Here is a 230,686-nt window from a genome sequence, read left to right as displayed (position 1 = left end):
ATAACTTTTGTCATCACGAAGAAGAATGTTGTAAGGCGGGCGCAAGCTCTTGATCAGCGATTGCTCAAGCAGCAGAGCTTCAGCCTCGCTGCCTGTCACCGTGGTTTGCACATCGGCAATACGCGCTACCAGCGCTCGGGTTTTGACGCTGGCTACATTCTTCTGGAAATAACTGCTCAGCCGCGCCTGGAGGTTTCTCGCCTTGCCCACATACAGAACATCACCTTCTGCATTCAGCATGCGATAGACGCCGGGCTTGCGGGCGCAATGATCAAGGAAGTGTTTCGGGTCGAACTCAGACAAGGAAAGTCTCCGCTTCAGGCCGCCAAGTATATCAGCGCTGACAGAGACATTTCCTCAATGGCGAGACTTCTTTAGCCGGGCAGGCTTTGCTCCACTGCATCCAGCATTCCGTGACGCACGGCCAACAAGGCCATTTCCACGTCACTGGATACTCCCAGCTTGTCGAAGATACGATATCGATAGGTGTTGACTGTCTTGGGAGACAAACACAGTTTGTCGGCCACATCCTGAACCTTGTGGCAATTGACGATCATCATCATGATCTGCAGTTCGCGCTCGGAGAGCATGTCCAGCAGGCTGGCTTCTTCGCCAACATAGGGCTTTAACGCCATGGCCTGGGCTATTTCGGGGCTGATGTAGCGCTGCCCGGTGGTCACAATCTTGATGGCGCGCACCATTTCATCCAGGTCCGCCCCCTTGGTCATGTAACCCGCGGCTCCCGCTTTCATGAGACGGGATGGAAACGGTTCTTCTTCACACATGGTGACCGCAATCACACGCAGGCCATCATCTACACGCAGCAATTTGCGAGTGGCTTCGAGCCCCCCGATGCCAGGCATCTTGATGTCCATGAGCACCACATCAGGGGAGTTGTCACGGGTCAACTGAATGGCCTCTTCCCCGGAACTGGCTTGCCCGACCACCTTGATACCATCGACCTCGTCCAGCATCCTCGCGATGCCGGTTCTGACCAGATCATGGTCGTCCACTACCAATACTTTGATCATGCTCTTACCTCCGGGTAGTTCCATTACCCGCCTAGCGTGAAGAAGCGGAAACCATACTCACTACCCTTTCTGTTTCATAGGACATTTTAGGCAAAGATTGATGGCTGTCACCGATACAGACTGTATATTAGCCTTAGGTCGTGTAGACCTTCGAGTCAGGCATGAGAGACTAACTCTTTGCAACAAAACCAACAGGAAATGACCCAAGGGTAACTCCCATGAGCGCAATCGTTCTGCTCCTGCTGGGGCTTGGTGGCATGGCTGCCGGTTATTTATTCTACTCCCGGTTTATCGCCAACCGCATCTTCAAACTAGACCCTGATTTTCGCACCCCGGCCCACGAATTTGAGGATGGCGTGGACTTCGTCCCCACGAACCGTTATGTGCTCTGGGGGCACCACTTCACCTCCGTCGCAGGGGCTGCCCCCATCGTAGGCCCGGCCATCGCTGTGATCTGGGGCTGGCTGCCTGCCTTCATCTGGGTGGTGCTTGGCACCATCTTTTTTGCCGGTGTTCATGACAGTGGTGCGCTCTGGGCCAGTGTCCGGAACCGCGCCAAGTCCGTTGGCGCCCTCACCGGTGAAGTGGTCGGCCATCGAGCACGCACGATCTTCATGATTGTTATATTCCTGGTCCTGTTGATGGTTAACGCTGTATTTGGGGTGGTTATCGCCAAGCTACTGATCAACAACCCGGGGGCTGTCGTTCCAGTGTGGGGGGCTATTGCTGTTGCCCTTGTCATTGGGCAGCTGATCTATCGTCGAGTGATTGGCCTGGGGATTGTGTCCATTGCCGGTGTTATTGCGCTTTACTCCCTGATCTACATCGGCCCGCAAGTCCCCGTTGCACTTCCTGATCAAGTGATGGGGCTTTCTGCCAGCGCCAGCTGGATTCTGCTGTTGTTCGCTTACGCCGCTATCGCGTCGCTGCTACCGGTGTGGATGCTGTTACAACCGCGCGACTACATAAATGGCTTGCAGTTGTTTGTCGGCCTGATCCTGCTTTACGGTGCCGTACTGATCGGCAACCCTATGGTTGTGGCGCCGATGATCAATGTGGACGTGCCTCCTGGCACCCCTTCACTTCTGCCCTTGCTGTTCGTAACGATTGCCTGTGGTGCCATCTCAGGCTTCCATGGTCTTGTCGCCTCGGGCACCAGCTCCAAACAGCTGGACAAGGAAACGGATGCCCGCTTCGTGGGTTATTTTGGCGCCATTGGTGAGGGCTCCTTGGCGCTGGCAGCGATTATTGCCGCTACTGCCGGCTTTGCGACGCTGGCAGATTGGCAGGCGGTCTACACCGCCTTTGGCAAGGGCAGCCTGACCGCCTTTGTTGATGGCGGCGCAGCCATTCTGGCCGGCGGGCTGGGCATGGAGGTCGGTGTCGCTGCAACCCTGCTCACCGTGATGGCGGCTCTTTTCGCGGGCACCACCATGGACACCGGGCTGCGTCTTCAGCGTTATATTTTCCAGGAGTGGGGCGATATCTATCAGCAAAAATGGCTGACGCGTCCCCTGCCCGCCACGCTACTCTCAGTGATCAGCTGCCTGCTGCTTGCCTTCGGTGCCGGTGGGGCGGATGGCAGCGGTGGCCTGTTGATCTGGCCGTTGTTCGGTACCACCAATCAGCTTTTGGCCGGCCTGACCTTGCTGGTCATCACCATCATGCTGGTACGGCGTGGCCGCCCGGCTATTTACACTCTCGGCCCGCTTGCGTTCCTGCTGATCATGACGCTGATGGCCCTGCTACTGCAGCTCAAAAGCTTCTATGACAAACAGGACTGGTTCCTGCTTGGGCTGGATATCGTCGTGCTGGTTGCTGCACTGCTGGTGACGCTGGAGTGTGCAGCAGCCCTGAAAAAAGCGTTTGCTGAACCTGCGGAGCAAACCTGATGGCTGGCCGCATTATCGGGGCATTGCGTCGGCTCAATGAGCTGGGCACCCAGTATTACAACGCGCCCTACCGTGCGGCCATCGCTCGCGCCAAGCGTGACGAGGAAGACCTGTTCATGCTGCTTGTGTTCTCGGAAATGATGGGGATTCCCAACCCTGCCGCCTGGAGCACTCTGGAACTGCAACCCTTGTTGATGGATCGCTTCCACGACTGGCACACCCGCATGGGCATGGAGCGCTCCCCCCTCGATCACTTTCGTTGCTGCTGATGGCCTCCTCAGAACTGAATATCGATGATTTGATCCGCCATCGCTCTTTGCTGATGGTGGGAGGCAAAGGGGGGGTCGGGAAAACCACTTCCGCTGCGGCCATTGCCTGCCGGGCAGCGGATGCCGGTCGCAAAGTGTTGCTGGTGTCTACGGATCCAGCCCACAGCCTTGGCGACGCCTTCGCCAGCCCGATTGGCAACCGTATCCGCTGCATGGCACCCAACCTTTTTGCGCTGGAACTGGATCCTGATGAAGAGGTGGATCGGTATCTGGAAAACGTCAGCGCGCAGATGCGCCGCTTTGCCGGACCGGATCAATTCAAGGAACTCGAGAAACAGTTACGCCTGAGTCGTCAGTCTCCTGGTGCCCAGGAAGCCGCCCTGCTCGAGCGCATTTCCCGAATCATCGACGAAACCAGTAACGATTATGATCTGGTGATCTTCGACACCGCACCGACTGGCCACACATTGCGGTTACTCAGCCTGCCCGAGATCATGGCCGCCTGGACCAGCGGCCTCCTCAAGCATAATCACAAGGCCCAGCAGCTCGGCAAGGTGCTCGATCACCTGAGCCCCGGGAAGGATCTGGATAGCCCGTTACAAGACCCGGTGGAACACGCCAACCGAGATCTCGACCCACGCAGTCGTCAGATTGCGGATACCTTGCTGGCACGCCAGCGGCTCTTCCACAGGGCGCGCCGGGTACTTTCCGACGCTGATAAAACTGCGTTCATCTTTGTCATGACGCCGGAAAAGCTGCCCATTCTGGAAACCGGCAGAGCCGTGGACAGCCTCAACGATTCAGGTATTCCAGTGGCAGGTATCATTATCAACCGGGTGCTGCCCACGAAGGTGGATGGCGCATTTTTTGCGGCACGCGTGATGACACAGCAACGTCATCTTGATGAAATTAAAGACCGTTTTCATGCATTAGCAATGCTGAGCATTCCATTGCAGGAAGACGATGTTCAGGGGCTGGATGCGATCCGTGACTTTTCCCGTCTGCTCGGTTGAGTAAAGAAACGGAAGCTTTACAGCGCCAGCCCTGTCCTGCAGTGAATCAATGCCCATAAAAAAAGCCCGCACTCTTTGAGCGCGGGCTTTTTGTTTGGCGGAGGGGGTGTCTTTCTCCGCCTAACTTTATGCCGTTTCAATCAATATCATTAACCCACTCAAACCCGCATTATATCTGCATTCCTTGTCTTTTCCCGTCTTAACCAATATCATCCCATTACATATCTATTGATAGGTAGTTAGATACGCTGGAAAGTTAAAATCCTGCATCTGACAAACTGGCGAAGCCGAACAAACGAAACGGGCCATTCATGCCAAAGAAAGCCAGGGAATTGACCGCCACAGAGGTTAAGCGGCTGACTCATTCAGTTAGCAAGACCACCGGCAAGGCATACAATGCGCTGCACCCCGTTGGCGGCGTGGCCGGCCTGCTCATGCAAGTCACCCCGACCGGTGCAAAGTCCTGGATTTACCGGACCACTGTAGGAGGGAAGCGTAGAAGCATCGGCCTAGGCGGCTTCCCTGATGTGTCCCTAGCAGGGGCAAGGGAGAAAGCACGCGATTGCCGAGAGCAGATAGAGAGCGGCATTGACCCTATTGAGCAGCGGCAAGCCGCCCGGCAGTCACTTATTGCTGAACAGTTCAAAACCCTGACCTTTGATGATGCTGCCCGGCAATTCCTCGCCGTGAAGTCCCGAGAGTTCAAGAACCCAAAACATATCCAGCAGTGGACAAACACGCTCTCGACCTACGCCAGCCCTGTCATTGGGAAAATGGCCGTTTCAGAGATTGAGCTTCCACATATTGTCCAGGTGCTGGAGCCTATCTGGCACACCAAGACAGAAACCGCTGGCCGTGTCCGTGGCCGTATTGAAAAGGTGCTGGCATGGGCCACCGTTTCGGGATTCCGTACCGGCGAAAACCCGGCACGGCTTAAAGACAATGTAGACCTTGCCTTGGGCAAGCCATCCAAAATCAAGAAGGCCAAGCACTTCACTGCCCTGCCCTATGCAGAGCTGCCTAGCTTCATGGCTGAACTACGCCAACGCCCTGCAGTATCAGCACGCGCCCTTGAGTTCGCCATCCTCACGGCTGCCCGCTCTGGAGAGGTTCGCGGCGCGACTTGGGATGAAATTGACCTAGATGCTGCCGTCTGGACGATTCCTGCGGACAGGATGAAGGCAGGCAAACCGCACAAGGTGCCGCTTTGCCCTGATGCCGTAGAGATTCTGCGAGAGATCCCCCGCTTTGAGGGCAGTGATTTCATCTTCACCGCTCCCCGTGGCGGCAAATTTTCTGACGTGGCGCTAACCGCTCTACTGAAGCGCATGGACATAAAAGCTACCGCCCACGGCTTCCGCTCTACTTTCAAGGATTGGGCACGAGAGCAAACCAGCTATGCAGACGAGGTATCAGAACTGGCCCTGGCTCACGTTAACAGTGATGCCACACGCGCCGCCTATGCCCGGTCTGAGCTTATCGACAAGCGACGCCAGCTAATGGCGGAATGGGCAGCATTCGCAAACTCAAAAGAGCAAGTTGACCGTGCCTGATGGCATCAGGCAAACCGGGCCCACTGGTATTAGCCCTACCAGCAGGCCCTAACCACAAAACCACCTAACGCAGAGGTGAAATCATGGCTGATGAAAATACTATCACGCTGGTAAATGAAATCCTGGAGCAAATCGGGACTATGGCCAACGCTTTGAGCACTGGTCTGGTGGACCTGAATTGCAATCCAGAGGACGCGGCCAGAGGGTACGCCTACATATACTCAACAATGGCGGAGCGTATCGGGTGGCTTGCCGATCTTGGCCTTACCCACACCACCGGCTCCCCTGACATTGCGGGAGGTGCTGAGGACTGGTTCATGCCCCCCAGCTATCAAAGCGCAAAGCGCAAGACTCCAACCGTAGGAGAACACTCATGAGCACTCCATCATTTGGCGAACTACTGAAGGACCTGGACACCATTGCACCTGTATGCGGTCCCGATGGCGGAAAACTGCCCCTCTCCAGCGAGCAATCAGAGCAGCTACGTCGCATTGCCCAAGCAAGCGAAGAAACCGGCGATGCCCTGGAGCTCGGTATTCAGGTGGTTGGCAAGTTAATGGCAGCAAGCACCACCAGTGAGCTGCCAATGGATGCTGACGAGATACAGGCCCTGGGCTGGTTCATCCGTGAGGTGAGTGACGTGGTTCATTGCCTCAAGAATGTTGGCCTAGGCGCCGAGTACCGGGCACAGGCACACGGAAACCAGTAGGCAGGAAATAGCGGATACGGCCAACTCTGTCATGGAGTTGGCCGTGGGAGAACTGGACATGCCTAGAAAAATTCCTAAACAGCATACAGGCGGCTGGGTTGATGAATCCATCTCACCGCGAGCCAAGAAGAAGATACTAGGACTCCCGCATGGAGAGGAATTGTTATGCCAGATCCAGCGATTGCTGGGTGAGTATCGTGATTGGTCAAGCTACAGGGACACTGCCCCGACTAAAGAGGAAACACTTAAGCATTCAGAGAAAACACAAAAACTAGTAGCCGACCTTCTAACTCATCTTGGCATGACGCCAGAACCGGTCAAAGCCTATATTAGCGAAGACCTTTACCTTACTGGAAAGGGTTACTTCGAGGGGTTTGTGTACCCCATTGAACAGCAACTACAAACCTATTTGTTGCTTCTAAAGCGGTCGCAGAGACGGGTTGAACAGTGGCCGTCAAACAAAGGACGACGCCCCAGCAACCTTGAACACATCCTGCTTTCAAATGTGGCCGGCCTCCTGGAGGGCACCGGTATGAAAGTCACAGAGGCGGCAGCCCAAGCAGCAGAAATTCTCCAAGCTGCAGGCGTTAGCTCTCTGCCAGGCCCTGATGATCCCAAGGAAGCCAGAAAAGCCGTCCGCGCCATCAGAGAATCCATGAGGGGGTAATAACTCCCCCTAAACAGGGAGCTTTCCAACTCCTCCTCTATTCCTTCCTCAACGGTTTCATATCTGTGTCACTCGCAAACATACAGGCACAGACAGATGAAATACCTCTCAGATAAGCAAACCGCAGACCGCTACGAAGTCTCCCGTGCCACTTGGTGGAGATGGGTTCGAGAAGGTCATGCGCCCAAGCCAGTAAAGCTTTCTCCTGGTTGCACTCGCTGGAAACTGGTCGACCTTGAATCTTGGGAATCAGCTCAGGAGGCCCAAGCATGAACTACCCCGACTTCCTGCACCACGAAGATGTGGCCAGCCTGAGCTCAGAATCATCCGTAAAAGATATTACGGAAGCCATGAACCTGTCCCGGAAACTAAAGCACTGGCTGGACAGATCCCGCGCCATTGATGTGATTGCCCTTCGCACAGAAACAAGCGCCGACCTGCTGAAGCGGCTGCTGCCAGAAATTGGAGGGGATCCCGATGACCGATAAACGGAAAGCCCCCGTGCCGGCTGCCACCGAGCACGAGGGCCAGAATCATCGCCAGAGCAAGCGACTCCTCAATCATACCGGGTTGCGGCCGCTTTCCAAACGCCAGTTTCGAGCTGTCAGCCTGCTACTGACCCGGGACATATCCCCTCTGGACGTAGAGCGCCTGGCAGGCTGCAGAAATGGCCCTGAGCTTGTTGCCACCCTTCGCCGTCGCGGGCTTCAGATAGACACGCTGGAGGACCGGAAACCAGACAGAGACGGCAGAACCTGCAGGACCGGCCTCTATCGACTCAGGGAGCTGTCCAGGGATCTTGCTGAGGCCCTGCTACTGAAATCCGAGCAACAAGGCTGAGGGCTCACATGAGCGGCAAAAGTGCCCTTCCCTTTGACAAGGTGGGCGGCGTTGTGGCCATTCAGCGGCGCTTGCTGACATCGAAAAGGTTTCTCGGACTGTCATGCCAGGCAAAGGCATTGCTCATGCTGATGCATCGCCACTGGACACCAAACGGCCCTATAGGCTTCGGAGTCAGGCAAGCAGAAAGCGAGATCCCGTGTGCCCGGGCAACCGCCATGAAGGCCTTTAGAGAGCTAGAGAATGCCGGCTTTATCGTGATGGTAGAACCGAGCGTTTTTTGCTCCAGGACCGAATCCAAAACCAGAACCTGGCGGCTTACTTGGATGCCCTGCTGGCGGAACCGAGCGCCAACAAATGATTGGGAGAAAGCCCAATGAGCTTTTTACATTTCGATTTCTACCGGTTCAATTTTGATACCTCTAACCACTCCACAGGTATCAAATTTAGACCATTGGAGTCATTTGAAGGTGCCACAGGTATCAAATCTGATACCTCTGGAGGGCATTTTCACGGTTCACAGGTATCAAATATGAACCACTCCTACATAACCACCACCAGACCAAACCCTATCCAAGGGCCAAAACAGCGGGCGGGCCAATTTGCATCGCTAACGGTGTCAGCGTTAGCTGAGCGTTACCTCACCGTTATCAAACTGGAACCCAGAAATAACCCAAATCAGAACTGGGTTTCTGGTATCACTCTGGTACGCCTCACGATTAATCGCGATATATCCCGAGCGTTTCAGCGAATGTTCACTGAACCCTCAGTGAACTCTCACTGCAGTCGTCACTTAGTCCGCACTGAGCATTGTCAGCACCCAGGTGCTTCCCCATTGCTTCACCGGGAATCAATGGGTATTTCCCTGAGCATTCTCCGGGGCTCACTTAATCCACATTCGATCTGCACCATGTCCGCAAACTGTCCGAAGCGATGCGGACACAATGCGGATCCCCTTACCGAAAGCCTTCCGGGAAGCCTTCGGCAAAGCCTTTACCGCATGGTAGAGAGAAAGACCCGGGAGGCTGCGTGATGACAAGGGAAATCGACCCCGTTTACCTGCAGGCCCTAATCAGCAAGTTACTAGAGGCGGCACAGTCCGAAGGAATTCCCATGACGCTGGATGAGCGCCTAGCCCCGGAGGATGCAGCAAAGCTGCTGGGTGTAAGCCCTCGAACTTTGAAGAACGCTCGCAGCCCCACCCATCCCCAGGACGGCCCGAAGTTTTACCGACTACCTGGGCCAACTGGCGGACGTGTCAGCTATGCACTGAGAGACATTGCCAACTGGATCGCTAGTAGGTGAAAGGCCCTAAAAGGCCCTTAACGGCTCAAGACCTGCCCTCATTGTTTGGCGACCATAAAACCATCAACTGCACTCACCTAGAGAGACTGAACGATGGATATTGATGACCTGCTTTCACCGTCCAAAGATACCTACGAATACGGCGCCGACCATGCGTTGATGCACTGGACTCGAGCCGAACGAAAGGCCTACGGCGAGGCCATCCGGGAGCACTTCGAGCTGAGCCAGCGTGGTTTTGTTGACCTGGCCCGTATCATGACTGAACACAAAGGCGCCCTTAGCCACGCGCTAAAGCCATTCATGGACAGTGAGAACAAGACATTTTCCCATTCTAGGCCCGGATTTGAGCGGCTTTTGGAGCGCAACGCTAATCAATCTTTGACCAGTATTTGGGGGGAGGAAGATGGCAAGCGTATTGCCGAGTTTTACCTGAGCTCCATCAGGAACGTGGACCTGCTGGGCAGCCTGTTGGCCTTCGGCAAGGAGATTCCTGAAGACCTGTCTGCAGTAGTGGCCGCATCAGGCGGAATCGCCACCAATCTGGCTGAAGGCCAGACCAAACCGCTTGTTACACAGACACTGAACCGCTCTGGTGTGCCTGAAGTAAAAGTTGCCGGAATGTGTGCAGTTACAAAAGAGCTGGCCATGGCAACGGGGGCTGCAGGGCGCCGACTTTTTGAGAGCGAGTTACGAAACGCCGTTGTCGGTGGCAGCAATGAAGCCATCCTGACCACATCCACCCCAGCCAGCACCGTCACTGCCACCAGCGACCCGGTGGCCGACCTTGGCAGTCTGCTGGCCGCCCTACCCAACTCAACAAACTACGTCATTGCCACTACTGGCGAGAAATGCCGGGCCCTGGCCATGGCGTCCCAAAACGGGATGAGCATCAACGGCGGTGAGTATATCCCTGGTGTTCATGTGGTGCCGGTCATTGAGCCAGACTCAAGCAGCCCACAAATGATGGGCTTTGCCTGTGATCGCATCGCTGTCGCCAATGGCGGCCTGACCCTGAAGCAAGCCAGCCATGCCAGCGTAGAGCTGGCGGAATCCCCGACCGATTCCGGCGAGCTGGTCAGCCTGTGGCAAGCCGGCCTTGTGGGCGTGATGACTGAGCGCCGTTTCCGTTTCCATGCAGAACCTGAAGCCATCGTGGAGGTAGCGTAATGGCCTATTTCAAACCCACCGAGCAGCAACTGGAGTCAATGGCAAAGCTGGGCCTGAGCCCCAAACTGGACGCCACCATTGAAAACTGTGCCCGGATTGCCGTGATTCTGGATCTGATTATTCAGGAGGCCTACCCGGATATTGACCTGTCCGGCGACAAGAAAGGCCTGCTGGGCAAATTGATCGGCAAGTGACCGTTTTGGCCCCGTACCTAGCCCGTGTCTGTCTGGTGAGGCGCCACCGGATAGTTATTCTCCAACGGGTACGGGGCCAACCTATTGAGGAACGACCATGGAAAGAGCGTATTCCATCCTGACCCGCACAGCCGTTGATGAAGAGCGGCGCGTTATCCGAGGCATGGCCACCACTCCAGCACCAGACCGCCATGGGGACATTGTGGAGCCATCAGGCGCGGTATTCAGAAACCCAACCCCTTTGCTCTGGCAGCACAAGCATGACGCCCCTGTTGGCTCTGTGACCTTCAGCCGCCCCACTGAGGCAGGCATCCCATTTGTTGCCACACTGCCCTCTATCAAGGAGTCAGGCAGCCTACAGGCCCGAGTGGATGAAGCATGGCAAAGCATTAGGGAGAAGCTGGTAACTGCCGTATCCATTGGATTCATCCCGGATCCAGATTACACAGAGTCACGCCCTGGTGGTGGCTGGCGTTTCAACCGGTACGAAATCATTGAGCTATCGCTTGTCACAGTGCCGGCCAATGCTGACGCCATCTTTGAAGCTGTGAAGTCGATGGATGCAGACAACAGGGAGCGCAAGGCGACACAGCGCACCGTATCCCCGAGAGAGCAGCGGCGCCTGGAGCGCATGAAACGGCGGGGGGGCATCTGAAAAGTTTGCCTGGACCGCCTAAAAGACCGCCCTCCCAACCTTTTTCTAATCAAAAGGAGTGTTCCCTTTGAAAAAAGCACCCAGCCACCTGACAGATGAAGGCCGCCAATGGTGGCGCCGCATCGTTAAGGAGTACGGCATAGACGATGATGCAGGCCTGTTGCTGCTGCAGACCGGCCTGGAGGCTTTCTGCCGCATGAGGGAGTGCCAGGCAGCTATTTCCACTGATGGAGCGGTTATCAAAGACCGCTTTGAGCAGCCCAAACCCCATCCATTGCTGTCTGTAGAGCGTGATTCACGCGCCCAGATGCTGGCAGCCCTAAAGCAACTGAACCTAGACCTGGAGCCCCTGCGGGATGGCCCTGGGCGCCCTGCAGGAGTCTGAACCATGGGAACCACAAGACGCAGAGTAAGCCGAAACCGTAGCCACGGCCTGACGCCGCAAATTCGCGCCCTGTTCATGGTGGGTAGTGGCTGGAATCAGGTTGGGGACGCTGAGGCCAAGCGCCTGTGGGATCTGCATGGCAGGGCCTTTCTGGATAGCCTGCAGAGCATCCCCGCGGAGGGGGAGACAAACCGGCCATTTGCCCTGGTGCTCTTAGGCGTACCCAACTAGCTTTACCCTAATGTAAACAGCTATACGGCATACAATTTTTGGTTCTGGATTAGGGCGTGGAGATAGGGACTCTGTAGCCGATGATTCGAACACCTCTGCTTCGGGAATCAACCGCACCAACAGGCTCACCATTTTTAATAACGATTGGTGTTTGTAGAGAGACAGCATCACCGATGTGACCACATGTGGCTCCACCTCCACGCGCGGGCACCTCTAGAATAATTTGTGCCGCGGTCCGTACTTTCGCAATGAGCGCTCCATTACATGAGCTTTCCGACATAACGCCAAGAGGCCAGATAGCATCCGTGATGTAATAGTCATATCCAGTTTCAAGCGTGAAATAGCCGCCGGCACCATTGTCCGGCAGAAAGTAGTTAAAAGGTTCACCAGCGAGGCCTTGCTCCGAGTGGCTAACATTAGCGGTCAATGCGTTGATACGAGCCTCAAGCTCCTGAAAGTTTCCGTTCAATTCACTAGCGTAAATCGGGTCGCCAGCCTGGAATGTAGTCAGCTCTGCAGCTTGCGCCTGAGTAACTCCTAGTAAAGCTAAAAGAAATACTCCAAATTGTTTCATGTCATCCCCCTCCTTTATTGGAATGTTGAGCTGCCAAGGTCGCCGCTCTTTTTCTCCTCAACCCATGTGGCCGAGTCATAGTTAGTTTCGTAATCGTGAGTGGTTGCCGAGTCGTAGCGCGCTATTTCGGCTTCGGGATCTGTGCCTCCACTGGAGCCGCCAGCATCTCCGCCTCCGCCTGACGAAGTACCGCCACCGCTTGAGGGGCTGCCGCCTCCATTGCTAGAGCCGGAGTCACATGCGGCGATCACCAAAGTTAAAGCTACGAGAAAGATTCTCAGGTACACAAGCTTCCCCTGACTTAGATTCAACCTCAGAATATACATAGCGGTGCCTATTATTGGAAACCAGTCATTATCGACAATGATGAGGTTACGCATTGGAATGGTACCCGGCGTGTAGTCGCTAACTGATAGTCGCTGCCATCATCCCCATATCGCGGCACCGGACAAGAGAACGATAGCAATGGAGCCGTTGCGGATCTGTAAGTCGTGGCGGTTTTTTGTGCGAGAGATTGCTATTACTCAATCATCTGTTCAATGATTGGATAGACATGGCTGCCGAATAATAGAAGGCAAAGGAAAAAAGGCAGCAAGTCTCCGGCACGAAAATCACCGGAAAGCCACTTGATAGGCATCCCCACCAAGACTTTTGCCATCACATAGCCGAAAATCAGTAGCCAACCAACCAAAAGAAAGCCGGAACCGGCTATAAAAGGTGCCGCTAATAGTTTTGCGAAAAGATCTGCCCACATAACGACCCCCTCTTTTACTTGGGGTTTATATCAATTGGCAGTCCAATAAGCAAAAAACGGCACCCGAAGGTACCGTTTCTTGTTTGGTAGGTATTTTGATACCTAATGCGGAAATCACCATCTAACCGATTGATTTCCTTCACGATTTGGCGGAGGGGGTGGGATTTGAACCCACGGACGGTCTCCCGTCGCCGGTTTTCAAGACCGGTGCATTCGGCCACTCTGCCACCCCTCCTGACTGGCCAGCAATAATACATGAGCCGGTTTGGCAGTCAACGATCCGGCACCCTATCTGGTGGAAACTTGATCATGAATAACGGATTAACTTTTGTATCGGCCAAAAATTCGCCGCTTTGCCCGCTCGTAACGCGCTTTGCTGATATTACCACTGGCCATCAGTCTGCGATGTTCCGCGATCTCGATTGCGAGCCTTTCCTTCCCTGGAGGAAGGTTGCTCCAGGCAAGCTGCCCCCGCTTGGCGAGTATGCCGATCAGTTTCTGGATTCGCTCGCTGTCCACTCTGGACTGATTGAGCTCAAAGAGTGCGATACGACCGTGGCGACTAAAGAAAATCCACCGATTGCGCTGCTTGCGACGTGCCAGGATGCTGAAAACGGCCATCCAGATCGCCCCGGCAGCGGTGACAGGCCAGATTTGAAGATAGGCACCGGCTCCCATCGCGACAATGCCCAGGCCAGCGATGGCCCACTCAGGCCATGCCCTGTGCACATCATGAACAGGTTTGGGATCAACAAAGGCAAGATTGAATACGGCAGCAGCCCCTTTGCGCTTCGCCACGCGGCGATACTCAACAAATCGGCCGTTGAATAGAGAAAGGCTGCAGGCCCCACCTGACTTTGGCGCAAACACCATTTCCACTTTACGATCGCTCTCATCCGGCACTGCGATGAGTTGGGCCTGGTCTATGGCTCCCGGTACACCCTGAAGCTCAATCTGCTCTTCACGGGGTGCAATAGATAGTGTTGTCATAATAATTCCGAACCTCCCCCAAACTACGAATATAGTATGAAATTTCGGCACTTAATCCCGAGATTCGGTTCACAAAGAGAGGATTTTGCCATTCTTGTGCAAAAACCCATTACCACTATAAAAAACAGGGGCTTAGATAACCCGGTTTCCCTTGATTTTCAGTACTGCGCCCTTATTATCACAGGTACCATTCACAAGGATGATCCAGATTATGAATAACCAGACCAATCCCTACTCCACTCCGCAACAGCACGGCATGGCCGTCACTGGAGAGCGTGCGGCCCAGGTTCTGAAAAACACCTACATGTTGCTGGGCCTGTCCCTGATCGTGGCGACCGGAGCCTCCTGGTTTGCCATGTCCAGCAATGTCAGCTTTGTTAACCCCTTCCTGACCATCGGTGTGTATTTCGGTCTGCTGATCGCAACCAACATGTTGCGCAATAGCGCATGGGGCATTCTGGCGGTATTTGGCCTGACCGGCTGGCTGGGCTTCACCACTGGCCCAATCATCAATATGTATGCCCAGATTCCGGGTGGCATGGAGATCGTTACGACTGCACTGGGTGGTACCGCTTTCATCTTTGTGGCCATGTCGGCCATCGCGCTGGTTACCCGCAAGGACTTCAGCTTCCTGACCAACTTCATCATGATTGGTATTCTGGTGGCGTTCGTTGCAAGTCTTGCGAACCTGTTTTTCGGTATTCCTGCTCTGAGCCTGGCGGTTTCTGCAGCATTCGTCATGCTGTCTTCCCTGCTCATCATGTGGCAGACCAGCGCCATCATTCATGGCGGCGAAACCAATTACATCCTCGCCACCGTTACCCTGTTCGTTTCCATCTACAACCTGTTCATGTCACTGCTCCACCTGCTGACTGCGCTCAGCGGCGACGACTGATGCAATTTGCACTACTGGTCAATGCGGCGGCGGATTCCCCCGCCGCATTGACCGCCCTTCACACCGCCCAAGCACTTCACGCCCACCCCGAACACCACTTCTACCGACTGTTTTTCTATGCGGATGCTGTGCATCTCGCCAATCGCCATGCCTGGCGCGGCGATGGTGACAATGCCAATACGGCCCAGCAATGGCAGCAGTGGATCAAGGAAACCGGGATTGAGGCAGAAGTGTGCGTAGGGGCGGCGCAGAGACGGGGAATTGTGTCGGGGGATCAAGGCAGGACTCTGGCAGAAGGCTTTGTTCTCGCCGGTCTTGGCCAATGGGCAGACGCCATGATCAATGCAGAGCGAGTGTTGCAGTTTGGCTAATCAACTCTATATCGCTACCGCCAACGCTCCGCTCACTGATCGTTTCCAGGAGATGCTGGATATGCTGATGACAGGTGCCGCCTTTGGTCAACCCACCACGCTATGGCTGACCGACGGTTGCCTGGCTGCACTGGCATTGATGCCCCCCAATGAACACCTGCAGCAACTCGCCGATTTCGGGGTGACCTGTGTCAGATCCGAAAACGCGCCAAGCTGCGGACTGAACCTGAAAACGCTCAATGCAGAAGCGCTGTTGGCATTGCGGGCGGACTGCAAGCAGGTAATGGTATTCTGACATGCTGCATCTGATCGGACTCAAGCCAGGCGACAAGGCAGGCATCGATAGTTTCCTCGCGCTTTACCAGCAAGACGATATCTGCGTGTTCACTGATGCAGGCCTGCTCCTTGCTTCCACTTTCCGGCCCGGTGGCAAGGCATATCGGCTTGTGCACCCCCACATCACCGTTGCAAGCAGCGAGCTTGAAGAAATTGATCACTCAACCCTGCTGGAACTAGTGGCTAACCATGGCCCCTGCACCAGCTGGTATTAACCGCCCCCTGTCACGCTCATGGCCCCTCACAGGGCCTGGAACCGATAACGAGACCGCCGATGACCGAACATGCCTTTGCTGAATACGTGCGCACACTGGGACGAGGCAAACGCGCTCGCCGCAGCCTGAGCCGTGATGAGGCTCGTGAAGCCATGCAAATGATCCTGGATGGCAAGGTGGAAGACGTTCAACTTGGCGCTTTCCTCATGCTGTTGCGTGTCAAGGAAGAAACGCCAGAGGAGCTGGCCGGCTTTCTGGATGCCTGCCGAGGACTCTGCGACGAGTCATTGAAAAACTTTCCGTCAGTGCAGCTGGACTGGCCCAGCTATGCGGGAAAGAAGAAGCACCACCCATGGTATCTTCTCGCCACCATACTGCTGGCTGATAACGGCATCCGTACCCTGCTCCACGGCGGCCCCGCCCATACACCGAACCGGGTTTATACTGACGAGCTGTTGCCGCTTCTGGGCTTGAAAGTGGCAACGGGCGTAGCAGAGGCGGCACAACACCTTGATGAACAGGGGTTGGCTTATCTGCCTGTCGAGCAATTCTGCTCCCCGCTCTCCCGCTTGCTCACCTTGCGTTTCTATCTGGGCCTGCGATCCCCCATCAATACGCTTGCCCGAAGCCTTAACCCGGCCCGAGCCCCTTTATCCATGCAAAGCGTATTTCATCCCGCCTATATTGATTTGCATCAGGGCGCCGCGGAACTGTGTGGCGACCGTGATCTGTTGTTGTTCAAGGGTGAAGGTGGTGAGCTGGAAATTCGTCCGGATGCACGCACAGCCATTACCGGCATACGTCATGGTGAGCCCCTGGACGGCGCCGTGCTCGACAATGTTATTCCCCGGCATACACCACCCGGTGATCCTGATGCAGAAACCCTAAAGCGGGTGTGGCGCGGTCAAGAGGAAGATCCATACGGTGAGCATGCGGTCATTCAGACGGTTGCTGTTGCATTGTGGGGGCTGGACAAGGTGGGCTCACTGGAAGACGCACGTGTGCAGGCTGGCACGTTGTGGCAGAACCGGGATATCTCGCGCCTGTAGCAAGCAATGAATAGTTAACCATGAATAATTAGTAGCTTCGCGGGATGTTTCAACACGCCCTGCAAGGCAGGAGGCCGTGACCGGACTATGATCGCGGCTTCTTTGTCTGAGGCATTTCCGCCCCACGATGGCGCCAAAGTAATACCACCCTCACCGCAGGAGCCCGTACGGAACAAGCTCCTACACAACCCAGAACAAAAAAGGCGGAGATCCCCTGCAGCATCTCCGCCCTACGTCTTTGGTTCTGGCTTGTCGATTTTAGCTATCAACTATTCATTGCCTTACCTGAACCAGCCAAACTTGGGATGCAAACTTACCACACTGCCCACAATGATCAGTGTCGGAGCATGGATCTCACGCCCTTCCACCTGGTCCGGCAAGTTATCCAGGGTGCCGGTAATCACTTCCTGGAGATTGGTTGTGCCACGGGAGATCAGCGCGATAGGGGTATCGCCCTTGCGTCCATGGGCCATCAGCTGGTCGCAGATCTGGCGCAACCCTACCAGCCCCATGTAGAAGACAACGGTTTCGCTTTCACTGACCAGATGCTCCCAGTCGAGGGTTACGGTACCGTCCTTGCGATGCCCCGTCACAAACCGAACCGATTGCGCATGGTCGCGGTGAGTCAACGGAATACCGCCATAGGCAGCACAGCCACTGGCAGCAGTAATACCGGGCACCACCTGAAAGTCGATGCCCTCCTGAACGATCAGGTCGATCTCTTCTCCGCCTCGGCCGAAAATGAATGGGTCGCCCCCCTTCAGGCGGCACACCTTCTTGCCCTGCTTGGCATAATGGACCAGCAGCTCATTGATGTTGTCCTGGGGCAGCGCATGCTTGTCACGCGCCTTGCCCACATAAACCATTTCCGCATCACGACGGGCAAGATCCACAATCCCCTTGCCTACCAAGCGGTCGTACAGCACCACGTCTGCCTTCTGCAGCAACCGCAAGGCCCGGAAGGTCAGCAAATCGGGGTCACCCGGGCCGGCACCCACCAGATATACCTCGCCGCGACTGAGCTGTTCTGCATCGGCCGCCTCAATGGCGGCCTCCAACATGGTCTCGGCTTCACTGTCCTTACCTGCCAGCACTTTTTCCACCAGGGGGCCATCCAGAGTCTGCTCCCAGAACAAACGACGAGCCCCTACGTTATCCAGCTTGTCCTTGAGGGGCTGTCTAAAGCGTGCCATCAAATCAGCAAGACGGCCCCAACGGGCAGGCAAGGAAGACTCGAGCTGGCTGCGCAGCTTTCTGGCCAGTACCGGTGACGCACCGGAGGAACTGATGCTGATCAAGACCGGAGAGCGGTCGACGATGGCGGGAAAAATGAAATCGCCCAAGGAGGGGTTATCCACCACATTCACTGGCAGCCCCTTGCGGCCCGCCTGCTCAGCGGCACGGGCATTCAGCGCAGAATCATCCGTGGCACAGATCACCAGTGATTTGCCATCCAGATCGGCAACCTCAAAGGCTTTTTCCAGCACCGCGCCATGGCTATCCACGGCGATCTGGCGCAATTCGTCGCATACTTCTGGCGCGACAACGGTTATTGCAGAGCCTGCCCGATGCAGGAGCCGGCCTTTGCGCAAGGCCACCTCACCGCCACCAATCAACAGGGCCTGCTTACCCTGAAGACGCCAGCTAATAGGAAGAAATTCCATGATGCTTTCCTGTTCAATGCCCGTTTGCCGATCAGCTCAGCTTTTCGAGGCCTCTCATGTAAGGACGCAAGGCCTCTGGCACGGTAACTGAGCCGTCAGCATTCTGGTAATTCTCCAGAATGGCTACCAGTGTACGCCCCACCGCCAGACCAGACCCGTTCAGGGTGTGCAGCAGCTCTGGCTTGCCGGTTTCCGGGTTGCGCCAGCGCGCCTGCATGCGGCGCGCCTGGTAATCGCGGAAGTTGGAACAGGAAGAAATCTCACGGTAGCGCTGCTGGCTCGGCAGCCACACTTCCAGGTCGTAGGTTTTGGTGGATGAGAAACCCAGGTCACCACCACACAGAATCACCTTGCGGTAAGGTAGTTCCAGCTTCTGCAAAATGGCCTCAGCGTGGCCGGTGAGCTGCTCGAGAGCCTCGTCAGATTCTTCCGGGCGCACCATCTGCACCAGCTCTACCTTTTCGAACTGATGCTGGCGAATCAGGCCACGGGTGTCCTTTCCATGGCTGCCGGCTTCAGAGCGAAAACAGGGCGTGTGGCAGGTAAAACGACGCGGCAAGCTGTCGGCTTCCAGGATCTCATGGGCCACCAGATTGGTGACCGGTACTTCTGCCGTCGGAATAAGGTAGAGCTCTCTCTCCCCTTCCATCTTGAACAGGTCTTCTGCGAACTTGGGCAGCTGGCCTGTGCCACGCAGGGCTTCGGGTCCGACGAGATAAGGAACGTAGACCTCTTCGTAGCCGTGCTCATTGCTGTGGATGTCCAGCATGAAGTCCACAAGAGCGCGATGCAGTCGAGCCACGCCACCACTCATCACGGCGAAACGCGCACCGGAAAGCTTGGCGGCATTTTCGAAATCGAGGGACCCTGCTTTCAGGGCTTCACCCACATCCACGTGGTCCTTGGGCTCAAAGTCGAATTGTTTCGGGGTTCCCCAGGTACTGACCTCAACATTGTCTTCTTCATCCGCACCGTCGGGCACGCTTTCCTGTGGCACATTGGGCACACCCATCAGGAACTCGGCAATTTCATCATTAATTGCCTTGGCTTTTGCCACTTCCTGATCCAGCTCTGTATCCAGAGTCTTGAGGGTTTCTGCAACCTGCGCCTTGGCCTCATCCACATTCATGCCGGACTGAATCAACTGCCCTACTTGCTTGGACGCCTTCTTGCGCTCTGCCTGAAGATCCTGGGACCGCACATCCGCCTGCTTGCGCTTGGCATCAAGCGCAGAAAAGGCGTCGAGATCCAGGCTGTAACCGCGTTTGGCCAGAGCGGCCTTGATCGCCTCGCCATCCTGACGCAGGGCACGAATATCCAGCATGTTTTCTTTACTCCAAAATCGAAAGGCGAGTTGAAAGTTTAACGTTCAAAGTTGAAATGCGATCACTGGCTCAGTGCCACTCTCTGTGCCCGCGCCTACAGCTGAAATCATGGGTAAGGCAACTGAAAACAGAAAGCTTGAGGCGCGCTTTACAACTTTGAACGTTAAACTTTTAACTCTCTCCAGTTATTCAAAAATCAGACGTCCGATGGTCAGCCCCAACCCCGCCAACGTGACACACGCGATAACCGATGTCAGTGCATAACCCGCAGCCAGAACGTGGGCCTTCACCTCCACCATTCGTACCAGTTCAAACGAAAAGGTGGAGAAGGTGGTCAGCGCGCCCAGCATGCCGGTCATGATAGCCAGCCGCCAGCCGTCACTGTTGGTCATGCTGGCCAGCACAACGGTGAGCAGGCCGAACATGAAGCTGCCGAGCAGGTTCACCGAAAATGTAGCCCAGGGCCATGCTGGCATCGCCGGCACGCCAAGCCACAGCGTGGTGCCGAAGCGCAGGCAGGCCCCTGTAGCGCCTCCAGCGGCTACCGCCAGCCAGGGAACCAGTCCCGCGTCAGTCATCGGCCTCTCCATATCGCTGCCAGTCACTGTCCGCGTTTCGCTGGCGTAACCGGGCAAGCTTCTCAGCCACCTTGATCTCAAGCCCGCGATTGACGGGCTCATAGAGCCGTGTATCACGCAGGCTGGGCGGGAAATAGTTCTCCCCGTCGACGAAGGCATCCGGGAAATCGTGGGCGTAATGATACTCGGCTCCGTAGCCTTCGTCTTTCATTAGCTTGGTTGGCGCGTTGCGCAGGTGTAGTGGCACTTCATTGGTGGGCTTTTCTCTCACCAGGGCACGGGCACGATTATACGCCATATAAACAGCATTGCTTTTGGGCGCCACGGCCAGGTAGGCAATCGCCTGGGCAATGGCCAACTCACCTTCCGGGCTGCCTAGGCGCTCCTGGACGTCCCAGGCCTGCAGGCACAGCGTCAGGGCACGAGGGTCCGCATTGCCGATGTCCTCGCTGGCCATGCGCACCACCCGGCGAGCCAGATAGAGTGCATCACAGCCACCATCGAGCATGCGAGCAAACCAATACAGCGCGGCGTCTGGATCAGAGCCTCGCACCGACTTGTGAAGAGCGCTGATCTGGTCGTAAAACAGGTCGCCGCCCTTGTCGAAACGCCGCACGGCATCCCGTAGCACCTCCCTCATCAGCTCTGCATCGATGAGCGGAGCATCTCCATCAGCCAGATCGGCCGCCACTTCAAGCATATTCAGCAGTCGACGGGCATCGCCGTCTGCGTAGTTCAGCAGCAATTCAGCAGCATCATCCTCTACCCGCATCCCATTGAGGCGTGGTTCTTTGAGGGCTCGCGCCAGCAAGCCAGCCAGATCTTCAGGGGCCAATGAGCGAAGCCGGTACACCCTGGCCCGCGACAGCAAGGCGTTATTCAATTCAAATGACGGATTTTCGGTGGTGGCACCGATAAAAGTGATGGTGCCGTCTTCTACGTGGGGAAGAAAAGCGTCCTGCTGGGATTTGTTGAAGCGATGAACCTCGTCAACAAACAACACGGTCCTTCGCCCCTGAGCGAGCCGAATCTGAGCCTGCTCGACTTCAGAGCGAATATCCTTCACGCCTGAAAGCACAGCAGAAAGCGTCACAAAGGCTGCATCGACTGCCTGCGCCAGAATCAGCGCCAGCGTCGTCTTGCCGGTGCCGGGCGGCCCCCACAGGATCATGGAATGTAACTGGCCGCGCTCCAGCGCCTGTCTAAGCGGTTTCCCTGGCCCGACTAGGTGCTGCTGACCAACATAATCATCCAGACTGGCAGGACGCAAACGCGCAGCCAGGGGCTGCGCTTGTTGGGCTTTGTCGGCGGCAAACAGATCGTTCATTACTGTTGGATAATGTCCGTGCCTTCCGGTGGCTCAAACTGGAAAAGCGCGGCATCAATGCCTCTATTGATGGTCAGTTCGCGGAAATCGATGATGGTTTTCTGTCCCAGAGCATCCTGCAAACGCATGGACTGGGGCTGATCGCCTTTGAACGAGACATCCAGTTGATCAAACAGCGGATCATCACCCTTTGGTGTTAGCCGATAGGTGATCTCTGCACCGTTACGATCCTGTTCGGCAATGCTGAAAGCCGCTGCCACATCGGCAGGCTTGCCACTGAACAACAGGGCCGGAGTTTCACCCAGATCATTGCTGAGTGGGCGGATGACTACCTGCTCCAGGTCCTCGTCATAGACCCACACCGTTTCGCCATTGGATACGGCCAGTTGGGAAAAGGGGCTGGTGGTGGACCAGTAAAAACGATTGCCCCGGGCCACCTGAAATGTGCCTTCAGCTTGCTGCATGTGGGTACCACCCTTGTCGAGCACCATTTGCTCGAAACCGCCCTTGAGCGATTGCAATTTCTGCAGTCGGGATAACAATTCATCCGTGGCACCGGCCCACACCAGCGAGGGAGCCAATAAAGCCGCCATTACGTACTTACGCATTGAATCTCCTTGTGCAGGGGGTCACGCCCCGTCATTCCACGGGGGGAGGCGCAATCACCTCACGTTGACCGTTATGCCCTGCTTCTGTCACTACACCGGCCATCTCCATGGCTTCCACCAGTCGGGCTGCGCGGTTGTAGCCGATTTTCAGTTTTCGCTGCACCGATGAAATCGAGGCACGTCGTGAGTGCGTCACATACGCCACGGCTTCATCGTAGAGCGGATCGTTTTCGTCATCTCCGCCGCCGGCACCTTCCATGCCAGGCATTGGAGCACTGAGGTCTGAGCCGCCATCCAGAATTTCCTCCAGATAGTTTGGCTCGCCGCGCTTGCGCCAATCGTCACAAACCCGGTGCACCTCTTCATCTGAGACAAAGGCGCCGTGAACTCGTTCCGGAACACTGGTGCCGCCAGGCAAATAAAGCATGTCACCATGCCCCAGCAGCTGCTCGGCACCGCCCTGGTCCAGCACGGTCCGGGAATCAATCTTGGATGAGACCTGAAAGCCGATACGGGACGGCACATTCGCCTTGATCAGACCAGTAATCACATCCACAGAGGGTCGCTGGGTAGCCAGAATCAGGTGAATACCTGCGGCACGAGCTTTCTGGGCGATCCGGGCAATCAATTCTTCCACTTTCTTGCCGACGATCATCATCATGTCGGCGAATTCGTCAATGACGATGACAATATAAGGAAGGTGCTCAGCCAATGGGGCTTCCTCCTCCAGGTTCATCGGATCATTAGGCTTCCAGAGAGGATCCTTCAGCGGCTCGCCCTTCTTCCTGGCATCATCGAGCTTGCGGTTATATCCAGAGATATTCCGCACACCCATGGCAGCCATGAGGCGGTAGCGTCGCTCCATTTCACCGACACCCCAGCGAAGCGCTCCGGCGGCTTCCTTCATGTCAGTGACCACCGGGGTGAGCAGATGGGGGATGCCATCGTAAACCGCCAATTCCAGCATCTTGGGGTCAATGAGAATCAGCCGGACATCGTCCGGGTTGGACTTGAACAGCATGGATAGCAGCATGGCGTTCACGCCCACTGATTTACCCGAACCCGTTGTGCCGGCCACCAGCAAATGAGGCATTTTTGCCAGGTCAGCCATCACCGGGTTGCCAGAAATATCCTTGCCCAGCGCCATGGTCAGCGGTGACGGCGACTGGTCGAACATCTGGGTGCCCACCACTTCAGTGAAGCGAATCATTTCCCGCTGTTCATTGGGAATTTCAATGCCCACTGTGGTCTTGCCAGGAATGACCTCAACCACTCGCACACTGATCACAGCCAGGGAACGTGCAAGATCCTTGGCGAGGTTGGTAATCTTGGAAACCTTGATTCCCGCTGCGGGCTGAATTTCAAAGCGGGTAATGACCGGGCCGGGTTGAACGGCAACGACCTCAGCGTCGATATTGAAGTCCTTGAGCTTGATCTCCAGCAGCCGGGACATGCCTTCAAGGGCTTCTTCTGAGTAGCCCCCCTTGGCCTCTTCTACCGGGTCCAGCAGACCAATGGGTGGCAATTCACCCGTGACTTCAGTGGTAAACAGCTTCTGCTGCTTTTCCTTCTGAACCCGCACGCTCTTCTCCACGGGCTTGGCGGGCTCGGCGATTTTTACCGGTTTGCGGGTCTCAGCCTTCTTGCGCGCCTCCTCAATGACCTTGGCCCGCTTTTCATGAGCATCCTTCTTCTGCTTGAGGGCCTCGCGTTTCTGCTTGCGGGCCTGCCACCAGGCGGGAAGCTTTTCAAAGGCATCGATTACCAGTCCGCCCAACCCCTCAGCCAGGGCGATCCAGGAAAGATCGGTAAAGATGGTGACGCCGATCAGGAACAGGGCCACCATGACCAGAGTGCCGCCCAGGGGGTTAAAGCCATCCAGCGCAGCCTGACCCATCTGATGCCCGAGGATGCCACCGGCACCCTCCGGGAGATGGTCACCTACGGTGAAATGCATGTAAGAAAGTGCGGTCCCCGCCAGCATGGTGAGCACAAAGCCCACCAGGCGCAGGCTGAAAAGCGGCCAGCTGCCAGGCAATCCGGCATGGCGCTCCTTGAGGACTTTTCCTGCCCAGAATGCCACCAGCACCGGAAACAGGTAGGCCATGTAGCCAAACAGGCTGAACAGCATATCGGCACTGAACGCACCAGCGCGGCCAGCCGCATTCTGTACTTGGGTTGTGTGGCCCACATAGGACCAGCCCGGATCACGGCTATCAAACGTGACCAGTGCCAGCAGAAGGTAAGCTGAAAAGGCAATCAGGGCGATTACCGTGCCCTCGACCAGTCCGCGCTTGAGATGACGGGAAAACCCGGACTCTCCTTGCCCGGCTACGGTTTTGCTCACGCCTTGCCCCTATAAATAATGGTACAGACACTTTCTGAAAAAGTGACGATAACGATTTGAAATTATTGCGATTGTAGTCAAACAGTGCGATGTCGGCCAGCGTCAATCAGGCCGTATAAGGCAGAGCAGGAAGGATATCACATAAATTTTCATCCCATGCTAGCGATTAATTGTGGCTATCACACTGACAGGCTTCACGGGCGCGAGCTTTTACTGTAGTTTCTCTCGCCTTGAAAAGGCAGTTTATCGGGCTTGTTAAGCCGGTATTAAGACACCATCTGTCTACTTTCACCTTATTTGAATGGAGTTCCCCCATGAGTGACGTGCAGCACCACCGCCTGATTATCCTTGGTTCCGGCCCGGCGGGTTATACCGCCGCAGTTTATGCTGCACGTGCCAACCTCAAGCCGGTCGTCATTACCGGTATTCAGCCCGGCGGCCAGCTGACCACCACCACGGAAGTCGATAACTGGCCCGGCGATGTGGAGGGGCTGCAGGGCCCTGATCTGATGGTGCGCATGCAGCAGCACGCGGAGCGCTTCGACACTCAAATGGTCTATGACCATATCAATGAGGTAGAGCTGAATAACCGCCCGTTTACACTCAAAGGCGATTCCGGCACCTATACTTGTGACGCGCTGATCATCGCCACGGGGGCTTCTGCCATGTACCTGGGCCTGGAATCTGAAGAAGCCTTTATGGGTCGGGGGGTGTCTGCCTGCGCTACCTGTGACGGTTTCTTCTATAAAGGTCAGCGTGTGGCTGTAGTGGGCGGCGGCAACACCGCCGTCGAAGAGGCTCTGTATCTCTCCCATATTGCGGAACACGTTACCCTGATCCATCGTCGCGACACCCTGCGTTCAGAGAAGATTTTGCAGGACAAGCTGCTGGCCAAGGACAACATCAGCATCGAGTGGAACCACACCCTGGAAGAAGTGCTGGGTGATGACAGCGGTGTAACTGGCGTGCGCATTCAGTCCACCCAGGGCGAAGGCAGCAAAGATCTGGAGCTGCAAGGTGTATTTATCGCCATTGGACACAAGCCGAACACCGATATCTTCGCTGGGCAACTGGACATGAAAGACGGCTATCTGAAGGTACAAAGTGGCACCGAGGGTAACGCCACCCAGACCAGCATCGAGGGCATCTTTGCAGCTGGCGATGTTGCTGACCATATCTACCGTCAGGCGGTCACCTCTGCGGGCTCAGGTTGTATGGCCGCTCTGGACGCCGAGCGTTACCTGGATAACCTGAAAGGCTGATCGGCTGAGGCGAACCACTCATGGTGCCATGGCTGGAACCGGGAGCCCCCTTTCCCGACACCTGCAATGCCCTCTCCGACCCGGACGGCCTACTGGCCGCCGGTGCAGATCTGAGCCCGGACACGCTTGTCCGGGCTTACTCTTCAGGTATCTTCCCTTGGTATGATGCGGAGCATCAGCCCATTCTGTGGTGGTCCCCTGCCCCACGTTGTGTGTTCTACCCTGAACAGATTCATATCAGCCGCAGCCTTAGAAGGCACCTCAACAAGACAGATTTCACGGTCACACTGGATACCACATTCTCAACGATCATAGCCCTCTGTGCCGGCCCGCGAAGGGATGACCACGGCACGTGGATAAGCCAGGAAATGATAGATGCCTATGTGAATCTCCACGAAATCGGCTATGCCCACAGCCTTGAGGTCTGGCAATCCGGCGAGATAGCGGGCGGGATTTACGGGATACAGCTCGGTGGAATCTTTTTTGGTGAATCCATGGTATCCCCCCAGTTGAATGGCTCGAAGATTGCCCTTGCTGCCCTGCAGCAGCTGACTCCCACGCTGGGCATCAATCTCATTGATGCCCAGGTCGAAAACCCCCACCTGCTCTCCATGGGGGCCAGCATGATCAGCAGGGAGACCTTTCATCAGCATCTCTCGCAGTGGATTCCGGACTCCCCCCAGCCGGGAGCATGGCCACGGGGGCACTGGAGTCGCGATGAACTGTCTGGCTACATAAAGACAACCTAACCAGCCGTCAGACAAGGATTTTCACTGACTTTCAGGTTGGCTAAACTGATCCCATGACGGATCTTTCCACCCTGCGCTTCTTCCGAACGCCGGCCCACGCCTGCAGTTACCTGGAAGATCACCAGGCCTCAACCCTGTTTGTGGACCCACAGGCCACACTCTCACCAGCGCTCTATAGCGAATTGAGCCTGCTGGGGTTTCGTCGTAGCGGGGATTACCTGTACCGCCCGCACTGTGAAGACTGCTCTGCCTGCATTCCTGCACGAGTGCGCGCAGAGGACTTCAGGCCTCGTCGACGCCATCGCCGGATACGCAAACTGAACCAGGATCTGGTGGTCAGCCGGGAACCCGCCCGGTTTACCCGCGAGCTGTACAGCCTTTACGCGGATTACATCAATCAGCGCCATGGCGATGGCGACATGTACCCGCCATCGGAGGAGCAATTCACCAACTTTCTGACCTGCGACTGGGCAGATACCCACTTTTATTGCTTCCGTGAACAGGGAAAGCTGAGGGCCGTCGCCGTCACTGACCAGTTGCAGGACGGTCTCTCTGCCGTTTACACCTTCTTCGACCCGCACCAGCAGGAACGAAGCCTCGGCGTGAATGCCCTCCTTTGGCAAATAGAACAATGCCGACGGCTCAACCTTCCCTACCTTTATCTCGGGTACTGGATCGACCAGTGCCAGAAAATGAGTTACAAGAACCAGTATCAGCCGCTCGAAATTCTGCGAAGTGGCGCCTGGAAAGACCTTCCTGACGAGGGCAAATAACCCCTTTTTCCATCAATCAACAACAGGTTTTGCAGCCGAGGCGCTTTACCGGCATAATTGCGCCCTCGCTCATAGCCGGTAACCCAAGGTAATTGTTGGATGGCGAAAGAAGAACAGATTGAACTCGAAGGTGTGATCGTTGAAACCCTGCCTAACACGATGTTCCGTGTGAAGCTGGACAATGGTCATGTGATCACTGCCCACATCTCCGGAAAGATGCGTAAATTCTACATCCGCATCCTCACTGGTGACCGGGTTAAGGTGGAAATGTCTCCCTATGATCTGACCAAGGGTCGTATCACTTTCCGCATGAAGTAATTCAAAAAGCAGTTATTAATTAATAGATAATAATTAATAACTAAAAAATACCCCCGCCTCTTTCGAGCCGGGGGTATTTTTGTTTCAGGTTTTAACTATTAACCATTCATTGACTTAGGCTGGTTCAGCTTCCGCAGATTTAATGGTCAGGGCCAACTGGCCATCTTTCTCGGCCACATCAACCTGTCCTCCCTGCTCAGCCAGTTCACCGAACAACAGCTTTTCCGCCAGCGGCTTCTTCAGCTGCTCCTGGATCAGGCGAGCCATGGGGCGAGCCCCCATATCCTTGTCATAACCCTTCTCTGCCAGCCACTGGCGAGCAGAGTCTTCCACATGCAGAACAACACCCTTTTCGTCCAGCTGAGACTGAAGTTCCACCAGGAACTTGTCTACCACGCCCAAAATAACCTGGGTGGTGAGTGGCGCAAACTGGACGATTCCGTCGAGACGGTTACGGAATTCCGGCGTGAATACCTTCTTCAGCATCTCCATGCCGTCGGTTGAGTTGTCTTGCTCCGTGAAACCAATGGAACGCTTGTTCAACACCTCTGCGCCGGCGTTGGTGGTCATGATCAGGATGACATTTCGGAAATCTGCCTTGCGTCCGTTGTTGTCGGTCAAAGTGGCGTTATCCATTACCTGCAAGAGGATATTGAATACCTCTGGGTGTGCCTTCTCGATCTCATCGAGCAACAACACGCAGTGCGGGGTCTTGGTAATCGCCTCGGTCAGCAATCCACCCTGGTCATAGCCCACGTACCCCGGGGGCGCACCAATCAGGCGGCTTACCGTATGACGCTCCATGTACTCGGACATATCGAAGCGGACCAGTTCTACACCCAGTGCGCGAGCCAGCTGACGGCTGACTTCGGTCTTGCCCACCCCGGTGGGGCCGGCAAACATGAAGCTGCCGATGGGTTTGTTCTCACCCTTGAGGCCAGCACGGGACAATTTGATCGCCGCTGAAATGGTATCAATCGCATCGTCCTGCCCGAACACCGTCATCTTCAGATCCCGCTCCAGGTTTCGCAGCAGCTCCTTGTCGGAAGACGACACTTGTTTCGGTGGAATGCGGGCGATCTTGGCCACCATGTCTTCCACATCGGTCTCTTCGATGGTGTGCTTGCGCTCGTCTTCCGGGCGCAGTCGCTGCCAGGCACCGACTTCATCAATCACATCGATGGCCTTGTCCGGCAGGTAGCGATCGTTGATATAACGGGCGCTGAGTTCTGCCGCTGCCTTCAGGGAGGCATCGCTATACAGCACGTTGTGGTGTTTCTCGAAGCGGGATTTGAGCCCCTTCAGAATGCCGATGGTGTCTTCCACTGACGGCTCAACCACATCAATCTTCTGGAATCGACGGGACAGAGCGCGATCCTTTTCGAACACACCACGGTACTCCTGGAATGTGGTCGACCCCATGCACTTCAACTCACCGTTAGCCAGCAGGGGCTTGAGCAAGTTAGACGCATCCATGACGCCGCCCGAAGCGGCACCCGCACCGATGATAGTGTGGATTTCATCGATAAACAGAATCGCATTGGGCTCTTTCTTGAGGTCCGACAGCAGGGTCTTGAGGCGTTTTTCAAAATCCCCACGATACTTGGTGCCTGCCAGCAGCGCGCCGAGATCCAGAGAGTAGACGGTGGCATCCAGCAGTGGCTCGGGCACCTTCCCCTCTACGATCATGCGCGCCAGACCTTCGGCAATGGCGGTTTTGCCGACACCGGGTTCACCGACCAGCAAGGGGTTGTTCTTGCGACGGCGGCAGAGGATTTGTGCCGCCCGCTCAATTTCAAAAGCACGCCCGACCAATGGGTCAATTCGATCTTCACGGGCAAGCTCATTGAGATTGGCCGCGTAATTCTCCAGTGCAGAAGCCTGTCCTGCACTCTCGGACCCCTCAGCCTCCTGCTCAACCTCTGGTGCCTGGGTAGAGTCCTGAAGCTGGGAGATTCCGTGGGCAATGAAATTCACTACATCCAGGCGATGGATGTCCTGACAGTTCAGGAAATAAACCGCCTGACTTTCCTGTTCATTGAAAATGGCCACCAGCACATTGGCACCCGTGACTTCTTTCTTGCCGGATGACTGAACGCTGAACACGGCACGTTGCAGCACCCTCTGGAAGCCCAATGTGGGCTGGGTATCCCGTTCCGGGTCACTTTCCGGCAATAACGGGGTGGAATCCTCGATAAACTGGCTCAGTGAATCCCGCAGGTCCTCCAGATCCGCGCCACAGGCGCGCAGCACTTCTACGGCTGCCTCGTTTTCCAGTAATGCCAGCAGCAAATGCTCCACGGTCATGAATTCATGACGGTGGGTTCGTGCATGGCGGAACGCTTCGTTCAGCGTAATTTCCAGTTCTTTACTGAGCATAAGGCTACCTCACTGCCAGTACCCGAATCAGGCCTCGTCGACCTGGCACATCAGCGGATGCTGATTCTCCCGGGCATATTCGACCACCTGAGTGGCCTTGGTTTCGGCGATGTCCTGGGGATAGATCCCGCAGACAGCCTTTCCTTCCGTATGGACCGCCAGCATGACCCGTGTGGCTTGCTCGCGACCCATATTGAAGAAGTCCTCAAGCACCTCTACGACGAAATCCATCGGTGTGTAGTCATCATTGAGCATCCATACCTTGTACATGGACGGCGGCTTGAGCTTGGGTCTGGCCTCTTCGATGGCCAGGTCTCCATGGCGATCCGGGTCAGAGGGTGAATCCGACGGGCCGCACACTACAGGGCCTTTCAGCTCAGTCATTTCCGGGTGCCACTGATATTGCCAATTCATATGTCTTTAAACCGTTGTAACCCTGCTGGCGTCAACAGGCAATGATGAAATGATGGGCGGTCATCCTTTTTTCAAGCCCCCCGATACCGTTGATTTGGTACGGGGTTGACACCCTGCGACGCATGTTTAAAAGTTGCACAGTACTACCTGATCGTTTTACCAATCAGGGCAGACAGTGTAACGCAGCGGATACCGTTGAATAAAAAGAAACGACAAGCCATCGGATAGGCAGAGGGAAGGACCATGGCAACGGGAAGAGTGAAGTGGTTTAACAACGCCAAAGGGTACGGATTTGTTAGACCGGATGAAGGGGGCGAAGATCTGTTCGTCCATTACTCCTACATCCAGATGGACGGCTACAAAAGTCTCAAGGCCGGTCAGCCGGTTGAGTATGAAGTACAGCCCGCCAACAAGGGTTTCCATGCGGTAAACCTGAGAGCCAATGGCGAGGCCAGCAATGAAGAAGACAATCAGGAAGGGCTGACCGACTAACACCGCAGCCCCACCCTCATAACAATGATAATGGGCGCCTCAAGGCGCCCATTATCATTATCGGGCCCTCCCGCTGCCTGCCTGGGAGTCCCCTGTGTCCTGCCCAAATCTTGCAGCGATGTCACCAAGTGGTCAGATGAAGTGATGAAGCCATGACTGGCCATGCAGGAGCCACAAAAAAAACGAGCCCCGGCTGGGACCCGCTTTCTATGTACCAGAGCTGGTCTGGTAACAACCACTCAATAACAAGTCTAGATCTGATCGAGGATCTTGTTAAAGGTAGCGCTGGGGCGCATGGCCGCTGAGGCCTTGTCAAAGTCCGGGTTGTAGTAACCACCGATATCGACAGGCGAGCCTTGCACAGCAACCATTTCCTTGACGATTTTGTCTTCGTTTTCAGTCAAGGCCGCTGCGACAGGGGTGAACTGGGCTTTCAGCTCGGCATCATCGTCCTGTGCAGCTAGGGCCTGGGCCCAGTACATGGCCACATAGAAATGGCTGACCCGGTTATCCGGCTCGCCGACCTTGCGGGAAGGCGACTTGTTTTGCTCCAGATACTGCTCATTGGCCCTGTCCAGGGCGGCAGCAATCACCTTAGCCTTCTTGTTGCCAAACTTTTCACCCAGCTCCTCGATGGAAACAGACAACGCGAGGAATTCCCCCAGGGAGTCCCAACGCAGGTGGTTCTCTTCGAGGAACTGCTGAACGTGCTTGGGTGCAGAACCGCCGGCACCTGTCTCATAAAGACCACCGCCAGCCATCAACGGTACGATGGACAGCATCTTGGCGCTGGTGCCCAGTTCCAGAATCGGAAACAGGTCAGTCAGGTAGTCGCGTAGTACGTTACCGGTAACGGAGATGGTGTCCTTTCCACGGATCATGCGCTCCATGGTATAACGGATCGCCTGAACCGGGGACATGATGCGGATATCGAGGCCGCTAGTGTCATGGTCCTTGAGGTACTCACGAACCTTGATGATCAACTGGGCATCGTGGGCCCTTTCCTTGTCGAGCCAGAAAATGGCCGGGGTATTGCTCAGACGGGCGCGGGTTACCGCCAACTTGACCCAGTCACGAATCGGCAGGTCCTTGGCCTGGCACATACGCCAGATATCACCCTCTTCCACTTCGTGGGTCAGCAGGATTTCACCATCTTCACGGACAACCCGCATAGTGCCTGCATCTTTCATCTCGAAGGTTTTATCGTGAGAGCCGTACTCTTCAGCTTTCTGGGCCATCAGCCCCACATTGGGTACAGAGCCGCAAGTGACCGGATCGAACGCTCCGTGGGTCTTGCAGAAGTTGACGACTTCCTGGTAGATGGTGGCGTAGGTGCTTTCCGGAATGACCGCTTTAGTATCTTTGAGCTTGCCATCTGCGCCGTACATCTTGCCGCCTTGACGGATCATGGCTGGCATGGACGCGTCCACAATGACATCCGAAGGCACATGCAGATTGGAGATGCCGCGATCGGAATCCACCATGGCCAGTTCCGGCCGGTGCAGATAGCACGCACGGATCGTGGATTCAATTTCCAGACGCTGGGAAATCGGCAGCTCTTCAATCTTCTGGTAGATGTTGCTCAACCCGTTGTTCGGGTTGGCGCCAATCTGTTCCAGAATATCGCCGTGCTTTTCAAACAGCTCCCTGTAGAAGCAGCGCACAGCGTGGCCGAACACGATGGGATGAGATACCTTCATCATGGTGGCTTTCACATGCAGGGAGAACAGGATGCCAGTGTTTTTGGCATCTTCAATCTGCTTGTCGAAAAAATCGCACAACGCTTTCTTGCTCATGTACATGGCATCGATGACTTCGCCATCGAGGAGCGGGAAATCGGGCTTCTTGACCGTCACATTGCCATTGGCATCCACAAACTCGATGCGGACAGTGCAGCCCTTCTCTATCGTGGTAGAGGTTTCATGAGAGAAAAAGTCACCGCCACGCATATGGGCCACATGGGTTCGTGACGCCGGGCTCCAGTAACCCATGCTGTGAGGGTTCTTGCGGGCATAGTTCTTAACCGCAATGGGGGCTCGGCGGTCTGAATTCCCTTCACGAATAACCGGGTTTACGGCAGACCCAAGCACCTTGGCATAACGTGCCTGTACGTCTTCTTCTTTCTCGTTGTGGGGCTCGTCCGGGTATTCAGGAACCTTGTAGCCATGGGCATTCAGTTCCGCAATCGCCGCCCTGAGCTGGGGGATGGAGGCACTGATATTGGGGAGTTTGATGAGATTGGCTTCCGGATCCTGAGTAAGTTCCGCAAGCTCTGAAAGGGTATCATTAACGCGTTGGGCTTCTGATAAATACTCAGGAAAGCTGGCGAGAATGCGTGCAGCCAGTGAAATGTCGCTGCTTTCAACTTCAATCCCTGCGCTTGAAGTGAACTTCTCAATAATTGGCAAGAAGGAATAGGTCGCCAGCGCGGGCGCCTCGTCAGTCATGGTGTAAATAATTTTTGGCGTGGTCATCGAAATATAGGTCCCAATTGTATTGGCAGTCTTTCCCACCTGACATGAGTCGGCTTTTGGCCGTCAGATCAGCGGGTCTAAACAGGAACTCCCTCCTGAGTAAAACCGTTCGGTATGCGCTGGCGAGTATAGCACCGACCGTTTAGCCTTGTTAGCGTAGCTGGGCGGTGATACGACCCATTTTATCAATCGAATCCATCAGGATTGTCATTCCCCATGGCGAAATTGATTTTGCTCAACAAACCCTTTCAGGTTCTCTCCCAGTTTCAGGATGATCAGGGTCGCCGCACACTCCGTGAATTCATTCCGGTTCCAGGGGTCTATCCCGCTGGCCGTCTTGACTGGGATTCTGAGGGCCTGCTTTTGCTGACCGATAACGGCAGTCTTCAAGCGAGAATCAGCAGTCCACGTTTTCATCTTCCCAAGACCTACCTGGTCCAGGTGGAGGGCACACCTGGGCGGCAGGATCTGCAAAAATTACGCCAGGGTATCACCCTCAAGGATGGCCCCACCCGGCCGGCCATTGTTGAGCAGATTGGCGAGCCCGCACTGTGGTCACGCAATCCGCCAGTTCGTCGCCGTAAAACCGTAGCCGATAGCTGGTTAAAACTCACCATAGACGAAGGTCGCAACCGACAGGTCAGGCGCATGACAGCCGCCATCGGCTACCCCACCCTGCGTCTGGTGCGGTGGCAAATTGGTGACTGGACCCTGGACGGCTTGTCACCGGGAGAGTGGCGCGCTACCGAGGTTCATGCCCCTGCGTCTCAGCCAACCAGGCGGCGGCGGCAAGAACGTCGCTCTCGCGGGCCTCGACCCAGTGCCACTGGCCGTCGATGAGCTCCTTCTTCCAGAATGGTGCGCGGGTTTTCAGCACGTCCATGATATAGGCACAAGCGTCGAAGGCCGCCTGACGATGCTCGGCACTCACGGCCACCTGAACGATTTCGTCACCCTGAGTCATGGTCCCAACCCTGTGCACCACCCAGGCACCATTAAGGTGCCATCGTGCAGCAGAATGTTCAACGATGGTGCCAAGCAGGCGCTCCGTCATCCCCGGGTAATGCTCCAGATGCAGTGCCTCTACCCGCCCCTTTTCATCCCTTACGTGCCCGGAAAACTGGACAATGGCGCCGCTGAGCCCCTGATCGTGCAACCAGGCCTGGGCAGCGGCCCGCTCCAGCGGATCTTCCTGAATCGCAATATGAACCTTCATCCCCCGGTCACCGGCGGGAATAATGCGATCACGTCACCATCCCCGATGTCGGCATCCTCACTGGCCAGGACTTCATTGACCGCCACCATGCGGCAAGGGGTGGCGGCAAAGGCTTTCGCCAGATCTGGATCGCTTTGCTCAAGCCAGCTGACCAGCTCCGAGACTGTCGTGACCCCATCTGGCAGATTCACTTCCATTGAATCCCGACCCGCTCGCTCCCTCAGGGCCGCGAACAAACGCACCTGAATCATTGCACTACCCTTTTCCTGATTCTGTGGACTCGGCATCACGACGATAATGGCCGCTTCTGCCCCCTGCCTTCTCAAGCAGGCAGACCGTTTCAATTACCATGCCGCGATCGACTGCCTTGCACATGTCATAAAGTGTCAAAGCCGCCACCGAAGCACCGGTGAGTGCCTCCATTTCCACGCCCGTGGTGCCGCTAAGCTTGCAGAGCACCTCAATACGCAGCGTATCGTCACCTTCTGGCTCAATGCTTACGTTGATCCTGGTTAGCAGCAAGGGATGGCACAGCGGTATCAGGTCCCAGGTCTTTTTGGCGGCCTGAATACCCGCAATCCGGGCAGTGGCCAACACATCACCCTTGGGATGTCGCTGATCCAGAATCATCGCCAGCGTTTGTGGCTGCATGCGTACGCGGGCTTGTGCCACCGCCGTGCGCTGGGTAACGGCCTTCTCTGTCACATCCACCATCTGCGCCTGCCCGCGGTCATCCAGATGGGTAAAGCGATCCTCAGACATCCTCACTCCCGGCCTGTTGTCGAAGCGCATGCTGCGCTACCATTCCCGCCTTTCCCATACCATCGTGCCTGAATCTCTTTTTCCGGGCACCCGTATTGGCAGAATTACTATGAACAGCTTCGAGCCGCACATTACTGTGGCCTGCGTGGTGGAACAAGACGGTCGCTTTCTCTTTGTACGTGAAATGAGCAAAGGCCAGGAAGTGATCAACCAGCCGGCGGGCCATGCTGAATTCGGGGAGACCCTGGTGCAGGCCGCCTACCGGGAGACCCTCGAGGAAACGGCATGGCAGGTCGAAATTACCGATCTGTTGGGCTGGTACATCTTCCAGCCCCACAAGGGAGGCGGGGTTTACTATCGGACCTGCTTCGTTGCCCGCCCGATCAGCCATGATCCTCGCCAGAAACTGGATACCGGTATTCTGGAAGCGGTTTGGCTGACACCGGATGAGCTACGTGCCCAGCGTGACCAGCATCGCAGTGCCCTGGTGGAGCGCTGTCTGGACGACTATTTGTCCGGTCGCCGCCTGCCCCTGGACGCCATTTATCAGCACCCCTGGCCGCTGCAGCGCGGCTGAAGTGATAGGCAAAAAATGAAGAAAGCGCCTCAAGATACCCGCGTTATTGTTGGCATGTCCGGCGGTGTGGACTCCTCGGTGGCCGCAGCCCGCCTGATCGATGCCGGCTATCAGGTCGAAGGCCTGTTCATGAAGAACTGGAACGAAGACGACGGCACTGAGTACTGCACCGCCCGCGAAGACCTGCTGGATGCCATGCAGGTGGCCGGTGTGCTGGGTATTGAACTGCACACAGCCAATTTTGCAGCGGAGTACTGGGATCGGGTGTTTGAGCATTTCCTGGAAGAATACCGTGCCGGGCGCACCCCCAATCCGGACATCCTCTGCAACAAGGAAATCAAGTTTCAGGCGTTTCTGGATCACGCTATCACGCTGGGTGCCGACTTCATCGCCACAGGTCACTATGCTCAGGTCGATCACAACGGCCCGGCCAAATTGGTGCGTGCCGTGGATACCAACAAGGATCAGACCTATTTCCTGCACGCGGTGGATTACCGCAAGTTCGACCAGACGTTATTCCCGCTGGGGGACCTGGAAAAGCCGGAAGTGCGCCGAATCGCAGAAGAAAAAGGCTTCGCCAATCACAAGAAGAAGGACTCCACCGGGATCTGCTTTATCGGTGAGCGACGCTTCAAGGATTTCCTAGAGCAATATCTACCAGCACAGCCCGGAAAGATCGAGGATGAGAACGGCAAGGTGATCGGCGACCATGATGGCCTGATGTACTACACCCTTGGTCAACGCCAGGGGCTGGGTATCGGTGGCCGCCCCGATGCCAGCGAAGCCCCCTGGTATGTGGCGGGCAAGGACCTGGAGCGTAATGTCCTGCTTGCCGTACAGGGCACCGATCACCCGCTGCTTTACAGCCGTGAATTGACCAGTGCGCCCATGCAGTGGGTCGCCCTGGAATCGCCAGCACTACCGGCACGGCTCACAGCCAAGACTCGCTATCGCCAGCCTGATCAGGCCTGCACTGTCAGCGATGCCGGCAATGGCCGTGTTCACGTTGTTTTCGATGAACCTCAGCGGGCAGTCACGCCGGGGCAATCCCTGGTGCTTTACGATGGTCCGATCTGCCTGGGTGGCGCTCCCATCCAGGAAACCTGGTAATCAGCGAAGGAAGCCGCATGAGCGAGCGTTTTACCCATGAGCAACAGCAGGTTCTGGCGCTGGCTGCCGTGTTTCAGGCAGCCCAGCTTGGTGATGACATCGCCGTTCGCGGGGACTGCGATCCTCGCGCGCTAAGAGCACTGATTGAGGGCGTCATGGCGCTGGATGCGGACAGCTTCGACAGCATCTACCCGCAGCCAGAACAGCTTCGCGAAGGGCTTGCGCTGCTGGAGCTGAGCCTCAATCGCAAAAGTGGCGGGGCCTCCTTGAGGCCCCTCAACTATGGCCTTGCCTTGCTGCATCTGGCGGCCAAACTGGCCAAGAATGCGGACACCACGAACATTCTTCGCCACCGGTTGATGGCCCTCAACGGCCAGCTGGCCCACTTCAATGACCTGGCGGAGGAGGCGTTCTGCCATCGCCTGGCCAGTATTTATGTGGATACCCTTGGTACCTTCCGTTTCCGGATTCAGGTCAAAGGCGACCCCTCTCACCTGCAGGATGAGGACAAGGCAGCCAAGATTCGCACCCTCTTTCTGACGGGCGTTCGCGCTGCCTTTCTCTGGCAGCAGCTTGGCGGCAAGCGCTGGCACCTGCTGTTCAAGCGAAAGCAGATTCTCGCCACCCTGGAATCCATTAACATCAATTAGTTAAAGCGCACTCCTAAAGTTGAATGTGCACCACTGGATGAGCCGGAGTGCAGCGGAGGTAACCGCCGAAGGGACGAGCCGGGGGAGGTGGCGAGTTTCGAGAAACGAGTTTCGAAGATCAGAACCCTCCCCCTCCTCCTCCCCCGCCTTTCGCTACTCGTAACTCGAAGCACGAAACTCGTAACTTGCCCCCTATCAAACACCTTCAACGACCCGATTTCGCCAGCCACGCTGCCGGGCGCGGCAAGGTTCAATCAAACACGCAACCCCGCCCTTTTTGCTGTATCATTGCGCCGCTTTGAAACCTTACTTGGATGATTTCGGGAGCCTGACACATGTCCAGCCTGAACACGCTTACCGCCATTTCACCGGTCGACGGCCGCTATGCCGGCAAGGTCGATGCCCTGCGTAACACCACCAGTGAATACGGTCTGATCCGCTTCCGCGTGCATGTGGAAGTGAGCTGGCTGGAACAACTTGCTCATGACAAGAACATCCCTGAAGTCCCTCTGATGAGCGGTCAGGCGGCCTGGCACCTGCGCGGTATTACCCGCGATTTCGAAGCCAAGCACGCTGAGCGCATCAAGGAGATCGAAGCCACCACCAATCACGACGTGAAAGCGGTGGAATACTTCATCAAGGAGCAGATGGCCGAGCACAAGGAACTGACCGGCATGAGCGAATTTGTGCATTTCGCCTGCACCAGCGAGGACATCAACAACCTGTCCTACTCCTTGATGCTGAAAGAGGCTCGCGAGATCCTGCTGCCGAAGATGGACCAGGTGATCAGCGCTATTCGTCGTCAGGCGCATAGTCTGGCAGATCAGCCCATGCTGTCACGCACTCATGGTCAGTCCGCCTCCCCGACCACTGTGGGCAAGGAAATGGCCAATGTGGTGGCACGTCTGCAGCGTCAGCGTGACCAGTTTGCTGCCGTCGAACTGCTCGGCAAGATCAATGGCGCCGTGGGTAACTACAACGCCCACCTTTCCGCCTACCCGGATGTGGACTGGGAAGCCTTTGCCCGCCGCTTTGTTGAGAGCCTGGGTCTGACCTTCAACCCCTTCACTACGCAGATTGAGCCGCACGACTGTGTCGCGGAGTACTTCCACGCGCTGATGCGCTTCAATACCATCCTGCTCGACTTTGACCGTGATGTTTGGGGTTATATTTCCCTGGGTTACTTCAAGCAGAAGACCGTGGAGGGCGAAGTCGGCTCTTCCACCATGCCGCACAAGGTCAACCCCATCGACTTCGAGAACTCCGAGGGCAATCTGGGTCTGGCCAATGCCATTATGGACCACCTGGCAGCCAAACTGCCGGTCTCCCGCTGGCAGCGTGACCTGACTGACTCCACCGTACTGAGAAATGTCGGGGTCGGCCTGGCTCACAGCCTGATCGCCTTCGAGGCCAGCCTGAAAGGCATCGGCAAGCTGGAAGTCAACCCGTCACGACTGGACGCTGACCTGGAAGCCGCCTGGGAAGTGCTGGCCGAGCCCATTCAGACCGTGATGCGTCGCTACGGTATCGAGAAGCCCTACGAAAAGCTGAAGGCGCTCACCCGCGGCAAGGATGGCATCAACCAGGAAACCCTGACCGTGTTCATCAATGAGCTGGCGATTCCTGACGAAGCCAAAGAATTGCTACTGGCCATGACCCCCGCAAGCTATGTGGGTAATGCCGCCGCCCAGGCCCGTAATATCTAAGGCTGTTTGCCCCGTGGCGCCCTGCGCCACGGGAGCCAATCCGGACAATCCCATGCCCTCATCTCTTCCTGATTTCGCCCTGCCCATGCCGGCAGAAGATTTCCTGCGCGATTACTGGCAGAAAAAACCTCTGTTTATGCCCGCTGCCGCCAGCGGGCTGGACAGCCCTGATGCCGATACCCTGGCAGGGCTGGCACTGGAAGATGGTGTCGAAGCGCGCATCATCCAGGGGGCGGGAAATGGCCCCTGGAAACTGCTGCAAGGGCCACTGGAAGAATCGGTTTTCGAGGGGCTGGGTGAAGAGAACTGGACCCTGCTGGTCCAGTCCGTTGATCACTTCCTGACAGAAACCTCACTGCTGCTGGATTGCTTCAATTTCCTGCCGAACTGGCGCCTTGAAGACATCATGATGAGCTATGCCACCCAAGGTGGCAGTGTGGGAGCGCACTTTGATCGCTATGATGTATTCCTGATCCAGGCCAGCGGCACCCGACGATGGCAGATCGGCGATGTCTGTGATGACCACAGTCCTCGCCTGCCCCACCCGGATCTCAAGCTACTGTCTGACATGACCGTTCGCGAGGAGTTTATTGCCCAGCCAGGCGATGTGCTCTATCTCCCCCCCGGTGTGGCCCACCATGGCGTGGCGGAAGACAGCGACTGCATCACCTGGTCGGTGGGCTTCAGGGCCCCGGATTACCAGATGCTGATGGCTGAAATTGCCGGTGAGTGCCTTGCTGAGGCTGACAGTGTGCTGTTCAGCGATCCGCAACGGACGGTCGTGAGCAACCCGGCAGTACTCTCTGATACAGACCGGCAGCAACTGGTGCGCGGCGCTCTTGATCTGCTGACGCCGGAAGCCATTGAAAACGCAGTTTATCGCTGGCTCTCAACCCCTCGGCAGGACGGCCTTGAATTTGCGGTTGATGACCACCATATTCGCTTGCGCGATGCACAGATTGCGCTGGTCCGTCATGGCAGTACCCGCCTGTTGATGCAGGGAAACCGGGTATGGCTGAACGGGGAAGCGCACTCACTTACAGAACAACAACGTCCGTTGGTGCAGCTTCTGGCTAGCCAACGTCGCTTTACCCATAACGAGCTGGAAGCGGTCATGACAGAAGCCGCCCAGGAATTGCTACATGACTGGATTGAACAGGGCTATTTCGCCCCGCTATAACGAGACCCCCATGGCTATCAGCATCATCGAAACCCGCTGGGAAGAACATGAAACAGCACTGCGTGCGCTGCGCCAGAGAGTGTTCATCGACGAGCAGCACGTACCTGAAGAACTGGAATGGGATGGCGAGGACCAGGACGCCATTCACTTTCTGGCCATGGATGCAGAGCAGAAACCCGTGGGCTGCATACGATTGCTGCCCACCGGGCAAATCAGCCGCCTTTGCGTGCTGTCTGAGCAACGTAACAATGGTGTTGGCAGCTCCCTGCTGGTAGCCGCTGAGGAAGCGGCCCGGGCCAAGGGCATGGAAGAGATCTTCCTGCACGCACAAACCCATGCCACCAGCTTCTACGAAGCAGCCGGTTTCTCAGTATCCGGCGGCATCTTCATGGATGCGAACATCCCCCACCGCCAGATGTTCAAGCCGCTGCTCTGAATCGCATGCCTCTCGCGATTGGCACAGACGACACCCTGCAATCCCTGTCTCGCAGCGAGGCCAGCCAGGCGCTGGCCTCGCTGGTGGCAGCCTGTAGTCGCTCCCTGTGGATTCGTGTCCCGCTACTCGATGAGCTGACTGCCGACAGTGAGGTATGTGAAGCCATCAAGACCATGGCCATCAGCAGCGAACGCATCGATATCCGCATTCTGTTCGATGACCATGACAACGCCATTCGCGACGGTCATCGAATTGTCCATCTTGCCCGCCGCCTACCCTCCCGGCTGCAACTTCGACAGACTCAGCAGGACGACCGCGACGCCCAGGCGTGCCACGCAATTGGCGACGGTACCGGCTTGTTTGAAGCTAAAGGATGGCCACGCCCCGACCGCGTTCATCTGTGCGGCCATCGACTCCCCCGTGCCCCCCGGCTGGCACGTGACTTTCGTGAACACTGGGAGCGCGCCGGCGGCAATCCGGAACTGAGGGAACTACGGCTTTAGAGGCCGACTGTGGCAGCATTGAAGCTTACAGCTTCGCGATAAGCTGCCAGTTCACCTGTCCGCTGGCCTGATACTTCTCTTCAAAATCTGTCATTGGCACCCCTTCGCCTGCCAGCGGTTGAATGACGGCCTGGCAATGACTCAACGCCAGTGTCGCTCTCACCTCTTCCAGGTAAACCCGCCAATTACTGCGCAGCTCCAGCTCTCCCCCCAGCGCCAGCACGGCTGGCCATACAGGATGACCATGCCAGCGTCGCTTCAGGTGGGCGCTTTTGGGCCAGGGGTTCGGGTAGAGAATCTGGTGTCGTGCCAGCTGCCAGCCTGCCTCCACCATCAGGCGCCACAGCCCAGCGCAGTCGCTGCGCACCAGCAACAGGTTGTCCGGCAGTGGCGCAAAGCGCCGTTCCGCTTTCGAAAGTCGATCTGCTGACTGATCCACCCCGATCACCAGCGCATCAGGGTGGGACTGTGCCAGGCGCACCGAAGAACGGCCAGTACCGCAGCCGCTATCCAGCATGAGCGGAAGATCTGGACCATGCGCCTGACGCCATCTACACGCTTGGTCGAAGGCCTCACAATCAAAGTCTGCTACTGGCGCAAGCCATGGGCTGGCCAGGTGCCGGCGCACCACCTTTTCAAGGTCCGCATGGACGCCATCCTGGTTGGACTGGACCTCTCGGCTATTGGCAAACATCAGTAACATTCTCTCATGGTGAACCTGGCGGCTATTATGCCTGTCAGAACAGGGAGATGCAGGCTAGAGTCAGGGAATAATCGCTGCCTGCAAGGTATTGAGAAAACAGGAACCCCATGAGACGGATACTTGCTCTGTTACTGCTTGCCATCGCTGTGCCGCTGTGGGCTCAGGACATGAGCCTGCATGTCATTTCGCGCCCGGATGCTCAGGCCCTGGTTCCGGTGATTGACCCGCTCCTGCCGGACGGCGCTACCGTCAATGCTTACCAGGGTAAACTGATCATTCGCACCACCCCACAAAACTTTAATGAAGTGCAGTCTGTGCTTGGTGAGTTGAACAGCAAGCCCAAGGCGGTGACGGTTTTTCTCCGACGTACGAGTAACACACGCGGCCAGCAATCAGGTGCAGGCATCCAGGTGACCCAGCGGTCCTTTTATGGGACTAACTCGACTCACGACCCGGCAAGCAAAGCGCGCATCCATGCGGAGCAACGACAGGTACAGCGCTCAAGACAAAGCGATTATCAGATCAGAACGCTGAGTGGCTATCCTGCCGGAATCAACATGGGCACCCTGCTCGCATTAACTGGAGGCGACAACAGCGCCTATCTCCATACGCTTGAACGCGGCATTGAAGTGACACCCCAGGTGAATATGGACGGCAGCGTCACCCTTCAGATCCAGCAACGATATGATCAACCCGGCGGCCCCGGGATAGCTCACACCCAGCACAGCGCTTCTACCCTTCGCCTTGAGCCCGGCCAGTGGCAACAAATGGGTAGCATCAATACGGTGACCCAGAACAACCAGCGCGGAATTGGACGCTATCAGACCGCCCGGCAGACAGTGACGTTGCCGATTGAGGTGATGGTTCAAATCAGTGAATAGCTGCGCGAGCAGCGGTTGTCAGGCTCTACAACGCAAGAGGCCGCGCCCAATGACTGGGCGCGGCCTCTTTGCTTTCAGGCAACCAACGACGCGCGAGCACGCCGCTGTTAACTATTTACTGTTAACTGCTCACTTGCCTGCTTTCAGCTCTCTACGACGACGGTGCAGAACTGGCTCGGTATAGCCGCTCGGCTGGGAGCAACCTTCGAATACCAGTTCAACGGCAGCCTGGAAGGCCACAGAACCATCGAAATCCTTCGCCATGGGGGTGTACAGGGGATCGTTGGCGTTCTGACGATCTACCACATCCGCCATGCGCTTCAGGGTTTCCATCACCTGGTCTTTATTGGTGATGCCGTGGTGCAACCAGTTGGTCACGTGCTGGCTGGAGATACGCAGGGTGGCACGGTCTTCCATCAGGCCCACATCATTGATGTCCGGCACCTTGGAACAGCCCACGCCCTGGTCGATCCAGCGCACCATATAACCCAGGATGCCCTGCGCGTTGTTGTCCAGCTCCTGCTGGATTTCCTCGGCGGACAGTTCGCGATCCAGCAATGGCAGGGTCAGAATGTCGTCCAGAGAGGCACGGGCACGGCTGGCCAGTTTGGCCTGCACTTCCGCCACGTTCACTTCGTGATAGTGAGTCACGTGCAGGGTAGCGGCAGTCGGGGACGGTACCCAGGCACAGTTGGCGCCCGCGTTCGGGTGACCGGCCTTGTTGGCCATCATCTGCGCCATTTCGTCCGGCATGGCCCACATGCCCTTACCAATCTGGGCGTGACCCGGCAGGCCGCATTCCAGACCGATATCCACGTTCCAGTCTTCGTAGGCCTTGATCCAGGCCATGCCTTTCATGTCGCCCTTGCGAGCGAAAGGACCGGCTTCCATGGAGGTGTGCATTTCATCACCGGTACGGTCAAGGAAACCGGTGTTGATGAAGATGACGCGATCCTTGGCCTGACGGATACACTCCTTCAGGTTCACGGTGGTGCGACGCTCTTCATCCATGATGCCGATCTTGAGGGTCTTGTCGGCCAGGCCCAGCGCCTTTTCAACACGACCAAACAGCTCGACTGCAAAGGCCACTTCTTCCGGGCCATGCATCTTCGGCTTCACGATGTATACGGAACCCGTGCGGCTGTTGCTCAGCTTGTTGATCTTCTTCAGGTCGTGCATGGCGGCCAGCACAGTCACCATGCCGTCCATGATGCCTTCCGGGGTTTCCTCACCGTTCATGAGAATAGCCGGATTGGTCATCAGGTGACCTACGTTACGCACCAGCAGCAGGGAGCGGCCGTGCAGGGTCAGGGTGGAGCCGTCCAGGGCGGTGTACTCACGATCACCGTTCATGGAACGGGTCATGGTCTTGCCGCCCTTCTCGAAGCTTTCCTGCAGGTCACCCTTCATCAGGCCAGCCCAGTTGCGGTACACCTCAACCTTGTCTTCAGCGTCTACCGCAGCGACGGAGTCTTCGCAGTCCTGAATGGTCGTGATGGCAGATTCCAGCAGCACGTCTTTCATGTTGGCTGCGTCATCTGCACCAATCGGGTGGCTGGCGTCGAACTGAATTTCAGCGTGCAGGTTGTTGTGCTTGACCAGAACACCGGTCGGTGCGCTGGCGTCGCCCAGGTAACCCTGAAGCTGAGACTCGTCCTTCAGGCCGGTCTTCTCGGCACCCAGGGATACAACCAGCTTGCCATCAACGATGGCGTAGCCAGTGCTGTCCTTGTGGGAGCCTGTGGCCAGCGGGAAGTAGTTATCCAGGAAGTCACGAGCCCAGGCGATAACCTTGGCACCACGCTTCGGGTTGTAGGCACCGCCTTTCTCAGCCCCACCTTCATCGGAGATTACGTCTGTGCCGTACAGGGCATCGTACAGGCTACCCCAGCGCGCATTAGCCGCGTTCAGGGCAAAACGAGCGTTCTTCACCGGTACCACCAGCTGCGGGCCGGCAATGGTGGCAATTTCCGTGTCCACATTCTCTGTGGTCACTTTGAAGTCTTCGCCCTCTGGCAGCAGGTAACCAATCTCGGTCAGGAACTGCTTGTATTCAGCCATGTCGATGGCCTGGCCCTTGCGAGCCTTGTACCACTCATCCAGCTGTGCCTGAATCGCTTCACGCTTTTCCAGCAACGCCTTGTTCTTCGGCGCCAGGTCTTTGAGGATGGCTTCCAGCTCGGCCCAGAAGTGTTCCGGGTCTACGCCGGTACCCGGCGCAATCTCATTGACTACCAGATCATGGAGTTCGGCAGCGATTTCGAGGCTACCCTTCTGAATACGATCGGTCATGGTGCTCTACCCTTCTGGTCAGAGAAGTCTTCAGTAAATCGGTGTTTACCATGCACCGGCAAAAAACCGGTTTGTCCGGCCTGCAAGGCTAAGCAGGCCGGTTAACCACAGCAAACCCGGGAAGTGCGACTGCAGCAAGACGGCCCAGACAGGCCACTCGCGAAAAAAACGGTGGCTATTCTAGCCGAAACGCCGCAGCGAATCATGTTTAGTGACAAAAATTAGCGTGACTGTGTGGTTTTTGATCAACCGAATAGATTGACCACATCAAGCCTGTGTGCGTTCTCCGCACCACGCTGCTGGCCCTGCTCAAGATTTTCGAAATCAAAGAGACGGGTATCCGCCAGCTGGGAGGGGGCAATATTCTGCACTGCAGCGAAGATATTCTCGATACGGCCTGGCTGTTCACGGTCCCATTTCTGCAGCATTTCCTTGATCACCTGACGCTGCAGGTTCTCCTGTGAGCCGCACAGGTTGCAGGGAATGATGGGAAAGTCCTTGAACCCGGAGAACTCGATAATATCCTTCTCGCGGCAATACGCTAGCGGACGGATGACGATATTGCGGTTGTCATCACTGCGCAGTTTCGGGGGCATGGCCTTCATCTTGCCGCCATAGAACATATTCAGAAAAAGCGTTTCGACAATATCATCCCGGTGGTGACCAAGCGCGATCTTGGTAGCACCAATCTCTTCCGCGAAACCATATAAGCTGCCCCGGCGCAGACGCGAACACAGGCCACAGGTGGTTTTACCCTCCGGCACCTTCTCCTTGACGATGGAATAGGTGTCCTTCTCCAGAATGTGGTACGCCACCCCTTCCTTTTCCAGGTATTCAGGCAGGATGTGCTCAGGGAAGCCCGGCTGCTTCTGATCCAGGTTGACCGCCACCAGCTCGAAGTTCACGGGCGCGGAGTGCTGCAGGTTCCGCAGGATCTCCAGCATGGTGTAGGAGTCCTTACCGCCTGACAGGCACACCATGACCTTGTCGCCCTCGCTGATCATGTTGAAGTCGGCAATGGCTCGCCCCACTTCCCGCCGCAGCTTTTTCTGCAGCTTGTTGAAGCGGGTTGTCTTTTTGGCTTCCGGGCTGTCGGACATCAGGTGACCTTCATTTTGCGGATCAATCGGCGGTACAGTGCAGGCCACCAGCGCTTCAGGTAAACAGCGGCCTTTTCACGGCCGGCGATAATAACCTGATCGCTGCCCTGCTGCACGGCCTTGAGCAACCGTTCAGCACATTCATCCGCTGACATGCCCGCCTCCTGCGCATCATCCATGCGGCCCTGGGCAGAACCATCTCCGGTCAACGCATTCAAAGATACCTGGGTACGAATGAAGCCAGGCATGACCAGGGTTACACGGATGCCATTGTCATATTCTTCCGCTCGCAGCGACTCAAAGAAACCATGGAGGGCATGCTTGCTGGCACTGTATGCGCTACGTAGCGGTGTAGGCAGCTCACCCACCAGGGAAGTAACCACCACGAAACGCCCCGCCCGATTTTCGCGAAACCAGGGGAGCACGGCCTTGGTCAGGGCCACGGTGCCAAAGAAATTGACCTCCATGATGCGCCGATCCACAGACAGGTCAGTATCCGCGACCAGAGACCGCTGGGAAATGCCACCGTTGTGGATGACCAGATCAAGCTGGCCGAATCTGGATCGTACAGCTTCAACTGCAGCCGGCATGGCATCGCTGTCACTGAGGTCCAGCGGCAAGATCAGATGATCTTCAGCGTTCACCAGCCCTTCCCGGACACGGCTCAGTTCTGCCTCGCGACGTGCAGAAAGCACCAGCCTTGCCCCGCGACGGGCAAAGGATTTAGCAACGGCTTCGCCGATGCCTGATGATGCGCCGGTGATCCAGACCACGTTACCAGCCAGACTCTTGGACATGCGAAAGTCTCCATGCGTGAAGGTACCGCAGAGAGTAATGGCGAGAGCGTTAAAATCAAAGGGTTACTGCATCAACCGCAGGAACAGCCGCCCTGAGAGAGCCTACCTGCAAGCGCTGGTCGCAAGCAGGCACGCTCAGATGGGGAAATGCGCTTATTTCAGCTCTTTCGAGGAGAGGCCGAGCAGGTGTCTGGCCACAATGAGTTGCTGGATCTGCTGGGTACCCTCAAAGATATCGATAATCTTGGAATCCCGGGCGAGCTTTTCCAGAAGTGTGCGCTCGGAGTAACCAAGTTCACCACACAGGGCCACGCACTTGAGTGTCACCTCATTGCCCATCCGGCCAGCCTTGGCCTTGCACATGGATGCCTCCCTGGAATTAGGCTGGCCATTGTCCGCCATCCAGGCAGCCTTGAGGGTCATCAGGCGCGCCGCTTCGAGATCCGCCTCAAGCCGGTACAGCTCCAGTTCACGGGCAGAGGAATTATAAGGAAGTTTCGAGAAGTCAGCCACAACTCCCTCTTTTTCATATATTTCTTTCGTTATTTCGAGCGCAGCTCGAGCCACGCCTAGCGCCATGGCCGCCACCTGTGGGCGGGTATTGTCGAACGTCTGCATCACGCCGCCAAAAGCCTTCTTGCGTGCCTCCTCACTGTCGGCGATGTCGGCGGAACCGAGGATGTGGTCCTTGGGAATACGACATTCATTCAACGAAAGCGCCGCAGTATCAGAGACCCGCAAGCCCATTTTGTCCTCCACACGTACCAGGGACATCCCGGGGTTATCGCGGGGCACGATAAATGACTTGATGGCGGCTTTGCCCATTTTCTTGTCCAGGGTGGCCCACACCACAACTGCATCGCAGCGCTGGCCGCCGGTGCAGTAGATTTTTTCGCCGTTCAATACCCATTCGTTGCCATCAAGGCGAGCGGAAGTACTGATGGCAGCAGAATCTGAGCCTGCACCCGGCTCAGTAATCGCCATGGCACAGTAGAGCTTGCCGTACTTTTCTTTTTGCTCAGGGGTACCCACGGCCATCACTGCGGCATTGCCAAGGCCACTACCCGGAATGGACAGCATCAAGCCAACGTCCCCCCAGCACATGGCTTCAACCCCCATGATGCCCATCATGTTGGCGCCGTTGCGGATCTCATCGGAGGCATCAGCCTTACCCTTGGGGCCACGTCCCATGGAGGCCATCATCTGAGCGACCGGTTTGAGTTCTTCAGGTGTTTCACAATGCTCAATGGCGTCGTACTTGCGCGAGATTGGCCGAAATACACCGCTGGCCAGTTGCTGAGCCATCTGCTGGACCTGCACCAGCTTCTGAGGAAGTTCCAGATTGATCATCGTGCTCTCCTTAAACCATCAGGCTGCCATGTAACACAGCGATGCTGCGCAGATTGCGGTACCACATTTCCAGGGGGTAATCGCGAACAAAACCGGCCCCACCAAACAACTGCACGCCATTAGTGCCAATAGCCATGGCTTTCTCCATACACTGCAACTGGGCCAGATACGCTTCGCGATAGAAAGAGAGGCCCTGCTCTGCCCTGCTGGCGGCTCTCAGCATCATCAAGCGCATACCCTCAATCTCGATTGCCATATCCGCCACCATGAACGCCACGGATTGGCGCCAGGCGATGGGCTCGCCAAACGCTTTTCGCTCTTTCACATAAGGGATGGCGTAATCCAGCACCGCCTGGCAGCAGCCTACCGCCAGGGCGCACTGGCCGATCCACGAGAGCGCCAGTAGCCGCTGAAGATCAAAGTTGGGTAACTGGTGTTCGGCAGGCACGCTCACCTGATCCAGCACGAGGGTACTTAGCTCCGCGCTTCTCAAACCCATGGTTGCTTCAGGTGAGATGGTGAGCCCCTGTGTATCCGACGGTACGATGAATGCCCCTGGACCGTTCGCTGTGTCGGCAATCACCAGAAACCACCGGCAAGATTGTCCCGCAGGCACCAGGCTCTTGGTACCAGAAAGCAGGATCTGACCGCCGGATTGTTCAGCTCGCGTCTGCAGCTCAGACGGCTCAAAAGTAGCCCGGGGCTCGACCAGAGCGACGGCGGCCCCCTGCCATTGCTCAGCAGCCAGGTCGGGAAGCCATTGCTCCTGCTGCTCCTCACTCCCGAAGTCCATCAAGGCGTTGACCGCTGCCATGGGCTGAAGTGCTGCCAGCGTCACGGACATATCGCCACTGGCGAGGTCTTCAGCGGCAAGTGCGTTGGAAAGAGGTGAGCGTGGCAAGCCTACGCCCCCCAGCGCCTCCGGTACCGGCATCAATGACAGACCAAAATCATGAATGGCGGATACCAGTTCAACAGGCAGGCAGGCGCTGTCGTCAGCCTGACGAGCTGCCGGGGCCAGCGAGCCCCTGACAAAACGCTGCATGTTTTCGCGGGTGATTCTCTGCTCTTCATTAAGCGTGAGATCAAAAAGGTCTGTGGACATGGCTTCCTCTTGCTGAAAGATGTCGCCCTGCGGCGAACCGTGATCACTCAAGTCTTAAGCGGCACAACCAATCAAACATCTGTTTGAAAGCTGCCTTATCGTGCACAAATCTATACACCCTGTCACCCCCATAACCGTGACTGAATTAACTAAAGCCGATAAGGTAGAATCAAAACGCCACACCACAATAACGACCAAGGCAGATAGGCATTCGTGTTTACCCTGATTCCTGAGGACCCGCCAGACCGCGCTGTACGCATCCGACGACAGTTGATGGCGATCTATTCCTATTGCCTGCTCTGGTTTGGCACTTTTGTGGGTGTGGAACTCACTGCTTTTGACCCTGCCACCCCACATATCACCATTTTCACCTTGCTGTTTTGCGTGAATGTGGTCTTTTACATCTTGCTGCGTACAGGCCTCAGTGAACGATTCAAGGACCCGAGCCTTACTGTGCTGCAGATGATCACCGGGATCCTGGCCGTTACTGCGGTGTTGTATTACTCCCGCGAGCTTCGCGGCGCCATGTTGAGCATCTACTTGATGATCATGACGTTTGGGGTGATATCTCTGGATCGGCGCCAGTTACTGCGAATGGCAATCTTCATTCAATCCTGCTTCAGCCTGCTGCTAATCGGTGAAGGTATGCTGGTCCCACAGCAGGTGATTTTTTCCTATCAGCTTGGTCACTGGTTCATTCTTGCCCTGGTACTCGGTTCTTTCGTTTATGTGGGGGGCTATATCCATAATTTGCAAAGTCGTGTGCGGGAGCAGCGCGAGCATCTGAGGGAGGCCCATGACCGGCTTGCCGCCATTGCCATTCGTGATGATTTGACGGGTCTGTATAACCGGCGCTATTTCATGGGGCGACTTGAAGAGGAAATGTCACTGGCTTCGCGCAGTGGCTCCAGCCTGCATCTTGCCATTATCGATCTGGACCATTTCAAACAAGTCAACGATACCTACGGACACCCTGCTGGCGATGAAGTCATTCGGCGGTTCAGTGCTATTGCCAGCATTGGGCTGCGCCGCTCCGATATCCTCGCCCGATATGGGGGCGAAGAATTTGTGGTGCTGTTTCCCCATGTTTCTACCATCGCCTGTGTCTCGGCTCTGGACAGGCTGCGTGAAGAATTCGCCGCGCAGAAATACCCCTTTGCTGACGAACTGCGCAATACCTTCTCCGCCGGTATTGTTCAGTATCAGCACAACGAAACCGTCCAGGATTTCTCCCGCCGTGCCGATCAGGCGCTGTATCAGGCCAAGGCCAATGGAAGAAATTGCGTGGTGAAGGGCTGACGGACGTCTTCGGAACCAGTACCCTGCCGACCATCAGCCGTTACGTTTGCCCGCTGGAGGGCCCCATGTCGGAAATCACCAATCCCAGTCTGAAAAACACAGTGCGCAACCACTTCAACTCTCTCGGCGAAGAAGCGCCTACCTGGACTGAAATCCACGGCCTGCTTTGTGCACTGGCCGTGGGCCCGGCGTCAGACGTGAATTATGCTGAAATGCTGGAGCTCGACGTTCCCGAAGAGGTCGCCACGGCACTTGAAAAGCTTCGTCAACGGCTGGTCACCCAGCTGCTCGCGGGCGATGCGATTAACTTGCCCTGTCTGCTGGATCCTTACCAGGAAGAGGATGGTCAGGATCTTGCCAGCTGGTGTGCCGGCTTCATGAGCGGGGTGTTTGAACATGAAGAGAGCTGGTACGAGGAAAAGGAAGAGCAAACGGTAGAGTTGATGCTGCCCTTTATTCTGATCTCTGGGCTGGACGATGATGAAGCGCTGGATGCTATTTGGGAAAACACTCAGGTAGTTCGCCAGATGGCGTTGAGCATCCCTGATCTGCTGGAGGAGTTCTTCCTGCTGTACCACGGCCCGGAATCCAGCGACGACGCCGAATAGCCTACTGCCCTGATTGTCCTGCCATGGTAAGACAATCAGGGAATGATTCAGTTATCCGGGCTGAGGGACAGGTGACTGATATCTGGTACTTTGATGTCTTCCTGCTTCTTTTTCTGCCCCAGATCTTCCCCAACCCCAGCCATGGAAAGATGACTGACGTCCGGAGCTGGCGGAGGGGGAGCATGCTCGCTGTTATCCATATCCTCCCCCACATCCGCCACACTGAAGGCACCGGAAAACCCGGTACCCCCCGTACGAATAGTACCCACGGTTTCCAGATCGCCAGTGCTTTGCTCCTGGGCTGGTGCAGCGGAAGCGCTTCCCGGCGATGAAGCCACTTGCTCCTCTGGCTTTGCCGCAACCGGTTCGGCTGCCGACTCTGCCATCTCACCCTCAAGCGGCTTGAGAACACACTCCGCTCCGGCCTGCTTGAGTGCCGCCCGGAACTTCATGGCCGTCGCCTGATCGGCATCCTTCTTCAGTACAACGGGCTGCCCCGAGAACAACTTTTCAACGCGGGCAGCATCCATCTTGAACAGCCGCCCCAGGTTCGCCTTGACGGTGTCCGGGTCAGCCCCTTTCACCAGCTGACCGGCAAACACAACATGGAAACGCGCATCGCTCATCACGGATTCCTTTATCTGATCTGCGCCGGGGCGAGCCCCCGGACACAGTACTGTTATTAATGTTAACTCATTTGGCTGGCCGAAAATTCCGCCAGGGCCAAAATGGTCCGTGAAGGATTCAGCCCAAGAGACTTCGGCACCATGGCACCATCAATCACGAACAGATTGGGATAGTTGAACACTTCGCCGCGGTAATCCACAACACCCTGTTCAACGGTATCGGCCATGTTGCAGCCACCTAGCGGATGCGGAGTAACCAGGTCCTTGAACAACGACCAGGTCGCAGGCGTGGTGGGATCACCGCCGGTGGCCTTGGTCAGTGCCAGGTGACGATCGGCGAGACCCTGCACCGCCTTTTCCGCCTTGCGGTAGTCCCAATCCAGCTTCAGTGTGGTTTTCTTCCAGGGCCAATACCAGCGCCTGCCGAGATAAAAGCGACCACCGGGCTCATCCATGGCCTGACCAAACCAGGGCATGATGTTGGCAAACGGGTCACTTTTGTCGCCGTAGCGAAGCATGGCGTCGCCGAGCCGGGTGCGCGCTATGATGGAGCTCTTGCCCATGCCCTCCAGCCAGTTCCCCAACACGTCTGGAATACCGCCATCCTCAACGAAATACCGCGCACCACCGTCGCTGCCATCCAGATAATCAATGGCACTGGAGATGGTAGGCCCACGAGTCGGGGAAATCAGCCGGTCTTCATAACTGGCCGGGGTGGCGAAATCACCATTACAGGTCCAGTTATCACCCAGGCGCGAGCTGAGCTTGGGCAAGGTTCGGTATTGATCCCGACAGCGCAACAACAGCTCGGTAGAACCCACCGAGCCTGCCGCCACTATCACTTTATCGGCTCGAAATACCTGCCAGCACTGGCCATCCAGGTCACGTGCCCGCACTTCATAGCCGCCTCCCGCCAGCGGCAAGATGGTGCGAACGTGATGCAGGGGGCGAATCTCGGCCCCTGCGGTTTCCGCAGCCGCCAGATAATTCAGATCCAGGGTGTTCTTGGCCTGCACGGGACAGCCCAGGTCGCAGTTTCCACAGTGGGTACAGGTCCCCTGCTGCTTGCCCTGAGCATTTACCCAGCTCTTGCTGTGCTTGTAATCATAGGGATCGGCATCCATGTCACTGGACCAATCCGGATTGAAAGTTACGGCCTGGTCCACCATGCGGAAACGATGGCCATCACCCAGCGCTTCTGCCGCTTCCTTCATCAGTTTGGTTCGCGGTGTCCATTGATTGTCCGGCAGGGTCTGCACGTTCATCATCACACCGGCTGCATCGTAATGAGGCTTCAACGTCTGGTAGCTGATGGCTTCAGGCCAGCCGGCATCAAACGTTTCCGGGGTCGCCTCAATGCTCACATTGGCGTAGATCAGTGAACCACCGCCGACCCCTGCGCCCATGGCAACGCTCATATCCCCGAAGTAACGGAAATCGATCCAGCCATTCTGTTTTTCTGGCTCTCCTTCATCCCATAACCAGTTTTTCTGGCTGACGGAGGGATAATCAGACGGCAGCCAGCGACGGCCACGCTCCAGAACAATCACCTTGCTTCCCTTCTCTGCGAGTCGACATGCCATGACGGAGCCGCCAAAGCCACTGCCAATCACAAGGACATCCACTTTTTCCATGATTTCCCCAGATTTTTATTGTTGCCGGCTCGATGACTGGCCGGCGCTTCTAATCATCGAATTGCACTATAAAATCTGTCGGCAATCCTGTCTATTTGGCCGACTTTCCAGTACCCTTCGCGGCTTGTTTTTTCTTGGTATTTAATCGAATCCCTGCCGTTGTATCAGCCCCGCATCATGGAACAAATCGACTTTGTCACCGTTGAAGAACAGCAACGCCCTCGTAAACGCGGCGGTAGTCAGGCTGTCACCGAAAAAACATCGGCGAAAAAATCACCACGCCAGGGAGCTGCGCGCGAGGGTTATCGTCGACTTACCGCGGACATCCCTGCCGACCTGCACAAACGTCTGAAAATGCAGGCGCTGATGGAAGACCGTTCAGTGACCGAGCTGATTGTTCAGGCAGCAGAGAGCTTTCTGCGCAATAGAGATTAATCAATCACGACCGACTTTGACTGCTCCGGTCATCACAACTTCATCAGATTGTCACCCCATCGCATCTCGCCAATACCACCATGGTTATTAATCACCCACGGAGGTTCGATGATGGCTGCCGACATCTTCCTGCTTGCTTGCGCGATACTGTTTGCGCTCAGCTTTCGCTTTCTTTTTCGTCATCTGCCCCGGGAGCGATGGCAATTCGTGGCTTCCCTTCCTCTACGCAAGAATAGCGATGGCTCATGGCAAGGCCTTAACCTGACCTTCTATGGCATCTTCACCGGTCTGGCGGGGGGAGCTGGCGTTGCCACTTTTATTTTGCTGACAGCCTCTGTGCAGATTCCATTGGCTACATCGTTATTGCTCACACTCGGGGTGCTGTCGCTGTGCCTTCCCGCAGCGAAAATCATTGCCACGGTGGTGGAGAAGAATCGTCACGGTTTCACTGTCGGTGGCGCCAGCTTTGTCGGGATCATGGTCGCACCGCTGTTGCTATGGGTTGCTGACCTCCTTGCACAGCGATATTGGCAGGTCACGCTGCCCATCCTGCCCATGCTGGCGGCCATGGCGATTGCCTATGTTATCGGTGAAGGAATCGGTCGCCTTGCCTGCATCAGCTTTGGCTGCTGCTATGGCAGAGCACTGGCGCAATCCCCCCGTTGGGCGAAAGCCTGGTTTGCCACCGTACACCATGTATTTATTGGCAAAACCAAAAAAATCGCCTTCGCAGGGGAAATGGAATCAGTACGTGTTATTCCGATTCAGGCGATGACCTGCGTGGTGTACACGGCATTGGCGTTACTCTGTGCTGCCCTGTATTTCCGTGGTGAATTCGGTCTGTCCTTCTCATTGGCACTCATCGGCAGTCAGTTATGGCGCGCCTGGTCGGAAACGCTTCGCGCAGACTATCGTGGCGGCAGCAAAGTGTTTTCGGCCTATCAATTCATGGCCTTGCTTGCAGCACTGTACGGTATAGCGATTAGCCTGATCATGCCCGCTCATGCCGATTTGCTGCCCAGCCTCCAACAAGGCCTTAAAGCCCTCTGGACGCCGGGTGTCATTCTTAGCCTGCAGCTGGTTACCCTCATCATGTTCTTCTTTTCCGGCACCAGCACCATCACTACCGGCGAATTGAGATTCGGCTTGGCCGACGATTGGCGAAGTCAGGCGGGTTGCGAACGGCATGAAGGTGGCACGGCAGGCAATCCCTCGTTGTGACAGAGCACAAGTTCGAAGGCATTCCTCACGCGGCTGACTCACTGCGAGGTTCGCCGAGCCCCTCAACTAAACCAGCGCCACCGCTTTAACCTGGGCATACACAGACTCGCCCGCCTTGATATTCAAATCACGAACCGAGCGCGAGGAAAGGCGTGACAACAGAAACTGACCCTGAATAGACAGTTTCACCAGATGCTGCCCGGCCGCAACCGGGGTGACTTCAATCACGCTGGCCGGCAGCACATTGAGGATACTGGATTGATCGGGCAGGACTCGGCACAGGCTCACATCCCGGGCGGCGATACGTAGTCGCACACACTCCCCCGTTGGCAACGCAGTGGAAACCGGGACCAGAAAACCGAGATCACCAACACGAACCTCCTGCAGGTGGTCATCTGCATCAAAATGTGCACAGTTTCCCTGTAACAATGATGAGGCATCGCTGCGCTTGGCCAACGGGCCATCCAGCGAGGCAAGCGCCGTTGTCACCGGCAACTGAGACGTCACTCTCCCCTGCTCCATTAGCCAAACTTGATCAGCCAACAGCAGCATTTCATCCAGGCTGTGAGTGACATAAAGAACCGGAATGTTGGCCGCGATGTGCTTGATCATGGCGAGCAGGCTTTCGCGATGGGACAGATCCACTGCGGAAAGGGGCTCATCAAGCAGTAAAAACGCAGGCTTTCCTGCTAGCGCCCTGGCCAGTGCCACGCGCTGCGCCTCACCGCCGGAAAGCGTATGCACCTCACGGTCCAGCAGATGCGCGATGCGGGTCTCGTGCACGATGGCCTTCATATCAGCGCCCTTGCCGCGCCGCTTCAGCACGTAGTCCAGATTCCCCTGTACCGTCAGGTGACGAAACAGCGTCGGTTGCTGCATCAGCATCCCCAGGGGGCGCTGCCAAACCGGCAATGAGGGTATCCCGCCGTCATCCAGCCACTGTTGATCGCCAAAACGAATGGTCCCGTCACAGCGGTGCAAACCAGCCAACATCCTCAGCAAGGTGCTCTTCCCTGCGCCGGAAGCACCGAACAGGACAGTCACCCCTTTGACCGGAAGCGTTCCTGCAACCTCAATCTGCAAGGCTCCTGCTTGCCCTCTGATGGCGAAGTCGAGCGTCATAGCCAGCCTCCTGACGCACGGCGCCGCTGCCAGCGAAACAGCGCCCACAGCATGACCACGGAAACCACCAGCAGGACCAAAGCCAGGCGATGAGCATTGGCATAGTCCCCCGCTTCGACATGTTCATAGAGCGCAACAGAGGCAACCCGGGTTTCTCCTGGCAAGCTTCCCCCGATCATCAGCACCACACCGAACTCACCCAGAGTATGTGCGAAGCCCAGCATTGCAGCACTGAGGTAACCCAGTCGCGCCTGAGGCAATACCACCGAGATAAAACGATCCCGGGGACCTGCCCCGCACACAGAGGCCATGGCCAGCTGATCCTCGTCAAGCGAGGCGAACGCATTTTTCAGAGGTTGAAGCACGAAGGGTAGAGAGTAGATAACCGAGCCAATGACCAATCCCGGAAAGCTGAACGCCAGTGAACGCAGCCCAGACAGTCCTGCCAGCCAGCCACCAGGCCCGTCAGGCCCCAGCAGCAACAGCAGATAGAAGCCCAGAACAGAGGGAGGCAGAACCAGTGGTAGCGCCAATACCGCCTCGACCAGTGCCTGCCCTGGCCAGCGACGACGTGCCAGCACCCAGGCCAGAGGGGTACACAGCACAAGCAGAACGACCACCGTGGTCAGGGCAAGCTGGATACTTACCCATAATGCCAGCCAGTCTCCATTACTGAGCATCAGCCACCTGATAACCATGACTGATAATAATTTCCTGACCTTTTTTGCTCAGCAGGAAAGCATAGAAATCCGATACCGCCGGGGTTTCCGAGAGCTGGATGCCCTGCTGAATGATTGCTGGATAGCTGTCTTCGGGTATCTGCCACAGCGAGCCACTCAGCTCACGTACCTGGCTATAAGCCACAAACGCTGCCGCCGCTGCGCCACTATGGGCGAAGTGATAGCTCTGGCCGACATTCTCGGCGTGAACCAGTTGTACGCTATCAGGAATTTCAAGTTCGTGAAGGACGTGTTTGGCCGCGAGTCCGTACGGCGCCGTGCGCGGATTCGCCAAGGCAATAGGTTGAACCTCACCGCTCTTCAAGGACGCCGTACTTAATTCAAGATCTTTTTCTGGTGACCACAACACCAACAGACCGCGCGCATAACTTCTCACGCTGTCGGTCATGCCGATGTCCTCTTCGGCCAATTCACGAGGGCGTCGTGCATCTGCAGCCAGAAAGAGGTCATAGGGTGCCCCCTGACGAATCTGGGCGGCCAGTTTGCCTGTGGAGGCGATGGTCAGGGCAATATCCGCTTCAGGATGCATTTCCTGATAGCGCTCAACGATATCACGCAGAGGCTGGGCAAAGTTGGCCGCAACCGCAATCTGAATACGCGCTGCCGACACCGTCGATGTCAGACAAGTCAGCAACAGCAAAAAGATATAACGCATTGGAACCTCACGTGAACAGCCACGCCCAGTCTAGGTGAGCTTCCTTAGGCTGTCAGTCGTTTCCGTTTTCGCTTACGCGCGGGTTCTGACCACGGTGGGCCTGGCCCCGGGAACGTGCCAGCTCAATTTGCTTCTGCCGCTCAGCAAAGCGCGCTTTCTGTTCCGGACTGGATTCGTCATAGCAGTGCGGGCAAGACACCCCTAACTGAAACAGTTCGGACTCCTGATCCTGCTCACTGATCGGCCGACGGCAGGCATGGCACTGATCGTACTCACCCGGGTTGAGATCGTGATCCACCGTCACCCGCTCATCAAAGACGAAACATTCGCCCTCCCAAAGCGAGTTCTCCCTTGGGGTTTCTTCCAGGTATTTGAGAATGCCGCCCTTGAGGTGGTAAACCTCATCAAAACCCTGCTCTTTCAGGTAGGCGGTGGATTTTTCACAGCGAATACCACCGGTGCAGAACATGGCTACTTTCTTGTGCTTGGCGGGATCCAGTGTCTCTTTCACATAAGCCGGGAATTCACGGAACGTGCGGGTATGGGGATTGATTGCGCCCTTGAAGGTGCCTACTTCCACTTCGTAATCATTGCGGGTATCAATCAGGATCGTTTCCGGATCACTGATCACCTCGTTCCACTCTTCTGGAGTCAGGTAGGTGCCCACGGTACGGTTGGGATCAATGCCCTCAACCCCCATGGTGACGATCTCCTTCTTGAGCTTCACCTTGGTACGCAAAAAAGGATGCTCATCATGGAAGGATTCCTTGTGCTCCAGGTCAGCAAGGCGGATGTCGCTTCGCAGCCAGTCGAGCACCCTGTTGATGCCGCTACGTGGCCCGGAAATGGTCCCGTTGACACCTTCGCTGGCCAGTAGCAGGGTACCGCGAACATCCTGTTCCATCATCAGGTCCAGTAGAGGCTCGCGCAGCGTTTCGTAATCGTCCAGCCTGGCAAATTTGTACAGGGCTGCCACCACAATGCTGCTGGCCGTTTCTACAGAATGACGATTACTCACTGACTAACTCCGATGAAAAATACACACAATGCGGGTCGAGATCGCTGCGACTCAGGTTCCAAAGCTGAAGTTCAGTCCTGACCAGACTGAGGGTCGTTCTTGCTACCCCCCATGCAATTCGGGGAATCCGCCACTTGCCCTCCTTGTGCTTTCCACTCGTCTACCGTGTGGGTATGCAATGCCAGGGCATGGATCGGGCCTGCCAGCTCATCAGCGAGCAGCTGATATAGCATCTGGTGTCGGCGAACCGGCATCATCCCGCTGAAAACGTCAGACACCAGCACCAGCTTGAAATGGGTTTCTGAGTTGGGCGGCACGCTGTGCTTGTAACTCTCGTTCTCCAGAGACAGGTAGGCTACAGGAACTGCATCCCGGATCTTGTGTTCAATCTGTTCTGCTACCGCCATGCTCTCACCCTGGATCGAATAAACCACTAAAGACAACGCCCCGCCATCGCTGGCGGGGCGCATATTCTACGCCTTTTGGTCGAGCGGAGGAATGTCACCCAGCGGATACGCCGGGCACAGGAATGATACGTTCCCAGAGAGCCTCACCCTCGCCATCCAGCAGAGGCGCCAACGGATCGCCGGGGCCAAACTGCTTTACTTGCCGTGCCTCCTGCCAGCGAGGCCAGTCCGGTTCTGTGCCGTGGGCAAACTGCCCCCAGACCCGCATTACCTCACCGGACAAGGCTTTGGCCTCGTCCCCGCCACCCGTGAAGTAAAGGCCCGCAGGAGTATCCGTGACGCCAAAGACAAACGGGATATCCACCACATGGCAGGCCCCTAGCGGCACTCCGAAGGGCGCACTTGGCCAGGTAAACTGAAAGCCCCAACAAGCTTTATTCTGCATGGACTGTGCATCAAGCAGGCGCAAGGTCGGCACCCTGAAAAGCCGGTCCGATTCCATGGCAGATAGCCGGTCGAGATCGCAGCGGCGCTCATCCGGAGTCACCGTATTTCGGTAATACTGGTCCGCCTCTTGACCATGACCGGGTACACCGCGTTCGAACCGACGCAGTAGCTCGGCGTCGTCAATTTCACGTAATGCCGCCATGCTCGTCTTGCCAGCCAGCACCCCTCCATATTGAAAGAAGTGATATTCATCCTGGCACACACCCGCGAGCAGTCGCTTGTCCCTGGCGGAGCCTTTTGCAATCGCATTGATCGGTAGTTCTGGCAGAAAGTCGCCATCGACTACCGGCAAAAAATTCATGGCAAATTGTGGTGTTGTGTCGCGCAGCCCCCGGTTAACCAGCACTTTCACCGCAGCACTTTGCGCCTTGATCCAGTCCCTGTCGGAGCAACGCTCAATACGTTCGGCCGCACCGCCCTCCCCTGGGATGGCAGCCACCATGGCTTCAGCGACTTTGCTGGCCTCGGAAGGTAACAGCGCAAAATCTGCCGCCCCTGACTGGACAATGGCAGCATGGAACAATTCAGACGCCGCCGGACAGGCAAGCAGGGAGCAGACACTGAAGCCACCCGCTGATTCACCAAAGATGGTGACGGCAAGAGGATCACCAGCAAAGGCCTCGATATTCTCTTTAACCCATTCCAGCGCCGCCACCTGATCGCGCAGGCCCGCATTGGTCACTGCATCCAGCTCCGGAGCGAGCGCAGTGAAATCAGCAAAGCCCAGGGCCCCAAGCCGGTATGCGGCATTCACAACGACCACATTCTGTGTGCGCGCAAGCTCGGCACCATTGTAGAGCACCTGGGAGATGGAACCCGACAGGTAACCACCACCATGAAACCAGACCATGACCGGGAAAGGGCCCTCGCCCTGCGGGCGCCAGATATTCAGATACAGGCAGTCCTGGCTGGATTCGTTGACCCCCATGATGGGGTTGTTCATCTGGAGAGAGGCCAGTGGGAACTGGTCAGCACTGAACTGTGCCGTGCTTTCAGGCAAGCGGGCTGGCGACTTGAAACGACGCTCTCCCACCGGCGGCAGCGCAAAGGGAATCCCGCGGTATTCGATCACGCCTTTGTGGTTCAGGCCCTGATACTGCCCCTGGCGTATCACTGCAGTCATAGGTTTTCCCTTCAATAATGGCCAAGACATCACGTCTTTGTTACTGATTCGTAACTGAATCTCACTCATGTTTCATTGTTCGACAACAATAAATCCCGTGCCCCCCAGCTCACATACACTTGCTACGCTCGTAAGGGCACGCCAATCAATCTAAGGAGGGATACTCCAATGAGCAATACCGTTATTACCAAGCTGAATGAGCGTTACGAACAACTGAATGCCGAAACTCGCGCAACCGCTGAAAAAATGAGCAGTGCGCTGCGTGGCGCAGCCAAGCGTGTTGAACAATCCAGCACCGAGCTGTTCGAGTCCCTGGTTAAATCCGGCGAAAAACGCCAGAAAGAATTGGCCAAGACGGCCAAAACGGCAAGCAAGAAAGCCGCACAAAAGGTTTCCACCCTTGACGAGCTCCGCGGCAAACTGGCCGAGGCCCTTGGTCTGCCGACCCAGAGCGACGTGGAAGCCTTGAACAAGAAGCTGAACACTCTGACCCGCAAGGTCAACAAGCTGGCCAAAGAAGCCAGCTAAACAAGGCCTCACAAGGATTGGCGTGGGGAGGTCTTGCCTCCCCGCCTTCCTGCCGGAACGAGACAATGGTTGACTTAACCGGCCAGCTCTCGTTATCTACTGCTCGGGATAACAACAAGTCACGAGCTCATGCCCCCCAGCTATACAACGCTTTTGCAACAACGCACTGTCGCCCCTTTCTGGCTTGAATTCTTGCTGGATGCAGCCCTTCGCGCCGGTGTAGATCTGAGCACAGCCCTGGTGGAACTGGGTGTCAGTAACGATGATCTGGAAAACCCCCAGTCACGTATCTCCATGACCGTTGAAGACCAGCTGATTCGCAAGGCACTTCAGCACAGCAATGATCCCTTATTTGGCCTGCATATGGGCGAGGCGATCCGTCCACGCTTCATGGGCGAACTTGGCTATGCCAGCATGTCCAGCGCGACGCTCAGGGATGCCATCGAACTGATGATCCCCTTCATGAAGGTGACCACCGAATACGCCGGCATACGTTTTGAGTGGCGAGACGATCAGCTTTGGCTGATATGGGAAAGCGACATGGAGGCACTGCCCACATACCCCATGCGCATTGATGCCAACTTCGCTGCCGCCATCACTTTTGGCCGCTGGATTTTGGGCAAGGACTACAACCCGGAACGTATTCATTTACGCCACGCCCCCCAGGGAAATGCTGCCGAATATCAGCGTATCTTCAATTGTGCTGTGGTCTTCGAGCAGCAGGAAAATGCCATTGTACTCAGCAATGACATACTGGATCTGCCGCTTCGTGACGCGGATCCGGATGTGCACAAGCTCGCGAGATCCCGCATGCAGCGAGCGGTTACACAGTACCATGCCCGCGACAACCTGCTGGATCAGGTGCGACTGGAAATCCAGAAATGCTTTCAGCGGGGAGTGCCTCAGCTTGAGCCCATCGCCGATGAGTTAGGAGTCAAACCCTGGACCCTTCGCCGCCAGCTGCGAGCCGAGAACACCGACTTTTCCAGCCTGCTTGAGGAAGAGCGCCGCCGCATTGCCTGCGACTGGCTACTGCATAGCGAACGTTCGGTAAACCAGATCGCACTGGATCTCGGATATTCAGAGCAGAGCGCCTTTAACCGGGCCTTCAAACGATGGTTTGGCATCACCCCGGTCAGTTATCGTGACCAGGGGCGAGACGCCCCTCCACCCGTCTGAGCCTCAGGCCAGGCTCGGACTTCCCCGCCAGCGGCGTTTGCACTGCCCCAGTGTATAGCCATGGGAAAAGCCGTCCACCAGGGTCTCCCCAAGGGGGCCTTTCAGCATCGGAATCGAGACTGGCAGCAGTCCATAGAACAGCAGGGATAGCCTCTGCACCTTACCAAGCTCGTCCCGCCAGTCAGCCAGGAGATCCCGATAACTTTCCGGCTGACCGCAGAGCAATGACTGTGCTGCTAACTGACCACTGAGGACCGCGCCGTAGATCCCCTCCCCCAACAGCGTCTCCGTGCATCCCGCCGCATCCCCGGCAAACAGAATACGTCCGTGCTGTAATCGCACCCTGGGGAGCCAGGTGCCAAGCGGAAAACCCGAAACCGTGTGTGGCGTCGCGCCAAGCCGTTGCTGGCAATACTGGTCCAGAGTCTTTCTGTCGGGTGCGGCCAGACCATGCTTCCAGGTATACAGGCCCACATTAACGTGATCCCCCTTGGGGAATAACCAGCCATAGCCGCCCTTGATGGCCTGGAAATCCAGTGTCATACCGGGATATTCACTGATCACCGCACGATCAACGTGCCCCTCAATTGCCATGGCCCCTTTCCAGGATCGCTCACCCAGAAGATGTCGCACCCGGCTGTTGGCACCGTCGGCCGCAATCAAATAACCGGCCCGAAACGTGTCTCCTTCCCGTGTGTGAACCTCAACGCCGTTCAAATTCTGGCGAACACCGGTAATTCCTCGGGTGAGCTGAAACACGGCGCCCTGACACTCAGCCTGCTTGAGACAATGCTGATCAAGTTCGCTGCGCTCGGTCATGACACAAAAGCGCTGCGGAGCCACGAGACTCCCTCCCGGGCCCGGGTACCGGCTGACATGCAGCGTATCAATTGTCTCCCTGACAACAGGATCAATGGAAAATCGATAGCGATTCAGCGCCTTTATCGTCACCCCGCCGGCACAGGGTTTTCCGGCTCCTGCCGTCCGTGACAGCACCAGCACACGCTGGCCGGCAGCAGCCAGATCCCACGCAGCAGCACTGCCCGCCTGGCCCGCCCCTATTACCACCACATCCCAGGTATTCATATTCCTCCTTAGGAGTTCGTGCGATTAGTCGCCGGCTCCTTTATAATGCGCGCCGTTCGGACCTCTGACCCATGCAAGGCATGGTTCAGAGGTTCACAGTGTCTGCCACCTCTCCCGAATTCAAGCTAGGAGATTGTTCATGAAAGCACCCGTACGCGTAGCCGTTACCGGCGCCGCTGGCCAAATCAGCTATTCCCTGCTGTTCCGCATCGCTTCCGGCGATATGCTCGGCAAAGACCAGCCTGTTATTCTGCAGCTGCTCGAAATCACCCCTGCCCTGGAAGCCCTGAAGGGCGTCATCATGGAGCTGGAAGACTGTGCATTCCCGCTGGTAGCCGACATCATCGGTACTGACGATGCCAACGTGGCCTTCAAAGACGCCGATTACGCGCTGCTGGTTGGTGCTCGTCCGCGTGGTCCGGGCATGGAGCGTAAAGACCTGCTGGAAGCCAATGCAGCGATCTTCTCTGCCCAGGGTAAAGCCATCAACGATAACGCCAGCAAAGATATCAAGGTGCTGGTAGTCGGTAACCCGGCCAACACCAACGCCCTGATCGCCCAGCGCAACGCGCCGGACATCAACCCGCGTCAGTTTACTGCCATGACCCGTCTTGACCACAACCGTGGCATGGCGCAGCTGGCCACCAAGCTGGGCAAAACGGTCAACGACATCAAGAAGATGACCATCTGGGGCAACCACTCCTCCACCCAGTACCCAGACCTGCACCACTGCGAAGTGGACGGCAAGGTCGCTGTGGATCAGGTTGAGCAGGACTGGTACGAAGGCACCTACATTCCTGAAGTACAGCAGCGCGGCGCGGCCATCATCAAGGCCCGTGGTGCTTCCTCTGCCGCTTCTGCAGCCAACGCCGCTGTTGACCACATGCGTTCCTGGGCACTCGGCACCGCCGAGGGCGACTGGGTTTCCATGGGTATCTACAGCGATGGTTCCTACGGCATCCAGGAAGGCCTGATCTACTCCTACCCCTGCACTTGCAAGGACGGCGACTGGACTATCGTTCAGGGCCTGGAAGTCAACGACTTCTCCCGTGCTCGCATGCAGGCTACCGAGCAGGAACTGGCGGAAGAGCGTGACGCTGTTTCCCATCTGCTGCCGTAAGGCATTGCGGTAATGAAAAAGGGGCTCTCAGGAGCCCCTTTTTTGTGTCTGCCGCTCACTGCCTCACTGGCTCTGACGGCGCTGCAGCAAGTTGAAGTTAGTAGTCATCAAACTCCATCTGCTGGGCTTGCTGGGCACGCTCCAGATAGTCTGAATACGCCTTCATGGTCACCGGCATGACCACGCCAAAGTAGCCAACCATCAACAACAGTAAAACGGCGAACGCCGCTTTCACGCCGCCGGAGTTGTTCACCGGTGCTGCACCGTAATTATTGCCCCCCTGGCTGCCCTTCTTGAAGATCAGGATCAGGCCGAGAATGAAGTTCACCAGTGGCACCAGCATCAACAGGCTGAGCCAGCCACTGGCGTTGATATCATTGAGGCGGCGCACCATATACCCCCAAGTCATGATCAGCATGCCGATAAAGGCAGCCAACGCGATCATGCTCAGGACAATGGCAACAATACCCATAGCACCCTCTCCACCGCTGGCAAATGCCGGGACAAGAACGGCCGCAGCTATGCCAACCACCAGATAGAACAGCATGGTCAAACCGGTGGCATAAACGAAATATCGCATCCGGCCAATACGACCAGAGAGAGACAGGAATTTTGGTTGATAGGCTTCATTGCTGGCAACAGCAACATCGGCACCAGGTGCCTGGTACGGCTGGTTCATGGTTCCCCCATTGGAACGTTGGTAAGTAATTCAAAATCAGGAAGCGTTGCGGTTGAAGTCGTCAATGGCTCGCAACAGGTCACGACGGCTGATCTGCCCCACCAGCTTGCCATCGTCGACCACTGGCAGGCGCCGGCGGTGATCCGCAAGGAAAATCTCGGCGGCATCAAGAATGGAAGTTTGTCCATTTACAGTCTGTAGATCGAAAGTCATGTACTCACTGACAGGACCGATTTCAGTGCCGTGATAGCTCGCTTCCAGCGCCCCTTTGAGACAGTCGGATTCGGAAAACATCCCTTTGAGCTCACCGCTTTCACCAACCACCGGGGCGCCGGAAATCTTGTTCTCCAGTAAAACTCGAATGGCATCGTGAACGGATTGATCAGGAGTCAATGTGATCACACGGCGACTCATATAGTCCGCCACCAACATGGATTTGAGCATAAGTATTCCTTGCCAATAGAGGGCTGCGCCCAACAATTCCTTTCTGCCTTTATAGCAGAAAACGTCTGTCAAACCAGCGAGCCTGGCGATTTTTGAGAGAAAGTACACGCTCTCGTTGAGTGAGCCCCGAGAATGCCATCAGGCGGCTATTCGGATCAGTGGTCATGGATTCAGGGGGCCATTAAATGCTAATTTGCGTATAAAAATATAGGCATTTACGTCAAATACAGAGGGGGCTGCATGGAACGCAGACAGGAAGATCAGGCAGAACGGACCTGGTTTCGGAGCGATCGTTTCTTTAACGAAGGGCCAAACTGGTATTTTGCAACTCGCGAAAACACCGTAGAAGGGCCATTCAGCAGCAGGGCCGAGGCTGAAACCGGGCTGATGATGTATCTGCGTGACATGGAAACCAGAGAGCGATACGGTCTTAAACCAGCCAGATTACCGGATTAATCCGATAATCTGGTTTTCTGTTGATCTGATGATCTACAGCAAAGACCTGGGCGCCGCGATAATGCCGTTATTGTCGGCATAGACGTACTCCCCCGGACGGAAGGTCACACCACCAAACTCGACTTCGATGTTCAGCTGGCCCTCATCCCTGCGCACCGACTTGATGGGCACGCAGCCCAGGGTCACAACGCCAATATCCAGTTGGGCCAACGCATCAACGTCGCGACACGCGCCGTAAATGATCACCCCTTCCCAACCGTTCTTCACGGCATTTTCTGCAATCATGTCACCGATCAGTGCATTGCGCAGACTGCCTCCACCATCCACGACAAGGACCTTGCCTTTGCCATCGGTGGCAAGGTGCTCCTTGACGCGACTATTGTCTTCGTAACACTTGACGGTAACGATCTCGCCACCAAAGGCACTGCGACCGCCGTAGCTGAACCAGTTAAAACCAGTTACTACTGACACGATATCCGCGTTATCGTCACACAGATCACAGGTCACAAAAGTCATATCTACTCCCAGCTCTTGTTCAGCCGCGTATGGGCGGTTTGGTTATGCGGACTTGGCATGGCTCTCGTGCAACTTGCCCGAGTAAACCAGAAAGTCCCGATACCGAAGCTGGTAGAGCCCGGAATCCGGGCCCTCCAGCGCCATCCCCACCATCCCTTCGGCCACCTTGTTGCCATCCACTGGCAGCCAATGGGCATCGGTCCAACGGGTCAGGGGTTCAACAATGCGGTTGAGCAGGTTGCCCCAGTCTTCGGCCGGACGTTTGTCTTCGCGATCACCACGCAGCAAGGAGGGTTGCGCCAGTACCAACAGGGGAAGCTCCAGTTGTTTCAGCGCGCGCTCCATCTGCCCCTTCACTCGTGAGTAAAAGAAGGGCGAACGGGAATTGGCATTAATGGCGGAGACCACCAGAAATCGCTGCACCCCTGCTCGCTTGGCCATCTGGCCGGCCAACACCACCAGGTCATGATCCACATGGCGGAAGGCCTGGCGAGACCCTGCTTTCTTCATCGTGGAACCCAGGCAACAGAAGACATCATCAACCTTAAACTGCGGCAGACAGCCTTCCATGTTGTCCAGGTCAACAACTTGCCAATCCAGCTTGGGGTGCTGGATATCCCCGTCGCGACGAGACAACACCGTAACCCGTTCGTATTGATCGTTATCCAGAAGCAACTTGAGGCACGCGCGCCCAACCAGACCCGTTGCACCTAACAGCAGAGCCTTTCTTGTCATTATTCGTCCTCGTCCTGATTCTCCGCTGGCTCCTCTGGAAGCCAACGGCGTAAAACTGTTTCCAGAGCATCCAGATGAACTGGCTTGGCAAGGAAATCATCCATACCCGCAGCGAGGCAACGCGCCTGCACGCCTTCTGCCGTGTTGGCAGTAATGGCCACTACAGGTGTGCGCTCCTCACCGCGATTCTTTTCCAGTTCGCGCAGTTGCCGGGTGGCTTCGAAGCCATCCATCTCCGGCATCATGCAATCCATCAGCACCAGATCGAACGGTTCCTGCTCCAGAAGAGCAAGCGCCGTTTCGCCATTGCTCACTGTTTTCACCTGATAGCCCAGCTTGCTCATCATGCCGCGGGTCACCAATTGGTTAACCTCATTGTCCTCGACCAACATCACACGGAACCGCTTGCGACGCTGACGCTCTTCCGGGGTCTTGGTGGGAGCGTCCCCCACGGGCACCTGTCGCTGCAGCCCGAGCAGCCGCGATACGGCCTGACGAATACTGGAACGGTGGGCAGGCCGCACCAGGACCACCAGATCATGCTGATCCACCATCTTCTGGATTGCGGGCAAACTACGCTCTTCAATGGTAACCATCAGTACCAGGCGGACAGGACGAAGAGACGGGTCTTCCAGTACATTTCTGCACAGGTTTAACGCCAGCTCGGGACGAGAGAATGTGTCCACAAACAGTATGTCGAAATCCGTCTGCTCGCGATGCCCGGCACGCAGCGCCTGCAGGGCGTGGTCGTAACCCTCAGCGGAGGAACATTGGCAGTCCAGAGCTTCAAGCTCTTCCTGAAGACAGGCCACCGTGCCAGCAGCAGCACCTACCACCACAGCCTGAGCGCCATTGAGGACACGAATCAGACTCTGGGCTTCGCGCATATCCGGCTGCATTTGCACTGGCACGGTAAACCAGAAAGTGGAGCCCTCACCGGGAACGCTTTCCGCATTAATGTGACCGCCCATGGCATCTACCAGCCCTTTACACACCAGCAGCCCAAAACCCGTGTAATTACTGCTATAGGCATCCTGGCCATCTTCAAAAAAACGGTCCAGGAAGAGATGGCGAACCGTCTCGGGATCCATGCCAGCGCCCTGGTCACTGACTCGAACACGTAACACACCCGCAGATTCGCCCTCTACGGTGAAATCAACATCAAGACGGATTTCACCACTATCACTGAATTTGATGGCATTGCTGAACAGGTTGTTGAGAATCTGCATCAGCCGTTCACGATCGCCTCGAATCCGCTTGGGCAGCATGCGATCAATCACACAGGTGAGCTCCAGGCCATTGCTCTGGGCCATGGGGCCGAACGCTTCAAGGGCCTGCTCGATGGCACTGCGAAAATCGAAGAACTCGGAGTTCAGTGTGACCCGCCCGGACAGGATGCGGGAATAGTCCAGTACGTCATCAATCAGGGCCAGCAGCAACTTGCCGCTTCGCCCTGCTACTTGCATGTAATCTTTTTGCTCGTCATTGAGGCGCGTATCTTCCAGCAAAGACATCATGCCCATGAGAGAGTTCATCGGCGTGCGCAGCTCATGGGCAAGGCGGTAGACCAGGCTCAGCTGGATTTCCGAATTGGTACGGTTCGGCTGCGCGGCAATCTCGACCTTGCCTCGGCGCTCACGGGTAACGGCATGCCAGAAAGTCTCGTACTGACCACGGTACAGGCGGAAAAGGTAGAAGGCATAACTGCCAATCAAAATGGCAATTACCCAATCATGCAGGGCCCCCATGGCAAACAGCACCAGCAAGGTGGGTAGAAACATCAGAACGATATAGGCTTGGCGAACACGCAGTCCGGCCATCCAGGAGGAGCCCAACGCGGTGGTAACCCCCACGTTGTAGAGAAGGATGGCGAAGAAATTGAAACCTGTCCCCACGCGCCATGCCAACCAGGCCGGGATCAACCCCCACAGCAGCGCATGCATTGACAGGCCAACGCCAAAAAGCTTTCGCCAACGCGCTGGCCCTGCACCATAAAGTGCATCAAACCGGGCAACCAACCAGAGTCGATATCCGGTAACCGCCAGTACTGCACCGCCCCCGATCAAGGCCTCAAGCTCATAGCTCTGATACACCTGCCCCCAGGCAAACACCAGCGCATAAACCAGTAAGGCCGCCAGGACTCCCATCAGGGAATTCTTGGCGGCCCCATAATCGACCTTTCTTAGAACCTTTCGATCTTTCTTATACGTCACAGTGTCTGTTCCGTAGAACCTGTTATAGCCGTGTGGCGCTACGTTAGCACTGCTTACTCGAGCTGGCTAGGGTCAGCTCAGCCTTTGGCCACTTTACGGCGGCGATCCAGTGCATTCAAAAGCGGCACAAAGAAGAACAGATCCACGAAGAGGGCCATGGCAATGGTGATTGCCGACAGCAGGCCCATGCTGGAATTCGGGTAAAAATGGCTGGTGCCGATCACCGCGAAGTTCGCCACCAGAACCACGGAGGTGGCGACAAGCGCCACACCGACAGTGCGCAACGCATATTCCACTGCCTTCTCAGTATTGAGACCCAGTTCCCGCTTGGCACGCACGTATTTACTGAGGAAGTGAACCGTATCATCCACCACGATCCCCAGGGTCATACAGGCGACCACAGAGACAGCCAACCCGATCTCTCCATTAATCACTCCCCATAATCCGAATGCCATTGCTGCTGGCAGCAGGTTCGGAATCAGGGACAGCAGGCCATAACGGAATGAGCGCAGCGCGATAATCAGCAGCACCGACACGCTGATCAGCGCGATCAGGGCGCCGGACAGCATGCTGTTGATGTTCCGCATGGTGACATGACCAAACAGCACATCCATGCCAGTGCCCTTGGTCTGCATATAATCCGGCCAATTTTCAGCCATCCAGTCTTCTACCCGCTGGTTGAATTCCAGGACCGGGCGGGAGCCAATATTTTCAAGCATGACGACAACCCGGGCCTGGGACTTGTCGATATCCAGCTGATCTTCGAGGCCCAGCCCCTGCGGGAGTGAAAGCTCATACAGAAGCGTGTACTGGGAGATAAGTTCACGACTGTCCGGTACGCGATAGTACTCGGGGTCGCCGCCGTGCATGTCTCGATTGAGTCGCTTGATCACATTCACATAGGACGTCACGTAGACCACGTGCTCCTGCTGCTCGACCCAGTGATGTAGCTTATCCAGATTTTTCTGAAACTCCGGATCCATGGCACCGCCGGAATCTGCAGCAGGCACTGCGTAATCGATGCGATGCATGCCCGTCATTTCCGACATGGCAAAGTCATTGACCCTGCGCACCTCGAAGGTTTCATCGAAATATTCATTAAACACATCGTTGATGCTATTGAGACCGATACTGGCGGTCAGGCCCACAGCCAGCACCGACATACCCAGCAGCCAGGGTTTGTAATGACGATTGAGGTGCTGGGCAAGACGCTCCATTAACGGGGAGAAATCCCGCTGTTTACCCGGCTCAATGCGGTGGGGAATAAGCATCACCAGTACCGGCAACAGAACCACCGAAAAGAAGAAGGCCAACAGGACCCCGATGAGAACCACATTACCAAGCGCGCGGAACGGCTGTGATTCAGAAAAATTGAGAATGGCAAAGCCGATAGCGGTTGTCAGACTGGTAAGCCATACCGGCTGAAAATTGATTCGCAGGCTTTCCACGATAGCCTGCTCACGGGACCGGCTTTCCAGCCGCTCGTGGCGGTAACTCGCCAGAATGTGCACAGAATCCGCCACCGCCAGTGTCAGAATCATGGCAGGCGCCATGCCCACAATCGGTGAGAACTCTATGCCCAGCCACATGGCCAGCCCCATGGCAGAGAGAATGGAAAAACCGATCACGCAGAGGGTCACCACAACAAACATGACACTACGCAAGATCAGCCACAGGCACAGCAACATCACCACAAAGGCCAGGGGTAAGGTGCTGTTCATCGACTGTTCTGTCGCCTCAGCCGACGCCTGGTTGAAGATCACCGTACCGGTGACCATGAAGTCGATATCCGGGTAGCGCTCGCGATATTGCCTGACCATTTCACGGGCCGCTTCCGTAATTTCGGGCGCTTCAGTCTTCCCTTCCCCCATGGTGACAGTGGCCGCAATGCCGGCCACGTGGCCCTTATCGGATATCAGCCGGCCGATCAGGGAAGGCTCGCTCAGCGCTATCTGGCGAATCTCACCCAGCTCTTCATTGCTTAGCTGGTCGGCATATTCCACCAGTGGCGCCACAAACAGATCATCCCCTTCCACCTCGGTATGCTGGAAGTTGGCAAGGGAGTCCACACGGGTGGCATGGGGCAGCAGCCAGGCATCTTCAGTGAGTGCCTCTATGGCTGCCAGGGTTTCTCGGGTGAAGATCTGGTCATCTTTTGGATGAATGACAAACAGCACCACCTCGTTGGCTGTGAAGTTGTCCTCCAGGGCCACGAAGCGCTTGAAGTCGGGGTTATCCTCAGTAAAGAAAATACGCGGGTCATTATTGTTCTGAAACTTGCTCATGCCCCCAGCAAGCCCCATGCATAGCAGGATACAGCCTGCCAACACCCACACCGGGTGGGCAACCACCCAGCGACTCCAAGCGTCTTTCATGTCTTCCCCTTTTGTTTTCATTCTGCCTTTTCGTGCTCTCTTGTACGCACGATCCGGGCAAATTAGCCACTGAAGTCTATTCAGGGGTAAACATTGTGTCACGCACCAATAAGGCCAAAACCGAACACCATCCAACCACTTTACGTTAACGTAAACTTCCCCTACTCTTCGCCTATGACGAAAAAGCAGACCTACAGCATCGGCGAACTGGCGCGGGAGTTTGACGTCACCACTCGCACCATTCGCTTCTACGAAGACCAGGGGTTGGTGTCTCCGGAGCGCCAGGGGCAGACGCGGATCTACTCACCGGCGGACCGGGTGACGCTCAAGTTGATCCTGCGCGGCAAGCGACTTGGCTTTTCCCTTGCAGAATCAAAAGAGCTGATCGGGATGTATCAGCCCCAAAGTGACAATCGACACCAGCTCCTTGCCCTGCAAAGCAAGATTCAGCAGCGCCGGGAACAGCTTGAACAACAACTACGGGATATCCACGCACTTCAGCAGGAACTGGATGATGCAGAACAGCGTTGCGTGGACGCCATGAACGACCTGGAGAGATAAGCATGTTCAACAGCAGCTTCAACTTTGACCTGGACGAAACCCTGGTAGCCCTGCGCGACAGCGTTCGCCAGTTTGCCCAGAAAGAGATTGCCCCGATCGCCGCAGAGGTGGATCAGAGTAATCAGTTTCCGCTAGCCATGTGGAAGAAACTGGGTGACCTGGGGGTGCTCGGTGTCACCGTCAGTGAAGAATATGGCGGCGCTGATATGGGTTATCTGGCTCACACCATCGTCATGGAAGAAATTTCCCGGGCTTCTGCTTCTATCGGCCTCTCCTACGGCGCCCACTCCAACCTCTGCGTCAACCAGATCTACCTGAATGGCACTGAGGCTCAGAAAGCCCGTTACCTGCCCGGCCTGGTGAGTGGTGACCAAATTGGTGCCCTGGCCATGAGTGAGCCCGGTGCAGGTTCGGACGTGGTCAGCATGGGGCTGCGCGCGGACAAGAAAGGTGACCACTACATCCTCAACGGCAACAAGATGTGGATCACCAATGGCCCTGACGCCCACACCTATGTGATCTATGCCAAGACTGATACCAGTGCCGGCCCCAAAGGCATTACTGCGTTTATCGTCGAGCGTGATTCCCCCGGGTTCTCTCGCGCCCAGAAACTGGACAAGCTCGGCATGCGCGGCTCGAACACCTGTGAGCTGGTATTTGAAGACTGCGCCGTGCCTGCGGAAAATATCCTTGGCCAGGAAAATCAGGGCGTGAAAGTCCTGATGAGCGGACTCGACTATGAGCGAACCGTTCTGGCAGGCGGCTGTACCGGGATCATGCAGGCGTGCATGGATGTCGTCGTACCTTACGTACATGAGCGCAAACAGTTTGGTCAGGCCATCGGCGAATTCCAGCTCATGCAAGGCAAGCTTGCTGACATGTACGTCATGCTCAATGCCAGCCGCAGCTATCTTTATAACGTGGCCCGCGCCTGTGACCGTGGCGAAACCAATCGCAAGGATGCCGCGGGTGTCATCCTTTACTGCGCCGAAAACGCCACCAAGATGGCACTGGAGGCCATCCAGACCCTCGGCGGCAATGGCTACATCAATGAGTACCCTACTGGCCGACTGCTGCGTGACGCCAAACTTTATGAAATCGGTGCCGGCACCAGCGAAATTCGTCGCATGCTGATCGGTCGCGAACTGTTCAATGAGACCGCTTGACGCCAGACGCGTAGCACGCCCGATGTATAACCGGGTGCCCGGCGTTAAGCGCCGGGCACCCAGCGAGAGTACCCATGCCCAAGATTAACAGTCAGATCAATTCAGCCAGCCCTGAGTTTCAGGCGAATCGGGAGCACAATCTGCAGCTTCGTGAGCAGTTGCGAGCCAAACTGGATCACATTGCCCATGGGGGTGGCGAGGCCGCCGAACAGCGCCTGCGTGAGCGCGGAAAGTTGCCGGTTAGAGAACGCATCAACCTGCTGCTTGACCCTGGCTCTCCCTTCCTGGAGATCTCCGCGCTCGCTGCAGAAGGTGTTTACGGTGAAGACGTACCCGCCGCAGGCTGTGTCGGCGGGATCGGTCACATTCATGGCGTGGAATGCATGATCGTCGCCAACGACCCGACAGTGAAAGGCGGCAGCTATTATCCGCTCACCGTAAAGAAGCACCTGCGCGCCCAGGCGATTGCTGCGGAAAACCGCTTGCCGTGTGTTTATCTTGTGGACTCCGGCGGCGCCAACCTGCCCCGCCAGGATGAAGTATTCCCTGATCGCGAACACTTCGGCCGCATCTTCTTCAACATGGCCAACATGTCGGCCCGTGGTATCCCGCAGATCAGTGTGGTGCTGGGCTCCTGCACTGCGGGAGGAGCCTACGTGCCTGCCATGGCCGATGAGGTCATCATGGTCAAGGAGCAGGCGACGATCTTTCTCGCTGGCCCTCCCCTGGTGAAAGCCGCCACCGGAGAAGTGGTCACCGCCGAAGAACTCGGTGGCGCCAATCTTCATTGCGAACAATCCGGTGTCGCTGACCACCTGGCGGAGGATGAGCCCCATGCGCTTGAGCTTGCTCGCCGCTGTATTGCCCACCTTAACTGGCATAAGCCGGATCAGGTAAAACGACAGCCGGTCAGAGCGCCTGCCTATACCCCTGAAGAACTCTATGGCGTGATCCCCACCACTACCCGCCAACCCATGCCGGCAAGGGAGTTAATCGCCCGCATTGTCGATGGCTCGGAGCTGGATGAGTTCAAGGCCCGATACGGCACCACGCTGGTTTGTGGCTTTGCCCATATCCATGGCTACCCCGTCGGCATTCTTGCGAACGACGGCGTGCTTTATTCGGAATCAGCCCAGAAAGGGGCTCATTTCATTGAGCTGTGTAACCAGCGCAAGATTCCCCTGCTCTTCTTGCAGAACATTACCGGCTTCATGGTGGGCAAGAAATATGAATCCGAGGGGATTGCCAAGCATGGCGCCAAGATGGTGAATGCGGTGGCCTGCGCGACGGTGCCCAAATTCACCGTCATTACTGGCGGCAGCTTTGGTGCCGGCAATTACGGCATGTGTGGCCGGGCCTATGATCCCCGCTTCATGTTCATGTGGCCCAATGCGCGCATCTCCGTGATGGGCGGAGAGCAAGCGGCCAGCGTACTGACGCAGGTCAAGCAGGCCTCCCTGAAGAAAAAAGGCCAGCAATGGAGCGACGACGAAGCGGCAGCATTCCAGGCCGACATGACCGAGCGCTATGAGCAGATGGCCCAGCCTTTCTACGCCAGTGCCCGCCTCTGGGATGACGGCGTTATTGATCCTGCTGATACCCGTGATGTACTTGGCCTGGCTATTTCCGCCAGCCTGAATGCCCCCATTGAGGACACCCGTTACGGCGTGTTCAGAATGTAAGGGAGACGCAGCATGCAGCACGCTTCACACAACACGCAACAAACCGGAGTTCAGCCATGAGCGTTACCACACAGATCGATGGCGAGGTTGCTCGCATCACGCTGGATAATCCGGAAAAAAGAAATGCCTTTGATGACACCATTATTGCCTCACTGACCCATGCCTTTGAGGAGGCCGGACGTAATGATCAGGTGCGGGTGGTCGTCCTGCAGGCATCAGGCAAACATTTCTCTGCCGGCGCTGACCTCAACTGGATGCGTGCCATGGGTCAGCTGGATGCGCAGCAGAACCGTGAAGACGCCCTGCGACTGGCAGGGCTGATGCAGTCCATAGACCGCTGCGCGAAACCGGTCATTGCCCGCGTTCAGGGGGCCGCGTTCGGGGGGGCACTGGGATTAATCTGTGCGGCGGATATGGCGGTTGCTGCTGACAATGCCCGTTTCTGTCTGAGCGAAGTGAAACTCGGCATCATTCCCGCCGTCATTTCCCCCTACGTGGTGCGTGCAATTGGGCCACGTCAGGCCCGCCGCTATTTCATGACCGCCGAGGTCATCCCCGCGGAGCGGGCCATGCAGCTGGGCATTGCGCACGAAGTGGTCCCGGAAGCGGAACTGGATCAAGCGGTGGACGCAATGATTAATGCGCTCCTGGCGGGTGGGCCGCAGGCCCAGATCGAAACCCGGGGTCTTGTCGAGCGAGTCAGCACCGCCCCCATTGATCAAGCCATGCTTGAGGACACAGCAGAACGTATCGCCCGGCTGCGTACCGGAGCTGAAGGCCAGGAAGGCCTCAGCGCGTTCCTGGAAAAGCGCAGCCCGAACTGGATCTGAGTCTATTACGAAGGCGTCGCAGCGGGTCATTCACCACCGCCTCGCCACTGAAACGGATAAAGGCAACACCATGGCCAAGATAAAAAAACTCCTGATTGCCAACCGCGGTGAGATCGCGCGCCGTATCATCCGCACCTGCCGTCAACAGGGCATTGCCACCGTGGCCGTATACTCCGACGTGGATGCCACCCTGCCCCACGTCCGTGAGGCAGACCAGGCCGTCTGCCTGGGGGCAGCCCCGGCCCGGGAAAGTTACCTGGTGATTGACAAGATCATTGCTGCGGCAAAAACCACCGGCGCCGATGCGATTCACCCTGGCTATGGTTTCCTGTCAGAAAATACGGAACTGGCTGCCGCCTGTGAAAAGGCCAACATCATTTTTGTCGGCCCTAACCCTCGCGCCATTGAAGTCATGGGCGATAAGGCCGCAGCCCGACAACTGATGGCAGCCAGCAACGTACCGGTTCTGCCCGGTTTCGACGAAGAAGGCGCCACTGACGATGCGCTGGTTGCCGCCAGTGACCAAGTTGGCTTCCCACTACTGATCAAGGCTGTAGCCGGTGGTGGCGGCAAAGGCATGCGCGTCGTCAACAGTGCCGCTGACTTCCATGAGGCATTGGCAGCGGCGCGTCGGGAAGCCCGCAGTGCCTTTGGCGATGATCGCGTATTGCTTGAGCGCTATTTACCTGCAGCACGGCATGTGGAAGTGCAGGTGTTTGCGGACAACCACGGTAATGCAGTGCACCTGTTTGAGCGCGACTGCTCCGTACAGCGCCGCCACCAGAAGATCATCGAAGAAGCTCCAGCCCCAGGGCTGGACGAGTCCACCCGTAACGCTTTCGGCAAAGCGGCAGTACAAGCGGCCAGAGCCATTGATTACCGAGGGGCAGGGACCGTCGAGTTCCTCTATGCCCCGGCCAGTGGTGAATTTTTCTTCATGGAGATGAACACTCGCCTGCAGGTAGAACACCCTGTTACCGAAATGATCACGGGAGAAGATCTGGTTGCCTGGCAACTCTCAGTGGCCGCCGGAGACCCTCTTCCCAAAAGCCAGAATGAGTTGGCGTTTCACGGCCATGCCATGGAGGTACGCCTCTATGCCGAGAATCCGGAACAAGGCTTTCTCCCCTCTTCCGGCCTGCTCCAGCACCTGCGCTGGCCCCACGAATCTGCGCGCGTGGATGCGGGCTATGAATCCGGCGATCGTGTTGAAGAATTCTACGACCCCATGATCGCCAAATTGATCTGCCACGGAAGCAGTCGTGATGAAGCGCGGCAGAAACTCATGACCGCACTTCACGACCTGGAGCTGGCGGGTATCCACCACAACGGGGCCTTCCTGCTCAGGGTGCTCGCTGACGACGCCTTCGCAGCAGCCGAGCTGGACACCCGTCTTCTTGAACATCGCCCTTACCTGATGGAAGCGACCCCTGCTGACCCGGCATTACTGGCGGTCGCTGCCAGCCAGATTCTTGGCGATCCTACGGAAGCCGACGTGAATGACACTCCATGGCACAGCCTCAACGGTTGGCGTCCAATGGGCAGTCACTTCCGCCTGACTCGCCTGCAGGTCGATGATTCACTGCAGTCTGTTCGCGAAGAAGGCAACCTGGTGATTGTTGATGATCAACGACATCCGTTAATTGCGACGGTCGAAGATAACCGTTTCAGGCTGCACTGGGGCAACCAGGGTCTATCTGGTCGTTTTGCGCGAGCAGGCAACGACAACTTGCTACTTTTCGTCAACGGTCAGGCCCACAACGTTACCCTCAACCCCAGCCGTGATAGCGCTCATCAAGGCGCCGAAGGGGGATTTGTAGCGCCCATGAGCGGCACGATTGTCGCCCTGCATGTGGAATCCGGTGCGGTAGTAGCCACGGGTGATGCTGTCATTACTCTGGAAGCCATGAAAATGGAGCACACCCTCAGAGCCACTGAACCGGGGACGGTGATGGGCTTCCATGTGGCAGCTGGCGACAGCATTAGTGAAGGCACCCTTTTGGTGGATTTCATTGCAGAAGAGAAGCTGGATCAGGCATGACCTGATTCAGTAATAATAAACACGGATTCAATTTGGGCACCGGCCCTTTCAGGAGAGACCGATGACGCCATTGTGGCTACCAGGCGAAGCGCAGCAGCACAGCAAGCTGACCGAATTCTGGGAGAAAGCACGCAATCAGAGCGGAGAATCACTGACGAATTACCGTGAGCTTCACCAGTGGTCAGTGAATCACCCGGAACAGTTCTGGGAACAGGTGTGGGACGACTGTGGCATTATCGGTGAGCGCGGCAAGACCATCCTGAGCAAAGGGCAACGCTTTCAGGACACCTGCTGGTTTCCGGAAGCCGCACTCAATTATGCCGAAAACCTGCTGCACAGACAGGACAACCATCCAGCGCTGATCAGCGTTCTTGAAGATGGCCAGCGACAGGTCATGAGCTACTCTGAACTCCGCGTGGCAGCCGGACAAGTCGCGGCCCAGCTCAAGGCGGCAGGCATTCAACCCGGCGATCGGGTGGCTGGCTTCATGCCAAATCGAATCGAGACAGTGGTGGCGGCACTGGGTGCAGCCTGGATAGGTGCGGTCTGGTCCTCTTGCTCCCCGGATTTTGGTCCCTCCGGTGTTATGGATCGCTTTGGCCAGATTGAGCCCCGCGTGCTGATTGCCTGCGATGGTTACCACTACAACGGCAAGTGGGTGGACCTGGAAGACCGTGTGACACAACTCCACGAGGCCTTGAAACCGGAGCTGATGATCATTGTTCCCGGCAAGGGAACCAGCAGCCGTGTGGAAAAAGCCCTTATCTGGCAAGGCTGGCTGGATGCCGCCGGGCCTGCACCGATGTTCACCCGACTGCCCTTCAATCACCCGCTATTCATCCTGTATTCATCCGGTACCACCGGTCAGCCCAAGTGTATTGTGCATGGCGCCGGCGGTACGCTGCTGCAACAGACCAAGGAACTGCAACTGCATGGTGATATCGGGGCTGAGGATACCCTGTTCTACTTCACTACCTGTGGCTGGATGATGTGGAACTGGTTGATCTGTGGCCTGCATACCGGTGCCACCGTGGTGCTTTACGATGGCAGTCCCGGCTTCCCGTCTACCGCCCGGCTTTTTGATCTGGTGGATGCTGAAGGCATTACTCACCTGGGTACCAGCGCAAAGTTTATTCAGGCCGTTGAGAAGTCAGGCCTGGTACCCAAAGAAACGCACACCCTCAGTACTCTGCGTACCCTTTTCTCCACCGGCTCCCCACTGCTGCATGAAAGTTACGACTTTCTATACCAGCAGGTGAAACAGGACCTGCTGGTCAGTTCGATTTCTGGAGGTACCGATATCATCTCCTGCTTTGCCCTGGGCAACCCTTTACTCCCTGTCTACCGCGGTGAGTTGCAGTGCCCCGGGCTCGGTATGGATGTGGCCGTGCTGGACGATCAGGGCAATAAACTCGCTGGAGCCAAAGGCGAGCTGGTCTGCCTTCAACCTTTCCCCTCCTGCCCTGTACAGTTTTGGAACGATCCAGACGGCAGCCGATTCCATAAAGCCTATTTTGCCCGTTTTGAGGGTATCTGGGCGCATGGCGACTATGCCGAACTGGTGCCCCATGAACACCATGACGGGCTGATCATTCATGGCCGTTCGGATGCGGTGCTCAATCCCGGAGGCGTCCGTATTGGCACAGCCGAGATTTACCGCCAGGTAGAAACCCTGGAGGCAATTCGTGAGTCGATTGTCGTTGGGCAACAGTGGCAAGGTGATGTTCGTGTCGTGCTGTTTGTGGTGCTGGCAGAAGGCGAGGAGCTGACCGACGAGCTACAAGCCACAATCCGCAAGGCGATCAGAGAGGGTGCCAGTCCCCGACATGTTCCGGCGGTGATCGCCACGGTGCCAGAAATTCCCCGCACCGTGAGTGGCAAGATCGTGGAGCTGGCGGTGCGGGAGATCATTCATGGCCGCGAGGTGAGCAACCGTAATGCACTGGCGAACCCGGAAGCACTGGCCCATTTTGCAGACCGGGTTGAGCTTCAGGCCTGATGGTTTCGGGTTACAGTCATTGACGATCTGCCAGAAAGGCGCATCATGTGTCCAAACCGCAGTTTTGTGACACGGAACACATGAAGAAGAATAATCTTTGGCGCCTTTGGCTTTCCGCCTCGTTGCTGGCCTTTCCGCTTTACTTGCAGGCTCAAATCATCACCCTCACCGGCGACGATCTGAAGCCCCTCCAAGGCAAGCAATCAGCGCTCTACTCCTTCTTTGCCGTCCAGGACGGCAAATTGCAACCCGTGCCCCACCAATGGGTGCAGTGGTCCGAGGAGGGTTACCCCTTTTTTGAAGAAGATGGCAGCACCAAACTGGCAGGCGATCCGCTACGGATCGATTCCCAGGATCGGCTGTTGTTGCGATTCGAGGACGGCGGGCCCGCGTTGACCAGTACCACGTCAGAAAAGATTGCCGCCGAACTGACGGTACAGCAGGGTAATGAGTCTCGCTTGTTCTATCTGGTCAAAAATGCCTACCTGCAAAGCACGGAACGGTATGTGCAATTTGACCCTGACACCCTGACTATCAAGAGCACCGATTTCGCCCTTACCATGGCGGATCACAACCTCTTTAAATGGAACGATTTCTACTTTCGCGGCTTTGAAGGCAAAAACGGCCAGCGTCAGAGCATTCTCGACACCCTCAAGTTACGCTTGAGTGCCGGGGTGTTCGGAGAGAACAATCGCATTACCCTCAACAACAACAATCTGGATCCGAAGGTAAAGCAGGTGGTAAGCGGTCCCCTGGCAGCCCTGGTGTACGCATCGACATCTGTCAAAGTGGCTCGAGTACCCGTGTTACGGATTCACAATTACTTTTTGATCATGCCTCAGCAGGTGGAAATCCACAGCCGGTTTACACTGCCTGGTCTGGCAGACACCGTGCTCGAACGCCCTGCTCTGGATATCTCTCTTGACGGGAATGGTCTTTATAACAGCAAGCTCGTGACCAGCTGGACGGGCAACAATGTGGCGATTACTGATGGCAAGCTGTCCAAGGCCGAGAAAGAGATGCTGAAAATGCCACTCAAAGGCGATAACTGGATCTGGTTCGGGACCGGCCGGGGTTTCGACATGCTGGCTCAACTGGCTTTCGTGAAAGGATTTACTACACCTGTCAGCCTGCTCTATCAGGACGACGCCAGTCAGATCAATGAGCCAGAACGTTTTACCGGTCAATTACCCAATGTGGGCTTCTCACTCACCGATCTTCCCTTCGGTCAGGAGTTCTATTTCGTTACCCGCATGTTCTACAGCAAGGACAGCAACGGTCTCAGCCCTGGGCAATATGCCAACGCGCTACTGTCTCCCACGCGGACTACGCTGACGCAGCGTTAGGTCGCCATTAATCAAAAAAGGGCCCAATGGGCCCTTTTTATTGTCGTCTCTCACTGGAGAAGATGCGTTATCATGCCTTCATAAGACGCTGATAGATATGGTCTTTCAGCTGAAGTCGCTGATGCTTCATGGTCTCCATCTGTTCGTCGCCCACCGGACTTTCGCGCATTTCCAGTCCCCGGATCTGTTTGTCGAGCTTGTCATGCTGCAAAACCTGGTCGCGGAATACCGGATCTTCCCTTGTCAGGTGATCGATTTTCTCGTGCAGGTTAGGAAATTCGTGATGAATGCTGTGATTTTCGCCCAACATGTTACTGACTCCTGTCTCATTGCTCCGGGTACCAGTGGCACCTGAAAAAGCCCACTGAACAAAAAAACGTCAAGCCTAACTAAATCACCACAAATCCTGGTTAGATTCAAACCCTCATCGCCGTAACATGAAATGACCCTACCCGAGGCTACGCAGTCACCGGCACCAAGGTGGTAGTTAGACTCCGGCGATAACATTGCCGGCATCATCAACCCGCGCATGGAGGCGTGCAAGATGGCATTACCCCACCTGATCACCCGGCAGGATATCGAATCCGGAATTATCAAGGCGAGTGAACAAACCCCTCAACCCGATGCGGGTCTGTTTGGTCCCGGCTCTGTGAGCTGGCAGATCATGAAAGAGGCCATAACCGTTCTGGCTCAAGGACGAATACTGGTACTGGCTCTTGCACACAGCCGTCTATCCCAGTTGCTTGCCTCCCAACATGACGTGATACAACGGGTGCAGCACTCGCAACGCTTTGTGATGAAAATAGTCTTTGGGAACCAGGAGCAGGCGCTGGCTACGCTGGCAGATCGTTCCCACCGTCGACGCACTCTGTTTGATGTGCCGGAAAGTGAAGCGTTGTTATTTGCCGTTACTAGCTGGATGGATTCGTGCCTGATGATCTACCAGACCATTATTGGCCCGCTGACAACCGCACTCCAGGAGCGGCTATTTGAAGAAACCCGCCTGCTGGCGCTGGCGTTGGGGATTCCCGAAGCCCAGCTACCGGGGGATTGGCATGCACATCGACGCTGGTGGCAGAAGCAGCTGGACGGCCTATCAAGTGTGTCCCCCTCCCGCAGGGAGATGGGCCATGAGTTAATCCGTGAACAAGGTTTCCCTGATCGGCTGCCCTATGGCAGTTACGCCAGCATTGCCAGCTTCACCGTGCCCGAACCACTGGTTGATGCTTTTGCGCTCAAGCCCGCCGATTTGGCTCATCACCGTCGCTATCAACAGCAGCTCCAAAGGCTCATGGATATGACTCGTCGCCTTCCTGAGACGCTACGCTATCAACCGGTGTACCAGGAAGCACGCCAGCGCTTGCAGGGAAAAGCCCGGGCAGGGCTGACGACCAGGTTGCTCAACCGCTGGTGGAGTGGAGAGAGCGAACTGGTGAGCAGCGGATGGTCCATGCCCAAGGCAGACAGGCACCCGGGCATGACTGCGTAAGGTTTCTAGCCGGGAGACCAGCTTGTCTGTTCGCGTTTTCGCCACTATTCACAGACAGGCTGCTTTACTGGCACGCTGACGGGAAAAGGAATTGGCTATCGAAAGCCGCGCTGTTCCTTGATCATATCGTAGGCCTTGCCGATCTCCGCGGTCTTTTCCGTTGCCAGCCGAATCATTTCTTCGGGCACGCCCCGTGATGCCAGTTTGTCTGGGTGGTGCTCGCTCATCAGCTTGCGGTAGGCCTTTTTGACCTCCAGATTCGAGGCGGATTCAGCCACCCCCAGTACCTGATAGGCCTGCGATAGCGACGGACGTGATGGCCCTGACGCTTGCTGCTGGCCACCGTAAGTGCCACCGCCCTGGCCTGAACTGAACTGGGCCTGCGCCAGCAGCATGTTGAGGATTTGCCTGAACTGTTGTGGCGGTACACCAAGACCCTCGGCGACCTTCAGAAGCACCGCTTCTTCCTCCTTGTGGAGCGTGCCATCAGCCAGCGCGATCTGCAGCAGGATTTCCAGCAGCACCAGAATCAGTTGCTTGCGCCGGTGTACCGTCGCAGCGAACTGCCTGATGGTGTCATCCAGAGGGAAATCGGAGGATTTCCCCTGGTTGAACAACGTAATGGCTTGCTGGCGCTGTTGCTCATTAAGCTGCATGCGATCCATCACCGCCCGGGCCTGGGCGATCTCGTCTTCGCTGACACGACCATCCGCCTTGGCAAGATGCCCCATGACGGAAAATACCGTGTCAAAAAGCGCTTTCTGCACCGCTTCCTGCTCACCCGCCCCATAGGGGCGGAATGGATTGAAGCTCTGCACCCTTTCCGCGCCTTTATCAAGCATGTGGCCAATAAACAAACCAATGATCAGACCAATCGGCCCACCCACCAGCATTCCCAGCAGGCCGAGAATGATCTTGCCGCCCCAATTGAACTGCATTGTAAATCCGTAACGTTGAGTGACTTACCGGGTTGGATGGAACCAGCCCAGGCTCGATTTGGTGTCGGTCAGGGGGCGGTATTCCGCGCTTACCCAGCCGTCATAATCCAGGCTGTCGATATGTGCGAACACATGATCGAAGCGAATCTCCCCGGTGCCTGGCTCGTGGCGACCGGGGTTATCTGCAAACTGGATATGGCCAATATGGGGACAAAGTTCAGAAAGGGAACGGCACAGATCCCCTTCCATGACTTGCATGTGATAAATATCGAACTGCAGACGCAGATTGTCCCGCCCGGCCTCCTCGATGGCCGCCATGGCCGCACGGGAGGTATCCAGAAAGAAGCCAGGCATGTCGATCCGGGAGTTAATTGCCTCCACCGTCAACATGATGTCCTCCGCGGCCAGAATATCCGCCGCAAAACGCAGGTTTTCCACCAAGGTCTCAAAGGCGACCTGATCGGGCATCGTGGCCGGCTGCAGACCTGCCAGACAGTTAATTCTCTGGCAGCCCAGCGCCTTGGCATACTCCAGAGCCTCAAACACCCCTTCGCGGAATTCCTCGATACGGTCGGGCAGACAGGCAATGCCTCGCTCCCCGCCCTCCCAGTCGCCGGGCGGCAGGTTAAACAGGACTTGCTCAAGTCCATGCTGCTCTAGCTTGCCTGCCAGTTCTGACGCCTCCCAGTCATAAGGGAATAGGTACTCCACCCCACGAAATCCTGCCTGGGCTGCTGCGTGAAACCGATCGAGAAAGGGCTGCTCATTAAACAGCATGGTGAGATTGGCAGCGAAACGTGGCATCAAGACTCCTGATTCGGATTGATAGCGGCATCCAGTCTGACGCCATTCAGGCGCTCCAGTTCCAGCAGCAGACCGCTATGGTCCAGTTCGCCATGGCCGCTGGACAGCAGCGCCCGGTATTCCTCAAATACACGCTGGCTGAGAGGCAAGCTGAGCCCTTCCGTCCTCGCCTCATCAAGAATCATGCGGAGGTCCTTGAGCTGGATACGAGCGGGGGCGCCTGGCGTAAAGTTACGCGCCAGCATCCGTTCACCATGCTGCTCCAGAATCTTGCTACCGGCGAAGCCGCCCAGCAGCGCTTCTCGCACCTTCTCTGGCCGTGCGCCGCCTTTTGCCGCGAGCAACAACGCTTCAGAAACTGCACCGATAGTAATCCCGACGATCGCCTGGTTAGCCAGTTTGGCCAGCTGACCGCTTCCAACAGGGCCAATAAGAGTCGCCTTGCCCATTGCCGCCAATATGGGCAAGGCGCGGGAAAAGGCTTCTTCACTGCCGCCCGCCATGATGGACAGGGTCCCGGACTCTGCACCTCGGGTCCCCCCCGAGACTGGGGCATCCAGATACTCCCCGCCCAGATCAGCAACGCGCTCGCCATGGCATCGTGCCATCCCGGGCTCAATGGAGCTCATGTCGATGACCAGCGCTTTGCTTGCCAGGCTCTCGATGGCGGAACTGACGTAAAGAACATCATCCACCACCATCCCGTTCTCCAGCATGGTGATGATGACATCGGCTCCCCTGACCGCGTCAGCGGGACTCGCTGCCACCCGCGCAGAATCCGCGAACGCTTGCGCCTTCTCCATCGTACGATTCCACACCGTCAGTCTGTAACCGGCGTCCAGTAAACGGTTGACCATGGGTTTACCCATCAGGCCAATACCCAGGAATGAAATAGTCAGCGGCAATTTTTCGGGTTGTGAATCAGACATGGAAACACGCCAGGCTGCCTCACTGGCAACCACCCCGGGTTGTCACAGTGAAGGGGGAATGAAAGGGTCAGTTTAATACGCAGAGAGGCACATTAGTGTGCCTCTCTGGAAAGTCTCAAGGGTAGTACCGATAGTGTCGATTTAACAGTAGCCAAACCCCTGAGAGCCGATCTTGCCCGGCTTCATGAGGAGGCCTGCGTGTTACCACGCAGCCACAACATTGCTCCCAGCATCACCGCGATGACCTGCGCAAGCACCCCCTGAATGGTGGGATAGACACCCAGCCAGTCCACAGTGGGTACGGCCAGGTAGAATGCGCTGATCACTCCGGCTTCCTGTAGCGCTGCGATTCCCTTGCCAAGCAGAATGACGGACAGGACCAGCAGCACAATGCTGGTAAACCTGAAGAACTGACTGAGCGGCAGCTTCATTCCAATCCGGAAGAACAACACACATACCACCGCCAAACCCGCTACCGCAGCGGCGATACCATAGAACAAGTACGGCATGGTAAGGGGCGTCACCTGGCTCCACAGCGCCTGATAAAACAGTATGGTCTCGAAGATTTCCCGGTACACAGAAATGAAAGACACAAAGGTCAGTACCCATACGGTACCGTTACCTAGCGCGCTATCAACCTTCTCTCGAATATAACCCAACCACTTCTGGCTGTGGCTGTTGCTGTGCATCCAGAAACCGACGTAAAACAGAATCAACGCCGCCACGATACCTGCCGCACCTTCGGTTATTTCCCGTGATGCACCACTGAAATGGATCAGGGTATTGGCGAGATACCAGGTAAGCCCACCCGCAACGAGCGCCGCGACCCAGCCCAGATGGATATGTCGGGTTGCGCGCACCGCATTGGCTTTGCGCGTAAAGGTCAACAAGGCAGCCACCACTAAAAGTGCTTCAAGACCTTCACGGAACAGGATGAAAAAGCTGGCCGACATGGTAGCTGCAGGGCTCAGGCCGTCTCCTGAAAGTACCGCAGCGGCATCATCAAGCGCTGCGCGGGCAGATACGACTTTAGCGGTCACCTCAGCAGTGCCCCGCTCGCGATCAATTGCTTCCCGCACCGCCATAAAACGGGATTCCGCTTCGCGCAACAACGCAGCATCCACCGCCGCCAGTTGCTGCTCGATCATTTCGAAACCATCCAGATAGGCCGACAAGGCGGCCGCTTTGGCTGCACGCTGATCGCCCTGCTGATACAGGACGTCTGCCAGCGCCAACTTGTCATGGCTCAAGGCAATAAAGCGGTTCTTGTTGAACAAGGCCGGCGGATTGGCACGCAGATAACCCAGTGCCGCGTAGGCCTCAGGCCCCTTGCTATCGAGCACATCTTCAGGCGCCTGGGCGACCAAGGTATCCAGAGAAAGGCCGGCTTTCATACCAGGAATGGTGCCGAAAGCGGCCTCCCCTGCATCCTCCACGTCCGCGGTCACCGCCTTGGCGCCCACATAGAATGCCAGGGCCCAGCGCTGTTCATCGCTCAAGCTGCCCTCGTATGCAGCCATGCCAGTGCCGTCCACGCCTTGGGTAATGGTGGTATATAGCCCCAAAAGCGAACGGCCGTTGTAACGAGCCACTTCAGTAAAGTCCGTGGGCGCAGGCTCCAGTGCGACCCCGGCCGGCCCATCACCCTGGCCGCTTTGGCCATGACATGCAGCACACTGCGCCTGATAGAGGCTGGCAGCCTGCGCCATGTCCGGGGCCTGCTTGGGGGCGACAGGGATGCCGTACACACGAACCAGCGAAGCACGAATGGCCTGGGTTAGGGATTTGACCTGCTGTTCGCTGGCCTGGCCAGCAACCGCCAGCTGAAGCTCGTTGGCTTGCGATTGCAATTCCTCCTTTCCTTCTGCCTCTGGCAGGTTGGCGACGCCCTCTGCCAACAAAGCGGAGAATTCGCTCATCTCTGCGAACTCAGCAGGGCTGACCACTACACCATCAGCAACAGCATTGATGTAATCCGCGCCAACGTACTCAACAAGTTGCACCAAAGCCGTTTGATCGTTGGCCGTTGCCGGCTGTGACAAACAGATAAACGCTAGCAGGACGGGAAAGAGGCGCCCTGGAATCTGAGGAAATGACATAAATGGTCCACTTTTGGAACTGAAAAGGCGACTCATTATCATTTATGTCGTCATCACCAGCAAGAGCGAAACCTTGAGCCAGCGCAATAGGTCAGACGATTTCGTCTCTTTGGTGAAACCCCACCATTAGCCAATGGTGAATGCCAGAACTTTACTGATGTGGGCCTGTGGCCAGCCGCTCTCCTGCTGCCACACGTTAAAAGCCTGTTGAGCTGCTCGTTGATCCCGCTGGCTGACCGGTGGCTTGTCGATGATATTCTGGGCCTTCAGCGCCGCCACCACATCGTTGGTGGGGTACCAGGTGTCGCGGCCAGTCATGCGAAGGAAGGCCGCCCCTGAATTCCCCCCCAGCTGCTTGCCCCGTTTCTTCAGCAGGCTCCACATGCCGACGGTATCGTCTGCAGGCCAGCCGGCCAGCCACTCCCCCACACTGCCGTACTCGGCCGCCAGATCGAGTACGAACTGAGCGTTATGGCGGATCGCCTTCATTTTTCCCCAGTGACGAATCAGGCGGGTATCCTGCATGCGCTCGTCCAGCATGCTGTCGGGCATCAGCACCAGCTTTTCCGGGTCAAAGCCAAAGAAAGCGTCTTCAAAGGCCGGCCACTTGTTATCCACAAGAGAGTGCTTGAGGCCGGCGCGAAAAATCCGCCGGGTCATCACTGACAGATACCAGGCGTCGTCTCGCCCGCGCAGGATGGAGGCATCGGCCACCGTTGGCAGCTGGCTTTTTACCAGCTTCAGACTGCCCTTGCGGTTCACCGCCAGGGCCAGCAAATCCTTGAAGGGGGTCATGCTCTACTCCGTGATTGATCAAGCCACGCCTTGCAAAAATGCAGGAACCACACTCAGCATGAGTGTGTCTCAACGAATGCTTCGAGCCGCGTATACACTATTTTAGCAGCGTTGTAGAATCGCTGTTTGGCCCAACAGCATCAACCACGGGAAGCGCATGAGCAGCGATCAATACCACGTCAACAAGTCAGACAAACTCAAGGGCGTCTGCTACGACATCCGCGGCCCGGTGCTGCGTGAAGCACACCGCCTTGAGGACGAAGGCCATCGAGTCATCAAGCTGAATATCGGTAACCCGGCACCTTTTGGTTTCGATGCCCCGGAAGAGCTGCTTCAGGACGTGATCGCCAACCTGCCGGAGTCCACTGGTTACTGTCACTCCAAAGGCCTCTTCCCGGCCCGCAAGGCAGTCATGCAATATACCCAGACCAAGGGTATCGACGGCGTGACGGTGGATGACGTGATCATCGGCAACGGGGTATCCGAGCTGATTGTCATGGCCATGCAGGCGCTACTCAACCCGGGTGATGAAGTGCTGCTTCCCGCCCCTGACTATCCTCTGTGGACAGCATCCGTACGTTTGTCTGGCGGCACCCCGGTCCATTATCTCTGTGATGAACAACAGGACTGGCAGCCCGCGCTGGATGACATCCGCGCCAAGGTGAACAAGAACACCAAGGCACTGGTCATTATCAATCCCAACAACCCGACAGGTGCCAACTACGAGCCGGCCATGTTGCAGGAAATGCTGCAAATTGCCCGGGAAAACAACCTGATCGTGTTTGCCGACGAAATTTACGACAAGATTCTCTATGACGGCGAGAAGCACACCTCCATCGCCTCCATGGCTGATGATGTGCTTTTCATCACTTTCAATGGCCTGTCCAAGAACTACCGCGCGGCAGGATTCCGCGCCGGCTGGATGGTGATTTCCGGCGCCAAGCATCGGGCCGAAAGCTATATAGAAGGCCTGGATATGCTGGCCAGCATGCGTTTGTGTGCCAATGTACCCAGCCAGCACGCTATCCAGACGGCACTGGGTGGCTATCAGAGCATTGACGACCTGGTCTTGCCGACCGGACGTCTGGGCCGCCAACGGGATCTGGCCTGGGAAATGCTGGATTCCATTCCGGGGGTCAGTTGCGTCAAGCCCAAGTCGGCGCTGTACCTGTTTCCCAAACTGGACCCCAAGGTGTTCCCGTTTGAGGACGATGAGGCCTTTGCACTGGATCTGTTGCGCGAGGAGAAAGTGCTGATCGTTCAGGGCACCGCCTTCAACTGGCCAGACCCGGATCATTTCCGGGTGGTATTCCTGCCCCGCGTGGATGACCTGGAAGATTCCATAGGTCGCATTGCCCGTTATCTGGACCGGGCGAGAAAAAAATAGCACGTTGTCGCGAGTAACGAGTTTCGGTATTCAGCACCGCAAACCCTGGCAATTTTGCTGACCGAAACTCGCGCCACGCAAGCGACGCGATGTCACAACCCATCAGTTGACGAGCCGATATGCCACACCTCCACATCGACGACTTCAGCCATGACGTAGCCCGCATACTGATGCAGGCCTACACGAGCTTTCCCCGGCCCGGGGCGCTTTACGTGGAGGACATCATCGGCCCCACCGAAGTGGATGATGTGGGCCTGCACAGCAGTCGCCACATGGCCTGCCTTGGAGCCATGCTGTGGCTGGCAGAGGAAGGCTTTATCCGCTATCAGGCGACGATTTTCCAGGAAGGGCTTGAGCAGGTGGTGTTGAGCAACAAGGCTTTCGTATTGCTGACCTCCCTCAGCGAATTGCGGTTGGATAATACCGACCCGCAACTCCCCGCCACGGTAAAGCATGAAAAAGCCACACTGGCTGAACAGTTCATGCAGGCCATCCGAGCCCAGGATTCCGTTCGCACCACCGCAGTCGTTCGCTATCTGCTGTCTCGGCAACCGGAGCCGGTTCCCGCAGAGGAGTTTGCAGATCTTATCAAGCCTGACACTCCCGCAACTGATGAGGAATGGTTGTAACCCCTGCCAGGATCCGTTGAAAATTCAAATTTGAAACACGAAGCAAGGTCTACTGGCCTTTCTGATTCTGAGCCTCGCGCTCTAACGCAATGAACGAGGGCATTGCGTAAAACGACTCAACAAGACATTCCGCGCTTTTGAACTCTTCTCCTTGAGAATGTACCCCGTCTCTATGTCGCCTGAACGATCTCAGTTATCCAGCTCTTCCGGGCGAGTGTAACGATAGTGGATGGTCTTCAGCGCCGGTTCTCCGGCCTCGTCAAAGCCGGCCGCACCCGACAGCCGCGAGACTTTTACCGCCCCGGGAAGATTTTCTTCAACACACTGTTCCAGCCAGGCGTAATTCAGCCAGGGTGCATTTACACAGGCCAGAATTTCCGCTTCTGGCGCCAGCAGCCGGTGTAATTTTCGCAGCACCTTGGGGTAATCCTTTTCCACCATAAAACTGCCTTTCTGCGCACTGGGTGGATCAATGACAATAATGTCGTAGCGGCCCAGGCTATGAAGCTTTTTCCAGCTGCGGAATATATTGTGTGGCAGGTAATGCACCTGGGCTGCCTGAAAACCGTTGAGCGCGTGATTCTGCTTTCCCAGAGTGAGTGCGGCATCCGACAGGTCGATATTCACCACCGAATCTGCACCACCGGCCAAAGCCGCAACGGAAAAGCTGCAGGTAAAGCTGAACAGATTGAGTACCTTCTTGCCCTCCGCCCGCTCGCGTATCCAGCGGCGGCCCTCGGACATGTCAGCAAAGAAGCCGAGATTCTGGCCTCGCTGAAAATCCAGCTTGTACTTCATACCCTGCTCTTGCGCCACCGGCTCCGCGGGCAGCTCACCGCAAACGACTTCATTGTCGGCTTTTCCATCGTAACGGTGCTGTACCACCAGGGCAGTGCATTCCAGTGAAGCCATGGCAGCCTGGAGACTTATTCTGAGGTCTTGCAGAGTGTCCTCACTCTGGGCCCTGAACACCGTTGCCACCAGCACCGGATCGAACCGGTCAACGGTGAGCCATTCCAGTTCCGGTACGGTCTTGCCGCGGCCATGAAAATAGCGAATTTTTTCAGCAGAAACGGGAACCAGATACGGCGCCAGCAGGTCAGAAATGCGGGAAGCGGACATAGGGTATATCAGAATCAGACTCATCGGGGGATGCGGATTATCGCATACCTTGAGTCCTGGCGCCCCGCCCCCACTTATTCATTTCCAACTTGAATGACGGAGAAACACGACGATGATGCGCATCGCGCTTTATCTGCTGACCAACCTGGCGGTGATTGTGGTCGCCAGCATTACCTTGAGTCTGCTGGGGGTTAACAGCTACTTTGCCCAAACCGGCGGCGGCCTGAACCTGACTAACCTGCTGATCTTCAGTGCGGTATTCGGGTTTGCCGGCTCACTGATATCCCTGTTCATTTCCAAGCCCATGGCCAAATGGTCCGCACGGGTTCAGATCATTGAGCAGCCTTCCAGTCAGGCTGAACGCTGGCTACTGGATACGGTCCGTGAACTCTCTGACAAAGCCGGTATCAAGATGCCAGAGGTGGGTATCTTCCCCGCCCAGCAGTCCAACGCCTTTGCCACCGGCTGGAACCGTAATGATGCTCTGGTGGCCGTTTCCCAAGGCCTGATGAGCCGTTTTCGTCCTGAAGAAGTTCGGGCGGTACTGGCCCATGAAATCGGGCACGTCGCCAACGGAGACATGGTCACCCTGAGCCTGATACAGGGGGTGGTGAATACCTTCGTCATCTTTGCCGCACGCGTGGTGGGCTCTATTGTGGACAGCTTTATGCGCCGTGATGACGGTTCAGGTGGGCTGGGCTTTGGTTACTACATTGTGGTGTTTATTGCCGAAATCATCTTTGGTATCGCCGCCAGTGCCATCGTTATGTGGTTCTCTCGCTTTCGCGAGTACCGCGCAGATGAAGCGGGCGCCAACCTGGCAGACCGCAACAGCATGATTGCCGCTCTGCAACGGCTGAAAGCTGAGTATGAAGTGCCAAATCAGATGCCGGATACGCTGGTGGCCTTTGGCATCAACTCCGGTTTCAAACAAGGCATGAAAGCCATGTTCTCCTCGCACCCGCCACTGGATGATCGCATCCGCGCGCTGCAGGAAGGTCGTTAAGCGGGTCAGGGGCTCAACTGCTTGCAGACGAGCCCTGCCCACTATTCTTTCAAGCCTAAGCGTGATTTTCACGCCTCCGTGGCTACCCGGTAGATTATCTGATCCTCATACCCTGTCGTGATCGGCCACAAGCCACACAACTCCTGATCCAGCAATGGATCTCCGGTGTCTACCAACAAGGGGCGTCCCTGCAAAGTGCCCAGCTTGGTGCGAGTTGCGAGCACATGGATATTCTCCTTTCCAAGGCGGCGTATCAGCTCGGGGCTGAATTGCTGGTTACCTCTCCCGAAAAGATGTCCCTGGCCACCAATGACCGTAATCAGTGCCTTGGCGGGCTGGTCTCCAATCAGCTCAAGCAAGGCATCTGCCCCAAGATCTGAAGCGATCAGTTCATGGTTGTATACGGCATCCACCCCCAGCAACGTGTTTTCCAGACCCAGCTGTTCCATGACCACCGCGACGGTTGAGCCTGACCCCATCAGATACCAGGTGTCGTCCTGCATGCTGTCGGCCATCCAGGCGGCGACTTCTGTGATCACAAGGTCCTCAACCTCGCGGCCACCACATTTGACCTGCTGAAGATAGCGGGCCTCTGCTGGGACACGCAGCTCCCCATAGTGCCTGGCGCGCACAATCCCCTGGCGAAACGCGTCTTCATCAATATCCCTGACTTCGGACTGCTGCAGGGCAACCAGCTCACCGCCAGCCAATTCAGCCAGCAGCTTCGCCGCTGCCTCTGGGTTAACCGCGTACACGGCAGAGTGCATTTTGCAGCCCGCCGGGACGCCCAGTACCGGCAACGACACCCCGACCGCATCTACGAGATCACGGGCCGTGCCATCACCTCCGGCGAATAACAGCAGTTGAGCACCAGCCTGCTTCAGGGAGCGTGCCGCTTCCCGGGTATCTTCTGGCCGACTGGGCATGGAGGATGCACCTACCACCTGACAGGCAAGCCCTGCAGCTCGGCAGCTGTTCTCCCCCATGTCTCCGCCCCAGGTTAATACCGTCACATTTGGAATACCGACCAGCGACATCAGGGCGCGACTCATCCTTTCCGGCGCCTGCTGCCGTGCCCCACGGCGCAGTGCTTCATCGCGGGTGTCCTCACCATCGCTGCCTTTCAACGCGACGCTACCGCCAATCCCCGCAAACGGGTTGACCAAGACACCAATGACGAGGATTTGCTGATCTTTCATAAAAGGGTCATATCCAGAAACAAAAATGGCATTGCTGACGACTGATCGTCAGGCAACCATGTGAATTGTAGATACCCACCGAGGTCACCACTGATGAACACGAATAGCCAGGCTCCTCACAGCAAATTCAACGGTGCTGCCATGATCGATGAAGAGGGGCGCGAAGTCCCGATCACCGAGTCCATGATCCAGCGGGCTTGCGAAAAACTGGCCAACAGCTGGTGCTACCCGCTACCTGTTAGCGGAAACGCTAAGCCGGTGCAAACAGGGCATTAAGTATTGCCCTGAATGGCTCACTGGCCGTCCCCTGCCAATCCCAGCGATGCATTTCCTGGCGGAACGGGTATTGTTTTCTGAGCTGATCAAAGGCCCATGCCGGGTCCGCATTCTCAAGGCTTTCCTGCAAGCGTCGAAAATCCTCAGGCAACGAATAAGCGGTCTGTAGCAAGGCCAGCAGCCCGGCTTCATCAGTCACATCAAGCCGTAATGCCGGCAGCGCTTCTTCAGTCCCGGGCAATGGAGCCGCAAGGCCCGACCAGCGGCAAAACGCCTCATAAACCATCCTGGTGCCGTTCTCCTTTCCCTGAGCGCTGTATCCCGCAATATGCGGGCTGCCGAGCACTACCCGGTCAAGAAGTTCAGCAGGAACCCGGGGTTCATCTTCCCAGACATCCAGCACCGAAGCCGGCCCCTGCCCTGCTTTCAGGAGCGCGAGTAAAGCCGAGTTATCCACAACAGGACCACGACAGGTGTTGATCAGAATTTTCTCAGGCCCCATAACCGAGAGACGATTTTTGTCCAGTAAATGCCAGGTTGGGCAAGGACCATTTCGTGTCAGTGGCACATGGACGCTAATAACATCACAGTCCAGGACACTCTCGACCGGCTCCAGGGCAAAACCCGTCTCGACACCCTGTTCTTTCAACAATGGGTCACACGCTCGAACCTTGAGTCCCAGGGCTGCCAGCCAGCGCGCTACGCGGCTGCCCACATTGCCCATACCAATCACAGCCACAGACATCGTTGCGGCACTTCGCCCCTGGCGCTGGCAAACCAGCAGTAACGCCTGCAGTACGTACTCGGCCACTGCACGGGCATTGCAGCCAGGTGCGTGGGCGAAGTGCCTGCCCGTTTTCGCCAGCCACTCCAGGTCCACATGATCCGTGCCAATGGTAGCTGAACCCACAAAACGAACTGCGCTATCAGCAAGAAGCGCCTCGTCTACCCGTGTCACAGACCTGACCAGCAGAATGTCCGCGTCTTTCACGGTGGCAGGGTCAATGCTCCTCCCATCCACTTTGACGACAGTCCCTTGGCGGGAAAAGAGCTCTAACCCCGGCATATTGGCATCAGCAATGATTTTCACGCGCTGCAATTTCCCGATTCAATGACGCAATATTTGTTCAGTCACTCGGGCGACATCACCGGCATAACCCGCACCAAACAGATTGAAATGATTAAGCAAATGGTACAGGTCATAGACCCGCCAGGCGCTACGCTGCCCGGAGTCAGGTAATGCACCCTGATACGCATGGTAAAAACAGTCTGGCACATGACCAAACAAGGCCATCATCGCCAGATCCACCTGCGGATCGCCATAATAACAGGCTGGATCATAAAATATGGGCTCCCCAGCGTGCAGGCCCAGATTCCCTGACCAGAAGTCACCGTGTAACAGTGCAGAACAAGGCTGCTCCGGCAACCATGCTTCGACCCCTCCCATTACCCTCTCAATATCGCGTTTCACCTTTGCTGGTAACGCCTTCGCCATGCCCAACTGTGGAGCAAGCCGCTGCTCTACAAAGAATTGTCGCCATGAATGGCAAACCCGGTTTCTCTGTACCGAACCACCAATATAGTTATCGGCAGGAAACCCGAACCTACCTTCCTGACAGCTATGGACATGAAGTCCGGTAAGGTGATCAGCCAAGGAGCACCACTCAATTTCGTTTGCTGGCCTACGCATGGGCAGCCACTCCATCAGTAACACCCCGTATCCCTCAATTTCACCAACAAATTCAACGTGGGGAACGCGAACATAAGCCGACAAAGCAGAAAGGCCATCCGCCTCAGACATCAAGATGTCTGCATTTTTGTGGCATTTAGCGAACAGATTAAGACCTTTTGCTGCAACTTTGCAGGAAAAGGCCGTATCACCCCTCGCCTCCTGATGAAAGACATAGGGGGCTGGTATCTCTGCTGTTTTCAGGGCATTCTCAACTAAACGTAGCGCATCCATGCTCTGCGACTCTCTGCTTATGCGAATAATTGACGCCGCAAGTGTGTAAAATTGCTTCCCGGGTCAATTTTGAAGGCGCTTCGGCCTTGATTTAAGCCGTTCTTCTGAATTACAACTAGTGCAACCGCCGGATGCCCGGCTAATAACAACAAAATAAGCGATCGCCAGCCCATGAAAGCATTCTTTTCCCTGTGCAGCGCCATTGTTCTGGCCCTGTACTCGCCGGTTAGTGCCGCCAGCGATGACGGCCTGTCTGAGCAGATCCGTCAACTCAAGAATCAGGCCCTGGATCTCAACCGTGATCTAACCATACTGGAACGCGAACTTTTGTACGCTACGCCCCAGACCAGCATCTTCGTATCCGTGGATGTGGGCACACCAATCCGACTAGTTGATATCAACCTCACCATCGACGGCGAGCATGTTGGCTATCATTTCTATTCTGATCAGGAGTTCGAAGCGCTCACCAAAGGCGGCATCCAACGTCTTTACACTGGGAACCTGACCAGCGGACGCCATCAGCTTGAAGCGACCATTACGGGCTACGACCCGCAAGGCAAGGACTACCAGAAAACGACCAGCTACGCTTTCACCAAGGGTGCAGGCAAGAAAATGCTGGAAATGCAGGTGGTTGACGACCTCAACAATCAACAGCACAAATTTGAATTCCGTGAATGGAATCAGCAATGAAGCAGCAACCACTGAAAAAGTGGCTGCTTGCGGCCGGCATTGCCGCGTCATGTGCAACTGCCCAGGCAGCCAAAGTCGAGTTCTTCGATGAGATCGATACCGGGCCCACTCCGCTAAGCGTTGAGCAGCACCGCTATCTGTCTTTTGGCGAAGTCATGTACGACTACTATCGTCATGCCAACTTCGATGCCATCAACTTGCTGCTGGTCAACCAGCAGGGAGCCCTTTTCGACGAAGATACGGAGTATGCCGAGCTGTTACTGGGTGATCTTTACGTCACCTATGGACTGCCTTATAAAGCCGAAACCATTTTCAACCGTCTTCTCAAGAAAGACATTCTCAGCCATACCCGGGCACAAACCTGGCTACACAAGGCTGCCCTGCATTACCGAGATGGTAATCATGCCGAAGCGGCGATGATTCTTGATGACAAGAAACTGGATGGCCTGGAACCGGCCGACGAAGCACGCCGTAAGCTGATGCTGGCCAACATTTTCATGGCCGAAGGTGACTTTACCGGTGCCCTGGACTATCTCAACGATGTTCCTGTGGAAACCGATGAAGGCCGCTACGCCACCTACAACATGGGCGTGGCATTGATTCGTGGCGGGCACGAAAAACAGGGGCTCAAACTCCTCAACTCACTTTTGACACTGCCTGCCAGCAGCGACCAGGCGCTGGCGCTGCGCGACCGTGCTGCACTGGCAGCGGGTCTTACCCAGTTGCGCAGCAGCGAACTGGACGGCGCACAAGCATCGCTGCGACAGGTACGCAGCGATGGCCCTTTTTCTGAAGATGCACTGCTTGCTCTGGGTTTGACCAACTATCGTGCCGGCGCCATCAAGCGAGCCCTGCCTTTGTGGCTGGAGGCAGTGAGTCGTAACAGCAGTCACCCTTCCGTTCAGGAAGCGCTCATGCTGGCCCCCCGGGCCTATGAAGAGCTCGGTGGCATGCCGCAGGCCCTGGCAGGATACAAGTATGCGGCCACCCAGTACCGTGAAGCGCTGAAGGACCTTCAACGTGCGATCGAGAATATCGCACGCTCCGGCTGGGCTGAAAACTTGCTGCCCGAGGATAGTAACGAAGTCGGCTTCCTGCCCGCCAACTCAGAAGACCTCGCGCACGGAGGGGAACTCTCCTACCTGTACAAACTGTTTTCCAGCAACACCTTTGCCCAGCGATTCCAGAATTATCGCCAGATACACCAGATTAAAACCATGGTGGAGCACTGGGAGCGATCCCTGCCTGCACTGATGGAGTCTTACCAGATCCAGCAACAGGCCCTTAACCGCCACCTCCCCAATGTGCGCAGGCAAATCAGTCTTCATCAGAAGGAACAAGAACAGCTGATGATGGCCAGTGACAAACTCAGCATGTCCATTCCCGACTTTGTCGACATGAGTAACCCGGGTGATGTTGCCAACGCCGAACAGGCGATCATGTGGAAGAAGGTCGATGCCATGGCTAACCAGTTTGGTCGTCTGCCAGGCTCCAGCCACGCCAACGCTCTGAGGCTACGCAGGGTGCGAGGCCTGTTACTTTGGGATATTGCCCACCAGTCGATGGAACAAAGGGAAAAACAGATTCAGGCTGCTGCAGAACTGGCAGACGAAACTCGTATCCTGGCAGAGCGGGTCGCTGCGGTGAGCCTGCAGATCCGTGATGCCACGTTGCGTACACGCGATGATCTTGGTCAGCGGCTATCCCAGCAGCAAAGCCGCATTGCCGAGATTAAACGCCTGTCAGAACAAACCCTGGCTGCGCTGGAGCAAAGCATGCAGGCCGACGCCCTCGCCCTGCTGCAGGCCAACCAGAAAAAGCTGGCAGATCAGCTGGCTGAAGCCCATCTGGCCGTGGCGCGTCTTCAGGACACCTCCGTCTCCGGCGACACAAAACAGAGGACAGGATCGTGAATCGTTTTCGCCTGCACAGTCTCGCCGCTGCAGTGATCGCCATCAGCGGTTGCGCCAGCGCACCCAGTGGCGGCACCCTGGATCAACAGGCCCAGTTTGGTGGTACCACCCTGGCGGATCTCGAAAGCACCGATATCGTGATCGAAGAGCAACAGCTCGACAACGCGACAACCCAGGACGCCCTGGCCAGTTATCGCCAGGCCGCCGAGCTATTTGATGACCCTGAACGACGCGCAAAAACCCTGCGACGTATGGCGGATCTTGCGCTTTCTTCTGCCACCGAGCAGGAAATGGCAGCGGTACAGGAAGACGAAGAACGCATTGAGCGTGAAGTCGATGAAATGGTGTACAAAAACACCATGCAGCAGGTGAACACCACCGCAGATACCCAACGCAAGCTCGCCCTGTTGGACCAGGCCGGCAACATCGCCCCTACCGTGGCAGAAGAAAACGTGGATTACACCACGGCCATTTCTCTCTACCAGGAACTGCTCAGCAACACCAGCGATCCCAACGAGCGGGCCGAAGCCTATTATCTGCTGTCCAAGGCCTATGCCATGGATGGTGATCTGGAACGCGCCAGACAAAGCCTTGACTCATTGGTGTCGCAGTACCCCAACAGCGAATGGGCGCTGGAGGCCCAGTTTCGCAGAGGCGAAATGCTGTTCTCTGATGGTGACTTCGAGTACGCAGAACAAGCCTACGCGGACGTGATTCGTCGTGGCAAAGGCAACGAATTCTACAACCAGGCGCTCTACAAACAAGGCTGGAGCCATTACAAGCTGGGTGACTACACTCCAGCCTTGGGTAGCTTCTTTACCCTGCTTGACGCATTGAACGGTCATTCCGAGCTGGATAACGATACCAGCATGGAAAACAAGTTGTTCAATGATACCCAGCGCGTCACGGGTCTGGCCTTTACCAATCTGGATGGTGCTGAGTCTGTACGCAAATGGTTTGCACGTAATGGCCGACGGGACTATGAGCCAGACATTTACCGGACGCTGGGGCAGGTTTATCTTGGCCAGGAACGTTTCCGTGATGCAGCAGAAACGTTCGATATGTTCGTCACCGTCTATCCTGACTCTGAACTGGCCCCGGAATTTTCAAGCCTGCAGATCGATTCTTACCAGAAAGGTGGCTTCCCCACTCTGGTATTGCCGGCCAAGGAAAAATTTGTTCAACATTACGGCATTTCGAGCGATTTCTGGAAACGCCATCCGGACATTCGCGAACAGTATGTCGGATTGCTGAAGGGGCATATCCTCGACCTCGCCGAGTACCATCACGTACTGGCTCAAAAGTCTGGCAAACCGGCCGACTACCGCGCTCCCGCAAACTGGTACAAGGAATATCTCGATACTCCGCCAGTCAGCGACAATCAGGGTGAGGTAAACCATCGCTATGCCGACGTGCTGTTTGCTGCCAAAGAGTACCCGGCTTCCGTTGCCGAGTTTGAACGCACAGCCTACAACTTCCCGGACTATTCAGAGGCATCCACAGCGGCCTACTCGGCCCTTGTGGCTTATCAGAAAGTACTGGAAAACACCTCTCTCAAGGAAGAACAGGCATCTGACTGGCGCAGCCGAAAAATCTCCAGCTCGCAAAAATTTGGCCAGACGTTCCCACAACATCCTGAAGTGCCCAATGTGCTCAGGAATACCGCTGAAGATCAGCTTGCTCTTGGTGATATCCCCGGTGCGGTGAAGACAGCCGGCATCTTGGTTAACCGTCAACCGTCACCTTCCAATGAGCTACTGCGCTATGGCTGGTCGACAATCGCTAACGGTGAATTTGATCTGGCCAACTATCCTGTTGCGGAGTTCGCCTACGGAAAGCTGTTAGCGTTGCAGATGCCCGCTACCGATCGCGCAGAGTATCGAGAGAAGCTCGCGGTCAGCATCTATCGTCAGGCTGAGACGGCACAAGCTTCAGGCAATATGGACCTTGCGGCGGCCACCTTCCTTCGCGTTGGTCAAACCGTTCCAGAGGCAGCAGTGCGCAAGAACGCAGAATTTGATGCCGCCACCCTGTACATCAATCAAGGCCGTGGCGCTGATGCCATTCCGGTTCTGGAAGCGTTTCGTGATCGTTACCCGGATGACCCCCTTAGCGAAACTATCCCGGACAAACTCGCCGTTGCCTATGAAAACCAGGGTAACTACACCGCGGCAGCTGGCGAGCTGGCGATTATTGCGGCCAACTATAAGGGGAAGGATGACGAGCTTTCCCGCCAGGCGCTCTGGAAAGCCGCCAAGATGCAGGACCGTGCTGAACAACCAGCCGCCTCCATTGCCGTGTACGAGCAATATCTGCAGGAATGGCCACAACCCTACGACTTTCGCTCTGAAGCCCAGTTCCGGCTTGTCGAGCTGAACAGAAGCACCGGCAACAGCGGACAGGAGTCCCACTGGCTTAAGCAGCTGGTCAGCACTTATCGTGAAGCAGGCAGCAACGCCAATGATCGTGTAGCCTGGCTGGCAGCCTATGCCAGCTTCACGCTGGCTGAGCCGAACTTCCAGACTTTCAACAACATCAAGCTGGGACAGCCGTTGAAGGACTCGCTGGCAGAAAAGACCACTGTCATGAAAGCCGCATTGGCTGATTATCAGGCCGTTGCAGATATTGGGGTCGCAGAATTTGCCACAGCGGCCAACTATAAAATTGGCGAGATGTATCGTGTCCTTGCCAAAGACCTTATCGCCTCTGAGCGCCCTGCTGGACTGGATGAGCTAGAGCTTGAAGAGTACACCATGCTGCTCGAGGACAAAGCTCTGCCCTACGAGGATCAGGCCATCGATATTCTTATTGCCAATGCCAACCTGGTCACAGATGACATCTATGACCAGTGGGTAAAAAAGAGTTTTGGTGCACTGGCAGAGTTGATCCCTGGCCGCTACGCAAAGTTTGAACAGGTTGAGAGCTATGTGGACATTATTTACTGATTCCTGCAAAAGCAGGCACTCTTTTTGGGTCGCCCTGTCCATGAGCCTCGCCTTGGCGATGTCGGGTTGTGCCACCAATACAGGCGGCGGGCTCGATGGAACTGCCGAGGGGAACACTAGTAAGTACGAAGGCCAGAAAGAAGGGGGGGCCGCGGCCGATAGTGATGCGGTACATATCCCCCCGGTTCCGCATGATCCGCAGGTGGAAAAAATAGCCCAGCAGGCCATGGCTGAATACGCCCGAGCCCTGCAAACTCGCATGGCAGGAAACAATACTCAGGCACTGGTCATGTTCCAGTCACTCGCCGAACGCTATCCGCAACTATCAGGGCCCAGCCTTAACGTGGGCCTGATCTATATGCAGCAAAAGCATTACCCGGAAGCCGAAGCTGCCTTCAGGCAATCTCTCGCCGTGAATGGTGCCAACCCTTATGCCCACAATGGCCTTGGACTGGCATTACGGGAACAGGGGAAATTCAGGGAAGCACGTACGCATTATGAGCAGGCGCTCACGCTGGACCCCAAGTACGCTCGCGCGCATTTTAATCTTGCTGTACTGGGCGAGTTATACCTGCAGGATCTTAACCTGGCACTGACCCATTTCCGTGCCTACCAGAATTTGCAAAAACAGGCGGACACCAACGTTGCCAACTGGATTGTCGATCTGGAAAACCGCGCACCGGGCGCCCCGCAACAACCCGTCGCAGGCAATGGCTCCGGTGAAGACACAGGAGGTGTTAACTAATGCGCATCAAAATAATCACCGTCATTCTGGCCATCACCACCAGTGCGTCTCTCCAGGCGGCTGATGGTAAAGAAGGGGCCGCTGCCACTAATGTCATTGGTACACAGGAAGCCCCTACGGTGCTGAACGTCGTGCCCTGGAAAGATCGGGAGGTGAAGCTTGAGAAGAAGGATCCCACCTCCTCATTACTTAACCGTGTGCTTGAGCCCCTTGATCAGGAGGTTTTGATGAGGGAGATCGAGTATCACCAATTGCTCACCAGCAAACCTGAAGATGAAGGCCTGTTCCTCGACTGATGAAACCACGACGGCCGCGCCCGTCATGGCTTGATCACTTGATGCATACACACTTTATTTCTGATACAAAAACACCTTTTGGGGAAAGCGGCAGCAACCCTTTTTCAAGCCAGTGCTGCCGCCATAAAACAACATAAACCAGAAACACCGCAGGAGAAGTCCATGCCCACCACTGCCACCGCTGCCGCACAGAGTCCTGGTATTATCGATACCTCCATCTCCTTCATTCAGGATGGCGGCTTTTTCATGTATCCCATCCTGATCGTTCTGGCCCTGGGTCTGGCGCTATCACTGGAAAGAATCATCTACCTTCAGGCCACCAAGGCACGTAACCAGAAAACCTGGAAGGATGTCTATCCATTGATTGCCAAAGGGCAGTTCCGACAAGCACTGGACGTGGTCAGTACCAGCAATACCGGCCTCGCCAAGATTATTGGTTACGGCTTGGAGCGCGCCAAGACAGCAAAGCGACACGATGACATCGAACTTGCCATGGAAGAAGGGCTGATGGAAGTTATCCCGCGCCTTGAAACCCGTACCCCGTACATCGCAACTTTTGCAAACATCGCCACTCTGCTCGGCCTGCTCGGCACCATTCTGGGTTTGATCAGCGCCTTCACTGCCGTTGCCAGTGCAGATCCTGCACAGAAAGCGGATCTCCTCTCTGCCTCTATTTCCGTTGCCATGAACACCACTGCATTTGGACTGATTGCCGCTATCCCGATGCTGCTGGCCTTTGCCTTCATTAACTCCATGACCGGCAAAATGGTAGACAGCATGGAAATGGCCTCGGTGAAATTCGTGAATGTCTTCCGCCAGGTTTCTGAGCGCAAGAACGACGGCCAATAAGCCGATTTCTTGTTTTCGCCAACCTGGTGTAAGGATCTGGTATGCGATTTCGCAGACGAAGTTCGCGCGACACCGATGTGGAACTGAACATCACTGCCTTTCTTAATTTGATGGTCGTGTTGATTCCCTTTCTGCTGATTAATGCCGTGTTTGCTCAGGTATCCATCCTGCAGCTGAACCTGCCGGCCATTAGTGACAGCAGCAGCCCCTCGGATGACGACAAAAAAGAAAAATTGGTACTGGAAGTGCTGATCTACGAAAACCGCTATGAAGTGGTGGATCGAAACACCAGCGCCGTACTGAAGATTGTGGAAAACAAGGCCGAAGAGCACGACAGTGCAGGCCTACATGACTTTCTGGTCGATCTGAAACAGAGATTCCCGTCCGAAACGGCGGTCACTCTGCTTTGCGAAGATGACACTCCCTATCGGGTCATGATCAAGACCATGGATGTGGTGCGTCTTTATACCACCACCATTAATGGGCAGAGCATCAAGAAAGAACTGTTTCCAAATATCAATATTGGCTCAGCGCCTGCTGACAAGGCCGCAAATAACGGAGGTGACGCGTGAAGAAGTCTACTCGCGCCCGCCGCATGGAGCGCCACCACGGCAAGCACAAGACGGTCGCAGCACTTAACCTGACCTCCTTGATGGATATTTTCACCATCCTGCTGATCTTTCTGCTGGTGAACAACAATAATGCAGCCAAGCTGCCAGACAACAAGGACATCCAATTACCGGAATCCATTGCTCAGGAGCTGCCCAGTGAGGTGTTAACCATCCAGGTTAGCCCAACTGACATCATTGTCGAGGGGCAACGCATTGCAGACACCGAAACGGTTCGTAAACAGGAAGAGCGTACCGTCAAGGCAATGATTGATGAGCTCCAGTTCCGCGCTTCACAGGCCCTGGCCGTGAACCCGGAAGACGAACGGGAAATCATGATTCTGGCTGACCGTGATGTGCCCTACGTTGTCATCAAGAAACTGATGCGCAGCTGTATGGAAACCCCCTACACCAAGGTTTCCTTCGCTGTACTGAAAGTCTCAGAGGAGGCAGCGAATGACGCAGAATAAAAACAATAACCTGCGCATCCTGATTGATGGCACTCTGCCATGGGACAAGCAAGAGGGGGAAGATCGCCGTCTTTATGGCATCGTCATTATTCTTCTGATCCTGTGTCTTTTACTGTTGTTTATGGTGGAATCCATCACCATCGAAAAACCTGATCGTCGTGAACAGCAAAAGATTCCGGACAGACTGGCGCAGATGGTTCTGGAGAAGAAAAAAGAACCGCCTCCGCCCGAACCGGAACCGGAGCCTGAGCCTGAAAAGGAGCAGGAAAAACCGAAGGAAGAAAAGCCCAAGCCTGAAGAGCCAAAACCTGAGCCCAAACCCGAGCCTCGCCCGGACCCCACTCCGGAACAGCGGGAAGAGGCTCGTGCCACAGCCAAAGCCAAACTGGAGTCCGATCTTGGTGATTCGCTTGCCGGTCTGGATGACATAGGTCCACTGGTGACCTCCGGCAATGATCTGCGGACTGGCGGCAGCACCGAAGCCAAGGCCGAGCGAGATCTGATCGGTAAACGGGCTAGCAGTGGCTCTGGTGGTGTTGCCGTGGCCAAGGCATCCAGCGGTGGTGGTGGAGGTGGTACGCTCTCCTCTGGCACGGTTGGTACAGGCAAGGTCGACAGCAAAATCGTCGAATCCGGTCAGGTCGCCAGTACGACTCGTAAAGGAAGCGATGGCAAGAGCCGCCGCACCCAAGAGCAGTTGCGACGGGTGTTCGACCGTTACGCTGGCAAGTTTAACAGCCAGTATCAGCGGGCATTGCGTAGCAACCCCGCCCTTCAGGGCACCGTGGTACTGTCACTGGTGATTGCACCGGGCGGTGAAGTCACCGACGCCAAGATCAAGTCCAGCCAACTGAATGATGCCGCGCTGGAACGACGCATCTTGTTGATCACCAAGGGCATGAATTTTGGTGCCATGAACGTGGAAACCTGGAAAGGTGACTACAAACTGAACTTCTTCCCGAACTGATCCGGTTTCGGCAAAAAAACGCCCTTCGGGGCGTTTTTTGTTTATGAAATGTACTCTCCTGGTTATATCGGAAATACATGCCGACTTGCGCCGCTAAAGCCCTGCCCGCTTCTTGGTCCAGGCTGTTGCCTCTGCATTCAGTGGATCCTCCGGCCACGGGTGTTTCGGATAACGCCCACGAAGATCCTTGCGAACGGCTTGATAATTCTCAGTCCAGAATCGAGTCAAATCATCCGTAATCGCAGCCGGTCTTCCCGCAGGGGTCAGCAAATGCGCAGTAATGAAGACTCTCCCTCCAGCGAGCTCAGGTAATGATCGCATTCCAAACAGCTCCTGAAGCTTTACAGCCAGCACTACACGTTCCCCTGTGTAATCCAACGCCACTTTTCGCCCAGTGGGAATACTCACCATTTCGGGCAGAAGCTGATCAAGGTGTCTTTGCTGGTCGTAATCCAGCAGAGCAGTCAAGGCGTTATCAAGCGCAACTGACTTGAGATCCGTCATCGCCCTCATCCCCGACAAGTAAGGAAGCAACCAGGTTTCCAGCGTCGCCCTCAAGGTCTCGTCGCGGACATCAGGCCAGCCATCTTCAAGATCTGCCAACCTGGCCACCCGTGCTTGCCATTGTTTGAGCCGAGGCGTCCAGGGGAGTGACGCCAATCCTTCCTGACGAACCCCGTCTAGCAGGGCTATTGCCACCTGCTCAGTGTTCAGCGTCTGAAGTGGCAGGCTGTGAAGTTCGATTTTGCCCAGCAGAACCTGACGGCGACCAATGACTCGGTGCCTTACAGCATCCCAACCAACCCACTCCTTTGCGGTGGTAAGTGTCGTCAACAGTGATGGAATTCGGTCTGCTGGCACCGGAAGAGCCAGCCGCACAAGTGCATCTTTTGGCTTGCCATCCGTATCAAGAATAACCAGCCACTCCTGCCCTTCAAGAGCATCACCTTGTGGCAATATCACCCCCGGCCCATCCGCCATCTGGTAACGACGGCCATCATTACTTCGGCGTCGCGCCAGCTGCATTGGCATGGCCTTCACCAGGAGTGCGGCGAGCCCCTCAGACCAATCTTCACAGTGTTTTCCTGCACCGGGAACCAACCTGGAGGCTTCTTGCAACAAGGCATTGAATCGTTCCGGCTTCTGGTCCAGCAGCTGTAACCGACTGCGAATATCAGCGCCATGCCCTGCAAGAATGTCACGTTCATTTAGCAGAGCAGCAATCCGGGCGGCTGTTTTTGCCAGGCCTGATTTCTTGCCTTCCAAAACCAGCATCGCCAATGAGGGCTCCACCCCCATACTGGCAATGGCTTCTCCATGGGCGGTTATCGCTCCGCTCTGGTCCAGGGCACCTTGCTGGGTCAATCTGCCCACAGCCGAGCACCATGCTGCTTCAGGCGGATGATCGAGCCACTGCATCTGTGAGGGGTCGAGACAGCCCCAACGAGCCAGGTCCAGTACCAGTTGATCCAGACCTACTCGACAAATTTCAGGCGTGTTGTGGCGGGCCATCACTTCATCTTCTGACCAACAGCGAATGCAGACACCGGGACCCAATCGTCCTGCCCGCCCTGCTCTCTGCCTGGCACTAGCCTCACTGATTCTGCGGGTAACCAGGCGAGTGCGATGACGGACCGGGTCATAAACCGGCTCACGTTGAAAGCCGCTATCGATGACGTGAGTAACATTTTCGATAGTGAGACTGGTCTCAGCCACATTGGTGGAGAGTATCACCAGCGACTCCCCCCCGGCCGCTCGGTTGATCACCTGCTGCTGCCGGTCGAGAGAGAGCCCACCATGTAACTCAGTCACATCGGACTCGAGCGCGCTACGGCTCAACAAACGGGACAGCTCCCGAATTGCGCTCTGGCCAGGCAGAAAAACCAGGACGACTTTTGCTTCTGATTCAATCGACAGGATCTGACCGGTGACCTGTTGCTGCCAATCCTGGTGGCCCCCCGCCGGTGCGTAACGTACCTCAACAGGAAAGCTGCGCCCTTCACTCTTGACCAACGGCAGCCCGAGACGCTCGGTAAGAGGACCGCAGTCCAGCGTGGCAGACATGACCAACAACCCCAGGTCCCCCCTGAATGCCTCCCGGGTTTCAGAGATCAACGCCAGACCAAGATCCCCTTGTAATGAGCGCTCATGAAACTCATCAAAAATGACAAGGCTGATGCCATTCAGCTCGGGATCTGCCAGTAACATCCGCGTGAGGACGCCTTCGGTAACGACTTCAAGGCGAGTTTCTTCACTGACCCGGGTATCGGTTCGAGTCCGATAGCCAATTGTCTTTCCCGGTTTCTCATGCAACTGTGAGGCCATGAACGTGGCCACAGAGCGGGCAGCCACCCGCCTGGGCTCAAGCATGAGGACTCGACCTGATTTCGCCCAGTGCGTATCCAGCAGACGGAGCGGTACCCGGGTCGATTTACCCGCACCGGTCGGTGCTTCGAGAATGGCACCACCATGCTCGCCCAGAGCGGTAAACAGTGTTTCAATCACTGTATCGACCGGAAAGGTATGCGTCATGATATGTTAGATCTCAATTTTGATGTGCCCGCGATCAATGAAGACGAATGAGCTTCAAATGGGACTGTTGAAGATAGCTGGCTATGCTATATTCTCGCTATCACTAATAATATATAACTAGTAGGTGATCCATCCGCTATGCTGAACGACTTGGGGATTCCTGAACATCTCATCTGGAAACTGAATGACTTTGACAACCATCAGCGTGCCGTCAATTTCATCAAACAGTTTCAGGATACGTTGTGTGTGTACAGCGCCCCGGTAGAGCAACTCTATACCAACTATGAGATTTCACTGCCGGAAAGTGACGACCGCTCACTGATTATCTTGCCCAACCCTTACGCTTATCACGACACCTTCAACGGCATTGTTGAAGACAGCGTTCATGCCAGTGGCATGTACATCGTACCCGGCGACCTGTTTGGCAAGGAAGGTCTGTTTCTGACGCTCAGACTGCTCAAATCAGGCAAGCGAGTGGTTAAGCCGGTCCCGCTTAAAGTGGGATTGTGGGCATTGATGAAAAAGGAGACCGAGTCGGTACCCTTCCTGCCCGTCATTACCAAGGGGGATTTGCGAGCATTTCGCAAAGACTTCCCTTGTCTTCACCTTCATAGAATCCAGCCCTCCAAGCTGGTCGACCGGTCTCCCATGGAGATCAAGGCCATTCAGAAGGTCATTCGCGACAAGCTGAAAGTGTATATGTAGCTGGGTTGCTGCCGGACAACCCTGTCCGGCAGCGATGTCGTTTGCACTACGCTTCCAGAGATCCTGAAGTCAGCCTCTCAATCAGCATTTTCGTAGCAGTAGTCCAAGGCGTGCACATAATATTCCAGCCCTTTAAAGGCGGCCATATGTGCGCGCTGACGACTATCATCATCGACGCAAATCAACTTGATCAGTTCCATGGCTTCATGGGGGTGGTCATCATCATAGGACGCGTGAGCCCTCAACCAAGCCATTGAGTGCCGGTTAATTGTCGCAACACCCTGTTCTTCATAGGCTTTCATGCCCTTCACGACGCTTTGGCTCCACTCCCCTGTCGCCCACTCAATGGCAAGATTGGTAGCCGCAATACCCTCTTCAAGGCTGGCCTGACGACCGATACTCCACAGGTAGTGGTTCACGGCATCCATCGCTGCCGGAGGATCGACAAATTCGAGATCGTGAAGCGTTAACCCGAATCCCATAGCCCAATCCTGATACCAGTAGGCATGACGCTGCTCAATCTTGATATTGCCAATCAGCCAGTTCTTCGCTTCCTCGTGGCCCGGCTGGCGGCCTGGACGGGTCTTGGCCAGATTCAATCCCATGTACTTGGGAAAGTTTTCAACCAGGGGGTAAAAATTCAGCAAGGCTGAGCGGAAGCGCGGCAGACTCAGGGCTCCGCTCCCCATCTCTGTGAAAAGCGGGTGATGTACAACCTGATCCTTGAGCGGTACCAGCTCGTCCCAAAATTGCTGAGCCCAGGGTGAGTGAGCGGTAATCTCGAGCGCTTTCTTGTAATTAGCGGCGCGCATAGTTGTTCTCCATAACAACAGATGGGCAATACGAATACGACCGACGCGCCAGCGGCACGTTAGTCCAACAATTTGTATAAGCGATTTCGCAGACGACGTAAATGACGAATCCGCGGATTATCTGCCAAAACCGCAGGGTTATAGAGTGCCTGCTGGTATTGAAGCGCCCATTGCCTGGCAGGTTCAGCCGCGCGGGGCCAGCGCTCGGCAATGCGTTCAGCCAGCTGAGCCGGTGTGATGCCGGTATCCAGCGGCACCCCGCTCAGGCTAGCAACCCGTTGGTGGAGACGCCAGAATTCCCGTTCCATGGGACTCTGCCGATAACCACGGTCCCGACTCAGCAGGAACAAGGTGTAGAGCCCCAGTAGCAGGGTAATCCCCGCCAGTAGTGCAAGGGCAATACGTAAGGGACTGACGGAGCCGAGTAACTGACGAAGCAGCGACATCTGGCTCTGGCTGTTATAGCCCAGCACCCAGGTCTGCCACTGGAAGTCCACATAGTCGCCCCACTGTCGTAGACGACCCAGCAAGCCCGAGTTGGCAAAACTCTGCAGCCCGGACAACAAAGGTTCATCATCAGCGCTGTCACTGAGGGCCGCCCGTAAACCATTTTCGACCCTGTCAGGGGCTACTGCAGCCGTGGGATCCACCCTAACCCAGCCTCTACCCTCTAGCCATACCTCACTCCAGGCATGGGCATCATACTGGCGTACCATCAGATGAGAGCCCAGCGCATTGGGTTCCCCCCCCTGATAACCAACCACTACCCGGGCAGGAATCCCGGCAGCCCGCATCATGAAGGTAAAACTGGAAGCATAATGCTCACAGAATCCTCTCCGGGTCATGAACAGGAACTCATCCACAGGGTCCACAGGTAACGGGGGAGGGCTTAGCGTGTAATAAAAGGGGTGTTCGCGAAAATACCGCAGCGCCCTGTCAACTACCTCTTCAGCTGAGCTTGAGTCCAGTCGCCATTGCTGTGCTAGGCCGCGTGCCCGCCGACCCACATCCTGATCAGGCAAAGACAGCATCAGCTCACGCTCAATACTGTCAAGACGCATTGCACCCGACAGCACAGGATAACTGGTGACGGTATACGCGAAGGTTTCAGACACAGGCTTCTGAGCCACCAATCGCATATCCCGGGCCAAAGCCGCATCACCTTGTTCTATAACGGGCACCTTCATGGCGAAAAGCCATGATCGCTGTGTTGGCTCCATAATGACCTGATACCGATAGCCGGAGCCACGCTCCGCGGACATCAGAGCCTTGTACCAACCGGGTGCAGGGCTTCCCCGCTCAGCGAGATAATCCTTCTTCTCCATTCCCCGAGGAATGGCCTGTTGCCAGGTGCGCCCATCGAAATGGCTGAGCGTCAGTCCTCGCCAGTAGCGTTCGCCGGGGACCGGCATGGGGCCGTCAAAGGCAATTCTGAAGGCCGGATCCGACGACTGGGATAACTCGCTGATTTCACCCGGCGCCATACTGTCAGACATCCCGGTTCTGGCCTGACCGGAATCAATCCGCATGTTCCACAGAGGCGCCACTCTGGGGACCAGCACAAAAAGTACCAACATGACCGGGAGCGCCTGCAGCGTCAATGCTCCCGCACGGCGCAAATGGGCCAGCGGCCTGACTCCGGTATCACTGTGGTTGATACCGACCAGACAGGCCGTTAGCAGCAACATACACAGCAGCACATAGCCAAACATTCCCGGCCCACGCTCAAACAGCAATGCCGTTGCACAGACAAAGTAACCCAGTACGATCACCACATAGGCATCACGCTGGCGCACCACTTCGAGATACTTCAGGGAAAAAAGGCTCACTAGCAAGGCCACCCCCGCGTCGGGACCATAAATCCGCCCAAACGAAAACCAGGTAAGGCCCACCACAGATGCCATCAATACCCCCCTGACCATTTTTCCCGGAAGGCGAATCCTTTGACGGTCGGCCAAAGCACGGATCACCATCACCAGAATAACCAGCCCCGCCTGCCAAGCAGGCCCGCGAATCAGCTGGGGGAGTGAGCAGGCGATAATGGTGATCACCAGCCAGAGTCGGGTGTGAGTGGGTACCTGATAGACACGCATCAACCAAACTCCGGGTAAGCAGCCAGCGCATCCAGCGCACGGAGCCGGTGGGTATCCCCCGTGTCCGGCACCAATGTCATTCCCGGCAGCTTCAAGCCGTAGGGGTTTTGATGCTGATCCAGTGCCAGCACCCAATAACAGAGAATGGACAAGCGCTGCTCCGTCCCGATCCCCTCAAGCGCATCCCAGGTGAGCCATAATCGACCGCCAGCCGGCTCTTCGAACAGCTTGGTATTCAAGCCTGCCCCCCGGGCATATCCCTTCCAGTCGATACGGCGCAGGGAGTCCCCGGCCACGTAGCCACGCAGTCCACGGAACTCATCATTCCCCGCCTTGCCTGTGGGTGCGGCCTGTGTTGTTTCGCTCCCCCCCTCTGCGGGACACTCCTGGCTGACCTGAGGTGAAGGCCAGGCAAGGCAGCAATGATCCAGGCTCACGTAGGACCAGGTACGCAGCAACCCCAACGGGAAAACACTCTCCACCTTCATTCGGGGAGCCAGCACCTTGCCTCGCTTTGGCAGGGCGAGGTTCATCCACAGGGTACTTTCTGTTCCTGCTGGCACACTGATCTGCTGGGCTGGCTGCCCCTCCCACTCCAGCCAGATACAGTGGTGGTCATGGTGTTCACTGAACAAGGTGACCCCAAGAGAGCCCCGCTCACCGGCATAGCCGGATTCGCTCCCGCCATTACGCAAACCCAGCCCGGAAAGATTACGGTAAGTATGAAGAATCGCCACCAGAAACAAGCTGGCCAGGAGAAAACTGAGGGAAAGAACAAGGTTGTTTTCGTAGTTGATACCGCCGATGAACAGCAGGCTGCCGACAGCAAGATAGAAAAAACCGTACCCGGTCGGGAAGATGAAGATCCTCCTCTGGTTCAGTACTACCAGTGGGGCACGGGGCAGTCGTCGGGCCAACCAGGCCTGATAGTACCTCTGGATGGGGGCCGGCAGGCGCATCAGTTAGCGCCGAACCACCGGTACAGACTGCAACAACGACTGGGTCATGGCGGAAACGCTGCCTCCCTGGCGGGCACTGAGTCGATGTTCTGCTACTGCCGCCCAGACCGCCTGAATATCTTCAGGCACCACGTAGTCACGGCCACTGATCAGCGCCCAGGCCCGGGCGGCTTTCAACAGCCCTAACCCCGCTCGTGGCGACAACCCAGCCACAAATCGATCATCCGTGCGGGTAGCGTCGAGCAGGCGCTGCACGTAATCAAGCAGTTCATGGCTGGCTCTCACCTTTTCCACCATGACACTCAGCTTGACCAAACCCTCGCTGCTGATCACCGGCTTCAGGTTTCGTGCCTTCTCGCGCAAATCACCACCGGCCAACAGGGCCAGTTCCACTTCCGGAGAGGGATACCCCAGGGAAATACGCATCAGGAAACGGTCGAGCTGGGATTCTGGCAGCACAAAGGTGCCTGCCTGATCTGACGGGTTCTGGGTCGCCACCACGAAGAAGGGCTTCGGCAAAGGCCGCGTCGCACCATCCAGTGTGACCTGTCGCTCCTCCATAGCTTCCAACAGAGCGCCCTGGGTTTTCGGCGTAGCACGGTTGATCTCATCGGCCAGCAGCAACTGGGTAAAAACCGGACCTTCCCTGAGCGTAAAAGTCTGGGTGTTGGGATCAAACACGGATACACCAAGAATATCTGCAGGCAGCATGTCACTGGTGAACTGTACCCGGCGATATTCGAGCTGAAAGACCCGGGCCAGTGCATGCGCCAGCGTGGTCTTGCCCATGCCAGGAAGGTCTTCAATCAGCAAATGACCATTGGCCATCAGACAAGTCAACGCCAGCTTCAGCTGGTCTTCCTTGCCGAGAACTACCTTGGCCACTTCATCTAGGGCTTTTGTCAGTGCCTGCATGCGATGCCTTTATCAGGTTCTTGTTGTGTGCAGAGCGGATCTGCCAGCCGGTGAAGGCTGGGTCAGGCGCTGGCCAGCGCTTTGAGACCGCGCTCCAGATCCGCTTTCAGGTCTTTAACGGATTCCAGGCCAATAGCTAGACGAATCAGGTTTTCCGAGATACCGGCACGACGTTTCTCTTCCTCAACAACACGCCCATGGGTGGTGGAAGCCGGATGAGTGACAGTGGTTTTCACATCGCCCAGGTTGGCTGTAATGGAAATGAGACGCGTGGCGTCGATGAAGCGCCAGGCAGCCTGACGATCCCGGTTGCCCGCGGCGTCCTCAACCTCAATGGACATGACCGCGCCATAGGCAGACTGTTGTCGCCCAGCCAGGTCATGCTGTGGATGAGAAGGCAACCCCGCATAGTGCACCCGGACAATGCCCGGTTGGGATTCAAGCCACTGCGCCAGTTCCATCGTGCGGGCGCTCTGTGCCTCCATTCGCAGGCTAAGTGTTTCCAGCCCCTTCAGGAAGACCCAGGCGTTGAAAGGGCTCATACAGGCCCCTGCAGATCGGACAAAACCTAACACCTCATCCAACTGCGGTTTCGGACCGACAACAGCCCCCCCCAGACAACGCCCCTGCCCGTCCAGATATTTGGTTGCACTATGGATGATGATATCTGCGCCCATTTCCAGTGGCTTTTGCAATGCCGGGGTGCAAAAACAGTTATCCACTACCAGCAGTGCGTCATTGTCATGGGCCAGCCTGGCCAACGCGGCGATATCACCGATTTCTGACAGCGGATTGGACGGGGTTTCCAGATACAGGATCCGGGTTTCAGGACGAATCGCTGCTTCCCAGGCAGACAAGTCCTTGAGATCAACCAGGGAGGTTTCGATACCGAACTTCTTGAGGTACCGATCAAAAATCACATTGGTGGTACCGAAAACACTGCGCGAGCTGACCACATGATCGCCCGGCGCCAACAGCGAGAAGAAGGTACCTGTGATCGCGGCCATGCCAGAGGCGAATGCCACGCAGGATTCGCCCCCTTCGAGCGCAGCCAGCCGCTGTTCGAACGCCCGAACGGTCGGGTTGGTAAAGCGGGAATAGATATTGCCCGGCTCTTCACCACCAAACCGTGCCGCAGCCTGGGCCGCGCTTTCATAAACGAAACTTGACGTCAGGAAAATCGGATCCGAGTGGGCCATTTCATCCGTGCGTAACTGGGCGGTACGAATAGCCAGGGTTTCTACATCAAACTCGCTCGGATCCAGATCCTTCATTGTGTCGTCTCACCTCAAGGCGTTGGACTTTCAAGTGTTGCACGCTGCATGAAGCGTGTTACATCAATTCGTATTATGCAGGTCAATAATTTCGTTATCGGCCAGGGCCTGCTTCTTCTCTGAGGAGCCTTTGGCGTCATCACTGCGCCTGGCTTCCAGCTCACTCAGGTAGTCCAGGGTAATGTTACCGGCCAGGTACTCTCCATTGAACACGGAACAGTCGAAAGACTCTACTGCGGGGTTACCCTCGCGGCAGGTCTCTACCAGATCAGCCAGATCCTGGTAGATAAGACGATCTGCGCCGATCAACTCGCAGATTTCATCGGTAGTGCGGTCATGGGCAATCAATTCCCGGGCTGCAGGCATATCAATGCCATAAACGTTGGGGAATTTCACTGCCGGCGCAGCAGAAGCGAAATAGACCTTGCGAGCACCAGCCTCCCTGGCCATCTGGATAATCTCGTTACAGGTTGTGCCTCTAACGATAGAGTCATCCACCAGCAACACGTTCTTGCCCTGGAATTCGAGTTCAATGGGGTTGAGTTTCTGGCGAACCGATTTCTTGCGCTGGTGCTGGCCTGGCATAATGAAGGTGCGGCCAATGTAACGGTTCTTGATAAAGCCCTCGCGGAATTTCACGCCGAGGTGATTGGCCATCTGCAAGGCAGACGTCCGGCTGGTATCGGGAATCGGAATCACCACGTCGATGTCATGGTCCGGCCACTCGCGCTCCACTTTTTCGGCCAGCTTCTCCCCCATGCGCAGGCGTGCCTTGTACACGGAAATGCCATCAATGATGGAGTCCGGTCGAGCCAGGTAAACCTGCTCGAAAATACACGGGTGCAGGCTCGGGGATTCAGCACACTGGCGGGTGCACATTTCGCCTTCGGCAGTAATATAAATCGCCTCACCAGGCGCCAAATCACGCACCAGGTGGAAGCCAAGGGAAGACAATGCCACAGACTCAGAGGCCACCATGTATTCAGGCCCCTGCGGCGTGTCCTTGCGACCAAAGCAGACAGGACGAATGCCATGAGGATCCCGGAACGCGAGAATACCGTAGCCGGTAATCATGGCCACAACCGCATAGGCGCCTTCAACCCGCTTGTGAACGGCGGCCACAGCGTCAAAGATGTCATCGGCCTCAGGCTGCAACTTTCCTCGGCTTTGCAGCTCGTGGGCAAATACGTTGAGCAGCACTTCCGAATCAGAGGTGGTGTTGATATGCCGCAGATCGGCACGGAAGATGTGCTCCGCCAGCTCTTCCGCATTGGTCAGGTTACCGTTGTGGGCAAGGGTAATCCCGTAAGGGGAGTTCACGTAAAAGGGTTGGGCTTCGGCGGAGCTTGAGCTACCCGCAGTAGGATAGCGAACATGCCCGATACCCATGTTGCCCACCAGGCGGCGCATATGGCGGGTGCGAAATACATCGCGCACCATGCCGTTATCCTTGCGCAGATACAGTCGGTCTCCATCGCAGGTAACGATACCCGCGGCGTCCTGCCCGCGATGCTGCAGAACGGTCAGCGCATCATAGATGCCCTGATTTACATAGCTATGGCCGACAATGCCCACAATGCCGCACATGGTTTTTCCCTCTAGCTGCCGCTTACATTCATAACAAGGCCGAGCAAACTCTCGCCCATTTCCCGAGTCCAGGTTTCCATCATCACCAGATGAGGAACCAGGACGGATTCTTGCCACCACTTGTCAGCAGCGAACAACTGACGGCCCAAAGCCACCAGCACTACCATAAGCAAAATACCGCGCAGTGCGCCGAACACCATACCCAGCAGACGATCGGTACTACTCAGCCCGGTGACACGAATCAGCTCACCCAACAAATGACTGATAAGTGCCCCCACCACCAATGTCAGGGCAAAAAGAGAACCGAAAGCAACGACAAAACGCAGGCTGGGGGTACTGATCTGATCTTCAAGAACCAGTTCGAAGGCCGGACTGAACAGGCGCGCGATAATAAAGGCGGCAACCCAGGTGAGCAATGAAAAGGCTTCACGGGTGAAGCCCCGGCGCACACTCAGCAGTGCAGAAATTGCAATAACGATCAGGATGATGCCGTCAGCCAGATTCATCAAAAAACGTGCTCTTGCGGGCAATATGCGCTTGAGTGGATTGCCTCGGCCCTGTGCGACGCCGCACAGGCTCCGTGTGAATTCAGACGGCGAAGTTTACCAGAGGCTGATCGGCTATGCATGCCGAAACACGCTGTTCAGGGAGCGTAGATCCGGACCAGTCCATCAAGCTTGAAACGGGAATCGTTCGCGAGTCGCTGACGGGTACGCTCCGCATCCTGCTTGCGAATTTCCGGGCCCACCATAACCCGGTGAAGAAGCTTACCGTTCTGGCTGTCGGTTTCCATATATGCCCGAAAGCCGGCGTCCTTCAGGCGGGCAACCAGACCGGCGGCGCCATCCTGCTGGCTGAAACTACCCACCTGAACAACAAAACCCGCCAACACTGGATCGTCCTTGGCAGTGATTGTCGGCGGCGGTGGCGTGGTCAGTGTCTCCAGCACCGGAGCTTTTTCCTCTGGCGCAACCATCTCAGGCGTACTTTCGGGTTGCTCTGCCGCGGCTACCACTGCCTCACGATCACTTTTGATACGCTCCTCAGCGGCCCGCTCCACGTCTTCAGAAACCACAGGATCGATAACCACGGCCTGATAGTCAGGTGGCGAGGGAATATCCATGTCCAGAGCTGCGCGGATCTGGGCCGGGGAACGGAACACCAGCGGGGACAAGACTGCCGCAAGTATCAGCAGTAACACCACACCGATAATGCGCTGTCGTGTCTGTTTATTCACTCTGCCCATCCTCCACAGCCAACCAGGCCTCAGCAACCGTATAGAACGATCCGAAGACTACCACCTGATCACCGGGATTGGCAGCGGCCAGCGCACAGGACAGGGCATCAGACACGGAACCATGAACCGAAGAGACTGATTGAGAAGGTAGGGCCGCTACCAGCTGGTCTACTGCTGCCGCCCTCGGCATATCCGGCGCACACAGATACCAGCTGACATCCCCATCGGCAAACTGGCCTGCCACCTCCGCTATCGGTTTGTCCGCCATCATGCCGAAAACCAGGTGCCTGTGACCCATACAGCCCGGCAGCAGCGAATGAAACCGTGATACCGCCGCCAGGTTGTGCCCCACATCAAACCAGCAATCGACACCGTTAATATGGCGATATTCACATCGCCCCATCAGCGCCAATCCGCTGACTTCATTCACTGCTGCCTGCGTGACCGGCACATTGGCAAGCATCAGGGCCTGACAGGCTGTCGCCAGATTATCAGCACCCAGGACCACCTTTTCAGGGCACTCTGCCACGGTGCCATCGACAAAACGCAAGCCACCCTGTCCCGGCTCGGCAACAAATTCCCTGCCAGCAAGCACCGGAACTGCCCCCATGCGCTCAACCAGCTGCTCGAGGTTCTCTGGCCAATCCTGCTCACCGAATACCAGCGGTCTGCCCGAACGGCCTATCCCGCACTTCTCGGCACAAATGGCTTCGCGAGTGTCACCCAGCCAGTCCTGATGATCGAGACCAACTGAGGTGACCACTGCCACGTCAGGGTCAACCAGATTGACCGCATCAAGGCGTCCACCCAGTCCGACTTCCAGCAAGGCAAGATCGGCGTCACAACCGGCGAATAGCCACAGTGCGGCCAGGGTGGTGAACTCGAAGTACGTCAACGGGGTATTTCCGCGTGCCCTGTCGACCTGATCGAAGGCTTCGCAGAGCTGGCCGTCACTGGCCAGCCCATCTGGCAGCATGATGCGCTCATTGAAGTGGATCAAGTGGGGGGAAGTGTAAATGCAGACTCGGCGACCTGAATGCCTTGCCAGGCCTGACATCAAGCGCAAGGTTGAGCCCTTACCATTAGTGCCCGCCACCGTGATCACGGGCATGGGCAAGGTGCTGACCCCCAGTTTGTCGGCCACAACACGCAACCGGCCGAGACCCATTTCGATCTCGGCCGGATGCATGGCTTCTATACGGGTTAGCCAGGCGGCAAGCGCTGCCGCGTGATCAGTCTTGCTCATTCACTTCCAGTGGCCAGGACAGCATGTTGGCAAGCACACGGTGCAGGGTATCGCGCATGTCATGGCGACTCACGATCATGTCGATGGCCCCATGCTCAAGCAGAAACTCGCTGCGCTGGAAGCCTTCCGGCAACTTCTGGCGAACCGTCTGCTCAATCACCCGTGGACCGGCAAACCCGATCAAGGCGTTCGGTTCGGCAACGTTAATGTCCCCCAGCATGGCCAGGGAAGCAGACACACCGCCATACACCGGATCCGTGAGCACCGAAATGAACGGTAACCCTGCCTGGCGCATCTTTTCCAGCGCCGCAGAGGTTTTCGCCATCTGCATCAGGGAGAACAGCGCTTCCTGCATCCGTGCGCCGCCACTGGCGGCAAAACAGATCAACGGCAGCTCGTGCTCAAGGCACACATTAACGGCACGCACAAAACGCTCACCCACCACAGACCCCATGGAGCCGCCCATGAAATTGAATTCAAAGGCAACTGCGACCACGGCTTCACCCTTGAGCTTGCCCTTCATGGCGATCAGGGCATCGTGTTCTTCCGTGGCCTTCTGAGCCGCAACCAGACGGTCCTTATACTTCTTGGAGTCCTTGAACTTGAGACGGTCCACTGGTGCCAGGTTGGCGCCGATCTCTGTCAGGGAACCCTCATCCAGAAACATTTTCAGACGCTTGCGGGCACCAATACGCATGTGGTGATCACACTTGGGGCAGACATCCAGGTTTCGATCCAGCTCCGGCTTGTACATGACCCCGTCACAACGCGGACACTTGCGCCACAGACCCTCAGGAATATTGGTCTTGCGGGTTTCCTGGGGTCGCCTTACGGCGGGTAGGATTTTCTCCAACCAGTTGCTGCTGCTCATGCAAAGGTCCTTACGTGTCCATGGCGGTGCGCATGGCGGACAGAATGTCGCTGATGGCCTGATTGATAGCAGCGGGATCGTTCTGGTGCTTGTCGACCTGATTCACCAAAGCACTACCAACCACGACGCCATCTGCCACTCGACTCACCGCCTGTGCAGATTCAGCGTCTTTGATACCAAAGCCAACGCCAATGGGCAATTTGGCAAGATTGCGAATTGTTTCAACACGCCCCGCCACTTCCTCAACATTCAGCGATGCCGAGCCGGTAACCCCCTTCAGGGACACGTAGTAGAGGTAACCGGAACCGGCCTCACCGATCAGCTTGATGCGGGCATCCGAGGTAGTGGGAGCGACCAGGAAGATCAGGTCCAGGCCTGCAGCATCCATCACTGGTTTGACTTCCAGCGCTTCTTCAGGGGGCAGGTCCACCAGCAAAACGCCGTCCACACCCGCTTCGGAAGCAGCCTTGGCAAAGGCCTCGTACCCCATCACTTCAACCGGGTTGAGATAGCCCATCAGCACCACCGGGGTATCACTGTTGGTTTCCCGGAAGCTGGCGACCATGCTAAGCACATCACGGGTAGAGGTACCATGAGCGAGGGAGCGCTCACAGGCCTGCTGGATGACCGGACCGTCCGCCATGGGGTCAGAAAACGGCACCCCAAGCTCAATGATGTCTGCCCCGGACTCAACCATGGCATGCATCAGCGGTACAGTGACATCCTTCTGCGGATCCCCAGCGGTAACGAAGGGAATCAGCGCCTTGCGATTCTGACCAGACAGACGCTCAAAACAACGTTCGATACGACGCATTAACGATAACTCCTTAAAACTCGATGCCGTCAATGGCGGCGACGGTCAGAATATCCTTGTCACCCCGGCCAGACAGATTCACAACAATGTTCTGTTCCGGGCTCATGGTCTGGGCAAGCTTGCGGGTGTAAGCCAGAGCATGTGCAGATTCCAGTGCCGGCATGATCCCCTCGACCTGAGTCAGCTCGCGGAAAGCCGCCAGGGCTTCGGTATCATTGGCGCCAACGTACTGAACGCGCCCGACATCTTTAAGCCAGGCGTGCTCGGGGCCCACACCAGGGTAATCCAGCCCGGCAGACACCGAATGGGTTTCGATGATCTGCCCGTCATCATCCTCCATCAGGTAGGTACGGTTACCATGCAACACGCCAGGCCGACCGGCAGACAGCGGCGCTGCGTGACGACCCGTCTCGATGCCATCGCCGGCCGCTTCCACGCCATACATAGCCACGGATTCGTCGTTGAGGAACGGATGAAACAGGCCGATAGCGTTGGAACCGCCACCCACACAGGCCACCAGCGCATCTGGCAACTGCCCTGCCTGCTTCAAGCTCTGCTCACGGGCCTCACGACCAATAATGCACTGGAAGTCACGCACCAGCTGCGGATACGGATGGGGGCCAGCCACGGTTCCGATGATGTAGAAGGTATCGTCCACATTGGTCACCCAGTCGCGCATGGCTTCGTTCATGGCGTCTTTCAGGGTTTTCGAGCCCGAGGTGACCGGAATCACCTCAGCCCCGAGCAACTTCATGCGGTAGACATTGAGCTTCTGCCGTTCAACGTCTTCTGCCCCCATGTACACCTGGCACTTCAAGCCAAGGCGCGCGGCAACAGTAGCCGTGGCAACACCGTGCTGCCCCGCCCCGGTCTCCGCAATCACACGGGGTTTGCCCATGTGTTTGGCCAGCAGCGCCTGCCCGATGGTGTTGTTCACCTTGTGGGCACCGGTATGGTTGAGATCTTCACGCTTGAGCCAGATCTTGGCGCCGCCAAGCTGCTTGGACCATCGCTCCGCCAGATACAGGGGAGACGGACGACCCACGTAATGGGCCAGATCATAGTCGAAATCCGCACGGAACTGCGGATCATCCTTGAGACGCTCATACATGGCCTTCAGTTCGTCCAGAGCGCCCATCAGGGTCTCGGAGACAAAGCAGCCACCATAAGGGCCAAAATGACCACGTGCGTCAGGAAAAGCAGAAAAATCAGGGCGTTCAGACACCAGCTACTCCTCGTTTTTTGACACTGTTGATAAAGGCGCGGATTTTGGAGGCATCCTTGATCCCCCCCTGGCGGCCCTGAACGGTATCCAGTTCAACACCACCACTAACATCCACAGCCCAGGGCCGAACCTGTGTCACGGCATCGGCCACGTTCCCCGGGTGAAGGCCACCTGCCAGCACCAGCGGGAGGGACAGGCTATGAGGCAATCTGTCCCAGTTAAATGTTTCTCCAGTCCCACCGGGTACGCCCGGCACATAACTGTCTACCAGCAAACCCGCGGCGCGGTGATACTCGTTCGCACACCGCTGCAAATCAACGCCCGCTTTCATACGCACTGCCTTGATCCAGGGGCGGCCGTGACCTTCACAATCTTCAGGACTTTCATCCCCATGAAACTGCAGCAGATCCAGCGGTACGCACTTCAGGACATCAGCAATCTCTGCACGGCTGGCGTTCACGAACAATCCCACCGTAGTCACAAAGGGCGGCAGACTGGCACAAATTTCGGCAGCTACCTTGTGGCTCACCGCGCGAGGGCTACGTGAATAGAAAACCAGACCAATTGCATCTGCCCCTGCACGCGCAGCGGCCAACGCATCATCAACACGGGTGATACCGCAAATTTTAACCCGCGGGATGGTCATAAGGGTCTGTTGACGGTTCATCCTTGCCTCTGGAGCGATGCGGTGACGCAGACCAAAGCTTGGCTGCGATTACTGGTCATTACTAACAGCGCACCCGAATGGTAGCGGCCATGCAAGCGCAAGAACGCGGCATAACGACTTCCTGGGACGGGCCATAGTGTAGCAAATTCAGGCCATCAGCGTGTGCATTATGGCGCATTGCTTTCGTCGAGACGGTCAGGCAGCCACAAAGGGCCGAGAGGCTCCCGGGGGAGACAAAACGCTTCAGGGTATTCAATTTCAACAAGATACAACCCGTAGGGATGAGCGGTAGCAGCCCCTGCCCTGCGATCTTTTGCCTCCAGCACTTGTGCCGCCCACTCGGGAGGCCGCTTTCCGGCTCCAATGGTCATTAGCACACCCGCCATATTACGCACCATATGCATCAAGAAGGCGTTAGCGTGTGCCTCTATCACAATCACCTTGCCATGCTCGAACACCTTGAGGCTGTGCAATGTCTTGTCTGCCGACTTGGCCTGGCAGTGAACGCTTCGGTAGGAAGTGAAGTCGTGACTTCCTTCCAACATAGCTGCAGCTGATCGCATGGCGTCCACATTCAATGGCCTATGATTCCATGTCACCTGGTTGCGATACAGCGCAGGAGGTCTTGCGTGATTGTAGATCACATAGCGATAACGGCGGCTGACAGCGGAGAAGCGCGCGTGAAACTCATCACTGACCGGGGTGGCCCAGCGAATGGTAATGTCATAGGGCAGATTGGTGTTTCCCCCCATGATCCAGCTTTTCATTTCCCGTTCGGCTTCTGAATCAAAGTGGACGACCTGGCCGGTGCCATGGACACCTGCATCTGTCCGGCCAGCACAAACCACCGCCACAGGATGGTTGGCCACTTTGGACAGCGCCCCTTCGAGGCACTCTTGAACCGTGCGAACCCCAGGCTGCTGGGTCTGCCAGCCGCGAAACTCGGTGCCGTCGTACTCTATGCCAAGGGCAATTCTTGCCATTTAAACCTCATTGAAACAGGTTGCATGCTTTCTGGATCCCGGACGATCACCTTCGACCGCGCAATGTAGCCGCGAAAAAACCAAAACGAAAGCGTAAAGGTCAATTTGACCGGCTCTGGATCGTAAAGACAGGACCAGGGCCTGACGACCCTTGCGAATCAAGCGGCATAAAAAAGGGGCGATACCCGAAAGTATCGCCCCTTTTACCGGGTAAACGGAGGATCAGCCGACCTGGCCCATCAGCTCGCGAGCTTCGGCCTGCTGCTGATCGTTACCTTCGGAGATCACTTCGTTAAGGATATCCTTGGCTCCTTCAGAGTCACCCATGTCGATGTAGGCCTTGGCCAGATCAAGCTTGGTGGCATTCTCATCCGTTTCTCCGAGGAAATCGAAATCATCTTCGTCTTCCAGCAAGTCTGCACCAGCAGGCGCAGATGTGACAGCCGGTTCTTCCTGGGATGATGAGGGTGCAGCAGCCTCAAACGCCACACTATCAAGGTCAAGCGTAGCATCTTCGGCTGCACTTGCACTGTCCTCCCCCATTAAACCATCAAGGTCGAGGGTTTCATCACTGGTTTCGGTAATATCTGTACCACCGAAGTCGTCGTCCAGCGACAACTCAAGCTCATCCTCTGAAACCAGATCTTCCAGTGAAGCCTCCTCAGTGCTCGCCGAGGCGGTCTCTTCTTCTGCCACATCCAGTTCAAAGGAAGTGATATCGTCGAGCGAGTCGCTGCTGGAAGAGGCTTCCAGTGACTTCTCTGCTTCGTCCAGCTCAAGATCCAGGTCAGTCAAGGTGTCATCACCTGATGCAGCTGGAGTTGCATCATCCCCGTCGACATCAAGATCCAGATCGTCCAGTGACAGATCAAGTTCATCAGAAGAAGAGGAGGAGGAGTCAGAGTCGCCACCGATATCAGTGAACTCGGCGCTCATGTCATTCAGATCCAGATCACCATAATTGGTGTCGGAATCATCGAGAGTGGCACTGCTTACATCATCCAGGTTCAGAACTGGAGTAGCACTCAGGGACTGACGGTCCGCGTCAGACAGTTCATTATCTGCGGCAGGCTTGTCATCGATATCCAGAGAGAATTCATCGCTGTCGCCGTCTTCGTCCAGCAGCAGCGTCTCATCGCCACTCAGCTCGTCAGAGCCATCCAGATCGAAGTCGAAGTCGCCCAACTCGTCGGCCACATTGCCACGACCGCTAGAGGCTTCCTCAATATCATCACCGCTATCGGCCTCCATGGTCGGAATGCTGGTTTCATCCAGCTCTGAGGACAGCCCCATTTCCAGATCATCGAGAGACAACTCGTCATCACCCGCACCAGAAGCCATCGGCACATCGCCGCCCAGACGCGCGATCGCCTGATCAACTGTCGCAGAAACGCCAGCAAATGCTGTCACCTGCTGATCAAAGCCGGCGTCATCGTTGGTTTCCTTGAGCAGCTCAAGCAAACGGACTTTCAGGTCATCACGCTCAGGATGTTTGTTGATTTCATTACGCAGGAAGTCAATTGCCTGGGGATAACGGCCATAGGCAACGTAAACCTCGACGTCTTCCATGGGATCCAGATTGCTATCCTGGGGAGCGTCACCGCTCTCATCAGCAGCAAACGGTGCCTGATCAACGTCATCGTCGCCATCGAGATGAAGACCGAAATCGTCCTGGTTCTCTTCATCAAATTCGTCAAACAGAGAGCCATCATCCTCCGGCTCTTCATCCTTGCTCTTGCGTCGCAGCAGCAGGAACACCAGCAGCAGAATGGCCAGCGCGCCCAGCGCGATGTACAGCAGGTTCTCCATCAGCAGCTCGACAATGCCGCCCTGGGGCTGAGGAGCAGGCTGAGCTGGAGCCGGTTGCGGCTTTGCCACCTCAGGAGCCTTGGCCACCACAGGGTTCTCAGGCTGGACGTCAGAGGCCTGCTCTGTGGTGGTATCTGCAGCCATCTCGGAACCAGCTTCGGCACCATCAACGCTACCTTCTTCAGCCACTTCGCCAGTCACTGCCTGTGCAGCATCAGCGTCGCCCTCGGCGGTCTCCTCACCAGCAAGGCTACCTTCCGCCGTCAGATCATTGGCGGCTTCAGTCTGCTGATCTTCACCTTCAACCACCTGTTCTACGCTGTCGTCAGTTTGGCCAGGCATTTGCTCTGCCGAAGCAGTCAGGGGATCCTCTGCGGGTGCTTCGACACCCTGTGCTTCACGAAGCTTGCGCAGTTCTTCCTGCAGCTGAGTGATCTGGTCGTTACGCAGCTGAAGCAGTTGCTCACTGGTCTGGTTCTGGGATTCAAGATCTTCCAGACGTGATTTCAGCTCTGCATTTTCACGATCAAGCCTATCCAGGTTTTCGTCGCGGATGGCCAGCTCGTTTTCCAGCACCGCAGTGTTGGCAGAACCCTGCTTGGCAGAACCTGTGCTATCACCATCGGAAACGCTATCGGTGGACTCAGGCGAAACCAGTTTTACCTGACCGGTCGCCGGCCCCTGGTCCGCATCGTCGCTGCTGGCAACTTCACGGGAACCATCCAGCTGAGCCCGCTGCTGCGGTGCGGTCTTGATCCCACGCGCCTCCAGCATGTCACGCCATTTACGATTCTGCTCCGCCACTTCAACCAGTGCGCTTCGGGTTGAAACTGAACGCACTTCCTGCTCGTTGGGAATGCGCAGAACAGTCCCTTCGCGAACCAGGTTGACGTTATTGTCGATAAAGGCATCCGGGTTCATGTCCTGAATGGCAACCAGCATCTGTTGGACAGACACGCTGTCAGATGGCCGTGTATTCAGGGCTACACGCCACATGGTGTCAGAAGCCTGTACGGTATAGGTGTCACGGGAGCCGCTGCTCGCCATCGAGGTCGTGGCTGGTGCAGAGTAATCCTCGGTGCTTGCAGCAGGAGCCGGTGCCGGAGCGGGGGTCGGCGCGGGTTCCGGAGCGTAAGAGGGTTCGGTACTCGTTACCGGAGCCGGGGCGCGAGTGATGGCAGGCACGGAAGTCGTTGCGCTATCGGAAAAGCTGGGCGGGTCCAGCAGTACCGTGTATTCGCGCATCAGACGGCCGGTCGGCCAGAGGAATTCAACCAGAAAATTCAGGTAGGGTTCACGAACAGGCTGATCGGTGGTGACACGCAAGATGGCTTCGTCACGACCCGTCAGCTCAACAGAGAACTCAAGACGATTCAGGAAATAGCTGCGCTCAACGCCGGCAGCATCAAATTCTGACTGCGGAGCCAGATTGACCAGAATTTCCTCAGCAGACAGGTCACCCACTTCGTGCAGGGACACCTCCATCTCCAGAGGCTGGTTCAGGTAGGAGTTAAGTTCGTAGTCCCCAACCCCAAGCGCCACCGCCATGGCAGGCGTCATCATCGCCAGTGCGGTAAAGCCAAACCCAAGTTTTCGCAGCATGGTCGAACCCTTTATTTATTATGTTTCCCGCGCTCTGCCCCTTCCTCCGGGCGCTTCCGGACAAGCCCCCAGGCGGCGAGCAGTTCCATGACACTATTTCCCCATTCTGCCCCGGCTTGGGAGCAAAACCTAGAAACCGCGTCACATAATGTCAGTAAGTATCCATTACAGATAGTCTTTTAGCAACTTCTCGACTATTTTGACCGCATTCAGGGCTGCCCCCCAGCGGACATTGTCAGCGACGCTAAAATAGCTTATCGCGCCCGTCCCTTCCATATCTTCACGGATTCTCGAGATTCGCAGCTCTGGCTGCCCTTCCACCATGGCCACGGGGGACATGGCCTGGGGGTCGTCATTTTCCTGGACAATCAGGTCTTGCTCGCCCTCCCACAGGGTTACGGCCTGGCCCGCTGACAGCGGCTGCACCGCCCTTACCGTCACGCTCTGACCATGGCCATAGAACACCGGCACCCGAACCGTGGTCACCAGCACCTGCAGCTGCTGGCCAGCCAGCACTCGTCGCGATTCGAGCATTAACTTCAGCTCCTCGCTGGAATAGCCGTTTTCCTGAACCTGCCCACTCACCGGCAACACATTGAATGCGATCTGTGCTTTCGCATCCTCACTGGGCGCCATCCCGTTGAGAAGACGGACGCTTTGCTGTGCCAGCTGATCCACACCACTACGACCTGTGGCAGAGGCAGCCTGGAGTTGGGTGACAACCACTTCCTGAATCGGAGCCATATCATTGATCGGCTTGAGGGCCCGCAGCAGCTGAACCGTTGCCGCATCAGCACAGGCAACGATGTTGGTTTCTCTCGCCTGGGCCAACAGTTCATCGTTCACGTCAGCCACGATCAGGGGTACCGCATCGTCGTATCGATAGGCAGGAGAAAGGTCCACCGCCAGGGCACCGGATTCCGCAGCCACCGGCACCAGCGCCTGACTGGCGGGCGCCCCGGCTGCAAAAATGGCCACATCCACTTTGGAGAAATCGAATTGCGCGGCATCCGTCACTGTCAGGGAGCGACTGGCAAAACTGATGCGGTTTCCTGCCCCGCTATCGGAGGCCAGTGCATAGAGCTCACCCAATGGCAATTCACGTTCCGCGAGAAGCTTGAGAATGGCTTCTCCAACCAGACCGGTCGCCCCGACAACCGCCAGATTAATCGTACGCATGGTCTACCCCTGCCTGGCGCCAGGTTGCCACCCGCGCCATGTCTGTGTTTTTCGTTTGGATCCGATACCCGATGACATCGGCCTGAACTTATTGCCTGAGCAGAAACACAAACGCGGGCAAGGCCCGTCTTGCGACGAAGCCATGCCCGCGTTGGCCAACATTATGGCTGTCTGCCGTCAGCGTTATCGCTCCAGCAGGATACGCAACATACGGCGCAGCGGTTCGGCCGCACCCCACAACAGCTGATCACCCACAGTAAAGGCATTCAGGAAGTCATTGCCCATATTCAGCTTGCGAAGCCGTCCTACCGGAACGCCCAACGTACCCGTGACCGCGGTGGGAGTGAGGTCACGCAGGGTGTCTTCCTTGTTATTGGGAACCACTTTCACCCAATCATTGGACCGAGCGATGATGTCGTGAATCTCATCCATGGGCACATCTTTGGTCAGCTTGACTGTCAGCGCCTGGGCGTGACAACGCATGGCCCCGATACGAACACAGGTGCCATCCAGGGCAATCGGATTATTGGAACGCCCCAGAATCTTGTTGGTTTCAGCCTGGGCCTTCCATTCTTCCTTGCTCTGGCCATTCTCCATTTCCTTGTCAATCCAGGGGAGCAATGAGCCCGCCAGGGAATGACCGAAATTGGCAGTGGGCAGATCACTGCTGCGCATGGTGGCCGCCACCTGACGATCAATATCCAGAATGGCACTGGCAGGATCCGCCAGTTTGCCTGCCACGTCTCCATGAATCTTGCCCATCTGGGCAATCAACTCGCGCATATTCTGGGCGCCGGCACCGGATGCGGCCTGGTAGGTCTGGGAGCTGGCCCACTCGACCAGGCCTTCGTTGAACAGACCTCCCAGTGCCATCAGCATCAGGCTGACGGTACAGTTACCACCAACATAATCCTTGATGCCATTATCCAGCGCCTGATCAATCACCTGGCGGTTAACCGGATCCAGTACGATCACGCTGTTGTCCTGCATCCGCAGTGCAGACGCAGCATCGATCCAGTAACCATCCCACCCCGCCTCACGCAGCCGGGGGTACACCTCGTTGGTGTAGTCGCCACCCTGACAGGTCACGATCACATCGAGACCCTTGAGTTCTTCAATATTGGAGGCATCACCCAGCGCAGGGATATCCTTGCCCACGTCCGGGCCAGCCTGACCGACCTGGGAGGTCGAGAAAAAGACCGGTTCGATATCTGCAAAATCATTTTCGGCAATCATGCGCTCCATCAAGACGGAACCCACCATGCCACGCCAGCCGACAAAACCGACTTTCTTCATTGGAAACTTGTCTCCTGAAAGGATTGCCCTTTCTAAATCAGTGAATAAACGGGAAACCGGTACGGTTTGTTACGCGTTGGCCAGAGCCTCGGCAACGGCGTTACCCATTTCTTCTGTGCCCACTTTGCGAGTGCCCTCGGTATGGATATCCGCAGTACGCAGCCCCTTGTCCAGAACGGACTCCACCGCCGCCTCAATGGCATCTGCCACATCACCACGTTCCAGGCTGTAACGCATCAGCATGGCCAGCGACATGATGGTGGCGAGCGGGTTGGCAATCCCCTGCCCGGCAATATCCGGGGCAGAACCATGACAAGGCTCGTACAGACCCTTGCGATTCTCATCCAGAGATGCAGAGGGCAACATCCCGATGGAGCCGGTGAGCATGGCGGCTTCATCGGAGAGAATGTCACCAAACAGGTTTCCGGTGACAATCACGTCGAACTGTTTCGGCGCACGCACCAGCTGCATGGCCGCGTTGTCCACATACATATGGGACAACTGGATTTCCGGGTAATTCTTGGCTTCTTCAGTAACCACTTCTTTCCAAAGCTCAGTTACCTCAAGCACGTTGGCCTTATCCACGGACAGCACACGCTTGTCACGCTTCATGGCCAGCTCAAATGCCACCTTGGCAATACGGCGCATTTCAGATTCGGAATACACGTAGGTATTGAACCCAACACGCTCGCCATTCTCTTCCTTGATGCCGCGAGGCTGGCCAAAGTAGATGCCGCCGGTCAGCTCACGAACAATCAGGATATCCAGCCCGGAAACCACTTCCGGCTTCAGGCTGGAGGCATCAGCCAGCTGCGGAAACAGGATGGCCGGTCGCAGGTTAGCGAACAAGCCAAGAGATGAGCGCAGTCGCAAAAGGCCCCGCTCCGGTCGCTTGTCACGCTCGATGGCATCCCACTTGGGCCCACCGATTGAGCCAAACAAAATGGCATCCGCTGCTCGGGCCTTTTCAAGAGTACCTTCCGGCAGCGGGTCGCCCTCAGCGTCCACTGCCGCGCCACCCACCAGGGCCTCATCAAGCTCAACGTCGAGACCAAATTTCTCCTTGGCAACGTTCAGCACCTTCACCGCTTCATTGACGATTTCCGGGCCGATGCCATCACCGGGCAACACCAGTACCTTGCTCATTGACTACTTCCTGTCCTACTGCTTGCCCTGAGGGCTTAAAAGTTCTTGGTTTTCAGCACCGTATCTGGCGCACCAGCCTCAATCAGCTCGAGGGTGTAGTCCCCCTTGCCATTCGCTGCCTTGATGCGTAGACGGTAGGCACCGCTTTCTTCAAAGGTGTAGCGGAATTTTCCAAAGCGAAGAATGCCGCCCTGGTCAGCAAACACCTCAATTGTGTGCTTGCCCGCTTCAAGATCAACGGAATCCGCACCAGCCTGCTCGGAAATTCGCTCGCCATCCACCTTGAACAGGGAGGCTTTCGCTTCATTACTCACCGGCATCTGCCAACCGCCTGCGGCCGCATCATCCGCCGGCGCGGCCAGCTGGTTATCAATACTCAGTTTGACTACATCGTCACCACTGGGGGCATCGTACATCCCGGTTGTTGCACAACCGGCCAACACCAGCACCGAACATAACGACAGAATCCTCAACATAACGCCTCCTTGGAGATTTCTTCTTTTAATTATCCGGATCCACCTACTGGAAGATCCAGGGCTCCTGTTCAGCACGGCGCTCTTCATAGGCGCGAATGGTGTCCGCTTCATTGAGGGTCAGACCGATTTCATCCAGACCGTTCAACAAACAGTGCTTGCGGAACTCGTCAATCTCGAAAGGCAGCGGCTCTCCCTGCTCGGGGATTACCTGCTGGTTTTCCAGATCCACAGTGATACGGAACCCTTCCTTGCCTTCCACCGCCTTGAACAGGCTTTCCACGTTATCTTCCGACAACACAATGGGCAACAGCCCGTTTTTGAAGCAGTTGTTGTAGAAGATATCGGCAAAGCTCGGAGCAATGATGGCCCGGAAGCCGAAATCCATCAGCGCCCAGGGCGCATGCTCACGGCTGGAGCCGCAGCCGAAGTTACGACGGGCAAGCAGAATGCTGGCCCCCTGATAACGGCTCTGATTCAGCACAAAGCCTTCATTCAAAGGGCGCGCGCTGTTGTCCTGCCCGGGAAAACCTTCATCCAGGTAGCGCCATTCATCAAACAGATTAGGGCCAAAACCGGTACGTTTGATGGATTTCAAAAACTGCTTCGGGATGATCTGATCAGTATCCACATTGGCACGATCCAAAGGGGCAACCAGGCCATCGAGACGAACAAATTTTTCCATGATGATTCCCTCGTTGCGGCCTCAGGCCGGTTCCAGTTCGCGGATATCGACGAAATGCCCGGCCACCGCAGCCGCCGCAGCCATGGCCGGACTCACCAAATGAGTACGCCCGCCGTTACCCTGGCGACCTTCAAAATTACGGTTAGAGGTAGATGCACAATGTTCACCTGGCTCAAGGCGATCCGGGTTCATGGCCAGACACATGGAGCAGCCCGGCTCTCTCCACTCAAACCCTGCGGCAACGAAGATCTTGTCCAACCCCTCTTTCTCCGCTTGCTGCTTGACCAGACCGGAGCCTGGCACTACCAGCACCTGCTTGACTGAATCCGCCTTGTGCCGACCTTTCGCCACTTCTGCTGCAGCGCGCAGGTCTTCAATACGGGAGTTAGTACAGGAGCCGATAAAGACACGATCTACTTTGATGTCGGTCACAGGCATACCCGGCTTGAGGCCCATGTATTCATAGGCGCGCTGCATACCAGAGCGCTTGACGTCGTCGCTCTCGGCGGCCGGGTCGGGCAGATTGGCGTCCACGGAAATCACCATCTCCGGACTGGTACCCCAGGACACCTGGGGACGAATGTCAGCCGCATCAATGGTGATGTCTTCGTCAAATACCGCATCAGCATCGGACACCAGGCTGCGCCAGTATTCGACAGCCTTGTCCCAATCCGCCCCCTTGGGAGCAAACGGACGGCCTTTCACATAATCGATGGTAACATCGTCTACAGCGACCATACCGGCCCGGGCGCCAGCCTCGATGGACATGTTACAGACGGTCATCCGCCCTTCCATTGACAAACTGCGGATGGCTGAACCGGCAAACTCCAGCGCATAACCGGTCCCGCCGGCAGTGCCAATCACCCCGATAATATGCAGCACCACGTCTTTGGCGGTGACGCCAGCGCCAAGATCACCCTCTACGCTGACACGCATGTTCTTCATTTTCTTGGCAACCAGCGTCTGGGTGGCCAGCACATGCTCCACTTCGCTGGTACCGATACCATGGGCAAGACAGGCCAGCGCGCCATTGGTGGAAGTGTGAGAGTCACCACAGACCACGGTCATACCCGGCACAACAGCACCTTGCTCCGGCGCCATCACATGGACAATGCCCTGGCGCACATCACCGATACCAAACTCAGTGATGCCAAACTCACGGGTATTATCTTGCAGTGTCTGCACCTGAATACGCGAGGTCTCATCCTTGATTTCCGCAGCAGACTTGAAAGGCGTGGTCGGCACGTTGTGGTCAATGGTGGCCACACTCGCACTGACACGCCAGGGCTGACGACCTGCAAGACGCAGACCTTCAAACGCCTGGGGAGACGTCACTTCATGAATGATCTGACGATCGATATAAATCAGGGCGGAACCATCCTCACGCTCGGTTACGAGGTGGGCATTCCACAACTTGTCATAGAGAGTCTTGCCGGCCATCTCTTTCTCCCTGGGCCAGAATTTGGCCACCACTGGCTGAGACCACAAATTCAGCTGGTCTATCACTGGTGTTTAATGTAGGGTTCGGCCATCAATAAATCCAATTCATATTTTTCATTTTTAAGATAACCAATTATTATCCCCGTCTGAGACCAATCAGGATTCCTGGGAATGATAGACACGCCGACTCTCACCGCCTTTATGGCCGTTGCCGAAACCGGTTCTTTCTCTGCCGCCGCTGAGCGCCTGTACATTACCCAACCGGCCATCAGCAAGCGTATCGCCCTGCTCGAACAACAACTCGAGGCACGCCTGTTTGACCGTGTCGGCCGACAGATCAAACTCACCGAAGCGGGCAACGCCCTGCTACCCCGTGCTCGCCAGGTACTGATGGATGTGGAAGATATCGCCCGGGCCATCCACGACCTCTCCGGTGAGGTGTCCGGAAAACTGAGAATTGGCACAAGTCACCATATTGGCCTGCATCGCCTCCCTCCCGTTCTTCGTCAATTCTCCCGTGATTACCCCAAGGTAACGCTGGACATTCACTTCATTGACTCCGAAGAAGCCTGGGAAGGGGTATTGCATGGTGAGCTGGAGATGGGGGTGGTCACCCTGCCCCCTCAGCCAGATGAAAGGTTGCACAGCCAGGTGATATGGGAAGACCCCCTGGTGTTTATGTGCGCACCGGAGCATCCGCTGGCGCGCCAGCAGAACCTGACGCTGGAAGCCCTCACCGGGCACAGCGCCATCCTGCCTTCACCGGTGACCTTCACCCGTGGCATCGTTGAGCGGCTATTTGATGAGCACAAGTTGAAACTGGATATCGCCATGTCCACCAATTATCTGGAAACTATCCACATGATGGTTTCCATTGGTCTGGGATGGAGCGTGCTACCTGCCACCATGGTCGACAAAGGGGTGGTTCAGCTGCCCGTGGACGCCCCGCTGCCCAAGCGCCAGCTTGGTGTAGTAACACACCCCGCCAGAAGCCAGTCCAATGCAGCCCAGGCATTTCTGCGCGCCTTACGCAACCAATAAACCCGAGCTTGCATCATTTCAGTTTAAAAAACGGGCCTGTGGCCCGTTTTTTAAACTCGGGTCATTACTGCCCTCACGATGCCAGCAACCGCTCGCCTTCAACCATCAGACCACCATCATAACGAACGCTAATCCGTGGCTCCCTGGCGTTGCTGACCAACATTCGGGTGCTACTGGCTGATCCAGGGAAATGACTGACACCCAGCTTCCAGGCACCAAACTCACGAGCCAGGCTGCTGGCCGCCAATGTGGTACGGATCACTCCGGCAAGCTCTCTAAATGCTCTGTCATCAACGGGATCAAGCAGCGCAATCAAGCCATGACGAGAAAAACGGGCTTGCAGTTCTGACGAAGCCAATGCTTGAGAGAATGCCGCCGAGGCATCTTGTACCAACTGGTTTGCCACGACTTCTCCCTGCTGATTGAACAGGCTTTGATAATCCTGCAGTTCCAGGTACACCAGCGAGAATCGTGCGCTGCTGGCTGCCAGCCGCTTGAGCAAGAACTGATCGAAGTGATGACGGGTGGACAGGCCAGAGACCGGATCAGTGTGAGAGCGACTCTCGACCCACGCAGCCCGTTGCTCACGGACATTCTTTTCACGTTCGATTTCGCGAAAATCCTGAAGCGCCACGATCAAGGCAATAATCAGAAACACCGCCGAAATCACCGCCATCGGGATCCCCATCCAGTCACCTTGCAACAAGTTATCCCCGGGAATCAGTGCCTCCGGGCTGTATATTGCCGCCGCCATCCCGGTGTAGTGCATCCCGCAAATAGCAGCCCCCATCACCAGGGCGGCCAGAGTCTTGGTCATAAAGACATATTTCTCCGGCACCAGCCGCACGGCACGACAGATCAACATTGCAGCCCCTGAAGCCACCACAGCGATCAACACTGACAGCCAGAAGAGGACAGGGTCATAACCAATCTGGGGATGCATTTGCATGGCATACATGCCGCCGTAATGCATTGCACAAATCCCACCCCCCATAATCAGGGAGCTGGCAACAATGCTCCGCACCTTCACGGTCTGGCGCGTAATGACGTATAGCGCCAGGGTAGACGCCAGCACTGCAGGTATCCAGGACAGGAACGTCAAACCAGCACTGAAACTCATCTCCATGTCCATGGGCATGGTGTACGCACTCATACCGACAAAGTGCATGGACCAGATTCCCGAGCCGAGACAAACTCCGCCCATTGCAAGCCAGAACTTGCGGGCCGGCCCTTCGATAACAAAAAGACGCGTACCAAAGTACAGAGCGATATAGGAGGCAATCACCGCCACACAGTACGAAGCCAGTACCAGAACAGGATCGAAACTACCTTGCACGACAACACCTCACAGCAGACTGGAAGCCGCGCAAGTTACTGTCTGGTTACACTGATTAACAATCAGGGTTTGCGATCAGACCGATAGCAAACTGAGATCGGATTTTTCACAGAAAAATCACGCTTAATGTTTTCATTCGCCTGGCACAGAAGCTCTCACCACTCCCCCGAGCACCATCAAGCCCGCCGCAGCCAGCGACAATATGGAAGAAGCCAGGAAGAGCTTCACTCCCCAGGATGGCCACAGCAAGCCTGACAAGCCAGCACCCACCGCCCAGCCCGCGCCAAAACCCAAGCTGGAATACAACGCCTGGCCCTGACCCGCGAGCGCATCACCAAACTGGTGCTGCACCCAGGCGATGCTGGCCGCATGAAAACTGCCAAACGTGGCGGCATGAAGACATTGCGCCATGACCAGCCAGACCATAGAGTCATCACAAAGGCCGATAATTAGCCAGCGCACGGCAGCCAGTATCAGGCTTCCGGTCAGAATCCAGGGAATCGAAAATCGCCGCATGAGAATATGCATGACGACGAACAGCCCCACCTCGGCCAACACGCCCAACGCCCACAAACCTCCCGTGACGAATTTTGTGAACCCCAGGTTTTCCAGATGGATGCTGTAAAATGTGTAGTAAGGCCCATGCGACATCTGCATCAGGAACGAAGCCAGAAGAAAAAGATAAACCTCCTTTCGGGCCATCACCGCCAGCATGGACTGCCGCGCCCCATGCGCCTTTGTCTTGTGCGGCGAACCTGCAGGCAGCGTCAGGGTGCCTAGCCACAAGAGCCATAACAAACCACTCAGAACCCAGGGCAACAATCGGGTACCCAACTGGTCCAACAGCTCCCCAAGCACCAGCACCGATACGATAAAGCCCACAGACCCCCACAGTCGGACATGACTATAGCGGTGTGCCTGGTCTCCCAGTGATTGCAGGGTCAGCACTTCAAACTGGGCCAACACGGCATTCCAGAAAAAACTGAACGCCACCAAAAGGAAAGCCATAGCCCAGAAGGTATCGATCCAGAAAACCGGTAAAAAGGCGATGGCGGCCATCAGGTTGCCGAAGCGAATAATGCGCAGCCGCTGGCCGCTTCGATCAGCCAGCCAACCCCAGAGATTGGGAGCGCCGACCTTGGTCAGCTGGGGAATGGCCATCAGGGCGCCAATCCCGGCCGCACTGAAACCAAGGTCTTTCAGGTAAAGTGACCAGTAAGGCACGAGCGTGCCCAGCAGCCCGAAGTAAAAGAAGTAAAACCCGGAGAGACGCCAATAGTAAGGGAGTGGCGACGCCCTCTCACTGAGAGGGCGCTCGGTCATGCCTGCCCCGGAATCGGTGGGAACGGCACGTCTACGTCAGCGTTTTGGCCACGATGGCGCAAGTAGTGATCCATCAACACCAGTGCCAGCATGGCTTCTGCGATGGGAGTAGCACGCACGCCAACACAGGGGTCATGGCGGCCTTTGGTGACCACTTCAGAAGCCTGACCCTCCAGATTAATGCTCTTGCCGGGGATCAGAATACTTGACGTCGGCTTGAGCGCCATGGCCACCCGAATGGGCTGCCCGGAGCTGATGCCCCCCAGTACGCCGCCGGAATGGTTACTGAGGAAACCTTCCGGTGTCATTTCATCACGGTGCTGCTCACCACGCTGATTGACCACCTCAAAACCATCGCCAACCTCAACACCCTTCACCGCATTAATGGACATCATGGCCTTGGCCAGATCAGCGTCAATGCGGTCAAATACTGGCTCACCCCAACCGGGAGGTACGCCTTCAGCAAAGACTTCCACGCGAGCCCCGATGGAAGAGCCATCCTTGCGCAGCGCATTGATCAGCTGCTCCAGCTCCGGCACTTTGGCTTCGTCCGGGAAGAAGAACGGATTGTTGTTCACCACGGACCAGTCCAGTTGTTCCGCTTTCACATTCCCGATCTGGGTACAGCCACCATAGATGCGAATACCGAGACGACTTTCCAGAAATTTTCGCGCAATAGCGCCTGCGGCTACGCGCATGGCCGTTTCACGAGCAGAAGAGCGGCCACCGCCGCGATAATCACGGAATCCGTATTTCTGGGTATAGGTATAGTCTGCATGGCCGGGGCGGAACGTTCCGGCGATGTTGGAATAGTCCTTGGACTTCTGATCGGTATTCTCGATCAGCAAGCCAATGGATGTGCCTGTAGTCTTTCCCTCGAACACCCCGGACAGGATTTTCACCTGGTCCGGTTCACGGCGCTGGGTAGTGTACTTGCTGGTGCCAGGCTTGCGGCGGTCGAGCTCTACCTGAAGATCTTCCTCGCTGATCTCCAGGCCTGGAGGACAGCCATCCACAATGGCCCCCAGGGCCAGACCATGACTTTCACCAAAGGTAGTGATGCGAAAGCGCTCACCAAAACTGTTGCCGGACATGCGACTCCTCAACCGGTCAGGCTGACCGTGTCTACTCTCAAACGTCAAACGTGCTGCGGTATTCTAGCAGCTGTTGGCGGGTCAGCATGAATACACCATGCCCTCCCCGCTCGAATTCAAACCAGAAGAACGGCACCTCAGGCCATTCATGCATCATCGCTTCCATGCTGTTGCCTACTTCCACAATCAGGACGCCCTGCTCCGTCAAGTGATCCGGTGCGTCACGCAACAAACGGCGAGTGAAATCCAGGCCGTCAACGCCGGAAGCAAGAGCCAGTTCAGGCTCATGACGGTATTCATCCGGTAGCGACGCCATATCCATCGCATCCACGTAGGGCGGATTAGAGACAATCAAGTCGTAGGGGCCGTTGACCGTATTCAGGCCATCGGACTTGAGAGCCTGAACTTGGTCTTCCACGCCATGGCGAGCGATGTTCTCAGCGAAGACAGCCAGCGCGTCGTCACTGATATCACTGCCATCCACCCTCGCATTTTCAAAGGCATAGGCACAGGCAATCGCAATACAGCCACTGCCAGTGCAAAGATCCAGCACTGCGTGAACCTGATCAGGATCCACCCAGGGGGCAAACGATTGTTCAATCAGCTCTGCCAGTGGAGAGCGCGGGATCAGCACCCGCTCATCAACCTTGAAGGGCAAACCGCAAAACCAGGCCTCTCCCGTCAGATAAGGAACTGGAACACGTTCATTGATACGGCGCGTCAACAAGCCCACGTAGTGCTCGACCTCACTGGGTATCAAACGGGCATCCAGGATGCGAGGGTCGCTGCTCATCGGCAGAGCCAGCACATGCATTAGCAGCGCCAATGCCTCATCCCACGGATCATCACTACCGTGACCAAAGAATACCTCACCCTTACGCAGGTGAGTTTCACCAAATCGAAGGCAATCACGCACGGTTTGCAGGGCCATTACAGCTTCTTTTTGGGTTGCCGATGTGATCAAGTCCACTCTCCTGTCAACAGGCGCTGAAGGTTAGCACATAATCATGTATAAAAGCCTGTCCCATGCAATCCAGAGAGCGTAATGAGCGGTGCAATCAGGGTTTATCAGGACGACATTTTCACCATGGTCGACATCAAGGATGGCACCATGATGGATATGCCTCAGGAGCTGTCGATCTATCGTCAGCGGCAGGCACTTTTCTGGCAGCAAGGACACCGCAAACAGCTTGCTATTTATGTGGGCCGGATTGAGGGGCTGGACTTCGGCGCTTCACGCTTTGCCTGTGGCCAGGATTTCGCTGCCATGACCAATGCCAAGGCGCTGGTGCTGGAAAACACCCTTAACCATACCTACGCCAACATGATGCTCAAGATGAACAAACCTGATTTCCCGGTTTACATCTGCAACAGCGTACAGCAGGCTCGAGAGATTCTGAGCAGCAAACACTCCCGGGAGCACGCTTGAGCCAATCCATCTGGTTATTCAAGACCGAGCCTGACGTTTTCGGTATTGCCGATCTGATGAACGCGCCAAATCAGACTGCCGCCTGGGATGGGGTTCGTAACTACCAGGCCCGAAACCGGCTCCGTGACGAAATATTGGTAGGCGACACAGTGCTTATCTATCATTCCAGCTGCGCCACCCCGGCCATTGTCGGTGAAGCCCGGGTTACTCGTAGCGCCCACCCAGACCCCACCCAGTTTCTGCCTGAGCACCCCGCCTACGACGACCGCAGCACCCGGGAAGCCCCGCGCTGGTTCCAGGTTGAGCTGCAGTTCGCTCGCCAATACCCAAGCCCCATCAGCCTGAAGCAAATCAAGCAAAATCCGGATTTTGACGACATGGAACTGGTGATTCGGCCGCGACTCTCCATCCAGAAGGTAACCGACCAGGAGTACCTGCTGATCGAGGCCCTGTGCCAATCTATGGGTGTTTCTGCATAGTGCATCGCATGCACCAAAAATGAATAGCGCACCAATAAAAAGCATATGGCAGGAATAAAGAACTAGTTCATCTGTCAAAACCCGGCATTTTGTCCTTGGCACAACCGTTGCAGTAACCCAATTCGTCCATCCAAAAACGAACTGGGTTCAGTCCATGAAACTGCACTACAGACATACCCTTGTGTTGCTCGCGCTGCCTGGTTTTGCCCACGCAGATCCCCTCACCGCAACCGACACCGTGTGGATTGCTATCGCCGCCGCCCTGGTGTTCTTCATGCAAGCGGGTTTCGCCTTGCTGGAGAGCGGGCTGAGCCGCGCCAAAAATGCCCTGAATGTGGTCATGAAAAATTACATGGACCTTTGCGTAGGTACGCTGGTGTTTTGGGCAGTGGGGTTTGGTTTGATGTTTGGCACCAACCCCTCCGGCTGGTTTGGGGAAGACCAATTTGCGCTAAGCCAGGCTGACCATAGCACCTGGGCCATGATCATGTTCCAGATCATGTTTGCTGCGACGGCAGCAACCATTGCTTCCGGTGCCATGGCAGAACGGACGCGTTATGCAGGCTACCTGTGTGGCGCGATACTGATTACCGGGGTCATCTACCCCCTTTATGGCAGCTGGGCGTGGAACAGCAATGGCTGGCTGGCCCAGCTGGGCTTTATTGATTTCGCGGGCTCAACGGTGGTTCACAGCATCGGCGGCTGGTGTGCTCTTGCCGGTATTATGGTCGTAGGCCCACGTCTTGGACGCTTCGACAAGCAAGGCAAACCCCGCGCCATTCCAGGCCACAACCTGTCCTACGTAGCTCTGGGCGGGTTCATTCTGTGGTTTGGCTGGTTCGGCTTCAATGGTGGCTCCACCCTTGCCGCCAGTGTAGATATCGCCAAGGTCAACTTGAACACTCAACTGGCTGCCGCGGCTGGCGCGGTCGGCAGCACGTTGCTCCGTCTATCGACCCGCCGCCCGGTCCTCTTGACCGAAACCGTGAACGGCAGCCTGGCCGGACTGGTAGCGGTTACGGCTGGCTGCGCAGTTATGTCTCCTGCCTTTGCAGTACTGACCGGGCTCATTGCAGGCGCCCTTGCTGCAGGAGGTGCTCGTTTGCTGCTATCGCTTCGCCTGGATGATGTGGTTGGCGCGGTGCCTGTTCATGCGTTTGCCGGTGCCTGGGGAACGCTGGCTGCCGGACTCTTTTACGATGGCGACCTGTTCAACCCGGAACGTATCACAGTACAGCTGCTGGGAATTGTCGTGGCTTTCTGCTGGGCATTCTTCGCCGCCCTGATTATGTACTTGGTCGTAGCAACCCTCTTTGGGCTACGCGCCCCGGCTATCCACGAACAACGGGGTCTGGATCTGAGTGAACACGACGAAACCGGTTATCCGGAGTTCCCCCAGAACAGCCTGTATAACGCGGAAATGACCAGTCAGGCGGAGGGCCGTCAATGAGTCAGGAACTGCAAAGGCGACGTCGCGCCATCGTTACCGGGCTAACACCCTACATGAATGAAGCTGTATTGATGGAAGCTATCAGTCATTGGCAACAGCATTATTCCGAGCGCCCACGCTACTCATTGCAGGGGTATGTGAGCGATCTCTGCAAGTTATTTGATCTTGGCGAACGCCGGCACCACATTCACATGAGCCTGGTCCAGGCCATGTCCATGTCAGAGCAGGAGCTGGCCAGCGACCCACTGGCAAGCAGCTCACTCGATCCCCAGCAAAGCCACCCCTGTACTGCCGCTTTCCAGAAGCTGATGGAATCACTATGGGAAGGGCTCCCCGCCGCGGTAGCCTCTCAGTTGCGGCTGGATATGATTGCCATGCTGCGTGGCCGCGCGGTGAGCCCGGAAACCCGCCTGACCATGGAGCACTGGTTGCAATCTCCCGGACGCACACTGGGAGGCCTTCCTCTGGAAGTTCTTCGTAATCAGCTCAACAACGCCTATGTGCTGCTTTGCGAACGGCTAGGCCCGGTGGATGCGGACAGCCATCTTAAATCCGCTTACATTCAGGCGCGTAGCCAGCGAAATCTGGAGTCGTCGATCAAAAAACTGATGTAAATTAGACACTAAAACCACAAACAGTCCCTGTCCCTGGCGCACAGATAAGGTACGCTGTAGCGTCATTACTGTTCGATCCCGGCCCCTCTGTGCCCAGCCATAATGCGGTAGCGGAGGACTTCCCTCGACGGGAATGCGAAAGCCATGACGAAAAAATAAAGCCAGGGACAGGGGTTACCATGAAGCTTCACCACCAAATTTTTCTGGCCATGCTGGCCGGCGCCGGTATCGGCGCCATTACAGGAGAGAGCAGCACGCTGTTTGGCGTATCTGTCTTGTCGGGTTTCGACCTGGTAGGCAGCCTGTTTATCAACGCCCTCAAAATGCTGGTCGTCCCGCTTATCGTGACCGCGATTATTTCTGGCATGGTGGGTGTCGGTGGTGGAGAGAATCTTGGCCGGATGGGCATCAAGACTGTTGCCTTGTACATGGCCACGTCACTTGTTGCCATCCTCATCGGTTTGATGCTGGTCAACCTGCTCACCCCCGGGATCATCAACGGCGAGCCCGCCAGAGGGCTGCTGGGGCTCTCCTCGGAGACGGGCAATGTGCTGGCCAAGATCGAAGGTCGCGGCGCCGGCGACTTTACCGAAATTCTTCGCCAAATGCTTCCGCCCAACCTGATAGCTGCGGCCGCCAACGGCCAGATGCTGGGCCTGATCGTGTTTGCGCTGCTATTTGGCTTTTACCTGCGCGTCGAGAAAAGCCCGGGCGGGGAAACGGTGAGACAAATGATCGACGGCATTTACCAGGTCATGATCAGTATCACCATGCTGATCATCCGCTTCACTCCCATTGGCGTGTTTGCCCTGATCGCGGCCACAGTGACACGCACAGGAATGGATGCCATCGAGCCGCTGGCCTGGTTCTTCCTGACCGTTATCATCGCCCTGTTTGTACATGGGTTTGTGTTCATGCCCGCCTTGATCTTCCTGATGGCCAAACGCTCGCCATTCAGACACATCCAGGCCATGATGCCTGCGTTACTCACCGCGTTTTCCTCAGCCAGCTCCGCCGCCAGCCTGCCCCTGACCATGGAATGTGTCCAGGACAGAGCCGGGGTTTCCCGCAAGACAAGCAGTTTTGTGCTACCGCTAGGGGCCACCGTCAATATGGACGGCACCGCGCTCTATGAGTGCGTGGCAGCCATTTTTATCGCCCAGGCTTACGGCATGGACTTGTCTTTCGGGATGCAGTTCATGATTGTTGTGACTGCCCTCCTGACCTCCATCGGGGTAGCCAGTATCCCGGCAGCATCACTGGTGGCGATTACGGTAATTCTTGGCGCGATTGGCTTACCCGCGGAAGCGATCGGTCTGATTCTGGTGACAGATCGAATCCTGGACATGTGCCGCACTGCGGTGAACATCTGGGGGGATAGTGTTGTCACGGTACTGCTGGCCCGCAGCGAGGGAGAGCACCAGGTGCTGGGACTGCCGGTTAGCGAAATGGAAGCACGGGCAGCAGAAGCTGCCCGTGAACATCATCAAGCGGTAAACTGATCGCTGAGATCTTTCTTCAGGCCGACTGCAGTACTGGCAATCACCGGTACCATCAAGGCAAAGGCCAGCAGAGCTGCAAAGAGGGTTTCGCTATGCTGAGAAAGGCCCGTGACCAGAACAATGGCACAGAAGACCGCCGCTACCAGCGCAACAATATCTTTGAAAATCTGTTTGTAAGTTGCCATTGGGAAGACTCCTTTCATTAGGTTGTGAACACATGTTAACTTACCAATCATTCATGTCAACACATGTTCACAAAATTTTTTTGCTATCCCGTTCCGGGGTTCTGGAGTCCTTTTGAAACACGCTCCCGTGCTGCTGATTCATCATGGTGACACGCCGCTTGGCGAGGCGCTGGCACAGCGTGCCTGTGAACACTACCGCGTGGTGATTACTGGTGAGGACGGTTTTCGAGGCCCGCAAATCTGCGCTCACCTGCATGCAAAGGGCAAGGAAGCCATGTTTCTGGAGTCTCGAAAGGGCGAAAGCCAGGATCATCGCAGAAACGTGGACAGGATTCTGCGTCGTTGGCAACAGCTCGATGTCGTCATCAACCTGCCTTGCCATGTCAGCGTCGGGCCCTTTGAGGCAACGGCAGCTAACCAGTGGGAAAACCACATTCAGTCACAGCTGATGGACACCGTGCACCTTTGTCAAAGCACACTCACCGCACTGCGCCAACAGCAGCGAGGACGCATCCTCAATGTGATTATTGAATATGGACTGTTGCCCGTGCCGATGACTGCCTGTCAGAGCGCCATGGCCGGCGCCATCAAGGCATTGAGTAACAGTCTTTACGCTGAGCTGCATGGAAGCGGGATTAATGTGTCAGCAGTCGCGATACCGCTGCTGGCCGAATGTAGTGACCATATAGAAGCAAGCGATCCGCTCAGTGCTGCCCGTTTTCGCCGCCAGGCGAATCAGACAGCAGCCCAGCTTGAAGAGGTTGCCGATGCCATATTTGCAGCCATTCAGTGCGATGGCAGCTTGCAAATAACCACCCCGGAAATTCGTTCCCAGTGGCGACAAAAACGCTGGTTTCGCCGCCGCTGGGAACAGGCACTCAAGCAACTCGGCAGTCGTTACCGCTCACGGTGAACACATTCTTCCACATAACGGAGTGTTTGCCGGTAGTCCCCGGCAAGGGCATCATCCACCTTGTCAGCAAGCAGTGACACCAGCTTCTTGCCTACGATGGGAACCGAGGAGGACACTTCCACTTCGGTACACTGCAGGGAATGTTCGTCCCCTTCCCTGCTCAGCTGCATGGTGCCTGCCACACTCACAGGTACACTGCCCAGCTGAAAACGGTATTGCGCCTCGTAGCCACTACCGTCCGCCAGAGGAGTCCACAGGAACTCGGTCAGCAAGTCAGCCTGTTCTGGCAGAAAGCGCTTCGCAAAACCGGGTATCTTGTCAGATCTAATCCTCACTGGTTGAAAGATCCTCAACAGCAACCCGGACGGGGTCTGCTCAAAGCCTTCAAACCGGTAACCCGTCACCCTGCCCCACTCAAAACGCTGCTCAAAGAACGCCTTGCTGGTCATAATCTCGTAGAGCTGATCGACGCTGACCGGATATTCCCGGTCGACTTTGACTTTCATACAATCTCCTGTCCGGATGACACCTGCTGCATCAATTTCAGTAACGGCATCAACTGGCGCTTCAAATCAGGTAACGCGCTCACCACAACCCGCTGCTTGCCAGCCTGGATCAGACCGAGCGCCTGCTCGACCCCCATCACTGGCCCCTGTTTGTCGGCAGCACTTATCTCATCCTCATCGCCCACCACGCAGCCAGCACCCGCTTCACGAGCACGTTTCAGGTAGCCATCGAGTACTCTCTGCACGGCTTCCGGGGTGCTGTTGGCATTCGCATCAGGGCTATGCAGCACCACATTGACGGGCAGACGTTGCGGCTTTCCACGATGCTGGAATGCCAATTTTTCACATACCTTGAGCGCCCGTTCGACAAACCGTCTGGCACCCTCAATGTCGGCGGATGGCAGCAAGAACGTAAACTGATCCACCTTGCTACGAGCCAGCGAATCTTCCTTGCGGACCACCCCCTGGAGAAGCTGGGCCAGTTTCATCAACACCATATCGGCCCTGCGCTTTCCAAGCTGTATGAATAATTGATTGAATTGGTAAATTTCCAGTTGCACTACTGATAGTGCACTTTGCTGCCGGGCAGCCAGTGCCAACTCTTGCCCCAGACGATGCTGAATGTACCGGTGATTACCCAAACGGGTCAGCGGATCCACCATCGCTTGCCGTGCCAGGGCCTTGCGCTCTTCCTGATAGTTGGAATGGGCACGGGCGCGTGCGAGCAGATCCGTGGAATTAAAGGGCTTGCTGATGAAATCGGTTGCACCCTGCTTTAGGGCACGACTTCGGGCCTCATCATCATTCTCCGCGCCAGTGACAATAATCACCGGCAGTTTTGCTACCCCCTCATCAGGGCTGTTACGAATTTTTTCAAGCAAGGCATAGCCGTCCATCTCCGGCATGGCCAGATCCGAAAATACCACGCTGTAATCCGGGTTGAGGTCAATCTTTCGCCAAGCCTCAACACCATTCTCAGCCACATCAACCTGGAACTCCCGCCCCAGCATCTTATCGGCCGCAAGCCGCATGACCTTTGAGTCATCGACAAACAGCAGTAGAGGCTTCTTGTTGTTATCCATGCTGCCCCATCTGTTTTACTTTCACCGACAAAGCCCCTTTCGGCCCTGGAATACGTCCCCGTGCATAGCGGTATAAACGAGAGCTACGCTGGCAGAAATCACCTCTGACGATGGCAGGGAGATAATGCTGGTTCAGCAGGTGTCCGGAGCGATCAGACAAGCAATAAACCGTTCCCGCTGTACTATCGAGATGCGCAAGGATACCGATCTCGGCCAGGTAATCCCTGCCATTGGCGAAGTGCTCCACATAAGGCACCGGGTGACCGGCCGCCAGCGTCAACTGGGGGTCGATTTCCAGGCTGTCTGCCACGCCGCCGATACAGTAAATTTCAAGCTTACTGACCAAGTGCCGCACGGAGGCGTTACGGAGCAGTTTACGGACAATGTAACTGGCAACAATAGTGCCTTGGGAATGGCACACCAGAACCACCTGGTCCTGGGTTTCCAGCGCCTCAATCAGCACGTTTAGCGCCGGGCGGGACAGTTTCCCATCCTTACGGAGGGTGCGTGCGGTAATGGACTCCGCCACATCTCGGACCAGCCCCCAGGTAGGGGTATGTATCAAGGTGACAGGCCGCTGAAAATGGCGGGCAATTTCACTTGCATTCAGCAGTGCCACTGCTGGCGCCGTGCCCATACCGTTGATAAAGAACCAGCGAGAGTGCTCCGTTTGTCCTGTCACTCGCGGAGGGTTGCATACCAGTGACCCCTGACTGATCGACTCCCGGGTAGCTGGAACTACCAGCTGAAACAGTGAAACAAAAGCATCGCTAGCGCTTGAATACGAAGACAGGGAAAGCTCCGAGCGCGCACCAGGCTCTTCCCCCAACGGCAGAAAGAGACGAGGCAGGTCAGCAGCATGGGACAAACCAAGCCGCAAGTCACGACTGATCGCAGAGCGATTATCCACTAGTCGACGCAGCCATTGCCGGGTGCGGTGCCACATGATCGTTCCCTGGGTTAGGCAGTCAGCTGCCGGATGCAGCGGACCTAATACATTAGGCTTACATTACGATTATCGCCCAAAGTTTACCAGTCCAACGGCATGCATAACGCGACAATAAATTCTTTCAAATCAGCTGGTTGAATAATTATCCTGATAATTTGATTAAACTTTGATCGCCGAACGGTAAGCGTAGACAGATGCAAGGACAGGGGACAAACCATTTGCCATGGAGGGACGAGACCAGGAATGACAAAAAAATCAGGCCTGCCATGAACCTGTGGCAGACCTGACCAGGAGAACGCTGGCGGGGTTTAAACGAAGTACATCAGCAGCCACTCAGCTGCAAGAGCGGGCTTCTCCTCGCCCTCGATTTCCACCTTGAAAGCAAACTTGAGCAACCACTGTCCCTCACGCTTTTCAGTCGCTTCAAGCAAGGTTGCCACAGCACGCACACGCTTACCGACCTTGACCGGCGCCATGAAGCGTAGCTTGTCGAAGCCATAGTTCATGGCCATCTTCATGCCCTTGGGCATCAGGAAACCGTCAATCGTGCTTTGCAGATACGGCAAAAGAGAGAGCGTCAGGTAGCCATGAGCAATGGTTGAACCAAACGGGGTATTTTGGGCCTGCTCCGGATCTACGTGAATAAACTGGTGATCCAGTGTGGCATCAGCAAACGCATTGATGCGGTCCTGATTGATCTCGAACCACTCTGATGCCCCCAGCTCCTTGCCAACGTACTCAGCCAGTGATGCCACCTCTACCACTTTCATCGTTGCAACTCCTCGAATTCATTTTCGATCAGCTTAACGATGAGGCCCAAGCCAATACCATGACACTTTGAGCTGAAGCACCATGGCGGCTGGTGCTTTTGGTCAGTGGATACTCAATGGCGGGAAAGGAAACGGTTGATGGCCGCAGCCACCTCCTGGGGGGCGTCCATATGGAGGTGGTGGCCACCCTGCAAACGGACAACATCGACATTCTTGAGCCATTCTACGCGATGAGCAAACATGCCGTTCCCGCCCATCCCCTGCTCTCCCAGAATCAGGCAAACCGGTGCCACAATCGCACTTATAAAGCCCTTTACCTGCTCTTCGGTGAGTCGTAGCGATGAGGTCAGTCGCAAGCGGCTGTCAGCTCGCCAGGTCCACCCACCCTCAATTGGCATGAGTGCACGCTCCACGAGCAGTGCAGAAGCAACATGGCTGAGGCCGCCAAAGCCCCGGGTGCGAGCCTCGATCGCATCGTTAATATCGTTATAAACCGGTTTTTTCTTGTCTTTCAGGGCTGCCATGTCATCCATGGCCCTGCGCAGGGTTTCGGCAACCTCATCGGGCTTGGTAGTTGGAGGCCCCAATCCTTCGATCAGAACCAGCCGCGACACCAGTTCGGGACAAGAGCCAGCCAGCAGGCAGGCTATACCAGCGCCCATCGAGTGCCCCATCAAGGTAAAGCGTTTCCAGCCGAGCTGTTGGGCCACCGTTCTCACATCCCTGACATGATCCACCAGATGTGTGGCTACTTCAGCAGGACGATGACTTGAGTGGCCATGCCCGGATAAATCCAGCGCCACCATGGGTCGTCCGAGCTCCCCGGCAAGGGGCACATAGGATGCGGCATTATCCAGCCACCCATGCAATGCCAGAATCGGCTCCCCTTCACCCTCCCACTGCAACGCAGAGAGAGTTTGGCCATAAACGTCAAAGCAGAGTTCTTTTGGAGCCATCATGCCGCTTCCTGCTGCAGTAGCAACGACAGTAGCTCTTCGCATAACGCCATTGTCATTTCCGGCTTTTCCAGTGGGTACATATGACTGCCCTCCGCCATCCGGTGAATCATGCGATGACGTTTTGCAATTCGACGCGCACTGTGTAGAAACGGTGAAGGCGACCGCTTGCCCGTGACAATGGCTGCCGGCACCTTCAACCGCGGCATACCCGTTGCAGCAGTGGGCGTCTCCCTGAATATGGCCACCTCAACTTCAGGGCGGAAGCGCAATCGCCAGCCCCCTTCCCATTGCTCCACCCCGGCCCTCATATAGTCCTGCAGGCAACGGGGATCAAAGGCCCGGAACAGCCTCCTGGAGCCAAAATAACTTTCAACTGCCGCCCAATCCGGCCAGTAGTCCAGTCGTCCCTTGCTCTTGCCCGCCGGCGTTGCCTTGTCAATCTGCCCTGTCAGTTTGGCCACATTCATCATGACGCCATGCAAGCCATTCATCATGGGGGGATCCAGCATCAGCAGACAGGAGAACCATTCAGGATGACGCTGGGCAACCAGGTACATGAGCACAGAACCCAGTGAATGCCCCATCCCTACAATCGGTTTCGGCAAGGGGGCCAACCGGGCCTCCAGCTCCAGGCTCAAGCTGTGCCACTGTGCATCTACCGGGTAGGCAGGGTCATGACCAAGCCGGTCAATGATGAAGAGCTGGTAGCAATCCTCAAGCGGAGCGAGAAACGTATCATAACTGTGGCCAGGTATACCGTTGGCATGCGCAAAGGCAAGTACCGGTTTCTCGTCGGTCACTGCAGACATCCTTACTCCTGAGATACAAAGCGGCGAAGGGAACATCATAGCCAAGTCCGTTCCAACCTATCCATGTCTGAAAACGCCAGATCCGGGCCTGCCAAGGACAATCGTTCGTGTACAATGCGACCACCAAGGAGGCCCCTATGACCCTGATTTCTTTCAATATCAACGGAATTCGAGCACGTCTTCACCAGCTGCAGGCGGTCATCGACAAGTACCAGCCGACATTGATCGGCCTGCAGGAAACCAAGGTCCATGACCCCGAGTTTCCGGAGCAGGCTGTCCGTGACATGGGCTACCACCCCTACTATCACGGCCAGAAAGGCCACTACGGCGTTGCGCTAATCAGCCGCGAACCACTGGAAAATGTACAGTACGGTTTTCCTGATGACGGTGAAGAAGCCCAGCGCCGTATGATCATCGGCACTCTACGAAATAGCGACGGCACCACTACAACGGTGCTCAATGGCTATTTCCCCCAGGGTGAAAACCGGGAGCACCCGACCAAGTTCCCTGCCAAGAAGAAGTTCTATGAGGACCTTCAGGGCTATCTGGAGCAGAGCCACAAGCCGAACGAGCAGGTCGTGGTAATGGGGGATTTCAACATCTCTTCAACGGATCTGGACATCGGTATTGGTGAGGCCAACCGCAAGCGCTGGCTGCGCGAGGGCAAGACCAGCTTCCTGCCCGAGGAGCGGGAATGGTGGGACCGTCTGGTGGGCTGGGGCCTGACCGACACCTTCCGCCACCAGAACCCTGAAACTGATGACATCTTCAGCTGGTTTGACTACCGTTCCAAAGGATTTGAGCGCGAGCCGCGTCGAGGTTTACGCATCGATACCCTGCTCGCCACAGCCCCTCTGATGAAGAAGCTCAAACATACCGGCGTGGACTATGAGCTGCGGGGTATGGAAAAGCCCTCTGACCATTGTCCCGTGTGGGCCAGTTTCAAGTCATGAAAATCAGACTGCACCCGGAAAAGCTTAAAGCGAATCTGGATACTCTCGGGTTTCTCATTGATCTGTTCATGATCGCACTGGTGATTGCCAACCTGGCGCTGATCCTGTTCGACTGGCTTTTCCAGGTGTCTCTGTTCCAGAATCTGCTGGCTGCACACACCCCGGCTTTTCACACCTTCTACCGTGACACCATCCACGCTGATTTCCTGTTCTATGACCTGTGTTTTGTTGCCGTCTACCTGACCGAATTCACCCTCCGTTGGGGCGTGGCAATTGCCCGGGGCACTTACCACCGCTGGTTCTTTTATCCTTTTGCCCACTGGTATGACCTTTTGGGCTGCATTCCGGTGGGGAGCTTCCGGTGGCTACGAATACTGCGGGTGGTCAACCTGCTGTTCCGCCTGCAGCGCATGGGGATTGTGGACCTGTCGCAGACCTGGCTCGGGCAGACGCTGCTCAAGTACTACAACATCGTTGTGGAAGAAGTCTCAGATCGGGTTGTGATGCAGGTGCTGAGTGGCGCCCAACGCGAGGTCGGCGGCGGCAGCCCCTTGCTGCACCGGATCGAAAAGGAGGTGCTGGCGCCACGACAGGAACGACTGGTGAGCTTCGTGGCTGAACGAATCGCCGAGGCCACACGCAAGACCCACAGCGAGTATCGCGTTGACCTGGCGGGTTATTTTGCCCACTTGACCGATGAAGCCATTACGCGCACCCAGGCAGGACGACGTCTTGCCGCTATCCCGGTTGCCGGCCCACGCGCCATTGCCCTGCTGGGGGAGGCGGTTCGCGAAACAGGCAGCGCTTTCGTGGACCAGCTGGTAGACGATCTGGCAACACCGGCCAACCGCCCCCAACTTGAACAGCTGCTGCATGATGTTCTGGACGCTGCCCGCGGCGATGGCGAGCAGCTTGATGATCTGCTCCGCGACACCCTTCTCGACATTCTTGAGCAAATCAAGCAGCAGGTGGCAGTACAGCAGTGGAAATTGGCCGAACGGGCCGAAGACCTTGGGCCGAAATATTGATATTATTGCAGACACTAGTCCCAAAAGATTAGCCAATACCATTTGACTACGACCGGATTACCACCATGTCTTCCAGCGATTTTATCAACGACGAACCGGCACTCCCTGCGTCCCGCGTCTTGATGGTAGATGATACGCCACAGAATCTTGTTGCCCTTGAAGTGGTGCTGGAGGACCTGGACTGCGAACTGGATAGCGTCAGCAGCGGCAATGCAGCCCTGGCCAAGCTGCTCAAGCATGACTATGCGCTGGTACTTCTGGACGTTCAGATGCCGGGAATGGATGGTTTCGAAGTGGCCAAACTGATGCGCTCCAACAAGCGCACCGAGAATGTGCCGATCATTTTCGTTACCGCCATTTCCAAGGAAACCCGCTTTGTGCAGGAAGGCTACCGCACTGGCGCGGTGGACTACCTCTTCAAGCCCATCGATCCCATGTTGTTGCAAAGCAAGGTCAACTTCTTCCTGGGGCTGGATCGCCAGAAGAAGCGCCTTGAAGCCAAGGTGGCGCAGGCAAGAAAATCAGAAGCAGAAATGAAAGCCCTGTACGGCAAGGAATGAACCCTGTACAAATGCGTTGATACTCAGCACAACGCATACACTAGACATGGCATTGAGACTTCCCGGTTATCGCATCACCGAACGCCTTGGTAAAGGCGGCATGGCCCATGTGTTTCTTGCCACCCAAAACTCGTTCGAACGCCCGGTAGCCATCAAGATTCTCAGCCCGGCACTCGCCGTCGAGCCCCGCTTTGCCGAGCAGTTCATGCGTGAAGCAAGAACCGTTGCCAGCCTGAATCACCCTCACATCGTCCCCGTTTATGACGTGGGAGAATTTGAGGGCTACTACTACCTCAGCATGGAATATGTGACTGGGGGCAGCCTCAAAACGCGCATCAGAAATGGTATGACAGAGGAAGAGGCTGAAACCGTAGTGCGGCAGCTGGCCAGCGCACTTCACTATGCGGGCGAACATTACTTCATTCACCGCGACGTAAAGCCGGACAATATTCTTTTCCGAGCGGATGGATCTGCCGTCCTGATGGATTTTGGCATCGCTTCGAGCACGCTCCATGACAACACCCTGAACAAACCACGGCAGATGGGCACCCCCAAGTATATGAGCCCTGAACAACACCGCGCGCAACCGCTCACACCGCAGTCAGACCTCTATGCTCTGGGCTGCGTGTTCTATGAGATGTTGACTGGCAATGCTCCGTTTAACGGTGATGATCCCGCCGCCATGGCCATGGCCCACCTTCGTGAGCCTATCCCGCTGCTACCCATTCGCCTGCGACACTATCAATCGCTACTCAAGGCACTCCTTGCCAAGAACCCGGCCGACCGTCCCGAGCATGGAAACGCAGTGATCGCCATGCTCGACAGCGTCGAATCACCGGAGCACTACCGGAAAGAAAGAGCCGCCTACCGCCCACAGCAGCAAGGCAACACAACACCACTGGCCCCCCGTCTGCGACTCAAGGAAAGCCCGTTGGGTATGAGCTGGCGAGGCAAGCTTTATCAGTATGACGTGTATCTGGTTGCGGATGATTTTGAACAGTTCCAGGACCATTTCCCGGTATTACGTTCCGCACTGATGGACTGGCACTCTCAACGCGGCAGCCGCTGCAAGGCCGTTACTCTCAAGGCAACGCTCCACCCCTGGATTAGCGGCCGCGTGAAGGAATATCTGCGCGATCTTCGTCGCACTGAAGGACTGGATTTTCTGTCACGCATTCCCATGTCCATCAACCTGGTTGCCGCTGATGGTGAACACATCGAAAAGTTCGTTCTGCAGCCGGAGAAACCCGGAGAGATTGAAACGCCAGAGGACTGAGTTTCAAGCCTGAGCGTTGGAGGGATCGTGGCCAGTAAGACTTGTAAGCAAACCTGACAGCGTTGTTTTTCCGTACCGTTATTGTGCATGAAATCCGTTGTTAGCGCAGAGCAGACAAAAAAAAGCACCAATCGAAATTGGTGCTTTCAATCTGCCTGAATCACGATGCAAGGAGTCATCGTATCCCCCCTCAGGGAGTTGATGGCGCAGTCAGGAGTCTGCCATGCGTTCTTGCGCCATCGAGTTCAAGATACGACAGGGAAAAATCAGTGCAAAGCGTCAATCGGCGAACGGTATGTTTCGGTTTCCCGGGGGTAGGATTTGACCGACTAGCGGCCCGCCACACTCTCACCCGGGCTGCATTGCCACAGTAAACGCGCCCCTGCGGCGGCGGCCACCTCTACATCAAGACAGGTGACCGTGCCCACTGAATAGCCGAAGCGATCCGAACTGCCAGTCCAGAGCCCAGTCAGCTGTGCAACGAAAGGCATATGACTGACAAGAACCGTGTTTTCACTGACAGGATTGGCGAGCAACCAGCCTAAAAATTGCTGGGGAGAGGCGTCTGGAACCAGAGCTTCACAATCCACTCTCTTGAGGCCACCGTACACCTCTGCAATACAGTCCGCTGTCTGTTGGGCTCGTACAAAGGGGCTAACCACCATTCCGCTAATACACACCCCGTTAGCCTTGAGTCGCTGCCAGTGTGAAAGCAGCGCAGCCCTGCCCCGCTCAGTCAGAGGGCGGAGAGCGTCGGCTGGAGCCATCGCCACGGCTTCACCATGGCGACTGATAAACAGCTTCATTCGGGAATCCCCAGCTGAAACTCCACATCGTGTTTGTATTCGCCACTCATTAACTGCTGAATCACGATTTCGAGAGGCTGCTGCTTGTAGACCACCTGATACATTGCGGTTGCCAGAGGCATGTAAACATTCAGTTCCGCTGCCTTGTCCGCCACCAGCTTGATCGTATTAATCCCTTCCGCTGTCTGGCCAAGCGCATCAATGGCTTCCTGCAAGGACTTGCCCTGCCCCAGTTGGAAACCCACCTGGTAGTTGCGCGACAGGTTGGAGGTACAGGTAGCGATGAGATCCCCCACTCCGGACAGCCCCAGGAATGTCATGGGATTTGCCCCAAGCTGCACGGCGAAACGGCTCATTTCAGCCAGTGATCGGGTAATCAGGAAACTACGGCTGTTTTCACCAACACCAATGGCCGCCGCCATACCGGAGGCCACTGCATAGATATTCTTCAGCGCGCCGCCCAGTTCAACACCATAGATATCCGGGTTGTCATATACCCGGAAGTAATCACAACTAAGCGCAGTCTGTACCGTCTGGCACAGGTCAGTATCCGGGCTGGCGACGACCGTCCCGGTAAATTTCTGTTCAACGATTTCCTTGGCAAGATTGGGACCACTGAGCACGCCAATACGGGTATGAGGCCAGTACTGGTGAAGCAACTCGCTCATCAGCAGAAACCCGTCCGCATAGATTCCCTTGGTACAGCTGATCACGATGGTGCCATCGGGCACCCACTCGCGCGCTTGCTCAAGCACCTCGGCAAATGCCTTGCTGGGAATGGCCACAAACACCATGGAAGCATCAGCCAGTGCATCCTCCAGGCTATCAGTTGCATTCACCCCTTCCGGTAATTCCTTGCCAGGCAAGTAGCGACTGTTTTCCCGGTCCAGGTTGATGGCCGCTGCTGTTTCAGGATCTCTGACCCACAGGTTCACGGCATGGCCGTTCGCAGCCAGTATGCTGGCCATGGCGGTTCCGAAACTTCCTCCGCCAAGAATGGCGGCTTTATATGTTTTCTGCGTCATAGGAACGCCTTATTTACTGCTTTTGGGCATCATAAAGCAGTTAACCGTGAATAGTGAACAGTTAACAGCTTCGTGTATTTTTTACTTTCCAATAACAAGCAAGGCCGCACCCGAAGTCCGGGGGCGGCCTCAAATTCCGAACCAGATAGAGCACTGATTCGTACAGCTCATAACCGTTAGCAGTTAATTATTCACAGCACTTACCAACATCTGATGCATCCGCCGGGCAGTCGCCGCCGGATCTTTGGGCAGCTGCCCTTCCGCCAACATGGCCTGATCGAGCAGCAAGGCAGCCAGATCATTGAACCTGTCACCATCCTCAACCGTGTCCAATGCCTTGAGCAGGTCGTGATGAAGGTTTACTTCCAGAACAGGCTTGTTCTCCGGCACCGGTTGCCCTGCAGCTTCCAGCATACGCCGCATCTGAGGCCCAAGCTGATCCTCCGCCAGAACCAGACAACTGGGGGAGTCGACCAGCCGTCGAGTTGCGCGAACTGTTTCCACCTCTTCCGCCAAACTCGCCTTCAATCTGGCCACCAAAGCACTGTCTTCTTGCGACTCGGTATGCTCGTCCAGATTCAGCTCACCACGCGCCGCATTGACCAGTTTCACATCTTTGTAGCTATCCAGATAGCTAATCATCCACTCATCCACGGGATCACTGAGCAACAACACCTCGATGCCTTTCTTGCGGAATACCTCGAGGTGAGGACTCTGCCGGGCGGCTGAGGCAGTATCGGCCAGCAGGTAATAGATTTTCTCCTGATCAGCAGGCTTGCGTTCAAGGTAGTCATCCAGGCTGGTCAGCCCCTGCCCCTCGTGGCTGCTTGCAAAGCGCAGCAATGCGGCGATGGCTTCACGATTATCCGGGTCCTCACCTATACCCTCTTTCAAGACTTGGCCAAACTGTGACCAGAAAGCGGGATACTTATCCTTGTCATTACCCAGTTTTTTCAGCATCTGCAGTACCCGCTTGGTCAGAGCCGAGCGAATAGTTTTAACCGGGCCATAATCCTGTAGAAGCTCACGGCTCACATTCAATGGCAGGTTTGGCGCGTCGACCACCCCCTTGATGAAGCGCAGGTATTGCGGCAAAAACTGTTCAGCGTCATCCATGATAAAAACGCGCTGCACATACAGTTTCAGACCACGATTAGCATCACGATGATAGAGATCAAAAGGTGCTCTGGCAGGGACGTACAGCAGGCTGGTGTACTCCAGTTTGCCTTCCACCTTGTTATGACTCCAGCTCATTGCATCCTGGAAATCATGGCTGATGTGTCTGTAGAGGCTTTGATATTCCTCATCGGAGACATCATTACGCGGACGCTGCCAAAGTGCCGTGGCTGAATTCAGCGTTTCCTCCGTGGGGGCGTCATCAGCGTCGCCCAATGTGCTCATTCGAATCGGAAAGGCCACATGATCAGAATATTGGTTCACCACCTGACGTAATTTGAAGGGATCAAGAAATTCTTTTGCGTCATCCCGCAGGTGCAAAATTACGGAGGTGCCCACATGGTCACGATTAACCGCCTCAACGGTAAACTCGCCTTCTCCGTCACTTTCCCAGCGCACCCCTGCGTCTACGTCAGTGCCAGCCTTGCGACTCTCTACCGCAACCTTGTCCGCCACGATGAACGCTGAGTAAAACCCCACACCAAACTGCCCAATGAGTTGCGAGTCCTTCTTCTGATCACCACTCAGGGACGCCAGGAATGTTTCGGTTCCCGAGCGGGCGATGGTGCCCAGGTTTTCTATCACTTCCGCTTCGTCCATCCCGATACCATTGTCGGTAATAGACAGGGTTCCGTTCTCCTTATCGACACTCAGGGTGATTACCGGCTCCCCTGACGCCTCCGATAGGGACGGGTTATCCAACGACATGAATCGCAGCTTGTCGCAGGCATCGGAGGCATTGGAGATCAGCTCCCGCAGAAAAATTTCCCGGTTACTGTAAAGCGAGTGAATCATCAGGTTTAGCAGGCGGGATACCTCAGCCTGAAAGCCATGGGTTTGTTTTTGGTTAGACACAATGTGCTCCTGCATCAGTCTTGGCTGAGCTAGAAATAGGGATGCTTAAGCGCTTTTCAAGGCTGAATGGGGCAGGCGCCCCACTAGCCTGAGGAAGGGGTCAGGAAGCTTGATGGGACAGAGCCGATTCAAGATCTGGAAAACGAAATACAAAGCCCTGTTGCTCAAGGCGCCTGGGGAAGACACGCTGACCGCCAAGTAACATGTCAGACATCTCACCCAGACCAAGCCGCAAGGCAAACGAGGGTACCTTGAGAAAGGCTGGCCGTTTCGCCTGCCTGGCAAGCGCCTGATGAAATTCACGCTGTGTCACCGGGGTGGGTGCACAAGCATTGAATACACCTTCAATGCCGGGGGTCTCTAATGCCCGCACAAGAATCGCCACCATGTCATCGATATGGATCCAGCTGAGCCACTGATGGCCGTCACCAATCATGGCCCCCAGCCCTGCACGGTAGAGAGGCCAAAGTTTGCCAAGCATGCCTCCATCCCGTCCGAGCACAATACCCGTGCGCACAAGGCACAGCCGAACACCCTGCCGGGAAACCGGTCGAGCTGCCTGCTCCCAGGCATCGCACAGCAAATATCCGAAGTCTTTTTTGCGCGCGGGGCTATCCTCATTCAGCTCCGCATTTCCAGCGTCGCCATAGAAGCCCACCGCTGAACCGGATACCAACACGGCGGGTTTGCGCTCAAGGCGAGCCACCAGGCTGACCAGGCTCTGCGTCACACCGACCCGTGAATCGAACAGTGTCTGCTTGCGGCGATCTGTCCAACGTCCAGCGAACAGGCTCTCGCCTGCCAGATTAACGATGCCGTCAATGCGTTCCTCATTGCTGATGGCATCAAGGGTCTCAACTACCCGACTGTCTTCCGGCAATAGTTTGGAGGCCCGTCGGGGGCGCCGGGTCAAGACAATCAGTTCATGGCCATGGGCAGCCAAACGGCGACAAAGATGCTGCCCAATGAAACCTGTTCCACCTGTGATTAAAATTTTCAACGTGCGGCCTCAAGACTTCGAATGCTGTTCATGTCGTAGAAATATTCCATATTTCCCGCCCCAACCGGAACACTGAGTGTAATATGGTCAGATTCCACCGATTGCAACAACCCGGTTCTCGCCGGGCCTTCATCCGCTGTTACTGTCACGCTCTGGCCAAGCAGGCCACGAAATTTTTCAACCCGAGGGTCATCGGTGTCACTGAAATGAGTGGAGCCCGCCCTTGTTGTACTATCAGCCGAACCCACCTCAGGTACTGCAACCGTCGTCTCAGTCTGTGTATCACCCTTATCCACATTGACTTTTTGGCCACTGCCAAGCACGAGAGATTGCAGCTCATCTTTGGGGAAGCTCCGCTCCACCACGCCACTTCCCACATTGATCTCAATCCATAACCTATTTACAGATACCTTGCGCAAGACACCGTCAATTTTGCGGCCACTGGTCATCTCAAGGACGACAGCCCGATCCACAAACGTTACCAGTTCCGGAAAACTCATCGAAATGGGCTCGAGCTGCGCAGAGGCCTCCAGGGGTTGCTGCTGCCCCGGGGTGGTATAACTCATGCTGCCTTGATCGGCTTCCTTGATCAGCCTTGAAGCCATGGAGCCGGGCTCCACGGACCAGCCAACATCGCTTTTCTCAAGTCGCACGGAACGCTCTTCCTCCGCGCCGTTGGTCAAGACCACCCGGGCTGTCACCTGGCCACTGGATTCCGCCCGACGCAACACAACCTGGCGAGGTGTCACCGTCTCGAGCGCCCCTTCCGGGAATTGGGTGAGCAAATACTGACGAGCCACATAGGCCAGCGTGTCTTCATGATCGAAATGCAGGTCAACAGAGCCATTCAAATAACGAAGGTGGTTGGTATAAGCGGTGAAGTCGCCACTCAGGTAGCTTTTAAAACTGTCCGGCACCACCAGCACCAAAGAGCCTGAAAGCTGGCCGGCATCCAGCGGCGCAAGGGCAAGCTCCATACGATATCCCCCTTTGAAGATCTGGGTTTCCGGATAATCCTTTCCTTCAGGCTTCCAGGAAACATGGACGACAGGGGGGTTGGCTTCTGAAGGAGTCACCAAAAAGTTCTTGCGCTCTGTAATCTCTTCCGGCTTCCAGCCGATCAGCGCGCGCACCTCAAGTTCGGGCAGAAAGCCCTCCCCCTGGCTTGCCGTCAGTACCCCGTCAATCAATGCAACACGATCATAACGAAACTCACGGCCATGAATGCGACCTGAAAGGGCCTTACCCTGCCCTTTGACTACCGCCAGCGCGGCTTCCTCAGAGGTCACAAAAGACGTGGTGGTAGCCATGCTCTCCCCGCGCTGCACCTGGCCGCTCTGGCCACTAACCCCAGCCGCCGGAGGCACCTCGGAGGCATGGGACATGATGAACAGTGCCGTACCTACTGCCGCTGTGAGCACTCCCGCAACACGGGCAAGCGCCCACCAGCGATAGTGCTCCCAGCCCTGCTGTACCTGTCCAAGACTAGCCAGTGGGATCATGAAAAACAGCGCACTGTGACCCCGATGGCTGGCTTCATTCATGAGCCCCAACGTCGTCACAATAATGGTGCTTACCCCAATGATGATCAGCAATTCAGCCATCTTTTTATTCTCTCCGCGTGCCAGCAGTGCCCCTGCAATGGAAATCCATAGATAGGGTCGCAATCCGCTCAGCAAGACCAACCTCTATTGGGTCACTTTACAAAGCCAGCGGCATCCATTCCAGCACTTAAGTGACTGATTTTTCTGAAACACGGGCCAGCATGACTTGCTTCACAGATTCATCGCCCTGAACGCGGCTTTTTTGACCGATAACGTGCCGGGATTGACCAGCCACCCCCCCTCATTACACCGCCGGTCCCCGGCCAGAAAAAAAATACTTGTACGAACGAAAATCAGGGGATATATAGGCGTAGGAACTGTTGTCACTCCCTTGCGTCGTGACAGGAAAGCCCCTTTTCAGGCCGCTTTTCCTCCAATCCTCTCGCAACGGAGTGCCAACAGAACCCCCTGGCGTTGTCGGTTTCCAACAGGTTCCGGCAAACCGAACACAGGTTGTTTGAGGAGGTCAGCACAGGAGGCCACCATGAGTAACCGTCGTAATGAGCAAGACTTTGATTCGGAAGACCTGCTGATGAACGAAGATTTCGATAACCTGGATGATGACATGGAAGAGGACGAGCAGGATGGCGGTAACGCCCGTAGCCGCTCGTTCAACATGGACATGCGTCATCGCATCGAAGATCGTCTGGAGGAACGCCGCCTGCGCAAGGAACTCAATGAATACGAGTTTTTTGAGCTGGACGACGACACCCTTCACTAGGCAGTAACCGACACAAAAACGCTGACAGACCAGTCATGGCGTTCAGGCCTGCGTGCAGCCTGCTGTAACAGCCATTAACGTCATCTTCAGGTCAGGCAATGCGCTTTTGTCAGGTTGCGACCAATAAAAAGGCCGGCTAATTGCCGGCCTTTTTATTTTCGAGCACAACAGCCGTTACCAGCCGGTGAGCTCCTTGAGCGCCTGACCGATACCGGCCGGGTTACGGGTGGTTTTCACACCCGCTGCTTCCAGGGCCGCAAACTTTTCATCTGCAGTACCCTTGCCGCCCGCGATGATGGCGCCTGCATGGCCCATGCGCTTGCCAGGAGGCGCGGTAACACCAGCAATATAGCTCACAACCGGTTTGGTCACGTTGGCCTTGATGTAGGCTGCTGCCTCATCTTCCGCGGTACCGCCGATTTCCCCCACCATGATGATGGCTTCTGTCTGCGGATCGTTCTGGAACAGTTCCAGCGCGTCAATGAAGGTCATGCCCGGGATCGGATCACCGCCGATACCGATACAGGTAGACTGACCGAAGCCCAGCTTGGTGGTCTGGTTAACCGCTTCATAGGTCAGGGTACCGGAGCGAGACACAATACCCACTTTACCCGGCTGGTGAATGTGACCCGGCATGATACCGATCTTGCACTGGCCAGGAGTGATCACGCCCGGACAGTTCGGACCGATCAGGCGCACACCGCCCTTGCGGGTGATGTATTCCTTCACGTAAAGCATATCCAGGGCAGGAATACCTTCGGTAATACAAACGATCAGCTCAATGCCTGCATCGGCAGCTTCCAGGATAGAGTCCTTGCAGAACGCAGCCGGCACATAGATCACGCTGGCCGTAGCACCAGTCTCGGCAACCGCTTCAGCCACAGTGTTGAACACCGGCAGACCCAGGTGAGTCTGACCACCCTTGCCCGGGGTGACACCACCCACCATCTGCGTACCGTACTCGATAGCCTGTTCGGAGTGGAAGGTGCCCTGGCTGCCTGTAAAGCCCTGGCAGATAACCTTGGTGTTCTTGTCGATCAGTACGCTCATGCGGCACCTCCAACAGCTTTCACTACCTGTTCGGCAGCGTCTTCAAAACTTTTTGCGGCGATGATGTTCATCCCGCTTTCGGCCAGCTTTTTGGCGCCCAACTCAGCGTTGTTACCTTCCAGACGAACGACTACAGGAACGGTAACACCCACCTCTTCCACGGCACCAATGATGCCGTCTGCAATCAGGTCACAACGAACGATACCGCCGAAGATATTGACCAGAACCCCTTTTACCTTGTCGTCAGACAGGATGATCTTGAAGGCTTCAGTCACACGCTCTTTGGTCGCACCACCGCCCACATCCAGGAAGTTGGCCGGCGCACCACCCTTGAGCTGCACCAGATCCATGGTGCCCATAGCCAGACCAGCCCCGTTCACCATGCAGCCGATGTTGCCATCCAGCGCTACGTAGTTCAGTTCCCACTCGGCAGCACGACGCTCACGGGCGTCCTCTTGAGAGGGGTCTTCCAGAGCCTTGATTTCCGGATGACGATACAGCGCAGAGCCGTCTACATTGATCTTGGCGTCCAGGCAATGCAGGTTGCCTTCATCAGTGATGACCAGCGGGTTCACTTCGATCAGGGCAAGGTCCTTGTCGATGAACAGCTGTGCCAGACCCACAAAGATCTTGGCGAACTGGTTAACCTGCTTGCCTTCCAGACCCAGCTGGAAGGCAATTTGACGGGCTTGATAGGGCTGCGCCCCAACCAGCGGATCGATTTCTGCACGCAGAATCTTCTCCGGGGTTTCTTCAGCCACGGTCTCAATGTCCATACCACCTTCGGTGGAGGCCATGAAAACGACACGACGGCTGGCGCGATCCAGCACCGCACTCAGGTACAGTTCCTTCGCGATATCAGTGCAGGTTTCTACCAGAATCTTGGAAACCGGCTGACCTTTCTCATCGGTCTGGAAAGTCACCAGGTTCTTGCCCAGCCACTGCTCGGCAAAGGCTGCAGCTTCTTCAGCGCTGTTGACCAGCTTTACACCACCAGCCTTACCACGGCCACCAGCGTGTACCTGGGCTTTCACTACCCACTTGTCACCGCCGATCTCTTTGGTTTTGGCTGCGACCTCTTCTGGAGTGTCGCAAGCGAAACCGGTAGAGACTGGCAGGCCATAATCAGCAAAGAGCTGTTTTGACTGATACTCATGGAGATTCATGCCAATACTTCCATCTGTTGAATGATTCGGCGCCTTTTGGGCACCCTTTTTCGCGTCCGTTCCACGCCGTTACTTTTTGCGACGACGCTGGGCCACATGGATGGCTTTGTAATCCACAGCCAATGCAGCCTCATGAACGGTTTCTGACAGGCTCGGGTGTCCGAACACCATCAACTGCAAATCTTCCGCAGTCGCACCGAACTCCATGGCAATGACGCCCTGCTGTATGAGTTCGGAGGCCTGCGGGCCGACGATATGCATACCGAGAATGCGGTCGGTCTTTTCATCCGCCACAAACTTGACCATACCACCGGTATCCCCAGCGGCCATCGCCCGACCATTTGCCGCGAATGGCACAACGCCGGTCTTGTAGGCCTCGCCCGATTCTTTGACTTCTTCTTCGGTCTTGCCAACCCAGGCAACTTCCGGGTGGGTATAGATAACACCGGGGACCGCGTCGTAGTTCACCTGAGTCGGCTCTTCCATGATGACCTCAGCCACCATGACGCCTTCTTCGATGGCCTTGTGAGCCAGCGCAGGACCACGTACCAGATCACCAATAGCGTAAACCCCGGGGACATCAGTGCGACACTGGCTGTCCACATAGATGAAGTTGCGCTCGTCCAGACTTACCCCCGCATCAGGGCTCAACAAGCCTTCTGTGTACGGGCGACGCCCTACTGCGACAATCAGCTTGTCAAAGCTTTCAGTATGCTCTCCGTCATTGTCGCTGTAGGTCACCTTGACCTTGGTCTTTGTGGTTTCAGAGCCGGTAACACGGGCACCCAGACGAATATCCAGACCCTGCTTCTCCAGCTGCTTATGCGTGTCCTTGGCAATTTGCTTGTCAAGCATGGGCAGGAAGGTATCCACCGCTTCAAGCACTACCACTTCGCTGCCGAGACGGCTCCACACGCTACCCAGCTCGAGACCAATCACACCGGCACCAATCACGCCGAGGCGCTTGGGCACCTTGTTGAATTCCAGGGCACCGGTGGAATCCACGATAAGGTTCTGGTCAACCGGCGCAACCGGAATGTCTACTGGAACCGATCCTGCGGCCAGAATAACGCTCTCGGCCTGCAGTGTTTGTGCATCACCACCGTCCAGCGGCTGGAACTCCACCTGCTTGCCCGCCTTCAACTGGCCTGTACCCTGCAGCCAGGTCACCTTGTTGGCCTTGAACAGCTGGGCAATACCACCCGTCAGGTTTCTGACGATGGTGTCTTTGCGCTTGAGCATGGTATCCAGATCCAGGTCTGCACCCTTGATCTTGATACCGTGATCTGCCAGCGCGGATTCTGTCTCGTGGTATTTCCAGGACGAATCAAGCAGTGCCTTGGAAGGGATACAGCCCACATTCAGGCAGGTACCACCGAGTGCCGGCTCATCATGCTTGTTGATCCGCTTTTCGATACAGGCAGTGTTGAGGCCAAGCTGCGCGCAGCGAATGGCGGCTACATAACCACCAGGGCCACCACCGATGACAATAACGTCAAATTTATCAGACATGTTCTTTCCTCTCGGGAAACCACCTCACACTACGTGAGCAGCGTGAGGCGTGTTGCGTGCGGCATTGATCAGATATCCAGCAGCAGACGAGCTGGATCTTCGATGAAATTCTTGACCGCGACCAGGAACTGTACCGCTTCCTTGCCGTCGATGAGACGGTGATCATAGGACAGAGCCAGATACATCATCGGCAGAATTTCCACCTTGCCATCCACCGCCATCGGACGCTCCTGGATCTTGTGCATACCCAGGATCGCAGTCTGCGGCGGATTAAGGATCGGCGTGGAAATCAGGGAGCCGAATACACCACCGTTGGAGATGGTAAAGGTTCCCCCCGTCATTTCCTCAATGGAAAGCTTGCCCTTCTGCGCCTTCTGGCCGAAGTCGATGATCTGTGACTCCACTTCCGCCAGACCTTTCTGATCTGCATCACGAATCACCGGCACCACCAGGCCACGGTCGGTTGATACCGCCACACCCACATCGTAGTAACCGTGGTAAACGATATCATCACCATCAATGGACGCGTTCACGGCCGGGAAGCGCTTCAACGCTTCCACGCAAGCGCGGGTAAAGAAGCCCATGAACCCAAGACGCACGCCGTGTGCCTTCTCGAACTCAGGCTGGTAATTCTTGCGCATCTCCATGATCGGCTTCATGTTCACCTCGTTAAAGGTGGTCAACATAGCCGCATCCTGCTGGGCAGAAACCAGGCGCTCAGCAATACGTTTGCGCAGGCGGGTCATGGGCACCCGGCGTTCTTCTCTCTCGCCAGGTGTAGCCGGCACATCCACAGTGGCGGGCTGCTGAGGAGCGGGCTGGCTTGCACGCTGCTCGGCCTTGTTGCTAATAGCCTGCTCGACATCCTGCTTGGTAATGCGGCCACCCTTGCCAGTACCTGTTACCTGGCTGGCCGCCACACCATGCTCACTCATCAGCTTGCGGGCCGCAGGGCCTGCCTGGTCAGAGGCACTGTTGTCTTCAGTAGCGGCGGCTTCGTCAGCCGCTGCAGGTGCAGACTCCTCGGCCGGGGCCGCACTGGCAGCAGGGGCAGAAGCAGAACCGGCTGCACCTTCTTCAAAGTGAGCCAGGACCTGCTGGCTTTCGACGGTGTCACCTTCAGGTGCCAGAATCTTGCTCACCACGCCATCTGCGGGCGCCACTACTTCCAGAACTACTTTGTCAGTTTCAATATCAACCAGCAGTTCGTCACGTTTTACCGCTTCGCCTTCCTGCTTGTGCCAGGTGGCCACGGTGCCATCCGCTACGGATTCGGGAAACTGCGGGGCTTTGATGTCAGTCGCCATGACTAATCCTTATTTACTTGATCTCGAAGGCGTCCTGAACCAGACGCTGCTGTTGTTCGATATGAAGAGCCATTGAGCCGGCCGCCGGTGCGGCAGCCATTTCACGGCCTGCGTAATGGACCTGCGCGACGCCTACCTGATAGGCAACCCGATACATATGATGCTGGGAACAGTACCAGGCGCCCTGGTTCATCGGCTCTTCCTGGCACCACACCAGATGCTTCAAATTCGGGTAGCCAGACAGGACTTCGGCCAGTCGCTGCTCAGGGAACGGATAGAGCTGCTCAATCCGCACGACCGCAGTATCGGTTCGCCCTTCTGCTTCGTGCTTTTCAAGCAGGTCGTAGTAGACCTTGCCGGAGCACATCACCACCCGATTGACCTTCTTGGCATTCAGGTCGCCCACATCATCCAGCACGGTTTCGAACTTGCCGGTAGCCAGATCGTCCAGTGTGGAAATCGCTTTCTTGTGACGCAGGAGGCTCTTCGGACTCATGATCACCAGCGGCTTGCGCAGCGGGCGAATCGCCTGACGACGCAGCAAATGGAAAATCTGGGCCGGGGTGCTGGGCACGCAGACTTGCATGTTGTGCTCGGCACACAGCTGCAGGAATCGTTCCAGACGTGCAGAGGAGTGTTCCGGCCCCTGCCCTTCATAGCCATGAGGCAGCAGCATGGTCAGACCACACAAACGTCCCCACTTGGACTCACCTGAGGAGATGAACTGGTCAATCACCACCTGAGCACCATTGGCGAAATCACCAAACTGTGCCTCCCAGATCACCAGGGATTTGGGGGTCGTTGTGGCGTAGCCGTATTCAAAACCCAACACAGCTTCTTCAGAGAGCAGTGAGTCATAAAGATCAAAGCGCGGCTGATTGTCATCCAGATGCTGAAGCGCCACATGACGCTCACCATCCTTCTGGTTATGCAGCACGGCATGACGATGGGAGAAAGTGCCTCGACCACAGTCCTGGCCGGTCAAACGGACATTGAAGCCCTGATCCAGCAGGGTGGCGTACGCCATGATCTCGCCATAACCCCAGTTCAGGGGCATGGCACCCGCCGTCATCTTGTGGCGGTCTTCAAGGATCTTCTTCACCTGCCGCTGCGCCACGAACCCTTCCGGCAGCGACTCCATGCGAGTGGCCAGCGTCTGGATTTTCTTCAGCGGGTAGCCGGTATCCCAGTCATCTTCAACCTGATGTCCCAGGTAGGGGGACCAGTCAACGAACAGCGCCTTGTTAGGCTCACGCACCAGAGATTTCACTACGTGGTTACCGGCATCCAGCATGTTGCGGTAATCATCGGCCGTCTTCTGGGCTTCCTGTTCACTGACAACCCCTTCATTGATCAGGCGCTCAGCGTACAAGGTCCGGGTGGTCGGGTGACTCTTGATCTTCTTGTACATCAGCGGCTGGGTACCAGACGGTTCATCCGCCTCGTTATGGCCCAGTCGGCGATAGCAGATCAGGTCGATTACCACATCCTTCTTGAACTGCATGCGGTAATCCACCGCCAGCTGAGTCACGAAGTACACTGCTTCCGGGTCATCCGCATTCACATGGAAAATCGGTGCCTGGACCATCTTCGCGACGTCGGTGCAGTATTCAGTGGAACGAGCATCTTCACGCTTGGATGTGGTGAAGCCGACCTGGTTGTTGATGATGACATGCAGGGTGCCGCCAGTGTAGAAACCGCGGGTCTGGGACATCTGGAATGTCTCCATGACTACACCCTGACCGGCAAACGCCGCATCACCGTGAATCAGAATAGGTACAACCTGCTCACCCGCCACATCGTTGCGACGGTCCTGGCGGGCACGTACCGAACCCTCTACCACCGGAGACACGATCTCCAGGTGAGACGGGTTGAAGGCCATGGCCAAGTGAACTTCGCCACCAGAGGTCAGCACGTTGGAGGAGAAACCCTGATGATATTTCACGTCACCGGAGCCGGATTCGATAAAGCTCTTGCCATCGAACTCTTCAAACAGGTCCTTGGGGCTTTTGCCGAGGGTGTTCACCAGCACATTCAGGCGGCCGCGGTGGGCCATGCCGATGACCATCTCCTTGGCGCCGTAGCTACCAACCCGCTGGATCATTTCGTCCATCAACGGAATCAGTGACTCACCACCCTCAAGGCCAAAGCGCTTGGTACCCGGATATTTGCTGCCCAGATACTTTTCCAGCCCTTCTGCAGCGGAGAGACGCTCGAGGATATGAGCCTTGATGTCCTGTCCGTACTCGGGATGACTGCGCACACCTTCCATGCGCTGCTGCAGCCAGCGCTTTTCGGCGGTGTTGACGATATGCATGTACTCAGCGCCAACGCTGGAGCAATACGTCGTCTGCAGACAGTCTACGATTTCACGGAGAGTGGCTTCGGGCTTGCCAATAAACAGGTTGCCGGTCTGAAAGACGGTATCCAGATCTGCAGGACTCAATCCGTGATGCGCCAGCTCAAGATCAGGAACAGCTTCGCGCTCCATCAAGCCCAGCGGATCCAGCTTGGCCACCTGGTGGCCCCGGTTACGGTAGGCCGCGATAAGATGCAGCACACGTACCTGGCGACGCTCGTGCTCTGTGCTGACAGCACTGGCGCCGAACTTCTGTACGCGGGAGCGATTCTTGGCCTGAAGCAGGAAATATTCACGCACGGCCGCATGGGGAACGTCTGATTCGACGGCGGCATCTACGCTGGGGAGCTTTTCGAAATAAACGCGCCAGTCTTCCGGCACGGAATTGGGATCGGTCAGATAGGATTCGTACAGTTCATCGACATAGGCAGCATTGGCTCCTCCAATGTGTGAGGACTGCCATTGACGCTGCATGGAACTGTCTTGCATTTTTGCTCGTTCCTTCCGCGGGAATTGTCACACAACTGTGGTTGATGTAACCGCGACCACAGGGGGAATGACCCTGTTCCCGTACGCTTCTGATTGTCAGGAGCAACGCCTTTTAAGCCCTGCCCCCCCCTTGAGTACAGTAAAGGCCGAAAACCCTGGTGGAGGCTATCGGCCTAACGCTGACTCGCATTCGAGGGATTACCTCGAACGGCACCTAGTGTAGCCCTTTTATTAAGGTTTTGTTAGACGCCGAACTCATAAAACATGTTATGAATGGATTTCCATCTGACCTCAATTGGCAAAACGTCGAATAGACAGTTCAAAAGGGTCAAATCATGGCCACCCATAAACAAAAAAGGCGGCCAATTGGCCGCCTTTCCTGATGGGTCAGATACCCCGTTCCAACAGCATGGAACGAATGTGACCGATGGCCCGTGTGGGGTTCAACCCCTTCGGGCAAACGCTGACACAGTTCATAATGCCGTGGCAGCGGAACAGGCTGAAGGGGTCGTCCAGCTTGGACAGACGCTCTTCAGTTGCTGTGTCACGGCTATCCGCCAGGAAGCGGTAGCTCTGCAACAATGCTGCCGGACCCAGGAACTTGTCCGGGTTCCACCAGAAGCTCGGACAGCTGGTAGAACAGCAGGCACACAAGATACATTCATACAAACCGTCGATCTTGGCACGCTCTTCCGGAGACTGCAGGCGCTCGATGGCCGGAGCCGGCGAACTGTTCTGCAGGTACGGCTGCACCTTCTCGTACTGGTTGTAGAACATGCCCATGTCCACCACCAGGTCACGAATGACCGGCAGACCCGGCAGCGGGCGCAGGATCAAGGGCTTCTTGCCTTCGAGTACACCCGGAGCCACCTGGGACAACGGGGTGATACAGGCCAGGCCATTCTTGCCGTTCATGTTCATACCGTCAGAGCCACATACACCCTCACGGCAGGAGCGACGATATGCCAGAGACTGGTCCTGCTCTTTTACCAGAGCCAGGATGTCCAGAACCATGAGATCTTTACCCTGGGTATCAACCTCATACTCCTTCATGCTCGGCTCGCGGTCCGTCTCCGGATTGTAGCGATAGATACTAACTTTCATCGTAATACTCTCCGTTAGTAGGTCCGAGCCTTGGGCTGGAAGGTGTCGACAGTCTTCGGCTTGAAGTTCACGTCGCGCTTGCCCAGCTTTTTGGCTGTCGGGTCGAAGATGGAGTGGCACAGCCAGTTCTCATCGTCACGATCCGGGTAGTCGTAACGGGAATGGGCGCCACGGCTCTCGGTACGACCTTCGGCAGCAATTGCAGTCGCTTCAGCCACTTCCAGCAAGTTATCCAGCTCCAGCGCTTCAATTCGCGCGGTGTTGAACGGCTTGCTCTTGTCTTCCAGGTGAGCGTTGGCGATACGCTTGCGCAGGTCAGCCAGCTTGGCCACACCTTCCGCCATCAGGTCACCCTTGCGGAATACACCGAAATGGTTCTGCATCACGTTCTGCAGCTCCTTGCGAAGGGCAGGAACGGATTCGCCACCGGTGGAAGATTCCCAACGGTTCAGACGCGCCATGGCCTGGTCGATGTTGGCATCGGTCGGCTCGTACTGGGTCATGCCCTGACGAAGCTGATCTTCGATGAACAGACCGGCTGCACGACCGAATACCACCAGATCCAGCAGCGAGTTACCGCCCAGACGGTTCGCACCATGTACAGACACACAGGCTACTTCACCCACCGCGAAGAGACCGTTAACGAACTGATCCTCACCTTCGTGGCCGCCAGACAGCTTGATCGCCTGACCGTGAACGTTAGTGGGGATACCACCCATCATGTAGTGACAGGTCGGTACAACCGGGATCGGCTCCTTCACCGGATCGGTCTGGGCGAAGGTAATGGCCAGTTCACAGATGCCCGGCAGGCGGCTGTGCAGCACTTCTTCACCCAGGTGGTCCAGCTTCAGGAATACGTGGTCGCCATCCGGACCGGCACCGCGGCCATCCAGAATTTCCATCATCATGGAACGGGCCACAACGTCACGGGACGCCAGATCTTTTGCGTTAGGCGCGTAACGCTCCATGAAACGCTCGCCGTCCTTGTTGATCAGGTAGCCACCCTCGCCCCGGCAACCTTCGGTTACCAGTACACCTGCACCGGCGATGCCGGTCGGGTGAAACTGCCACATTTCAATGTCCTGAACCGGAAGGCCTGCACGCAGGGCCATGCCCACGCCGTCGCCAGTGTTGATCAGGGCATTGGTGGTGGAGGCGTAAATACGGCCTGAACCACCGGTGGCAAAAACGGTTGCCTTGGCCTTGAAGAACACGGTCTCGCCGGACTCGATGTCGATGGCGATGACGCCACAGACATTGCCTTCATCGTCCTTAACCAGTTCAGCGGCGTACCACTCATTGTAGAACTGGGTGCCGTTCTTCAGGTTCTGCTGGTAAAGAGTGTGCAGCAACGCGTGACCGGTACGGTCAGCAGCGGCACAGGTACGGGCAGCCTGGCCACCTTCACCGAAGTTCTTGGACTGACCACCAAACGGACGCTGATAGATGCGCCCTTCTTCAGTACGAGAGAACGGCAGGCCCATGTGGTCCAGCTCGAACACCGCTTCAGGGCCTACATTACACATGTACTCGATCGCGTCCTGGTCACCGATGTAATCGGAGCCCTTGACGGTATCGTACATGTGCCAGCGCCAATCATCGTTGGGATCGGCAGACGCGATCGCACAGGTGATACCCCCCTGGGCGGATACGGTGTGCGAACGAGTCGGGAAAACTTTGGAAATCAGCGCAGTCTTGAAACCGGACTGGGCCATCTGCAGTGAGGCGCGCATACCGGCACCACCACCACCTACGACGATAGCGTCAAATGTAATAGTGCGAATGGACATGGATTACGCTCCTCCCCAGATCAGAACCAGACCCCAAAGCAGGTAAACAACCAAAGCCAGAGCGATAGCCAACTGAGCAATCAGGCGAACGCCGGTAGCGGCTTTACCAAAGGTCAGGCTGGTCAGGTAGTCAGTGGTTACGCCCCACAGGCCTACCCAGGTATGTGCAGCAACGGAAATTACCAGCAGAGTGTTGGCAATCTGCATGCAAACGGAACCCATAAAGGACTTCCAGCTGCCGTAATCCAGGTCGCCAGTGGACATCAGATAGCCCAGCATGCCGATCAGGTACACACCAATAATGACAGCGGAAACTCGCTGAATGAGCCAGTCGTACAGGCCATTTCGGCCAAGACTAGTAACAGGGGTTACCATATCCAACCTCCTACCAGCAGAATCAGCACCGCAGAGATGATGAAGACCAGTTTGGCGCCACGGCGGCCGCCTTCCAGGGTTTCACCAACGCCGGTGTCCATAACAAGGTGGCGGATACCAGCCACCAGGTGATACAGCAATACAGCCAGAATGGCCCATACCACCAGCTTCACCAGCGGGGAGGTCATCAGTTCTTTCAGGTCCGCAAAGCTCTCGGGAGACGCCAGGGAGCGATCCAGCATCCACAGCAGAATCGGCAACGCCAGGAAAATGGCAACGCCGGTTACACGGTGGGTAATGGATGCTATAGCCGTGACCGGGAACTTGATCGTGCTCAGATCGAGGTTAACGGGTCGCTTGTCGTTCACGGTAGCCTACTTATAGCCGGGCCCCATACATGCGGGGCGGTTGTCGGGAACTTGGTAGCGTAGCTGAGATCAAAAAAATCCGACTCTGATCTCAACAAGCTGCCGGGCCGGGGTGGGCCCTTCCATCAGAATGCCACCAGGCGCTCTGACGGGCGGCAGTATATCGCCGCAACTTGCGCAAAACAAACAGTGCGCACCATTTATGTACGCAGCTGTATATCTAACGCGTTGATTTTAAATGATGCCCATCATAGGAGCGTGAAAATTCTCACTGCACCATGATGGCGCAGAATTGTGCCACAACCGTAACACGCTGTTTACCCTACAAAAGTCTGACCCGCAAGTTCCCCGGTTCGCGTTGACAAAGGTGTGTCAAAACTTTACCTTCCACCGCGCTTTGGAGGACCTTCCTTGCCTTGATGAAGTTTGCACTGCTACTTCGCAGGAATGTTCCCTGTCCGCCAATGGAGAGATTCCCATGACCGAGAAGAAAGCCACTCTTAATGTAGAGGGTAAGGATCTAGACCTTCCTATCTACTCCCCGACTCTGGGCCGCGACGTTATCGACGTGTCCTCCCTGGTAGCCAACGGTGTCTTCACTTTTGACCCGGGCTTTACCTCCACCGCTTCCTGCGAATCCAAGATCACCTTCATCGACGGTGAAGTAGGCAAGCTGCTGCATCGGGGCTACTCCATCGAGGAGCTGGCAGGCAAATCCGATTACCTGGAAGTGTGCTATACCCTGCTGTACGGTGAACTGCCATCTGCAGAACAGAAAGAAGAGTTTGTGAGCACGGTGAAGAACCACACTATGGTTCATGAGCAGATCCGCAACTTCTTCAACGGCTTCCGTCGCGATGCGCACCCGATGGCCATCATGTGTGGTGTGGTTGGCGCCCTGTCTGCCTTCTATCACGACTCTCTGGACATCAATAACCCGCAGCATCGTGAAATCACCGCGTACCGTCTGATTGCCAAGATGCCCACCATCGCGGCCATGTGCTACAAGTACGCTCTGGGCCAGCCCTTCATGTACCCACGCAACGACCTGGGTTACGCAGAAAACTTCCTGCACATGATGTTCGGCAACCCGTGCGAAGAATCCAAGATCAGCCCCACCCTGGCCAAGGCCATGGATCGCATTTTCATCCTGCACGCTGATCACGAGCAGAACGCCTCTACCTCTACCGTGCGTCTGGCTGGCTCCTCCGGTGCAAACCCGTTCGCCTGTATCGCTGCTGGCATCTCCGCCCTGTGGGGCCCGGCACACGGCGGCGCCAACGAAGCTGTACTGAACATGCTCGATGAGATCGGCTCCCTGGATAACATCGATGCCTACATTGCCAAGGCCAAGGACAAGAACGATCCGTTCAAGCTGATGGGCTTCGGTCACCGCGTTTACAAGAACTACGACCCGCGCGCCACCGTAATGCGTGAGTCCTGCCACGAAGTTCTGGCGGAACTGGGCGTGAACGATCCGCAGCTGGAACTGGCCATGAAGCTGGAAGAGATCGCCCTGAGCGACCCCTACTTCAAAGAGAAGAAGCTGTTCCCGAATGTGGACTTCTACTCTGGCATCATTTTGAAAGCCATTGGAATTCCGACGTCCATGTTCACTGTTATCTTTGCCCTGTCTCGTACCGTGGGCTGGATTGCACACTGGAACGAAATGATCTCCAATCCGTACAAGATTGGCCGTCCGCGCCAGCTGTACACCGGCGAAGCCGAGCGTCCTTTCGTTCCGGTCAACGAGCGCAAGTAAGCGCAATGTTGTCGCCAAAAAAACCGCCTTCGGGCGGTTTTTTTTATGCCTGGGCCCCGCCAACAAGACAGTCTGATACTGCAAAATTAACAGCCTTCATTTGCTTAGCCTCCTTCTCCATGCAAGCATCTTCCTTCCGCTTGCAAACGAACAGAAGCCCCCATGAAAAAAATTATCGCGCTACTGATTATTGCCGCCCTGGCAGGCTACCTGCTGTTCTGGCCTGTACCCATTGAGCCCGTTGCCTGGCAGGCACCTGAAGCCCCCAAACTGGAGGGCCGTTATGCCAGCAACAGCGCACTGGCCAACATCACTACGCTTGCCCTCGGGGAAGGTAGCGGGCCTGAAGATGTCGCCATCGACAAAGAAGGCAGCCTTTACGTCGGCTATGATGATGGTCGCATTGTCCGTTTCAATTCCGAAGGGAAAGAACCGGACCTGATCGCGAATACCCAGGGCCGCCCGCTTGGTCTCGACTTTGACCCCGAAGGCAATCTCATTGTGGCCGATGGCTACAAAGGGCTGCTGAGCATTTCCCCCAGTGGCGCCATCATGCCCCTATCTACCACCCTTGATGGTATCGACTACGGCTTTACCGATGATGTGGATGCCGATAGCAACGGGGTTCTTTACTTTACCGACGCGTCCAGCAAATTTGGCCCAGCCATGAAAGCCCGCGATGACGTGCTTGAACATGGCGGCCATGGACGACTGATTCGATATGACCCGGCCCGCGAGCACGCGGAACTCCTGCTGGATGGCCTGCAATTTGCCAATGGCGTGGCACTCTCGAAAGAGGAAGACTTTGTGCTGGTGAATGAAACTGGCAGCTACCAGATCGTTCGCTACTGGCTCAAGGGCGAGAAGGCCGGTACTCATGATGTGTTCTTCGAAAACCTGCCCGGCATTCCGGATGGCATTTCCTCTAATGGTGACGGCACCTTCTGGGTTGCCTTGTTCAGCCCGCGTAACGCCCTGCTGGACGCCCTGTCCGACAAGCCTCTGTTACGCAAGGTTGCCTTCCGGCTGCCACAGTTCCTGCAACCCCAGCCCGTTCATTACAGCTTTGTACTTGGCTTGAATGAGCAGGGAGACGTCACTCATAACCTGCAATACAACGGTGACGGCGCCTTTGCCCCGATTACCAGTGTTGAGCAACATGGCGAGACTCTCTACCTCGGCAGCCTCACTGAGCCCCGGTTTGCCGCCTACCAGCTGGGTGCACCGGAAGGCCGGGAGGAAACCGCACAATGACGATCAAGGTCGCCTTTATCGGTCTCGGCACCATGGGCTATCCCATGGCAGGCCACTTGGCAAATGCCGGCATGTCAGTGACCGTATTCAATCGCACCGCCAGCCGAGCCGATCAGTGGATACAGGATTACCCAGGAGCCTGCGAGAAGACGCCCGCAGCGGCTGCCTGTGGCGCCAGCATGGTCTTCGTCTGTGTCGGCAACGATGATGACTTGCGCCAGGTCACCCTTGGCAAGGGCGGCGTTCTTGAAAGCCTGGAGCCTGGCGCCATCCTCATTGATCACACCACGGCCAGTGCGGCCATGGCCCGCGAACTGGACGCTGCCTGCCGCGAACAGCAGGCACATTTCATTGATGCGCCTGTTTCAGGTGGCCAGCAAGGGGCCGAGAATGGCCAGCTCTCGATCATGTGCGGTGGCCAAGCAGCCACCTTTGAGCAGGCAGCACCTGTGCTGCAACACTATGCCCGGGCCTGCAGCCTGATGGGGCCTGCCGGTAGTGGTCAGCTCACCAAGATGGTCAACCAGATCTGTGTTGCCGGGCTGGTAGAAGCACTCGCCGAAGGCATGGCGTTCGCCCAAAACGCAGGGCTTGATGCCGACAAGGTATTCGATACCATCAGCCACGGCGCCGCCTCCTCGTGGCAAATGATCCATCGCCACAAGACCATGCTCGCCGATGAGTACGAGCACGGATTTGCCGTGGACTGGATGCGCAAAGACCTGGAAATGTGCCTGGAAGAGGCGGCCAACAATGGCACAGCCCTCCCTGTTACCCGTCAGGTGAATGACTTCTACCGTGAGATCCAGGCCATGGGCGGCGGACGCTGGGACACATCCTCGCTGCTGCGAAGACTCAGAGAAAAGGGAGAGTAACCCTCTGCAGGAAGCGCGGCTTCGGGTCGCCCGGGCTGAGCCCATACAGAGTCCAAATTTGCGTATTGATCCTCGCTTCCTGTCACTCCGCTCTGATAACGCCGCCCCGATCTTGGGCAGACTTGCCAACGCCCCGCCTGCTCCCGGCACACCATGCCTTTATTTTGTGCACGCCCCACCCGTCGCCCAACCATTTATAAATGCCTATATATAGACATTTATCTGGCAATGGATCATAATTGGACACATATTGTACGGGAGGCACCATGCAAATCGCCGACAACACCTCACCCCTCAGTCTGGATGACAGCGCTCGCCATGCCGCGCTACGTGCGGTACTGAACATTCTCGCTCTCTGGCAATGCAGCGAAAAAGAGAAAATGGCGCTACTGGGGGTAGGCCGCTCTACCCTTCACAAGTATCAAGCTCAGCCGGACAGCGCCCGGGTCAGCCAGGATTTGCTTGAACGTCTCAGCTATCTGCTCAATATCCATCAGGCGCTACGCACCCTGTTCGGCAACCCGGAGAACGTTTACGGCTTTGTCCGCATGGCCAACCACAATGCCTTCTTCAATGGCGCCTCTCCCATGGACATCATGACAGGTGGCACGGTGGCTGCCCTCTACGAGGTACACCGGCAACTGGACAGCCTGCGAGGCGGCCAATGGGGGTAAATATCAACGATTTGCCACACACAGCATTTCAGCAACAGACGGCCTACCGACTGGTGAACAGCAAGTACCCGCCCATTCATATCTTTGATGATGTGGCCGATCAAACAGATTTCGACGCCCTGTTTGCGGTTCAGGCCCTCACCAATCCGCGACTGCAGCAACAGGTCGGGCAGCTCAACCGGGTACCGGAAGAACAACGCCCGTGGGGTATTCCCGGCTGTAACTATGCTCTGGGGCCGTTTGTCCATATCAACCCGGCAGGATCGCGATTTTCAAACGGTGATTTTGGTGTTTACTACTGCGCCGACCACATCAATACCGCCATCGCCGAAACCCGCTATCACCAGCAACGCTATTTTCAGAACATCGACGGACTCAAGTATGACCGGATTGTCATGTGCGGCCTGAGAACCGCGTTTAGCGCCCACCTGGTAGACATTACCCCTGCCGATGACTATACCCACTGGCACGCTAGCGAGGATTACTCTGAAGCCCAACGGTTAGGAGCCAATCTCCGCCAACGCGAGGAGCCTGGCATTCACTATGAATCCGTGCGTTCCCCGGGCAACGCCTGCTTCGCCTTGCTCACCCCCAAACCGATCAGTGAAGTGATTCCCACCAGCCATTATGAATACGTCTGGGATGGTGAAAAAATTGCCCATACCTTGACCATTCGCCGCTTGAGCTGAGCCCGGTTACCGGCCTATTCTGAGGATTCCACGGAGGCCACCATGACAGCTTCGCAGCCACTCAGCGCCATTTGCCTGGATCTGGCTGGGGTGTTCTATCAAGGGCCACATGCCCTGCCAGGTGCACGGGAAGCGCTGATACGGCTCCGTGCCACAGGCCTCCCCTTGCGCTTCGCTACCAATACCTCCCAGCGCAGCCGTGCACAGATACTCAACGATCTGGCCAGTCTGGAACTGGAAATCGACCCAGAGGAGTTATTCACCGCCCCCCAGGCCGCCCACGATTACCTCTCGCAACACCAGTTACACCCCTACTGCCTGATACACCCCAATCTGAAAAAGGAGTTTATCGATCTTCAGGCTCAGCCCGCCAATGCCGTACTGGTTGGCGACGCAGGCAAAAAATTTGATTATCAGCACCTTGATACAGCCTTTCGACTGCTTCACAGCGGCGCCCCCCTGATCGCCATAGGTGACAACCGTTACTACCAGCTGGATGACGGCCTTCACCTGGATGCCGGGCCCTTCGTCCGGGCCCTTGAATATGCCAGCGGGCAAACGGCCATTATCGCCGGCAAGCCTGCACCCACTTTCTTCGAGCAGGTAATGGCCAGTCTTGGCACCACTCCCGAAGAAACACTCATGGTGGGTGACGATATCCATGGCGACGTGGAAGGCGCCCTGAATAGCGGCATGCAGGCGTGCCTGGTGAAAACAGGAAAGTACCGCGAGGGAGACGAGGACAGAATTGGCGGCAACTTCCTGCTCCAACCCGACATCCTGGCTCTGGCCAGGCATATCAGCGACGTCACTGGAGCATAAATGCGTCGCCTGGAGCCGGGCTAAGAATGGCGTGGTGCGTGAAGCCTGCTAAAGCCGCAGAGGGGCCAATAAAAAAGCCCCACTCTTGCGAGTGAGGCTTCTTTATGTGGCGTCCCCTAGGGGAGTCGAACCCCTGTTACCGCCGTGAAAGGGCGGTGTCCTAGGCCACTAGACGAAGGGGACGTATTTGGTGGAGCTAAGCGGGATCGAACCGCTGACCTCAACACTGCCAGTGTTGCGCTCTCCCAGCTGAGCTATAGCCCCAGGTACCAGTGAGACAATGTGCGTCTCGGTAGGTGCGGCGTATTCTACCGGCCACCCCCAACCTGTCAAGCGCCAACAGGTGCTTTTTTTCAGAATGCAGTCTGTTTGCCTACATTCTGGGCAAGTTGCTGAAAAACTGGACAAAAGCAGTAGCGAGTGACGAGTTTCGAGTTACGAAAACCTTCCTGCTGGCACGGGTTTCCTGTTTTGCTCTTCGAAACTCGCTTCTCGCAACTCGAAACTCTGTCAACACGCCACTCAGCCCACCGGCAGATCGCGGTACGCTTTCTCCAGCTTCTTCATCTGCTTCTTGGACACCCCGCCCAGCACCTCGATGGCATGACGAATACGGGCACGGCTGACATCAGAGCCGATGATTTCCATGGAATCCACCACCGAGAAACTGGCGCTGGTGCCTGCAATCGCGATAAACACCGGCAGCAGGAAGTCCTTGATCTTCACGTCCAGGGCATCCGCAATGGCCTTGGCATCTGCAAACAAGCCATCACGTGTCCATTCGCTACGCGCCTCATAGGTCCACAGCAAGTACTGCAGCCAGACCACCATGTCCTCATGGCTGTATTGCTTGTGCTCAAAGCTTGAAAGGCTAATGGCGGGCATGCCGTTGAAACAGAAAGCCGCCTTGTCTGCCACTTCCGAAAGGGTCTCCACCCGCTGACGCAGATGAGGAATGATCTTCATGGCGTAGTCGCGGTTGTAGGCCCAGTTGAGAAGGGAGTCGAGGAATTGCTCATCACTCTGCTCACGCAGCCACTGGCCGTTAAGCCAGCTCAGCTTCTCCACATCAAACACCGGGCCACCCAGTGACACACGCTGAATATCGAAAGCGGCCTGCATCTGCTCAAGAGTGAACTTCTCACTCTCATCCGGCATGGACCAGCCCATGCGCCCCAGGTAATTCACCAAAGCCTCTGGCAGATAGCCCATGCGTTGATAGAACAGGATACTGGTGGGATTCTTGCGCTTGCTGAGTTTGGATTTATCCGGATTGCGAAGCAGCGGCATATGACACAGGACCGGCATTTGCCAGCCAAAATATTCGTACAGCAGCTTGTGCTTGGGCGCCGAATTCAACCATTCCTCACCACGGATGACATGGGTGATTTCCATCAGGTGGTCATCAACAATGTTGGCCAGGTGATAGGTTGGCATGCCATCGGACTTGAGCAGGATCTGGGCATCCACCAGGGACCAGTCCAGTTCCACCGTGCCGCGTAACATATCCTGGATTTCACAGCGACCATCGAACGGCACACGCATGCGAATCACGTATGGGGCGTTATCGGCTTCCCGGCGAGCCTGCTCTTCCGCAGGTAATTCCAGGTCCTGGGGCTTGAGCGCACGGTTTTGCCCCTGCTCTTTCAGCCCTGCACGCAGCACGTCCAGCTCTTCACTGGTGCGGTAGCATTTGAACGCGTGGCCCTTCTCGATCAGCGTCTCTGCATATTCCCGGTAAATGTCCTTACGCTCACTCTGGCGATAAGGACCATGAGGACCACCCACATCCGGGCCTTCATCCCAGGTCAACCCCAACCACTTGAGTGAATCCAGAATCATCTGCTCGGACTCATTGGTAGAGCGGGTCTGATCCGTATCTTCGATGCGCAGAATGAACTGACCACCGTGCTGGTGAGCAAAGCAGCGATTGAAAAGGGCAATGTAGGCGGTACCTACATGGGGATCACCAGTGGGGGACGGGGCAACGCGTGTGCGAACAGTCATGCTGACTCCATATGTGCAAACTGGCGCGGATTATACCTGTCAAAACGTGCGCCATGTAGACGCCAGCCCCCTCCATTCTGCTATTGTTGAGCTCTTATCGGATTGTGGCTGCCCATTGCCGCCACATTACATCGGCAAAAACCTCCATAAGGAAACTAGCATGCGTATCCCGTTCCAGCGTTCCCTTCTCGTCGCACTGGTTGCCAGCACTACCCTGCTGCAAGCCTGTTCGGACAATCAGGAGCCCATGGCCAGCGAGGCAGAAAACGGGGCTCCCGTAGCGGAAGATCATTCCGGCCACGACATGGCGGCCATGGAAAGTGCCGAGGCAGAAGAGGCTGCTCCGCAAATCGCTCGCTCCACCGCCCCGGAAGGCGCCAAAGTCTCTTTCGTGACGCCGGTAGACGGTGACACCGTAACCAGCCCGGTCACCATCGAATTCAGCCTGGAAGGCATGGATGTGGTCCCTGCTGGTACCGAGCAGGAAAACAGTGGCCATCACCACCTGCTGATCGACCTGGCAGAAGCCCCGGACATGGGCATGCCCCTGCCCGCCAACGATAACGTGGTGCATTTTGGCAAAGGTCAGACCAGCACCACTCTTGAACTGACCCCAGGCACTCACACCCTGCAACTTTTGCTGGGTGATTACCGTCATATCCCCCATGAACCACCGGTCATGTCCGAGACCATCACCATCACCGTGGAGTAACCTTCCGCAAGCAAGTAAGGGCCTCAAAGAGGCCCTTACTGATACTGCGATTGACCCGCTGAATCCGCCATCAGCAATTGATTGCGGCCGTTCCGTTTCGCCTCATAGAGCGCGCTGTCTGCGCTTTTCATTCCGTCCTCCAATGTGGAGCCGGGAGTAATTCGGGAACATCCAATAGATAATGTCACAGGGCCATGGATGTCCGTCCATCCCAGAATACACAGACTATTCACCGACGCGAGTATACGGTTGGCAACATGCTCTGCCCCATCTGGTGTGGAGTCTGGCAACAAAACCGCAAACTCCTCTCCGCCAAGACGGCTGACAAGGTCAACGCTGCGAACCGATTTCTGCATCGCACGGCTTACCATCACAAGCACCTTGTCACCCATATCATGCCCGGCGGCGTCATTGATGTTCTTGAAGTGATCAAGGTCCATCATGAGCAACCACAAACCGTTATTATTTGAGCGATCTATTCTCTGAATCTCATAGCGCCCAAATTCAAAAAACTTTCGTCTGTTTGCCAACCCTGTGAGCTGATCCTGGGTCGCGGCCTCCAACAGTTTCAGTTCGCTTCTACGCCGCTGCTGATCAACCTTCTCAAGAAAAAAGGAGGACACTCCCACCATCAATAGGATGAACCAGATATTGCCAACCACATAGACGCCAAAGACCCGATGGTCATTGAGCCGCATAACTTCAAGAATCAGAAATCCCAGCGCTAACGGAAAGATCAGGCCCAATACTGACTGGGTGCGAAACACCCATCCCCATGAATAGGGACTTAGCACGTAACGCAGCAAGCCTCCCTCTGCGGTCATGCATAAAGCACTCAGGCCGACACAGACACCGGCCAATGCGGTCCATAACGACATTGCTCCATACAGATTCTCTACCCCATACAGGTAACCGACCAGAGACACCGCGGGAATAAATGCAGCCAGAAAACTGAATGCCTGTGCGGCGGCCAAATACCTCGCGTTGTAGAAAATCAACGAAGCCGCAGTACCAACCAACAAGACCAGGGAGTTCAGGCCCAGAGAGTTCGATTTCCCATGCTGAATATCAAGGGTGACACTCCCCTGGAACGGTGTAATGAAAGGTGAGATATGAACAGGAAAGGTCAGGTCCACAAACCAGACAAGGCAGAAGGCAAGCACCACGAATATCAGCCCTGTGGATAGCCCTCTGAAGATTGTCGACCGGTTGATCAGCAGCGCACTTGTGCCAAGCAACAGCAGACAAAGGGCGGTAAGTGGATGGGTTGCCGGCCCGGGGGAAATGGGGCGGTAAAACCATTCATAGCCAACCCAATACCCCCACAAGCAACCGCTACCTACCGCGATCCCCCCACCGGCGAGATAGGGTCTTAAAGACTGGACAATATTGACCAGTCGCCAGGGCTTTTCCTGCACAAAATTTGAGGCGGCATCAAAGTCATTATCCGTCATGACTCGCTGAACTCTTCATCAAAGACCAAGTCCTTGGTCTGTTTATGCTGAACCACAAAACGGGGCTGAGCCCGATGTGATGCCTGGCAAATAACGTTGAGGGGCAAGTTCAGATTAGGCACGAAATGTGATTCAGGTCACACTTTGCTGACTGAATGTCATGATTGGACGACGAAGGGCATCAAACTGCCATCATCTCGGGTGCCGGGCATCGACACATGATGTGGCGGCCCCACCTCTTGACTATCACCAGCGAGCAGCTGGCTGGGAAAGGGACGGGGCTGCGGGACAGCCCCTTTTCTGAGGGTAGATTAGCGCAGGAGAAGATGCGGCACAGACGCTTCGCGAATCATTTTATTGGTAGTGCTGCCCACCAGAAATTCACGAATACGGGAATGGCCATAGGCGCCCATGACAATAAGGTCAACACTATGCGCACGTTGGTATTTGTGGAGCTCAGGCTCCACCTCGCCATCCAACATCGCCGTTCGCACCTCAAGTCCTGAGGCTGTCAGCTTGTCTGCAGCCCAGTTCAGATCCACTTCACGAGGCCCCACTGCCACCAGGTGACAATCCAGCCCTTTGAACAACGGGCTGTCAGCCAGCATGCCAACGCCCTTGCGAGTGGTTTCGCTGCCGTCATAGGCCAGCATGATGGTTTGCGGGGCGCGGAACTCACCCGCGGCAACCAGGATCGGGCGATGAATTGCGCGGATCACCTTCTCCACATTATCGCCAAGCCGGGCACCAATGCCGTCGTGCTCCTCACCCTGCTTGCCAATAACCAGCAGACGCATCTCGTCTTCCAGCTCCGTCAGGGATTCGACCAGGTCGCCATGGCGCTGACGCTGTTGAGGATCACTGACGCCATCCGCCACCACACGCTCCCGGGCAGCCTCCAGCATTAGCTTGCCCTGCTCCAGAGCCAGCCGGTTACGCTGTGCATCCAGATCAGCCAGCTCCTGCATCAGGTGTTCTCGTCCACCCAATGACAGATTGCCGCTGAAATCGGCTTCCACCGGATAACGGGAATGGTCCAGTACGTGCAACAGCGTCAGTGGTGCTTCCAGGCGTTGTGCCGCCCACGCAGAGTAATCACAAACGGAAGCCGTTGACGAAGAGCCATCAATACACGCAATTACGTTAGTCATCGAATCTCTCCCGGGCTCAGTGGCCACCCATCAGCTTTTCTACTTCGGCCGGCTTGTCGTGCACACCGAACTTGTCCACCAGAGTCGCACTGGCTTCATTCAAACCGATGATATCGACCTCGGTCCCTTCCCGGCGGAACTTGATCACGGCCTTATCCAGAGCACCAATCGCAGTGATGTCCCAGAAATGCGCTCGATGTACATCAATAGTGACCTTATCAACCGCCTCCTTGAAATCAAAGGAAGCGATGAACTGCTCTGCCGAGGTAAAGAAAACCTGCCCGACCACCTGATAAACACGGCGGCCATCGGTCTCGTCTTCCACTGCCTGCACGTAGAAAACCCGGCCAACTTTGTTGGCATAGAAAAGTGCACTCAGAACCACACCAACGCCGACCCCGATTGCCAGGTTATGGGTCGCCAGGGTGCCCGCCACCGTCGCCAACATCACTACCGTGCTGCTCAGAGGGTGCTTGACCGTATTGGTGATGGACTCCCAGCTGAAGGTACCAATGGATACCATGATCATTACCGCCACCAGCGCCGCCATGGGGATCATGGACACCCACTTGCCAAGGAAAACCACCAGAATCAGCAGGAATACCCCGGCCACCAGGGTGGAAAGACGTTTGCGGCCACCGGATTTCACGTTGATCACGGACTGGCCAATCATGGCGCAGCCCGCCATGCCGCCCAGCAAGCCTGCAGCGATGTTGGCGATGCCCTGCCCCTTGCACTCACGGTTCTTGTTGCTGGAGGTGTCGGTAAGCTCATCCACGATGGTGGCTGTCATCATGGATTCCAGCAGACCGACCACAGCCAGGCCCAGAGAGTAAGGCAGGATGATTTGCAAGGTTTCCAGGTTCAGGGGGATATCCGGTAACAGGAACAGCGGCAGACTGTCCGGCAAGGCCCCTTTGTCGCCCACAGTGGGAACGTCTATACCAATCCAAAGCGCAATGGCCGTTACCACGATGATGGAAATCAACGGCGATGGCACAGCCTTGGTCAGATAGGGAAGCAGATAGATGATCCCCAGGCCAAGCCCCGTCAGGGCATAGACATGCCAGGTGACGTTGGTCAGCTCCGGTAGCTGGGCCAGAAAGATCGACACGGCCAGCGCATTCACGAAACCCGTGACCACCGAACGGGAGACAAAGCGCATCAGTCGATCCAGCCTGATATAACCGGCAATGATCTGGAACACCCCCGTTAGCACGGTGGCAGCCAACAGGTACTGGAGACCATGGTCTGCCACCAGGTCTGTCATCAACAGCGCCATGGCCGCGGTCGCCGCAGAGATCATTCCCGGACGCCCGCCCGCAAAAGCCGTCACCACAGCAATACAGAAAGAGGCATACAGCCCCACTTTTGGATCAACCCCGGCAATGATCGAGAAAGCGATGGCTTCCGGGATCAAGGCCAGCGCAACGACGGTGCCAGCCAGCACATCTGCACGGATGTTGCTGAACCATTCCTGCTGGATAGAACGAAACATGAGTGAGTACCCTGAGACAATGCAAGACGCCTGGCAATACACAATTCACCGGCGCTGAAAGGGCGCGGAGTCTAGCAGATCCTGCCTTGACACGACAGGCAGCCCGTCAGCAGGGGCTACGCCCGAACACCACAACATGCGACAATGCGCGACCTGATCCCAGCCTCCATGCCAAACCGTATGACCGACGCTCCCTCATCAAGCATCAAGCCCCTGGATCGCAGACTCAGTGTGGCCCCCATGATGGAATGGACCACCCGGGATTACCGTTACCTGGCACGCCTGATCACCCGTCATACCCTGCTGTACACTGAAATGGTGGTAGCGCAGGCCATCCTGCGCGGCGATCGAGACCGGTTCCTGGCCTTTAATGACGAGGAACACCCTGTTGCCCTGCAACTGGGTGGCTGTGACCCGAAGGACCTGGCAGAGGCCGCACGGATCAGCGAGCAGTACGGCTATGACGAGATCAACCTGAACGTGGGATGCCCGTCAGACCGGGTACAGCAAGGCAAGATTGGCGCCATCCTCATGGCCGAGCCGGAGTTGGTCGGAGAGTGTGTGGAAGCCATGCAGGCCTCTGTCTCGGTGCCCGTCACCGTCAAGACCCGCATTGGCATCGATGACCAGGACGACTACGACTTCCTGTTCCGTTTTGTGGAACGTATGGAGCTGGCGGGCTGTAAAAGCCTGACCATTCATGCCCGCAAGGCCATCCTCTCCGGCTTGTCACCCAAGGAAAACCGCGAAATTCCGCCGTTGATCTACCAGCGCGCCTATGCCATCAAGCAGGCGTTTCCCCATCTTGAAATCATCCTCAACGGCGGAGTAAGGACCTTGCAGGATGTGCGTGACCACATGGGTGAGGTCGACGGCGTCATGATTGGCCGTGAGGCCTATCAGAATCCCTATTTCCTGGCGGATGCTGATCGCGTGCTGTTCGGTGATGACCACCCTGTCCCCAGCCGAAGGGAGATTGCTGAACGCTTCTTGCCCTACGTGGAACATCGCTATGCACTTGGCCATGCCCCCAAGCATTCCCTGCGGCATATCCTCAACCTGTTCCAGGGAGAACCTGGCGCTCGCAAATTCCGCCGCCACCTCAGTGAAAACATGCACAAGCCCGGCACTACCCCACAAGTGCTAATGGACGCCTTGGCGCAACTGCCTTAGCCTGTATCAACCCCTTTCGGGTAAGGTCGGCACTACGGTTGCTTTGCTGTCAATATGATTCGGCTCAGTCGTAACGGGTCGCGAGTCATGAGTTTCGAGCCCCGATAACCTTTTGGTTTTAGAACTTGCAACTCGTCACTCACACCCCTCACGCCTCTCAGCAAGAATCCTGTCATGCTCGGTATGTAGCCTGCCTGGCCAAGAACATCACAAGGAACGGAAACTGTGAATAAACGCGAACAGCTTGCTCAATGGACGTCTCTGGTTGCCGATACGGGTGATCTGGACATGATTTCAGCCGTCGCCCCCGAAGACGCCACCACCAACCCATCCCTGCTTCTGGCAGCCGCACGCGACGACCGCTATCGGGACTTGCTCGATCAGGCGTCAGAGCTTGCCGCAGCGCTGGGCCATGCTGGTGAGATCGACTGGCTCACGGATACCAGTGCCTGCCTGGCCGGCCAGGCGATTCTTGAACGTGTGCCCGGCCTGGTTTCCACCGAAGTGGATGCGCGGCTCTCATTTGATACTCGCGCCACCGTTGAAAAGGGCAGACGACTGATCAGCATCTACCGTGAGCTGGACGTGGACCCCTCACGGATCCTGATCAAGATCGCCGGCACCTGGGAAGGCATTCGGGCAGCCCAGATTCTGGAAGAGGAAGGCACGCGCTGTAACGTGACCCTGGTCTTCAATCAGACACAGGCACTGGCGGCCGCAGAAGCCGGTGCCACCTTGATCTCTCCTTTTGTAGGCCGCATCTATGACTGGCACCTGAAGAACGGCATGCAGATCAACCATCCTGATGAAGACCCCGGGGTTCTGTCTGTGCGGGAAATCTTCAATACCTTCAAGGCTCGTGGGCTGGACACCATTGTCATGGGGGCCAGTTTCCGTAATGCGGATCAGATTGAAGCGCTGGCGGGCTGCGACAAACTCACGATCAGCCCTGCGCTGCTTGAGGAACTCGCCGGCCGTGATGGCAGTCTCACCCGTATACTGGACCCGGAGCTGGTCGCCCCGGACAACAACTGGCACCCCGTGAACGAGGCTCTTTTTCGTTGGCAGATGAATGACGACCCGATGGCCTGTGACCTGCTGGCAGATGGCATCCGCCGTTTTGCCAAGGACCAGCTGGCACTCGAGGCACTACTCAAGTAAGGAGACGATTTGCGCTGGCTAACTCAACTATTCGGAACCGATCAGCAGCCACCCCAAAACACGCAGCATGATCTCCATCGTGCTGCAGCCGCTCTACTGCTGGAAGTGGCAAGAACCGACGGTGAGGTAGATGAAGACGAGATCCGCCATTTGATGGATACGGTTCACCTCCGCTGGCACCTTGATCCAGGGGAAATGCTGGACATCATGGGAGAGCTTGAGGCCCGCCTGGATCAGGCCACCGACCTGTTCGAGTTCACCGCACCGTTGCGCGAACACTGGGATCCCGAAACCCGTGTAAAACTGATCGAAGACATGTGGGCCATGGCTGCCGCCGACGGCAAGGCTGACGTATATGAGGAGCACATGATCCGCCGTGTCAGCGACCTGCTCTATGTGTCACACGGGGATTATATTCGGGCAAAAATAAAGGCAATGAATAGTTAATAATTTGCGATCCGCTTGTTATGAATTTGCAACGCAAGAGGCCGCGCCCAAAGCTTGGGCGCGGCCTCTTGACTTGAAACTGAAAACGCTGCTCGCTCAGCTATTAATTATTCATTTTTAATGATTAATTCGCCTCACCACCCTTCGTCCTCATACTCCTGCTCCAGCTCACTGTCCCGCGACTCGATATCCGGAAAACGCAAGGACGGCATATCGCCGGTTTCAAAGCGGCGGCGCTGCAGGTAGGCATTACGCAGGAAGGTATAGCGGTCACCCACGATATTCTTTTCCAGATCCAGCAGGTCCGCGCGAAGATCCACGATGTAGACCGCGGTGAAGCTATGGCGGGTCAGATCGTGCTCAATGTAGTGGCGCAAGCGCATGTAATCTTCAGGCAGAATCGCCGCTGCATCGCGCCCCGTGGATGGACCAAAGAATGGCAGCACGAGATACGGACCTTCCGGTACCCCCCAACGGGCGAAGGTGAGCCCAAGATCGGTATTGTGCTTACGCAAATTCACCTTGGTCGCCACATCGAATAGCCCGCCGATGCCGAGGGTACTGTTCACCGCAAAACGGCCCCAGTTCTGGCCCACATGATTCCAGCGCCACTGCAGGACACTGTTCAACCCACTGCGGAAATCACGCAGGTTTTCGTAAAAGCGGGTGACCGTATCATCCATCCATTGCGGGGTAACCTTGCGATACCCTTTCGCCACGGGCTTAAGCCCGTATCGATCCATGAACTCATTGAACGCAAACGTCTTGCGGTTGAAGTCTTCCCAGGGATCCGCGTACTGATCCTTGCCTGCCGGCGCATCAAAGGCCGTCGTTGCCTCACCCCAGTCGTCATCTTCCGCATGGGCAAGCACAGACAGGCTCAAAAATAGTGTCAGTATCAGGTAGCGCACAGTCACCCCGGTAAACCGGCAAGTCCGAAACATCGCATTATAACGGCGCACCACTGGCACCGTAATGGGTCAAGCTTGGCAGCTTACGCAACTCTGACGCTTTTTACACTGTTTGTGGTGTCACCAGCCGTCGCTCGATCCAGTAGTCCAGACTCACGTATCGCCCCGCCCCGACAAAGAAGATTACCAGCAACATGATGAAATAGGTCATGGCGAATTCAATACCGTTGTTCAGTACCACGAAATTGCCCTTTGCGGTCAACCAGTCGTAATGGCCATGCTCCCTTAAAATCGCTCGGGCCCGACTTATGCGCTCCCCCACTTCGACACTGTTGTGCAGGCTGGCACTGGCCCCGGGGAAACCTGCCTTGGCCAATGGAAGGGCCATGCTGGTATCCGGGTTGCCCGGCGCGATGGCAAACCAGCCATTTTCCCAGTGCACTGTCGCCATGGCCACCAGCATGGTAAACATCAAAGGAATGCTGACGTAGCGGGTCAGTAATCCCAGCAGAAGGAGAATGCCACCCAGCAGCTCCGTCGCCGTAGCCATAAAGGCCAGCAGCGCAGGAGCCGGGAGCCCCAGCCCCCAATCCGGATTGCCAAACCAGGCCACCGTACCCTCAAATGCCACCGCCTTGTTGTAGCCTGCACTGATCATGACAGGCGCGAGAAACAGGCGTAGGGCCAGGGGGGCAATAAAATCCAGCCTGCGGGTGCCGTTCAGTGCGTTGTGAATCTTTCTCAGCAGGGGCAACATTGCAAACCACTCCATCGTCATGGCCGTAGCAGGGCCGCAAGCATCTGCGGGTAGTCCCTGAACGGTCAGGGTTAGCAGCCTTTCAGGCTGGTCCCTATAAGGATGTCGCGTTCGCGCATTTGTTGCAGAATTCCCCGAGAAAACTCCGACAGCTGCACTTCATCAAACTGCATTTCCCTGGCCAGCAGAGATACCACTTCTCTTCCAGTCAGCGCAGGATGCTCTTCGATCAACGCCAGTAATCTGGCGGTAGGGGCATTGATCTCCATGAAGCGAACCTTGTCTTCCCTATTACGGTACACCAGTAGCCAGACCGGGGCCGGGAGAGCCTCTTCAGGCTGATATTCCTGACAGATGAGGTGTACCGGGAAGTGGTATGCCAACACCGCATGGAGCGGGCTCAGCTCGGGAATGGCGCGGAGCAAATCCCCTTCCGGGTGAAAGCCGATTTCTGGCAAGGTTTCGGTGGACGCATCCAGCACCAGCTCCATCCATTCGTAATGGGCAAGCTCCAGCATGAAGGGTGGGTCCCCTTCTTCTGCTCCCTGTCCGCTCGCCAGAAAGAACACAAATTCCTGAGGGATTTCCAGAAAGTACGGCGTTTTACAGCTGTGATGCTCAAAAAACGCCCTGACCAATCGCTGCCAGCGATCGGGATCCAGAATGGAATGAAGAACCGGGAAGCCCTGCTGGATAAAACCATTCACATTGTTGAAGAAAAGGCTTCGGTAGATATCCAGCCGCCGATCTTCAATTCCCGGGGGAGCAGGATGAGTATCCGGGTTTCGCAAATGGCCGGCGAATTCTCGCTGCAACGCCTGGAAATCCGTCTTCATCCCAGTTTTACCTGTGAATCAAGGCTCTGCTGATATCGTGCTATCTGACGCAGCTCGCCGAAGAGTTCATCTTCACCGGGGAAATTGAAGTCTCGCTCCAGCAGAGTTGGCAACACACCGAACTCTCGGTAGGCGTGCTCAAGCAGATCCCAGACGGGATCAATCACTGCGCTGCCATGGGTATCCACTTTCAGGTCTTCGGCTTCATCAAAATGGCCCGCTATGTGCACATAGCAAATACGCTCACCGGGCAATGCACTGATGAATTCATAAGGGTCGTAGCCGTGATTGATACTGTTGACGTAAGCATTGTTCACGTCCAGAAGCAGCTCGCAGTCTGCCTCTCTCACCACCGCATTCACGAAATCGATTTCTGACATTTCAGCACCAGGAGCTGCATAGTAGCTCACGTGCTCAATGCCAATCGGCTGTTCCAGAAAGTCCTGAACCTGACGTACCCGGGAAGCGACGTACTGCACCGCCTCCCCAGTGAAAGGAATAGGCATCAGGTCGTAGAGATGACCGTGATCACTGCAGTAACTCAGGTGCTCTGTGTATCGGCGTATCCCGTGCTCCTTGATGAAAGCCTTGATGGCGCCAAGCAGCTCAAAATCAAGGGGTTCAGGGCCACCAAGGGAGAGGCTAAGACCATGGGATACGAAAGGAAACCGCTCTGTAAACTTGCGGAACTCCCTGCCCAGGCGTCCGCCCATGGGAATCCAGTTTTCAGGAGCCACTTCCATGAAATCGATGGGTGTGGATTCAGCTCGGGAAAGCGGGCCCATGAGGGCCCGTCTTAATCCCAGACCCACACCGGTTACAGGTGTGTTATGGGGCATCACAAAAGGCCTTTAGGCGCTACCGCCACACTTGCCTTCACCTTTTTTGTCACCACCACAGGTGCCTTCACCTTTCTTGTCTTCACCGCACTTGCCTTCAGCGCCTTTTTCTTCACCACAGGAGCCTTCTGCTTTCTTGTCACCGCACTTGCCTTCACCACACTTGCCTTCAGCGTGGTGGGCGGCCAGCTGATAACCGGCTTGCAGGTCAGAAGCAGCGAAAGGGTTCTGGGCCGCGTTGGCAGCAACAGGTACAGACAGGGCAGATGCTACAAATGCAGCACCGACTGTCGCGGCAAGAGGATTCATTTTGGTCAGCTTAGCCATGTTGTAAGTCTCCATACGTCATTATCGGGTGTCCAAAACCGTTCTGACACACCATTTCTGCGGCATAGGCAAAACGGTTCAGGCAACCACGTTTTTTTTGCGTAGCGCCTGATTAAGACAATATAGAGATGCGGTGGTGAGGTAAACGTTACGGTAGCAAGGCTATTAATTTGCGGAGGAAGCCATCAATGGCCATCGGCACACCGGTTAACCGGGCCGAGAGGTATCGAGTTTCGAGTCACGAATGGCGAAAATCAGGAGCTTGATCCTGATTTTCGAACTCGCAACTCGTCACTCAGCGGGCACTACAAAATCACTGTTGCGCCCGATTATTTGATGCGGTTAACAATGACACTGCCGATAGAATAACCCGCACCGAAGGAGCAGATTACCCCGTTGCTGCCGGCTGGCAAGTCACTGTTGTACTTATGGAAAGCGATGATCGAACCGGCGGAACTGGTATTGGCGTAATCATCCAGAATCACCGGCGCTTCCTCACGACTGGCCTGGCGACCCAGCACACGCTTGGAGATCAGCTCGTTCATGCTCAGGTTAGCCTGATGCAGCCACATGCGACTCAAGGACTCCACCGCAATTTCGGTGTCTGCAAGGTGAGACGTAATCTGCTCGGCCACCATGGGGCACACTTCCTTGAACACCTTGCGCCCTTCCTGACGGAACAGTTTGTCACGGGCACCAATACCACTCTCGTCACAACGGTTCAGGAAACCGAAGTTGTTGCGGATATTGTTGGAGAATTTGGTCTGTAGGCGGGTGCCCAGCACTTCCCACTGGTTCTCCGAGGTAGCGTCTTCCTTGCGTTCGAGAATCACAGCGGTGGCCACGTCACCGAAAATGAAGTGGCAGTCGCGATCCTGCCAGGCGAGGTGCGCAGAGCAAATTTCCGGATTCACCATCAACACACGACGGGCACTGCCGTTGCGGATCGCATCCACTCCAGCCTGAATACCGAAAGTGGCACTGGAACACGCCACGTTCATGTCATAGCCCCAGCCATGCTCCATGCCCAGAGCGGCCTGTACTTCTACCGCCATGGCAGGGTAAGCACGCTGCATATTGGAACAGGCTACCAGGACGGCATCCAGGTCGTTGGCGGTCAGATTGGCGTTTTCCAGGGCCTGTCTTGCTGCGTTAACCGCAATTTCTGCCTGAATAGACAGCTCATCATCGCTACGTTCCGGAATCATCGGGGCCAGTCTGGCCGGATCCAGTACACCGCTCTTGTTGATGACGTGACGCTGCTTGATGCCAGACGCTTTCTCGATGAAGGCGGAGTTGGACGCGTCCAGTGCAGCAACCTCTCCGGCAGCAATAGCTTCAGCATGCTCAGCATTGAAACGCTCGACATACTCGTTAAAGGAAGCTACCAGCTCATCATTGGTAATAGTCTGCTTCGGGGTCCATAGCCCCGTGCCAGAGATAACAACAGAATAGGTCACAAGCGAGTCCTCGCACTCGAAATGGCAGACATTGCCTGCCAACAAAAAGGGTCAATGGGTGGATTATCCGGATTCAGGGGCACTGGCGCAAAGGGCGTATCTGTCTTTTCAATGCCCTATCCTGTCAACACGCCTGCCATTGCTTGTTTAGCCGCTTGGATGAGACTGGCACCCGCGTACCCAGCTGCTGGGCAAACAGGCTCACCCGATACTCCTGCAACATCCAGAAAAAGGTCTGCAGGGGCTCTGGCTGCTGCCACAGCGGCGCCCCGGAAGCCCGGGTAGCGTACTGTTTATCAAAGGCTTCCAGTTCAGCAGTGAGCGTCCTGTCCTTGCCAATCTGGCCGCCCAGCTTGTCCAGTCGATGCTCAATGGCGCCCAGGTAGCGGGGATACTCCTGCAGCCACTCCCAGGGCATCTGGAGAAGGAAATCGTCACAAAAAAGAACAGAAAACTGCTGCTTGAGATCCCGGTGGGCATGGGCCCAGGCCAGCGGGAAGTTCTTTTCCAGTTTCCCCATCAACTGTCGGTACAGATTGAACCAGTCAGCCACCCGCTTGAGCTGGTCAGTGGCCCAGGGCACAAAATCGCCCCGGTGCGCATCCAGACGGGCCTTGAACGCCTCGCCATCCCGCACAGGCTCAGCCAGTCGGAAATGCTCGGCCAGGAGACGCTGGAGGGCATAATCCAGTGCATGCCTGGCCATCGCGCCCTTTTCGCTTTTGAGCTTCTGGAAACCGGCCATCTGGGATGCCTGCTTGCGCAGATCCCGGAGCTGGGCTGACAACTTGAAAGCCAGCAGCCGAGCGGTCCCCCAACGATGCTCCCACTCTGCCAGCCCGGTCTCGTCACGATAGACCCGCGTCACACGGTCGCCGTTATCCAGCAATGCGGGATAGCGGCGTAACCGCATTCCGCCGATATCCTGCTCATCGATGGGCGGCAATGAGCCAAACACCCACTCCTGCCCTTCCACCGTTGACTCAGGCTCCTGCCGTTCAGGAATACTGGACTCCACACCTGCCAGGCGCTCCCTGACCTCTGCCAGACTACGAGCCTGAGCGAGCACGTTGGGTTTGCCATCAAGACGGTCCACCACACGGATATTCATGCGCAGATGGTTGGCAAGCTCCCCGTCCTGCCATTCCTCACGCTCGATGCGCACCCCGGTCATTCGCTGCAGTTCACGGGTCATGGCGGCCAGTAACGGTTCTTCCGGGGAGAGCGTCTCCAGTAAGGCACCGACATAATCCGGGACCGGGACGAAATGGCGGCGACGGGCCTTGGGCAATGCGCGGATCAAGGCTTCCAGTTTTTCCTTGAGCAGGCCGGGTACCAGCCAGTCCAGACGCGCTTCGGGTATCTGGTTAAGTACGGCCAGGGGGACCAGCAAAGAGACGCCGTCGCGATCGCCCGTAGGGTCAAAGCTGTATTCCAGTGGCAACGTTAACTCACCCAGTCGCAGAGTATCCGGAAACTCCCCGCCGGCCAGCTCCGGACTTCGTGAGAGCAGAAAATCCTTATCCATCAACAGGGCTTTCTGCTCCGCTTTGCTCGCCTTTCTGCTGTACCAGTTCATCAGCCCGGCCACCGTGTTCAAGGTCGCCGGCAGCCGCTCATCGTAGAACGCCACCCTGGCTTCTTCGTCCACCAGGATGTCACGACGGCGCAGCTTGTGCTCCATCGCCTCGAGAGACTCATATAACTCCCGGTTAGCCTTGACGAACGGTGGCTCACGGGTGAGCTGCCCCATGACCAATCCCTCCCGAATCATCAATTCACGGGACTCCTGCGGATTGATTGGCCCGTAATTCACACGCCGACCGCTGGCCAGAATCAATCCGAACAGGTTGACCTGCTCCTTGGCCATGGCACAGCCACGTTTCTTCGACCAGTGTGGCTCGAAATATTGCCGCTTGATCAGATGCTCGGCGGCGGCTTCCACCCACTCAGGCTCAATCTTTGCCACCGTGCGGGCAAACAGGCGGCTGGTCTCAACCTGTTCTGCCGCCATCAACCAGCGTGCCTTGGTTTTCGACAGACTGGATCCGGGCCACACCAGGGGTTTGCGATTACGCGTAGACAGCCACTCGCCTTCGTCCGTGCGCTGCATGACATTGGTCACCAACCCGGTCAGCAGACACTGGTGCAGCGCCGTAAAGCTGCCTTCCCCCGGGTTGTCCTCATTGGCAGCAGGGGTATTGATAGTCCAGCCCTGCTCCTTGCTCAACAGCAGCAACTGACGGTGGGTATCACGCCACTCGCGCATCCGGGTCGGGGAGAGAAAGTTTTTTTTCAGCAGCTTTTCATACTGGTTACGGCTAAGGGCCTCCCGTTGCTGTTCTGCCCAGAACCACAGCTTCACGAAAAACAGGAAGTCCGATTGTTTGTCGGTAAACGGTTGATGCGCCTGATCGGCCTGCTGCTGTTTGTCATGGGGGCGCTCCCGGGGGTCCTGCGCCGCCAGCGCAGAAACCACAATCAGCGCCTCGTTGAGCACATTGCGTTCGGCGGCGGCGACCAGCATGCGCCCGAGGGTCGGATCAAGAGGGAAACGCGCCAGCTGGCGCCCGAGGGCGGTCAGCGTCTGTTTCTCGCTCAACGCGCCCAGTTCATCAAGCAGCCGATACCCATCACGGATAAGACGTCCATCGGGTGGCTCGATAAAGGGAAAGTCTTCCACCCTGCCCAGGCGCAGGTCTGCCATCTGCAGGATCACGGCAGCGAGGTTGGTGCGCTGGATTTCAGGGTCCGTGAAGGCCGGGCGGGAAAGAAAGTCTTCTTCTTCATACAACCGAAAGCAGATGCCCGGCATGATGCGGCCGCTACGCCCCGCCCGCTGGTTGGCACTGGCCTGGCTAACGGCTTCTACCGGCAGGCGTTGCACCTTGGAATACACACTGTAACGGCTGATACGCGCGGTACCCGCGTCAATCACATAGCGAATGCCAGGCACCGTAAGTGAGGTTTCCGCCACGTTGGTACTGAGCACCACCCGGCGGCCCCGATGGGGAGAGAAAATCCGGTGCTGCTCTGCCTGGCTAAGGCGGGCGTACAACGGCAGGATTTCCGTATCTTTCAGGTCACAATGCTTGAGATGATGATGAACATCACGAATATCACGCTCACCGGCAAGGAAAACCAGCACGTCCCGTGCTACCGGCAAACCCTGCTGACGCTCATCCCGCTGTATCTCGCGTAATACTTCCTCGATCTGGCGAGACAGCTCCTGCCCATCTGATGGCGGTCGGTAGCGCATTTCCACCGGGTAAGTCCGTCCGGACACTTCAAGCACCGGCGCGCCGTTGAAATGCTCTGCGAAACGCTCGTGATCGATGGTGGCTGAGGTGATAATGACCTTGAGGTCGGGGCGACGCGGCAGCAGCTGCTTGAGATAACCAAGCAAGAAATCGATGTTCAGGCTGCGCTCATGGGCCTCATCAATGATCAGGGTGTCATACTGATTGAGATAGCGGTCCTGCTGGATCTCGTTGAGCAGCATGCCATCGGTGAGCACCTTGATCAGGCTGGTTTCACTCACCTGTTCCGCAAAACGAACCTTGAAGCCCACGGTGCTGCCAAGCGGACTGTGCAGCTCCTCAGCCACCCGGCTCGCCACCGCCCTTGCCGCCAGGCGACGTGGCTGTGTATGCCCAATGGTGCCCTCAACGCCGCGCCCTAGCTCCAGGCAGATTTTCGGTAACTGGGTGGTCTTTCCCGAGCCGGTTTCCCCGGCGATGACCACCACCTGATGATCCCGGATCGCAGTCTTGATCTCTTCCCGGCTGGCCACCACCGGTAGATCCGGCCACTCCAGAACCGGCACAGAAGCCTTGCGCTGCTCGCGATTGGCAATGGACGCCGCAATCGCCGAAGCGACTTTTTCAACCGCCTTGTCACTGCGCTTTTCCACGGACAGACGCGCCAGACTATCGACACGCTTTTTCAAACGAAAGCGGTCGCAATGGCGGACATTTTTTAACTGGTCGTACAAAGACTTCAGAGGCATTGAAATGACAATTAATAATGAATAGTGATTAACGCGCTACAGCGCGGGTCAGAATTTCCGGCACCCTGCCCGCGCCCAGGGTTTTCGTTATTAATTATCAACGATTAATTATTCATTGGTTTTAGTGTGCAGCCACGCCTTCCCTTTCTCGGTCAAGCCACCCTTGGCAATGGTCAGGTAGGCGGTACTGGGTTCGCTGGGCGTAATCTTTACTTTGAACGCTTTCAGTTCGTCACGACGGAAAGCATGAACCTCCACGGTTTCTCCCGACAGGAAATTGGCGAGCAGGCTATCCAGATTCGACATGGTGGCCTGAAGACCATCAATGGCGATGATCACATCCCCGGCGGACAAGCCCGCCGCCATGGCCGCACCCTGCTCAAAAGCAAACGCGACCTTGACGCCCATGACGTCTGGCGCAGGCCGGATACCCAGATTGGGGAGCCCCTCTTTGCCCGGCTTGCCACCATTTTCACCATGCCCTGCAGCACTGCGCCAGTTCAGCTCAACGCCACGCTCAGCAAGCAGTTCGGCCAAAGGCAGATCTTCCGTGCTATACAGTGCCTGCGCGAAAAAGTCCGACAGGTCGCAGCCCGCAACCTCTTCCGCCAAAGGCTGAATGCCCTGCTCAGGTACACCCTCTCCGCTCTGCCCATAGCGAGACCAGAGTAAGCGCATCAGATCATCGAGTGACTTTTTCTCATTGGTCGCATTGCGAAGAGTCAGATCCAGCGCGAGCGCCACCAGTGCGCCCTTGGTGTAATAGCTGACGATGGCGTTGGGGGCGTTCTCATCCTGTTGATAGAAACGGGTCCAGGCATCGAAACTGGATTCCGTGACCGTCTGCTTGTGACGCCCCTGCCCTCGGTATACCCGGGTCATGGTCTGGCCGAGCAATTCCAGATAGCTCTGGGCAGGAATTAACCCGGTGCGGGTCAGGGACAAGTCATCGTAGTAGCTGGTGATGCCTTCAAAAGCCCAAAGCAACTCCGTGTGCACTTCCCGAGAAAGATCGAACGGCGTGAACGCCGCTGGCTTGATCCGTTTCACGTTCCAGGTATGAAAGTACTCATGGCTGCACAGCCCCAGGTAAGTGCGATAGCCATCCCTCATCTTGACCGGATCATCAGTACGTTTGGGCAGGTCGTCCCGGGCACACATCAGGCTGGTGGAGTTGCGGTGCTCAAGCCCGCCATAGCCATTGCCCGTCACCAACGTCATAAAGACATAGCGATCCATGGGGGCAGGCTCGCCGAACATGCGAATGTGATGTTCGCAGATGGGTTTGAGATCCCGGCACAGGCGCGCCATATCGGCATGATGACGACCCGACAACACCACCCAGTGGGGCACTCCACAGGCTTCAAACTGGGCATAGTCAAACGGGCCCATTTCCACCGGGTGGTCAATCAGTGCATCGTAGTTATCGGCACGGAAACGCCCGAACGCCAGATCAGAGCCTGTCAGGCGTTGCAGACCCGTGGCCACTCGCCAGTCTTCATAGCGCTTGCCTTCTGGCGCCTCAATGTGCACTTCGCAGGGCTGGTCTTCATGTCCCATGGGAGCCAGAAAGACACAGGTTCCATTGAAGTAGCCATGGGTGGTATCGAGGTGGGCGCCGCGAACGGAAAGATCCCAGGCATACACCTGATACTGGATATGCACAGGGCCATCACAGGGCGGCAGCTGCCAGGTCTGTTTGTCGATCTTGGCCACCGGCAGCGTGTTGCCGTGACTGTCCGCTTCGATATGGACCAGGTGTCGGGCGAAATCCCGAATCATATAGCTGCCGGGAATCCAGGCTGGCATGAAAAAAGCCTGCCCTTCCGGAGTCGGGTTCGCCACGGTAAGACTGACTTCAAACAGGTGCGCTTCGGGGCGCAATGGGCGAATCCGATATTCGATCATGATGACTCCTGACAAACTGTTTGAACAACACGGAAAACCAAAAACGGGGGCCGCAGCCCCCGTGGAATCATGATTGAGAAAGCTCAGATCATGTCATCCTTGGCCATACGGGCAACCACAGCCTCAGCGACGCCCGCTGTACCCGCTTCCACATCCGCGGGATTAACCGTGGTGGACTTGGCCGACCATAGTAGCGCCTCAGGCTGCAGCCGGTACAGATTCGACTCAAGGAAGTACTTCTTGTCGTTGCTGAAATAGCCAGGCTCATACACCGAGCTCTGGCGGACATAGTAGGTCTGCCCCATGGCGCCCTGCACCGGGATATCCGGTGCGTAGTTCATGCCGCCCTGGGTGTAATGCATTTCTTCCTTCACATCCACCAGGGTGATCACCAGGGCCGCTTCATAGCCGCGGCTGGCGATATCCGCAGCCATCTCGCTGCGCGCCTTGCCTTCACCATAATTCTCACCCAGTACCGGCAAGGAAGGCGAAGCTTCGACCTTACGCTCTTGCAAGGCAGCCACTACACGGCTTTCCAGTGCATTGCGGATTGTGGTGTCATTTACCAATGCGATCACCATCACTTTGTTGACATGATCGCCGGGAGTATGGCCTTTTACCCTTGCTGAGCTGGTAACATCCGTATTCTGACTAGTGGCACAGGCACTCAACAGAATCAGGGAAGCCAGAGTCGTCAGGATTACCTTTATTCTTGCTATCATTGTCCATCCTCTTGAACACAGCTTGCTTCGGCGCTCGCAGGACGCGATGCCGCCGGGAGACCATTATGACCGAAGAACGCCTCCATCTCACCACCGATGACCAACATGACATCGGTATCCATTACTGGCCCGCGACCGGCGAGAAGAGCCTCGGTGCGTTGGTATGGCTGCACGGCATGGCCGAGCATGGCGGGCGTTATGGCGCACTGGCCGGGCACCTTAACCAACTGGGTTGGCATCTTTACTGCCCGGATCATCGCGGTCATGGCCTGAGCATCAACGATAAGACGCCCAAGGGTCATTTTGCCGACGCCCACGGCTGGGAGTGCGTCATCAACGATGCCTGCAGGGTGATTGAATGGGTGCGGGAACGTCACTCACAGCAATCCTGCGTGCTTGGCGGGCATAGTATGGGATCCTTTATTGCCCTGGGTACAGCGGAGCAGGTCGGTGACAAACTGGACGGCCTGATTCTTTGTGGCAGCGATTATCACCCGGGCCTCTACTACCGCATGATGCAGCTCCCCATTCGTATGGTGCGAATGAAAAACGGCAAACGTGGCATCAGCGGGCTGCTCCACAAGATGACCTTTGGTACGTGGGCAAAACAGGTTGTCGATCCCAGCACAGACTTCGACTGGCTGAGTGCAGACCCACAGCAGGTAAAGCTGTACATTGAAGATGATCTATGTGGGTTCGACTGCACGACAGAAACCTGGCTGCAACTGGTGCAGGGTTTACGCCAGGTGCACAGTGTCGCCCAGCTTTCTGACTTGCCTGAAACCCTGCCTGTGCTCCTGGTTGGCGGTGAAGCTGACCCCATGAGCAATATGGGTAAAGGCATGATGGCACTGGAGAATGTACTACATGCCATGGAGCAACCGGTGGAAGCCCACTTCTGGCCCGAAGGGCGTCACGAGATACTTAATGACCTCTGTCGCGACGAGGTCCAGGGAGTCATTGCCAGCTGGTTGGGCAAACGCGTCGCCTGAATCGTTAAGAACCATGGCCATGGCACAAGGCCCGGCGTCGAACACGGAAAAAGCATCCGTGCTCTACTGCCGGGCCCCGGTGATCAAATCACGCCGGTGCGACCTGCCGGCGGGTTACGACGTCACTTGAACAAACTATCGCGGATATCCTTGAGACCTTCTTTCGCGCTGTCCCAGGTTTTCTCCACATTCGTTTTCACTTCTTCCCAGTGTGTGTTGCTTTCATTCCGTAAACTTTCCAACTGGGATTTCAGCTCTGCCTGTTTTGACTTTAATTCCAGCTTGCGCTGCTCCCACTCATGACGGACCCGTTCGCCCGCTTGCTCCGCCTTGATCTGGTACTGCTCAAAATCATTATCCAGCTCGTCCAGCATGGCCTTGAGCCGCTCGATTAGTTGCTTGCGATCCATCACTCACTCCTTTTCGTTGGGGGTAGTGAATGAGTGTGGGCGCATTAACGAATTTCCACCATCAGAATGTAAAAAATAAAGGGCCAGCTTGCCGCTGGCCTCATTCTCACGGGGTAGGTCTTCAGGGCGTAGGTCCTACGCAGCTTTGATGCACGTTGAGGTTCGTCAGCAATCCCGCTGTCGCACTCAACTCAATTTGCAGGGCATCAAAATTTTCGCTGGTGTCCACAAACAGCACTTGTTGATTGGCCCCTGCTGGCGAGAGGAGATTCAAGCTCAGCACCCCCCCATCCCCTGAGGACGCCACCACACTCCCCCCACTGAGCAGGTCCACACTGATCTGGTCCAGGAGGGACAGACTCAACAGGCCCATTGGTAACGACACCGAGAACAAAGCACGGTTATTCCCTGTGAAGCTGCTTCCGGAATCCACCTCCAGTCGCGCCCCTCCCGCTACACCCAGCAGCACCGTCATTTGGGCAGCACTGGAAACGGAAGCGTCGGTCACGTTCTGCGGATCCGTCACCCCGCAGCCCAGACACAGCAGACCAAAACCTTCGCCAGTGGCGGTGGCCGTGGGTGCCAGCAAGGGATCATAGCCATTACCACCGCTACCGCTGCAGGTGAACTCGAGATCACAGACATTACCGATGCCATCGGCATCTGCATCGGCTTGATCAGCGTTGACGGTGTCAGGACAGTTATCAACGCTGTCTTCGACTCCATCATTATCGGCATCGAGGTCGCAGGCATCACCAATGTCATCACTGTCTGCATCGGCCTGATCGGCGTTGGCAACATTGGGACAGTTGTCCACGCTGTCCTGTATGCCATCGGCATCGCTGTCAGTCAGTAAGTCACACGCATCGCCAATACCATCCATGTCAGTATCCAGCTGCAGGGTGTTGGCCGTCAGTGGGCAGTTATCCAGCACATCGGCAATCAGATCATTGTCATCATCCGGATCGCAGGCATCTCCCAGGCTGTCTCCATCGTTGTCTGCCTGACCCGCATTGGCCACCAATGGGCAGTTATCACTCAGATCGTCTACGCCATCACCATCCAGATCCAGATCACAGACGTTACCGAGGCCATCGCCATCGGTGTCCGCTTGATCACTATTGGGGATGCTGGGGCAGTTATCGGATTCGTTGACCACATTGTCACCGTCCAGATCACTGTCGCAGGCATCTCCCACACCATCGAGATCCAGATCAGTTTGAAGCGGATTGGCATTGACTGGACAGTTATCCAGCGCATCGGCAATCCCGTCGGCATCGCTATCCGTGAGCGGATCGCAGGCATCGCCAAGGCCATCACCATCCGCATCGGCCTGGGAAGCATTGGTGATCAACGGGCAGTTATCACTGACATCTTCGATGCCATCGTTGTCATCATCGGAATCACAGGCGTCGCCTGCTCCGTCCAGATCCGTATCCAGCTGCAGAGGATTGGCTACCAGCGGACAGTTATCAGATCCGTCCTCCACAGCATCTGCATCAGAATCCGTGTTGGTATCGCAGGCATCGCCGCTACCATCCAGGTCACTGTCCGCCTGATCGGTATTGGCTGTCAGCGGGCAGTTATCGAGGAGATCGGGTACGGTGTCGTTGTCATCATCCAGGTCACAGACATCCCCCTCACCGTCGGCATCGTTATCACCCTGCCCTGCATTAGCCAGGCTGGGACAGTTGTCTGTATCGTTGGGGACGCCGTCATTGTCGATATCGTCATCACAGGCATCACCAATACCATCCAGGTCACTGTCCAGCTGCGTCACGTTGCTGACTAGCGGGCAGTTATCAATGTCATCGATAACCAGATCTCCGTCGGCATCTCCATCGCAGACGTCGCCGGTGCCATCGAGATCAGTATCCAGCTGATCCGGATTGGCATTATTGGGACAATTATCCAACCCGTTCAGCACCCCGTCATTGTCGATGTCCTCATCACAGGCATCACCCAGACCATCAAGGTCCTTGTCTTCCTGAAGGGGGTTGGCATCCTGCGGGCAGTTATCCAGTGAGTCCGCAATCAGGTCACTGTCTGAATCGGTCAGCAGATCGCAGGCATCGCCTATGCCATCGCCGTCCGCATCGGCCTGGCCACTGTTACTGATCAGCGGGCAGTTATCGACCCCGTCATCAACACCGTCACCATCGTTGTCGGTATCACAGGCATTACCGATCCCGTCGAGGTCCGAATCGAGCTGATCAGGATTAAAGGTCAAAGGACAATTATCCGCACTGTCCTCTATCAGATCAGAATCAGTGTCCGTATCAGTATCACACGCATCGCCGACTCCATCTCCCAGGCCACCGTTGTCGCTATCGGCCTGATCAGGGTTTAGAACGGCCGGGCAATTATCCACAAGATCCGGAACCCCATCGCCATCATCATCGGCATCGCACTGATCACCCAGTCCATCGGTGTCCAGGTCAGCCTGAAGGGGGTTAGGGATAAGCGGACAGTTGTCTGAGGCATTGGCAACGCCATCGCCATCGGTATCGGTAAAGCTGTCGCAGGCATCCCCTTCGCCGTCCAGATCACTATCCAGCTGATCGCTATTTTGAACCAGCGGACAATTATCCAGTACATCAAGGATCAGATCGTTATCATCGTCGGGGTCGCAGTTATCACCCAGCCCATCCGCATCGGTATCCAGTTGATCCGGGTTGGCCAACAGCGGGCAATTATCACTGGCATCAACAACACCGTCGCCATCCAGGTCCGTATCACAGGCATCACCGTTACCATCGCCGTCGGTATCCAGTTGCACTGGATTGAATGTGAGTGGGCAATTGTCTGAGACATCAGGCACGGTATCGCCATCATCATCACTGTCGCAGGCATCACCCGCCCCATCGTTATCGGTATCAACCTGGGACGGGTTGGCCACAGCGGGGCAGTTATCTACCCCATCATCAATACCGTCACCGTCGGTGTCCTGGTTGCTATCGCAGGCATCCCCTGCCCCATCACCGTCCGTATCAGTCTGATCCGGGTTAGCCGTCAGTGGGCAGTTATCCGTGCCATTCAGTTCACCATCACCGTCCACATCGTTGTCGCAGACATCGCCAAGCCCATCGCCATCCAGATTTTCCTGACCAGGGTTGGCCGTTGAAGGACAATTATCGATATCATCGTTGACACCATCACCATCTCGATCCGCATCACAGGCGTCCCCCTGACCATCTCCATCCAGATCGCTTTGGGTGGGGTTATTGGCCAATGGACAATTATCATTCTGGTTAGGGACCCCGTCCCCATCCGGGTCCGGGTCACAAATATCGCCAATGCCATCGTTATCGGTGTCATTGGTTTCCGAAGGGGCGCCGGGACACAGCAAGGCCTGATTGGTCGTGGGTGAAGCAGGACTGCCATCTGATTGGCCATCGCCTTCGGCCATACAGCCGGCCAGCAACAACAGGGCCGGGGCCAGCAGCCCGAGCCGAATGGCATCCCGCTTGCGGGGGGAGGCAGAGAAAGACATATCCTTGTCCTGTCTGGGGTCATTTCTCCCTATCTTCCCCCCGGATTTTCAGGATGGGCAGCCCACAGGCATAAACAGTTGCCCGGGTGGGCCTTTTGCCAGTATCAGCGGTGTCCCTGCCGGGATCAGGAGCTTTCCCCCAGTGCCTCAACATAACCGAGATAGCGGTTCTTGATCTGACGTACATAGTTGACCGGCTCTGAGCCACGCACGTAGCCGTATCGTGCCTTACGGGCATACTGGGGCTTGGAAAGCAGCAGCATGGCCTGCTCCACGTTACCGAACCATTTGTCCGGGTCCTTGCCCAGCTGTTCGGCAAGCCTGCGCGCATCCTCCACATGCCCATGCCCGGCATTGTAGGCCGCCAGTGTGAAATAGAGTTTTTCGGCCAGGTCCAGACGAGCCGGGAAACGCTGCTCCAGCCAGTCCATGTAGGCCAAGCCTGCAGCGACCCCGATCTCAGGGTTGGTCAGATTGCTGTAGCCAAACTGCCGGCCGGTGCGCGGCATGACCTGCAACAGCCCTTGCGCCCCGGCAAAGGAGCGGGCCTTGGGGTTAAAGCGGCTTTCCTGGTACATCTGCGACGTAATCAAGCGCCAATCGAGCCCGTACTTCAGGGACTCGTCCTTCACCAATGCATCAAACGGGGAAATATCCTTGCCCGCACTGATTCGATATTGCTCGTGGCTGGCAATGGTCTTCTTTTCCTTGAAGTAACGGTTATACGTCACGTTGTAGAACAGGCCGCGATAATTGCGGGCAATATATTTATCCAGTTGTTCCTTGAGGGCGGCCTGCTCCGGGCGCATGGCCCAGGCAATGTCCTTGGCCGGGTCGAACTGGTACAAAACCGCCACATCATCCCGGTAGGTGGACTCCATCTCAGCAAGATGGCTATCCGCCATGGTCAGGTCGTAGACACCGTGGGCAACGGCATCAATCAACTGTTCAGTGGTTATGCCATCAACTGCCACGATATCGAACTTCAACCCTCCCTCCCTGAGGCTCTGCAGTGTCTCGTAGAAAGCACTGTCAGGGCTTACCGCCACTGAGCGGCCGGTGAGGTCATCCAGGCTGTCCATGGGGGCGTCATCGACGCGGCCGATGAGTTGCTCATTGATCTCAAGATAACGCTCACTGAACATCCAGCCTTGTTGCTCACGCTCAGGGGTACGGGTCATGGAGGCCGCGATCACATCGCCCTCACCTGCCTGCAACGCATCGAACATGGCAGAGGGTGAATCCTTGACCTTTACACTGACACGCAAGTTGTGTTGTTTGGCAAAATGCTTGATGAGCTCATAATCAAAGCCCATCAGCTCACCACGCCACATGAAATAACTGGCCGGGTTGTTGGAGGTGATGACTCTCAGCACCCCCTTCTTCTTGATCGCCGTCCAGTCACGAAGCTCAGGCTGGTCCACAGAGGTCATCACCCGTTCGCTGGTGATGTACTGATTCATTTGATCAAGCAACTCGGTATTATCCTTGCGGACCGCCCAGGCGATCCGGCGCTTGCGATTCACGACCGGCCCTGCGACCACAGCACTGGTGGCCCCCTGATTATCCAGCAGGACATCGAGCATGTTGCTATCAACAATGGTAGCCGCCAGCTCTCCACTCTCGACCGCTTCCACCAGTTCTTCGTCAGAAAGCTTGCTGTCCATCACCTCAACGCTGATATGCTCATGCCGTTTTGCCAGTTTTTCAGCGGTTTCCTGGTAGGCGGTGCCTTCGGGTACAGAGATAGTCAGGCTTTCCATCTCCGACAATGGCTTGTCCGCCAGTGCGGCGGGTAACACCAGTTTTTCCTGCACTGAATTGATGGGGGTGGAGAAGGCGAGCGTTTTTTTACGGGTTTCGGTCACGGTGTAGTTGGTAACGATGATGTCAGCGCTACCCGCATTGATCAGCTCTGCCAATTCATTGAAGTCATCCGCGTAGACCCAGCGTGGCTCGAGGTCCAGAGATCGCACAAAATCTTCAGCCTGGGCCTGATAATCCGCACTGGGAATGCCATCCCGGGGAAGACCTGAAGGCTCATCAAACTTCGGCGCCAGCAGGCGTATGTAGCCGCGGGTACGCAAGGCAGAAAGATCACCGGTTTCCTGGTAGTTTTCGAAGGTGCTGACGGACTCGCCCACCGCCGGCTCCGGGGAATCGCAACCTGTAAGCAGGGCCAGCCACAGGCTCGCTACCAACGTCATACCCACTCGCATGAATTTCCCCTCTGTTGTGATCCTGATACTAGAGTACCTGTTCAAAAACGGTGGGCCAATCGCGAACCGAAGAGCGGTAATTAGCAACGCACAAAACCAGATTGGCGGGGGCATAAAAAAAGGGGCCCGAAGGCCCCTTTTCATTTCCATGATAACGATGCGTTACGGACTGCCAACACACACATCGTGAACACGGAAGGTCTTGTTGACGTTAACCAGACCTGCGTAGTCCAGCTGCACGGAATCGAAGGTCACGCCCGGATTCGGAGCGGCCAGGAAACGCTGGGTGCTGTTGGCGCCGATGCCAAGCAGATCCAGATCAAGCACTCCGCCTCCAACTACCGCACTCGCCACTTCCACACCTTCGTCGTAGAAACGAATGGTGGTGAAGTTACCCAACAGCTCAGCATTCAACAGTTGCGACGAGAAGTCGGAGACCACAAAGCCGATAACGTTGTCTGTGATGTCGTTGTTGGTGTCGTTGGCGTCAATCGCCAGTGCCGCTCCACCATACACCAGCGCAGCACCGATATTCAGCTGGGCGAAAGTGGCATTGATTTCATCGATGCTCAGCTCAGGATCATCGACGCTACAGCCCAGGCACACACCCAGTACGTCACCGCTGGCGGTGTAATCCGCCTGCGTCAGAGATTGATAGTTCAGGGCGGCACCACACTCGAACGCGTCATCACACACATCACCCACACCATCACCATCACCGTCAGCCTGATCGGCGTTAGGAATAGTTGGGCAGTTGTCATCTCCGTCCAGAATACCATCGCCGTCCTGATCATTAGCCGGGCCGCCGGGGCCGTCAGGGTCACAAACATCACCAATACCGTCGTTATCGTCATCTGCCTGGTCAGCATTGGCCACCTGTGGGCAGTTATCCGCGTCATTCGGCACGCCATCACCATCACGATCGTCATCGCAGACATCGCCAATACCATCCAGGTCCTGGTCCGCCTGGTCAGTATTAGGTGTCGTCAGACAGTTGTCCTGGTCGTCCAGAATGGTGTCACCATCGATGTCGCCCTCACAGGCATCACCAACACCATTGCTGTCCGAGTCAGCCTGGTCAGCGTTGGCGGTATAAACACAGTTGTCGGTGTCATTTGGAACGCCGTCGTTATCCGCATCGTCATCACAGACGTCACCAATACCGTCGTTGTCCACATCGCTCTGCTCTGGGTTGAAGATAGTCGGGCAGTTGTCGACACCATCATCGATGCCATCGTTGTCCTGATCGTTATCCATGTCGCAAGCGTCACCGATTCCATCCATATCGGTATCTGCTTGATCGGCATTGGCCACCAGAGGACAGTTATCGGTATCGTCAGGGGTGCCATCGCCATCACGGTCGTCGTCACACACATCGCCGATACCGTCACCATCCTGATCTTCCTGCATGGCGTTCGGATTGACGGGGCAATTGTCGACGGTATCCGGGATACCGTCATTATCCTGATCAGCATTACGGGTGGACGGCGTATTGCTACTTCCGCTCGTACCATCACCATCGGCTTCACAGCCTGCCAACCCCAGCCCCAGTGTTGCGGCCAGCAGAATGGCAAAGATTGTCTTCATCGAACTACTCATGATCTCTCTCCTTATTCGCTGACGCGGAATTCAACGCGGCGATTCATGGCTCGGCCTGCAGCGGTTTCATTGCTGGCAACCGGATCCACTTCACCGTATCCACGAGACGTCAGACGCTCTGCCGCAACCCCTTTCTCAATCAGGTATTTGCGAACAGAATTGGCACGCTTGTCAGACAGGCTTTCGTTGTACTCGGCAGAGCCAGAGCTGTCGGTATGACCCGCGATTTCCACATTGAAATCCGTCTGCGCGTTCAGGGAATCGGCCAGCTTGTCCAGGGTCGGACGGGAAGATGCCGTAATCTTCGCAGAGTTCAGCTCAAAGCCGATGTTGTTGAAGGAAATCGTCTGGTTCTTGAGCAGACAGCCCTGGCCATCTACCTTGCCGCCAGCAAGCGTGTTCGGACACATGTCGCGGCTGTCGGCAATGCCGTCATTATCGCTATCCGCTTCAGCAACAACCTTCTCAACGACTTTTTCTACTTCGCGAGTCTGGTAGACAATCTTTTCTACTTCGACAGTGCGAGTAACACCCAGCGGAATTTCCAGGCCGAGTGAGAGGCGCCAGTCATTGAAACCGCCTTCACCGTCAGAAGTCGTGCCAGACACGCCATCAAAATCGTCATACATGTAACGGCCTTCAAAGCGCAGCTTGAGACCGTTATCGAAAATCGGGCCGGTCACCGCACCAACCCCCACGTTGGCATGCAGATTCAGGCCATCGTCATCATCGGGAACCACATCGTTATAGATGCCGCCAATCTGGGCGAGAACGAACGGGGTAAACCCTTCTCGATCGCCAAAGGCATAAGCCACGCCTGTGCTCAGGCTGTACTGGAAGAAGTCAGTCACATCATCGACCCCCGTATCCAGCCCATAGCCGGCGCCTTCGGTCTCCCACCAGAGGTGATCTGACAACTGACGACCATAGATAAGACCGCCACCCAGCCCTTTGCTGGAAATGTCGCGATCATCATCAAGAATCAGGTAATGCATCATTGGCGCCAGGTACTGGCGAGTTGGATCAGTACTCTCATCAGCAGCGATGGCATTCGTTGCCAGCATGATGCCGGCTGCCAATGTACTGATACGTATGCTTCCTTTCATGGCTACCCCCCTTGGGTATGAATGAACAGTGCAATCATTAGAATAGGAGGCGGAATCAAAAAAAATTGGGTTACGGTGGTTTTGCGTTACGGTTATGTTGTGCCCCCAGCCATATCCATGAGTTGGGTAACACGTTGTGTACTTCTGTGAACAGCCTTCACGCTTTGCCCACGCATTCCCGCGCGCGCCGTATACACGGGGTGTCCTTTACGGTCGGCGCAATCATTCCTTTTGCTGCCTCTGTATCCAACATACCCTGAGTCAAGAGGCTCTCCGCTGCCAGCGGGCGCTGTATTGCTTACGCTTATCGGTAAACACACTTTTCTCCACGGATCACCGCCGTCGCGGCCTCAACTTGCTGTACCCCCTCGATGGCACTGATACACTGACCTCACAAACCTACTGGAGATCTGCCATGCGTTCCCTGATTGCGGCACTGCTTCCCGCCCTGCTCCTGACAGGCTGTGCCAGCACCACGGATGTTGCCACCCGCTACACCAGTGACGGCAGCTTCCCGAAACAGGACCAACTGCTGTTGGTGGCGCATACACCGGAAGGCAGCGTGCGGGAAACCTGGGAGCTGACCTGCAGGGATATATTTTCCAGCGATTCGTTGACCATTTTGCTCAGCCATCAGGAATTACCGTTATGGTATGAAGGCGGAAAACAACGCATTCTCCACTGGGCGCAGGAAACCGGGGTAGACCGGATTCTCGTCGTGGAATTGACCCACTTGCTGATTGATGCCGCTGAGCCGCCACAACCGGTGAACCAGCTCAACGCCATGAACCAGACCCCGGGCAGCCTTCCTCCCACCTGGGAAGTTGGCATTGGCGGTGACCTGAGAAAAGCCGACATCCCGGAAGCGCTTCGCCAGCACGGTGCTGAACTGATTAACGCAGAAGGCAACCCGATCTGGACCGGTGTAGCCACCACCCACGAAGCCAATAACATGGCGGTCATCGCCAAGAGTCAGTGCCAGGCCCTGCGCAAAACACTACGTGAACAGGGATACCTGTAACGCAGGCAAAATGTGCACCTTCCTCGGGTGCTGCGCCCGTTGCCGGTATCCAACCAGACACCAGACAACGGAAAAATCTCTATGACAGGCCCACTCCACGGACTGACTTTCATTGAGCTGGCCGGCATTGGTCCCGGCCCCTTCTGCGGCATGATGCTGGCCGATATGGGCGCTACCGTCATTCGCGTCGACCGTCCCGGCGGCAACCCCCATTCTGCTATCGGCCACAGCGTTCTGTTCCGCAATCGCCAGAACCTGGCGCTGGATCTGAAAAAGCCCGAAGGCATCGAGACCGTACTCAAGCTGTGTGAAACTGCCGACGGTATCTTCGAGGGCTTCCGCCCTGGCGTCACCGAGCGTCTTGGCATCGGCCCGGAGCAATGTATGGCCCGTAATCCCAAGCTGGTTTACGGCCGCATGACCGGCTGGGGTCAGACAGGCCCGCTGGCACAGGCTGCTGGCCACGACATGAACTACATTTCTCTCTCTGGTGCACTGCACGCCATGGGCCGTGCCGGCGAAAAACCGGCCATCCCGCTCAATCTGGTAGGCGACTTTGGCGGTGGCGGCATGATGTTGGCTTTTGGACTGGTCTGTGCCGCATTGGAAGCACAGCGCTCTGGTGAAGGCCAGGTGGTCGACACCTCCATGGTGGAAGGCTCCGCGGCCCTCATGGCCATGTTCTACGGCCTCAAGTCCCAAGGGCTGTTCAGCGATCAACGCGGTACCCATATGCTGGATTCTGGCGCCCACTTTTATGAAGTGTATGAAACTGCTGACAGCAAATACGTTTCCATCGGCAGCATCGAGCCTCAGTTTTACGCGGAGCTGTGCCGCATTGCTGAATTGCCCGCCGATGATTTTGGCCATCAAATGAACCCGCCCAAATGGCCGGAGATGAAACAAAAACTGGCGGCTGTCATCAAACAGAAGAGCCGTGATGAGTGGTGCGAACTCATGGAAGGAACCGATGTCTGTTTTGCACCGGTACTCAGCCTTGAAGAAGCGCCTTCACACCCGCATAACGTGGCTCGCGGTTCCTTTGTGAACGTGAGTGGCAGCATTCAGCCGGCACCGACACCGCGTTTCTCTCGCAGCAACGCTGGCGAAGTGAGGGCCGCAACCACTGCCGGGGCAGATAGCCTTGACGTGTTGCGTAGTGCAGGCTTCGAAGAAAGCACCATCGAATCATTAATAGCCAGTGGCGCGGTGAAACAGGACTAACCCCTCTGCTGACCACTGGCCGCCCCCGGCAATCCGGGGGCTTCAAGGAGGCAACCATGAACCCGGTGATCCCCGGAACCACCCTCGCCATTCATCCGGAACGATTTCCCGACGCCGTTACCGATCTACCTGCGGCCAGCACCCGCCACGCGGTGCTGGCCGGCGGCTGCTTCTGGTGTGTAGAAGCGGTGTACCTGAACCTTGAAGGCGTTGTGGCCGTCACCTCCGGTTATGCCGGCGGCGCCCCCAGCACCGCCAATTATGAAGCGGTCTGCACCGGCACCACCGGCCATGCTGAGGTGGTGGATATCGAATACGACAGCAACGTCATCAGCTACGGGGAGCTGCTCAAGGTCTTTTTCTCCGTGGCCCATGACCCCACACAGAAAGACCGCCAGGGTAATGACCGCGGCACCCAGTACCGTTCCGCCATTTTCTTCCAAAGCGATGAAGAAAAAGCAGTGGCAGAAGCCTACATCCAGCAACTGGAAGCCATTGGCGCCTTTACCGCGCCTATCGTGACCACTTTGGAACCGCTGGAGCAGTTCTACCCCGGCGAGGCCTACCATCAGGATTTTGCCCGCCGGAACCCTCAACAGGGCTACATCCGCGCCATCGCTATGCCCAAGGTGGAAAAGCTGATCCACGCCTTCCCTGACAAACTCAAAGGAGACGCCTGATGAACGAGGCGAAATCCGCCAGCGGGTACGACCTGACCCCGCTAACCGATGCTGAAAAACAAAAAAATGCCGCTGAGCTCACCGAAGAAGAGCGCCGTATCCTGCTCAATCAGGGCACCGAGCCACCCTTCTGCGGTGGCCTGCTGGATAACAAGGAATCCGGCGTCTATCACTGCAAACTATGCGACCTTCCCCTGTTCAGCTCCGACAGTAAGTTCGAATCCGGCACCGGCTGGCCCAGTTTTTATGCGCCCTTTGATGAAGCCCATATTCGCGAAATCCGTGATATCAGCCACGGCATGATCCGCACGGAAATCCGCTGTACCCGCTGCGACGGTCACCTGGGTCATGTCTTCCCCGATGGCCCGGCACCCACCGGGCTGCGTTATTGCCTGAATTCCGCATCCATGGTTTTCAAGGCCCGCTAATCAGACCGGCATACACTGCGCGCTTCCGGCAGTGTGTGCCTGATCAAACCCGGCCCGTTGACGCCGCCTACGGCGTCTGGACGATGGCACGGCCATATGCCGCCATGCCAACAATCGGCCCTGAGTGTTGCCCCCCTGTCCTCTCCGCCTCACTGACTTGACCGTAGAGAACCACGTTCGATTCTGTCATTGCCTAACACCACACGCTGTATACCATCAGTTTCATACCCAAGTTGCACAGTGCTGCGCCAGCCACAGACGCGGCCCGTATTCCGACAAGATCACAGGAGGCACCATGAACGCCGCTACCCCTGCTCCCACTCGTGAAGAGTCAGCCCAGGACCGCTGGGACCGTATTCCCGTCATCAAGACCGGGGATGACTACCTGGCCAGTCTTCGTAACCGTGGCACTCGCCTGTTCCTGTTCGGTGAGCTGATCGACGAGCCTGCTGATCACCCCATAATCAAACCCAGCATCAACGCCCTGCGCGCCAGCTATGATCTGGCCATCGACGAACCTGAACTGGCCACTGCCTGGTCTCCGCTGATCGAAGAGCAAGTAAACCGCTTTCTGCACATCGTGGAATCTCCGGCGGATCTGGTCATGAAGAACAAGATGCAGCGCCGCATGGGCCAGATCACTGGCACCTGTTTTCAGCGCTGTACCGGTCTGGACACCATTAGCGTGCTGCACTCAGTCACCTACGAAATCGATGAAAAGCACGGCACCCAGTATCACCAGCGCTATCTGGACTTCCTCAAGGAAGCCCAGCGCAAGAACATTCTGATTGCCGCCGGCATGACAGACCCGAAAGGCGACCGTAGCAAGCGCCCGGCGGAACAGGCGGATCCGGACATGTTCATGCGTGTTACCCGCCGCACTGACAAGGGTATCTACGTGAAAGGCGTGAAGGCCCACATGACCGGAGGCTGGAACCAGCACTGGATCTGCGTACTGCCGACCATGAACCTCACTGAAGCCGACAAGGACTACGCCGTGGTCGGCATGATCCCCGGCGACGCCGACGGCATCACCTACATCTACGGCCGCCAGAGTTGCGACACGCGAGCCATGGAAGGCGGCGACATCGACCAGGGCAACGCCCAGTACGGTGGTCAGGAAGTACTGGTGTATTTCGATGATGTCTTCATTCCCAACGAGCATGTGTTCATGGACGGCGAGTACGAATTTGCCCAGGAATTGGTCACCCGCTTTACGGCGTACCACCGCGCCAGTTACGTCTGCAAAACCGGCCTCGGCGATGTGATGGTGGGTGCCGCGGCTTCCATCGTGGAGTACAACGGGCTGGAGAAAGTCAGCCATATCCGCGACAAGCTGGTGGAAATGACCCACCTCAACGAGACCATCTATTCCTCTGGTATCGCCAGCTCCCATGAAGCGAAAAAAATGCCCAGCGGTATCTACATGAACGACACCATGCTGGCCAACGTCTGCAAGCACAACGTGACCCGCTTCCCCTATGAGATATCCCGGCTTGCCCAGGATCTGGCCGGTGGCATCATGGTCACCATGCCCAGCGAGCAGGATCTGAACAACGAAGAGGCGGGCGATATCATCCGCCGCTTCCTCAAGGGCCGCGAAGACATTCCCACTGAGGATCGCATGCGCATCCTGCGTCTCATCGAGAACATGACCCTGGGCCGCAATGCCGTCGGTTATCTCACCGAGTCCATGCACGGTGCCGGCAGCCCCCAGGCCCAGCGCATCCAGATTCTGCGAGGCATGGATGTAGAGAAAAAGAAGTGGCATGCCCGCAAACTGGCTGGCATCAAGCAGGAAGGCTGATTCCTGCTTGCCTGTACGGAGCGTCCTGCTAAACTAGCGCCGCCCTGTACAACGGGCATGCCGGGATAGCTCAGTCGGTAGAGCAACTGATTCGTAATCAGTAGGTCCGCGGTTCGATTCCGCGTTCCGGCACCATTTCGAATTCACAAAAAAGCCGCACTCTCACGAGTGCGGCTTTTTTGTGTCCTTTCTTTCAGGGTCAGGACTAGTGGCCTTGCAGGGCATCCAATACGCTACCCCCACCACAGGGAAGCCTGGATTAGTTGAACGCCTTCTGCCAACCCAGCGTAAAACTGTAATCCGTTTCCATCTGGATACCATGCAGAGACTCCTGGACCGGCGCCCGGTATTCCATGGCCAAACGGTGTCCATTCAGGGCCCCCTGCTTGCCCATCAGATTGACGCCCAGCCCCAGGTCCAGACGCTGGCCGCCTCTGGCATCAGGATCCGCTGCCGGGTTCATCATCGGCGAAACGGTCAGGTCTCCAGCCTCGCCATGAATATCCGACCACCAGCTCTTGTAAGCCGCAACAGAAACCGATGCCCAGGGTGCCAGGGGTCTGGCAGCCCAGGCGCTCAGGTATCTGCGCGAGCCCAGCTTGTAGCCCTGATCGTTTTCATCCAGTGCAATTTTCGCGCTGGCCTGGGCTCCCCAACTCCACCCGGGAAACTGCTTGTTAACCGTGATACCTGGGCGCGCCTCATAACTACCGGAACCCAGCTGCATGCCATAGGGCAGTTGGGCATCCTGCTGCTGCATGGGCAGGTAGTCCTCTTCCTCAATAGATCCCGTGGGCAAACCCAGTACCAGGTTGAGATGTACCCGATAGCCGTCCTGATCATAAAACTTGTAAAGCCCGCCGATGGCGACGTCACCGATCCCGGACGTCTGCGTATCAAACTCAGTCTCGGTGGTTGTCATCATCATGGTCATCCGCGATTTCGCGGTCATCTCACGGGTGGCATAGGGCAACATGGCCACCAGCGTCAGATTGTCTGTAGGCGCGTACATGCCGCCCAGCATGTGCATCTCCATGGTCATTTCATAGGGCAGCACCTTCATGTTCATCATGCCCATACCCGGAATCTCGGCAAAAGCTTCCTCGGTACTCAGGGATTCGCTGCCGGATTTGGCGCCGCTCATGCTCATCCCCATATAGCGGTAGGAAAGCATCCACTCCCCCTTGCCGTGGGTGTGATCACCCATCACAGAGATAGGCGCATGACTGTCAACCCGCCCCCCCTGGTAATGGGCCAGTGAAGCAACAGGTAAGAAGGCGGATACGGCAAGAAAAAACGCAGGCAAATGACGCAGCAACATGATGAAAACCCGGTAGCTTGAAGATGGGGCGCAAGACTACCGGGCTTGAGAAAGAATCCAATGCGGCAAAGTGCCGCACTCGACGTCGTATCAAGGCTTGCTGTGCTGGCGACGGTACTCGCCGGGGGCGCATCCCTGCCAACGTTTGAACGCATGATAGAAATTGGCAATGTCCGAAAAGCCCAGCTGCTGCGCCAGCGCCGAAAGGTCACAGTCACGGGACACCATGGCCTCACAGGCATGGCGATGCTTGACCTGATCCCTCAATGCCGCGAAGCGGGTCCCTTCCTCCTGCAACCGCCGCTGCAGGGTTCTCGGGCTCATGGCCAGTGACGCCGCCACCGTCTCGATAGTGATATCACCCACACCCAACATGCCCTGAATCCGTAGCAAAACCTTGCCCGTCACCCCACCAGCCCGGGATAGCCCCGACATCACCTGATCAGCGGAGCGTTTCAGCCGTTCATTATATTTGGGAAAGGCTCGTGGCAGTGGCGCATGCAGCACTGACTCCGGGAAGACGATGGCATTAACGCCAGCGGAGAACTGGAGAGCACACTGAAAAAACTCCCTGTAGCAAGCCAACTCATCGACATCGGGCTGAGGGTGCAGGAACAGCACCTGCTCCAGCGGCATGTCACTGGCCAGCAGGGAGCGGCCAATGGCCACCATGGTCGCCAGTACCAGATCATTATGAATACGGGAGCCGGTAAAACGCATTTCAGGAGAGCCGGTCTCCACCGCCAGTCGAGCCCGCCCGGCGTCGATATCCAGGTTGAACTCCAGATAGGGCACCAGCAGGTCCTTGTACTGGAACAAGGTATTGAGCCCGGCCCCCAGCGTCTCGGCAGTGGCCATCAAGTTGCCCAGCAGATCCAGATTTCCGTAGTGGTTATCCGCGCCAACTCGCAGACCAAACAGCGGATCACCACTTTCCATGAAAGCCGAAAAAAGTAGTTCATCCAGCTGTGAAAGGCTGATAAACCGGTCGCTGCGCCCGACAATATCCACATCGATGCCCAGGCGCTCGAAAAGTGCCGGTATGTCTTGCTGGCTTCGCAGGGAAACCTCCAGAAGGCCAGGCAAAATGGAAGCAGGCAGCATGGTTGTTGTCATAGGTGTTCCTCGCAGGCCCATCCAAGCTAGAAAAAGCCGCAGCAAGGGTCAACAGGCGACACACAATTGGCCTGTTATGCCGCCTGATGCATCGGTAAGCTATGGGCTTGCATCAGGATCACCACCAAACACGGACAACAACAGGATTGATCATGCTGAAACGCTATCTGGTCGACGAGGTCACCGACACCCTTGCCCCGCGAAAACAGGCATTCAAGCTATTTGCTGATGCCAGCAACTGGCAAAGCTGGTGCTCCATTGTCCGCCATGCCCGTCTGCTGAATGGTGACTGGCGCCCGGGTGCATTCCTGATGTTTGTGGTCGACCTGCCCGGCTTGCCGCCGGCACCGGTCATCGTTCGTGTGTATGAGTATCGGAAAGACGAGCGCATTACCTGGGGGCTTGATACCCCCGTAGGCCGCATCCTGCACCGCTTTACTTTCCTTGATGACGACGATGGCAACTGCCGTGTTCATCAGGAAGAGTGGACGGAAGGCCTGATGACGCCTCTGGTGGGCTGGCCACTGGGCAAGCTCATTCACCGCTTTGATACCCGCTTTGCCGCAGAATATGCCTCCATGTTCTGAACGCGCTGACAACAACAACGGAATAATCCATGACACATCGGCTGTTTAACGCCTATAGCCGGGTGGTGCTTGCCCACCCCCTTTTCTGGCTGGTTCTCCTGGCTTTGGTTTGCGGGTATGCGGGATGGCAAGCCCGTCACTTCCAGATTGATGCTTCCACCGACTCCCTGGTGCTGGAAAACGACAAGGATCTGGAATACTACCGCAAGGTTTCAAAGAACTATGGCGGCAGTGATTTTCTGGTCATTACGTACACCCCCACGGATGCGCCTTTATTCCAGCGTGATTCGCTGGAGCACTTGCAGGGCTTGCAGCAAGACCTGAAAAACGTCAGCCGGGTGAAGTCCGTTTACAGCGTGCTGGATGTCCCCCTCTTGTTCAGCCCCCAGGTGGAGTTCAGCGAACTGGCCAACAACTACCGCACACTGATGGACAGTGATGTGGACCTGCAACTGGCCGAAGACGAATTCACTGACGTCAACCCGCTCTATGAAGACCTGCTGGTCAGTGATGACGGTGGCACTACCGCCTTGCTGGTAAACTTCAAACGGGACGAGAAATATTTCGAACTGCTTAATCGCCGTAATGACCTGCGCGCCCAGGACCGCAGCGGTGAACTGGATGAGGCCGGCAAAGCCGAACTGGCCAGGGCCAGCCGAGCCTTCAGCGATTACAATTCCGAGTTGCAAGGCCGCACTGCGGATGAAATCCAGCAGGTACGCGATATCATGGACAACTACCGCGACAGGGCGGACTTGTTCCTGGGCGGTCTGCCCATGATCACCACCGACGTGGTCAGCTTCATCCGCGCCGATCTCAAGGTATTCGGTGTGGGTGTTCTGGTGTTCCTGATCATCGCCCTGTTCATCATTTTCCGCCGTCCCCGCTGGGTGATCGTACCGCTGGTGTGCTGTGCCATTACCGTGACTGTCGTCACCGGCTTACTGGGGCTGATGGATTGGAAAGTGTCGGTGATCAGCAGCAATTACATCTCTCTGCTGCTCATCATCACTATGTCCATCACCATCCACCTCACTGTTCGCTTTCGGGAACTGCATGAAGAGAACCCGGAAGCCTCACAGAGCTGGCTGATCAAGGAAACTGCGGCGCACATGATGCGCCCCAGCATTTACATGATCCTCACCACCATGGTGGGCTTCTCCTCACTGGTGATCAGTGGCATCCGCCCGGTGATCGACTTCGGCTGGATGATGACCATTGGCTTGGGCGTGGCTCTGGTGGTCTGCTTCCTGGCCTTCCCGGCCATGCTTTCCCACTTGCCGTCAGGCAAGCCTCGCCAGGGCAAGGACATCAGCCGTGAACTGACTCTCGCGTTTGCCGGTTTTACCGAACGGCACCGCCCCACCCTCTTGCTGCTTGCACTGGTCATGGTGGGCGGGTCGCTCTGGGGGATCACCAGGCTAACGGTGGAAAACCGTTTCATCGACTACTTCCAGGAAGACACCGAGATCTACAAGGGCATGGTGCAGATTGATCGCAAGCTGGGGGGCACCACCCCGCTGGATATCGTCATTGATGCGCCCAAGGTCGAACCCAAAGCGGTGGTACAGAGCAATCAAGCCAGTGAAGGCTGGGACGGCGAGGCGCTTGAGGATTCAACCGGCGATCCCTTTGCCTCTGACAACAGCGATCCATTCGCGTCGGATACCAGTGATACCGATCCCTTCGCCAGCGAGGACCCTTTTGCTGACAGTGATCCCTTTGCCGACGACATACCCGCCACCGACCCGTTTGCCGAAGGGGGCGATGATCCGTTTGCCGAGCCGTCTTCCCAGGGGCTATCGCTCAAGGACGCCTACTGGTTTACCCCGGCCCGTCTGGGGCAGCTGGTAGAGATTCAGAACTACCTGGAGAGCCTGCCGGAAACCGGCAAAGTGCTGTCACTGGCCACCACCTATGAGGTTGCCGAAAAACTTAACGGCGGCCCTTTGTCCTATGTCCAGCTCATGTTGCTGGCCAAGTTCATTCCTGCTGATCTGCAAAAGCAGCTGGTCACTCCGTACCTGTCCGATGATGGCAACCAGATTCGTATCAGCGTGCGGGTGATTGACTCGGACAAGAACCTGAACCGTAACGACCTGCTGGCCAAGATTCGCCATGATCTGCAAAGCGATTTTGGCCTGCAGCCGGAACAGGTACACCTTACTGGCGCCATGGTGCTCTATAACAACATGCTGCAGAGCCTGTTTGACTCCCAGATCAAGACCCTCGGCTACGTCTTTGCCGCTATCCTGTTCATGCTGCTAATTCTGTTCCGCAGCGTGCCCGTGGCTCTGATCAGCATGGTGCCCAGCCTGGTCTCCTCAGCACTGGTATTGGGCTTGATGGGCTGGATTGGCCTGCCACTGGACCTGATGACCATCACCATCACCGCCATCAGTATCGGTATTGCCGTGGATGACACCATCCACTACATCCACCGCTTCCATGAAGAGCTGCCCAACGACAACGACTATGTCGCCACCATGAAGCGCTGCCATGGCTCCATTGGTAAAGCGATGTACTACACCTCGCTCACCATCATTGCCGGCTTCTCGATCCTGGCGCTGTCCAGCTTCAACCCCACGGTGTACTTCGGCCTGCTCACCGGCCTCGCCATGCTGGTGGCCCTGCTCAGCAACCTGACCCTGCTGCCCGCCCTGCTCATCACCTTCAAACCGAAGCTGAGAGCTGGCTAACCTTGCTGCCACCGCCACCGTAGGAGCTTGCCTGCAAGCGATCCTGCGGTTGGCGCAGACCAGGGCGAGTTTCGAGTTTCGAGTTTCGAGTTTCGAGTTTCGAGTTTCGAGTTTCGAGTTTCGAGTTTCGAGTTTCGAAGATCAAAAACCGGAAGGTGCCCTAGCGGCAACGGGTTTTAGGTTTTGCCTTTCGCAACTCGAAACTCACAACTCGAAACTGCCTTTATTTGACCACTGACCAAATGAACAGTATATTGATCGTCCGGGTAGCCCACAGGCCTTCATTACTGTGACCCCAGGAAAGCCTGCTGATTGATCTCCGCGCCCCAGGGACGGGGCCGGGCTCCCCGGACTTATTCATGGCCAACAAAAAAGCCGCTCACAAGATCGGCTTTTTCACCAGCAGCGGAATTAAATCCCGTGCTGCTCCTTTAGAGCCAGCAATCGAGTCTGCATTTCGGCCGTCAACTCCGCCGGAGTCAGCCGGTCGATAATATTGCGCAGCACACGCTTCTCGTTATCATCGATCTCCCCGTCACGCATGGCGATCTGTACCAACGAGTCCAACTCGTTGACATCCAGCTTCCCATCGTCGGAGAAACAATTGATCGAGCGAAAGGTCATTTCAAGATAATCACGGCTTTCCATTCTTTATTTTCCTTTTTCAATGAATCCATACCCAACCCAAGGGCCATACAACCACCCAACTAAACCCTATCCTTCCGGGTTTTCCAACTCTTGCAACACATAGCCTACTTCTTCCATCTTCTCGGTGAGCACCTGATGGGCGTCAAACAGACCTCGATTGTAGAAGTAAGGGCCAATTTCCCTGGCGAAAAAATCAATCAGGAACTCCGCCTCAAATCCGCCGATCTCCTGCTGCAGTTCATCTTCAAAGTAGCTCTTAATCTTGCTGACCATGCGGGCCTTCTGATCCGCGGTGAAGGTAATATCCGTCATCGTCCTCTCTTCTTGATTCTTCCCGACCATGAGATGCCGGCTCTGTATGAGCGGTGGTTCCACCGCGATTTTCCTCCGGGTACCCCGCAGGACTAGGCCCGTCCCATCCAGTAATTTCCAGCCAGATACCCCGCCCCAAACACCGCAGCGCCAAAGATCAGCGTATTGGAAAGCATACCCTCAAACGTATAGTGCGCCTGCCCGCTAAAGGCCAGATGCAACCCGGCATGCACCACCAGAAATACCGACACCCAGAACTGTCCCTGCAGCACACGCTGCGGCAACTGGCTGGTCAACCAGCCTAACACCAGCGCGAACAGGGGCACATGCAGTACCACAAACACCAAACGCCCCATCTCCGGCTCAAGCCAGCTGGTCAGAGGCAGTACCCGCCACTCGCTATGTGTCATGGCATCCAGTTCATGGGTAAATAGTAGGCTGAGGCCGATGAGGAACAGGGTTCTAAGCCAAAGGGTCTGGGAAACTGTGGACATAGCGGGATCCGTCGAGGGTTGTGTTTCCCTGTTCTACCGTGGATTCAGTGTAAAGAGAACACTACGGGGGTGGTCTTGTCATTTGTCGTCTAAGCACGGAGCAAGACCTGACCCCGGCCCCTCTTGGATATGAGCAGGATTACCTGAAGATATGTGCGTAAATCGGTGTCTACTTTTGGTGGGGAAGATCACTTTCAACTATTTCATGTTCAAACTCTTTGGTGAACATTACCTGAGTCGAAATTCCAGAGACAATGTATGCAGCTTCTGCTCTGTTTTTCATTCCCTTGTCATTGGTTACCAGTTTGACACAGTGTTGTGCATCAAAAAGGTGTTGAGAATCTGGAAACCGAGAACCTTTAGCATAGACTCCTTTGCTATCTGGCCAGTAGCCGAATGTTTCAAGCATAGAGAAAATCCCCTGCAAATCTGCACCACGCGTCATTATTCCTTCGGTTTTTCCTAAACACTCCCACAACGGAGAAAATTTTTCCCGAGTGATACCCTTGCTGATTTCTAGTATCTCCATGATAGATCTTGGTGCGTCTATTTCTGGCGGTATTGATGAGTTAATGGCTTCGTCGATTTTTCTCACTGCCTCTTTCCCAGAAAGGTTATTGAGTTCGGCTGGGTCTAATCCTAGCTGCGACCTATATTTCACAACCTGTTCGTGGGGTATGAAGTTGGCAAATAACGCATTTTCATTTAGCTTAGGTAACGCTGAATTTAACGTTTCATAGACTTCCAATGGAGATTCAACACGATATTCGTATGTCTGAATGCAATTGGCAAAGTACACATTTTTGCTAATTTGGCTGAGAAACGCTAACCGGCTCTCGCACCTTTGTGTAATAGGATATTGAGTAATTTCGGAAACTTGAGATGCACTAAATGGAAATAGATACTTTCCGTTGTTTACAGACTGAATAATTGCGGACTTCAAGGCATCTCGCCTTCCGTCACACATATCAATAATGACATTACTGTCGAGGCGGACTAGGACTGGCACTGAACTTTCCATTGAAAGCTAACGCCGCGCTCTGCGGCAATTTTGAAGCGCAGCGGAAAAATTGTCCGGCAGCAGCGCTTTGTTAGCTTTGGTTGTGCTGGACAATGAATTTTGCACGCTCATACAGTTCATCAAATGTAATAATTTCTGGGTTAGAAGTATTTTTACGAAGCAGCTCAAATGACCTCAGTTTGTCTTTGTTCACGCCATGCTCTGACACAAATTCTCCCATACTGCCTATTACCAAATAGGATTTAGGTTGGTAATTATAAATTTCCTCGCCAGTTGGGTTGCCCTCACTATCACTGGGATTAATTCTGCTAGATAGATTTTCCACAGCTGAGGCGACAGTACCTTGGACTTGCGCGATAGCACCAGCCAATTCTTTCGAAGGCGCCCAGCAGCCTGAGCGATAAGGATTAGCCTCTAGCAAAGCAGTCGTGTGAGTCTTGATTTCAACAAAGCATAGATTGGAAATAATGCCTTTTGTTTTCATAAGAGCATCAACACGCTTGCCATGCGAATCTACGCTATGCCCTTGGACTACTTGCTCTAGCTTTCTATCATCGAGACTGGACAAGAATATGTAACCTAGCCCATAACCAAATACCCAAGGGTTCTTTTCAAAGTACTTTTGCCATAAAGCTTCATTAGAGCATTTCTTAATATTTTTTAAATCGTCGAAGTAGTTTTGGTCATGCAGAAGATTGTCATAGACACTTAACTGCTTCTTTCGAAAGCCTACTGCAACAAGGTCTTCTGTAGTCACCTCGGATTTGAGTACTTCAGCAAACAATTCTTGATTTTCAGCAAGAAAGGCCTTTGCCTGATGAGAGGTTAAAGCTATTTTTCGAAGCTCTTCATCAGTAATATTTACTCTGGCTCTGTTCTTGAAATCTACGGATTGGATATTTGCTAGAAACTCGCAGAACCGGCCTATTTCTTCACCTACAAATGAAAATCCAGACCCATAAGGCTGTCCTGTTTCTGATACAAACTTTTGGACAGTTAAAACGAAGGTTTGCCTAGTATCTTCTAAGAACTTCGCTGTTATATAAGTTTTTGCGTCTGGCTTCTTTCTTAAGACTACCTCATCGCGCTCTTTTGCATACTCATATCCATCTTCAGAAGGTAGAATTTTAGATGCAATACGAACCCTTCTCTCCTTATCACCAAAAGCTTGGAGTGAAGGGCTTATATAGGTCTTTCCCGACCGGGGATTTTGGTAATCGTCATCCATAATTTCGGTTTCTACTCCGAGAAGCTAACAGTTTATTCAATTGCAGATGCGATATAACACTTTGCTTTATATCCCCGATAAACCCTGACCCAAGAATCACATCAAATCGTCTATCAATCAGTGACTTACCCCACAGGCAGGAATCACTCTCAACAGACTTTTCTTGCACTTGCGTTTTGAACGGGAGTTTTTACTCGGACTTTTCTTGCATCCTCTTTTTTGAAAAACCACCTTATCTCAACCACTTACAAAAATATGTAAGCCATATCCTACAAATTCAACTTGCGAGCGGGTGAAAACGGGGAAGTTTTGAATGCGAGTTGGGGGTGAAATCGTACCTCGCTTTGGCTCGTATCGCCTGCAGGCAGGCTCCTACGGATGATCGGTTTGGGTTAAGCGTGTAGCTTGTTGCGTGATGCGTGATGCGTGATGCGGCCGTTCTTTGAACCCAAAAAAAAAGCCGCGTAACACACGCGGCTTTTTTGTAGTTCAAAGAACGGCGTTACTACGCGCTCTTTTCTGCGATCTTCTGTTTCCAGATGACCGGGCCGGTCTTGTGTACGGATTCGCCTGCGGAGTCCACGGCCACAGTGACGGGCATGTCTTCCACTTCGAATTCGTAGATGGCTTCCATGCCCAGATCTTCAAAGGCCGCCACGCGGGATTTGCGGATCGCTTTGGACACCAGGTAGGCGGCGCCGCCCACGGCCATGAGGTACACGGCCTTGTTGTCCTTGATGGCTTCGATGGCGGCATCACCACGCTCGGCTTTACCGACCATGCCAATCAAACCGGTTTCTTCCAGCATGGTGCGGGTGAACTTGTCCATGCGGGTAGCGGTGGTCGGACCAGCAGGACCGACGACTTCGTCGCCGACCGGATCTACCGGGCCCACGTAGTAGATAAAGCGGTTGGTGAAGTCCACCGGCAGTTTTTCGCCTTTGGAAATCATGTCCACCATGCGCTTGTGCGCCGCATCACGGCCGGTGAGCAACTTGCCGGACAGCAGCAAGGTGTCGCCGGGCTGCCAGGTCTGTACTTCTTCCGGAGTAATGGTGTCCAGATTGACGCGCTTGGCACCTTCGTCGTTTCCCCAGGCAATGTCGGGCCACTCTTCCAGATCCGGTGCTTTCAGATCCGCCGGGCCGGTGCCGTCGAGGATAAAGTGCGCGTGACGGGTGGCCGCGCAGTTGGGGATCAGGGCAACCGGCTTGTTGGCAGCGTGGGTGGGGTAATCCACCACTTTCACGTCCAGCACGGTGGTAAGACCACCCAGCCCCTGTGCGCCCACGCCCAGGGCGTTTACTTTCTCGAACAGCTCCAGACGCAGCTCTTCAGAGCGGGTCTGGGCGCCACGAGCCTGCAGCTCGTGAATGTCGATGGGATCCATGAGGGCTTCTTTGGCAATCAGCATGGCTTTCTCGGCGGTACCGCCAATGCCGATGCCCAGCATGCCCGGCGGGCACCAGCCGGCGCCCATTTTCGGAATCTGTTCCAGCACCCAGTCCACCACGGAATCGGACGGGTTGAGCATGGCGAACTTGGATTTGGCTTCAGAGCCACCGCCTTTGGCGGCCACATCGATTTCCAGGGTATCGCCGGGCACGATGGAGTAATTGATCACCGCAGGTGTGTTGTCCTTGGTGTTGGCGCGTTTACCGTCCGGATCCGCCAGCACCGATGCACGCAGAACATTGTCCGGGTGGTTATAGGCGCGACGCACGCCTTCGTTGATCATGTCATCCAGGCTCATGTCGCCTTCAAAGGTGACATTCATGCCCACCTTGGCAAATACGGTGACGATACCGGTGTCCTGACAGATCGGGCGGTGGCCCATGGCGGCCATGCGGGAGTTGATCAGGATCTGCGCCATGGCGTCCTTGGCGGCCTTGCTTTCTTCCTTCTCATAGGCCTCTTTCACCGCGCGGATGAAATCGACCGGGTGGTAGTAGGAAATGTACTGCAAGGCATCTGCCACGCTCTGGATCAGGTCATCCTGGCGAATCACCGTCATGGGGAACTCCTGCTGGGACTGAATTTGGGGGCGGTAGTATAGCCCAGACATCAAAGCAGGAGAAAACCGACTTTTGGCGGGTTTTTACAGGGCGGCTACAGCGCCCAGTCACATTCAGTGGCTTTGAGCATGCGCAGCAAGTGGGCATTGACTTCGTCCGGCTTCTCCAGATGGAGAAAATGCCCTGCTCCAGCAACAGTTTGCACCTCTACCCCACCCTTGAAGTCGCTCTCGAAGAGGGTCTCTTTGAGGAGCTTGGGGCTCATGCAGCCATCGTTTTCGCCAATCAGAATCTGGGTAGGAGTTTCCAGATCCCGACTCAGCCAGGCCCGTGCCTTGCGGTGTTCCTTCTTCCACACCTTGAACAGGGATCGGTACCAGGCCAGCGCCGCCGGGATCACACCGGGTTCGGCCAGAGTGTGCTTGGCGTTGTCCAGGTACATTTCGGGCTCCCAGTCGGGAGACCAACGCCGCCACAATGCTTCCACCCCGTTCAGGTCGCCCTTGGTGAGCCAGGCTTCCGGCGCCAGCGGCAACTGGAAGAACTGCATGTAACCACTGAGCAGGATTTGTTCCGGCACTTTTAACAGTGCCTGGGGAATGCGGCGAACCGGCGGAATCGCCAGCGCGCTGAATGAACAGAAGGTGTCAGGAGACTGGGCACAGGCCAGATAACCCACCACAGCACCCCAGTCATGGCCAATCAAATGAACTCGCCCACCCAGTTGCGCCGCGAACACCATCAGATCGTCCACTGCAGCATAAAGGGAGTAATCCCCGTTTCCGGGCTGGCAGCCGGGAGCATAACCACGCAACGCGGGGGCAATGGCCGTATAACCCGCCTTGGCGATGGCATTAATCTGCACCGCCCAGTTTTCATAGGTATCAGGAAAGCCGTGCAACAAAATAACGGGCTCCCCTTCGCCCGCCATCAGGGCAGGAAAGCGAAGATCTCCGTTAACCAGCTCAACCTGTTTCATCCCGCCACCTCAAAATAATTGGTCGCCAGTGCCTCTTCGTCACGGCTTTGTATCGCTTCGACCCTGGCCATAGCCGGCCCCTGACGCATGGCATCCAGCATATCCAGTACGTTCTCATCCTCTCCCTGGAGCACGGCCTCCACTCGCCCGTCTGCCAGATTGCGAACCCAGCCGACCAGATTGCGCTGCAGGGCGGCCTGTCGAGTCCAGGCGCGATAGCCTACTCCCTGAACCATCCCCGTTACCAGTACATGCCTAGTCAGCATTTGTCTCCTCCGAATCCTTTGCCTTGGGTTCTCCCCTGAATAAATCGTCCAACGGCACTTTCAGGGTGTGCATCAACTCTCCGCGGGCTTCATCCATGTGCTCTTTCAGGCGGCCTTCCCAGGGTTGCATGTCCTGCTGGCTGCGGATGCGAAGCTGGGTGTGCAACGGCCAGGGCAACGCAGCCAGCAACTGGGCCAGCGTCAGGTTACGCAAATCCCTGGACAGGATATAACCGCCCTCGTCGGTACGCTGAATAACACGCGCATCCAGTAACAGATTGCGGAATTCATCCCACTGGGAAATCCCGGATTGGCGCATGACCTTGCGCACCTCCCGGCTACGCAGCGTTTTGCCATGTTGTTGCCGTTCCCAGAACACATGCAACAGCCGGAGCAAGGCATGCATGCGAGGGACCTTGCTACGGTGTTCCTGGAACACCACCAGCGCCCTGACCAGTTCCGCGCCGCCCAGCACGATGATCCAGGACACATACAGCCAAAGCAAAAACATGGGCACCGCTGCGAAGGCGCCGTAGACCACCTGGTAGCTGGGCGCCTGTTTCACGAAAAGAGCAAAGCCACTTTTGGCCAGCTCAAACAACAGTGCAGCACAGGCGGCACCCAACAAGCCCTGCCGAAATGGCACGCTGGTATTCGGCACAACGGTATAGAGTAATGTCAGCAGAAGTGTGGTGAAAATAAAGGGAAGCACCGACAACCACAGCCGCACACCACCAAGGTAACTCACCGTTTCACTAAAGACACTCATGGACGTGAGGTAGGAACTGATCGCCAGCCCCGCCCCGAGGCAGATCGGCCCCAATGACAACACTGCCCAGTACATCATTAAACCGGTGAGCCCCGTGCGCCCGCTTTTCACTTTCCAGATACGGTTGAGCGTCTGCTCAATGGTGCGCAACATCAGTACTGAGGTCACCACAAGGAAAGCGACCCCCACTTCTGTGAGGTTGCTGGCCTGACGGGCGAAGGACTGCAGGTGTTCCAGCAGCATATTCCCTGCAGAAGGCACGAAATATTCAAAAGCCCATTGCTGAAACTGTATACCTTTTTCCTTCAGCGCCGGCGCCGATGAGAGGATGGCAAAAGTCACCGTCATGACAGGGACAATCGCGAACAGTGTAGTGTAGGTCAGCGCAGCGGCGCTCTGCCGACAGCCATCTTCATTGAATTGGCGAATCAACAGGCTGAAAAAGGCGCGGATCGAATCCAGCCGCGGGCGCACCGGGATCAGCGCATCATCCGTATCCATGGGCTCCTTCATAGAAAAGGCATCCTCTCCTTGCCACCGTGTACCGGCAGCTTACAATGTCGGCGAACTCACAGAATATGCAAAGCAATGACCGACTACACTATTTTCCATAATCCGCGCTGCTCCAAGTCCCGCCAGACACTGGCATTACTGGAAGAAAACGGCGTCACGCCCACCATTGTAAAGTATCTGGAAGACACACCTGATACGGCGACGCTGCAGACACTGATCAAGAAACTGGGGCTGGCAAAGGCTCATGATCTGGTGCGTAACAAGGAAGCCGATTACGCTACGGCAGGACTGAGCAAGGATAGCAGCGACAAGGATGTGATCGCTGCCCTGGCCGCTTACCCGAAATTGATTGAACGCCCGATTGTGGTTTGTGGCGACAAGGCAGTACTGGGTAGGCCACCGGAAAATGTCCTGCAGCTGATCGGCAAGTAAAGGCAAATCATGACGGATTATGTGCTGGTGCTGTTTTACAGCCGCAATGGCAGTGTGGCCAATCTGGCGACTCAACTCGCCCGTGGCGTGGAAAGTACCGGAATGGAAGCGCGCCTGCGAACGGTCCCCCCGGTGAGCGCCGATCACGAGGCCACCGGCAAGGCGGTTCCGGACACGGGTGCTCCCTACGCTACGCTGGATGATCTGCGCCAGTGTGCAGGGCTCGCGCTGGGCTCCCCTACCCGCTTTGGCAACATGGCTGCGCCGATGAAGTATTTCATCGACCAGACCAGTGAGCTGTGGATGCAGGGCGCGCTGGTTGGCAAACCCGCAGGCGTATTCTCTGCCAGCAGCAGTCTGCATGGCGGCCAGGAGAGTACCCTGCTGTCCATGATGACCCCGCTGTTGCACCACGGAATGGTCATCGCCGGTGTGCCTTATACCGAACAGGCGCTGATCGAGACGCAAAGCGGCGGCACCCCCTATGGGCCCACCCACGTCTCCGGTACCCGGGGGGATGCTACCCTCACCGACCACGAAATTTCTCTGGCCCGGGCACTGGGCAAACGCCTCGGCCAGCTCGCCAGACAACTCAAGGCCTCATGATGATTCTTCAATTGCTACGGGCAAGCTATGCCCTGTTGTTACTGGTGGGTATTACCGGCCTGTTCAGTCTGGCACCACCCGATACCCATGTAGTG

General features: G+C 56.2%; 220 protein-coding genes and 4 tRNA genes (2 of these 224 running past the window's edge). 97 read left to right on the top strand and 127 right to left on the bottom strand.

The annotated features are described in order from the left end of the window. Together uvrC and uvrY are read right to left on the bottom strand one after the other, a co-directional pair. Positions 1-303, bottom strand: the beginning of a protein-coding gene (gene uvrC, locus GFN93_RS11790) for an excinuclease ABC subunit UvrC (RefSeq protein WP_153501274.1). It extends 1,521 nt beyond the left edge of the window; only the first 303 of its 1,824 coding nucleotides appear in the window; its start codon is at positions 301-303; its stop codon lies beyond the left edge, outside the window. A gap of 71 nt (positions 304-374) precedes the next feature. Continuing rightward, positions 375-1,031 carry a UvrY/SirA/GacA family response regulator transcription factor gene (gene uvrY / locus GFN93_RS11785; protein ID WP_153501273.1) on the bottom strand — a complete coding sequence of 219 codons (657 nt, stop codon included), beginning with the start codon at positions 1,029-1,031 and terminating at the stop codon, positions 375-377. A gap of 218 nt (positions 1,032-1,249) precedes the next feature. Here uvrY and GFN93_RS11780 point away from each other — a divergent pair, with 218 nt between their 5' ends. The 14 genes from GFN93_RS11780 (at position 1,250) to GFN93_RS11710 (ending at position 11,911) form a co-directional block, all read left to right on the top strand. Continuing rightward, positions 1,250-2,923 carry a carbon starvation CstA family protein gene (locus GFN93_RS11780; protein WP_153501272.1) on the top strand — a complete coding sequence of 558 codons (1,674 nt, stop codon included), beginning with the start codon at positions 1,250-1,252 and terminating at the stop codon, positions 2,921-2,923. Then, complete coding sequence (locus GFN93_RS11775) at positions 2,923-3,192, top strand: cory-CC-star protein (RefSeq protein ID WP_153501271.1); 270 nt, start codon at positions 2,923-2,925, stop codon at positions 3,190-3,192. Before GFN93_RS11780 ends, GFN93_RS11775 begins: the two co-directional genes overlap by 1 nt. Continuing rightward, positions 3,192-4,205 (top strand): ArsA family ATPase, encoded by a 1,014-nt coding sequence (locus GFN93_RS11770; protein ID WP_153501270.1) that lies wholly within the window; start codon positions 3,192-3,194, stop codon positions 4,203-4,205. Before GFN93_RS11775 ends, GFN93_RS11770 begins: the two co-directional genes overlap by 1 nt. A gap of 311 nt (positions 4,206-4,516) precedes the next feature. After that, positions 4,517-5,758 carry a tyrosine-type recombinase/integrase gene (locus GFN93_RS11765; RefSeq protein ID WP_153501269.1) on the top strand — a complete coding sequence of 414 codons (1,242 nt, stop codon included), beginning with the start codon at positions 4,517-4,519 and terminating at the stop codon, positions 5,756-5,758. Between the two features lie 83 nt (positions 5,759-5,841). Continuing rightward, entirely contained in the window at positions 5,842-6,135 is a 294-nt protein-coding gene (locus GFN93_RS11760) for a hypothetical protein (protein ID WP_153501268.1), read from the top strand. Then, positions 6,132-6,467 carry a hypothetical protein gene (locus GFN93_RS11755; protein ID WP_153501267.1) on the top strand — a complete coding sequence of 112 codons (336 nt, stop codon included), beginning with the start codon at positions 6,132-6,134 and terminating at the stop codon, positions 6,465-6,467. The genes GFN93_RS11760 and GFN93_RS11755 overlap by 4 nt, the downstream gene beginning before the upstream one ends. A gap of 43 nt (positions 6,468-6,510) precedes the next feature. Next, positions 6,511-7,134 carry a hypothetical protein gene (locus tag GFN93_RS11750; RefSeq protein WP_153501266.1) on the top strand — a complete coding sequence of 208 codons (624 nt, stop codon included), beginning with the start codon at positions 6,511-6,513 and terminating at the stop codon, positions 7,132-7,134. A 269-nt stretch (positions 7,135-7,403) separates the two neighbouring features. Next, a complete protein-coding gene (locus tag GFN93_RS11740) occupies positions 7,404-7,622 on the top strand; it encodes a hypothetical protein (protein ID WP_153501264.1) in 219 nt (72 codons plus the stop codon). Continuing rightward, a complete protein-coding gene (locus tag GFN93_RS11735; RefSeq protein WP_153501263.1) occupies positions 7,612-7,974 on the top strand; it encodes a hypothetical protein in 363 nt (120 codons plus the stop codon). The genes GFN93_RS11740 and GFN93_RS11735 overlap by 11 nt, the downstream gene beginning before the upstream one ends. A 1,398-nt stretch (positions 7,975-9,372) precedes the next feature. After that, positions 9,373-10,446, top strand: coding sequence for a hypothetical protein (locus GFN93_RS11730; RefSeq protein WP_153501262.1), 1,074 nt, complete (start codon positions 9,373-9,375; stop codon positions 10,444-10,446). Next, complete coding sequence (locus GFN93_RS11725; protein ID WP_153501261.1) at positions 10,446-10,640, top strand: hypothetical protein; 195 nt, start codon at positions 10,446-10,448, stop codon at positions 10,638-10,640. Before GFN93_RS11730 ends, GFN93_RS11725 begins: the two co-directional genes overlap by 1 nt. 97 nt (positions 10,641-10,737) lie before the next feature. After that, positions 10,738-11,295, top strand: coding sequence for an HK97 family phage prohead protease (locus GFN93_RS11720; RefSeq protein WP_153501260.1), 558 nt, complete (start codon positions 10,738-10,740; stop codon positions 11,293-11,295). 67 nt (positions 11,296-11,362) lie between these two features. Beyond that, positions 11,363-11,680 carry a phage terminase small subunit P27 family gene (locus GFN93_RS11715; protein ID WP_153501259.1) on the top strand — a complete coding sequence of 106 codons (318 nt, stop codon included), beginning with the start codon at positions 11,363-11,365 and terminating at the stop codon, positions 11,678-11,680. Between the two features lie 3 nt (positions 11,681-11,683). Next, the gene (locus GFN93_RS11710; RefSeq protein WP_153501258.1) at positions 11,684-11,911 is read left to right on the top strand and encodes a hypothetical protein; all 228 of its coding nucleotides are present in this window, start codon (positions 11,684-11,686) and stop codon (positions 11,909-11,911) included. Between the two features lie 49 nt (positions 11,912-11,960). Here the strand turns inward: GFN93_RS11710 and GFN93_RS11705 are convergent, their stop codons facing one another. The 4 genes from GFN93_RS11705 to GFN93_RS11690 form a co-directional block, all read right to left on the bottom strand. After that, positions 11,961-12,485: a hypothetical protein gene (locus GFN93_RS11705; protein WP_153501257.1), complete on the bottom strand. Its 525-nt coding sequence runs from the start codon at positions 12,483-12,485 to the stop codon at positions 11,961-11,963. Between the two features lie 520 nt (positions 12,486-13,005). Beyond that, the gene (locus GFN93_RS11700; protein WP_153501256.1) at positions 13,006-13,239 is read right to left on the bottom strand and encodes a hypothetical protein; all 234 of its coding nucleotides are present in this window, start codon (positions 13,237-13,239) and stop codon (positions 13,006-13,008) included. A gap of 147 nt (positions 13,240-13,386) precedes the next feature. Beyond that, positions 13,387-13,474, bottom strand: a tRNA-Ser gene (locus tag GFN93_RS11695). A gap of 86 nt (positions 13,475-13,560) precedes the next feature. Next, positions 13,561-14,280, bottom strand: a complete 720-nt coding sequence (locus GFN93_RS11690) for a hypothetical protein (protein ID WP_153501255.1) — start codon at positions 14,278-14,280, stop codon at positions 13,561-13,563. A gap of 160 nt (positions 14,281-14,440) precedes the next feature. On the opposite strand from GFN93_RS11690, the gene GFN93_RS11685 reads away from it, so the two are divergent. Genes GFN93_RS11685 through GFN93_RS11665 form a run of 5 tightly spaced genes read left to right on the top strand, consistent with a single transcriptional unit; the run spans position 14,441 to position 17,095 of the window. Beyond that, the gene (locus GFN93_RS11685) at positions 14,441-15,124 is read left to right on the top strand and encodes a Bax inhibitor-1/YccA family protein (RefSeq protein ID WP_235901808.1); all 684 of its coding nucleotides are present in this window, start codon (positions 14,441-14,443) and stop codon (positions 15,122-15,124) included. Further along, complete coding sequence (gene tusD, locus GFN93_RS11680) at positions 15,124-15,495, top strand: sulfurtransferase complex subunit TusD (protein WP_153501253.1); 372 nt, start codon at positions 15,124-15,126, stop codon at positions 15,493-15,495. Before GFN93_RS11685 ends, tusD begins: the two co-directional genes overlap by 1 nt. Next, positions 15,488-15,790, top strand: coding sequence for a hypothetical protein (locus GFN93_RS11675; protein ID WP_153501252.1), 303 nt, complete (start codon positions 15,488-15,490; stop codon positions 15,788-15,790). Before tusD ends, GFN93_RS11675 begins: the two co-directional genes overlap by 8 nt. A gap of 1 nt (position 15,791) precedes the next feature. Then, a complete protein-coding gene (locus tag GFN93_RS11670; RefSeq protein ID WP_153501251.1) occupies positions 15,792-16,046 on the top strand; it encodes a hypothetical protein in 255 nt (84 codons plus the stop codon). Between the two features lie 59 nt (positions 16,047-16,105). After that, on the top strand, positions 16,106-17,095 hold the full coding sequence (locus tag GFN93_RS11665) for a glycosyl transferase family protein (RefSeq protein ID WP_153501250.1): 990 nt from the start codon (positions 16,106-16,108) through the stop codon (positions 17,093-17,095). Between the two features lie 281 nt (positions 17,096-17,376). Here GFN93_RS11665 and cysG read toward each other — a convergent pair whose 3' ends face one another. The 6 genes from cysG to GFN93_RS11635 form a co-directional block, all read right to left on the bottom strand. Beyond that, the gene (gene cysG / locus GFN93_RS11660; RefSeq protein ID WP_153501249.1) at positions 17,377-18,759 is read right to left on the bottom strand and encodes a siroheme synthase CysG; all 1,383 of its coding nucleotides are present in this window, start codon (positions 18,757-18,759) and stop codon (positions 17,377-17,379) included. 31 nt (positions 18,760-18,790) lie between these two features. Further along, complete coding sequence (serS, locus tag GFN93_RS11655) at positions 18,791-20,083, bottom strand: serine--tRNA ligase (RefSeq protein WP_153501248.1); 1,293 nt, start codon at positions 20,081-20,083, stop codon at positions 18,791-18,793. Between the two features lie 186 nt (positions 20,084-20,269). Beyond that, entirely contained in the window at positions 20,270-20,662 is a 393-nt protein-coding gene (locus tag GFN93_RS11650; protein ID WP_153501247.1) for a fluoride efflux transporter FluC, read from the bottom strand. After that, on the bottom strand, positions 20,655-21,989 hold the full coding sequence (locus GFN93_RS11645; RefSeq protein ID WP_153501246.1) for a replication-associated recombination protein A: 1,335 nt from the start codon (positions 21,987-21,989) through the stop codon (positions 20,655-20,657). Before GFN93_RS11645 ends, GFN93_RS11650 begins: the two co-directional genes overlap by 8 nt. Continuing rightward, positions 21,989-22,597, bottom strand: a complete 609-nt coding sequence (lolA, locus tag GFN93_RS11640; protein WP_153501245.1) for an outer membrane lipoprotein chaperone LolA — start codon at positions 22,595-22,597, stop codon at positions 21,989-21,991. The genes GFN93_RS11645 and lolA overlap by 1 nt, the downstream gene beginning before the upstream one ends. Before the next feature lie 31 nt (positions 22,598-22,628). Further along, the gene (locus tag GFN93_RS11635; protein ID WP_328594568.1) at positions 22,629-24,944 is read right to left on the bottom strand and encodes a DNA translocase FtsK; all 2,316 of its coding nucleotides are present in this window, start codon (positions 24,942-24,944) and stop codon (positions 22,629-22,631) included. Positions 24,945-25,258: 314 nt separating this feature from the next. Between GFN93_RS11635 and trxB the strand changes: the two genes are divergently transcribed. The 4 genes from trxB to infA all read left to right on the top strand — a co-directional run bounded on the left by trxB (position 25,259) and on the right by infA (position 28,046). Continuing rightward, entirely contained in the window at positions 25,259-26,206 is a 948-nt protein-coding gene (gene trxB, locus GFN93_RS11630) for a thioredoxin-disulfide reductase (protein ID WP_153501244.1), read from the top strand. A 20-nt stretch (positions 26,207-26,226) separates the two neighbouring features. After that, complete coding sequence (gene aat, locus GFN93_RS11625) at positions 26,227-26,955, top strand: leucyl/phenylalanyl-tRNA--protein transferase (protein ID WP_153501243.1); 729 nt, start codon at positions 26,227-26,229, stop codon at positions 26,953-26,955. A 53-nt stretch (positions 26,956-27,008) separates the two neighbouring features. Continuing rightward, a complete protein-coding gene (locus GFN93_RS11620) occupies positions 27,009-27,728 on the top strand; it encodes an arginyltransferase (RefSeq protein ID WP_153501242.1) in 720 nt (239 codons plus the stop codon). A gap of 99 nt (positions 27,729-27,827) precedes the next feature. Further along, a complete protein-coding gene (infA, locus tag GFN93_RS11615; protein WP_022984063.1) occupies positions 27,828-28,046 on the top strand; it encodes a translation initiation factor IF-1 in 219 nt (72 codons plus the stop codon). A gap of 114 nt (positions 28,047-28,160) precedes the next feature. On the opposite strand, the gene clpA is transcribed toward infA, so the two are convergent. Both clpA and clpS read right to left on the bottom strand, forming a co-directional pair. Then, positions 28,161-30,425, bottom strand: coding sequence for an ATP-dependent Clp protease ATP-binding subunit ClpA (clpA, locus tag GFN93_RS11610; protein ID WP_153501241.1), 2,265 nt, complete (start codon positions 30,423-30,425; stop codon positions 28,161-28,163). A 27-nt stretch (positions 30,426-30,452) separates the two neighbouring features. After that, positions 30,453-30,839: an ATP-dependent Clp protease adapter ClpS gene (clpS, locus tag GFN93_RS11605; protein ID WP_235901807.1), complete on the bottom strand. Its 387-nt coding sequence runs from the start codon at positions 30,837-30,839 to the stop codon at positions 30,453-30,455. A 243-nt stretch (positions 30,840-31,082) separates the two neighbouring features. On the opposite strand from clpS, the gene GFN93_RS11600 reads away from it, so the two are divergent. Then, on the top strand, positions 31,083-31,331 hold the full coding sequence (locus GFN93_RS11600) for a cold-shock protein (protein WP_153501240.1): 249 nt from the start codon (positions 31,083-31,085) through the stop codon (positions 31,329-31,331). Between the two features lie 251 nt (positions 31,332-31,582). Here GFN93_RS11600 and GFN93_RS11595 read toward each other — a convergent pair whose 3' ends face one another. Next, positions 31,583-33,805 carry an NADP-dependent isocitrate dehydrogenase gene (locus GFN93_RS11595; RefSeq protein ID WP_153501239.1) on the bottom strand — a complete coding sequence of 741 codons (2,223 nt, stop codon included), beginning with the start codon at positions 33,803-33,805 and terminating at the stop codon, positions 31,583-31,585. A 216-nt stretch (positions 33,806-34,021) separates the two neighbouring features. Here GFN93_RS11595 and GFN93_RS11590 point away from each other — a divergent pair, with 216 nt between their 5' ends. Next, on the top strand, positions 34,022-34,645 hold the full coding sequence (locus GFN93_RS11590; protein ID WP_153501238.1) for a pseudouridine synthase: 624 nt from the start codon (positions 34,022-34,024) through the stop codon (positions 34,643-34,645). Here GFN93_RS11590 and GFN93_RS11585 read toward each other — a convergent pair. The 3 genes from GFN93_RS11585 to moaC are packed head-to-tail and all read right to left on the bottom strand — an operon-like array spanning position 34,548 to position 35,783. Then, complete coding sequence (locus GFN93_RS11585; protein WP_153501237.1) at positions 34,548-35,021, bottom strand: molybdenum cofactor biosynthesis protein MoaE; 474 nt, start codon at positions 35,019-35,021, stop codon at positions 34,548-34,550. The genes GFN93_RS11590 and GFN93_RS11585 overlap by 98 nt on opposite strands. Then, positions 35,018-35,272: a molybdopterin converting factor subunit 1 gene (gene moaD, locus GFN93_RS11580; protein ID WP_153501236.1), complete on the bottom strand. Its 255-nt coding sequence runs from the start codon at positions 35,270-35,272 to the stop codon at positions 35,018-35,020. Before moaD ends, GFN93_RS11585 begins: the two co-directional genes overlap by 4 nt. Positions 35,273-35,276: 4 nt before the next feature. Beyond that, positions 35,277-35,783, bottom strand: coding sequence for a cyclic pyranopterin monophosphate synthase MoaC (moaC, locus tag GFN93_RS11575; protein ID WP_153501235.1), 507 nt, complete (start codon positions 35,781-35,783; stop codon positions 35,277-35,279). 109 nt (positions 35,784-35,892) lie between these two features. Here moaC and GFN93_RS11570 point away from each other — a divergent pair, with 109 nt between their 5' ends. The 7 genes from GFN93_RS11570 to GFN93_RS11540 all read left to right on the top strand — a co-directional run bounded on the left by GFN93_RS11570 (position 35,893) and on the right by GFN93_RS11540 (position 41,945). Further along, positions 35,893-36,360: an NUDIX hydrolase gene (locus tag GFN93_RS11570; protein WP_153501234.1), complete on the top strand. Its 468-nt coding sequence runs from the start codon at positions 35,893-35,895 to the stop codon at positions 36,358-36,360. A gap of 15 nt (positions 36,361-36,375) precedes the next feature. After that, positions 36,376-37,470 (top strand): tRNA 2-thiouridine(34) synthase MnmA, encoded by a 1,095-nt coding sequence (gene mnmA, locus GFN93_RS11565; RefSeq protein ID WP_153501233.1) that lies wholly within the window; start codon positions 36,376-36,378, stop codon positions 37,468-37,470. A gap of 17 nt (positions 37,471-37,487) precedes the next feature. Beyond that, the gene (gene hflD, locus GFN93_RS11560; protein WP_153501232.1) at positions 37,488-38,120 is read left to right on the top strand and encodes a high frequency lysogenization protein HflD; all 633 of its coding nucleotides are present in this window, start codon (positions 37,488-37,490) and stop codon (positions 38,118-38,120) included. Between the two features lie 335 nt (positions 38,121-38,455). Next, positions 38,456-39,826, top strand: coding sequence for an adenylosuccinate lyase (purB, locus tag GFN93_RS11555; protein ID WP_153501231.1), 1,371 nt, complete (start codon positions 38,456-38,458; stop codon positions 39,824-39,826). 52 nt (positions 39,827-39,878) lie between these two features. After that, positions 39,879-41,006 carry a JmjC domain-containing protein gene (locus GFN93_RS11550; RefSeq protein WP_153501230.1) on the top strand — a complete coding sequence of 376 codons (1,128 nt, stop codon included), beginning with the start codon at positions 39,879-39,881 and terminating at the stop codon, positions 41,004-41,006. 10 nt (positions 41,007-41,016) lie between these two features. Next, complete coding sequence (locus GFN93_RS11545; RefSeq protein ID WP_153501974.1) at positions 41,017-41,442, top strand: GNAT family N-acetyltransferase; 426 nt, start codon at positions 41,017-41,019, stop codon at positions 41,440-41,442. Positions 41,443-41,447: 5 nt separating this feature from the next. Then, positions 41,448-41,945, top strand: a complete 498-nt coding sequence (locus tag GFN93_RS11540) for a DUF7931 domain-containing protein (protein WP_153501229.1) — start codon at positions 41,448-41,450, stop codon at positions 41,943-41,945. A 25-nt stretch (positions 41,946-41,970) separates the two neighbouring features. Here the strand turns inward: GFN93_RS11540 and trmB are convergent, their stop codons facing one another. Further along, on the bottom strand, positions 41,971-42,639 hold the full coding sequence (gene trmB, locus GFN93_RS11535; RefSeq protein ID WP_153501228.1) for a tRNA (guanine(46)-N(7))-methyltransferase TrmB: 669 nt from the start codon (positions 42,637-42,639) through the stop codon (positions 41,971-41,973). A gap of 116 nt (positions 42,640-42,755) precedes the next feature. Here trmB and GFN93_RS11530 point away from each other — a divergent pair, with 116 nt between their 5' ends. Beyond that, positions 42,756-43,529: a hypothetical protein gene (locus tag GFN93_RS11530; protein ID WP_153501227.1), complete on the top strand. Its 774-nt coding sequence runs from the start codon at positions 42,756-42,758 to the stop codon at positions 43,527-43,529. Positions 43,530-43,658: 129 nt separating this feature from the next. On the opposite strand, the gene GFN93_RS11525 is transcribed toward GFN93_RS11530, so the two are convergent. The 5 genes from GFN93_RS11525 to GFN93_RS11505 form a co-directional block, all read right to left on the bottom strand. Next, positions 43,659-45,821 (bottom strand): malate synthase G, encoded by a 2,163-nt coding sequence (locus tag GFN93_RS11525; protein WP_153501226.1) that lies wholly within the window; start codon positions 45,819-45,821, stop codon positions 43,659-43,661. A gap of 245 nt (positions 45,822-46,066) precedes the next feature. Further along, on the bottom strand, positions 46,067-46,921 hold the full coding sequence (ttcA, locus tag GFN93_RS11520; RefSeq protein ID WP_153501225.1) for a tRNA 2-thiocytidine(32) synthetase TtcA: 855 nt from the start codon (positions 46,919-46,921) through the stop codon (positions 46,067-46,069). Beyond that, positions 46,921-47,718 carry an SDR family oxidoreductase gene (locus GFN93_RS11515; protein WP_153501224.1) on the bottom strand — a complete coding sequence of 266 codons (798 nt, stop codon included), beginning with the start codon at positions 47,716-47,718 and terminating at the stop codon, positions 46,921-46,923. The genes ttcA and GFN93_RS11515 overlap by 1 nt, the downstream gene beginning before the upstream one ends. A gap of 153 nt (positions 47,719-47,871) precedes the next feature. Further along, positions 47,872-49,068, bottom strand: a complete 1,197-nt coding sequence (locus GFN93_RS11510; RefSeq protein WP_153501223.1) for an acyl-CoA dehydrogenase family protein — start codon at positions 49,066-49,068, stop codon at positions 47,872-47,874. Between the two features lie 10 nt (positions 49,069-49,078). Continuing rightward, positions 49,079-50,173, bottom strand: coding sequence for an acyl-CoA dehydrogenase family protein (locus tag GFN93_RS11505; RefSeq protein WP_153501222.1), 1,095 nt, complete (start codon positions 50,171-50,173; stop codon positions 49,079-49,081). 213 nt (positions 50,174-50,386) lie between these two features. Here GFN93_RS11505 and GFN93_RS11500 point away from each other — a divergent pair, with 213 nt between their 5' ends. Further along, positions 50,387-51,472, top strand: a complete 1,086-nt coding sequence (locus tag GFN93_RS11500) for a GGDEF domain-containing protein (protein ID WP_328594558.1) — start codon at positions 50,387-50,389, stop codon at positions 51,470-51,472. A gap of 65 nt (positions 51,473-51,537) precedes the next feature. Continuing rightward, positions 51,538-52,080 (top strand): YecA/YgfB family protein, encoded by a 543-nt coding sequence (locus GFN93_RS11495; protein WP_153501221.1) that lies wholly within the window; start codon positions 51,538-51,540, stop codon positions 52,078-52,080. A 47-nt stretch (positions 52,081-52,127) separates the two neighbouring features. Here the strand turns inward: GFN93_RS11495 and GFN93_RS11490 are convergent, their stop codons facing one another. Together GFN93_RS11490 and GFN93_RS11485 are read right to left on the bottom strand one after the other, a co-directional pair. Next, positions 52,128-52,706 carry a hypothetical protein gene (locus GFN93_RS11490; protein WP_153501220.1) on the bottom strand — a complete coding sequence of 193 codons (579 nt, stop codon included), beginning with the start codon at positions 52,704-52,706 and terminating at the stop codon, positions 52,128-52,130. 62 nt (positions 52,707-52,768) lie between these two features. Further along, positions 52,769-54,340, bottom strand: coding sequence for a GMC family oxidoreductase N-terminal domain-containing protein (locus GFN93_RS11485; RefSeq protein WP_153501219.1), 1,572 nt, complete (start codon positions 54,338-54,340; stop codon positions 52,769-52,771). 177 nt (positions 54,341-54,517) lie between these two features. Here GFN93_RS11485 and GFN93_RS11480 point away from each other — a divergent pair, with 177 nt between their 5' ends. Together GFN93_RS11480 and GFN93_RS11475 are read left to right on the top strand one after the other, a co-directional pair. Continuing rightward, positions 54,518-54,775, top strand: coding sequence for a hypothetical protein (locus GFN93_RS11480; RefSeq protein ID WP_153501218.1), 258 nt, complete (start codon positions 54,518-54,520; stop codon positions 54,773-54,775). 108 nt (positions 54,776-54,883) lie between these two features. After that, positions 54,884-55,996 carry a prolipoprotein diacylglyceryl transferase family protein gene (locus GFN93_RS11475; protein WP_235901806.1) on the top strand — a complete coding sequence of 371 codons (1,113 nt, stop codon included), beginning with the start codon at positions 54,884-54,886 and terminating at the stop codon, positions 55,994-55,996. 66 nt (positions 55,997-56,062) lie between these two features. Here the strand turns inward: GFN93_RS11475 and modC are convergent, their stop codons facing one another. From modC to GFN93_RS11445, 6 genes are all read right to left on the bottom strand, one after another. Beyond that, on the bottom strand, positions 56,063-57,118 hold the full coding sequence (gene modC / locus GFN93_RS11470) for a molybdenum ABC transporter ATP-binding protein (protein ID WP_153501217.1): 1,056 nt from the start codon (positions 57,116-57,118) through the stop codon (positions 56,063-56,065). Beyond that, the gene (modB, locus tag GFN93_RS11465) at positions 57,115-57,798 is read right to left on the bottom strand and encodes a molybdate ABC transporter permease subunit (RefSeq protein ID WP_153501971.1); all 684 of its coding nucleotides are present in this window, start codon (positions 57,796-57,798) and stop codon (positions 57,115-57,117) included. The genes modC and modB overlap by 4 nt, the downstream gene beginning before the upstream one ends. After that, a complete protein-coding gene (gene modA, locus GFN93_RS11460) occupies positions 57,788-58,513 on the bottom strand; it encodes a molybdate ABC transporter substrate-binding protein (protein WP_153501216.1) in 726 nt (241 codons plus the stop codon). The genes modB and modA overlap by 11 nt, the downstream gene beginning before the upstream one ends. Positions 58,514-58,565: 52 nt before the next feature. Further along, positions 58,566-59,531, bottom strand: a complete 966-nt coding sequence (gene trhO / locus GFN93_RS11455) for an oxygen-dependent tRNA uridine(34) hydroxylase TrhO (RefSeq protein ID WP_328594557.1) — start codon at positions 59,529-59,531, stop codon at positions 58,566-58,568. A 71-nt stretch (positions 59,532-59,602) separates the two neighbouring features. Then, positions 59,603-59,938, bottom strand: a complete 336-nt coding sequence (locus tag GFN93_RS11450) for a BolA family protein (RefSeq protein WP_153501969.1) — start codon at positions 59,936-59,938, stop codon at positions 59,603-59,605. Positions 59,939-60,032: 94 nt separating this feature from the next. Further along, positions 60,033-61,568, bottom strand: coding sequence for a carboxylesterase/lipase family protein (locus GFN93_RS11445; RefSeq protein ID WP_153501215.1), 1,536 nt, complete (start codon positions 61,566-61,568; stop codon positions 60,033-60,035). A 168-nt stretch (positions 61,569-61,736) separates the two neighbouring features. Between GFN93_RS11445 and GFN93_RS11440 the strand changes: the two genes are divergently transcribed. Next, positions 61,737-62,096 (top strand): poly(hydroxyalkanoate) granule-associated protein, encoded by a 360-nt coding sequence (locus tag GFN93_RS11440; protein ID WP_153501214.1) that lies wholly within the window; start codon positions 61,737-61,739, stop codon positions 62,094-62,096. Between the two features lie 192 nt (positions 62,097-62,288). Continuing rightward, positions 62,289-63,275: an AraC family transcriptional regulator gene (locus tag GFN93_RS11435; protein WP_235901804.1), complete on the top strand. Its 987-nt coding sequence runs from the start codon at positions 62,289-62,291 to the stop codon at positions 63,273-63,275. Between the two features lie 3 nt (positions 63,276-63,278). Here the strand turns inward: GFN93_RS11435 and GFN93_RS11430 are convergent, their stop codons facing one another. Beyond that, on the bottom strand, positions 63,279-64,361 hold the full coding sequence (locus GFN93_RS11430; protein ID WP_153501212.1) for an NAD(P)/FAD-dependent oxidoreductase: 1,083 nt from the start codon (positions 64,359-64,361) through the stop codon (positions 63,279-63,281). A 139-nt stretch (positions 64,362-64,500) separates the two neighbouring features. Between GFN93_RS11430 and GFN93_RS11425 the strand changes: the two genes are divergently transcribed. Continuing rightward, a complete protein-coding gene (locus tag GFN93_RS11425; protein ID WP_153501211.1) occupies positions 64,501-65,481 on the top strand; it encodes a malate dehydrogenase in 981 nt (326 codons plus the stop codon). A 97-nt stretch (positions 65,482-65,578) separates the two neighbouring features. Here the strand turns inward: GFN93_RS11425 and GFN93_RS11420 are convergent, their stop codons facing one another. Next, on the bottom strand, positions 65,579-66,160 hold the full coding sequence (locus tag GFN93_RS11420) for a DUF805 domain-containing protein (RefSeq protein WP_153501210.1): 582 nt from the start codon (positions 66,158-66,160) through the stop codon (positions 65,579-65,581). 36 nt (positions 66,161-66,196) lie between these two features. Beyond that, positions 66,197-66,604 (bottom strand): CBS domain-containing protein, encoded by a 408-nt coding sequence (locus tag GFN93_RS11415; protein ID WP_153501209.1) that lies wholly within the window; start codon positions 66,602-66,604, stop codon positions 66,197-66,199. 240 nt (positions 66,605-66,844) lie between these two features. Between GFN93_RS11415 and GFN93_RS11410 the strand changes: the two genes are divergently transcribed. Further along, positions 66,845-67,060, top strand: a complete 216-nt coding sequence (locus tag GFN93_RS11410; protein ID WP_153501208.1) for a DUF6316 family protein — start codon at positions 66,845-66,847, stop codon at positions 67,058-67,060. A gap of 33 nt (positions 67,061-67,093) precedes the next feature. Here GFN93_RS11410 and rraA read toward each other — a convergent pair whose 3' ends face one another. From rraA to GFN93_RS11390, 4 genes are all read right to left on the bottom strand, one after another. Continuing rightward, on the bottom strand, positions 67,094-67,576 hold the full coding sequence (gene rraA, locus GFN93_RS11405; RefSeq protein WP_153501207.1) for a ribonuclease E activity regulator RraA: 483 nt from the start codon (positions 67,574-67,576) through the stop codon (positions 67,094-67,096). A 42-nt stretch (positions 67,577-67,618) separates the two neighbouring features. Further along, a complete protein-coding gene (locus GFN93_RS11400) occupies positions 67,619-68,311 on the bottom strand; it encodes an NAD(P)H-binding protein (protein ID WP_153501206.1) in 693 nt (230 codons plus the stop codon). Continuing rightward, positions 68,311-70,458 (bottom strand): response regulator, encoded by a 2,148-nt coding sequence (locus GFN93_RS11395; protein ID WP_153501205.1) that lies wholly within the window; start codon positions 70,456-70,458, stop codon positions 68,311-68,313. Before GFN93_RS11395 ends, GFN93_RS11400 begins: the two co-directional genes overlap by 1 nt. A 143-nt stretch (positions 70,459-70,601) precedes the next feature. Further along, a complete protein-coding gene (locus GFN93_RS11390; RefSeq protein ID WP_153501204.1) occupies positions 70,602-72,899 on the bottom strand; it encodes an efflux RND transporter permease subunit in 2,298 nt (765 codons plus the stop codon). 174 nt (positions 72,900-73,073) lie between these two features. Here GFN93_RS11390 and GFN93_RS11385 point away from each other — a divergent pair, with 174 nt between their 5' ends. From GFN93_RS11385 to GFN93_RS11355, 7 genes are all read left to right on the top strand, one after another. Further along, positions 73,074-73,460, top strand: a complete 387-nt coding sequence (locus tag GFN93_RS11385) for a MerR family transcriptional regulator (RefSeq protein WP_153501203.1) — start codon at positions 73,074-73,076, stop codon at positions 73,458-73,460. A 2-nt stretch (positions 73,461-73,462) separates the two neighbouring features. Continuing rightward, positions 73,463-74,626 carry an isovaleryl-CoA dehydrogenase gene (locus GFN93_RS11380; RefSeq protein WP_153501202.1) on the top strand — a complete coding sequence of 388 codons (1,164 nt, stop codon included), beginning with the start codon at positions 73,463-73,465 and terminating at the stop codon, positions 74,624-74,626. A 74-nt stretch (positions 74,627-74,700) separates the two neighbouring features. Further along, on the top strand, positions 74,701-76,308 hold the full coding sequence (locus GFN93_RS11375; protein WP_153501201.1) for a carboxyl transferase domain-containing protein: 1,608 nt from the start codon (positions 74,701-74,703) through the stop codon (positions 76,306-76,308). A 56-nt stretch (positions 76,309-76,364) separates the two neighbouring features. Beyond that, complete coding sequence (locus tag GFN93_RS11370; protein WP_153501200.1) at positions 76,365-77,138, top strand: enoyl-CoA hydratase/isomerase family protein; 774 nt, start codon at positions 76,365-76,367, stop codon at positions 77,136-77,138. 70 nt (positions 77,139-77,208) lie between these two features. Next, complete coding sequence (locus GFN93_RS11365) at positions 77,209-79,179, top strand: acetyl/propionyl/methylcrotonyl-CoA carboxylase subunit alpha (RefSeq protein WP_153501199.1); 1,971 nt, start codon at positions 77,209-77,211, stop codon at positions 79,177-79,179. Positions 79,180-79,240: 61 nt separating this feature from the next. Next, the gene (locus GFN93_RS11360) at positions 79,241-81,178 is read left to right on the top strand and encodes an acetoacetate--CoA ligase (protein WP_153501198.1); all 1,938 of its coding nucleotides are present in this window, start codon (positions 79,241-79,243) and stop codon (positions 81,176-81,178) included. 80 nt (positions 81,179-81,258) lie between these two features. Beyond that, a complete protein-coding gene (locus GFN93_RS11355) occupies positions 81,259-82,524 on the top strand; it encodes a hypothetical protein (protein WP_153501197.1) in 1,266 nt (421 codons plus the stop codon). A gap of 70 nt (positions 82,525-82,594) precedes the next feature. Here the strand turns inward: GFN93_RS11355 and GFN93_RS11350 are convergent, their stop codons facing one another. After that, complete coding sequence (locus GFN93_RS11350) at positions 82,595-82,834, bottom strand: YdcH family protein (protein WP_153501196.1); 240 nt, start codon at positions 82,832-82,834, stop codon at positions 82,595-82,597. A gap of 234 nt (positions 82,835-83,068) precedes the next feature. Between GFN93_RS11350 and GFN93_RS11345 the strand changes: the two genes are divergently transcribed. After that, positions 83,069-84,013, top strand: coding sequence for an oxygenase MpaB family protein (locus GFN93_RS11345; RefSeq protein ID WP_153501195.1), 945 nt, complete (start codon positions 83,069-83,071; stop codon positions 84,011-84,013). Between the two features lie 95 nt (positions 84,014-84,108). Here the strand turns inward: GFN93_RS11345 and djlA are convergent, their stop codons facing one another. From djlA to GFN93_RS11320, 5 genes are all read right to left on the bottom strand, one after another. Beyond that, positions 84,109-84,951, bottom strand: coding sequence for a co-chaperone DjlA (djlA, locus tag GFN93_RS11340; RefSeq protein ID WP_153501194.1), 843 nt, complete (start codon positions 84,949-84,951; stop codon positions 84,109-84,111). Positions 84,952-84,975: 24 nt separating this feature from the next. Beyond that, the gene (gene hyi / locus GFN93_RS11335) at positions 84,976-85,755 is read right to left on the bottom strand and encodes a hydroxypyruvate isomerase (protein WP_153501193.1); all 780 of its coding nucleotides are present in this window, start codon (positions 85,753-85,755) and stop codon (positions 84,976-84,978) included. Next, a complete protein-coding gene (locus tag GFN93_RS11330; protein ID WP_153501192.1) occupies positions 85,755-86,684 on the bottom strand; it encodes an NAD(P)-dependent oxidoreductase in 930 nt (309 codons plus the stop codon). Before GFN93_RS11330 ends, hyi begins: the two co-directional genes overlap by 1 nt. Positions 86,685-86,866: 182 nt before the next feature. After that, the gene (locus GFN93_RS11325) at positions 86,867-88,783 is read right to left on the bottom strand and encodes an FTR1 family protein (RefSeq protein ID WP_235901801.1); all 1,917 of its coding nucleotides are present in this window, start codon (positions 88,781-88,783) and stop codon (positions 86,867-86,869) included. A 126-nt stretch (positions 88,784-88,909) separates the two neighbouring features. After that, positions 88,910-89,578, bottom strand: a complete 669-nt coding sequence (locus GFN93_RS11320) for a DNA-3-methyladenine glycosylase I (protein WP_153501190.1) — start codon at positions 89,576-89,578, stop codon at positions 88,910-88,912. A gap of 157 nt (positions 89,579-89,735) precedes the next feature. On the opposite strand from GFN93_RS11320, the gene GFN93_RS11315 reads away from it, so the two are divergent. Beyond that, positions 89,736-90,965 carry a pyridoxal phosphate-dependent aminotransferase gene (locus GFN93_RS11315; protein WP_153501189.1) on the top strand — a complete coding sequence of 410 codons (1,230 nt, stop codon included), beginning with the start codon at positions 89,736-89,738 and terminating at the stop codon, positions 90,963-90,965. Between the two features lie 119 nt (positions 90,966-91,084). Next, a complete protein-coding gene (locus GFN93_RS11310; RefSeq protein WP_153501188.1) occupies positions 91,085-91,594 on the top strand; it encodes a hypothetical protein in 510 nt (169 codons plus the stop codon). A gap of 189 nt (positions 91,595-91,783) precedes the next feature. Here the strand turns inward: GFN93_RS11310 and GFN93_RS11305 are convergent, their stop codons facing one another. Further along, complete coding sequence (locus tag GFN93_RS11305; protein ID WP_153501187.1) at positions 91,784-92,716, bottom strand: class I SAM-dependent methyltransferase; 933 nt, start codon at positions 92,714-92,716, stop codon at positions 91,784-91,786. Positions 92,717-92,828: 112 nt separating this feature from the next. On the opposite strand from GFN93_RS11305, the gene htpX reads away from it, so the two are divergent. Further along, a complete protein-coding gene (htpX, locus tag GFN93_RS11300) occupies positions 92,829-93,722 on the top strand; it encodes a protease HtpX (RefSeq protein WP_153501186.1) in 894 nt (297 codons plus the stop codon). Between the two features lie 68 nt (positions 93,723-93,790). Here htpX and GFN93_RS11295 read toward each other — a convergent pair whose 3' ends face one another. Further along, complete coding sequence (locus GFN93_RS11295) at positions 93,791-94,921, bottom strand: ATP-NAD kinase family protein (protein ID WP_153501185.1); 1,131 nt, start codon at positions 94,919-94,921, stop codon at positions 93,791-93,793. Positions 94,922-95,014: 93 nt separating this feature from the next. Here GFN93_RS11295 and GFN93_RS11290 point away from each other — a divergent pair, with 93 nt between their 5' ends. After that, positions 95,015-95,197, top strand: coding sequence for a PA1571 family protein (locus GFN93_RS11290; protein WP_153501184.1), 183 nt, complete (start codon positions 95,015-95,017; stop codon positions 95,195-95,197). Here the strand turns inward: GFN93_RS11290 and GFN93_RS11285 are convergent. Continuing rightward, positions 95,172-96,287 carry a 4-phosphoerythronate dehydrogenase gene (locus GFN93_RS11285; RefSeq protein WP_328594555.1) on the bottom strand — a complete coding sequence of 372 codons (1,116 nt, stop codon included), beginning with the start codon at positions 96,285-96,287 and terminating at the stop codon, positions 95,172-95,174. The genes GFN93_RS11290 and GFN93_RS11285 overlap by 26 nt on opposite strands. An 18-nt stretch (positions 96,288-96,305) precedes the next feature. Continuing rightward, the gene (locus GFN93_RS11280; RefSeq protein ID WP_153501183.1) at positions 96,306-97,160 is read right to left on the bottom strand and encodes a fructosamine kinase family protein; all 855 of its coding nucleotides are present in this window, start codon (positions 97,158-97,160) and stop codon (positions 96,306-96,308) included. Positions 97,161-97,331: 171 nt separating this feature from the next. On the opposite strand from GFN93_RS11280, the gene GFN93_RS11275 reads away from it, so the two are divergent. The 9 genes from GFN93_RS11275 to GFN93_RS11235 all read left to right on the top strand — a co-directional run bounded on the left by GFN93_RS11275 (position 97,332) and on the right by GFN93_RS11235 (position 106,643). Next, positions 97,332-97,850: a hypothetical protein gene (locus tag GFN93_RS11275; protein ID WP_235901800.1), complete on the top strand. Its 519-nt coding sequence runs from the start codon at positions 97,332-97,334 to the stop codon at positions 97,848-97,850. Then, positions 97,847-99,763, top strand: a complete 1,917-nt coding sequence (locus GFN93_RS11270) for a tetratricopeptide repeat protein (RefSeq protein ID WP_194285792.1) — start codon at positions 97,847-97,849, stop codon at positions 99,761-99,763. The genes GFN93_RS11275 and GFN93_RS11270 overlap by 4 nt, the downstream gene beginning before the upstream one ends. Next, positions 99,760-102,708, top strand: coding sequence for a tetratricopeptide repeat protein (locus GFN93_RS11265; protein WP_328594553.1), 2,949 nt, complete (start codon positions 99,760-99,762; stop codon positions 102,706-102,708). Before GFN93_RS11270 ends, GFN93_RS11265 begins: the two co-directional genes overlap by 4 nt. Positions 102,709-102,748: 40 nt before the next feature. Beyond that, the gene (locus GFN93_RS11260; protein WP_153501182.1) at positions 102,749-103,453 is read left to right on the top strand and encodes a tetratricopeptide repeat protein; all 705 of its coding nucleotides are present in this window, start codon (positions 102,749-102,751) and stop codon (positions 103,451-103,453) included. After that, a complete protein-coding gene (locus tag GFN93_RS11255; protein ID WP_153501181.1) occupies positions 103,453-103,749 on the top strand; it encodes a hypothetical protein in 297 nt (98 codons plus the stop codon). The genes GFN93_RS11260 and GFN93_RS11255 overlap by 1 nt, the downstream gene beginning before the upstream one ends. Before the next feature lie 162 nt (positions 103,750-103,911). Next, positions 103,912-104,598: a MotA/TolQ/ExbB proton channel family protein gene (locus GFN93_RS11250; RefSeq protein ID WP_153501180.1), complete on the top strand. Its 687-nt coding sequence runs from the start codon at positions 103,912-103,914 to the stop codon at positions 104,596-104,598. A 41-nt stretch (positions 104,599-104,639) separates the two neighbouring features. Next, entirely contained in the window at positions 104,640-105,170 is a 531-nt protein-coding gene (locus tag GFN93_RS11245; protein WP_153501179.1) for an ExbD/TolR family protein, read from the top strand. Further along, positions 105,167-105,676 (top strand): ExbD/TolR family protein, encoded by a 510-nt coding sequence (locus GFN93_RS11240; RefSeq protein WP_328594552.1) that lies wholly within the window; start codon positions 105,167-105,169, stop codon positions 105,674-105,676. The genes GFN93_RS11245 and GFN93_RS11240 overlap by 4 nt, the downstream gene beginning before the upstream one ends. Beyond that, entirely contained in the window at positions 105,663-106,643 is a 981-nt protein-coding gene (locus GFN93_RS11235; RefSeq protein ID WP_153501178.1) for an AgmX/PglI C-terminal domain-containing protein, read from the top strand. Before GFN93_RS11240 ends, GFN93_RS11235 begins: the two co-directional genes overlap by 14 nt. Positions 106,644-106,736: 93 nt before the next feature. Here GFN93_RS11235 and hrpB read toward each other — a convergent pair whose 3' ends face one another. After that, positions 106,737-109,175 carry an ATP-dependent helicase HrpB gene (hrpB, locus tag GFN93_RS11230; protein WP_153501177.1) on the bottom strand — a complete coding sequence of 813 codons (2,439 nt, stop codon included), beginning with the start codon at positions 109,173-109,175 and terminating at the stop codon, positions 106,737-106,739. 138 nt (positions 109,176-109,313) lie between these two features. Between hrpB and GFN93_RS11225 the strand changes: the two genes are divergently transcribed. Further along, a complete protein-coding gene (locus tag GFN93_RS11225) occupies positions 109,314-109,880 on the top strand; it encodes a hypothetical protein (protein ID WP_153501176.1) in 567 nt (188 codons plus the stop codon). Between the two features lie 77 nt (positions 109,881-109,957). Here GFN93_RS11225 and GFN93_RS11220 read toward each other — a convergent pair whose 3' ends face one another. The 21 genes from GFN93_RS11220 to leuC form a co-directional block, all read right to left on the bottom strand. Further along, positions 109,958-110,692 carry a TenA family transcriptional regulator gene (locus GFN93_RS11220; protein WP_153501175.1) on the bottom strand — a complete coding sequence of 245 codons (735 nt, stop codon included), beginning with the start codon at positions 110,690-110,692 and terminating at the stop codon, positions 109,958-109,960. A gap of 59 nt (positions 110,693-110,751) precedes the next feature. Continuing rightward, positions 110,752-112,785: a transglutaminase family protein gene (locus tag GFN93_RS11215; RefSeq protein WP_235901798.1), complete on the bottom strand. Its 2,034-nt coding sequence runs from the start codon at positions 112,783-112,785 to the stop codon at positions 110,752-110,754. Beyond that, positions 112,785-113,744: a DUF58 domain-containing protein gene (locus GFN93_RS11210; RefSeq protein ID WP_153501173.1), complete on the bottom strand. Its 960-nt coding sequence runs from the start codon at positions 113,742-113,744 to the stop codon at positions 112,785-112,787. The genes GFN93_RS11215 and GFN93_RS11210 overlap by 1 nt, the downstream gene beginning before the upstream one ends. Before the next feature lie 3 nt (positions 113,745-113,747). Continuing rightward, positions 113,748-114,659 (bottom strand): AAA family ATPase, encoded by a 912-nt coding sequence (locus GFN93_RS11205; protein WP_153501172.1) that lies wholly within the window; start codon positions 114,657-114,659, stop codon positions 113,748-113,750. 62 nt (positions 114,660-114,721) lie between these two features. Then, entirely contained in the window at positions 114,722-115,933 is a 1,212-nt protein-coding gene (locus tag GFN93_RS11200; RefSeq protein WP_153501171.1) for an O-succinylhomoserine sulfhydrylase, read from the bottom strand. A 63-nt stretch (positions 115,934-115,996) separates the two neighbouring features. Beyond that, positions 115,997-117,520: an amidophosphoribosyltransferase gene (purF, locus tag GFN93_RS11195; RefSeq protein WP_153501170.1), complete on the bottom strand. Its 1,524-nt coding sequence runs from the start codon at positions 117,518-117,520 to the stop codon at positions 115,997-115,999. An 11-nt stretch (positions 117,521-117,531) separates the two neighbouring features. Then, positions 117,532-118,026, bottom strand: coding sequence for a CvpA family protein (locus tag GFN93_RS11190; protein ID WP_153501169.1), 495 nt, complete (start codon positions 118,024-118,026; stop codon positions 117,532-117,534). Positions 118,027-118,163: 137 nt separating this feature from the next. Further along, positions 118,164-118,766 carry an SPOR domain-containing protein gene (locus GFN93_RS11185; protein WP_153501168.1) on the bottom strand — a complete coding sequence of 201 codons (603 nt, stop codon included), beginning with the start codon at positions 118,764-118,766 and terminating at the stop codon, positions 118,164-118,166. Then, positions 118,750-120,003, bottom strand: a complete 1,254-nt coding sequence (locus tag GFN93_RS11180) for a bifunctional folylpolyglutamate synthase/dihydrofolate synthase (protein WP_153501167.1) — start codon at positions 120,001-120,003, stop codon at positions 118,750-118,752. The genes GFN93_RS11185 and GFN93_RS11180 overlap by 17 nt, the downstream gene beginning before the upstream one ends. Further along, the gene (accD, locus tag GFN93_RS11175) at positions 119,990-120,874 is read right to left on the bottom strand and encodes an acetyl-CoA carboxylase, carboxyltransferase subunit beta (protein ID WP_153501166.1); all 885 of its coding nucleotides are present in this window, start codon (positions 120,872-120,874) and stop codon (positions 119,990-119,992) included. Before accD ends, GFN93_RS11180 begins: the two co-directional genes overlap by 14 nt. Before the next feature lie 10 nt (positions 120,875-120,884). Then, entirely contained in the window at positions 120,885-121,688 is an 804-nt protein-coding gene (gene trpA, locus GFN93_RS11170; RefSeq protein WP_153501165.1) for a tryptophan synthase subunit alpha, read from the bottom strand. Between the two features lie 13 nt (positions 121,689-121,701). Continuing rightward, positions 121,702-122,913, bottom strand: coding sequence for a tryptophan synthase subunit beta (gene trpB / locus GFN93_RS11165; RefSeq protein ID WP_328594550.1), 1,212 nt, complete (start codon positions 122,911-122,913; stop codon positions 121,702-121,704). Next, positions 122,906-123,580: a phosphoribosylanthranilate isomerase gene (locus GFN93_RS11160; protein ID WP_268885545.1), complete on the bottom strand. Its 675-nt coding sequence runs from the start codon at positions 123,578-123,580 to the stop codon at positions 122,906-122,908. Before GFN93_RS11160 ends, trpB begins: the two co-directional genes overlap by 8 nt. A 167-nt stretch (positions 123,581-123,747) precedes the next feature. Further along, on the bottom strand, positions 123,748-124,563 hold the full coding sequence (gene truA / locus GFN93_RS11155) for a tRNA pseudouridine(38-40) synthase TruA (RefSeq protein WP_153501163.1): 816 nt from the start codon (positions 124,561-124,563) through the stop codon (positions 123,748-123,750). A gap of 222 nt (positions 124,564-124,785) precedes the next feature. Beyond that, positions 124,786-127,974, bottom strand: a complete 3,189-nt coding sequence (locus GFN93_RS11150) for a FimV/HubP family polar landmark protein (protein WP_194285791.1) — start codon at positions 127,972-127,974, stop codon at positions 124,786-124,788. A 165-nt stretch (positions 127,975-128,139) separates the two neighbouring features. Further along, positions 128,140-129,153: an aspartate-semialdehyde dehydrogenase gene (locus GFN93_RS11145; RefSeq protein ID WP_153501162.1), complete on the bottom strand. Its 1,014-nt coding sequence runs from the start codon at positions 129,151-129,153 to the stop codon at positions 128,140-128,142. Between the two features lie 183 nt (positions 129,154-129,336). Beyond that, positions 129,337-130,449, bottom strand: coding sequence for an aspartate-semialdehyde dehydrogenase (gene asd / locus GFN93_RS11140; protein WP_153501161.1), 1,113 nt, complete (start codon positions 130,447-130,449; stop codon positions 129,337-129,339). A gap of 69 nt (positions 130,450-130,518) precedes the next feature. Continuing rightward, entirely contained in the window at positions 130,519-131,595 is a 1,077-nt protein-coding gene (leuB, locus tag GFN93_RS11135; RefSeq protein WP_153501160.1) for a 3-isopropylmalate dehydrogenase, read from the bottom strand. A gap of 35 nt (positions 131,596-131,630) precedes the next feature. Continuing rightward, complete coding sequence (locus GFN93_RS11130; protein ID WP_153501159.1) at positions 131,631-132,071, bottom strand: hypothetical protein; 441 nt, start codon at positions 132,069-132,071, stop codon at positions 131,631-131,633. A 43-nt stretch (positions 132,072-132,114) separates the two neighbouring features. Next, positions 132,115-132,753 carry a 3-isopropylmalate dehydratase small subunit gene (gene leuD, locus GFN93_RS11125; protein ID WP_153501158.1) on the bottom strand — a complete coding sequence of 213 codons (639 nt, stop codon included), beginning with the start codon at positions 132,751-132,753 and terminating at the stop codon, positions 132,115-132,117. Between the two features lie 21 nt (positions 132,754-132,774). Beyond that, entirely contained in the window at positions 132,775-134,193 is a 1,419-nt protein-coding gene (gene leuC / locus GFN93_RS11120) for a 3-isopropylmalate dehydratase large subunit (RefSeq protein WP_153501157.1), read from the bottom strand. Between the two features lie 171 nt (positions 134,194-134,364). On the opposite strand from leuC, the gene GFN93_RS11115 reads away from it, so the two are divergent. Next, a complete protein-coding gene (locus tag GFN93_RS11115) occupies positions 134,365-135,234 on the top strand; it encodes a LysR family transcriptional regulator (protein ID WP_153501156.1) in 870 nt (289 codons plus the stop codon). 73 nt (positions 135,235-135,307) lie between these two features. On the opposite strand, the gene GFN93_RS11110 is transcribed toward GFN93_RS11115, so the two are convergent. From GFN93_RS11110 to prmB, 4 genes are all read right to left on the bottom strand, one after another. Further along, a complete protein-coding gene (locus GFN93_RS11110) occupies positions 135,308-136,570 on the bottom strand; it encodes an MHYT domain-containing protein (protein WP_208993736.1) in 1,263 nt (420 codons plus the stop codon). A 132-nt stretch (positions 136,571-136,702) separates the two neighbouring features. After that, the gene (locus tag GFN93_RS11105; RefSeq protein ID WP_153501155.1) at positions 136,703-137,893 is read right to left on the bottom strand and encodes an MFS transporter; all 1,191 of its coding nucleotides are present in this window, start codon (positions 137,891-137,893) and stop codon (positions 136,703-136,705) included. Continuing rightward, positions 137,890-138,987: a chorismate synthase gene (gene aroC, locus GFN93_RS11100; RefSeq protein ID WP_153501154.1), complete on the bottom strand. Its 1,098-nt coding sequence runs from the start codon at positions 138,985-138,987 to the stop codon at positions 137,890-137,892. The genes GFN93_RS11105 and aroC overlap by 4 nt, the downstream gene beginning before the upstream one ends. 37 nt (positions 138,988-139,024) lie before the next feature. Beyond that, positions 139,025-139,918, bottom strand: coding sequence for a 50S ribosomal protein L3 N(5)-glutamine methyltransferase (gene prmB / locus GFN93_RS11095; protein WP_208993735.1), 894 nt, complete (start codon positions 139,916-139,918; stop codon positions 139,025-139,027). A gap of 114 nt (positions 139,919-140,032) precedes the next feature. Between prmB and GFN93_RS11090 the strand changes: the two genes are divergently transcribed. From GFN93_RS11090 to GFN93_RS11070, 5 genes are all read left to right on the top strand, one after another. After that, positions 140,033-140,416: a DUF7793 family protein gene (locus tag GFN93_RS11090; RefSeq protein WP_153501152.1), complete on the top strand. Its 384-nt coding sequence runs from the start codon at positions 140,033-140,035 to the stop codon at positions 140,414-140,416. Then, entirely contained in the window at positions 140,413-140,895 is a 483-nt protein-coding gene (locus tag GFN93_RS11085; protein ID WP_153501151.1) for an EVE domain-containing protein, read from the top strand. Before GFN93_RS11090 ends, GFN93_RS11085 begins: the two co-directional genes overlap by 4 nt. Before the next feature lie 154 nt (positions 140,896-141,049). Next, positions 141,050-142,345 (top strand): ammonium transporter, encoded by a 1,296-nt coding sequence (locus tag GFN93_RS11080; protein WP_153501150.1) that lies wholly within the window; start codon positions 141,050-141,052, stop codon positions 142,343-142,345. Next, positions 142,342-142,959: a hypothetical protein gene (locus GFN93_RS11075; RefSeq protein ID WP_153501149.1), complete on the top strand. Its 618-nt coding sequence runs from the start codon at positions 142,342-142,344 to the stop codon at positions 142,957-142,959. Before GFN93_RS11080 ends, GFN93_RS11075 begins: the two co-directional genes overlap by 4 nt. Before the next feature lie 179 nt (positions 142,960-143,138). Beyond that, positions 143,139-144,461 carry a dicarboxylate/amino acid:cation symporter gene (locus GFN93_RS11070; protein ID WP_153501148.1) on the top strand — a complete coding sequence of 441 codons (1,323 nt, stop codon included), beginning with the start codon at positions 143,139-143,141 and terminating at the stop codon, positions 144,459-144,461. Here GFN93_RS11070 and GFN93_RS11065 read toward each other — a convergent pair. Then, on the bottom strand, positions 144,446-144,646 hold the full coding sequence (locus GFN93_RS11065) for a hypothetical protein (protein WP_153501147.1): 201 nt from the start codon (positions 144,644-144,646) through the stop codon (positions 144,446-144,448). The genes GFN93_RS11070 and GFN93_RS11065 overlap by 16 nt on opposite strands. Positions 144,647-144,758: 112 nt before the next feature. Here GFN93_RS11065 and GFN93_RS11060 point away from each other — a divergent pair, with 112 nt between their 5' ends. After that, positions 144,759-145,559, top strand: coding sequence for an SDR family NAD(P)-dependent oxidoreductase (locus tag GFN93_RS11060; protein WP_153501146.1), 801 nt, complete (start codon positions 144,759-144,761; stop codon positions 145,557-145,559). On the opposite strand, the gene GFN93_RS11055 is transcribed toward GFN93_RS11060, so the two are convergent. The 6 genes from GFN93_RS11055 to GFN93_RS11030 form a co-directional block, all read right to left on the bottom strand. Beyond that, a complete protein-coding gene (locus GFN93_RS11055) occupies positions 145,544-146,065 on the bottom strand; it encodes a DUF2505 domain-containing protein (protein WP_153501145.1) in 522 nt (173 codons plus the stop codon). The two genes, GFN93_RS11060 and GFN93_RS11055, sit on opposite strands and share 16 nt — an antisense overlap. Then, positions 146,062-147,147 (bottom strand): diguanylate cyclase domain-containing protein, encoded by a 1,086-nt coding sequence (locus GFN93_RS11050; RefSeq protein WP_153501144.1) that lies wholly within the window; start codon positions 147,145-147,147, stop codon positions 146,062-146,064. The genes GFN93_RS11055 and GFN93_RS11050 overlap by 4 nt, the downstream gene beginning before the upstream one ends. Beyond that, entirely contained in the window at positions 147,140-148,093 is a 954-nt protein-coding gene (locus tag GFN93_RS11045; protein ID WP_153501143.1) for a lipase family protein, read from the bottom strand. The genes GFN93_RS11050 and GFN93_RS11045 overlap by 8 nt, the downstream gene beginning before the upstream one ends. Before the next feature lie 311 nt (positions 148,094-148,404). After that, positions 148,405-148,866, bottom strand: a complete 462-nt coding sequence (locus GFN93_RS11040) for a MaoC family dehydratase (protein WP_153501142.1) — start codon at positions 148,864-148,866, stop codon at positions 148,405-148,407. A gap of 113 nt (positions 148,867-148,979) precedes the next feature. Further along, complete coding sequence (locus tag GFN93_RS11035) at positions 148,980-149,825, bottom strand: alpha/beta fold hydrolase (RefSeq protein WP_153501141.1); 846 nt, start codon at positions 149,823-149,825, stop codon at positions 148,980-148,982. After that, positions 149,822-150,634 carry an alpha/beta fold hydrolase gene (locus GFN93_RS11030; RefSeq protein ID WP_153501140.1) on the bottom strand — a complete coding sequence of 271 codons (813 nt, stop codon included), beginning with the start codon at positions 150,632-150,634 and terminating at the stop codon, positions 149,822-149,824. Before GFN93_RS11030 ends, GFN93_RS11035 begins: the two co-directional genes overlap by 4 nt. A gap of 137 nt (positions 150,635-150,771) precedes the next feature. On the opposite strand from GFN93_RS11030, the gene xthA reads away from it, so the two are divergent. The 4 genes from xthA to GFN93_RS11010 all read left to right on the top strand — a co-directional run bounded on the left by xthA (position 150,772) and on the right by GFN93_RS11010 (position 154,451). After that, positions 150,772-151,587 carry an exodeoxyribonuclease III gene (gene xthA / locus GFN93_RS11025; protein ID WP_153501139.1) on the top strand — a complete coding sequence of 272 codons (816 nt, stop codon included), beginning with the start codon at positions 150,772-150,774 and terminating at the stop codon, positions 151,585-151,587. Next, positions 151,584-152,615 carry an ion transporter gene (locus GFN93_RS11020; protein WP_153501138.1) on the top strand — a complete coding sequence of 344 codons (1,032 nt, stop codon included), beginning with the start codon at positions 151,584-151,586 and terminating at the stop codon, positions 152,613-152,615. Before xthA ends, GFN93_RS11020 begins: the two co-directional genes overlap by 4 nt. Before the next feature lie 65 nt (positions 152,616-152,680). Further along, entirely contained in the window at positions 152,681-153,175 is a 495-nt protein-coding gene (locus tag GFN93_RS11015; RefSeq protein WP_153501137.1) for a response regulator, read from the top strand. A gap of 46 nt (positions 153,176-153,221) precedes the next feature. After that, positions 153,222-154,451: a serine/threonine-protein kinase gene (locus GFN93_RS11010; protein WP_153501136.1), complete on the top strand. Its 1,230-nt coding sequence runs from the start codon at positions 153,222-153,224 to the stop codon at positions 154,449-154,451. Between the two features lie 329 nt (positions 154,452-154,780). Here GFN93_RS11010 and GFN93_RS11005 read toward each other — a convergent pair whose 3' ends face one another. The 5 genes from GFN93_RS11005 to GFN93_RS10985 form a co-directional block, all read right to left on the bottom strand. Further along, on the bottom strand, positions 154,781-155,257 hold the full coding sequence (locus tag GFN93_RS11005) for a SixA phosphatase family protein (RefSeq protein WP_153501135.1): 477 nt from the start codon (positions 155,255-155,257) through the stop codon (positions 154,781-154,783). Further along, positions 155,254-156,282: an NAD(P)H-dependent glycerol-3-phosphate dehydrogenase gene (locus GFN93_RS11000; protein WP_153501134.1), complete on the bottom strand. Its 1,029-nt coding sequence runs from the start codon at positions 156,280-156,282 to the stop codon at positions 155,254-155,256. Before GFN93_RS11000 ends, GFN93_RS11005 begins: the two co-directional genes overlap by 4 nt. A gap of 183 nt (positions 156,283-156,465) precedes the next feature. Further along, complete coding sequence (htpG, locus tag GFN93_RS10995; protein WP_153501133.1) at positions 156,466-158,328, bottom strand: molecular chaperone HtpG; 1,863 nt, start codon at positions 158,326-158,328, stop codon at positions 156,466-156,468. Between the two features lie 85 nt (positions 158,329-158,413). Next, positions 158,414-159,313, bottom strand: a complete 900-nt coding sequence (locus tag GFN93_RS10990) for a TIGR01777 family oxidoreductase (RefSeq protein WP_153501132.1) — start codon at positions 159,311-159,313, stop codon at positions 158,414-158,416. Continuing rightward, the gene (locus GFN93_RS10985) at positions 159,310-160,917 is read right to left on the bottom strand and encodes a hypothetical protein (protein ID WP_153501131.1); all 1,608 of its coding nucleotides are present in this window, start codon (positions 160,915-160,917) and stop codon (positions 159,310-159,312) included. The genes GFN93_RS10990 and GFN93_RS10985 overlap by 4 nt, the downstream gene beginning before the upstream one ends. A gap of 484 nt (positions 160,918-161,401) precedes the next feature. Here GFN93_RS10985 and GFN93_RS10980 point away from each other — a divergent pair, with 484 nt between their 5' ends. Further along, the gene (locus tag GFN93_RS10980; RefSeq protein WP_153501130.1) at positions 161,402-161,638 is read left to right on the top strand and encodes a PA3496 family putative envelope integrity protein; all 237 of its coding nucleotides are present in this window, start codon (positions 161,402-161,404) and stop codon (positions 161,636-161,638) included. A gap of 174 nt (positions 161,639-161,812) precedes the next feature. On the opposite strand, the gene sucD is transcribed toward GFN93_RS10980, so the two are convergent. The 9 genes from sucD to sdhC all read right to left on the bottom strand — a co-directional run bounded on the left by sucD (position 161,813) and on the right by sdhC (position 173,158). Then, complete coding sequence (sucD, locus tag GFN93_RS10975; protein WP_035229130.1) at positions 161,813-162,688, bottom strand: succinate--CoA ligase subunit alpha; 876 nt, start codon at positions 162,686-162,688, stop codon at positions 161,813-161,815. After that, complete coding sequence (sucC, locus tag GFN93_RS10970; protein ID WP_153501129.1) at positions 162,685-163,854, bottom strand: ADP-forming succinate--CoA ligase subunit beta; 1,170 nt, start codon at positions 163,852-163,854, stop codon at positions 162,685-162,687. Before sucC ends, sucD begins: the two co-directional genes overlap by 4 nt. Before the next feature lie 69 nt (positions 163,855-163,923). Then, on the bottom strand, positions 163,924-165,366 hold the full coding sequence (gene lpdA / locus GFN93_RS10965) for a dihydrolipoyl dehydrogenase (RefSeq protein WP_153501128.1): 1,443 nt from the start codon (positions 165,364-165,366) through the stop codon (positions 163,924-163,926). Positions 165,367-165,434: 68 nt separating this feature from the next. Further along, positions 165,435-166,673, bottom strand: a complete 1,239-nt coding sequence (gene odhB / locus GFN93_RS10960) for a 2-oxoglutarate dehydrogenase complex dihydrolipoyllysine-residue succinyltransferase (RefSeq protein WP_153501127.1) — start codon at positions 166,671-166,673, stop codon at positions 165,435-165,437. A gap of 13 nt (positions 166,674-166,686) precedes the next feature. After that, positions 166,687-169,521, bottom strand: coding sequence for a 2-oxoglutarate dehydrogenase E1 component (locus GFN93_RS10955; RefSeq protein WP_153501126.1), 2,835 nt, complete (start codon positions 169,519-169,521; stop codon positions 166,687-166,689). Positions 169,522-169,908: 387 nt separating this feature from the next. Beyond that, a complete protein-coding gene (locus tag GFN93_RS10950) occupies positions 169,909-170,625 on the bottom strand; it encodes a succinate dehydrogenase iron-sulfur subunit (RefSeq protein WP_153501125.1) in 717 nt (238 codons plus the stop codon). Positions 170,626-170,639: 14 nt separating this feature from the next. After that, entirely contained in the window at positions 170,640-172,415 is a 1,776-nt protein-coding gene (gene sdhA / locus GFN93_RS10945) for a succinate dehydrogenase flavoprotein subunit (protein ID WP_153501124.1), read from the bottom strand. Between the two features lie 3 nt (positions 172,416-172,418). Then, positions 172,419-172,790, bottom strand: coding sequence for a succinate dehydrogenase, hydrophobic membrane anchor protein (gene sdhD, locus GFN93_RS10940; protein WP_153501123.1), 372 nt, complete (start codon positions 172,788-172,790; stop codon positions 172,419-172,421). After that, positions 172,784-173,158, bottom strand: a complete 375-nt coding sequence (gene sdhC / locus GFN93_RS10935) for a succinate dehydrogenase, cytochrome b556 subunit (RefSeq protein WP_328594538.1) — start codon at positions 173,156-173,158, stop codon at positions 172,784-172,786. The genes sdhD and sdhC overlap by 7 nt, the downstream gene beginning before the upstream one ends. Before the next feature lie 478 nt (positions 173,159-173,636). Between sdhC and gltA the strand changes: the two genes are divergently transcribed. The 6 genes from gltA to GFN93_RS10905 all read left to right on the top strand — a co-directional run bounded on the left by gltA (position 173,637) and on the right by GFN93_RS10905 (position 179,234). Next, entirely contained in the window at positions 173,637-174,920 is a 1,284-nt protein-coding gene (gene gltA / locus GFN93_RS10930) for a citrate synthase (protein ID WP_153501122.1), read from the top strand. A gap of 162 nt (positions 174,921-175,082) precedes the next feature. Then, positions 175,083-176,174 carry an SMP-30/gluconolactonase/LRE family protein gene (locus GFN93_RS10925; protein ID WP_153501121.1) on the top strand — a complete coding sequence of 364 codons (1,092 nt, stop codon included), beginning with the start codon at positions 175,083-175,085 and terminating at the stop codon, positions 176,172-176,174. After that, positions 176,171-177,049, top strand: coding sequence for an NAD(P)-dependent oxidoreductase (locus GFN93_RS10920; RefSeq protein ID WP_153501120.1), 879 nt, complete (start codon positions 176,171-176,173; stop codon positions 177,047-177,049). The genes GFN93_RS10925 and GFN93_RS10920 overlap by 4 nt, the downstream gene beginning before the upstream one ends. A gap of 266 nt (positions 177,050-177,315) precedes the next feature. After that, positions 177,316-177,723 carry an MbcA/ParS/Xre antitoxin family protein gene (locus tag GFN93_RS10915; RefSeq protein ID WP_153501119.1) on the top strand — a complete coding sequence of 136 codons (408 nt, stop codon included), beginning with the start codon at positions 177,316-177,318 and terminating at the stop codon, positions 177,721-177,723. Next, complete coding sequence (locus GFN93_RS10910; protein WP_153501118.1) at positions 177,714-178,412, top strand: RES family NAD+ phosphorylase; 699 nt, start codon at positions 177,714-177,716, stop codon at positions 178,410-178,412. Before GFN93_RS10915 ends, GFN93_RS10910 begins: the two co-directional genes overlap by 10 nt. Positions 178,413-178,454: 42 nt before the next feature. Continuing rightward, complete coding sequence (locus tag GFN93_RS10905; protein WP_153501117.1) at positions 178,455-179,234, top strand: TIGR01458 family HAD-type hydrolase; 780 nt, start codon at positions 178,455-178,457, stop codon at positions 179,232-179,234. 107 nt (positions 179,235-179,341) lie between these two features. Here GFN93_RS10905 and GFN93_RS10900 read toward each other — a convergent pair. From GFN93_RS10900 to gltX, 3 genes are all read right to left on the bottom strand, one after another. Further along, a tRNA-Glu gene (locus GFN93_RS10900) sits at positions 179,342-179,417 on the bottom strand. A gap of 5 nt (positions 179,418-179,422) precedes the next feature. Then, positions 179,423-179,498, bottom strand: a tRNA-Ala gene (locus GFN93_RS10895). Between the two features lie 258 nt (positions 179,499-179,756). Continuing rightward, positions 179,757-181,241 carry a glutamate--tRNA ligase gene (gltX, locus tag GFN93_RS10890; RefSeq protein ID WP_153501116.1) on the bottom strand — a complete coding sequence of 495 codons (1,485 nt, stop codon included), beginning with the start codon at positions 181,239-181,241 and terminating at the stop codon, positions 179,757-179,759. A gap of 160 nt (positions 181,242-181,401) precedes the next feature. On the opposite strand from gltX, the gene GFN93_RS10885 reads away from it, so the two are divergent. Continuing rightward, the gene (locus tag GFN93_RS10885; protein WP_153501115.1) at positions 181,402-181,953 is read left to right on the top strand and encodes a DUF4399 domain-containing protein; all 552 of its coding nucleotides are present in this window, start codon (positions 181,402-181,404) and stop codon (positions 181,951-181,953) included. A gap of 35 nt (positions 181,954-181,988) precedes the next feature. Here the strand turns inward: GFN93_RS10885 and GFN93_RS10880 are convergent, their stop codons facing one another. The 3 genes from GFN93_RS10880 to GFN93_RS10870 all read right to left on the bottom strand — a co-directional run bounded on the left by GFN93_RS10880 (position 181,989) and on the right by GFN93_RS10870 (position 186,056). Beyond that, positions 181,989-183,407 (bottom strand): GGDEF domain-containing protein, encoded by a 1,419-nt coding sequence (locus tag GFN93_RS10880; RefSeq protein WP_153501114.1) that lies wholly within the window; start codon positions 183,405-183,407, stop codon positions 181,989-181,991. Between the two features lie 311 nt (positions 183,408-183,718). Continuing rightward, entirely contained in the window at positions 183,719-184,558 is an 840-nt protein-coding gene (locus GFN93_RS10875; protein WP_153501113.1) for a universal stress protein, read from the bottom strand. Between the two features lie 16 nt (positions 184,559-184,574). Beyond that, a complete protein-coding gene (locus tag GFN93_RS10870; RefSeq protein ID WP_153501112.1) occupies positions 184,575-186,056 on the bottom strand; it encodes a SulP family inorganic anion transporter in 1,482 nt (493 codons plus the stop codon). Positions 186,057-186,236: 180 nt separating this feature from the next. On the opposite strand from GFN93_RS10870, the gene dusA reads away from it, so the two are divergent. The 3 genes from dusA (at position 186,237) to GFN93_RS10855 (ending at position 188,837) form a co-directional block, all read left to right on the top strand. Then, positions 186,237-187,229, top strand: a complete 993-nt coding sequence (dusA, locus tag GFN93_RS10865; RefSeq protein ID WP_208993761.1) for a tRNA dihydrouridine(20/20a) synthase DusA — start codon at positions 186,237-186,239, stop codon at positions 187,227-187,229. A 225-nt stretch (positions 187,230-187,454) separates the two neighbouring features. Continuing rightward, entirely contained in the window at positions 187,455-188,390 is a 936-nt protein-coding gene (locus GFN93_RS10860) for a transaldolase (protein WP_328594537.1), read from the top strand. 9 nt (positions 188,391-188,399) lie between these two features. Next, positions 188,400-188,837, top strand: a complete 438-nt coding sequence (locus tag GFN93_RS10855; protein WP_153501110.1) for a tellurite resistance TerB family protein — start codon at positions 188,400-188,402, stop codon at positions 188,835-188,837. Positions 188,838-188,971: 134 nt separating this feature from the next. On the opposite strand, the gene GFN93_RS10850 is transcribed toward GFN93_RS10855, so the two are convergent. The 9 genes from GFN93_RS10850 to GFN93_RS10810 all read right to left on the bottom strand — a co-directional run bounded on the left by GFN93_RS10850 (position 188,972) and on the right by GFN93_RS10810 (position 200,606). Next, positions 188,972-189,748, bottom strand: coding sequence for an MlaA family lipoprotein (locus tag GFN93_RS10850; protein ID WP_328594536.1), 777 nt, complete (start codon positions 189,746-189,748; stop codon positions 188,972-188,974). Positions 189,749-189,851: 103 nt separating this feature from the next. Continuing rightward, positions 189,852-190,505, bottom strand: coding sequence for an HvfX family Cu-binding RiPP maturation protein (locus GFN93_RS10845; RefSeq protein WP_153501109.1), 654 nt, complete (start codon positions 190,503-190,505; stop codon positions 189,852-189,854). 71 nt (positions 190,506-190,576) lie between these two features. Next, on the bottom strand, positions 190,577-191,341 hold the full coding sequence (locus GFN93_RS10840) for an HvfC family RiPP maturation protein (protein WP_153501108.1): 765 nt from the start codon (positions 191,339-191,341) through the stop codon (positions 190,577-190,579). Next, a complete protein-coding gene (locus tag GFN93_RS10835; RefSeq protein WP_153501107.1) occupies positions 191,338-192,180 on the bottom strand; it encodes an HvfB family MNIO-type RiPP peptide maturase in 843 nt (280 codons plus the stop codon). The genes GFN93_RS10840 and GFN93_RS10835 overlap by 4 nt, the downstream gene beginning before the upstream one ends. A 12-nt stretch (positions 192,181-192,192) precedes the next feature. Continuing rightward, entirely contained in the window at positions 192,193-192,507 is a 315-nt protein-coding gene (locus GFN93_RS10830) for an HvfA family oxazolone/thioamide-modified RiPP metallophore (protein ID WP_153501106.1), read from the bottom strand. Between the two features lie 329 nt (positions 192,508-192,836). Further along, positions 192,837-193,967, bottom strand: coding sequence for a beta-ketoacyl-ACP synthase III (locus tag GFN93_RS10825; RefSeq protein WP_328594535.1), 1,131 nt, complete (start codon positions 193,965-193,967; stop codon positions 192,837-192,839). 124 nt (positions 193,968-194,091) lie between these two features. After that, on the bottom strand, positions 194,092-197,976 hold the full coding sequence (hrpA, locus tag GFN93_RS10820) for an ATP-dependent RNA helicase HrpA (RefSeq protein ID WP_153501105.1): 3,885 nt from the start codon (positions 197,974-197,976) through the stop codon (positions 194,092-194,094). Between the two features lie 108 nt (positions 197,977-198,084). Continuing rightward, positions 198,085-199,884, bottom strand: a complete 1,800-nt coding sequence (locus tag GFN93_RS10815) for a M61 family metallopeptidase (RefSeq protein ID WP_153501104.1) — start codon at positions 199,882-199,884, stop codon at positions 198,085-198,087. An 83-nt stretch (positions 199,885-199,967) separates the two neighbouring features. After that, positions 199,968-200,606 carry a hypothetical protein gene (locus GFN93_RS10810; RefSeq protein ID WP_153501103.1) on the bottom strand — a complete coding sequence of 213 codons (639 nt, stop codon included), beginning with the start codon at positions 200,604-200,606 and terminating at the stop codon, positions 199,968-199,970. A gap of 65 nt (positions 200,607-200,671) precedes the next feature. Here GFN93_RS10810 and GFN93_RS10805 point away from each other — a divergent pair, with 65 nt between their 5' ends. Next, complete coding sequence (locus GFN93_RS10805) at positions 200,672-201,598, top strand: alpha/beta fold hydrolase (RefSeq protein ID WP_153501102.1); 927 nt, start codon at positions 200,672-200,674, stop codon at positions 201,596-201,598. A 122-nt stretch (positions 201,599-201,720) separates the two neighbouring features. Here the strand turns inward: GFN93_RS10805 and GFN93_RS10800 are convergent, their stop codons facing one another. The 5 genes from GFN93_RS10800 to GFN93_RS10780 form a co-directional block, all read right to left on the bottom strand. Then, positions 201,721-202,008 (bottom strand): sll1863 family stress response protein, encoded by a 288-nt coding sequence (locus tag GFN93_RS10800; protein WP_153501101.1) that lies wholly within the window; start codon positions 202,006-202,008, stop codon positions 201,721-201,723. A gap of 121 nt (positions 202,009-202,129) precedes the next feature. Then, the gene (locus tag GFN93_RS10795) at positions 202,130-205,501 is read right to left on the bottom strand and encodes a thrombospondin type 3 repeat-containing protein (protein WP_153501100.1); all 3,372 of its coding nucleotides are present in this window, start codon (positions 205,499-205,501) and stop codon (positions 202,130-202,132) included. A gap of 125 nt (positions 205,502-205,626) precedes the next feature. Further along, positions 205,627-207,720, bottom strand: coding sequence for an MltF family protein (locus GFN93_RS10790; RefSeq protein WP_153501099.1), 2,094 nt, complete (start codon positions 207,718-207,720; stop codon positions 205,627-205,629). Positions 207,721-207,882: 162 nt separating this feature from the next. Then, the gene (locus GFN93_RS17625) at positions 207,883-209,319 is read right to left on the bottom strand and encodes a thrombospondin type 3 repeat-containing protein (RefSeq protein ID WP_153501098.1); all 1,437 of its coding nucleotides are present in this window, start codon (positions 209,317-209,319) and stop codon (positions 207,883-207,885) included. 11 nt (positions 209,320-209,330) lie between these two features. Then, positions 209,331-210,425, bottom strand: a complete 1,095-nt coding sequence (locus GFN93_RS10780; protein WP_153501097.1) for an OmpA family protein — start codon at positions 210,423-210,425, stop codon at positions 209,331-209,333. 415 nt (positions 210,426-210,840) lie between these two features. Between GFN93_RS10780 and GFN93_RS10775 the strand changes: the two genes are divergently transcribed. The 6 genes from GFN93_RS10775 to GFN93_RS10750 all read left to right on the top strand — a co-directional run bounded on the left by GFN93_RS10775 (position 210,841) and on the right by GFN93_RS10750 (position 215,720). Continuing rightward, on the top strand, positions 210,841-211,446 hold the full coding sequence (locus GFN93_RS10775) for a hypothetical protein (protein ID WP_153501096.1): 606 nt from the start codon (positions 210,841-210,843) through the stop codon (positions 211,444-211,446). A gap of 81 nt (positions 211,447-211,527) precedes the next feature. Further along, a complete protein-coding gene (locus GFN93_RS10770; protein WP_153501095.1) occupies positions 211,528-212,670 on the top strand; it encodes a CaiB/BaiF CoA transferase family protein in 1,143 nt (380 codons plus the stop codon). Between the two features lie 56 nt (positions 212,671-212,726). Then, positions 212,727-213,350, top strand: a complete 624-nt coding sequence (gene msrA, locus GFN93_RS10765; protein ID WP_153501094.1) for a peptide-methionine (S)-S-oxide reductase MsrA — start codon at positions 212,727-212,729, stop codon at positions 213,348-213,350. Continuing rightward, positions 213,350-213,778, top strand: a complete 429-nt coding sequence (gene msrB / locus GFN93_RS10760) for a peptide-methionine (R)-S-oxide reductase MsrB (protein ID WP_153501093.1) — start codon at positions 213,350-213,352, stop codon at positions 213,776-213,778. The genes msrA and msrB overlap by 1 nt, the downstream gene beginning before the upstream one ends. 295 nt (positions 213,779-214,073) lie before the next feature. Next, positions 214,074-215,585: a 4-hydroxyphenylacetate 3-hydroxylase family protein gene (locus GFN93_RS10755; protein ID WP_153501092.1), complete on the top strand. Its 1,512-nt coding sequence runs from the start codon at positions 214,074-214,076 to the stop codon at positions 215,583-215,585. A gap of 59 nt (positions 215,586-215,644) precedes the next feature. Then, positions 215,645-215,720, top strand: a tRNA-Thr gene (locus tag GFN93_RS10750). Positions 215,721-215,844: 124 nt separating this feature from the next. On the opposite strand, the gene GFN93_RS10745 is transcribed toward GFN93_RS10750, so the two are convergent. Both GFN93_RS10745 and GFN93_RS10740 read right to left on the bottom strand, forming a co-directional pair. After that, a complete protein-coding gene (locus tag GFN93_RS10745) occupies positions 215,845-216,906 on the bottom strand; it encodes a transporter (RefSeq protein ID WP_153501091.1) in 1,062 nt (353 codons plus the stop codon). Between the two features lie 90 nt (positions 216,907-216,996). Beyond that, complete coding sequence (locus tag GFN93_RS10740) at positions 216,997-218,022, bottom strand: AraC family transcriptional regulator (protein ID WP_153501090.1); 1,026 nt, start codon at positions 218,020-218,022, stop codon at positions 216,997-216,999. Between the two features lie 152 nt (positions 218,023-218,174). Between GFN93_RS10740 and GFN93_RS10735 the strand changes: the two genes are divergently transcribed. Then, positions 218,175-218,609 (top strand): SRPBCC family protein, encoded by a 435-nt coding sequence (locus GFN93_RS10735; RefSeq protein ID WP_153501089.1) that lies wholly within the window; start codon positions 218,175-218,177, stop codon positions 218,607-218,609. A gap of 29 nt (positions 218,610-218,638) precedes the next feature. Continuing rightward, positions 218,639-221,308 (top strand): efflux RND transporter permease subunit, encoded by a 2,670-nt coding sequence (locus GFN93_RS10730; protein ID WP_153501088.1) that lies wholly within the window; start codon positions 218,639-218,641, stop codon positions 221,306-221,308. 411 nt (positions 221,309-221,719) lie between these two features. Here GFN93_RS10730 and GFN93_RS10725 read toward each other — a convergent pair whose 3' ends face one another. The 9 genes from GFN93_RS10725 to GFN93_RS10685 all read right to left on the bottom strand — a co-directional run bounded on the left by GFN93_RS10725 (position 221,720) and on the right by GFN93_RS10685 (position 229,553). Continuing rightward, entirely contained in the window at positions 221,720-221,956 is a 237-nt protein-coding gene (locus GFN93_RS10725; protein WP_153501087.1) for a hypothetical protein, read from the bottom strand. A gap of 66 nt (positions 221,957-222,022) precedes the next feature. Further along, positions 222,023-222,268 (bottom strand): DUF2164 domain-containing protein, encoded by a 246-nt coding sequence (locus tag GFN93_RS10720; RefSeq protein ID WP_153501086.1) that lies wholly within the window; start codon positions 222,266-222,268, stop codon positions 222,023-222,025. Positions 222,269-222,360: 92 nt separating this feature from the next. Further along, positions 222,361-222,762 (bottom strand): DUF6713 family protein, encoded by a 402-nt coding sequence (locus GFN93_RS10715; RefSeq protein WP_153501085.1) that lies wholly within the window; start codon positions 222,760-222,762, stop codon positions 222,361-222,363. 169 nt (positions 222,763-222,931) lie between these two features. After that, positions 222,932-223,705, bottom strand: coding sequence for a hypothetical protein (locus GFN93_RS10710; protein WP_153501084.1), 774 nt, complete (start codon positions 223,703-223,705; stop codon positions 222,932-222,934). A gap of 148 nt (positions 223,706-223,853) precedes the next feature. Then, entirely contained in the window at positions 223,854-225,011 is a 1,158-nt protein-coding gene (locus GFN93_RS10705) for a Shedu immune nuclease family protein (RefSeq protein ID WP_153501083.1), read from the bottom strand. 505 nt (positions 225,012-225,516) lie between these two features. Continuing rightward, positions 225,517-227,025 (bottom strand): fumarate hydratase, encoded by a 1,509-nt coding sequence (locus tag GFN93_RS10700; RefSeq protein WP_153501082.1) that lies wholly within the window; start codon positions 227,023-227,025, stop codon positions 225,517-225,519. 95 nt (positions 227,026-227,120) lie between these two features. Beyond that, positions 227,121-228,005 (bottom strand): alpha/beta fold hydrolase, encoded by an 885-nt coding sequence (locus tag GFN93_RS10695; RefSeq protein ID WP_153501081.1) that lies wholly within the window; start codon positions 228,003-228,005, stop codon positions 227,121-227,123. After that, entirely contained in the window at positions 228,002-228,271 is a 270-nt protein-coding gene (locus GFN93_RS10690; protein ID WP_153501080.1) for an acylphosphatase, read from the bottom strand. Before GFN93_RS10690 ends, GFN93_RS10695 begins: the two co-directional genes overlap by 4 nt. Beyond that, entirely contained in the window at positions 228,261-229,553 is a 1,293-nt protein-coding gene (locus tag GFN93_RS10685; protein WP_235901794.1) for a YihY family inner membrane protein, read from the bottom strand. The genes GFN93_RS10690 and GFN93_RS10685 overlap by 11 nt, the downstream gene beginning before the upstream one ends. Positions 229,554-229,628: 75 nt before the next feature. Here GFN93_RS10685 and arsC point away from each other — a divergent pair, with 75 nt between their 5' ends. The 3 genes in view from arsC to GFN93_RS10670 are tightly spaced (at most 9 nt apart) and all read left to right on the top strand, a layout consistent with a single transcriptional unit that may run on beyond the window. After that, positions 229,629-229,985, top strand: coding sequence for an arsenate reductase (glutaredoxin) (gene arsC / locus GFN93_RS10680; protein ID WP_153501079.1), 357 nt, complete (start codon positions 229,629-229,631; stop codon positions 229,983-229,985). 9 nt (positions 229,986-229,994) lie between these two features. After that, positions 229,995-230,591: an NAD(P)H:quinone oxidoreductase gene (gene wrbA, locus GFN93_RS10675; RefSeq protein WP_153501078.1), complete on the top strand. Its 597-nt coding sequence runs from the start codon at positions 229,995-229,997 to the stop codon at positions 230,589-230,591. Continuing rightward, positions 230,588-230,686, top strand: partial view of a DUF2069 domain-containing protein gene (locus tag GFN93_RS10670; protein ID WP_235901793.1) — the 5' portion only. 246 nt of this gene lie beyond the right edge of the window; only the first 99 of its 345 coding nucleotides appear in the window; the start codon lies at positions 230,588-230,590; its stop codon lies off the right edge, out of view. The genes wrbA and GFN93_RS10670 overlap by 4 nt, the downstream gene beginning before the upstream one ends.

It is taken from the genome of Alcanivorax sediminis (assembly GCF_009601165.1).
Lineage (GTDB): Bacteria > Pseudomonadota > Gammaproteobacteria > Pseudomonadales > Alcanivoracaceae > Alcanivorax > Alcanivorax sediminis.
This window is presented reverse-complemented; position numbering and strand designations above follow the sequence as displayed.

Coding starts and splice junctions, on each gene's coding strand:
- GFN93_RS11180 (WP_153501167.1), bottom strand. CDS start 120,003: ATGAGCAAGACTGATCACGCGGCAGCGCTTGCCGCCTGGCTAACCCGT.
- hflD (WP_153501232.1), top strand. CDS start 37,488: ATGAGCGAGCGTTTTACCCATGAGCAACAGCAGGTTCTGGCGCTGGCT.
- GFN93_RS11540 (WP_153501229.1), top strand. CDS start 41,448: ATGCCTCTCGCGATTGGCACAGACGACACCCTGCAATCCCTGTCTCGC.
- GFN93_RS10745 (WP_153501091.1), bottom strand. CDS start 216,906: ATGTTGCTGCGTCATTTGCCTGCGTTTTTTCTTGCCGTATCCGCCTTC.
- GFN93_RS10780 (WP_153501097.1), bottom strand. CDS start 210,425: ATGAAAGGAAGCATACGTATCAGTACATTGGCAGCCGGCATCATGCTG.
- GFN93_RS11015 (WP_153501137.1), top strand. CDS start 152,681: ATGTCTTCCAGCGATTTTATCAACGACGAACCGGCACTCCCTGCGTCC.
- moaC (WP_153501235.1), bottom strand. CDS start 35,783: ATGTCTGAGGATCGCTTTACCCATCTGGATGACCGCGGGCAGGCGCAG.
- truA (WP_153501163.1), bottom strand. CDS start 124,563: ATGGCAAGAATTGCCCTTGGCATAGAGTACGACGGCACCGAGTTTCGC.
- GFN93_RS11200 (WP_153501171.1), bottom strand. CDS start 115,933: ATGAAGGATCTGGATCCGAGCGAGTTTGATGTAGAAACCCTGGCTATT.
- modB (WP_153501971.1), bottom strand. CDS start 57,798: ATGCTCAGTAATGGAGACTGGCTGGCATTATGGGTAAGTATCCAGCTT.
- GFN93_RS10705 (WP_153501083.1), bottom strand. CDS start 225,011: ATGGATGACGATTACCAAAATCCCCGGTCGGGAAAGACCTATATAAGC.
- GFN93_RS11010 (WP_153501136.1), top strand. CDS start 153,222: ATGGCATTGAGACTTCCCGGTTATCGCATCACCGAACGCCTTGGTAAA.
- GFN93_RS10880 (WP_153501114.1), bottom strand. CDS start 183,407: ATGACGGATAATGACTTTGATGCCGCCTCAAATTTTGTGCAGGAAAAG.
- GFN93_RS11530 (WP_153501227.1), top strand. CDS start 42,756: ATGAGACGGATACTTGCTCTGTTACTGCTTGCCATCGCTGTGCCGCTG.
- GFN93_RS10870 (WP_153501112.1), bottom strand. CDS start 186,056: ATGTTTCGTTCTATCCAGCAGGAATGGTTCAGCAACATCCGTGCAGAT.
- GFN93_RS11770 (WP_153501270.1), top strand. CDS start 3,192: ATGGCCTCCTCAGAACTGAATATCGATGATTTGATCCGCCATCGCTCT.
- gltA (WP_153501122.1), top strand. CDS start 173,637: ATGACCGAGAAGAAAGCCACTCTTAATGTAGAGGGTAAGGATCTAGAC.
- GFN93_RS11425 (WP_153501211.1), top strand. CDS start 64,501: ATGAAAGCACCCGTACGCGTAGCCGTTACCGGCGCCGCTGGCCAAATC.
- GFN93_RS11350 (WP_153501196.1), bottom strand. CDS start 82,834: ATGTTGGGCGAAAATCACAGCATTCATCACGAATTTCCTAACCTGCAC.
- GFN93_RS11075 (WP_153501149.1), top strand. CDS start 142,342: ATGAGTCAGGAACTGCAAAGGCGACGTCGCGCCATCGTTACCGGGCTA.
- GFN93_RS11570 (WP_153501234.1), top strand. CDS start 35,893: ATGAACAGCTTCGAGCCGCACATTACTGTGGCCTGCGTGGTGGAACAA.
- GFN93_RS11550 (WP_153501230.1), top strand. CDS start 39,879: ATGCCCTCATCTCTTCCTGATTTCGCCCTGCCCATGCCGGCAGAAGAT.
- GFN93_RS17625 (WP_153501098.1), bottom strand. CDS start 209,319: ATGAGTAGTTCGATGAAGACAATCTTTGCCATTCTGCTGGCCGCAACA.
- aat (WP_153501243.1), top strand. CDS start 26,227: ATGGTGCCATGGCTGGAACCGGGAGCCCCCTTTCCCGACACCTGCAAT.
- GFN93_RS11600 (WP_153501240.1), top strand. CDS start 31,083: ATGGCAACGGGAAGAGTGAAGTGGTTTAACAACGCCAAAGGGTACGGA.
- GFN93_RS11030 (WP_153501140.1), bottom strand. CDS start 150,634: ATGTCTGCAGTGACCGACGAGAAACCGGTACTTGCCTTTGCGCATGCC.
- sdhD (WP_153501123.1), bottom strand. CDS start 172,790: ATGGTAACCCCTGTTACTAGTCTTGGCCGAAATGGCCTGTACGACTGG.
- GFN93_RS10835 (WP_153501107.1), bottom strand. CDS start 192,180: ATGCCCCATAACACACCTGTAACCGGTGTGGGTCTGGGATTAAGACGG.
- GFN93_RS11730 (WP_153501262.1), top strand. CDS start 9,373: ATGGATATTGATGACCTGCTTTCACCGTCCAAAGATACCTACGAATAC.
- GFN93_RS11475 (WP_235901806.1), top strand. CDS start 54,884: ATGATGGCTGCCGACATCTTCCTGCTTGCTTGCGCGATACTGTTTGCG.
- GFN93_RS11515 (WP_153501224.1), bottom strand. CDS start 47,718: ATGTCCAAGAGTCTGGCTGGTAACGTGGTCTGGATCACCGGCGCATCA.
- GFN93_RS11205 (WP_153501172.1), bottom strand. CDS start 114,659: ATGCAGGCACTGACAAAAGCCCTAGATGAAGTGGCCAAGGTAGTTCTC.
- GFN93_RS10790 (WP_153501099.1), bottom strand. CDS start 207,720: ATGCGAGTGGGTATGACGTTGGTAGCGAGCCTGTGGCTGGCCCTGCTT.
- prmB (WP_208993735.1), bottom strand. CDS start 139,918: ATGGCCCTGCAAACCGTGCGTGATTGCCTTCGATTTGGTGAAACTCAC.
- GFN93_RS11130 (WP_153501159.1), bottom strand. CDS start 132,071: ATGTTGAGGATTCTGTCGTTATGTTCGGTGCTGGTGTTGGCCGGTTGT.
- moaD (WP_153501236.1), bottom strand. CDS start 35,272: ATGATTCAGGTGCGTTTGTTCGCGGCCCTGAGGGAGCGAGCGGGTCGG.
- GFN93_RS11070 (WP_153501148.1), top strand. CDS start 143,139: ATGAAGCTTCACCACCAAATTTTTCTGGCCATGCTGGCCGGCGCCGGT.
- sucC (WP_153501129.1), bottom strand. CDS start 163,854: ATGAATCTCCATGAGTATCAGTCAAAACAGCTCTTTGCTGATTATGGC.
- GFN93_RS10840 (WP_153501108.1), bottom strand. CDS start 191,341: ATGAAGACGGATTTCCAGGCGTTGCAGCGAGAATTCGCCGGCCATTTG.
- GFN93_RS11780 (WP_153501272.1), top strand. CDS start 1,250: ATGAGCGCAATCGTTCTGCTCCTGCTGGGGCTTGGTGGCATGGCTGCC.
- GFN93_RS11105 (WP_153501155.1), bottom strand. CDS start 137,893: ATGACCGAGCGCCCTCTCAGTGAGAGGGCGTCGCCACTCCCTTACTAT.
- GFN93_RS11305 (WP_153501187.1), bottom strand. CDS start 92,716: ATGTCCGCTTCCCGCATTTCTGACCTGCTGGCGCCGTATCTGGTTCCC.
- GFN93_RS11275 (WP_235901800.1), top strand. CDS start 97,332: ATGAAAGCATTCTTTTCCCTGTGCAGCGCCATTGTTCTGGCCCTGTAC.
- htpG (WP_153501133.1), bottom strand. CDS start 158,328: ATGCAGGAGCACATTGTGTCTAACCAAAAACAAACCCATGGCTTTCAG.
- sucD (WP_035229130.1), bottom strand. CDS start 162,688: ATGAGCGTACTGATCGACAAGAACACCAAGGTTATCTGCCAGGGCTTT.
- GFN93_RS11215 (WP_235901798.1), bottom strand. CDS start 112,785: ATGCGTGTCTATCAGGTACCCACTCACACCCGACTCTGGCTGGTGATC.
- msrB (WP_153501093.1), top strand. CDS start 213,350: ATGAACGAGGCGAAATCCGCCAGCGGGTACGACCTGACCCCGCTAACC.
- GFN93_RS10875 (WP_153501113.1), bottom strand. CDS start 184,558: ATGACTAACGTAATTGCGTGTATTGATGGCTCTTCGTCAACGGCTTCC.
- GFN93_RS11210 (WP_153501173.1), bottom strand. CDS start 113,744: ATGCGCCTGCCGGCCCCCATCCAGAGGTACTATCAGGCCTGGTTGGCC.
- gltX (WP_153501116.1), bottom strand. CDS start 181,241: ATGACTGTTCGCACACGCGTTGCCCCGTCCCCCACTGGTGATCCCCAT.
- GFN93_RS10725 (WP_153501087.1), bottom strand. CDS start 221,956: ATGGAAAGCCGTGATTATCTTGAAATGACCTTTCGCTCGATCAATTGT.
- GFN93_RS11645 (WP_153501246.1), bottom strand. CDS start 21,989: ATGAACGATCTGTTTGCCGCCGACAAAGCCCAACAAGCGCAGCCCCTG.
- GFN93_RS11380 (WP_153501202.1), top strand. CDS start 73,463: ATGTTCAACAGCAGCTTCAACTTTGACCTGGACGAAACCCTGGTAGCC.
- GFN93_RS11685 (WP_235901808.1), top strand. CDS start 14,441: ATGAATAACCAGACCAATCCCTACTCCACTCCGCAACAGCACGGCATG.
- modA (WP_153501216.1), bottom strand. CDS start 58,513: ATGCGTTATATCTTTTTGCTGTTGCTGACTTGTCTGACATCGACGGTG.
- GFN93_RS11395 (WP_153501205.1), bottom strand. CDS start 70,458: ATGGGAGTCCTGGCGGCCTTACTGGTTTATGCGCTGGTGTTTGCCTGG.
- hrpA (WP_153501105.1), bottom strand. CDS start 197,976: ATGCCTCTGAAGTCTTTGTACGACCAGTTAAAAAATGTCCGCCATTGC.
- GFN93_RS11005 (WP_153501135.1), bottom strand. CDS start 155,257: ATGAAGCTGTTTATCAGTCGCCATGGTGAAGCCGTGGCGATGGCTCCA.
- GFN93_RS10915 (WP_153501119.1), top strand. CDS start 177,316: ATGCAAATCGCCGACAACACCTCACCCCTCAGTCTGGATGACAGCGCT.
- GFN93_RS10845 (WP_153501109.1), bottom strand. CDS start 190,505: ATGTTGCCCCTGCTGAGAAAGATTCACAACGCACTGAACGGCACCCGC.
- GFN93_RS11020 (WP_153501138.1), top strand. CDS start 151,584: ATGAAAATCAGACTGCACCCGGAAAAGCTTAAAGCGAATCTGGATACT.
- GFN93_RS11390 (WP_153501204.1), bottom strand. CDS start 72,899: ATGAAAGACGCTTGGAGTCGCTGGGTGGTTGCCCACCCGGTGTGGGTG.
- GFN93_RS11295 (WP_153501185.1), bottom strand. CDS start 94,921: ATGAAAGATCAGCAAATCCTCGTCATTGGTGTCTTGGTCAACCCGTTT.
- lpdA (WP_153501128.1), bottom strand. CDS start 165,366: ATGTCTGATAAATTTGACGTTATTGTCATCGGTGGTGGCCCTGGTGGT.
- GFN93_RS10735 (WP_153501089.1), top strand. CDS start 218,175: ATGCTGAAACGCTATCTGGTCGACGAGGTCACCGACACCCTTGCCCCG.
- GFN93_RS10800 (WP_153501101.1), bottom strand. CDS start 202,008: ATGGATCGCAAGCAACTAATCGAGCGGCTCAAGGCCATGCTGGACGAG.
- GFN93_RS11035 (WP_153501141.1), bottom strand. CDS start 149,825: ATGATGGCTCCAAAAGAACTCTGCTTTGACGTTTATGGCCAAACTCTC.
- GFN93_RS11065 (WP_153501147.1), bottom strand. CDS start 144,646: ATGGCAACTTACAAACAGATTTTCAAAGATATTGTTGCGCTGGTAGCG.
- clpA (WP_153501241.1), bottom strand. CDS start 30,425: ATGCTCAGTAAAGAACTGGAAATTACGCTGAACGAAGCGTTCCGCCAT.
- GFN93_RS10740 (WP_153501090.1), bottom strand. CDS start 218,022: ATGACAACAACCATGCTGCCTGCTTCCATTTTGCCTGGCCTTCTGGAG.
- GFN93_RS11220 (WP_153501175.1), bottom strand. CDS start 110,692: ATGCGCGCCGCTAATTACAAGAAAGCGCTCGAGATTACCGCTCACTCA.
- GFN93_RS10755 (WP_153501092.1), top strand. CDS start 214,074: ATGAACGCCGCTACCCCTGCTCCCACTCGTGAAGAGTCAGCCCAGGAC.
- GFN93_RS11545 (WP_153501974.1), top strand. CDS start 41,017: ATGGCTATCAGCATCATCGAAACCCGCTGGGAAGAACATGAAACAGCA.
- trmB (WP_153501228.1), bottom strand. CDS start 42,639: ATGTTTGCCAATAGCCGAGAGGTCCAGTCCAACCAGGATGGCGTCCAT.
- GFN93_RS10770 (WP_153501095.1), top strand. CDS start 211,528: ATGACAGGCCCACTCCACGGACTGACTTTCATTGAGCTGGCCGGCATT.
- GFN93_RS11665 (WP_153501250.1), top strand. CDS start 16,106: ATGACCGAACATGCCTTTGCTGAATACGTGCGCACACTGGGACGAGGC.
- GFN93_RS11250 (WP_153501180.1), top strand. CDS start 103,912: ATGCCCACCACTGCCACCGCTGCCGCACAGAGTCCTGGTATTATCGAT.
- cysG (WP_153501249.1), bottom strand. CDS start 18,759: ATGGAATTTCTTCCTATTAGCTGGCGTCTTCAGGGTAAGCAGGCCCTG.
- mnmA (WP_153501233.1), top strand. CDS start 36,376: ATGAAGAAAGCGCCTCAAGATACCCGCGTTATTGTTGGCATGTCCGGC.
- GFN93_RS10830 (WP_153501106.1), bottom strand. CDS start 192,507: ATGGCTAAGCTGACCAAAATGAATCCTCTTGCCGCGACAGTCGGTGCT.
- GFN93_RS11260 (WP_153501182.1), top strand. CDS start 102,749: ATGAGCCTCGCCTTGGCGATGTCGGGTTGTGCCACCAATACAGGCGGC.
- GFN93_RS11385 (WP_153501203.1), top strand. CDS start 73,074: ATGACGAAAAAGCAGACCTACAGCATCGGCGAACTGGCGCGGGAGTTT.
- GFN93_RS11740 (WP_153501264.1), top strand. CDS start 7,404: ATGAACTACCCCGACTTCCTGCACCACGAAGATGTGGCCAGCCTGAGC.
- GFN93_RS11650 (WP_153501247.1), bottom strand. CDS start 20,662: ATGACTGACGCGGGACTGGTTCCCTGGCTGGCGGTAGCCGCTGGAGGC.
- GFN93_RS11505 (WP_153501222.1), bottom strand. CDS start 50,173: ATGTCCACAGACCTTTTTGATCTCACGCTTAATGAAGAGCAGAGAATC.
- leuD (WP_153501158.1), bottom strand. CDS start 132,753: ATGGAAAAATTTGTTCGTCTCGATGGCCTGGTTGCCCCTTTGGATCGT.
- GFN93_RS11115 (WP_153501156.1), top strand. CDS start 134,365: ATGATAGACACGCCGACTCTCACCGCCTTTATGGCCGTTGCCGAAACC.
- GFN93_RS11525 (WP_153501226.1), bottom strand. CDS start 45,821: ATGACCGATCGTATTCAGAAGGGTAGCCTCGAAATCGCTGCCGAACTC.
- GFN93_RS10955 (WP_153501126.1), bottom strand. CDS start 169,521: ATGCAAGACAGTTCCATGCAGCGTCAATGGCAGTCCTCACACATTGGA.
- wrbA (WP_153501078.1), top strand. CDS start 229,995: ATGACGGATTATGTGCTGGTGCTGTTTTACAGCCGCAATGGCAGTGTG.
- GFN93_RS11270 (WP_194285792.1), top strand. CDS start 97,847: ATGAAGCAGCAACCACTGAAAAAGTGGCTGCTTGCGGCCGGCATTGCC.
- GFN93_RS10715 (WP_153501085.1), bottom strand. CDS start 222,762: ATGTCCACAGTTTCCCAGACCCTTTGGCTTAGAACCCTGTTCCTCATC.
- GFN93_RS11670 (WP_153501251.1), top strand. CDS start 15,792: ATGCTGCATCTGATCGGACTCAAGCCAGGCGACAAGGCAGGCATCGAT.
- GFN93_RS11040 (WP_153501142.1), bottom strand. CDS start 148,866: ATGAAAGTGGTAGAGGTGGCATCACTGGCTGAGTACGTTGGCAAGGAG.
- GFN93_RS11050 (WP_153501144.1), bottom strand. CDS start 147,147: ATGGATAACAACAAGAAGCCTCTACTGCTGTTTGTCGATGACTCAAAG.
- GFN93_RS10885 (WP_153501115.1), top strand. CDS start 181,402: ATGCGTATCCCGTTCCAGCGTTCCCTTCTCGTCGCACTGGTTGCCAGC.
- GFN93_RS10775 (WP_153501096.1), top strand. CDS start 210,841: ATGCGTTCCCTGATTGCGGCACTGCTTCCCGCCCTGCTCCTGACAGGC.
- clpS (WP_235901807.1), bottom strand. CDS start 30,839: ATGAATTGGCAATATCAGTGGCACCCGGAAATGACTGAGCTGAAAGGC.
- GFN93_RS11710 (WP_153501258.1), top strand. CDS start 11,684: ATGGGAACCACAAGACGCAGAGTAAGCCGAAACCGTAGCCACGGCCTG.
- GFN93_RS11410 (WP_153501208.1), top strand. CDS start 66,845: ATGGAACGCAGACAGGAAGATCAGGCAGAACGGACCTGGTTTCGGAGC.
- GFN93_RS11735 (WP_153501263.1), top strand. CDS start 7,612: ATGACCGATAAACGGAAAGCCCCCGTGCCGGCTGCCACCGAGCACGAG.
- GFN93_RS11495 (WP_153501221.1), top strand. CDS start 51,538: ATGTCGGAAATCACCAATCCCAGTCTGAAAAACACAGTGCGCAACCAC.
- lolA (WP_153501245.1), bottom strand. CDS start 22,597: ATGCGTAAGTACGTAATGGCGGCTTTATTGGCTCCCTCGCTGGTGTGG.
- hrpB (WP_153501177.1), bottom strand. CDS start 109,175: ATGACGCATACCTTTCCGGTCGATACAGTGATTGAAACACTGTTTACC.
- GFN93_RS11235 (WP_153501178.1), top strand. CDS start 105,663: ATGACGCAGAATAAAAACAATAACCTGCGCATCCTGATTGATGGCACT.
- tusD (WP_153501253.1), top strand. CDS start 15,124: ATGCAATTTGCACTACTGGTCAATGCGGCGGCGGATTCCCCCGCCGCA.
- GFN93_RS10925 (WP_153501121.1), top strand. CDS start 175,083: ATGAAAAAAATTATCGCGCTACTGATTATTGCCGCCCTGGCAGGCTAC.
- GFN93_RS10685 (WP_235901794.1), bottom strand. CDS start 229,553: ATGAAGGAGCCCATGGATACGGATGATGCGCTGATCCCGGTGCGCCCG.
- GFN93_RS11700 (WP_153501256.1), bottom strand. CDS start 13,239: ATGTGGGCAGATCTTTTCGCAAAACTATTAGCGGCACCTTTTATAGCC.
- GFN93_RS11225 (WP_153501176.1), top strand. CDS start 109,314: ATGCTGAACGACTTGGGGATTCCTGAACATCTCATCTGGAAACTGAAT.
- htpX (WP_153501186.1), top strand. CDS start 92,829: ATGATGCGCATCGCGCTTTATCTGCTGACCAACCTGGCGGTGATTGTG.
- GFN93_RS11045 (WP_153501143.1), bottom strand. CDS start 148,093: ATGTGGCACCGCACCCGGCAATGGCTGCGTCGACTAGTGGATAATCGC.
- djlA (WP_153501194.1), bottom strand. CDS start 84,951: ATGCAGTTCAATTGGGGCGGCAAGATCATTCTCGGCCTGCTGGGAATG.
- asd (WP_153501161.1), bottom strand. CDS start 130,449: ATGAAGAAAGTCGGTTTTGTCGGCTGGCGTGGCATGGTGGGTTCCGTC.
- GFN93_RS11430 (WP_153501212.1), bottom strand. CDS start 64,361: ATGAATACCTGGGATGTGGTGGTAATAGGGGCGGGCCAGGCGGGCAGT.
- ttcA (WP_153501225.1), bottom strand. CDS start 46,921: ATGTCCGACAGCCCGGAAGCCAAAAAGACAACCCGCTTCAACAAGCTG.
- GFN93_RS11365 (WP_153501199.1), top strand. CDS start 77,209: ATGGCCAAGATAAAAAAACTCCTGATTGCCAACCGCGGTGAGATCGCG.
- GFN93_RS11705 (WP_153501257.1), bottom strand. CDS start 12,485: ATGAAACAATTTGGAGTATTTCTTTTAGCTTTACTAGGAGTTACTCAG.
- leuB (WP_153501160.1), bottom strand. CDS start 131,595: ATGAGCAAGGTACTGGTGTTGCCCGGTGATGGCATCGGCCCGGAAATC.
- GFN93_RS10905 (WP_153501117.1), top strand. CDS start 178,455: ATGACAGCTTCGCAGCCACTCAGCGCCATTTGCCTGGATCTGGCTGGG.
- GFN93_RS10910 (WP_153501118.1), top strand. CDS start 177,714: ATGGGGGTAAATATCAACGATTTGCCACACACAGCATTTCAGCAACAG.
- GFN93_RS11755 (WP_153501267.1), top strand. CDS start 6,132: ATGAGCACTCCATCATTTGGCGAACTACTGAAGGACCTGGACACCATT.
- hyi (WP_153501193.1), bottom strand. CDS start 85,755: ATGCCACGTTTCGCTGCCAATCTCACCATGCTGTTTAATGAGCAGCCC.
- modC (WP_153501217.1), bottom strand. CDS start 57,118: ATGACGCTCGACTTCGCCATCAGAGGGCAAGCAGGAGCCTTGCAGATT.
- GFN93_RS11360 (WP_153501198.1), top strand. CDS start 79,241: ATGACGCCATTGTGGCTACCAGGCGAAGCGCAGCAGCACAGCAAGCTG.
- GFN93_RS11775 (WP_153501271.1), top strand. CDS start 2,923: ATGGCTGGCCGCATTATCGGGGCATTGCGTCGGCTCAATGAGCTGGGC.
- GFN93_RS10695 (WP_153501081.1), bottom strand. CDS start 228,005: ATGAAACAGGTTGAGCTGGTTAACGGAGATCTTCGCTTTCCTGCCCTG.
- GFN93_RS11725 (WP_153501261.1), top strand. CDS start 10,446: ATGGCCTATTTCAAACCCACCGAGCAGCAACTGGAGTCAATGGCAAAG.
- GFN93_RS11185 (WP_153501168.1), bottom strand. CDS start 118,766: ATGGGCAGAGTGAATAAACAGACACGACAGCGCATTATCGGTGTGGTG.
- aroC (WP_153501154.1), bottom strand. CDS start 138,987: ATGTCCGGCAACAGTTTTGGTGAGCGCTTTCGCATCACTACCTTTGGT.
- GFN93_RS11440 (WP_153501214.1), top strand. CDS start 61,737: ATGAGCAATACCGTTATTACCAAGCTGAATGAGCGTTACGAACAACTG.
- rraA (WP_153501207.1), bottom strand. CDS start 67,576: ATGACTTTTGTGACCTGTGATCTGTGTGACGATAACGCGGATATCGTG.
- msrA (WP_153501094.1), top strand. CDS start 212,727: ATGAACCCGGTGATCCCCGGAACCACCCTCGCCATTCATCCGGAACGA.
- GFN93_RS11765 (WP_153501269.1), top strand. CDS start 4,517: ATGCCAAAGAAAGCCAGGGAATTGACCGCCACAGAGGTTAAGCGGCTG.
- GFN93_RS10985 (WP_153501131.1), bottom strand. CDS start 160,917: ATGGCTGAATTGCTGATCATCATTGGGGTAAGCACCATTATTGTGACG.
- GFN93_RS11280 (WP_153501183.1), bottom strand. CDS start 97,160: ATGGATGCGCTACGTTTAGTTGAGAATGCCCTGAAAACAGCAGAGATA.
- GFN93_RS10950 (WP_153501125.1), bottom strand. CDS start 170,625: ATGAAAGTTAGTATCTATCGCTACAATCCGGAGACGGACCGCGAGCCG.
- GFN93_RS11055 (WP_153501145.1), bottom strand. CDS start 146,065: ATGAAAGTCAAAGTCGACCGGGAATATCCGGTCAGCGTCGATCAGCTC.
- GFN93_RS11375 (WP_153501201.1), top strand. CDS start 74,701: ATGCCCAAGATTAACAGTCAGATCAATTCAGCCAGCCCTGAGTTTCAG.
- GFN93_RS10920 (WP_153501120.1), top strand. CDS start 176,171: ATGACGATCAAGGTCGCCTTTATCGGTCTCGGCACCATGGGCTATCCC.
- GFN93_RS11585 (WP_153501237.1), bottom strand. CDS start 35,021: ATGAAGGTTCATATTGCGATTCAGGAAGATCCGCTGGAGCGGGCCGCT.
- GFN93_RS11510 (WP_153501223.1), bottom strand. CDS start 49,068: ATGATCAATCTGGAACTTCCTCAGAAGCTGGTGCAGGTCCAGCAGATG.
- GFN93_RS11370 (WP_153501200.1), top strand. CDS start 76,365: ATGAGCGTTACCACACAGATCGATGGCGAGGTTGCTCGCATCACGCTG.
- GFN93_RS11315 (WP_153501189.1), top strand. CDS start 89,736: ATGAGCAGCGATCAATACCACGTCAACAAGTCAGACAAACTCAAGGGC.
- xthA (WP_153501139.1), top strand. CDS start 150,772: ATGACCCTGATTTCTTTCAATATCAACGGAATTCGAGCACGTCTTCAC.
- GFN93_RS10720 (WP_153501086.1), bottom strand. CDS start 222,268: ATGACGGATATTACCTTCACCGCGGATCAGAAGGCCCGCATGGTCAGC.
- odhB (WP_153501127.1), bottom strand. CDS start 166,673: ATGGCGACTGACATCAAAGCCCCGCAGTTTCCCGAATCCGTAGCGGAT.
- GFN93_RS10690 (WP_153501080.1), bottom strand. CDS start 228,271: ATGCTGACTAGGCATGTACTGGTAACGGGGATGGTTCAGGGAGTAGGC.
- GFN93_RS11160 (WP_268885545.1), bottom strand. CDS start 123,580: ATGAACCGTCAACAGACCCTTATGACCATCCCGCGGGTTAAAATTTGC.
- GFN93_RS11620 (WP_153501242.1), top strand. CDS start 27,009: ATGACGGATCTTTCCACCCTGCGCTTCTTCCGAACGCCGGCCCACGCC.
- purB (WP_153501231.1), top strand. CDS start 38,456: ATGTCCAGCCTGAACACGCTTACCGCCATTTCACCGGTCGACGGCCGC.
- GFN93_RS11485 (WP_153501219.1), bottom strand. CDS start 54,340: ATGGAAAAAGTGGATGTCCTTGTGATTGGCAGTGGCTTTGGCGGCTCC.
- GFN93_RS11145 (WP_153501162.1), bottom strand. CDS start 129,153: ATGCGTACGATTAATCTGGCGGTTGTCGGGGCGACCGGTCTGGTTGGA.
- GFN93_RS11190 (WP_153501169.1), bottom strand. CDS start 118,026: ATGAATCTGGCTGACGGCATCATCCTGATCGTTATTGCAATTTCTGCA.
- GFN93_RS11595 (WP_153501239.1), bottom strand. CDS start 33,805: ATGACCACGCCAAAAATTATTTACACCATGACTGACGAGGCGCCCGCG.
- GFN93_RS11760 (WP_153501268.1), top strand. CDS start 5,842: ATGGCTGATGAAAATACTATCACGCTGGTAAATGAAATCCTGGAGCAA.
- purF (WP_153501170.1), bottom strand. CDS start 117,520: ATGTGCGGCATTGTGGGCATTGTCGGCCATAGCTATGTAAATCAGGGC.
- arsC (WP_153501079.1), top strand. CDS start 229,629: ATGACCGACTACACTATTTTCCATAATCCGCGCTGCTCCAAGTCCCGC.
- trpA (WP_153501165.1), bottom strand. CDS start 121,688: ATGCGTCGTATCGAACGTTGTTTTGAGCGTCTGTCTGGTCAGAATCGC.
- trxB (WP_153501244.1), top strand. CDS start 25,259: ATGAGTGACGTGCAGCACCACCGCCTGATTATCCTTGGTTCCGGCCCG.
- uvrY (WP_153501273.1), bottom strand. CDS start 1,031: ATGATCAAAGTATTGGTAGTGGACGACCATGATCTGGTCAGAACCGGC.
- GFN93_RS11090 (WP_153501152.1), top strand. CDS start 140,033: ATGAGCGGTGCAATCAGGGTTTATCAGGACGACATTTTCACCATGGTC.
- GFN93_RS11415 (WP_153501209.1), bottom strand. CDS start 66,604: ATGCTCAAATCCATGTTGGTGGCGGACTATATGAGTCGCCGTGTGATC.
- GFN93_RS11490 (WP_153501220.1), bottom strand. CDS start 52,706: ATGAGCGATGCGCGTTTCCATGTTGTGTTTGCCGGTCAGCTGGTGAAA.
- GFN93_RS11400 (WP_153501206.1), bottom strand. CDS start 68,311: ATGACAAGAAAGGCTCTGCTGTTAGGTGCAACGGGTCTGGTTGGGCGC.
- GFN93_RS10980 (WP_153501130.1), top strand. CDS start 161,402: ATGAGTAACCGTCGTAATGAGCAAGACTTTGATTCGGAAGACCTGCTG.
- GFN93_RS11445 (WP_153501215.1), bottom strand. CDS start 61,568: ATGACTGCAGTGATACGCCAGGGGCAGTATCAGGGCCTGAACCACAAA.
- GFN93_RS11345 (WP_153501195.1), top strand. CDS start 83,069: ATGGCATTACCCCACCTGATCACCCGGCAGGATATCGAATCCGGAATT.
- GFN93_RS11245 (WP_153501179.1), top strand. CDS start 104,640: ATGCGATTTCGCAGACGAAGTTCGCGCGACACCGATGTGGAACTGAAC.
- GFN93_RS11720 (WP_153501260.1), top strand. CDS start 10,738: ATGGAAAGAGCGTATTCCATCCTGACCCGCACAGCCGTTGATGAAGAG.
- GFN93_RS10730 (WP_153501088.1), top strand. CDS start 218,639: ATGACACATCGGCTGTTTAACGCCTATAGCCGGGTGGTGCTTGCCCAC.
- GFN93_RS11325 (WP_235901801.1), bottom strand. CDS start 88,783: ATGTCATTTCCTCAGATTCCAGGGCGCCTCTTTCCCGTCCTGCTAGCG.
- GFN93_RS11355 (WP_153501197.1), top strand. CDS start 81,259: ATGAAGAAGAATAATCTTTGGCGCCTTTGGCTTTCCGCCTCGTTGCTG.
- GFN93_RS11480 (WP_153501218.1), top strand. CDS start 54,518: ATGGAACAAATCGACTTTGTCACCGTTGAAGAACAGCAACGCCCTCGT.
- serS (WP_153501248.1), bottom strand. CDS start 20,083: ATGCTGGATATTCGTGCCCTGCGTCAGGATGGCGAGGCGATCAAGGCC.
- GFN93_RS10805 (WP_153501102.1), top strand. CDS start 200,672: ATGACCGAAGAACGCCTCCATCTCACCACCGATGACCAACATGACATC.
- GFN93_RS11000 (WP_153501134.1), bottom strand. CDS start 156,282: ATGACGCAGAAAACATATAAAGCCGCCATTCTTGGCGGAGGAAGTTTC.
- GFN93_RS10795 (WP_153501100.1), bottom strand. CDS start 205,501: ATGTCTTTCTCTGCCTCCCCCCGCAAGCGGGATGCCATTCGGCTCGGG.
- GFN93_RS11290 (WP_153501184.1), top strand. CDS start 95,015: ATGAACACGAATAGCCAGGCTCCTCACAGCAAATTCAACGGTGCTGCC.
- sdhA (WP_153501124.1), bottom strand. CDS start 172,415: ATGTCCATTCGCACTATTACATTTGACGCTATCGTCGTAGGTGGTGGT.
- leuC (WP_153501157.1), bottom strand. CDS start 134,193: ATGGCCGGCAAGACTCTCTATGACAAGTTGTGGAATGCCCACCTCGTA.
- GFN93_RS11330 (WP_153501192.1), bottom strand. CDS start 86,684: ATGTCTGATTCACAACCCGAAAAATTGCCGCTGACTATTTCATTCCTG.
- GFN93_RS10815 (WP_153501104.1), bottom strand. CDS start 199,884: ATGATCGAATATCGGATTCGCCCATTGCGCCCCGAAGCGCACCTGTTT.
- GFN93_RS11420 (WP_153501210.1), bottom strand. CDS start 66,160: ATGAACCAGCCGTACCAGGCACCTGGTGCCGATGTTGCTGTTGCCAGC.
- GFN93_RS11310 (WP_153501188.1), top strand. CDS start 91,085: ATGCCACACCTCCACATCGACGACTTCAGCCATGACGTAGCCCGCATA.
- GFN93_RS11080 (WP_153501150.1), top strand. CDS start 141,050: ATGAAACTGCACTACAGACATACCCTTGTGTTGCTCGCGCTGCCTGGT.
- dusA (WP_208993761.1), top strand. CDS start 186,237: ATGACCGACGCTCCCTCATCAAGCATCAAGCCCCTGGATCGCAGACTC.
- GFN93_RS11320 (WP_153501190.1), bottom strand. CDS start 89,578: ATGACCCCCTTCAAGGATTTGCTGGCCCTGGCGGTGAACCGCAAGGGC.
- GFN93_RS11590 (WP_153501238.1), top strand. CDS start 34,022: ATGGCGAAATTGATTTTGCTCAACAAACCCTTTCAGGTTCTCTCCCAG.
- GFN93_RS11150 (WP_194285791.1), bottom strand. CDS start 127,974: ATGCTGCGAAAACTTGGGTTTGGCTTTACCGCACTGGCGATGATGACG.
- accD (WP_153501166.1), bottom strand. CDS start 120,874: ATGAGCAGCAGCAACTGGTTGGAGAAAATCCTACCCGCCGTAAGGCGA.
- GFN93_RS10810 (WP_153501103.1), bottom strand. CDS start 200,606: ATGATAGCAAGAATAAAGGTAATCCTGACGACTCTGGCTTCCCTGATT.
- GFN93_RS11450 (WP_153501969.1), bottom strand. CDS start 59,938: ATGGCGGTAGCAGAACAGATTGAACACAAGATCCGGGATGCAGTTCCT.
- GFN93_RS11255 (WP_153501181.1), top strand. CDS start 103,453: ATGCGCATCAAAATAATCACCGTCATTCTGGCCATCACCACCAGTGCG.
- infA (WP_022984063.1), top strand. CDS start 27,828: ATGGCGAAAGAAGAACAGATTGAACTCGAAGGTGTGATCGTTGAAACC.
- GFN93_RS10700 (WP_153501082.1), bottom strand. CDS start 227,025: ATGACGGTGATTCGCCAGGATGACCTGATCCAGAGCGTGGCAGATGCC.